The sequence below is a fragment of the Erwinia sp. SLM-02 genome (assembly GCF_037450285.1).
Lineage (GTDB): Bacteria > Pseudomonadota > Gammaproteobacteria > Enterobacterales > Enterobacteriaceae > Erwinia.
In genome coordinates, this window is the sequence record NZ_JAQISN010000001.1 from 797837 (window position 1) to 1028522 (window position 230686).

Here is a 230686-nt window from a genome sequence, read left to right on the forward strand (position 1 = left end):
TAACAACAACGTTATCATTACCCATGGCGTGGGTGTGGCAGCTAGCTCTACTTTTCCTGAAATGAAATAAAGCAGGAGGTAACCACAAAAAAAGGCTAGAATGAATTTAACTAAAAACCATTTGAAATTCATATTAGCCTCTTTATGTTATTTAGGTTCAACTTCTCCGGCATCTACTTTTGAGTATAACCATTTCTGCATCTGTAAATATAAATGATTTTCGTCAATAAGTCCATTGTTGTATTGAATGCTAATTGACCCGGATAGTTTTAGATCTGTACCTTTAATAGTTCCGCCGCCTTGAAGTGATATCTCAATATCATCACTGTCAGAGTTTCTTAATGATGTGGCAAGAGTGTCCATTACAAGTTGCCCATCTTTTGTTGTTTTACGAAAATAGGTTATTTCTAAATTTACTTGTAAGTTTGCATCATCAAGTGAATCTTCTAGATTTAGATTGCTAAACCAATCTTCACCAAAGGCGGCTTTTAGAATGCTGCCACCTTTCCCGGTTGGCATGAACTTAACCTTTCTAACCTTCTCCACTACAGAGTGCTTCTGCGCTGATTCTGGATTAACAGTATTAACTATACTTATAGTCCCATCGTCATTTTTTGTTTTCACAGGAACACTTCCGAGGTTAATTTTTCTAACCGGGGTTGTCTCTAGTTTCTGTATTGTTTCACTAGTAGGTTTATCTTTAAGTACAAGAACACTATTGTCATTAAAATCAGAACTGAAATTATGAATTAACCAATTGAGATGCGTTTCAATATCCTTTGATCTTAAAGAGCTAGATTGTACTATAATGATATGGTTTTTCAGAACACCAAAGTAAAGAATGGAATCAACAAACTCTCTTTTTATCTTATTCTTTTCTTCAATGGTAATTTTATTGTCTGCATCAAGTTTGATTTGCTCAGATGTTATAGCGTTTATGTCATAAAAACTGACATCATCACTAATCGTCATTAACGCTTGGCTCTTGCCCTGCTCAAACAATATTAGTTGGCCAAATAGTATTGTTTTAAAAGTGCTGCTTCTGTTAATAAGTCTATAACCGCTTTGGCTGTCAGATGGGCTGATCTGTTCTCTTCTCATACCCACCTTTGAGGCCGTCCCGTCTTCAGAAATGATCGATTCTAAAATCGACTGAAGATCAGACGAACAGTTTGAAATCGCGGCTCGCTTGTAATGAATGGCCTTTTGACGACTCTGTTTTAGCATATGTAACCTTAACAAGTTAGTATGGTAAAATAAAAAATATCAATATAAATCAATCTATTATTCGATTCGCATGATGTGCGAGAGGTAGCGATCGGTTATTTTCCCTTAACAATATAGGAAAAAGTTTAAAAAATCATTATTGCGGTCCGCAAAAGAGCGTGTATTGTGTTAAGAGTGGTCACATAGACACACAGCTTACATCATCGAAACCTCGCCAATCGGCGGGGTTTTTTGCTTTCTGGTGGGGTGTTTTCCCCTTTCTCTTTCATAGCACACAGCGCCCAACCGGTAATCCCGGAGGTGAGAGATATGCGTATGCCTAACAACCCCCACAACTGGGCTGAGTTCAGTGAAATCATTGCCGCTTGGTGGCGCGGAGATACGCCGGTTGGCTCAGTTCTACTGGCGTTTGTGATGGCCGTCTTGCGTATTGCTTACACCGGCGGCGGCTGGAAAAAAATGGTGTTAGAGGGATTGCTTTGCGGTGCTCTGACTTTGAGCGTTGCCTCTGGCCTTGAATATCTGGAGCTTTCTCGCTCCCTGTCGATCGCGATTGGCGGCGGTATCGGCTTTATCGGAGTGGAGCAGTTCAGAAAGCTTCTTCTCGCCATCCTGAATACCCGCTTCGGAAACTCTCCAAGGGCATAACAATGAACCAATCACAATTTCAACGGGCGGCTGGCATCAGCGCCGGGTTAGCTGCGCACTGGTTTCCGCATATTGATGCAGCGATGACCGAGTTTGGCATTAACAGCCCAACGGCGAAGGCGATGTTTATTGCACAGGTGGGGCATGAGTCGAGCGGATTTAATGCCACGCGTGAGAACTTTAATTACAGCGTGCAGGCTTTGATCGTCACGTTCGTTCCAAAGCGACTAACTAAAGACCAGGCGTTAACGCTGGGCCGAAAGCCCGGTGAAAGCGCTTTGCCAGTTGAGCGACAGAAAGCCATTGCGAATCTGGTGTATCAGAAGCGATTCGGCAACAACCTGCCGGGTGATGGCTGGAAGTATCGCGGCGGCGGACTGATTCAGACAACGTTCCTGGACAATTACCGCGCCACTGGCAACGCCATAAAGGTTGATCTTGTCAGCCAGCCGGAACTGCTTGAACTGGAGCAAAACGCTGCCCGTAGCGCTGCATGGTTCTTCGTTTCGAAAGGCTGCATGAACTGGCTGCACAGTATCGAAAACGTAACCCGGATTATTAACGGTGGGACTAACGGCCTTGATGACCGCAAAGCTCGCCTCAACCTGGCAAAAAGCATTCTCGTATAAGGAGTCTTATGAACTACCTGATCAATCGCCTGAAAGAGGCATCAACCTGGCGTGGCATTATTCTCGTTGTTGCGGGGGTGTTTGGCTGGCAGATGCCACCTGGTATTCAGGAAGCGGTCATTGCCGGTGGTGTGGCACTGGCTGGTGTGGTCGGTGCTGTGGTGCCAGATAGCGTAAAAAAGTGAGCTCAGGCCAATAATTAAAATTGGCCTGATGAATTAATTACTGAGTGCTTTTCTGAATTGCTTTACCGCCTGCTGAGATATCTTCTCCAACCCCGCGAGTGGTGTTGCAGGCAGTTAATACAGAAGAAAGAACAACGACAGAGAGGACGGATAAAAGTAATTTTTTCATCTGAACTTCCTTTTAATGATTATTGAAACAGGGATTTGGTCCTGGTTTCCAAAGGTTTCTTATCTCATTAATCAATTCTGAAAGGTTGATATATGAGAGACGCCTTATGGATGCACCGGAAAGTTGAGCTACCTGAGGAAGTGTAGTAGTTCGTTGTTTTTATTCGAAAAAAAACCGCGCCAGGTAAGGGGTGAAAACTCTGACGCGGTACTTTCAAAGAAAACAACAATAACGAATTCCAGATAGACAAGATAAGTAATAGCGGATAATTCTTACATTTCCAGCCATGCATGAAATATTTTGAAAAATATTTCCAAGCCCCACCCGCCGAGGAATCTATGACTGAAATTACCACTGAACAGACCAACCAGCTGGAGCTACTTGCCACTCTGAGCTATGACACTGCAGCAACAAAGGTGGCTGTAGCATTCATCCAGAATGACTCGTTCAAACATCGCCTGTTCATCCAGCAGTACAACCGTGTATATGGCGAGGCTGAGCTGGTAGCGCGTGCCACGAAGGCAGTGCAGGAATCGGTCGAAGCACTGGCAGTCATCAGTAACACCACCTTCGCAGAGTGACCAAGCCCGTAACGCAATAATGCCATTGCCTATATTGATATGTAATAACATAACATTATCAAGTTAATAAATGGTTTCATTATGAAATGATATCATAAGATATGATTGCATTTGCAACCATATCGATTCAAGTGAGAATGAATATCATTTGAAAAGGTACTCCCGGAGGGGGTGCCAGCCACGGGGAGACGAGCTCGCGGAAAACGGCTAGTTTTTGAATTTTCATGCTGACAGCAGCAGGTTAGTTAACTTATTGAATCATTTGGAGTAATTAACCTGTCAGCTGTCACTTTTTTATTTTGACTGTCATCAGACCAGTTTGTAACCCTATATAATTTATCAGGAAAAATGACTTTGACCTGACAGGCTGAGGTGTAAATGTCCAATGTCAGCAATCTCGGGGACGCTTATAACTGGAGCGTGGCCAGAATTGCTGAAGCATTCGGACTCAACCGCGCCACAGTTAAGAAGCGACTGATGGATGCCAGAATCCCTGTTGCTGGCACAGTAAAAAATAACCCTGTCTATGCGCTGCGTGATGTTGGCCCTGCATTGTTTGCTTCGGCCAGCAATGACGATAGCGAGAGTATTCATGATCCATCCCTGATGGACCCCAAATCCCGCAAGGACTGGTTTCAGTCTGAGAATGAGCGTGTGAAGCTGGAATCCACGCTGAAACAGCTTGTGCCCGCTGAAGATGTTCATCGAGAAATGGCGCTGATTGCCAAAGCTGTTATTCAGGTTCTGGATACCTGGCCCGACAAGCTGGAGCGGGACCGGGGGTGGTCACCGGAACAGATTGAGGAAGCGCAGAGTGTGATCGACGAAATGCGCGATGTGTTGTCCAGTGAAGTCAGTAGCGAAAATACTGAAGAGGAATCCGTCCGATGACTTACGCATCAGCCAGCGCTATCCGGCGTGATATAGCCGAACTGCTGAGAGCGCCGCGTCGTATGCCCGTGGCCGAAGCTGTAACCCGTTATATGCGTGTCCCTCTTGGTGGAGGAAGTTCGCTACCCTGGGATGCCACGTTGACGCCGTATATTGTTGAGGCAATGAACTGCCTTTCGTCGCGTAACTATGATGCAGTGGTGTTCGTGGGTCCGGCGCGAACGGGCAAAACCATCGGTCTGATTGATGGCTGGATAGTGTACACGGTGGTCTGCGACCCGGCAGATTTCCTGCTTATACAGATGACTGAAGAAAAAGCGCGTGAGCACTCTAAAAAGCGACTGGATCGTACGTTCCGGTGTAGCCCTGAGGTTGCCAGGCGCCTCAGTCCACGCACCAACGACAATAACGTCCACGATAAAACGTTCAGGGCGGGCAACTACCTAAAGATTGGATGGCCGTCAGTCAACATCATGTCATCTTCTGATTACCGGTTTGTAGCGCTGACGGACTATGACCGCTGGCCGGATGATATTGACGGTGAAGGGGATGGATTCTCGCTGGCATCAAAGCGAACCACAACTTTTATGTCATCAGGTATGACGCTGGTTGAGAGTAGCCCTGGCCGCGAGATAACGAACAGCAAATGGCAGCGTAAATCTCCGCATGAAGCGCCACCGGCGACGGGTATCTGTTCGCTTTACAACAGTGGTGATCGCAGGCGCTGGTACTGGCCATGTCCTCATTGCAGTAACTGGTTTCAGCCCTCAATGAGCGCGGTATCTGGTTATCGGGATAATCCTGATCCCGTGGCGGCCAGTGAGTCAGCTTATGTCAAATGTCCGCACTGCGAGGGAAGAATAAATCCAAAGCAGAAGCGAGAGCTTAATCAGCGTGGCGCGTGGCTTCGTGATGGCCAGACTATCAACGCTGAAGGGCAAGTGTCAGGTGAGGGTGCTCGTTCGCGTATCGCTTCATTCTGGATGGAGGGACCGGCAGCAGCTTATCAGACATGGGCTCAGCTCACTTATAAACTGCTGGTTGCCGAACGGGAGTATGAAGCTACTGGCAGCGAGGAAAAACTAAAAGCCGTCATCAATACCGACTGGGGTTTACCGTATCTACCGCGTTCAGCTACAGAAACTCGCAAGTCAGAAACGCTGATGGCCCGTGCGGAGCATATCCCGCGCAGAACGGTACAGGATGGCGTTCATTTCCTCGTAGCCACTGTTGATGTGCAGGGCGGGCGTAATCGCCGGTTTGTCGTGCAGGTTGTCGGATACGGGGAGAATGGTGAGCGTTGGATCGTCGATCGCTACAACATCCGCCACTCAATGCGGGGCGGGCCTGACGGCGAAAGCCTGCCAATCGACCCGGCAGGATATCCGGAAGACTGGAACCTGCTGCGAACCGATGTGCTCGACAAGAGTTGGCCTATGTCATCCAACCCTGCTGCAACCATGACCGTTATGGCAATGGCCGTGGACTCTGGCGGTGAAGATGGCGTTACGGACAACGCTTATAAATTCTGGCGTCAGTGCAGGCAGGATGGACTGCGAAAGCGGGTTTATCTTTTCAAGGGTGACAGTAGCAGTCGCGCGCAGCTGATCACTAAAAAGTTACCTGACAATACCGGCAGGTCAAACCGACGGGCCGAAGCGCGTGGTGATGTTCCTCTCTATCTTCTTCAGACCAATCAGCTCAAGGACCGGATAAATAACGCACTTCAGCGTGATGTGCCGGGGCCGAATTACGTGCATTTTCCTGACTGGCTGGGCGGGTGGTTCTACGACGAACTGACCTATGAAGAGCGCGGAATCGACGGTAAGTGGCAGAAGCCGGGTAAGGGTGCGAACGAAGCCTTTGACCTGATGGTGTATGCCCATGCTCTTGTCATCCTGCGGGGCTATGAGCGCATTAGCTGGGATACCCCACCAGAATGGGCAAGGCGGGGTGCGTGGGTGGAAGCCGCGCCGCAGGTTGCCGGTGAAGTGTCACTCCCGTTAGCGCCAGCGCCAGATAAGAAGAAACCACAACGTCAGAAAGCATCAGCTGAGGACAACCCGTGGAGCACCTCAGGAGGGTGGGTATGAACAGAGCCGATATTGAAAGAATGATCCGCAGTTACACCGAAGCCGAACTGGCTGTTCTGGAGGGCAAGTCCATTACCTTCAACGGCCAGCAGATGTCTTACGAAAACCTCTCTGAAATTCGTAAAGGCCGGCAGGAATGGGAACGGCGTCTTGCTACTGCAGACAGCCGTCGGCGTGGCAATCCGGGTTACCGGCTGGCGAGGTTTCTATAATGTCTTTTCTCGATGACGCCATTGGCGTGTTTTCCCCTGGCTGGAAAGCCTCCCGGCTGCGGGCGCGCGAAGTTATACGGGCTTACGAAGCGGTAAAGCCAACACGCACCCACAAGGCCCGCCGTGAAAATCGTTCAGCCGATCAGCTGAGTCAGTTCGGCGCAGTCTCGCTGCGTGAACAGGCCCGATGGCTGGATAACAACCATGACCTGGTGATTGGCGTGTTCGACAAGCTGGAAGAGCGGGTAGTGGGGAAGCAGGGGATTATTGTTGAGCCACATCCGAAGCTGACCAGTGGGCAGATATCTAAGAAGCTGGCTAAAGAAATTCGCCGTAAGTTTGGCGAGTGGTCTGTCAGGCCGGAAGTTACGAGCCAGTTTACCCGCCCCATGCTTGAGCGTCTGATGCTGAGAACGTGGCTGCGTGACGGTGAGGTGTTTGCCCAGATGGTGCAGGGAAACGCTACCGGGCTTGAGCCATCGGCGCGGATTCCATTCTGGCTGGAAGCGCTGGAGCCTGATTTCGTTCCAATGAACAGCGATGCATCTAAAAACCTGAATCAGGGCGTGTATACGGATACCTGGGGGAAGCCGAAAAGATATCAGGTCTACAAAAGCCTTCCTGTCACCAGGCGTCAGTTCGATACCAAAGAGATTGATGCCGAAAACATGATCCACCTGAAGTTCACACGCCGCCTTCATCAGATGCGCGGAACGTCACTGCTTTCGGGCGTGCTGATGCGCCTGAGCGCCCTGAAGGAATATGAAGACTCTGAGCTGACGGCAGCACGAATCGCGGCGGCGCTGGGCATGTATATCAAAAAGGGCGACGGTCAGAGTTATGAAGAGGGCAGCAGTCCTGATGATCGTGAGGTGAACATTCAGCCTGGCATGCTCTATGACGACTTACAGCCCGGTGAAGAAATCGGAATGATTAAGTCCGATCGCCCGAATCCAAACCTTGAAACCTTCCGTAACGGCCAGTTGCGGGCCGTGGCCGCAGGGAGCCGTCTGAGCTTCTCCAGTACTGCCCGGAACTACAACGGTACTTACAGCGCTCAGCGGCAGGAGCTGGTGGAGTCAACGGACGGCTATCTGATTTTACAGGACTGGTTTATCGGTTCGGTTACCCGGCCTATGTACCGCACTTGGCTCAAAATTGCGCTGGCTTCCGGCGAAATCAAACTGCCGCGCGGTATCGACATGGATACCGTTTACGACGCGGTGTACTCAGGGCCGGTGATGCCGTGGATTGATCCGGTGAAAGAGGCGAATGCCTGGAAAATCCAGATCCGTGGTGGCGCAGCGACTGAGTCCGACTGGGTACGCGCCAGCGGGAAAAATCCCGATGACGTGAAGACACGCCGCAAGGCTGAAATTGATGAAAACCGAGAACAGGGGCTGGTGTTTGATACCGATCCTGCCAATGACAAAGGAGCCACCAGTGTCGAAGATGAAAAACCGGACGACCCGCCGTCCGAAAGCCAGCGTAAGAAATAGTCCGGGTCAGTCGTGGTTTCGCATGCAGGCCACGGAAAACAGCCAGGCGGATATTTTTATTTATGACGAGATTGGCTACTGGGGAGTAACAGCAAAACAGTTTGTTAACGACCTCAGGGCGCTGGGCGATATCACCCACATCAACCTGCATATCAACTCTCCTGGTGGCGATGTCTTTGACGGCATCGCCATTTTTAATGCTCTGAAGCACCACGGCGCGGCCATCACTGTGCATATCGACGGGCTTGCAGCCTCTATGGCATCGGTCATTGCGATGGTGGGAAACCCGGTCATCATGCCGGAAAACACCATGATGATGATCCATAAGCCCTGGGGCTTTGCGGGTGGTGATGCAAACGACATGCGTGACTACGCCGATCTGCTCGATAAAGTGGAGTCCGTTCTGATCCCTGCGTATGTCGAAAAAACGGGCAAGTCCAGCGAAGAGATTGCCGCGATGCTGGAGGATGAAACCTGGCTGGATGGCCGTGAGTGTCTTGCTCTGGGGTTCGCCGATCAGGTAACGCCATCCCTGCAGGCGATGGCCTGTATTCATTCAAAACGTATTGAGGAATTTGAAAAAATGCCAAAAAGCATTCGTAACATGGTTACTCCACCGCGCGCTAACGCACCGCGTGACCCGCAGCAGCCGCCAGTTCAGCAGCCTCCTGTCACCCAGCCTACAGCCGCTGATGAGACTGCAATTCGCGCCCAAATCCTGGCCGAACAAAAAGAACGTGTGAACGGTATTAATAACCTGTTCGCCATGTTCGGCGGTAAGCATTCCGATCTGCAGGCGCAGTGTGTGGCGGATGTTGAGTGTTCAGTCGATTCGGCTAAGGACCAGCTCCTGGCCGCGCTCGGTAAAGTCGCCTCACCGTCCGCCAAAAATGCGCCGGTTCACATTCACGCTGGCAACGGTAACTTTGTGGCTGACGGTATTCGTCAGGCGCTGATGTCCCGCGCTGGTTTCGAAAACCGTGAAAAAGATAACGTTTATAACGGCATGACCCTGCGCGAATACGCCCGTATGGCGCTGACCGAAAACGGGATCGGCGTGGCCAGTTACAACCCGATGCAGATGGTCGGGCTGGCGCTGACCCACAGCACCTCTGATTTTGGCAATATCCTGCTGGATGTGGCAAATAAGGCGCTGCTGCAGGGCTGGGAAGAAGCCGCAGAAACCTTTGAGCAGTGGACCAAGAAAGGTCAGTTGTCTGACTTTAAAACAGCTCACCGTGTCGGTATGGGTGGCTTCCCGTCACTTCGTCAGGTTCGTGAAGGTGCTGAGTACAAATATGTCACTACCGGCGATAAGGGCGAAACCATCGCGCTGGCCACCTACGGTGAGATTTTCTCTGTCACCCGTCAGGCGATCATTAACGATGACCTGAACCAGCTGACTGATGTGCCGATGAAGATGGGCCGCGCTGCAAAAGCCACCATCGGCGATCTGGTTTACGCGGTGCTGACCAAAAACCCGAAAATGTCAGATGGGAAAGCTATTTTCCATACTGACCACAAAAACCTGTCAGCCGGTGCTATTTCCGTCGCCAGCCTGGACGATGCCCGAAAGCTGATGCGCCTGCAGAAAGAAGGTGAGCGCTCCCTGAATATTCGGCCTGCTTTTATGCTGGTTCCGGTGGCGCTGGAAACTCAGGCAAGCCAGACCATCAAGTCAGCCAGTGTTAAAGGGGCTGATGTTAATGCGGGTATTATTAACCCGATTCAGAACTTCGCCACCGTCATCGCCGAAGCGCGCCTTGATGATGTGGATGCAAAAGCCTGGTATCTGACTGCGGCGCAGGGCACTGACACCATCGAGGTGGCCTACCTGAACGGCGTTGATACCCCGTACATCGATCAGCAGGAAGGTTTCTCAACCGACGGCATTGCGACCAAAGTGCGTATCGATGCCGGTGTCGCTCCGCTTGATTATCGCGGCCTAGTGAAATCCTCCGGCCAGTAACCGGTAACTCAGAAAACCCCGCTCAGCCCATCAGGGCTTTTTTTATATCTGAAATCAGCCCCGGCAGGGGCTGGCAGGAGACGTTATGGCTAAGAACTTTGTGCAGGAAGGGAAAACCATCCCTCTGGTGAATACCGGGACGACTGAAATCGCCAGTGGCGAGGTCGTTGTTGTGGGTGAGTCGGTCGCTGTGGCAATCGCGGATATTGCACCCGGATTCACCGGCGATGGTTTTGCTGAAGGTGTTTTCCTTCTGCCTAAATTAACCGCTGACAGCATTGCTGCAGGCGTGAAGGTGTATTTCAACGCCGGACTGATTCAGCTTCCCGATGAAGATGCCAGCAATGCGGTATATGCCGGTGTTGCCTGGGGTGCTGCAGGTGCAGGTGAAACTGTTGTTGAAGTGAAGATCAATGCCTAACCCCTTTGACCGCATGGCAGAGCGCATGGATGCGGTCACTGTCAGGAAAATGGGGAAAACGGTCACCATCAATGGCGAGGATTATATCGGTATTGAGAGCCATCTCCTTGCCGAGATGGGACCGGTTAACGGTGACGGCATAACGCTGGTGATTTTCACTCCCGGCTACGTACCGCACAGAAATGATGTGGTCGTGTTTGAAGGGGGGGCATACACCGTAACGCAGCACCGTCTCTTCAACAGAAAACCACAAATCTGGATCGAGTAACGGAGGTGGTCATGGTTGGCGAATTATCCATTCAGGGGCTTGAAGAGCTGAAAGGCCAGCTTAACAGTCTCAGTCGAACCGCGGTCCCACGCGCATCAGCTCAGGCGATCAACCGCGTTGCCAGTCGCGCAGTGAGTCGAAGCACTGCACGGGTATCGCGTAACACCAAAGTCCCGCGTCGGCTGGTTCGAGGGCGTGTCCGGCTGGTAAAAGCCAGCTTGAACAATCCGAAAGCAACATTAAGGGTGAGACGTAACAACCTGCCTGCCATCGCGCTGGGCAAGGCCAGCGTGCGTAAGCCTCGTGGTAAATCCGCTGTGCTGAAAATCGGGCCTTTCACTTTCCCTGGGGGATTCATACAGCAACTGGCTAACGGACGCGTACATGTGCTGCGCAGGACGGAGAAAAGCCGTTACCCGATCGAGGTAGTGAAAATCCCAATGGCTGTACCGCTGACAGAAGCATACACGGATGAAGTGAATAAACTCATGGAAACCGATATGCCTAAAGAGCTTTCAGCGGCACTGAACAATCAGATGAGGGTTCTGTATTTCCGATGAAAAAGCATATTGAAATTCGTCAGGCTGCTCTGGCGGCAATTAAGGCTTCACTGGCAGAAAACGGTGGCGCAGACGTGGTTATCTTTGACGGTCGTCCGGGATTTATTGACGCCAAAGATTTACCGGCTGTCGCTGTGTATATCACTGATGCCGAGGTGGCGGAGGATATCGGGTCATTCTGTGAAAATGCATGGGCAGCAGTTCTGCATGTTGAGGTGTTCCTAAAAGCAGTTAGCCCCGATACCGATCTGGATATCCGCACCGATCAGCTGTACCGCGCCGTGTCAGAGTCGGAAGCGCTTTCAGCGCTGCTTATCACCTTTACCCCGCAGGGATACGACTACCAGCGTGATGAAGAAATGATGACGTGGGGATCGTCCGATTTCCGCACTGCCATTACCTACACGCCTTAACCCTCTGTATCAGTAATTAATCTCATAACCCGCTTCTGGCGGGTTTTCTTATTCTGGAGGCTGAGATGTCAGCAGTATTTGAACGTGCACAAAAAACGGTGGTGATGATCACCTCTGCACCGGTAACAGTGGAGGGGTTGGCAGCGGCTACCTGGCTTAATCTGAGCTGCACACTGAAGCAGGCAAGTTTCACCGCCGGTCAGAAAAATGATATTGACGTTACCGTGCTCTGCTCGGACGAAACGGAAAATATCAATGGCCTTCCTGCTCCCGCAGAAATGTCGCTTTCCGGGAACTTCTCACGAAACCCTGGGCAGGATGCCCTGCGTGATGCCTATGACAACGACGGTGTTTACGGGTTTAAGGTGGTATTCCCGTCGGGTAATGGCTTCCTGATGCGTGCCGAAGTACGACAGCATACCTGGGATTCTCAGGCCAACAGCGTTATCGCGGCAACGTTCTCCCTTCGCCTGAAAGGTAAGCCGACCAAAATCGATGCCACTGGCATCCTGGCGTTCGTTACTGACCTTTCTGCTGCTCTGACTGTTGCAGCTGGAAGTGCGCTGAGCATGAGTGTTATCGCTGCTGGTGGCACTGCACCTTACAGCTATGTCTGGAAAAAGGGTGCGGCAACCGTCAGCGGTCAGACGACTGCCACGTTCAGCAAGGCCAGCGCCGTATCGGGTGATGCCGGGACTTACTCCTGTATTGTCACCGACTCAGCAGTACCACCAAACGTGATCACGTCTGCTGATTGCATCGTCACCATTAACTAATGGAGCGCCGGGAAACCGGCGGTTTTGAATGGCTAAAACTAATATCAAAGCACTGGCGCTGGCTCCAATGGCTGGCTTCAGAACAAAAGAAGTCTCCGTTCCTGAATGGAGCGATGCGAAGGTTGTTGTTCGTGAACCGTCGGCAGAAGCCTGGATTCGCTGGCAAGATGCTTCAAAGACTGAAAATACCGAAACCGAAACTGTTGCTGAAAAGGTCCGTCGTAATCTGCGTAGCGACACAGCGTTATTTATCAGTGTCCTGCTTGATCCTGACATGCAGCAGGTGTTTACGTACGAAGAGTCCGAACAGGTTGAAGCGAACTATGGCCCTGTCCACTCTCGCTTGCTTAAGCAGGCTCTGGCCCTCATCACTGAAGCTGACGACGCCAAAGCAAAGTAAAAATGCCTGGCATGCAGCTCCTGATGTCACTGGCATTGCGAATGGGCCGCACGCTGGGCGAATTGCGGCAAAGCATGACCGCGAACGAATTAATGATGTGGGCCGAGTATGATCGGCTTAGCCCGATTGGTGATGTGCGTGGTGACATTCTTGCCGCACAGATAGTATCGGCAGCATATGGCGCTCAGGGGGCCAAGGTATCAATCGAGGATTCACTGATCCAGTGGAGTGATGACAGCGGTAGTGCTGAAAATGAGGCCGATCCGTTCGCCGCACTGGAGGCTGCACTGCTTAATGCAGTATGAGGATGTCTAACTACCAAGGCCCTGCCATTAAAGCGGGGCTTTTTGTACCAACAATCTAACGCGCATCTCCCGCGCATTTCAATCCCGAGACCCTTCACAAAAGCGACCTCTGAGAACGCCATCGCAGCATGGTGCGCTCGGGCATGGTCGTTCTGGTGAGACAGAGGTCGCTTTTTTGAAAGGTAAACACCATGCAACCAGCAGTAGTTAATGGCTTAGATTTTCGTGAACTGATTTTTGTGGCTGACAGCGCCCCGGTTACGGGCTTGAAAGGCGTGCCACTCTCTACGGCGAAGTGACAAACACCCTGGCAGGGTTTAGGATGACCTCTACTTGATATTAGGAGGCGTAATGGACCCGATTTTTATCGTTTTTGGTGTTTTGGGTTGGTTTATCAATATTTTGATTGTTTTTTATTTAATTCGATTTGCAGTGAAAGCGGATGAGCAGGTCGAAGCTCTAAAGCAAATTAATAAAAAACAAGATGCGCAAATTGATTTGTTGATAAAAATAGCCCACCAAAACGGAAATAATTAATTGATAAACCTCGTTATGCGAGGTTTTTTATTTGGTGGCTTATGAGCGATCTCCGTGAATTAATAATCAAAATTTCTGCTAACTCTCAATCCTTTCAGTCGGAACTACAGAGAGCATCACGCATGGGGCAGGATTATAACCGCATCATGCAAAACGGTAGTAGGCAAGCATCAATATCAGCCAGAGAATCCCAAAGGGCTATATCTTCAGTTGCTGATCAGTTAAATGAAACGCGATCGATGGCTCTCATGGCGTCTGGAGCACTTGCCGGTGCATTTGCTACGTCTAACCTCATTAGACTTGCGGATTCATACAACTCACTCTCTGCTCGTATTAAGCTGGCTACAACAGATGCCACGGACTTTTCATCTGCGCAAAAAGGACTAATGGCAATAAGCCAACAAACAGGATCAGCCTTTGCTGATAACGCCTCGCTCTTTAGTCGTGCATCCTCTTCGTTAAGAGAATGGGGCTATGGCACGCAAGATATTCTAAAACTAACTGATGCGTTAGCGAATGGCTTACAGGTGTCCGGTGCTTCTGCAGAAGAAACCTCATCGCTTATTGTGCAACTCTCCCAAGCGTTAGGTCGTGGTGTATTGCGCGGGCAGGACTTCAATTCGGTAGCTCAGTCTGGCCAGCGAATTATGAAAGCCCTTGCCGAAGGTATGGGGGTAGCCCAAAAAGACCTTAAAGCAATGGCTGACACAGGTCAGTTGACGACTGACAGGATTGTCCCGGCCCTGATTAGCCAATTAGATAAACTGAAATCGGAATTCAATGAGATGCCCAATAGCGTAAGCGCTGCATCAACCCGGATTCAGAATGCTTTTATGGAATGGGTAGGTGGGGCCAATCAGGCTAGCGGTGCAACTGCTACTATTTCAGGTGTCATGGATACTGCTGCAGAGCATGTTGATACGATTGCTATCGCAGCAGGTGCGCTGGTAGCAGTGGGTGTGGCGCGTTATTTTGGTAACTGGACAAATAGCATTAAGACTAATACTGGTGAGTTACTTAAAAACTACCAGCTTCAAGTTAATGCAGCATCAGCGCAGCTGAATGCAGCTCAGATGACGCAAAGAAAAGCTTCTGCTAATGCTGAATCAGCTGTATCTGCTTATAACTTGGCAAGGGCAGAGGCTAATGTTGCTAAAGGGACGAGCGCTTCTGCGTTTGCCTCTCAAAATCTAATTCAAAAAAGAAGAGAAATGATTGCCGCCAATGCCGCCTTAGTTATTTCTAACAGGGCTGTTGCTGCATCTCAAACAGTATTAAATCAAACGACATCAACTTGGGCCCTGCTAGGTAAAGGTGTTTCTGGAATGCTTTCCATCGTCGGTGGGGTTCCCGGCGCTGTCATGTTAGGAGTGGGCGCTTGGTATGCAGTTTATCAAAGCCAAGAGCGAGCTCGCGAGTCTGCTATTCAGTATGCAAACACCATCGATCAGGTTAAAGATAACCTGAAGTCAATGTCTCAAGTGCAAATAACTGAAAACTGGGGGCAAGCCAACCTCTCTTTAGATGCGCAAAATTATAATATTGAGAAACAGAAACTCGCTGTGGCTGAGCTTTCAAATCAGCTTTACAACGCTAAACTCGCGGCAAAGGGCGCTGCTGAAGGGACATGGCTTTATAACGATGCAAGCGAAAAATCAGCTACTTTTGCAGCAAGGCTAGCTGTTGAGGAAGGTCGTCTCGATCAGATGCTTAAGAAACGACAGCAGACCCAGGATTTAATCACGGACATCACAACTGCGGCAATAAATAAAACTATTGAAATGACCGGAGCAATTAGCTCACTAGCTGATGTGTATGATCGTCTGAATAAAGTAACACATCAAACAACCTTGCTTAGCCCCCCATCCTTTCCAGGAATGGCGTTGCCAGAACTTGATGATAAGCAACAGGCCGCTGTAACAAGAATGGAGCGGAATAGAATACGTAGTGGCCTTAAGGGTATTGACCTGACAAGGCAGGAGGCTCAGTGGGACATTGAAGATCAAAAGCTCCCACCTGGATGGGCTCAGCGTTATATGAGCGATGCAGAGAAAGCCTTTAGGCAAACCGAGGAAAATAAACCGAAAGCTAAAGGGCCTAAAGGGGAGGTCGAGAAAACCGAGGATGTTTATAAGCGACTAATTAAGCAACAGCAGGAGCAAATTGCATTAGCCAGCCAGAATACCGAGTTGGCAAAGGTTAAGTACCAGGTTACTCAGGGTGAACTGGCCTCTCTGGAAAAAGCTAAAAAAGAGACGCTTCTTCAAAATGCCGCGCTTATCGATCAGAAAAATATTGCGGAACAATATCAGTCTTTCCGTGATGGTCTTGCCAACACAAATGAGGTAGCGCGAAACCGCGGGAATATTGATTTCCTTGGCGCGGGGATGGGTGATAAAGCCCGTGACCGCATGAAGGAGATGGAAGATATACGGGCTGACTTTACCCAACAGCAAAATGAGCTTCAACGCGATTTCAGTCGTGGTCAGATTTCCGGGGACCTCTACAAGAAACAAACTGAGGCACTGAAGGAGGCTCTGGAAGAGCGACTTGAAATACAGAAGGAGTATTACAAAAAAACCGATGAGCAGATGTCCAACTGGCGGGGTGGCGTCACCGATGCGCTGCTGAATTACGCCGACCAGGCTTCCGATCTTAGTTCGGTTGCTGCAAGTGCTACCAGCGAAATTCTCAACAATACAACCAGCTCTATTGCCAGCAATATGACCAGCGTTCTGACCGGTGCGCAGACCTTCAAAGAGGGGATGTCCGGCATCTTCACCTCTCTCGGTGAAACAGTGATCCAGACGATGATCCAGATGGCTACACAAGCTCTGGTTACTAAAGCCATTATGGCGTCATTTGGTGGTGGCGGTGGGTTGTTTGGTGGTCTGCTCGGTGGCCTTGGAAGTTCTGCAAGTGGCGCTGGCGCGATGGGTATGAGTACCAGCTTCACGGCATATGCGAATGCTAAAGGCGGCGTGTATGACTCACCGTCGCTGTCGTCATTCAGCAACGGGGTATACAGCACGCCGCAGTATTTTGCGTTTGGCAAAGGTGCGGGAGTATTTGGTGAGGCGGGACCGGAAGCAATTATGCCGCTGACTCGCGGTGCGGATGGCTCCCTTGGCGTTCGTGCGATTGGCCGGCAGTCGGCTGCGGTTGATGCTGCAGCGAAGCAGATTGAATCTCAGCCAAGAATGGCGGTGTCGATTGATGCACGCAGTACGTTCACAGGTAAGCCTGATGACGCGACACTTCTGGCGATCGACAAGCGTAATGAAGTAATGGCTAAACGCATTGTCGACAGTCTGACAGCAGAGGTCATCAAACCTCAGAAAGGTTTCGGCAGGGCCATTTACAGCAATCTTCAGTCCAAAAAACCTAATTAAACGCCTGCCCGGAGGGACAGTTAATGGCAGATATTCTCTACCCGGACAACATCCTGCCGATGCCACTCATGGACGGATATGGCTTTAAACCGGTGTCTCCGCTTTTACGTACCGAAATGACATCTGGCCGTACCCGTCAGCGGCGTCTTTACACCTCGACGCCAACGCAGGTTACCGCCAAATGGATTTTCAAAACCGACGCCCTGGCTCAGGTTTTCGAAGCGTTTTTCCGGGATGCACTCAAGGACGGAATGTCGTGGTTTTACATCAAGCTTCAGACACCGATCGGGGTTAAAGCTTACAAAGCCAGATTCACCGATATCTATGAAGGTCCGACGCTGATAGCGCCTAAATACTGGCAGTACAGCGCCACACTTGAGTTATGGGAACGTCCGTTGCCGCCTGTCGGGTGGGGTAATTACCCGGAGCTGCTTGCAGGCTCTTCAATCATCGATATCGCGATAAATCAGGAGTGGCCAAAGGCATGACCATACTGGAAAGACTCTATGCCAGCAGCGGCTCTGAAGTCATTCATGACACAGTGCAGATTTCCGCCGGTGAGTCGAGCTACTGGCTTACCCGTGGCTGGGATGATGTCAGTGTCACGCTTGAGAACGGCGAAAAAGCCACGTTTGAAGGTTGTGCTGTGGATATTGCCTTACCTGCGCGTAATGCAGACGGCACGCAGGACCTGAAGTTTGCCATCAGCAATATCGACGGTGTTGTGTCATCCGCGATAGACAGCATTCTGGATGAACTGAAGTCAGCGAAACTGACTTTCCGTCGGTACATCTCAACGGACCTGTCAGCGCCCGCAGCTGCACCCTACACCCTTGAAATAAAATCCGGCACCTGGACGGCGACATCTGTTCAGCTCACCGCCGGTTATATGAACGTGCTCAAAACAGCATGGCCACGCTTCCGGTATAACCTCGCCGAACATCCGGGCCTGCGTTACATGTAATGAGGTTTCTCATGTTTGATCCTGATAAATACCGTTCAGTCACCTGGCTAAAGGGCGGCAGAACTTACCCTGAACTTGACTGCTTCGGCATCATCAACGAGATACGCGACGATCTCGGGCTAGCGCGCTGGCCGGAGTTCTCCGGGGTGACAAAGGACTGTGGTGGCTTAAATCGTGAAGCGGTGAAGCTGATGAAATCGCTGATCCGCTGCGAACCCCGCGAAGGAGCTGGCGCGGCATGCTACACCGGTTCGGCGGTCACGCATGTTGGGATAGTCGTCAGCGTCGATGGCCAGCTTTATGTCGCCGAATGTAATCCGGGCATGAATGTCACTTTCCTTCCTGTTGCGCGGTTCGTTCGTCGATTCAGCCGCGTGGAGTTCTGGCAATGACAATACGTGTTTATCCGTCCCGCCTGCCGGGAGAGCCGCTTGAGACACATCAACATGCGGCCTGCACGCTGCATGACTGGATGGTTAGCAATGTTCCTGGCTACAGCAATGACCGGGTACATCCGGTCAGCGTCGATGTGGATGGTGTTACGGTGCCGCCGGGGGAGTGGCCACTGTGTTACCTGCGCGTTGATTCTGATGTCAGGATTTACCCGACGCCTTACGGCACGGGGCTGGAAATAGCAGCATGGGTGGCCATCGGCGTTTCGGTTGCGTCTGCTGCATATTCAATCATCATGATGACCCAGATGGGTAAAATGGGAACATCACCGGGGAATGGCGATCAGCTGGACCTTGCCCCTGCGAAAGCCAACACCGCAAAGCTTGGCGATCCTGTTCGTGAGGTGCTGGGGCGCTGCCGCGTGTTTCCTGATTACCTGTTACAGCCGATAAGCCGCTTCGATAAAGATGACCCACAGATTTACCGCACCGAAATGTTTCTGAGTGTCGGCGTCGGTAATTATGTCATCAATCCGGGTGACATTAAGATCGGCAACACGCCAGTTAATTCCTTCGGTGAAGACACGTCTCTGACCATCTACGCGCCGGGTGCAGATGTCAGCGGGGACAGAAGGGCAGATAACTGGTTTAACTCAACGGAGGTGGGTGGAACAACCTCCGGCACTGCTGGCCTCGATCTGGCGTCCACAGGGCCGGATAACGTTAGCATCAGCGCGGATGCCGTGATTGTCTCCGGTAACAGTATTTCACTGATTGGACAGACGTCGGATGATGAAGACGAAGATGATGACACCTCAGTGCCGGAATCATGGACAACCGGCACGCTGATAACCGTTATCGTGCCTGATTCTTTCACTGCTACTACTGCTGGTGGCCGCAACGTTATCTACGGGGATTTCACGGAATTAAATCCGCAGGTGGGAATGGCCGTCAGCCTGCAATGGGGGACGTATGACTATGATCTTTTCATCTCGTCATATGACCCTGGCACGCCAGCCGTTCCCGGCGTCGGAGGTTCTGCCGCCTCGTTAACGGCCAGCGCAGCGCCAGCAACATACGACTTCAGCACCTCGGCATTGTCATTCACCCTGAACTGGTCAGGCGCAAGCTATGTTGTTGCCCTCAGTGCAAACTATCTGACGATGTCTGGCCTGACTGATGCCATTGACGACCAGCTTACTGGCTCAGGTCTGGTAGCGCGGGACGCAGGTGGCGTTCTGCAGATCGCTGAGAAATCCAGTCCGTACAGTGGTAGTTCGATTGGCACAACCGTGCTGCCGATCTCCCTGTTTGGTGATGATCCGGTGAATGTTGCTGGTGTTGCATCCAGTGGCGGCAATCCTGAGATTCTGCCGTCCATTACGCTGGCGTGGAACAGCGCCACTGGTACGGCGTTCTCAGGCATACCGGACGGCACGCAGCGTATCGCTTTTGGCGCTAAAGGCGATCAGTTCCGCATTACTGATGTTGACGGCCTGACGCTAAGCGTTGAGCGGATGATTGAAGATATCACCGGTAATCTGGTAGCAGATGCCATCTGGCCTGGATTCACTTCCAGAACGTTGCTTGATGCCAGCGTGACGGGTGTGAATGACGCATACGACTGGATGGGGCCGTTCCTGTGCTGTCCTGAGGGGGAAACTACCACGCAGATTGAGCTCAATTTTGTCTATCCGCAGGGGCTGGTGGATATCGGGAGCAAAGACGGAAAAATTCACTGGCATGACGTTGAGATAACCATCCAGTACCGCCTTTCAGGCTCAACGGAGTGGGACTCAGTCAAAATCAAACACGGTAACGACACGGTCAATATGATTGGTTACACCGAGGCAATCACCTTCCCGATTTCCGGAAATTACGAAGTCCGTGTTAAGCGCGACACACCTGTGTGGGGTGGCACTACGCGTGATTCCGTGCAGTGGCAGGCGATGAGGGCAAAGCTGCCGACGCGCCCATCACGGTACAACAATCTCACTACGATGGCGCTGACGGTGCGAACCGGTAATCGCCTGGCATCGCAGTCTGATCGGCGGGTTAATGCTGTGGTGACACGTCTTTATGACGGCCATTCATCGCGCAGCATTTCGGGGGCGTTTTATCACGTTGCGCGAAGCCTCGGTTATAACGATAACCAGATTGATATGGCCACCATTAACCAGCTTGAGGCAACGTACTGGACACCTCGCGGTGAGCGTTTTGACTATGAGGCTGCAAGCGACAGCACGTCAGCAAAAGATGTGTTCGACAAAATAGTCGAGGCAGGGATGGGGTATTTTCTGCTGTCAGATGGGCTTCTGTCGGCAGGCAGGGAGGGTATCAAAAACTGGACGGGGATGATCACGCCTCAGGAGACGGTAGGAGAGATGCAGACAGCATTTCGTGCGCCGTCAGACGATGATTATGACGGCGTGGACGTCAAATACATCAACCCGGTGACCTGGGCTGAAGAAACTGTCCAGTGTCGTACAGTAGATAATCCGGTACCCCGTAAAACGGAGGATTATTCGCTGGATATGGTGATGAGTGAGGATCGTGCGTATCGCATCGGCATGCGCCGTTTGATGAAACACCTGCACCAGCGCCGGACTTACACCGCAACAACAGAGCTGGATGCGTGGTGTTATCAGTTCGGTGACCGGATTATCCTGGCTGACGACATCACGGATAAAACCACCAGTTGCCTGATTGACGCCATGCAGCATGACCAGCAGAAAATCACCCTGCAGGTCACTGAACCGCTGAACTGGTCCCATGCCAGCCCGAGATGCTGGATCAGATTTCAGGACGGAAGGGCGTCACGCCTGCTGACACCAACGAAGGTGGATGAATACACGCTCAGCGTTCCATACAGCGATGATCTGGACCCTGACAGCTGGCTGATGGATGACCCGGACATCGAATTACCCCGCCTGATGTTCTGTGCTGGTGAACAGGCAGCAAGGCACGGAATTGCTACCGAAATAGCGCCAGACAGTGACGGCACATGCCAGCTTACCGCGCCGGAGTATAAAGATATTTTCTATCAGTACGACGACGCCACGTATCCCGGCGATACCGTTTAACCACATCAATTAACCTGCAACCCGCTCCGGCGGGTTTTTTTATGGAGCCCGTAAATGGCGACACCAATGAATAATACCGGGAATGCTCTGGGGTCAGTTGCCCCTGCCGACCTTCAGGACAATGCGCAGGTACTGGATGAACTGGTAAACGGAGGCGCTGACAAAGTTACAGGGAGAACAGGTAAAGAGCTCAAATCATGGGCTGGCATGGAAAAAGAGAATGCCGGAATTATCGAAAGTACCCGACAGAATCTTATTCCCCTCGGTCGTCAGTATATGTCACTGGCGGCTGCACAGGCTGATATTTCCAATATCGCGCTCAATTCAACTACGTACGTGCGTAGCACCGACACTGCTGCACTTGCTATTGAGTACAGGAACGTTGATGGCAATCTGGTCGCTACTGGCCGGAAGATGCCTTCACAGCAGGCAGTTGATAAAGCGGCTAGCTCAGCACAGCAGGCCGGGCTGTCAGTGGAGAAAAAAATATTTGATGATGATGGCGTAGAGATAGTTCACGCGCTGGCTGATGCAGACGGAAAAGCCCCACTGACAACTAACAAACTTGGTGCTGTCGGCATGGCCAGAGCAGAGATTGCATCACAAGGTGGCAACGATATTCCATGGGCAATAACCGATTCGAACCGCATTCCTTATATCGCGGGCACACCGATGGGTGGTGTGTGTGTAGGCAATACAGAGATCGTTGAAATACCCGGGCCGCCTGGCATTGTTTTTTGTGATGCTAATTACATCCCTATGGCCTGTACACCTGGCTTTGAAAGCGATCAGGACATTCCCGTATTAGGGGGTGGTAGCGTAGAACCTATCGTAGCAGAGAAGTTTCGTGCATATGACACTATGGGTGTTAGAAGCGAAGGGCAATCCCTGTCACTAGGTATAGGAGCACCCGCGAATGCCCCGCAGCCCATCAGTATCACACAACCTTACGGTAATAAAGGGTTCAGCAACAACAACAACAGCGATACAACCGATACAGATGTGTATGTACCTCTTCATGAAAGCAGTTACCAGCCTTCAGAGGGAACCTGGCCGGCGGCAGAGACTCCCGTTACGGGGGCAACTAGTAAGCTGGTGTCCGAGATACAAGTGGAAACAGGTCTGGCGTGGGATCAGCAGGACAGCATATATATTGGATCTTCCCCCGGTACGGGAGGAAAGAGAATAATAGATCTGATTAAAGGAACCTCCGCTTATAATCGCATGATAGCCCATGTAACTAATAGCGTTCGCCTGTCTGCGCTAGAAGGAAAAAGCCATGCGGAACTCGCGGTTCTATGGCTGCAAGGGGAATCCGATTACAGCAGCGGAACAACCCGTGAAAAGTATTTAGAGCTATACCTGCAATTCATTACAGACAACCTGTCAGACAAGAAGGCAATCACGGGCCAAAAATTTGACCCGATATTTATTAGTTACCAGTTGAGCACACATCGTTCTTATAATCGCGCCACACCGGTTATCGCGCTCGCGCTCCGAGATGCCGCGCTAAGCGGGATAACTGAAATTGCTTTCCCTGCTTATATCGGATCATATTGGGGTTCTTCAGATTGGGTTCACGGTACATCCGAAGATTACTATATGTTTTCACAGTATTTCGGCAGGATGATTTACAAAAAGCGGAAAGATATGATAGATGGAGTGACTGGAAAAATTCACCGTCTGGACGTTGTTGATGAGGTCAGGCAAGGAATGTTGAATACGCTATATTTTAATGTACCAGTACCTCCGCTGGTGTTCGACACATCATGGGTAACGCCCGCTGAAAACATGGGATTTCATGTTCGAAATAAAACTTCACTGTCTGTTGTGGACGTAATTTCGTCCGTAAATATTGTGGGCAGGGACAGGGTGAGGGTGGCTACCACCCGGCCACTGACTGACGACGAAGTTATTACATACGGTTGGGGAAAAGCAGGCGACCCACAAACCAACGGCAGAGTATCGGGTCCTCGCGGTAATTTGAGGGATAGCGAAGGCGACCTTGCAGGTGAAAGCTATACAGACGGCGCTGGTGTGTTGCGCAAACTCCATAACTGGTGTGTAATTTTTTAAGGAAAATACCGATGACTACGATTATTAGAAATAAAGACGTTGTTATTTCAAACCCTCAGCTAAAACCTATTTACACCCCGTTTAATGCTGAATCCGGGCTGTTGGCTGCGTGGCGATTTGGCGATGGAATGACTGATCTAAGCAACAATAATAATACCCTGACCCCAGTTGGTTCTCCCGGAACTGGTGAGTATTATATCAGTGGCGACAAAAATAACGGATTTTTAACTTCAGTACCTGATGGACTACAGCGCACCCTGATTGCGGTATGGCGAAACCACTCTACTACTGATGCATATGCGTATCCTGTGGGAAACCTTGCTCAGTCAGCGTCTACCCAGGGGATTGGTGTGGGACTGAGAAGTAACAGCAGTTCCTCTGCTAACCTTATTCGTGTTAGTGGTAGCGCTGGAGGAAGCTTAAGTTCAGGGGGGCTTCTTGCTAATGCTGATAGTCCAGCCGACGCCTATGCAAACCGCAATAATTTCCGCTGGGCAGCATTTACTGTAAATGGGCCGGCAAACACGGCAAATCTCTATTTACCGAAATTAAGTGCTGCACTCATCCCGGCAACTATCGCATCTGGTGCTAATCTGGCAACGCGTGATATCACTGAAGGTGGGGTAAGTAGCCTCTACAGGTTGATCGCCTTCCGAAACCCTGCAATACCAGCATCTGTTGCAGGAAGCGATATTGATGTTGCAGAGGTGCTTATCTTTGACAGAGAACTGGACCTTGCCGCACTGCAAAGAACATATGCGCGCTCACAACAATATCTTTCAGGGTATGGCCAGAGCATTTAGTAAGTCTGTCACGTGGATTACCGGGTCAGCTATAACTATATTTTCAGTCTCCTCAGCATCTTAAATGCCCTCCTCAATGATCTTCTTGATCCCTCCCCAGAATTGATAATACTGTATGTATATACAGTTATCGTTTTACGGGAGGGCATCATGCCCCGCTACTACGAAATCCCCATCGCATTCGAAAACAGCATCGTACATGAGCCCGGCGGCCGCCGAATCGTCCGCACAGCCGACTTTGTGCGTGAGCTGGCAGCGCTCAATCACCACTGGTCGCTGAAAGAGGCCAACCGCTGGATCGAGAATTACCAGCACGGCTTTAAAGATATCTCAACAGAGGAAGGTGAGCGTCGTACGTTCTTTTTCTTTAACTCGAACAACGGGAGGTAATGACCATGGGCTTTCCATCACCAGCCAATGATTACATCGAGAAACGGCTTGACCTTAATGAACTATTGATTTCGCGCCCATCGTCAACGCTGATCATTAATGACGTAGGTCGTGTGGTGATCGTTGATCGGTCGTTAAAGGCGGGTCAGGGCGATACGGTAGCTTTTGAGTTATTTGGAGAAGGGCAGATAGGAAAATTATCGGGTAGGGCGCTGATAACCGAGGATGGAGAAGCGATCGAGGGAGAGGCGCTCGACGAGGTAACGATTATAGGGCGAGTGACTTACATCGCGCTTGAGATAACGCCGGAACATCGACCAACTATCTGATTACAACCTAATGCTGCTCAGCTTGAAAATTCTACAAACAGGAATAATCTTATATTAAGTATAAAAATGCAGGTGAGAGAAAGAAGTGCAAGACAATGATTCAGATAGAAAAGCTCTCATAGGGTGTGCAATAGGCACAGCCGTGATAAGCCTGATGGCCAACGGGCATACACTAAGCAAAGAAAACATCATTTATGAGCTTGAGCGCATAAAAGCTGGTTCATCTGACTTCCAGGTCAAGAGTATCAGTAAAGCAGCCGCCGACATTTTAAGGAAGGGAGATCAATGATGATTAGCTCACAAGTGGCTTCAGCTTGAAAGCGCCAAAAATCATAGAGTATTTGGCCGGGTTTTTCCCCCATAAAGTTAGAGTTACTAAAAACAGCAAAACCCTCACTCCAATTCTTTCGTTCTCAACGGGGCTATTATAACTAAAGCTGTCTAAATGAAATGCATAACGGCTAGTTTAAATTTACCAACGCCCAGTCTTGGATTATAATGACCAGATCGAGGCGTTTTCAGGTCTGCCAGAGCGGAAACGAGAACGGGCGATGTTCATTCGGTTGTTCAATTTAAAGAATTAAAGAATTAAAGAATTAAAGAATTAAAGAATTAAAGAATTAAAGAATTAAAGAATTAAAGAATTAAAGAATTAAAGAATTAAAGAATTAAAGAATTAAAGAATTAAAGAATGGAAAGGGCGATTGGCAGGGCATGTGTAATTTTAATTGATAAATTAAAAGTGTAACCTTATACGGTTACACTTTCATCGTTTTAGGATGGAAAGCTAGTGCTTATGATCGGATGAGATTAAATTATCATTTCCGAATACATGCATTGCGGCATAAGCGCCAACACTAGGGTAAGTATCTCTGACTGAATTATTTGCAAAAAATGTAGATTCGGAAATGCTGTTACCGTCATTTAAAGCATTAATAAAACTTCTTGTCCAGATGCCCGTTAGAGTAACATTGTAACTCCAAGCAGGTGCTACAACGCACTGATAACCTAAATCTAGAACCTTGCTCACTAGTCCATCTACCTTCGTTGCAAACATAGCCGATTTAGAACTGCCAGAATGACATATAAATAATATGGCAATTTTCCCTGTCCCGAAAACGTCGTTTTCATTTATGAAATATTTACCCTCAGCCGGAGAAATGCTTTTGAAGCCATATAGGCTATCTTTTCCACCGTGTGAAATAAAAATATTAATGTCTTTGTTGAGATCGATTCTAGGATTTAGTGAGGATATTTTCATTAAAGAAGTATCGTCAAAAAAACCTTGTATTTTATCATAGGCGATATTTATTGCGAAATCCCCCTCATCAGCAGGAGCCCAAAGCTTAATAAGTTTATGATCTGCTGTAAACGAATTTCCTTTAATATATAGCTCTACTGTAGAGGGTATATGCAAAGGAGCTAAATCGCCAAGTAATTTCCCAGAGGTTGTTTTTATAAGATTAGGAGGTAAGTAGGAAATGTTAATGTCACGAAATAAAATAATATTTTTTTCTTCGTATACATCAGTCAATATTGGCAGGTTGTCTATTATATCGCAAGACTCGCGGTACCAATATTCATCATTAGAATCAAGTATGGATGACAAATTAGGCTGGTCATTAAAAGCAAGTAACTCCGTCTGTGTCGACTCCCAGTTCCTTAGGTCTTTTATGTTAAAATTATCATTTTTGTGGAGGGAAAATTTCTTCTTCTTTAGACATACACTATAACTAAAGTCATCACAACATCCGGCCCATAGAAAAGTCGACTGCTCTGATTCTTCTATAAGATTTGAAATATGGTCCAAATAATCATTAAATATTGTTGGTGAAGGAAGATATACATCGGCCTTGAGAGGTATTAACTCCATTGATGTCTTTTCAGAGTTTATTTCAAACCCTAAAGGTCCAGAAGACAGTGCGTGCGCGATTAAAATACCCTCGAAGTCTAATGATTTCAGAGAGTTTTTTAGTAGGTTGTTTACAACCGGTTGCAGCATGGTAAGTTCATAATTTACATCTGTAAAATCTCTTGATTTTAGTATGTTTGAAATACTTTTCTGAACTTCCTCTTTATTATCCTGGACTACACTGGACATGGCTTTTCTATAATCCATAATTACAGTGCTTTTACAAAGTCTTTCATGTTTTTCTAATTTATCCAACGATCTTGATAAGTTTGGGTTTTCTTCGAACTTCGTTAAATTTTTTCTTTTCAAATTTAATAAAAAAACCAGCCATGGCAGTCCAGAAGCAACATCAAATTCTAAGGCATCATTATCTTCTAGGTACTCATTAACAGATTCAAATAAACCACCGCTATCCATTAGTAGTCTCATGTTAAATATTGCCATATCAAATTGATGTTTGTCATACGGGTCATTTATATTTAATTGATTATGTATTTGTATAATTCTATCTACAAAGGGATAAAGTCTGAAATTGCGTAATAGTATCGTTAATTCCAAGAGTAATTTTGAAAGAAACATTTCATTCTCTTGGTGGGTGTAATTATATCCATGTATCATCAAATGTGCAGATAATAGCGAGTCAATTACATTGAATTGTCGAGAATAAATAGCCATCCTTACATAAAATGAATAATGCAACTTCTTGTCTCTAAAGCCTAACAATAGTGATGTTTCTGCTAAATCTCTTACTATCTGACTTTTTTTGTTAAGATGTAATTTATGTAGAGAAGAGCAAAGCATTATATAAAATTCGTATAACCTATCAACTTTTGGTGATATTTGCCACATGTTTATTAATAGTATAATGACGATATTAACATCATCATTTTCTTGATCTGTATTTTTGAGATGCTCTTTTAGCATTGATAAAACAGTTGTGTATAGTCTTTTTTTTCCGAGAGTAGTTTTTCCTTTTTTATGATTTAAAAAGTTAAACTCGCCAAGATTAGTAAGAATATCACTTTCAAGGTAACTAGTTAGTTTATCTAAAGCCGGTTCTACATTCATTTGATGATGATTAAGTATCTTTACGCCATTTATATTATTAAGTTTTTCCATTAAGATAAATAATAAGGCTACTACTGTATTATCCCCAATAGCATGAAAAACTTGCGAGAGCTTGCTTATTGAACCCCTGATTTCATTATCACTCTGATAATTATAAATGTTATCGTAGGCAATCTCTAAAAGTCGCTGTAGTTCAGTTGCATCGTAATTATCTGAGTGTAATATGATTTTTTTTAATTCTACATCAATTAATTCGTAAATATTCATCTTTATAGATCCTTAAATAATTAAATTTTTTATTTGCATAATGGTTTTTCTAAAAATTAACAGGTACAAAAATCAATTGTAGTGATAATACATTAATGTTCGTCTTAAGCAACAACATGATATCCACTTCTGACATGTAGTAAACGAAAGAAACATTAAGCAGTGTACTGGCAGGAGTTTTGAAGTGGTTTATCATCTTGCGCCTAGTCAACCGCGATGCAATAGATTTGCTTGTGAGGCCCTGGCATAAAAAGTGCGCAAAGAGGCCACTTTACATCGCTAAGAAACCGCGACTCCTAACGCACCCTTTTTTATCTGTTTACTGACTGGGGGTGATGACTGACGGTCTGAAAAATACGGTAGTTATCCTGCAATTGTCTTGTCTAGACTAGGCGATGGCGGGAGTTTAAGTCGCCGCCTAACTTTCATAAAAACACACATAATCAGTTTTTAACTAATTGATTCATATGATGTAAATTGATAGTGCTTATTATGAAATATCAAATTATCTAAATGATTCATATGGTAAAAACGCGCAATTTAAAATCCCTCGGCTTATGGCTGTGTGGGTTCAAGTCCCACTCCGGGCACCATATTCGCACTGTCGATTAAAACGAATAAAATCAAAGCAATATGTAGTAATGTCGTGACCGCCCAAGGGCGGTTTTTTTGTTTTTGTCCCCCACCTCCACTTGTCCTCAGGCACAATTAGGCCGATGATGGCGGCTCCTCAGCCAGCGTATGAGCCATCGCAGATGTTAATCAGTACCGACGAAGCCAGAACTATTAATACCGACAGCCGTCTGGCGTGCACGCTGGCGGCCGTTGCGGGTGCGCTCAACACGGCGGCTTTTGAGATCGTGGGCTTTTTCTCGGCGAATATGACCGGGAACGTCTCGTCGCTGTCGGACAATCTGGCGAAAGCCAACCTGAAGTCGGGTGCTCTGTTCCTCGCGGTGGTGCTGCTGTTTATTGCCGGTTCGGCCTTTTCCACGGTGATTATCAACGCCGGGCGGAGGCGGGGAATACGCACTATTTTTGCGGCGAATATTCTGGTTGAAGCGCTGGCGCTGATCGCACTCGGTATCGTTGAAATGTGGTGTAATCCGTCTTATCCGGGGCTGCTGCTGATATTCACATTGAGCTTTTTGATGGGCCTGCAGAATGCGGTGGTCACGCGCATCTCCAATGCCCGGGTGAGAACTACCCATGTTTCCGGCACGGCGACGGACATTGGGATTGAGGTTGCAATGCTGATAGATGTTTTGAGGCGCAAGGAATCACCCAAGGACGCGCCGCTTTACCTCGAACGGCTGGGATTGCATTCTTCAACGCTTCTAGCGTTTTTTGTCGGCGGGATCGCCGGAATATGGCTTTCTAAACTGTTTAGCTATGTTTTCCTGATCGTTATCGGCGTGGGGCTGCTTTATTTGTCCCTGGCAACGATATTCAAAAAACGGCCTGCCTGAATCCACTCGCGCCAGCCTGAACGGGCAGGCCCGGCTGGAATTTACCCTCAGGTTCGCCCCGACCCTGCTGAAATCACCCATTCATCCGCACGGATCGCAATGCAGTAAAACGAACAACCTAACGCGGGAAGCGCTTTTCAAGCATTTCGGCGACTTCTGCGGCATACGGCAACGGAATAACACATACGCCGTTACGGTCGGCAAACACGATGTCACCGGGAGACACCACCACGCCGCCGCAGCTCACCGGGACGTTGATTTCACCGGTTCCCGCTTTACCTGAAGCGCCACAGGTCAGGCCCCTGGCAAAAATGGGCAGACCCATTTTCTCGCAGTCATCAATATCGCGAAACGCGCCGTCAATGATGACTCCGATCGCACCGTATTTAAGAGCAAGGCTGCTGCGCAAATCGCCCCAGTAAGCGCTTTCGGTATGGCCTTTCCCGGCAATCACCACGATATCACCCGGCTGCGCCAGCTCAATCGCGGTGGGAATAATCCCGCCTTCGCCCGGCGGCACCCGAACTGTAAGGGCCGGCCCGACGATTTTACCCGCCGATACCCAGGGTTTAATGCTGCTGGTCATGCAGTCGAAGATACCCGCCACGTCGCATAAATCCGGCGTGGCATAAACCGCCAGACGCGCCAGCAGCTGTGGGTCGGGTCGGTCGAAGGTCGTATTAACGCGTTTACCGTAGCTCATTGTCATTACCTGTCGTAGTCGTTATGGATTATCACCCAATTCGTACTCAATCACGCTGGCGGTGCCCATCAGGCTGCCGTCTGCATCGCAGGCGAGCAGGGTAAAACTGCTGCTGTCCGGATGGTTGCGCAGCCGCAGGGCAATAATCTTCATTCGGTTTTCTCCGGCGCGTGAATTCATTTCCAGCCTGTGGCGGAAAGCTCAGGGACTATCTAAACTTTTTCCGATCCTCTTCCCATTTTTATCTGAGCGCGTTTATAATTGCCAGGTAATTTAGTTAGAACTCTAATCATCAGGTCTCTATATATTGAACTCCCAGGAACTGAACTTCTCCCGTTTGCTGCATCTTACGGCGCACGCCTGGCGTCAGGCGATCGATCGGCGGATGAAAGATAACGGCCTGAGCATGAGCAGCTGGATGGCCGTCGCCACCATCGCCATTCAGGAAACGCCAATCAGTCAAAAAGAGCTGGCGCAGGCGCTGGGGCTGGAAGATGCCAGCGTGGTGCCGCTGATCGACCGGCTGGTCAAACAGCAGCTGGTGGAGCGGACGCAGCCCGAAGAAGATCGCCGCAAGCGGCTGCTGCACACCACTTCACAGGGCGAAAAGCTGTATCAGCGGCTGAAGGTGGAGGCGGACGCACTGCGTAATGAGCTGCTGGCAAACGTCGATAAAGACGAACTGGCGGTCACGCAGCGGGTACTGCAGCAGCTACTGATTGCCACCGAGGGGAAGTAAGTGCGCCGCGATAAGCCTAATCCCTATGCGCCGCGCGAATGGGCCCCCGGTGAAAAACCCATGCTGCCCGGTTCGCCTTCCACGCCGCTGCACCCCGGTCATAAACGTATTGCCTTTGGCATTGTTGGCCTGCTGATCTCTATCACCGGCGCGCTAAGCAATGCGCTGGTAACGGCCAACCTGACCAATCTGCAGGGCGTGTTCGGCGCCTACAGCAATGAAATCGCCTGGCTGCCGGCGGTTTATGTGATGGGCAACATCTCTATCAACCTGCTGCTGGTGAAGTTCCGCCAGCAGTTTGGCCTGCGGGTGTTTACCGAAGCGTTTCTGGTGCTGTACGTGCTGGTGGCGTTTTTCCATCTGCTGGTTAACGATCTCAGCTCGGCGATTATCGTGCGTGCGGCGCACGGCATGGTGGGAGCGGCGCTCAGTTCGTTGGGCATTTACTATCAGATCCAGGCCTGGCCCGCGAAGCATCGACTGAAGGCGCTGGCTATCGGGCTGGGGGCATCGCAGCTGGCGATCCCGCTGGCACGCCTGTTCTCTACCGAGCTGCTGCAGCTTGAGGAGTGGCGCGGGCTGTACCTGTTCGAGCTGGGGCTGGCGCTGATGGCGCTGGGCGCGGTGCTGATCCTCAAACTGCCCCCGGGGGAGCGTACCCGCGTCTTTGAGAAAAAAGATTTCCTCACCTTCCTGCTGATGGCGCCGGGTATGGCGCTGTTCTGCGGCGTGCTGTCGCTGGGCCGGATTGAATGGTGGACCAGTACGCCGTGGCTGGGTGTCTGTACGGCGCTCGGCCTTGTGCTGGTGACGGCGGCCGTGCTGGTGGAACACAACCGCAGCAATCCGCTGATCAATACGCGCTGGCTGGGCAGCGGGGCGATCATTCGTTTGGGGATCGTGATGATCCTGCTGCGTATCATGCTGGCCGAGCAGAACACCGGCGCGGTGGGGTATCTGCAAACGGTGGGGCTATTAAATGACCAGATGCAGGGACTGGCGCTGGCTATTCTGGCCGGGGTGGCTTCCGGCATTATTTTCAGTGCGCTGACCATCAATCCAAAGCACCTGAGCTGGCCGATCGTCGTCTCGCTGATTATTGTGATGGTTGCCTCGCTGATGGATGCGCAGTCCAGCCCGCTGACGCGCGCGCACAACATGTATTTCAGCCAGTTCCTGCTCGGCTTCAGCACCTCATTCTTTATTGCCCCGGCGATGCTGCTGGGAGTTGGAGGCGTGGTCACGCAGCCCAAAAATCTGGTGAGCTTTGTGGTGCTGTTCGGTATGAGCCAGAACATCGGCGGGCTGATGGGATCGGCGCTGCTGGGAACGTTTCAGACGTGGCGCGAGAAATACCACTCCAGCCTGCTCGGTGACCAGCTATCGCTGCTCGATCCTAACGTCACCGACCGCCTGGCGCAGTATTCCAGTCTGTTCAGCAGCCAGCTGACCGACCCCGTTCTCACCAGCGCGCAGGGCACCACGCAGCTACAGACGGTGGCGACACTGCAGGCAAACGTGCTGGCCTATAACGATGTGTATCTTCTGACGGCGGGGATCGCCGCCGTCACCTTACTCTGGGTGCTGTGGCGGCTTTCCCGCCTGCGCTATCTCAACTGGCAGCAGGCAAAACGGGAAGCGGAAGCCGAACAGCGGGCAATGCAACAAACGGCGACAACGATCGCGACGGGGAAATAATGAGCCAACAGGAACAGCAGCAGGCCGAGCGCCAGAGAAACAACAAGCTGCGAATTTTATCGATCGCTCTGGGATCGGGCATTGCTATCGTCGGCGTACTGGTGATCCTTTATGCCTGGCAGCTGCCGCCGTTTACCAGCCAGATGCAGTCTACGGAAAATGCCTACGTGCGCGGCCAGGTGACCTTTATCAGCCCGCAGGTCAGTGGCTACGTTACCTCGGTTAAGGTGCTGGATTTGCAGCCGGTTAAGCGCGGCGATCTGCTGATGACTATTGACGATCGTATTTATCGTCAGCGCGTCCATCAGTCGCAGGCGCAGCTGGACATGAAAAAAGCGGCCCTGGCGAATAACGTGCAGCAGCGGCGCAGCGCGGAGGCGGTAATCAAACGTAATGAGGCCGCCCTGCAAAATGCCAAAGCCCAGGCGGTGAAGGGCGGTCTGGATCTGAAACGCGTAGAAAATCTGGTGGCGGATGGTTCGCTGTCGCTGCGTGAGCGCGATGCCTCGCGCGCCAGCAACAGCCAGACGCTGGCGGATGTGCAGCAGGCGCAGGCCACGCTGGACGTTTCCCGGCAGGATCTCCAGACCACCATTGTAAACCGCGCCTCGCTGGAAGCCGACGTGACCAGCGCCCAGGCGGCGCTGGAGCTGGCGCAGATCGATCTGGACAATACCCGCATTACTGCCCCGGATGATGGCCAGCTGGGACAGATCTCCGTGCGCCAGGGTGCATACGTGACCGCCGGTACGCGGCTGACGTCGCTGGTACCGGCGCAAAAATGGGTTATCGCCAACATGAAAGAAACACAGATGGCGCGCATCCGTCCCGGTCTGCCGGTCAGCTTTACCGTCGATGCACTCGATAACACGCGTTATGACGGTGAGGTGGAGTTTATTTCTCCGGCGGCAGGTTCGGAATTCAGTGCGATTTCACCGGATAACGCCACCGGCAACTTCGTAAAAATCGCCCAGCGAATTCCGGTACGTATCCGTATCACCAGCGAAAACACGGAACGGCTGCGCCCCGGCATGTCGGTGGAAGTAAATATCGATACGGCCGGGGATGAAAACGGCAGGGAGAAGCGCTGATGTCGGCTCAAAAAATCCTGCTGGCGGTGGTGCTGGCGTCGGCGTTGTCCGCGTGTGCAACAAAGGTAGAGCAGGCCCCCGCATCGCTGCTTATCCCTGAGGGATGGCGCAGCCAGGTGGGGCCAGGGGCCGCCGTTGAAGCGAACTGGTGGCGGGCGTTTGGCGACCCGCAGCTGAACCAGCTGGTGGAGCAGTCGCTGCGCAATAATCCGGACATCCTGATCGCCCGCTCGCGCGTGGATCAGTATCGCGCCCAGCTGCGCGGTGCGCAGGGTGACAACTTCCCGACGCTGGACGCCGGTGTGGCCGCGACCCGCGCGCGGGCAATTTCGGCCGTCACCGGGCAACCGTATCAGTATTCGGTGTTCCAGGGCTTACTGCAGGCCAACTATAACGTTGACCTCTGGGGGGCCAGAAGCAGCAGCATCGATGCGGCGCAAGCGTCGCTGGCCGCGCAGCAGGCCGCCGCCAGCGCCGCAGAACTGACGATTGCCAGTTCGGTTGCCTCCGGCTATATGACCCTGGTTTCGCTGGATGAGCAGCTGCGCGTTACCGAGGCAACCCTGGCAACCCGAGAAAACTCGCTGAACCTGGCCCGACGTCAGTTCGAAACCGGCTATACCTCAAAGCTGGAATGGGTGCAGTCCGAGTCGGAATACCAGACGGCAAAAGCGCAGATCCCTCTGTTGCAGCACCAGATATCCCAGCAGGAAAATGCGCTGAGTATTCTGGTCGGCATGAATCCGCGCCGGATTGCCAGGCAGAACAACTTTGACCATCTGGTGCCGCAAACGCTGCCGGCGGTGATGCCGTCGCAGCTGCTGCAGCGGCGTCCGGATATTGTGCAGGCCGAACGTCAGCTGCTGGCCGCGGATGCCTCGCTACAGTCTTCCCGCGCCAGTTTACTGCCGTCGCTGAACCTGACCGCCAGCGGTACGCTACAAAGCTCCGTACTGCATGAACTGGCGGCAAACCCTTTCCGGCTGTGGAGTATCGGGGGCAGCGTGCTGGCACCGCTGCTTAACCGCGAAGCCTTAACGGCACAGGTCGATGTCTCAATGGCTTCACGCAACCAGGCGCTGTACAGCTATGAAAAAGTGGTGCGCAGCGCGTTTGGTGAGGTGAATGACGATCTTGATGCCATTGAACGCTATCAGCAGCAGCTGGTTGAGCTGGAAAAACAGCAGCAGGTGGTGAGCGAGGCGCTGCATATTGCCAGCAACCGCTATCGCAATGGCTATGCGTCCTATCTGGACGAGCTGGATGCCCAGCGCACGCTGTTCAGCACCCAGCTAAGCGTGGTGCAGGCGAAAAATAACCTGCTGCTGGCGCAAATCGATCTTTATCGCGCACTGGGCGGGGGCTGGCAGCAATAATCTGCCTCCTCGGAGGATCCCGCCACTGGGATTCAGTTGAACAGGTGGACCAGCCGATCGGGGGTCTGGGATCGTGAGAAATACCAGCCCTGAAAACGATGGCACCCCATATCGCAGAGGGCTGAAAACTGCGTTTCTTCTTCAACGCCCTCGGCCACGATGTTGATCCCCAGCGCCTGGCACATGGCGATCATCGCCCGGATCGCCATCAGGTGATCCGGATTGTGCTCCATATCCATCACGAACGAGCGATCGATTTTAACTTCGCCGATCCCCAGCTTGCGCAGCCCGGTCAGTGAGGCCATGCCGGTACCAAAGTTATCCAGAGCGATATTGATGCGCATATCCCGCAGTGCGGCGAGCTTGCGCTGAACATCGTCGATGTCGCTGGCCAGCGCCGATTCCAGTATTTCGAAGCTCAGCTGCTGCGGGTCCACGCCGCTGCGCGTCACGATGCGCTGCGTCTGACGAATGAAATCACTGCGTTTGAGCTGTCGCGGGCTGATATTAACTGAAACGCGCACCTTCTCCATTCCGGGCTGGGTCTGCCACTGCTTCAGCTGCGCGCAGGTTTTCTCCAGCACCCATTCGCTGATGTTGAGGATCAGCCCGCTGTTTTCCGCCACGGGAATAAAGGTCGCCGGGGAGATCAGGCGCCCGTCCGGCGTGCGCCAGCGCAGCAGGGCTTCCAGGCCCGTCGCGCTGCCGCAGCGGGAAAACTGCGGCTGATATTCGAGGAAAAATTCGTCTTCTTTCAGCGCGCGCCGTAAACCGCTCTCAATCGTATCGCGCTGGCGCTGTTCCTCACGCAGACGCGTTGACCAGAACATCCACTTGCGGTGATTTTTTTTGGAGTAGTACTGGGCCATATCGGCCTTGTGCATCATTTCGGCAATGGGGGCAACGTCGTGGCGGTAAAGGTAGATGCCGATGCTGCTGGTAATATTTAACTGGTTTTCATCAATGATGACATCCTGTTCCAGGTTCTGCAGCAGGCGCTCGGCGAGAACGGTGAGTTTACCGCGCGCTTCCTGGTAGCTGTCGCCGAGGTCGGTCACCAGAACGGCGAATTCGTCACCCCCCAGGCGGGAAAGCGCATCATGGCTTCGCAGAGTGCTGCGCAGACGCTGGGCGATAATCTTCAGCAGTTCGTCCCCGGCGTTGTGGCCCAGCGTATCGTTAACCTCTTTAAAGCGCGTCAGGTCAAGATAGAGCAGGGCGGAAAACTGGTGGCGTTCAGCCTGGCTTCGCGCCTGCTCAACCTTATCGTAAAAACGGTTTCGGTTATCAAGCTGGGTTAACGGATCCTGCCAGGCCAGCTGAAGCATTTCGCGTTCGCGGCGCTTTTTCTCGGTAATATCTTTTGCCTTGCCCAGCATCTCCAGCACCGTTCCTGCCTCACTGTGGCGCACCGCCTTACCGTGATTAAGGATCCAGCGCTGGCGTCCGAGGCGATCGACAACGCGATATTCACAGTGAAAAACGGGGGTCTGACCGGAGAGATGATTGACGAAATGCTGACGGGTGGCGGTGAGGTCGTCAGGGTGGATCAGGTTGAACATCGCATCCTGGTGATGCGTCAGGTGGCCATCTTCAAAGCCAAAAAGACGGTTCCAGTCCTGATTGTGGGAGATAATTCCGCTGCCGATATCCCATAACCAGAAGCCTTCTTCCGTCAGCTCCAGCGTCTGCTCCAGACGCCAGCGTGAAAGCGACTCCTCGCGCTGCGCCTGAACCTCGGTAGTAATATCGGTGGCAATTAACAGCTGTCCGGGAGAGGCCTGCGGTTTGCTGACGGTGACGCAGCGGGTGCGCAACCAGAGAGGGGCATCGGGGGTGGACAGATCGAGCTGAGGGCAGTCCCCCGTCAGCGTTCTGGCAAGCTGCCCGATTGCCAGCAGGTGGTGATAAAGCCGCTCACCGTGGTGATTAGCAAAGGTCAGCGTTAAGCCACTGTCGACGATGAAGATCGCATTGCTACTGTGTTCAATAATCTGTTCAAAAATTAAAAAACTGTCTTCAGGAAGGCGATATCGATGCATGATAAACCTGGTCGCGCAGCAGGATAAATTGACGATGCCGTTAAATGAGCGCCAGCATTATTCAGTCTTTTTTCACGCAAGTCTATCGGGGTGGTGATAAAAGAATCACCAACATAGCCTGCGTAAAAAATTCCCTATTTTATCTCTTAAATTGCTTAAAATTGGTCGAATAATTCAGGTTCTACGGCATTCACTAGATTTATCAATTATGCTAATGTTTTTATAAGCCCCGGATTTGGGAACCTTAGCGCACTATAAGGTACGATGACAAAAAGGAATATCTTATAGCCAATTGAGTCGGCCTTAACTGATTTGCTATGTTAATATGTTTATACGCCATGTTATCATTGTTTCTAAACCTGTTTTAGCAGTATCTGGCGTGAAAGGTAGAGTAAAATAGGCTATTAATGATTTTTTTAGGTTAATTATTCTCTAAATAACGACGGGATTATCAACCTGTTGGTACATTTTCTTTAAATATTCGAAATGGATTTCGGACAGTTTTCTGGCCATTAAACAGGGTAGTATTGCTAAACGCTGCGGCTTAACATGAAAAAAAGTTCTGAATCTGGCTCCGAGTATGAAGCCGAAAAACACGCGCGGGTACCGCTTGATGATGCCCCCTTTGCAATTGTGGTACTTGCAGTCACCTCTTTTACTCTTATAATCTTTGTCCTCACCATAACGTTACTGATGTCGTAATTTCACTGCGGCATCCGGACGTATTGATTATGCAAAGGATTGAGGATTACATGGAAACCAGAGACGATAAATTACTGGCGCTGGTCGGACTGCTTACCGCCGGGCTGATTACTGTTACGGTACTGTTTACCCTGACCTGGCTTTCGGACGTGCGGTACCCGGCGGAACAGCCGCTGGATACCCGAACCTGCCCGCATTATTCTTCCCGATCCTGATCCTGTTTAAATTTGATCTGCTGGCTGCGCAGCGCCAGCGCGCAGGCTTCATTGACCGTTCGATTTCCGTTTGCGTCGGGTAGTCCGAACAGCCCAGCCGGCGAGCGGCGGTCATCATCCCAGCTGGGGTAGTCAACCAGAGGATAGATCGAGAGGCCCTCCACCTCAACGCCCCTTTCGAGCGCTTTTCTGACTTCATCACAGACCAGATTCAGCCACTCCGCACATTTCCCCACTTCAGCTCCGGTTTCTGCCAGCAGAATCGGCCGGGCATAGCGCTGAGCCAGATCCTGCAGCAGCAGATTCAGCGGACGGTAATCGGGATGATGCGGTTCCAGCGGATCGCCGTTGTGGAACCACTGATGATCGGGGTACCAGGTCACGCCAATAATATTGAGTAAATCCTCACTGCCTCCCAGTTCCGGCTGGCTGCGGCCACTGATCCAGTCCCACACCTCAAACTGCGCCTCGTGCTGTTGCCTGGCGCTACTTTTCGCCGTGCCGGAATAGCCGGACGCAGCGACATGAACCAGCGGATCGGTAATCACAAACCGGGCTTCTGGCAGCTCGTGACGTATTCCGTGCATTGCGGCGATCGCCGCCTGAGCCAGCTGCTGCTTGAGTTCGCGTCCCCGGCCCGTATCGAACGGATTGAACCAGGCGATTTCAGCCCCGGCCCATGACCAGAACGAAATCTGATTCATCGGGGAAATCAGCGGCCGACATTCTCCCTCATCGCGCAGCAGGCGGGCAAAGGCGCTGGCAAATGCCGCGAAACGCTCGACAAACTCAGGCTGCCAGATATCCAGCCCGTCCGGCCAGCCAAAGTGCGCCAGCTCCCAGATCATCTCAATGTTATTTTTTTTTGCCGCCCTTAGCTGTGGCAAAAAACTGTCCCAGCAGTACTCTCCCGGCGAAGTTTCGATAAGATACCAGCGCGCTCCGTCGCGGGCGGTCAGCAGCTGATGCTCCGTCAGCAACGCATAATCTTTATCCATCAGGGTATCGTGGCCGCTGTTGATCATCAGGTCTGCACGTTTGCCTGGCGAACGGCAGGCTCCCGAGCAAGGGAAGCTGCCCTGGAAGAAACCCTGAAACAGACGTGGATGATGTCGGGAGCGGGAGGTGCGGGTGTCATCACACATGGTGCTCTCCTTTATGCAGAACTGAGCGGGACAATGGGATAAGTCTAGACTAAAAGAGAAACCCGGCTCGTGGATGAGGAACGTGGAAAATATGATTTACCCTGACACCGTTAAGGATCGATGATGAGTGACGCCACCGTTGCAAAACAGGCCGACGTCGATGGCCTGACTCGCCTTGCCCAGGCCATCCGACCGCGGCTATCCGGGCATCCCCGGCACAGCGGCATTTATCCCCTGGCCGAAGGGCTGGATGCGTTCGCCGCGCGTTATTTGCTGATTGCGATGGCGGAAAAAACGCTGGATATACAATATTATATCTGGGAGAACGATATGTCCGGCAGGCTGTTGTTCAGTGCCCTGCTGGAGGCTGCCCGTCGCGGGGTGCGCGTTCGCCTGCTGCTTGATGACAATAACACGCTTGGACTGGACGAAACGCTCAATACCCTGAACCGTCACCCTAATATTGAGGTGAGACTGTTTAATCCTTTTTCTTTCCGCTCGCTGCGTCTGCTGGGCTACCTCACGGATTTCGCGCGGCTCAATCGTCGTATGCATAACAAAAGCTTTACCGTGGACGGTGAGGCAACCATCGTTGGCGGCCGCAACGTCGGCGATAAGTATTTTGGCGCCGGCGATGAACCCCTGTTTTCCGATCTGGACGTTCTGGCCGTAGGCCCGGTGGTAGAGGAAGTCGTGCTGGATTTCGATCGTTACTGGCAGTGTCGTTCGGTTGCGCCGTTCAGCGCGGTCGTTGATGCCGATCCCGATCCCGATGCCGAATCGGATATCGGCCTGCCTGACGCGTGGCGGGAAACCGGGCAGGTACAGAGCTATTTTACGCGCCTGCAGGAGTCAACGTTCATGACCCGGCTGGAAAGCCGCACGCTGCCCTTTATCTGGGCCGAGAGTCGTCTGCTCAGTGACGATCCGCGCAAGGGGCTGGGGCGAGCCAGAACGAAAAATCTTCTTCCTCAGCGCCTGCTGTCGGTTATTGGCCGTCCACAGCAGCAGCTGGATATTATTTCGGCCTATTTCGTGCCGACCCGCGCCGGCGTCGCCCAGCTGCTGGCGCTGGTGCGCAAGGGGGTGAAAATTGCCATTCTGACCAATTCCCTGGCGGCCAACGATGTCTCCGTGGTGCATGCGGGCTATGCGAAATGGCGTAAAAAACTGCTGCGTCACGGCATTGCGCTTTATGAACTCAAGCCGCACAGTTCGCGCGCTGACGGCGCGATACACGATCGCGGACTGACGGGCAATTCCGGCTCCAGCCTGCATGCGAAAACCTTCAGTGTGGATCATAAAACGGTATTTATTGGCTCGTTCAATTTCGATCCGCGCTCGGCGGTGCTGAACACCGAAATGGGGCTGGTCATCGACAGCAGTGAACTGGCAGACAGTATCCATCAGAATCTGGAGATCAATCTGCGCGAACATGCCTGGACGCTGAGGCTGGATGACTGGGGGAAAGTGAACTGGGTAGAGTTCCCCGGTGAGGCGGGGGAAGTGGTACATAAGCATGAACCACAAACCCGCTTTATACAGCGTCTGCTGGTGAGACTGGTGTGGCGTCTGCCGATTGAGTGGCTGCTTTAGCCCGGCGGCTGCCGGGCGGGGGATCAGCGCTGGGGTTTACCCGAAAACAGGAAGCGCAGCAGTGGGATGCGCAGATGGATTTCATACAGCAGAAACGCCACGCCGAACACCATCACCAGGCCGACGAAGAACCCCAGCGTGTTGCTGCCAATGAGCGGCACGACAAAAATGCCGTACAGAATGGTCAGTGGATGGTGCACCAGATAAATAAACAGGGAGGAGTTCACCAGATAGGTGACGCGCGGTGAATGTGAATTCAGCATGCGATGACCGAAGGAGAAAACCACGTTAACCATCCACAGGCCCATCAGCATGGACGCGATGGTATCCAGCTCGTACATCCAGCCTTCTCCGGTACTCCACTTCAGGTTGGCGACATAGGCGACAAACGCCAGGGCGGCACCCACAAACGTCCACGGATTGGGTTTGACAAACAACGCCTTGATTGCCGGATATTTCCACGCCATCGCGCCGAGCATAAAGAAGGGCAGGTACATCAGCGACTGCATCACTGTCATGTTGAACAGGCCATCCGCGGTGACCTGCGGCGCAACCAGCAGCATCAGCCGGCGGAATGCCCCCCATCCGAGCGCGCAAAGCAGGATAACAACGGTTAATTTCCCCCACGTCAGGTCGGAATAGTCTGCTTTTTCACGTTTACCGTCGCGCAGGAGTCGGAACAGCCAGAAGCCGGCAACGGTCAGCACCAGCAGCACCAGCAGGAACCACAGATGGGAAATCAGATCCCAGACCAGCGCGTTGTACTTCTGGTAGGGGCTCATCTGGCTCCAGTCGCCGATCTTATTGGTCAGCGCTTTCAGAATGAAAAACTGCGGCAGAGTAATCAGTGGAATGGCGGCCAGCATCGGGATGCCCACGCGTTCAGCGCGCACCTTCAACCAGTGGCCGGGGGTGTAGCGCAGGTACAGCATGTAGGAAAAATAACCCGAGATAACAAAGAATACCTGCATGCGAAAAGCATGGATAAATTCATTCAGCAGAGTCAGCCATTCCGAGGGGGCCGGGCTGTTTACTGACCAGTTCTGTGATGAATAAATTAGCGAAAGATGAAAAGGTACGCCCAATAACATCAGCCAGGCGCGAATCGAATCCAGAAAATATTCTCGTTGCTGTGGTTTTTTAGTCATATTTGTCCAGTTTTCAATGCGTTGTATTACTGGTTCGCCCTGAACCAGCCTAAAGCTTGTCGCTTACTCTAATAGAGTAAACACAGGTATACTATCAGTCGAATCTGTATCCGCTAACCACTTGAGAATACGACGCTTGCGCGTTCGGAATAGTGGAACAAAAACGCGGTCAGGCTGTCGGAATGCTTAATTATCCATTAAGATGTTTAGGATTGATTTTCGCACCCGTAAAGGGGGGGTTGTGCTGATTAAAATGAACAAAAAACCAAAACTTATGCAGCTACGTTGGGTTGGTGCAGCAGTTTTGCTTGCGATGTATGCCAATACAGGTTGGGCATTTAGCATTGATGACGTTGCTAAACAGGCAAAGGATTTGGCCGGAAAAGGCTTCGAAGCGCCGAAGAGTAATCTGCCTTCTCAGCTGCGCGATATGAAGTATGCCGACTATCAGCAGATTCAGTTCAATCATGATAAAGCTTACTGGGGTAAGCTCAAGACGCCTTTCAAGCTTGAATTCTATCATCAGGGCATGTATTTCGATCTGCCGGTCAAACTCAATGAAGTGACCGCCAACAGCGTTCGCGCGATCAAATATTCTCCTGACTATTTCAATTTCGGCAATGTGCCGCACGATCCGGATACGGTGAAAAATCTGGGCTTTGCCGGATTCAAAGTGCTGTATCCGTTAAACAGTAAAGACAAGAAAGACGAGATTAGCAGCTTCCTGGGCGCCAGCTATTTCCGCGTGATCGGCGCGGGTCAGGTCTATGGCCTGTCTGCTCGCGGCCTGGCGATTGATACCGCGCTGCCATCCGGTGAAGAGTTCCCGCGCTTTAAAGAGTTCTGGATTGAACGCCCTAAGCCGCAGGATAAACACCTGGTGATCTATGCGCTGCTGGACTCTCCGCGCGCCACCGGTGCCTATCGTTTCCTGATCTCACCGGGTAAAGACAGCACCGTTGACGTTACCTCTAAAGTCTATCTGCGCGATAAAGTGGGCAAGCTCGGCGTTGCGCCACTGACCAGCATGTACCTGTTTGGTGCGAATCAGCCTTCGCCGGTCACTAACTATCGTAAAGAGCTGCACGATTCAAACGGCCTGTCGATTCACGCAGGTAACGGTGAATGGATCTGGCGTCCGCTGAACAATCCTCGTCACCTCGCCGTCAGCACCTTTACCGTGGAAAATCCACGCGGCTTTGGTTTACTGCAGCGCGGGCGTGATTTCAGCCAGTACCAGGATCTGGACGATCGTTACGATCTCCGTCCAAGCGGCTGGATTGAGCCGAAAGGCGACTGGGGCAAAGGGCGCGTTGAGCTGGTGGAAATCCCAACCACGGATGAAACCAACGATAACATCGTGGCGTTCTGGAGCCCGGAAAGCCTGCCGGAGCCGGGTAAAGAGATGAACTTCTCCTACCGCCTGCACTTCACGCGTGATGAAAGCCTGCTGCACTCCCCGGAAACGGCCTACGTTAAAAACACGCTGCGCTCTACCGGCGATGTGAAACAGTCTAATCTGGTGCGTCAGCCGGACGGCACCGTGGCCTTTATCGTTGACTTTGTTGGCCCGGAAATGAGCAAACTGGCGGAAAATACCCCGGTTACGCCTCAGGTCAGCATCGGAGATAACGGTGAGCTGGTAGAAAACAGCGTCCGTTACAATCCGGTCACTAAAGGCTGGCGTCTGGTGATGCGTCTGCGAGTGAAAGACAATAAACAGCCGACTGAGATGCGTGCTGCACTGGTTAACGGTGATAAGACGCTGACAGAAACCTGGAGCTACCAGCTGCCTGCCAATGAATAAGTCTACAGTGATACCCGTTGAATACATTGACGCGCTGCCACTTCCCCCTGAACGGCAGGGGGAACTGCGTAACGAAGAAAGCTTCAGCCAGCTGCATTTCGATCTGGCGGGAGAAGCGCCGTCTGACATCCGCCCTGATGATGCGCCACAGCAGTCGGTAAAAGCGCGTATTGAGTTGAGCTGGCCAGATTCGACAGACGATGGCCGTCAGTTCGATCAGGATGCACTTAATCGCACCACGCTCAAGGCGATGCCGCCGCATACGCGTTCCTCAATGTATCCCGAGGAGTGGCGTACCAACCCGGTTGCCCGGGCGTGGGACTCGCTGCGTGGGCGCAAAAGCACCCATCGTTACGCCACCAGGGAAGAGCAGAAAAGCGAAGATAACTGGCGCTACGTCGGTTCGCTTCGTCGCTATATCCTGCTGTTCCTGACGATTTTCCAGACGGTGATTGCCACCTGGTACATGAAGACCATTCTCCCTTACCAGGGCTGGGCACTCATCGACCCGATGGAGATGATCAACCAGAACTGGCAGCAGTCGCTGCTGCAGATCCTGCCTTACGTGCTGCAAACCGGGATCCTGTTCCTGTTTGCAATCCTGTTCTGCTGGGTTTCAGCAGGATTCTGGACCGCGCTGATGGGCTTCCTGCAGCTGTTGATTGGCAAAGACAAGTACAGTATTTCCTATAAGACGACCGGCGATGAGCCGATCAATCCGGAACACCGTACAGCGTTGATCATGCCAATTTGTAATGAGGACGTGGAGCGCGTCTTCGCCGGTCTGCGTGCGACCTGGGAGTCGGTGGTTCGTACCGGTGAGCAGCAGCACTACGACGTGTACATCCTCAGCGACAGCTACAATCCTGATATCTGTATGGCCGAGCAAAAGGCCTGGATGGAGCTGGTGCGCGACGTCGGCGGGGAAGGGCGCATTTTCTACCGTCGCCGCCGCCGCCGCGTGAAGCGTAAATCCGGTAACATCGATGACTTCTGCCGCCGCTGGGGCAGCCAGTACAGCTACATGGTCGTGCTGGACGCCGACAGCGTCATGAGCGGAGGCTGTCTGAACGGTCTTGTGCGGATGATGGAAGCGAACCCGCATGCCGGGATTATCCAGTCTTCGCCTAAGGCTTCAGGCATGGATACGCTTTATGCGCGCTGCCAGCAGTTTGCTACCCGCGTTTACGGGCCGCTGTTCACCGCCGGTCTGCACTTCTGGCAGTTAGGGGAGTCGCACTACTGGGGCCATAACGCCATTATTCGCGTTAAGCCATTTATTGAACACTGTGCGCTGGCTCCGTTGCCGGGAGAAGGTTCATTTGCCGGTTCGATCCTCTCTCATGACTTTGTGGAAGCCGCGCTGATGCGCCGTGCTGGCTGGGGGGTGTGGATTGCTTACGATCTGCCGGGCTCTTATGAAGAGCTGCCGCCAAACCTGCTCGATGAGCTGAAGCGCGACCGTCGCTGGTGCCACGGTAACCTGATGAACTTCCGCCTGTTCCTGGTAAAAGGGATGCATCCGGTCCACCGTGCGGTATTCCTGACCGGGGTGATGTCCTATCTGTCTGCGCCGCTGTGGTTTATGTTCCTGGCCCTGTCAACGGCGCTGCAGGTGGTGCACACGCTGATGGAACCACAGTACTTTATGCAGCCGAGGCAGCTGTTCCCGGTCTGGCCGCAGTGGCGTCCTGAACTGGCTATCGCGCTGTTCTCGACCACGCTGGTGCTGCTGTTCCTGCCTAAACTGCTGAGCGTAGTGCTGGTGTGGTGTAAGGGAGCTAAACCTTACGGTGGCGCGCTGCGCGTGCTGGCATCGCTGTTCCTGGAAATGCTGTTCTCGGTGCTGCTGGCTCCGGTGCGTATGCTGTTCCATACGGTGTTTGTGGTCAGTGCATTCCTCGGCTGGGAGGTGGTCTGGAACTCTCCTCAGCGTGATGATGATGCCACACCGTGGAGCGAGGCGTTCAAGCGCCACGGTTCGCAGATGCTGCTGGGCCTGGTGTGGGCCGGCGGTATGGGCTGGCTGGATCTGAACTTCCTCTGGTGGCTGTCACCGATTGTCTTCTCGCTGATCCTGTCGCCGTTTGTTTCAGTGTGGTCCAGCCGCCGTACGCTTGGCCAGGCCTCGAAGCGAGGGAAGCTGTTCCTGATCCCGGAAGAGTATCAGCCGCCGCAGGAACTGCTGGATACCGACCGCTACGTGGAGCTGAACCGTGAACGTGCGCTGGATAACGGCTTTATGCACGCGCTGTTCCATCCGTCGTTCAACGCCCTCGCCAGTGCGATGGCGACTTCACGCCACCTCAGGAGCGATATTCTCGACTATGCCCGGGACCGTCGCGTTGAGCAGGCGCTGAGCGAGTCGCCGGCTAAACTGGACCGCGACAGCCGCCTTGCGCTGCTCAGCGACCCGGTCACGCTGTCGCGGATGCACTATCGCCTGTGGCAGAACGCCGATAAGTATCACGACTGGCTGGATCATTACCACACGCTGCCGCTTAATCCGCTGGCGTTGAATAATGCGAAGCCACTGGGTACCACCGCGCCGTAAACGGCACGGAATACCCTCAGGCCGGGACGATGTCCCGGCTTTTTTTTGTCTGCCTGTCGGGTATTTACGGATAATTTTCACTGCTGTCTATGGCGTGGCGCAAAACTGTGGGTAGAATAGTGCGTTTTTTATCCTAAAATGCGATGTGGTGAGCATGCTGTTACGTAGTATCACGATAGGTCTTTGTGTGCTGGTGTTGAGTGGTTGCGGCAGTATTATCAGCAGAGCCGTACCCGGACAGGGGCACGGCAATCAGTATTATCCTGGCGTACAGTGGGATGTTCGGGACACGCCATGGCGTTTTCTCACTATTATCGATCTGCCGCTGTCGCTGGTGGTCGATACGCTGTTGCTGCCCGTTGACGCCAAACACGGGCCTTACGAATAAAATGTCAGGGTCCGGCCTGACGGGCTACGGCCAGCGGTCGGACTCACTGTTGTCATCCTCCCACTCTTCTGCGGCAGCGTCCGCTTCTTCGGTCCCCTCCGGGGGTACCAGCTGAAACTCACCTTCGTCCCACTCGTGCAGGGTATTTTCCGGGAGCCATTCCTGGCGTAATTCGATCTCATCGAAGTCACCGTCAAAAATCGCCTGTGCGGCTGCACCGCTGCGCAGCGGCAGACATTCGCCCTCATCGCCCTCGTTAGTGAAAAATTCGACCTGCCACATAATATCGCCATCCTGCATGACATATTTTTGCAGCGCGAACTGTTCGACGGACGCTTCCTCCTCATTAACTTCAGGGTTCGCGGCAAGATACTCCTCGCGGGCGGCATCAATGGCTTCTTCCAGAGTTGCATAAAGGGTCATGAATATCTCCTTGCTGACGTGTAATTAAAATCAACGTTAAGTGTTGTCGCTGTGCATCAGGATGCAAGGCGGCATCGAGGAAATTTTTGCCATGCGTGCTGAGGATGCTGCTCTGGCACCCTGGTCTGCATCTGCCGCCGGGGATGTCTATGCGACCCTGTGCGGTTTATTCGCCATGCGCACGTTTTAAATAAAGGAAACCGGTCGAGAAGTGGTTAATTAGCCCGCGCACAATGATGTGCTGCCTGGCGTCCGGGTTCACCACCCGCCGCCGTGAACCCTCACACATTAAGGATGACTGATATGGCAAGGAATTTAACCCTATGCAAACCCGGGCAACGGACTAAAGCCGGATTGCTGCCTTTAGGACTGGCGCTCATCTCGTTTACCGCACTTGGGGATACGCCGCCCTTCTCGCTGAATTCCCCCTGGCTGCTGGGGGACTGGGCCGGATACCGTAAACAGCTGGCAGAGGACGGCGTCGACTTCCAGCTTGGCTATACCATGCAATCCGCTGCCAACCTGGCCGGCGGATACCGCACGGCAACCACGATGCGTTATGCCGATCAGTGGACCTTTGGCAGCACGCTGAATCTGGACAAGCTGATGGACTGGCAGGGAGGCACCTTCCAGATGACGCTGACCAATCGCACCGGTAAAGATCTCACCCCTTACCTCAACGACCCGCGTACCGGCGGGTTATCCAACGTGCAGAGGATATCCGCGCGCGGCGATTATCTGCGTCTGACGCAGTTCTGGCTGAATCAGAGCCTGTTTAATAACTGGCTGGACGTGAAGCTGGGCCGCGTCACCACCAATGAAGATTTCGATACGGCAAAACTGGGAATGTTCCAGAACTGGGCGATGGGCAGCGGGCAGCCAGGGCACTGGCGAAACGACCGCTGGTTTAACGCCCCGGTATCACAATGGGGTGGACGGGTGAAACTGAACCTGCCGGATGACCTTTACCTTCAGGTTGGTATCTATAACCAGAACAAGGTTAACTATAACAAGGCCAACGGTTTCCGTTTAGATATGCGCCACGGTGAGGGCAACCTGGTGCCGATGGAGCTGGGCTGGCAGCCGAAGCTGGGCGCTGACAAGCTGCAGGGTAATTACCGGCTCGGGGGGTATTACAGCTCAACGGATGGCGGCGTTTATAACAGCTGGCATGACGGTAAATTCGGCAAAAAAGACCACGCCTACGGTGGCTATCTGCTTGCCGAACAGCGCCTTACCGCAACCAACGGAGATACCACCCGCGGGCTGGGCATTAATTTCCAGTACATCATGAACGATCACCGAACCTCAAAACTGGATAACTATCAGTCGCTGGCTCTGACGTGGGCCGGGCCGTTCGATGCGCGTCCGTCAGATGAGATTGGTGTCGGCATGGCGCGTATTCATGTGAACCATGACTACGCAAAAATGCGTAATCACCAGAACCAGGATAAAGGCGTCAGCGACTACCATGATATGTCCTACATGCCTCTGCAGAAGGGATCCGAGTGGAACTATGAGGTCTACTACAATGTGAAAGCGACGCGCTGGCTGAGCATTCGACCTAACTTACAGTTGATCACCAAACCGGGTGGCGTCGATCAGGTACAGGACGCGTTCGTTGGCGGTATTGCCGGGGATATTACGTTCTGAGGCGTGGCCTCTTGAGGTGTGCCTGTCGGACGTCAAACGGTTCGACAGGCACAGTGCGGCAGATCAGTAGAGAGAGGGCAGGCCTTCCGGCCGCGTCTTAAAGCGCCGGTGCAGCCACATATACTGCTCGGGCGCCATCAGCACGCCGTGTTCAACGATCTTATTCATTCGCGCGGCGGTAGCGGACTCGTTCTCCAGTGGGATATCCCGTTCTTCCGGCAGGATAACCATCTCATAGCCTTTACCCGACGGCAGACGGCGCGGGACGAAAGGGATCACCGCCGGGTTGCCGCTGCGAATTAACAGGTAGCTACCTTTGGTGGACGCGGCCTGCTCAACGGCAAAGAAGGGCACAAAGACGCTGCTTTTCGGGCCGTAATCATGATCCGGCGCGTACCAGATAATATCGCCATTTTTAAGCGCGCGGATCATTCCCTTCAGGTCTTTACGGTCCAGCATGCTTTTATTCGAGCGCATGCGTCCCCAGGTTTGCAGCCAGTCCAGCAGCGCGTTGTCATTGGGTCGGTAAACGCCGATGCCGGGATTGTGAATACCGAAAATTCGCGCGCCAAGTTCCAACGTCAGGAAGTGCATACCGATCAGCAGAACGCCTTTTTTATCCGTCGCGGCTTTAGCAATGTGCTCAAGCCCGCTGACCTGAAACCAGCGGCTTACGCGCCAGTCCGGCCAGAACCAGGCCATACCGGTCTCAATCAGTCCCATTCCCAGCGATTCAAAATTCCTGACAACCATCGCTTCGCGCTCGGCAACGGGCATTTCCGGAAAGCAGAGTTCCAGATTTCGTCTTGCTACGCTGACCCGGCGTTTCAGAAAGCGCATTGAGAGGCGCCCGAGCCCGCATCCGATGTAATAAAGGACCGGGTAGGGCAGCAGGACCAGAAGATAAAGCAGAGCAATACCTAACCAGGTAAACCAATAACGGGGATGCAGCAACGTGCGGCTAAATTGAGGCAACTGAGTCATGAGTTTCCAGATCGTAAAGGAGGAAATGTTATCCTGTCCATTGGGGTTTATTTATGGCCTATTGTGCCATTTTTTGTATATCCCGTGAAATAACGCGCTGTTTGGGTGATTTTTATTCGGTAACGCAGAGTCTAATCCTGTCAATATTGTCGAATAATAACCAGTAACACGCCCGGCTATTTCAATCCGTGACGCCAGCACGGAGAGAATTAGTCGCTTCTGGCCCCATCCAAGTAAAATCATAGCATGCGTTAGCGGATTTTTCCTGGTACTGAATGGCTCAGGAAAAAGAGTTTATCCGTCTGAATAGACTTATAAAGTCGGGAGCGCCGGGACCGCAGGCTGACGGCAGGCGCACAACATCGGGAAGTGCATTTCACGCGAATTCAGGTATGATAGCGCCGCAAAATTTTCTCTCATTCAGAATTCAGGAACGAACACCATGCCAGTGTTACATAACCTTGTTTCCAATGAAGAGCTGAAGGCGCGCATGCTGGCTGAAACCGAGCCGCGTACCACAGTTTCTTTCTATAAATATTTCAATATTGACGATCCGAAAGCCTTCCGTGACGCACTCTATGTGGCGCTGACCCGGCTGAAGGTTTTTGGCCGCGTCTACGTGGCCGCTGAGGGGATTAACGCCCAAATCAGCGTCCCGGCCAGCCAGTATGAAACCATGAAGTCCATGCTGTACGCGTTTCATCCGCAGCTGGACAATCTGCGCATGAACATTGCGCTGGATGACGATGGCAAATCCTTCTGGGTGCTGCGCCTTAAAGTTCGCGAGCGTATCGTCGCCGATGGCATTACCGACGATACCTTTGACGCCAGCGACGTGGGCGCCTATCTGAAGGCGGCGGAAGTGAATGCCATGCTGGACGATCCGACCGCGGTTTTCGTGGATATGCGTAACCACTATGAGTATGAAGTGGGGCACTTTGACAACGCCCTGGAGATCCCGGCGGACACCTTCCGCGATCAGCTGCCGATGGCCGTGGATATGCTGCAGCAGGACAAAGAGAAAAAAATCGTGATGTACTGCACCGGAGGCATTCGCTGTGAAAAGGCCAGTGCCTGGATGCGCCATAACGGTTTTGAAAACGTCTATCACATTGAGGGCGGGATCATCGAGTACGCACGTCGCGCGCGTGAACAGGGACTGCCGGTGCGTTTTAAAGGCAAAAACTTTGTCTTTGACGAGCGAATGGGCGAGCGTATTTCAGAAGATGTGATTGCTCACTGCCACCAGTGCGGTGCGCCGTGCGATACCCACGTCAACTGCCTGAACGACGGCTGCCACCTGCTGTTTATTCAGTGCCCGAGCTGCGCCGAGAAATTCAATCACTGCTGTAGCCCGCTTTGCATGGAAGAGCTGGCGCTGTCGCCGGAAGAGCAGCGTTCCCGCCGTGCCGGCCGTGAGAATGGCAATAAAATCTTCAACAAGTCTCGTGGTCTGCTTAGCACCACGATGCATATTCCTGAAGAGTAATTTTCAGTGACACGCCACCTCCCAAACGGGGAGGTGGCAAGTTGCGGGATTACTGACGCACGCCCTCAACGGAGATAATCAGCTCCACTTCCTGTGATGCCGGGCCTAAATCCGATTTGATATTAAAATCTTTCAGCGCAAATTTGCCCGTTGCCTCAAAGCCGGCACGCTCGCCGCCCCACGGATCCTTGCCTTCGCCGGTCAGCTTCGCTTCCAGTTTCACCGGTTTGGTGACGCCGTTCAGCGTCAGATTACCGTCCACGTTCAGTGCATCGCCACTTTTGGTCACGCCGGTAGAGGTGAAGGTGGCCTGCGGGAATTTTCCGGCATTAAGGAAATCGGCGCTGCGCAGGTGCTTATCGCGCTCGGCGTGGTTGGTATCCACGCTGCCGGTATTAATAGTCACGTTCACCTTATCTTTCGAAGGATCGGCCTGGTCATAGGTAAAACCGCCGTCAAAATCTTTAAAGCTGCCGTACAGCCAGCTGTAGCCAAGGTGCTTGATGCGGAACTGCACGAAGGCGTGCTGGCCTTCTTTATCAATCTTATAATCTGCCGCTGCGGCGGTACCCGCGGTCATCAGCAGTGCGGCGGCGGTGAATCCCAGAATGGTATTTTTAAACACAAGACTTCTCCTTTCCAAAGGTTAATCGATGCGAAAACCCAGCATCCGTTTCAACGTAATATCTTTATCAATGAAGTGGTGTTTCAGCGCGGCAAGCCCGTGCAGGACGGAGAGAACAACCACGCTCCAGGCCAGCCAGAGATGAATATCACCCGCCAGGTCGGCCTTTTCACCAAGGTCGGAGAATGCGGCAGGGACCGGCACCATGCCGAAAACATTAACAGGTTTACCTTCCGCGGTGGCGATCAGATAGCCGCTGAATAAAATAGCAAACAGCACGCCATACAGCAGAAGATGCGCGGTGACAGCCGCATAGCGGGTCAGCGGTGAATAGCTGCTGAGTGGTTTTGGCGGCGGGGAAATAAAACGCCATGCCACCCGAACCAGCATCACGGCAAACAACACCATGCCGATACTTTTATGCAGCTCGGGCGCTTTGTGATACCACGTATCGTAATAACCCAGGGTTACCATCCAGAGTCCGAGGGCGAACATGCCATAGACGGCGATGGCCACCAGCCAGTGCAGGCTGATGCTCAGAGAGCCATATCGGGTAACGTTATTTTTCCACTGCATATTTCACCGGATGTCATTTTTTTGTTAAGACTGGCCAACTGAAAGATTAAAATCAACAGCTAATTTCATCTAATGACGAAATAAATATTTATGTGAAAATATTTGAATATATATTGCGAAATACACTCAATAATCCCGTTGTTATTGATGGTTTGCTGAACGTTGTGGTGCTTTCTGATGGTGATGTCGTCCGTTTAATCGTGTTGTTTTATATTCTATTTTTTTGTTTGTTTTTTGATTTATCGTCAGCAAATTGTCATTTTTCGTCAATCTGCATCTTCTGAAAATCATCAGTTTTACTCATTACTTTGCGGTGGCAATCATCAGGCCAGCACGAAAAGCCCTCCCGGGATGGAGGATGGGTTTTTTGGGGGTATGGCGGGGGTGTTTGGTGGCTTAAAATGCGGGTAATTTGAAAAAAGTCGGAATTTTGTATACATTAAAGATACGTAAATATGCGAAGCCTGCAATTTTCGCTGATTATCGTCATTTCACATTTCGCTGCGTTATAGCTTTCTTCCCCTTTAATTTTCCTATTCGATCTGGCGACGAAAGCTATAAGGCTGCTCAATTTACCGCGTGACAGGGAGCGCTATGAGCAACTTATCCGATCAAAAATCATCGCAAAAGAAACACTTCTGGCATAAAAAGCCGGCTAAAAAAGAGCTGAGCGTAGACGATATCACCATCGTCGATAAAGACATGCTGAAACGCGCCGTGGGTGCTGCCGCGCTGGGTAACGCCATGGAATGGTTTGATTTTGGCGTTTACAGCTACCTGGCAGTGACCATCGGTAAGGTCTTCTTTCCCGGTGGCAGCCCGGCCGCTCAGCTGTTGGCGACGTTTGGCGCGTTCGCCGCAGCGTTCCTGGTCCGTCCCCTGGGAGGGCTGGTGTTTGGCCCGCTGGGCGATCGCATAGGCCGTCAGAAAGTGCTGGCGATGACCATGATTATGATGTCGATAGGGACGTTCTGTATCGGTCTGATCCCCGGTTACGATTCGATCGGCATTTATGCCCCGGTGCTCCTGCTGCTGGCGCGTTTACTGCAGGGCTTCTCTACCGGTGGGGAGTACGGCGGTGCGGCCACCTTTATTGCGGAATACTCCACCGATGAGCGCCGCGGCTTTATGGGCAGCTGGCTGGAGTTCGGTACGCTCGGTGGCTATCTTCTGGGGGCCGGTCTGGTGACCTGCCTGACGGCGGCGATGCCCGAACAGGCGCTGCTCGACTGGGGCTGGCGGATCCCGTTCTTTATCGCCGCCCCGCTGGGACTGTTTGGCCTCTACATTCGGTTAAAGCTGGAAGAGACCCCTGCATTCCAGAAGCATATGGAAAAACAGGAGCAGCTTGAACACAGCAAGCCGCAGCTGGGACTGTGGGCCATGCTGAAGAAGTACCGCGCGCAGATGCTGAAGTGTATCGGCCTGGTGCTGCTGTTTAACGTTTCAAACTATATGCTGACCTCGTATATGCCAAGCTATCTGACCGGTATCCTGGGGCTGAGTGAGTTGAGCAGCCTGCTGCTGATTCTGGTGGTGATGTTTGTGATGATGCCGCTGACGCTGTTCTGGGGGCACTGGAACGATCGCCTCGGTCGTCGCCCGGTGATCTGGGGCGGGGCGGTGGGTCTGATCCTGCTGGCGATCCCCTGCATGATGCTGATTGGCACGGGCAATATGCTGTTAGTCTTCCTTGGGTTGATTATTCTCGGCGCGCTGCATACCTGCTTCAGCGGTTCCATGCCGGCCACGCTGCCCGCGCTGTTTGCCACCGATGTTCGCTACAGCGCCCTGGCCATTGGCTTCAATCTGTCGGTTTCGCTGTTTGGTGGTACCACCCCGCTGGTGACCACCTGGCTGGTGGAAACGACCGGTAACCTGCTGATGCCGGCCTACTATCTGATGGGAGCGGGGGTGATTGGCGTCATTACGGTCTTTACCCTGCGTGAAACGGCCCGCAAGCCGCTGCGCGGTTCGGCTCCGTCAGTCGGCAGCCGTGCCGAGGCGCACAGGCTGGTGAACAAGCTGCGCCTGCGCAGCCAGAAGGCGCAGGCACAGGCGAGCGACGTGAAGAAATAATTTGTAGAAGCAGTCAGATAAAAACGGCTCAGCGTTGAGCCGTTTTTTTTATGCGAAACGGGAAAGGCGGAAGGGAGCTAAATCAAAATGATGGCTTTCATCTGCGGCGAACTGCGCGGCGATTTCACCCAGTACGCTGACGAATTTAAAACCGTGGCCGCTTAATCCGGTTATCAGCAACCGGTTCGGATGGCCCGGGAAGGTATCAATAATGAAGTCCTCATCCGGTGAGTTGTCATAGGTGCAGGACTCACCGCGCAGGCACACGCCCACGCCCGGCAGGAACTGGCGTAAAAAGCCAAACAGCTCGCTGCCGTCTGCCGCCACGCTGCCAAACGGTTTACGCTGTTCCGGGGCATCGATAGGCTGCCCGCCCTCGTGCTTACCGATTTTAATAGCGTTGTTGTCGGCCGGGAAACCGTAGTAGTGAATGCCGTCCGGCATTTCCGCGGTAAATGCCGGAAACTTATTGTTCTCGCTGTACCGGCCATCGGCCTGGTGCCAGGCAAAAACTTTACGTACCGGGGTCACCGGCAGGGAAGGGTAAAGCGTTTTGACCCAGGTCCCGGCGCTCAGTAACAGTTTGCGGGCCTGATAAACGCCTTCTGGCGTAGTCACCGACTGCAACCCATCCTGCTCATCAATACCGGTCACTTCACAGTTAAACAGCTGGGCGCAACCCGCTTCTTTTGCCAGGCGGATCCAGTTTTTGATGGCAAGTTCGGATTTCAGGTAGCCGGAACGGGGTTCAAATACGCCCGTGTAACCTTCAGGAACGTTGATTTGCGGCCAGCGAGCGGTGATTTCCTCGCTGCGCAGGATTTGCACGTCAAGATTAAACTCGCGCGCGCTGCTGATGACGTTCTGGATAAATTCGGCATTTTCAGGACCGAGGTTCAGCACCCCACTGCGGTGCATAATCTGTTCACCGCACTCTTTCTCCAGTTCGTCCCACAGCTGCTGGGCGCGGAGCACCAACGGGACATAGCGCGCGCCTTCACCATAGGCATGGCGGATCAGGCGGGTTTCACCGTGGTGGCTTCCTGCGCTGTGGGGCGGATGAGCACGGTCAATCATCAGGACCTTTAGTCCGGCACGCGTCGCATACCACCCGGCGGCGGCACCCACGGAACCACTGCCCACCACAATTAAATCGTAAACCATTTTTTACCCGGCCTCTGGTTGGAACATTCTTCAGTGCAGAATAACAAATTATTGCGGGCATGAAAAAGGCACCCGGTCGGGTGCCTGTCGGTGTCGAACAGAGTACAGATCAGTGCTTCTTGTAATCGCGGTCCTGGTAATCGGTCGCTTCGATCTTGGCAATGCCAGCTTCAAGAATGGAAATAAACTGGCGAGCGACGTCGGTTGTCAGCCAGTAGGTCTGACCCACTTCGGCTTCATCACTTGGTTGCTCGTTGGAGGACAGGGAATGCAGGCGAATCATCATTGCATCGTAGCTGTCTACTGTACTGATATCCCACCCGATGAGGGGATGTGTCTGGATGACATCTTTGTTGGTTCTGTCCATTATAACCCCCTTTTTACTCGTGTTAATGATGACAACGAAGTTATTTATCGAGGTTCAATGCGGCTTCTTTTATTACAGCTTTGTAATTATAACAGCAGTTTTTGATATGACAGAATTATATTTTTGAACGGTAAACGACAGAGCGTTATTTGAACGTTAATTGCACAGCTTTGAGTGAAAAATAGTCACCCCCGGTTAGTGAACCAGAATTTTCTCACTCATGTGTATCCGGCTGCGCGGTGGAGAAACCCAGTCGCTTTTCGATATCATCCGCAAAGCTGATGAAGTGCTTTTGCAGCTGCTCGTCGCGATTCTGGTTTTGCCCTTCAAGCCGCAGGCTGTGGATTAACAGCTGGTTAGCTTTGTCATCCAGGCAAAAGGTGAGCCAGGAGAAAGCGTTCTCTAACACGGTAAGACGGCGCTGTTGCTCGCCGATCACGTCCAGCAGCTCGCCAAAAGTCATTGCCTGTTCAGGATTATCATGGGGCATTAGCGACACCTCGGTAATAAATAACGACGGTATGAGTGATTCAGATTAGGGGATAATTTGAAGGCCGTCTATCCCCTGAAGGGCAGTTACCGCGCAGAAAAACAATATAATCAGATGAGGATTAGTCGGTAATAAACCAGTCGTCGGCGCTTTCCCAGGTTTCCTGTAAAATTTCGCTAATGCGATCTTTCGCTTCCTTACCGCCGCCCATTACCGTCAGGTTATTGGCACCGGCATAGCGTACCGAAATGGTATTGGTACCGTCCGGAAACTGTTTATCAATTCTTTTGCTGAGTTCCTGCGTCAGCGCTTCAATCGCGCCTGCGGGCAGTGAGGTGGTTTTTGCTACAGTGACTTCTACACGCATGAGAGCCTCCGGTTTATTTACTGTAAATATATACAGTAAGGCGACCGAAGGCAATCACCGCATCAGCAAAATAATGCTTATGGCTTAACGCGCCAGTTGAGGGTTTCACCGGCGAGGAACGGAATCACGGTGTGGCCATCGTCACCTACGGCAACGCTCTCCGCTACGGTCCACGGCTGGCGCTCCAGGGTGATAGTGCCCTCATTCAGCGGCAGGCCGTAGAAGTTTGGCCCATTTTCGGAGCAGAACGCCTCGAAATGCGCCAGTGCACCGATTTCTTCAAAGACCGTCGCGTAGGCCGCCAGCATTGATGGCGCATTGAATACCCCGGCGCAGCCGCAGCTGGCCTCTTTGCGATCGCGGGTGTGCGGAGCGGTATCGGTGCCGAGGAAGAAGCGACGGTTACCGCTGGCAACCGCATCACGCAGCGCCTGCTGGTGAACGTTACGCTTGAGGATCGGCAGGCAGTACAGGTGCGGGCGAACGCCGCCGACCAGCATATGGTTGCGGTTGAACATCAAATGCTGAGGGGTGATCGTGGCGCCCAGAAACTCGTTGCCTTCCAGAACGAACGCGGCAGCCTCTTTGGTGGTGATATGTTCACAGACCACTTTCAGTTCCGGGAACTGCTTGCGCAGCGGCTGCAGCACGGTTTCGATAAAGCGTGCCTCGCGGTCGAAGATATCAATATGCGCATCGGTCACTTCACCGTGGATCAGCAGCGGCATGCCGATTTTCTGCATCCGCTCCAGCACGGTCGCAATCGTGGCGATGCTGGTCACGCCGTGCGCCGAGTTAGTGGTGGCGTGCGCGGGGTAGAGTTTCGCCGCGGTGAAGACGCCTTCGCGGAAGCCCTTTTCAATTTCATCAGGATCAAGGCCATCGGTGAGATAGCAGGTCATCAGGGGCGTAAAGGCGTGTCCGGCGGGAACCGCAGCCAGGATGCGCTCGCGGTAGGCGCGGGCGGCGGCGACGCTGGTGACCGGCGGCACCAGGTTAGGCATCACAATCGCGCGGCCACAGACCTCACTGGTAAAGGGCACTACCGCTTCCAGCATATCTCCATCGCGCAGATGGATGTGCCAGTCGTCAGGGCGGCGAATAATTAACTGCTGAGGTTGTGCGGTCATGCGATGTGCTCCGGCAAAAGAGAAAGGTAATGGCAGGTTTTGGCCGGGTACTAAGGATAGGGATAAAGCGAAGGGAATGCACCCGATTTATAACGGATAAATGAAATACGGTACGGAAAACCTCCGTACCGTCAGGGCATCAATCAGTGAAAGGGATCACCAGTTCGCCGGGCTTCACTTCCAGCCCCTTGGCAAAACGTTTGGCCATCGACTCGGCCTTGCTGCGGTCGGTGCTTAACACATAGGCCGGCTTCTGATTGAAGTAGTTTTTCAGTGATTCATTAAGATATGGCGTCAGCGTTTTCAGCACGCCCTGCATTTTCTCCGGCTGTACCTCAACGTCAACCAGTTCCATATCTTTGAGGTAGATAGCGCCCGCTGCGGCATCGAATGTCGGCTGCGCTTTCATTTTCAGCTTCATATCCGCCTGCTGCGGGCCGAAAAGCGAACTGATATTCACTTTCGCATTTCCGGTCAGCGTAACCTTGTTCGGTTCTTCCCGGCCGATCTGACTGTTCAGGTCATTAAGAACAATATGCGCATCGACCAGGCCCGGTACGCCGATCTGCTTTTCGTAGTTATTGTGCTTCACCAGCGCCTGATTAATTTCCTGCTCGCTGATGCTGTACTGTGCAATCTGATTACAGCCGGTGACTAAGCTCGCTAACAGCAGCGCGCACAGGCCAAAATAACGTTTTTTCATGATTATCCTCTGTTTTTTTACCGGTAAATTCCAATCCGGCCAGAGAGATAGCATGCACCACTCACCCTGATTCGTCACCAGGACAAAGCCGATTACCGGGAGGGAAAATCACAACGGGATATGTCGGGCCGGACTTTGCCGGCCCGAAGCGGTCTAGGCAGCGACCGAAGACAGCAGGTTCACCTGGGTCTGTTTTGCCATATTGTCGCGATAGTCAGCGACGCGGCTGGGGTACTCGACGCCGGCCACCAGCGACAGGGATCGCAGGAGCGGGAAGAGGTGAATGTCATCCAGTGAGAGTTCACCGTTGACCGCATTCGGCTTAACGATCAGATCGTCAAGCTTGCGTAAATCATCACTGATATTTTTTATCAGGCCAGGGGCGTGCTGTTTCAACTCGGCAAAATCACCGTAGGTTGCCTGTTTTTTATTGATAAAATACTGTCGCGCCTGTGGGGTAGCAAATTCCGCAAAGGGAGCCTCGGCCACCCGTGGAATCAGCAGCTTATTGATGTAGCCGTTGACGCGGCGCAGCCAGTCGCCGATAGCCGGGTTGACTGCGCCGGTCAGAAGCGGGCTGCGATCCGACTCATCAATATAGTGAACGATGTCCAGGCTTTCCGGCATGCAGCTACCGTCCGCCTTCATCAGAATGGGAGCCATTTTCTGGCCGATCAGCCGGACCGGCGTTTGCTCATCATCATTCATCATGACAATCAGCTCAACAGGGATGTTTTTCAGGCCGAAAATCATCCTGGCTTTGACGCAAAACGGGCAGTGATCGTAAATATAAAGTTTCAACATGTCCTCCTTTCGGTCGTGGTTGAACCATCAATTATCTGAATGTATTCAGAAAGTATGGTGGAGAACGCGCGGGAGGGCAAATCACACCGTTGTATTTTCGAAGGATTCACACATTTTTTATTGTCAGTATTTTACCCGGGATCCGGATGGCAGGTATAGTGACAGGCAGCGAGGCCAGCACCTTAGGATGCAACCGGCCTGATGAGTGAGAATGTTGACCCGGCCACGGATTTCAGGAGAAAAGATGTTTGGCTATCGTACTTCTGCACCAAAAGTGCGCCTGACTACCGACCGCCTGGTCGTGCGGCTGGTCCATGAGCGTGATGCCTGGCGCCTGGCTGATTACTATTCTGAGAACCGGGCATTTCTGAAGCCGTGGGAGCCGGTTCGTGATGACAGTCACTGCTATCCCTCCGGCTGGCAGGCGCGTCTGGGACTGATTGCAGAAATGCAAAAGCAGGGCAGCGCCTTCTACTTTGCGGTGATGGATCCGGACGAGAACGAAATTCGCGGCGTGGCTAACTTCAGCAACGTCCTGCGCGGATCGTTTCACGCCTGCTATCTGGGTTATTCGCTGGGTGAAAAGTGGCAGGGGCAGGGCATGATGTTTGAAGCTCTGCAGACCGCCATCCGTTATATGCAGCGGCAGCAGCGCATGCATCGGATCATGGCCAACTATATGCCGCATAATCAGCGCAGCGGCGATTTACTGGCGCGCCTTGGCTTTGAAAAAGAGGGCTACGCCAAAGACTATCTGTTAATTGACGGACGCTGGCAGGACCATGTTCTGACGGCGTTAACCTGGCACGAATGGCTGCCTGAACGGCGTGGAGCGTAACAGTATCATGATAAAAAGCCCTTTCAGCGCGACGGAAGCGCGGGTGATTGGCTGCCTGCTGGAAAAGCAGGTCACCACCCCGGACCAGTATCCCATGTCGCTTAATGGCGTGGTCACCGCCTGCAATCAAAAGTCGAACCGTGAACCGGTGATGTCACTCAGCGACAGCGAGGTGCAGAACACCCTCGACCTGCTGGTCAAGAAGCATCAGCTCACGGCCATCAGCGGCTTTGGTAGCCGGGTGGTGAAGTATGAACAGCGTTTTTGTAATTCCGAGTTTGGTCAGCTGAAATTCAGCCCGGCTGAAGTGGCGGTGATGACCACTCTGCTGCTGCGCGGCGCGCAAACGCCGGGTGAGCTGCGCACCCGCAGCTCACGGATGCACGACTTTAGCGACATGGCCGAGGTTGAGCAGACCCTGGAGAAGCTGAGCAGTCGCGAAAGCGGTGCGCTGGTGGTTCGTCTGGCGAGAGAGCCAGGCAAACGGGAAAGCCGCTATATGCACCTGTTCAGCGGAGAGCCGGATGAGGCCACGCTGGCAGGCAGCGACGGTGATGTGGCTGATGAAGGGTTGAGCGCGCGCGTCGACCAGCTCGAGCAGGAGGTTGCGCTGCTAAAGCAGCAGCTGGCTGCACTGCTGGCAAGCCGGGAGGCGGAATAAATGGCCGCGTTGAGAGTGGGTATTGTCGGCCTCGGGGGGATTGCCCAGAAGGCCTGGCTGCCGGTTGTCACCCGCACGGACGGCTGGGTGATTTCGGGAGCCTGGTCGCCCAACCAGCAGAAGGCGCGGCCGGTCTGCGACGCGTATCGTATTCCGCTCCTCGCTTCCCTCAACGATCTGGCTGCGGTCAGCGATGCGGTGTTTGTGCATAGCAGCACGGCGAGCCATTTTGCCATTGTTGATATGCTGCTGCGCGCCGGGGTGGATGTCTGCGTGGATAAGCCGCTGGCTGCCACCTACGATGAAGCGGAACAGCTGGTGGCGCTTGCCGAGGCAACAGGCCGTAAACTGATGGTGGCGTTCAACCGCCGCTTCGCGCCGCGCTATCTGCAACTGCGCGCGGTGCTCTCCCAGCCCGCCTCGCTGCGCATGGATAAACACCGCAGCGACAGCGTCGGGCCGCAGGATGCGCTGTTCACCCTGCTGGATGATTACCTGCACGTGGTGGATACGGCGCTCTGGCTGAGCGGTGGGGAAGGCGTACTGCAGAGTGGGGTGCTGCAAACCAACCCGCAGGGGCAGCTGCTGTTTGCCGAGCACCATTTCCGCACAGGGGATACTCAGGTTACCACCAGTATGCACCGACGTGCCGGCAGCCAGATGGAAACGGTGCTGGCGGTGGACGACGGGGCGGTATTCCGCATCGGCGATATGCGCGACTGGCAGCAGGAGAGCGGAGGGCGCATTATTACCGATCCAATCCCGGGCTGGCAGAGCACGCTGGAGCAGCGGGGTTTCGCCGGCGCCGCGCATCATTTTATCCGCAGCATTGAAAATCAGACAATGCCGGAGATTAGCGGTGAACAGGCCTTATTGGCGCAGCGCCTGGTGGAAAAACTCTGGCGCGACGCGGATTGCAGCCGGTTGCCTTAAGCCGGCACGCCTCCGTGAAGAGGCGGTTGGTTTATAGGGTGTAACAATCGTGAGTGGTTATTTCCTTTCATATCCGTAGACTATCCGCACCTTATTCCGGCCGCTACGGCGGTCGGGAAACCCAAATCAGGAAACACATGAACCTGTTGAAATCATTAGCAGCGGTCAGTTCTATGACCCTGTTTTCTCGCGTGCTGGGCTTTGCCCGCGACGCGATTGTGGCCAGAATATTCGGCGCGGGAATGGCCACCGATGCCTTTTTTGTGGCCTTCAAACTGCCAAACCTGCTGCGCAGGATCTTCGCGGAGGGCGCGTTCTCGCAGGCTTTTGTGCCGATCCTCGCTGAATATAAAAGCAAACAGGGAGAAGAGGCCACGCGGATTTTCGTGGCCTATGTCTCGGGGCTGTTGACCCTGGCGCTGGCGATTATCACCGTTCTGGGGATGTTTGCCGCCCCCTGGGTTATCCTGGTGACGGCTCCGGGATTTGCCGATACGGCCGATAAATTCGCGCTGACCTCCTCGCTGCTGCGGGTGACATTCCCTTATATCCTGCTGATTTCACTGGCCTCGCTGGCAGGCGCAATCCTGAATACGTGGAACCGCTTCTCGGTGCCCGCTTTCGCCCCGACCCTGCTTAACGTGAGCATGATTGGCTTTGCGCTGTTTGCGGCACCGCACTTCCATCCACCGGTGATGGCGCTGGCCTGGGCCGTGGTCGCGGGGGGCGTGCTACAGCTGGGCTACCAGCTGCCGCATCTGAAGAAAATCGGCATGCTGGTCCTGCCGCGTCTGAATCTGAAAGATGCCGGCGTCTGGCGGGTGATGCGCCAGATGGGGCCGGCTATTCTGGGCGTGTCCGTCAGCCAGATCTCGCTGATTATCAATACCATTTTCGCCTCTTTTCTCGCCTCGGGTTCCGTTTCCTGGATGTACTACGCCGACCGCCTGATGGAGTTTCCCTCCGGCGTGCTTGGCGTGGCGCTGGGCACCATTCTGCTGCCGTCGCTGGCGAAGAGCTTTGCCAGCGGTAACCAGGATGAATACTCCCGCCTGATGGACTGGGGACTGCGCCTGTGCTTCCTGCTGGCACTGCCGAGTGCGGTAGCGCTGGGGATCCTGGCCAAGCCGCTGACCGTGGCGCTGTTCCAGTACGGTAAGTTTACCGCGTTTGATGCGGCGATGACCCAGCGTGCGCTGATCGCCTATTCCGTCGGGCTGATGGGGCTGATTGTGGTGAAGGTGCTGGCGCCCGGCTTTTACTCGCGACAGGACATTAAAACCCCGGTCAAAATCGCCATGGTGACGCTGGTGATGACCCAGGTGATGAACCTGGCGTTTATCGGCCCGCTGAAGCACGCCGGACTGTCGCTGTCGATTGGCCTGGCGGCCTGCCTTAATGCGGCACTGCTTTACTGGCAGCTGCGCAAGCAGGATATCTTCCAGCCGCAGCCGGGCTGGCGCAGCTTCCTGGTTCGTCTGTTATTAGCCGTACTGGCAATGGCCGCCGCGCTGCTTGGCGTGCTGTACGTGATGCCCGACTGGGCCAGCGGCAATATGCTGTGGCGTCTGATACGCCTGGCGGCGGTTTGCGCCGTGGGCGGTGGGGTTTACTTTGCCGTGCTGATGCTCCTCGGCTTCCGGCTGCGTGACTTTGCCCGCCGGACGGTGGTTTAACCCCGAACGGCGTCGATGCCGTATTCGCGCTTAACGAAAATCGCCTGCGGGCGATTTTTTTTTGCCTGGAAACGTGGCGCAGGCCGTTCGGTTACGGCCTCATCGCTTACTGAAACGCCCCCGAGAATATTCTGCGGCTTTCGTTGTCATCCCCGTCAGGGGACAGCCTTGAATGCCAGCCTGGCATACTCTCTTCCCGTTGAAGCCCTCTTCGCCGGTGCCCCCAGCCGGTGCCAACACGACCCTGGCCTGGCGTCCGCAGGATAGCTGGCCGGTAACGCCAGTCAGGGAGCGCGCGGCCTTTGAGGCGTACCGCAGGCATAAAAAAGCCCCGGCGCGTTGGCCGGGGCTGGATTTCACTTCAGCGTAGAGAAGAGAATGACGCTTAAGGACGGGTTGCCGGAGCGGTTGCCTGGTGAGAGGCCGAGTGACCGCCCGCAGCGCCTTTGCCTTCAAAGTTGAAGTCCGGGCGCACCCAGTCGCTTTGAGGAGCCGGTTCTGGCTGATACGCCGGAGCCGGAGCACTGGTCATTGGCGCACTGGCGTGATGCTTGAAGCTGCCGTGGGAAGCGGCATCACTCACCGGCTTATCGCGTGCCGGTACTGGCGCATGCGGTTCGCTAATGACCGGGGCGTCTTCACTCGTCGCGTCGCTCACATTCAGTACTTCAGCGACCTGCTGAGTGGTTTCCGCGCTGACGCTTGTCGGAGCCTGGGCTGCCAGTTCGCTCGCTGCTTCAGCGTTCTGCTGCTGCTCAACGATATCCGCAACGGCATCAACCGGGGCGAATGCGCTCTGAGGCTCTTCTGCTGCCGGAACGGCTTCAGCGATAGTCTCAGCGGCAACGCTCTCTTTGGCTGGCGGGATGACCGAAGGAACCTCTGCTGCCGGGGTTTCGATAGCGGCGGTTTCATCGGTGTTAACCACGGTAACCTGAGGCTGCTGCTCTTCCGGCAGCGGTTCAGAGATATGAACAGGCTCGGCTTCGACCTGCACGTCTTCTGAAGGCGTTGCGGGTGCAGCGGCTGCCGGTGCTTCGAACGCAGGTGTTTCGATGGCCGGGGCAGATTCCACGGTTTCTTCTGTCGGAATCGCTACGGCCGGTGCGACGGTGGCGGTAACGGCGTCTTCCTGTGCAGGCGTTGCTTCAGCTTCAACCGGCGCTGCTGCCACCGACGGTGCCTCAGCCTCAACCGGCGCTGCTGCCACCGACGGTGCCTCAGCCTCAACCGGCGCTGCTGCAGCCGACGGTGCTTCAGCCTCAACCGGCGACGCGGTTACTGACTCAACCGCCGGAGTGAACGGCGCTGCCGGCGCTTCAGCGTTGGATGACGATGAAGCCACGGCTGCAGCAACGGCTACGCTTGCCGCTGCGGTGTTTTCAGCCGCTTCGTTATCAATATCAACGTCAGCGTGACCGTAGGCCGGAACAACGGACTGTTCCTGCTCAACGGCATCGCTGGCCTGGGCTACCGGGTAGGAGATCCACACTTTGCCTGATGCCATTTCCGGCGATACTACTGCGCTGGTCAGCGGCATTGGCGACTGCGTTGGGTAACGCTCATCGCGGTAACGGCGACGACGCTGACCGCTAACGCGCAGGTGGCGCGGCGAACGACGAGAGCGGCGCGGCATGTTGTTGCTGTCACGATCGTCATTGTCGAAGGCTTCGCCTGCCGTTTCTGGCGCGGCTGGCTGCGCTGCAGGAGCCGGGGCTGCTTCAGTTTCGTCCGGACGGAAGGTACGGGCTGCGGTCTGCTCAGCGGTTTCGATGCGCACTTTCTGGTTCAGCTGGCGCGGTTTACGGCGCGGCATCACCTGCACATTTTCTTCCTGGGCATCAGCATTTTCATCAACGGCAGTAACGACCTGCTCGATGATTTTCTCTTCCTGCACCACAGGACGTTTTTCTTCCTGGCGACGGCGCTGACGATCTGCACGAGGTTCGCGGCGCGGCTGCTGCTCCGCACGGTTCTCTTCGTTCAGATTCTGACGGTCTTCTGCCTGCTCAACCTGAGGAGCCGCGTTACGTTTGTTACGACGGTTGTCATCACGACCTTCACGCGCTTCGCTGTTACGGTCGCGAGAAGTATTGCGGTCGTTACGTTCGTTACGTTCGTTACGGTCATTGCGGTCGGTGTTGCGTTCAGAACGCTCGTTACGATCGCTGTAACGGTCATTGCTGCGCTCAGTACGATCGGTATTGCGGTCGTTCCGCTCGTTGCGATCGCCACGCTCATTGCGCTCGCTGCGGTCATTACGATCGTTACGTTCAGTACGCTCACCGTTACGATCGCGGCGGTTGTTGTTCTGACGACGATTGTTACGACGGTCGCCGCGTGGCGCTGCGCTATCGGTCGCTTTCTTCTCTACGGCTGGCTGAGCTTGTTCAACGGGTTTTTCTTCACCGGCGAACAGCTTTTTCAGACCGCTGAAGAAGCGGCTAATCAGGCCCGGCTGAGCCGGTTCTGCTGCGGCCTGTTCAACCGGTTTTTTGCTTACCGGGGTCACAACGGCTTCGCTGCTGGTTTCCTGCGGAGCCGGAGGCGCATCAGGCATCACGAAGGCGGCAAGGGCAGGCTGCTCAGGACGCTTACGCTCGGCACGCTCTTCTTCCGACGGCAGTGCCATTTCGGTTTCATGCAGTTTAGGCAGGTGATAGCTCAGCGTCTGGGTTTCTTCACCGGTGCGCACACGCAGTACGGAGTAGTGCGGGGTTTCCATCTGATCGTTTGGCACGATGATGGCCCGAACGCCGCCCTGACGTTTCTCGATGGCACTGACGGCATCACGTTTTTCGTTCAGCAGGTAGGAAGCCACCTGCACCGGAACGATAGCGTGAACCTCTTTGGTGTTTTCCTTCAGCGCTTCTTCTTCAATCAGGCGCAGAATGGACAGCGACAGCGACTCGTTATCACGGATGGTGCCGGTACCGCTACAGCGCGGGCAGACGTGATGGCTGGACTCACCCAGTGAAGGGCTAAGGCGCTGACGTGACATCTCCAGCAGGCCAAAGCGAGAAATGTGGCTGATCTGAATACGTGCACGATCCTGGCGTACCGCTTCGCGCAGACGGTTTTCAACCGCGCGCTGGTGGCGAACCGGGGTCATATCAATGAAGTCGATAACGATCAGTCCACCCAGGTCGCGCAGGCGCAGCTGGCGGGCAATTTCATCGGCCGCTTCAAGGTTGGTATTGAACGCCGTTTCTTCGATATCGCCGCCGCGGGTTGCGCGCGCGGAGTTAATGTCGATAGCGGTCAGGGCTTCCGTGCTGTCGATAACGATCGAACCACCGGACGGCAGGCGAACTTCGCGCTGGAAGGCGGATTCAATCTGAGATTCAATCTGATAGTGGCTGAACAGCGGGATTTCACCGGTGTACAGTTTGATTTTGCTGCTGAAGTCAGGGCGGCCCAGCGCGGCAATGTGCTGGCGAGCCAGCTCAAGCACTTTCGGGTTATCGATAAGGATTTCACCGATATCCTGACGCAGGTAGTCGCGGAATGCGCGCACAATTACGTTGCTTTCCTGATGGATCAGGAACGGAGCAGGGCGGCTGTCGGCGGCTTTCTTAATGGCATCCCAGTGCTTCATGCGGAAGCTCAGATCCCACTGCAGGGCTTCTGCTGATTTACCGACGCCGGCGGTACGCACAATTAGTCCCATACCGTCCGGCAGTTCCAGCGCCGAGAGTGCCTCTTTCAGTTCGGTGCGGTCATCACCCTCAATGCGGCGAGAAATACCGCCAGCACGCGGGTTGTTCGGCATCAGAACCAGATAGCTTCCCGCCAGGCTGATAAAGGTGGTTAAGGCAGCGCCCTTGTTGCCACGCTCTTCTTTATCAATCTGAACAATCACTTCCTGACCTTCACGGAGAACGTCCTTGATATTAGGGCGACCGTGAGCGGAATAGTTAGCGGGGAAATATTCGCGAGAGATTTCTTTCAGAGGTAGGAAACCGTGTCTTTCAGCACCGTAATCAACGAAGGCGGCTTCAAGGCTGGGTTCAATGCGAGTGATCTTACCTTTGTAGATATTGGCTTTCTTCTGTTCGTGTCCTGGGCTTTCGATATCCAGATCGTACAGGCGTTGGCCGTCTACGAGAGCCACACGCAACTCTTCCTGCTGAGTTGCGTTTATCAACATTCTTTTCATCGTAACTTACTCATTATTCTTACATTAGGGACTAAGCTGCGGGCAAAGTAACGCTGGACGTATTGAACCGATGGCCCCGTGTCTCATCGCTTAGTCGTCAACCTCTCGGGTGTCGGCAGCTCAAGGGGCGCAAAATCACGGTAGCCTGTTTTACATATGGAAAAACAGCGCTTTGTAAGGGGGGAACCGCCAGTAGATTACCAGGTGAACCAATCCCGTTTTTTCGTCCAGGCTGCAACCCGCAGCCCGCTAAATGCCTGATTGCACAATACGTCTTACGCCATTGCTGCGTGTATGGGCTATCCGGCAAAATTTTTGTAATACACCCCAAATCTATTGGGTTAACGCTTTTCCTTGCATTCCCAAGATGTCGCGTCAAAAACGGAATCATTATTCCATTGCTAAGCTTGAGAGCGCAAGATGACTTTATCCGCGATGAGAAGTTTATCCCGTCTTTTAAAACGAATTGCAGTGCTTTTCAGCAAACTGTATAAAATCCGGCCATAACTTCCTTGCGGCGGTCATCCATGTCAGTTAAGCACATAAAAAGATGTGGCGCTATCACTGCCGGGTATTTAGAATCGCCAACCATGAAAACCATGACTCCAGCCGTACAAATAATTGCCATTTCTGCTGATGAAGCAGGACAGCGCATCGATAACTTTTTACGCACTCAGTTAAAAGGCGTGCCGAAAAGTATGATTTATCGCATTTTGCGTAAGGGCGAAGTGCGGGTGAATAAAAAGCGCGTCAAGCCTGAATACAAACTCGAAGACGGTGACCAGGTTCGTGTTCCGCCGGTGCGCGTGGCCGAACGAGAAGAAGAGAGCGTTTCACCTAAGCTGGCAAAAGTGGCGGCGTTAAGTGATGCGATAATTTATGAAGATGAGCATATCCTGGTGCTCAATAAACCTTCCGGTACGGCCGTACACGGCGGCAGCGGCCTGAGCTTTGGCGTGATTGAAGGGCTGAGGGCGCTGCGCCCGGAAGCGCGTTTTCTTGAACTGGTGCATCGCCTGGACCGCGATACTTCCGGCATTTTACTGGTGGCGAAAAAGCGCTCCGCGCTGCGTTCCCTGCACGAGCAGCTGCGTGAAAAGGGTATGCAGAAAGATTATCTGGCGCTGGTTCGCGGCCAGTGGCCGTCACACGTTAAATCGGTACGTGCGCCGTTGCTGAAAAATATTCTGCAAAGCGGCGAACGGATAGTGAAGGTCAGCAGCGAAGGCAAACCGTCGGAAACGCTGTTTAAGATCGAGGAGCGCTATACGTTCGCCACGCTGGTGAAAGCCAGCCCGGTCACCGGGCGCACCCATCAGATCCGAGTGCATACCCTGCATGCCGGGCACCCGATTGCCTTTGACGATCGCTACGGCGAAGCGGATTTTGACATGCAGCTGAAATCCACCGGCCTGAATCGCCTTTTCCTGCACGCGGCGGCCCTCAGGTTCACTCATCCCGGGACCGGTGAAGTGATGCGCGTGGAAGCCCCACTGGATGATGGCCTTAAGCGCTGTCTTGCGGTGCTTCGCAAGCAAAGCAGCTAATCATCGTAATAATGAATGCGGCAGCCTCTGCCGCATTCCGCTGTTCAGGCTAGCGGGTCCATTCCGGCTTTCCTTAACATCTCACACAGCGCAATTAACGGTAGCCCGATCAGCGTATTCGGGTCGCGGCCGGACAGACGTTCGAACAGCGTAATCCCCAGACCTTCACTTTTAAAGCTCCCCGCGCAGTTCAGCGGCAGTTCCCGGCTGACGTAGTGGGCGATTTCGGTCTCGCTCAGCTGACGAAAGTCCACGGTAAAAGGTTCGCACAGCGTTTGCAGGCTCTGATGACGGCTGTCATACAGCGCCAGCCCGGTATAAAACACCACGCTCTGTCCACTGGCGGCGCGAAGCTGGGCGCGGGCGTTCTCCTCGGTGTGGGGCTTACCGCAAACCACGCCCTCCACGACGCAGACCTGATCGGAGCCGATAATCAGATGCTCGGGGTAGCGCCCGGCCAGCGCCTGAGCTTTCGCCGCCGCCAGGCGCACAACCAGCTGCTCCGCCGTTTCATTTTCCTGCCGTGTTTCATCCACCTCCGGCGCATCGGTAATAAAGGGTAACTGTAATTTGGTTAACAGTGCGCTGCGGTAAGTCGACGTTGAGGCTAAAACCAGCTGAGACATATTTTTTTCCAGAATAGATAGCGAATCGATGAAAGGCATTTTAAACTGTGCGCCGCACTGGATGCGAATAATGGCTGAAAGATGTCGTTACACGGCCTTTTTCTTTGACTCTATGTCGTTACAAAGTTAATATGCGCGCCCTATGCAAAAGGTAAAATTACCCCTGACTCTCGATGTGGTGCGAACCGCTCAGAAACGCCTGGACTACCAGGGTGTTTACACCCCTGAACAGGTTGAGCGAATTGCCGACTCGGTGGTTAGTGTGGACAGTGATGTAGAATGTGTGATGTCGTTTGCGATCGACAATCAGCGTCTGGCGGTACTGAAAGGTACAGCTGAAGTTTCCGTGACGCTATGTTGTCAACGCTGCAACAAGCCGTTCCCGCAGCATGTCCACGTATCGTACTGTTTCAGCCCGGTCGTTACTGACGAGCAGGCCGAAGCACTACCGGAAGCGTACGAGCCAATCGACACCAACGAGTTTGGTGAAACCGATTTGCTGGCAATGGTTGAAGATGAAATCATCCTCGCCCTGCCTGTCGTTCCGGTGCATGATTCTGAACACTGTGAAGTGTCCGAGGCGGACATGGTCTTTGGTCAGTTGCCTGCAGAGGCAGAAAAACCAAATCCATTTGCCGTATTAGCCAGTTTAAAGCGTAAGTAATAGGAGTAAGGTCCATGGCCGTACAACAGAATAAACCAACCCGTTCCAAACGTGGCATGCGTCGTTCACACGATGCGCTGACCACTGCAGCACTTTCCGTAGATAAAGTTTCTGGTGAAACTCATCTGCGTCACCACATCACTGCGGATGGTTACTACCGCGGTCGCAAGGTCATCGTTAAGTAATTCCGCGGAATAGCGCGGTAATACTTTGACACGATTGACCCTGGCGATAGATGCCATGGGCGGGGATTTCGGTCCCTGCGTGACAGTGCCTGCGGCAATGCAGGCACTGGCATCTGATTCGCACCTGCATCTTCTTCTGGTCGGCGATCCCGACAAAATCACGTCATTACTAGCCACAGCTGATTCTGCGCTGCGCGCACGTATGCAGGTTATTCCTGCTGAATCGGTTATTGCCAGTGATGCCAGACCTTCGCAGGCGATTCGCGCCAGCCGCGGGTCGTCAATGCGTATTGCGTTAGAGCAGGTGAAAGCCGGCAACGCAGATGCCTGTATCAGCGCCGGTAACACCGGTGCGCTGATGGGACTGGCGAAAATATTATTACGGCCGCTGGAAGGGATTGAACGTCCGGCGCTGATGACCGTACTGCCTAATCAGCTCAAGGGGAAAACCGTTGTGCTGGATTTAGGTGCTAATGTCGAATCCGACAGTGCTATGCTGGTGCAGTTCGCCATTATGGGTGCGGTGATGGCTGAAGAAGTGTTGGAAATTGCCAATCCGCGCGTGGCGCTGCTCAACATAGGCCAGGAAGAAACCAAAGGGTTAACGGCAATTCGCGAAGCGGCAGCAGCACTTCGTGATTCACCAGAAGTTAACTATATTGGTTACCTTGAAGGTAACGATCTTCTTACCGGCAAGACGGATGTTCTGGTGTGCGATGGCTTCATCGGGAACGTCACGTTGAAAACTATGGAAGGTGTGGTAAGAATGTTTCTTTCGCTGTTGAAATCACAGGGCGAAGGTAAAAAAAAGGCATGGTGGCTGAGACTATTGGGGCGCTGGATCCAAAAGCGTCTGGCGAAGAATTTCGGCCATCTCAACCCCGACCAGTACAATGGCGCCTGTCTGTTAGGATTACGCGGCACCGTGATTAAAAGTCATGGCGCAGCCAATCAGCGCGCGTTTACCGTCGCGATACAACAGGCAGAGCAGGCGGTGCGGCGGCAAGTTCCCGAGCGGATTGCTGCCCGCCTACAGGCTGTATTACCTAAGAGTGACTGAGCGTACATGTATACGAAGATTATCGGTACGGGCAGCTATTTGCCCGAACAGGTGCGGACTAACGCCGATCTGGAAAAAATGGTGGATACGTCGGACGAGTGGATTGTCACCCGAACCGGTATCCGTGAACGTCGTATTGCTGGCCCGGATGAAACCGTGGCGACGATGGGCTTTCATGCCGCCGAGCGTGCGCTCTCTATGGCGGGCATTGATAAAAATGACATCGGTTTGATCGTGGTTGCGACCACCTCTTCCAGCCATGCGTTCCCAAGTTCTGCCTGCATGATCCAGCAGATGCTGGGCATTGACGATGCGGCCTCTTTCGATCTGGCGGCGGCCTGTGCGGGCTTCACTTACGCACTGAGCGTGGCCGACCAGTATGTTAAAAACGGTGCGGTAAAATATGCGCTGGTGATCGGTGCTGATGCGCTGTCGCGCACGCTCGATCCTGAGGATCGCGGCACGATCATCCTGTTTGGTGATGCTGCCGGTGCGGTCGTTCTCGGTGCCAGCGAAGAGCCGGGCATTATCTCTACCCATCTGCATGCGGACGGCCGCTATGGCGAGCTGCTCACCCTGCCAAACCAGGACCGCGAACATCAGGAAAAGCCTGCGTATCTCACGATGGCAGGTAACGAAGTGTTCAAAGTAGCCGTGACGGAACTGGCGCATATCGTTGATGAAACGCTCAAGGCGAATGACCTTGACCGCGCTGCCATCGACTGGCTGGTGCCGCATCAGGCCAACCTGCGAATTATCAGCGCAACGGCCCGCAAGCTGGGTATGGACATGGATAAAGTGGTGGTGACGCTCGATCGCCACGGCAATACCTCCGCCGCTTCCGTGCCGTCCGCCCTGGATGAAGCCGTGCGCGACGGGCGTATCCAACCTGGCCAGCTGATTCTGCTGGAGGCCTTCGGTGGCGGTTTCACCTGGGGTTCCGCTCTGGTTCGTTTTTGATTAACAGGAAATAACGATGACGCAATTTGCAATGGTATTCCCGGGACAGGGATCGCAAACGGTAGGCATGCTGGCTGATTTAGCCGCAGGTAACCCGATTGTCGAAAAAACCTTCCGCGAAGCTTCTGACGTGCTGGGTTACGATTTGTGGCAGCTGGTACAGCAGGGACCTGCTGAAGAGTTGAACAAAACCTGGCAAACTCAGCCCGCTTTACTGGCTGCTTCTGTTGCCATTTTCCGCGTTTGGCAGGAAAAAGGCGGAAAAGTACCGTCAATGCTTGCAGGGCACAGCCTGGGTGAGTACAGTGCCCTGGTTTGCGCGGGTGTGATTGCGTTTGCCGATGCCATTAAGCTGGTTGAACTGCGCGGTAAGCTGATGCAGGAAGCCGTTCCGGAAGGCACGGGTGCCATGCAGGCGATTATCGGTCTGGATGATGAGGCGATTGCCAAAGCCTGTGAAGAGTCTGCCCAGGGGCAGGTTGTCTCTCCGGTGAACTATAACTCACCGGGCCAGGTTGTGATCGCGGGCAATAAAGAAGCCGTTGAGCGTGCAGGCGCAGCCTGTAAAGCCGCGGGCGCCAAGCGCGCTCTGCCGCTGCCGGTCAGCGTGCCGTCGCACTGTGCGCTGATGAAGCCCGCTGCTGACAAGCTGGCCGTTGCGCTGGAGCAGCTGACCTTTAACGCACCGGCATTCCCGGTGGTGAATAACGTTGATGTTCAGTGTGAGACATCACCTGAAGCCATCCGTAGCGCACTGGTCCGCCAGCTGTACAGCCCGGTTCGCTGGACCGGTTGCGTAGAATTTATGGCTCAGCAGGGCGTGACGTCGCTGCTGGAAGTGGGTCCGGGTAAAGTGTTAACCGGGCTGACTAAACGTATTGTTGACACCCTGACGGCGGCGGCGGTAAACGACCAGGCCAGCCTGTCAGCGGCGCTTGAACAATAACACGAGGAACAACATGAATTTCGAAGGTAAAATCGCGCTGGTTACCGGTGCAAGCCGTGGTATCGGCCGTGCTATCGCGGAGACGCTTGTCGCCCGCGGTGCCAAAGTTGTCGGTACGGCGACCAGCCAGAACGGAGCCGAAGCGATCAGCGCTTATCTGGGCGACAGCGGGAAGGGCATGCTCCTGAACGTGACTGACCCGGCTTCGATCGAGACCGTGCTGGAAAATATTCGCGCCGAATTTGGCGAAGTGGACATTTTAGTCAATAATGCTGGCATCACGCGTGATAATCTTCTGATGCGCATGAAAGACGATGAGTGGCAGGATATCCTGGACACCAATCTGACTTCAGTATTCCGTCTGTCAAAAGCGGTAATGCGTGCCATGATGAAAAAGCGGGTGGGCCGAATTATTACCATTGGCTCCGTAGTTGGAACAATGGGTAATGCGGGTCAGGCAAACTATGCGGCAGCAAAAGCAGGTTTGATTGGCTTCAGCAAGTCACTGGCGCGTGAAATTGCGTCACGTGGCATTACCGTTAACGTCGTGGCACCTGGTTTCATTGAAACCGACATGACGAGTGCGCTGAACGAAGATCAGCGTGCGGGTATTCTGGCGGAAGTTCCCGCGGGCCGCCTCGGCAGCGCGCAGGAAATCGCTAATGCCGTCGCATTTTTAGCCTCTGACGAGGCAGCTTACATCACTGGTGAAACGCTGCACGTCAATGGCGGAATGTATATGGTCTGATAATCACGAAAACTATTTGCGTTATTTGAGGCAAAAGCCGCAAAATAGCGTAAAATCGTGGTTTGACCAGCCGGGATTTAGTTGCATCTTTTTCAACATTTTATACACTACGAAAACCATCGCGAAAGCGAGTTTTGATAGGAAATTTAATAGTATGAGCACTATCGAAGAACGCGTTAAGAAAATCATTGGCGAGCAGCTGGGCGTTAAGCAGGAAGAAGTTGTTAACACTGCCTCTTTTGTAGAAGATCTGGGCGCTGATTCTCTTGATACCGTTGAGCTGGTAATGGCTCTGGAAGAAGAGTTCGATACCGAGATTCCGGATGAAGAAGCTGAGAAAATCACTACTGTTCAGGCTGCTATTGATTACATCAATGGTCACCAGGCATAAGTGAGCATCTCCAGGCGGTCATTCGACCGCCTGAGTTTTATCTAACTATCCCACATCGCGTCAATTTTTCCCTCCCTGGAGGACGAACGTGTCTAAGCGTCGTGTAGTTGTGACTGGTCTTGGCATGTTGTCTCCTGTCGGCAATACCGTAGAGTCTACCTGGAATGCTCTTGTTGCCGGTCAGAGTGGCATCAGCCTGATTGACCATTTTGATACTAGTGCCTACGCAACGCGTTTTGCTGGCTTAGTAAAGAATTTTAATTGTGATGAAATCATCTCGCGTAAAGATCAGCGCAAGATGGATGCTTTCATTCAATATGGCGTTGTTGCTGGCGTTCAGGCCATGCAAGATTCTGGCCTTGTCATTACCGAAGAAAACGCTGGACGTGTTGGTGCCGCGATTGGCTCCGGTATCGGTGGTCTTGGTTTGATTGAAGAAAACCATGCCTCACTGGTCAACGGTGGCCCGCGTAAAATTAGTCCGTTCTTTGTGCCTTCAACCATTGTGAATATGGTTGCCGGGCATCTGACTATTATGTACGGAATGAAAGGCCCAAGTATTTCCATTGCTACCGCCTGTACGTCTGGCGTGCATAACATTGGTCATGCAGCTCGTATCATCGCCTATGATGATGCCGATGTGATGCTGGCCGGTGGTGCAGAAAAAGCCAGTACGCCACTGGGCGTGGGTGGTTTCGGTGCCGCACGCGCACTGTCAACCCGCAATGAAAATCCGCAGGCTGCCAGCCGTCCGTGGGATAAAGACCGTGACGGTTTTGTTCTCGGCGATGGTGCAGGTCTGATTGTGCTGGAAGAGTATGAGCACGCGAAAAAGCGCGGCGCTAAAATCTACGCGGAAATCGTAGGTTTTGGTATGAGCAGCGATGCTTATCATATGACTTCGCCGCCGGAAAACGGCGCAGGCGCAGCGCTGGCAATGGTCAACGCGCTGAAAGATGCCCGAATTTCTCCGGAACAGATTGGCTATATCAACGCGCACGGTACGTCAACGCCGGCCGGTGATATCGCTGAAGCTCAGGCCGTGAAATCCGTTTTCGGGGCTTCTGCCGGAAGCGTGATGGTCAGCTCGACGAAATCCATGACCGGCCACCTGTTAGGTGCGGCGGGTGCGATTGAATCGATCTTCACTATTCTTGCCCTACGCGATCGGGTTGTACCGCCAACCATCAATCTGGATAACCCGGACGATGGCTGCGATCTGGACTTCGTTCCGCATACCGCGCGTCAGGTCACAGACCTGGAATACACCCTGTGTAATTCCTTCGGATTCGGTGGTACCAACGGGTCACTGATTTTCCGTAAAGTCTGATTTTTGACTTTCGCTAAAAGCCTGCCTCACGGCGGGCTTTTTTTTGCCTGCAGAATGGGGACTGGGGTCAAACCGCATGCGCCGTTTTATCACGTTATCTCAGCCCTGGAAGATCATGCGTAAGGGTTTATCACCTGATGCCCGTCCTTTTTCGTTACAGATTCGGATGATTCTGGCGCGCCGGACAGGTAATCTTGCTGCATGATCGAGAATGGAGAAGTCAGCATGATGTGGGTCAATGGCGAGCAGCAGAGTGTCGTTGCTGCAAGCGATCGGGCAGTCCAGTTTGGTGACGGCTGTTTTACCACCGCCCGCATACGGTCTGGCGAAGTGGAACTGTTCACCGCGCATACGGCGCGCCTGCAGCAGGGCTGCGAGCGGCTGATGATTACCGGCGTGGACTGGCAGCGGCTCGGCCAGGAAATGCGTTACGCAGCTGCTCAACACCAGGAGGGCGTTCTCAAGGCGATCGTCACCCGAGGCAGCGGAGGGCGGGGATACAGTGCCGCTGGCTGCGCAGCGCCCACGCGCATCGTTTCCGTTTCCGCCTATCCCGCACACTACCACGCGCTGCGCGAGAGCGGGGCAAGGCTGGCACTCAGCCCAATACGGTTGGGGAAAAATCCGCTGCTGGCGGGAATAAAGCACCTGAACCGGCTGGAGCAGGTGCTGATCCGCACACGGCTTGAGCAGACTGATGCCGACGAGGCGCTGGTGCTTGACACTGATGGCATGCTGGTGGAATGCTGTGCGGCAAATTTTTTCTGGCGTATCGGGGACGCGGTTTTCACTCCGGATTTAACCGCCTCGGGCGTAAACGGTATCCAGCGTCAGCGGGTAATGCAGCAGGTCGTCGAGCTGGGGTTCACCCTGAGCGAGGTCCGTTCGGGCATCGATGTGCTGGCAGAGGCCGAAGAAGTGCTGATCACCAATGCGCTGATGCCGGTTTTACCCGTGTGCCAGATCGAGGCGTGGCACTTCAGCTCGCGCCGTTTATTTCGTCTGCTTAACCCCCATTAATCAACCGTGGAATTTTCATGACTAAAACACGCAAAATTATCGCCGGGGTCGTTGCTGTCTCTCTGCTGGCCGTCGCTTACGGATACTGGCAGACCCGTCAGTTCGCGGATTCCCCGCTGACGGTGGACAAAGAAACCATCTTTACCCTCCCGGCAGGTTCTGGCCGGGTGGTGCTGGAAGCGCAGCTGGAATCAAAGCACATTATCAAACAGAGTCCCTGGTTCGGCGTGTTGCTAAAGCTGGAGCCGGATCTGGCGAAGTTCAAGGCCGGAACCTATCGCCTTGACCCTGAAATGACCGTTCGCGACATGCTGGCACTGCTCGCCAGCGGTAAAGAAGCCCAGTTCCCGCTGCGGTTTGTTGAAGGTACGCGGATGCAGGAGTGGCTGAACCAGCTGCGCAGCGCGCCTTATTTAAAGCACACCCTGGCGGATGACCAGCTGGCTACCGTCGCCAGCGCACTCAAGCTGGAGGGCGAAGCGAAGGGCGTTGAGGGATGGTTCTATCCCGATACCTATCTGTATACCGCCAATACTACCGATGTCGCGGTGCTCAAGCGTGCGTATCAACGGATGGAAAAAGAGGTGGACGCGCAGTGGCAGGGGAAAATGGATAATCTGCCCTATAAAAGCAAAAATGATATGCTGACCATGGCCTCGATTATTGAAAAAGAGACGGCGGTCAGCGAAGAGCGCAGCAGGGTGGCTTCGGTATTTATTAATCGCCTGCGGCTGGGGATGCGTCTGCAGACCGATCCAACGGTGATTTACGGGCTGGGGCCGGATTATCGCGGTACGCTGACGCGCAAAGATCTGGAAACGCCGACGGCCTGGAACACTTACACCATTAACGGCCTGCCGCCGGGGCCGATTGCGATGCCGGGTAAAGCCTCGCTGGAAGCCGCAGCACATCCGCTGAAGACCAACTTCCTCTATTTCGTTGCCGATGGGAAAGGTGGGCATACGTTTACCACTAATCTGGCAAGCCACAATAAAGCCGTGCAGGTGTATCGCCTGGCGCTGAAGGAAAAAAATGAACAGTAAATTTATCGTTATTGAAGGCCTGGAAGGGGCAGGTAAAACTACCGCGCGTGATGCCGTGGTGGCCGAGCTGCGTCGTCATGGCATTAACGATATTGTCTTCACCCGTGAACCCGGCGGCACGCCGCTGGCGGAGAAGCTGCGCGATCTGATCAAGCAGGGCATTGAGGGCGAAGAGGTCACCGATAAGGCCGAACTGCTGATGCTGTATGCCGCACGCGTACAGCTGGTGGAAAACGTCATTAAACCGGCGCTGGCCCGGGGAGCGTGGGTGGTGGGCGACAGGCACGATCTTTCGTCACAGGCTTATCAGGGCGGTGGGCGCGGCATGGATAATCAGCTTATGCACAGCCTGAAGCAGGCGGTGCTGGGTGATTTTGCGCCGGACCTGACGCTTTATCTTGATGTAACGCCTGAAATTGGCCTGCAGCGCGCCCGGGCGCGCGGTGCGCTGGACCGTATTGAGCAGGAGTCGCTGAACTTCTTTATCCGCACCCGCGACCGCTATCTGGCGCTGGCCGCGAGCGATGCGCGGATTAAAACTATCGATGCCACCCGCGACCTGCCGCAGGTGACGCAGCAGCTGGAGCAGACGCTGCAGCAGTGGTTACAGGAACAGCAATGAACTGGTATCCGTGGCTGAATAATAGCTACCGGCAGATTATCAGCCAGCATCAGGCACAGCGCGCCCATCATGCGCTACTGATCCAGGCGCTGCCCGGCATGGGTGACGATACGCTGGTCTGGGGGATCGGCCGCTGGCTGATGTGCCGCCAGCCGGATGGCCTGAAGAGCTGCGGCAGCTGTCATGCGTGCCAGCTGATGCAGGCGGGAACACATCCGGACTGGTATCGGCTGGAAGCGGAAAAGGGTAAGAGCGCGCTGGGGATTGATGCGGTGCGTAGCGTAACGGAAAAGCTCTACCATCACGCCCAGCAGGGAGGCGCAAAAGTGGTCTGGCTGCCGGATGCCGCACAGCTGACCGAAGCCGCCGCCAATGCCCTGCTCAAAACGCTGGAAGAACCGCCGCAGAATACCTGGTTCCTGCTCAGCTGTCGTGAGCCTTCGCGTCTGCTGGCCACCCTGCGCAGCCGCTGCCTGCAGTGGCACCTCGCGCCGCCGGATGAAACCCTGAGCCTGAACTGGCTACAGAAGCAGTGCGCGGCGGGCCTGAATGAGCGGACGGCGGCTCTGCGCCTGACCAGCGGCGCACCTGCGGCGGCTCTGACGCTGCTGGAAGAGAAAAACTGGCAGCAGCGTCAGCTCGTTTGCCAGGCGCTGCCCACCGCGATACAGGGAGATCTGCTCAGCCTGCTGCCCGTGCTGAACCATGATGACGCGGCGCGGCGTATCGGCTGGCTCTGTTCGCTGCTGGTTGACGCGGTGAAATGGCAGCAGGGCGGCGGAGCGTATATCAGCAACGTGGACTGCCAGACGCTGGTGATGCAGATTGCCAGCCTGCTGCCGGCCACGGCGATTGACGCCAGTCTGCGCCAGTGGCTGACCTGCCGCGACCGCCTGCTGAACGTCGTGGCGGTTAACCGCGAACTGCTGCTGACCGACCAGCTGCTGAGCTGGGAAGCCATTCTGCATCCTCACGCTACCGATTTAACAGGTTAAGAGTAACGATTATGTTTTTAGTTGATTCGCACTGCCATCTGGATGGCCTGAACTATGAAACGCTGCATCAGGACGTCTCCGACGTTCTGGCGAAAGCCGCCGCGCGTGATGTGAAGTTTTTGCTGGCGGTTGCCACCACGCTGCCCGGCTATAAGGCGATGATCGAACTGATTGGCGATCGTCCCAACGTGGCCTACTCGTGCGGCGTTCATCCGCTGAACCAGGAAGAAGCGTACGATTTTGCCGAACTGCGCCAGCTTGCCGCCGACCCGCGGGTGATTGCGATGGGTGAAACCGGCCTGGACTATTTCTATCAGAAAGAAACCAAAGAGCGCCAGCAGGCCTCATTCCGTGAACACATCCGCGTGGGCCGCGATCTGAATAAGCCGGTCATCGTGCATACCCGCGATGCGCGGGAGGATACGCTGGCTATTCTGCAGGAAGAGGGGGCTGAGGGCTGCGGCGGTGTACTGCACTGCTTTACCGAAGACCGTGAGACGGCGGAAAAACTGCTGGATATGGGCTTCTATATCTCCTTCTCCGGCATCGCCACCTTCCGCAATGCGGAGCAGATCCGCGAAGCCGCACGCTACGTGCCGCTGGACAGAATGCTGGTGGAGACCGACTCGCCGTATCTGGCCCCGGTGCCGCACCGTGGCAAAGAGAATCAGCCGGCCTACACCCGCGACGTGGCGGAATATATGGCGGTGGTGAAGGGCGTCAGCGTTGAAGAGCTGGCGCAGGCCACAACGCAAAACTTTTCCCGCCTGTTCCATGTGCCGATGTCACGACTGACGGATTGATCGACGGACTAATTTTTTTATAGCTCGTAATTAATACCGAATATTTGTAAAGTGCAGCCCGATAAAAACGATGGCTGCATTTTTTTTGCTGAAAAAAGTAGCGGAACTTTGTGAAATCTTCTAAAGAACTGCGGCACGTTCAACGAAACGTGATAGTCATCAAACAAATTTACGCGGATTTATTTTACTCTTCGTAATAAATATCAGGGGCGCAACGACGCCTCACCCGCAAAGGATCCTCCCTCCTTTGCAACGCGCCCGGCGCGAAGAAAAGCACTCATACTCAGGAGCTTTACACTATGTTCAAAAATGCATTTGCGAACCTGCAAAAGGTCGGTAAATCGCTGATGTTGCCTGTATCGGTCCTGCCGATTGCAGGTATCCTGCTGGGCGTTGGTTCCGCCAACTTCAGCTGGCTGCCTGCGGTAGTATCGCAGGTTATGGCAGAAGCAGGCGGGTCGGTCTTTGCCAACATGCCGCTGATTTTTGCCATCGGCGTGGCACTCGGCTTTACCAATAACGACGGCGTTTCCGCGCTGGCCTCCGTTGTTGCCTACGGCATCATGGTGAAAACCATGGCGGTCGTGGCTCCGCTGGTGCTGCATCTTCCTGCGGAAGAGATCGCGGCCAAACACCTGGCGGACACCGGCGTCCTCGGGGGTATTATTGCCGGTTCGATAGCGGCCTACATGTTCAACCGCTTCTATCGTATTCAGCTTCCTGAGTATCTGGGCTTCTTCGCCGGTAAACGCTTCGTGCCGATTATCTCCGGCCTGACGGCGATCTTCCTGGGCGTGGTGCTCTCCTTCATCTGGCCACCGATTGGTACGGCTATTCAGACCTTCTCCCAGTGGGCTGCGTATCAGAACCCGGTCGTGGCCTTTGGTATCTACGGCGTGGTGGAACGTGCGCTGGTACCGTTTGGTCTGCACCATATCTGGAACGTTCCTTTCCAGATGCAGATTGGTGAATTTACCAACGCGGCGGGCCAGGTGTTCCACGGCGATATCCCGCGTTACATGGCAGGTGACCCAACCGCAGGTAAACTGTCCGGCGGCTTCCTGTTCAAAATGTACGGTCTGCCAGCGGCGGCCATTGCTATCTGGCACTCAGCGAAACCGGAAAACCGCGCCAAAGTGGGCGGTATCATGATCTCCGCAGCGCTGACCTCGTTCCTGACCGGTATCACCGAACCGATTGAATTCTCCTTCATGTTCGTTGCGCCAATCCTGTATGCGATCCACGCTATCCTGGCCGGTCTGGCCTTCCCAATCTGTATTCTGCTGGGAATGCGCGACGGTACCAGCTTCTCGCACGGCCTGATCGACTTTATCGTTCTGAGCGGTAACAGCAGCAAAATCTGGCTGTTCCCAATCGTGGGTATCATCTACGGTCTGGTGTACTACACCATCTTCCGCGTGCTGATTGCGAAGCTGAACCTGAAAACCCCGGGTCGTGAAGACAGCTCTACCGAGCAGACCACCGGCAACGCCACTGAAATGGCCGCTAACCTGGTGGCCGCGTTCGGCGGTAAAGACAACATCACCAACCTGGATGCCTGCATCACCCGCTTACGCGTCAGCGTTGCCGACGTCAGCAAGGTTGACCAGGCCGGGCTGAAAAAACTGGGCGCGGCCGGTGTGGTGGTTGCCGGTTCCGGCGTACAGGCTATTTTCGGTACCAAGTCTGACAACCTGAAAACCGATATGGATGACTACATCCGCAAGATGTAATCGGGCAGGATGATGACCCAAAAGGGGAGGCCAGCGGCTTCCCCTTTTGCTATTTATCGGGCGGATAAACGGGGCTGCTACGGCGCTGAACTGCTGCAAAGCCGCGCAGTCGGGAAAGAAAAATCAGTTGCAGGTTGAAAGAAAACGATTTTCTCGCTCATACTGCGGGTATAAAAAAACACTGCTAAGGATATGCACCATGGCCGAAGAAACGATTTTCAGTAAAATTATTCGTCGTGAAATCCCGTCCGACATCCTGTTTCAGGATGAGCTGGTTACCGCATTTCGCGATATCTCTCCGCAGGCACCCAGCCATATTTTGATCGTACCGAACGTGCTGATCCCAACCGCCAACGACGTGCAGGCAGAGCACGAGGCCGCGCTGGGGCGAATGATCACCGTTGCGTCTAAAATTGCTAAGCAGGAAGGGATTGCAGAAGACGGCTACCGCCTGATCATCAACTGTAATCAACACGGTGGCCAGGAGGTTTATCATATTCACCTTCACCTGGTCGGTGGCCGTCCTTTAGGGCCAATGCTGGCGTCCTGAACACCAGCGAACGGGGACACAATGTTATGCGGGCATGTCTGACGGCTCTGACGTTACTGATTGCATTAACCGGATGCAGTAACGATCGCACCACAATTAATACCTCACAATCGCTGGTGATGGAGTCGTCGGTGCTCTCTGCCGGTATCACCACCGATGAGCCGGTCATCAGTGAAACGGACGGCCAGCAGCGCGCAGTCAGTACGCTGGTGAATCAGCAGGAAAAACCGGTCAGCGTCACCTACCGTTTCTACTGGTATGACGACCGCGGGCTGGAGATTTTGCCTTATGAAAAACCGCGTACGCTGGTGGTGCCTGCGAAGGGTAAAATCGACATTTCATCGCAAACCGGCAATCTGACGGCGAGCAAAGTTCGCCTTTACCTGTATCTGTAAGGAGTGATGGTGTGACAAGTCACCTGTTAAAACTTTCTGGCGTGCTGACGCTGGCGCTGATCCTCAGCGGTTGTGTTCTCAATCAGCAACAGCAGCCCGAGCAGCCGCAGCAGCCTGCGCCGGTCGAACCGGTACAGCCACAGCAGCCTGAGCCGGTGCCGGCACAGCCCGGCCCGATCGAAACCGTGCCGCAGCCGCCGAAAATGCAGACCATCAACTGGCAGGCCAGCGTCACTCCGCTGATTGCACAGATGCTGAAAGCCGACGGCGTGACGGCGGGCAGCGTGCTGCTGGTCGACAACGTGAAAAACAGCACCAACGGCAGCCTGCAAAGCGCCAAAGCGACCGCCGCGCTACAAAGTGCGCTAGCCAACAACAGTCAGTTTACGCTGGTCACCCCGCAGCAGCTGGCGGTGGCGAAACAGACCCTCGGCCTTTCTGCCGAGGACAGTCTGGTATCGCGCAGCAAAGCGATTGGCCTTGCGCGGTACGTTGGTGCCCAGTATGTGCTTTACAGCAACGCGGAAGGGGATGTGAAATCGCCCGAACTGCAAATGCAGCTGATGCTGGTGCAAACCGGCGAAATCATCTGGTCGGGCAGCGGTGACGTCCAGCATTAATCGCGAGTTACAGCAGCTGATTACCCGACAGTTTCCGGCGGCGCAGGCCGCCGGTACTGTTTTACCGCTGGACGGTCTGAGCGGTTACAGCATGAAAGTGACTCTGCCGAATCAGACCCTGCTGGCGCGGCGTTCTGCCGGTGGCCTGCACATGCCCGGCGTTAACCGTCAGCGCGAATACCGTATTCTGCGTAAGCTGAATGCCAGCGGGCAGGTGCCCGGCGTTTATGGCCGCAGCCGGAACTGGCTGCTGCTTGAATGGCTGCCGGGAGCGGCGCTGTCTGCGGAGGCGTTTGATGGTGCGATTGAGCCGCTTACGGAGGTCGTCTGCGGGCTGCACCGGCAGCCATTAACCGGCTACCGGCTTCAGCTAATGCCTTTGCTGATAAGCTACTGGCAGCGTAGCCAGCCTTCGCGACGCACTCTGACCTGGCTCAGAGCGCTCAGGCGCTTGCAGCGCCGGGGCGAGCCTCATCCGCTGCGTCTGGCGGTGCTGCATATGGATATCCACAGCGGCAATCTGATCGGGGCAGGTGAGCGCCTGCGGCTGATCGACTGGGAGTATGCCGGCGACGGTGACGTTGCGCTGGAACTGGCCGCACTGGTCGAGGGTAACGGCCTGAATAACGCGCAGCAGGGACGGCTGATTCGTCGCTATGCCGCGCGGCAGAACATCGACAGCGACAGGCTCAGCCGCCAGATCCGGCGCTGGCAGCCGTGGCTCTTGCTGCTGGCAACCAGCTGGTAAGAACTTCGCTGGCAGCAGACCGGCGAAAACAATTTTGGTGCGCTGGCAGCAGCAGGCTGGCAGCGGCTTTCTCAGTTTAATTAGCCTGATCGACAGGCTCACAGAGGTGCAGTGTGGGACCGGTAATGTTAGATGTGCTCGGCTACGAGCTGGATGCGGAAGAGCGCGAGATTTTGCAGCATCCGCTGGTGGGGGGATTGATTCTGTTTACCCGCAACTATCACGATCCGGCGCAGCTGGCCGAGCTGGTGAGGCAAATCCGCGCGGCATCGCGCCATCGCCTGGTGATTGCCGTTGACCAGGAAGGCGGCCGCGTGCAGCGCTTCCGCGAAGGTTTCAGCCGGCTGCCGGCAATGCAGTCCTTCGCCGCGCTGAATGATGCGGGCGAAGCCGCACGGCTGGCCCAGGAAGCGGGCTGGCTGATGGCCTCGGAGATGATCTCAATGGATATTGATATCAGCTTTGCCCCGGTGCTGGATATTGGCCACGGCAGCGCGGCGATCGGCGAACGCGCGTTCCATGAAGACCCGGCGCAGGCGCTGGCGCTGGCGCGCTGTTTTATTCGCGGAATGCATGAAGCCGGAATGAAAACCACCGGTAAACACTTCCCCGGCCATGGGGCGGTGGCTGCCGACTCCCACAAGGAGACGCCGCGTGACAACCGCAGCGAAGCGGAAATTCGTCAGCACGATATGGCGATCTTCAAACAGCTTATCGACGAGCGTGCGCTGGACGCGATTATGCCCGCCCACGTTATCTATACTCAAGTGGATCCACGCCCGGCCAGCGGTTCCTCACACTGGCTGCAGAACGTTCTGCGTAATGAGCTGGGCTTTGACGGCGTGATTTTCTCGGACGATCTGTCGATGGAAGGGGCGGCGGTAATGGGCAGCTACGCGGAGCGGGGGCAGATGGCGCTGGATGCCGGATGCGATATGATCCTCGTCTGTAATCACCGCGCCGGCGCGGTGAGCGTGCTTGATAACCTGTCACCGATCAATGCAGAACGCGTGGAGCGGCTATACCATCGGGGTTCCTTTACCCGCCAGCAGCTGCTGGGGTCTTCCCGCTGGAAGCAAATCAGCACGACACTCGACAACCTTCAGGAGCGTTGGCTGGCACACAAAGCCGCAAAAGGTAACTGATTTTACCGTCTGCGGCGCGTTAAGTGAGAATGACGATGATTATCTACCTACATGGTTTTGACTCTAACAGTCCGGGCAATCACGAAAAGGTTTTGCAGCTGCAGTTTATCGACCCGGATGTCAGGCTGGTCAGTTACAGCACCCGGCATCCTAAACATGACATGCAACATATTCTTAAAGAGACCGATAAACTGTTAAAGCACTGCAGCGATCCGTCACCGCTGATTTGCGGCGTGGGGCTGGGGGGCTACTGGGCTGAACGTGTGGGCTTTCTGTGTAATATTCGCCAGGCAATCTTTAATCCGAACCTCTGGCCGCAGGAGGTCATGGAAGGGAAGATCGACCGCCCGGAGGAGTACCTGGATATTGCCACGAAATGCGTAACGGACTTCCGCCAGAAAAACCACACTCGCTGCCTGGCCTTCCTGTCACGTCACGACGATGCGCTCGACAGTCAGCGAAGTGCCCTGTTGCTGCGTGAGTTTTATGAACTGGTCTGGGATGAAGTCGAGGGCCATAAATTTAAAAATATCGCGCATCATTTGCCGCGTATAAATCATTTTAAATCCCTCGGATAATATCCCCAAAACGGTTTCCCTGCCTGTTTCGTAACCCGCGTAAAGCGGGTTACGTTGTTAATGTTATTCTTACTATTCTTGGTTTTTATAATAAAATTGACCAGGATCAATTTTCGTAGAACTCATGAATTCCCCCGTGATATCCTGCCCTCAGCTTGCGAATTAACATCGCCAACCCTATGTTTACCAAGGTTATTTATTTAACTTTTGGTTAACGATTGGTTCACTTTTAGAGAGGGTCGTTTGACAGCACCTATGAAGAAAATTGTTATTATCGGCGGGGGTGCCGGCGGACTGGAACTGGCTACCCAGCTGGGCCATAAGCTTGGGCGTAAAAATAAAGCACAAATCACGCTGGTGGATCGCAACCACAGCCATTTATGGAAACCTCTGCTGCATGAAGTGGCGACCGGTTCACTGGATGAAGGCATTGACGGTCTGAGCTACCTGGCTCACGCGCACAAACATAACTTCCAGTTCCAGCTGGGCACGCTGACGCAGCTGGATCGCGAAAACAACCGCGTTCACCTGGCCGAAATCCGTGATGCACAGGGCAGCGTGCTGGTACCTCAACGTGAGCTGGCGTATGACACGCTGGTCATGGCGCTGGGCAGCACCTCGAACGACTTCGGCACCCCGGGCGTGAAGGACAACTGCATCTTCCTGGATAACCCGCATCAGGCGCGTCGTTTCCATAATGAAATGCTGAACCTGTTCCTTAAATTCTCCGCCAGCGAAGGCCCCGCAGAGAAAGTTAACATCGCCATCGTGGGTGCGGGTGCGACCGGCGTGGAGCTTTCCGCTGAACTGCACAATGCCGTTAAGCAGCTGCACAGCTACGGCTATAAAAACCTCGACAGCAATGCGCTGAACGTCACGCTGGTGGAAGCCGGGGAGCGTATTCTGCCTGCGCTACCTGCGCGTATCTCCAGCGCCGCGCATCAGGAGCTGACCAAGCTTGGCGTCCGCGTGCTGACGCAGACCATGGTGACCAGCGCCGAGAAAAACGGCCTGAACACCAAGTCTGGCGAGTTCATCGAGGCCGATCTGATGGTGTGGGCGGCCGGTATCAAGGCACCGGACTTTATGAAAGATATCGGCGGTCTGGAAACCAACCGTATCAACCAGCTGGTGGTTGAACCGACGCTGCAGACCACCCGCGATCCGAACATCTACGCGATTGGTGACTGTGCTTCCTGTGCGCTGCCTGCCGGGGGCTTTGTGCCGCCGCGCGCGCAGTCTGCTCACCAGATGGCATCCCGCGTGCTGGCGAACATCCTCGCTGAAATCAAAGGCAAACCGCAGCAGGCCTATGTCTATAAAGACCACGGTTCGCTGGTTTCTCTTTCTCGTTTCAGCACCGTGGGTAGCCTGATGGGTAATCTGATGCGCGGTTCGATGATGGTGGAAGGGCGTATTGCCCGTTTCGTCTATATCTCTCTGTACCGTATGCACCAGATAGCCCTGCATGGCTACTTCAAAACCGGCCTGATGATGCTGGTTGGCAGTATCAACCGCGTGATCCGCCCAAGACTGAAACTGCACTAATTTCTTAAGCGCAGTGCTGAAACGGCCCGGGGTAACGTTCTTAACTGAGCGTTATCAGCGGGCCGTTTTTTATTCCTCGCCGTCAAATAACTTCAGAACACTCTTAAAACTCGGGACTAATCATGCGTTAGTCGCATTTCTTCCCGTATTCCGATTGTCAGTTTTCCCTCTGCGCCGCAAACTTTGATTCAATTACCCCGGCGCGTCGCGCACGCCGAGTATGCCGTACCTGCCACGGATGTTGCAGCAGGCAAAGATGCGCGGTAACACTTTCAGGAGGGTTTCCTGTGAATAAATCAATGTTAGCCGGTATTGGGATCGGTGTGGCGGCCGCCCTGGGCGTTGCTGCCGTTGCCAGTATGAACGTGTTCGATCGCGGCCCGCAGTTTGCACAGGTATTGTCCGCCACGCCAATTAAAGAAACGATGAAAACGCCGCGTCAGGAATGCCGCAATGTCACGCTGACGCACCGCCGTGCCGTGCAGGATGAGAACCGTATCGCCGGTTCCGTGCTGGGTGCGGTGGCCGGTGGCGTACTGGGCCACCAGTTCGGTGGCGGGCGCGGGCGTGATGTGGCGACCGTGGCGGGTGCTCTGGCCGGTGGTTACGGTGGTAATCAGGTGCAGGGTGCGCTGCAGGATCGCGATACTTACACCACGACCGAGCAGCGTTGCAAAACCGTCTATGATAAGCAGGACAAGATGATGGGTTACGACGTGACCTATAAGATTGGCGATCAGCAGGGTAAGATCCGTATGGATAACGATCCCGGCACGCGCATTCCGCTGGACGGCAACGGTCAGCTGGTGTTGAACAATAAGGCCTGATTGTTGGTTTGAGGCTAAAGCCACTGAAGTTGCTGAAGTTGCTGAAGTCGCTGGAAGCGGGGTGGCTCGGTTCAGCCTCTGCGGTGGCTTCCGGGCGGTCCTCGCGTCGTGCTCTGCACGATGCCCTCGGTGGCCGCATCTGGCCGGTCGGACCGGCAAAGACGGGTCGTCCCTGACCCGACTTTGCCTGACGCCAGCATCCCTGCTGGCATCTCCTGGCCAGCTGCTTCCACCTCAGCGCTGCGGATTGCCCGTAAGCCACCGCAGAGGCTGGCCCTTTTTATCCTTCGTTGTCGCGATGTAAACGCATTTCTTGTAGCGGATTCCGATCATTTCGCCGCGCCGAAAATTTCGATTATGCGGTAACTCTTCTTTTTAGTGGTCAAGGCAGCAGGCAATGTTTTTGGCCACAGGTAAAGTTGTGGTCTCCTGAATGCTGCGGAATTCCCGTAAGCCACGGCAGAGGCTGTCCCTTTAATTTTCCGTTGCCGCGATGCACATTTTCCGACAGGTATTGCCGAAGATTGAGTGGAATGGCGGAAGAACACGGCTTTTTTAACAGGCAACGCCGAATGCAAAAGCGGAGCGGCGGGGGCCTCCTACGGGCAATCCACAGCGCTGAACGGAGAGAGGAAGCCAGGATTTGGCCACAGGGACGTGGACGAAAGCCAGAGTCGCGCCAGGGATGGCGCGTCTCTGGCGGTCCGATGGGCTGACGAATGCAGTGAAGGTATCGCGAAGCGACGCGAGGACCCGCCCGTAGGGTGCCCCCGCCGCTCAGCACCAGCACCGGCTCTCAGCCAATATACAACGTGCACCCTGAAACGGGCCAGGTCGCCCCTCAGCCCACGTTTTCCAGCATACGCTGCATAAACTCCTGCACCCACTTCATCCGCACCTTACGATCCGCCAGATCGCGGATAAACTTCAGGCGCGTCGGGCCATCAAGACGCCAGTGCTTCGGCTCCTTCTGCAGCAGCCCAATCAGCCATATCGGATCCACCTTATTCTTCTCGGCAAACTCAACGTAGCCGCCGTTATCGCTGGCTTCAATCTTGCGTACGCCCAGCTTCTGAGCCACCAGCCGCAGGGCCGCGATATCCAGCAGATTGCGTGCCGCATCCGGCAGTAAGCCGAAACGATCGATCAGCTCAACCTTGAGGTCATCCAGCTCGCCCTGCTGCTGGGCGCTGGCTATGCGCTTGTAGAAAGAAAGGCGGGTATTCACGTCCGGAATAAAATCGTCCGGCAGCAGCGACGGCATGCGCAGCTCAATTTCGGTCTGGCTGCTGGTCAGGTCCTCCAGCGACGGTTCACGCCCTTCTTTCAGTGCGTTGACCGCATTTTCCAGCAGCTCCATATACAGCGAGAAGCCAATCGTCTCCATCTGCCCACTCTGGCCTTCACCCAGCAGTTCACCGGCACCGCGGATCTCCAGATCGTGCGTTGCCAGCGCAAAACCGGCACCCAAGTCTTCCAGCGAAGCGATGGCTTCCAGGCGCTTATGGGCATCAACGGTCATCGCTTTAGGATGCGGCGTCAGCAGCCAGGCATAGGCCTGATGATGTGAACGACCCACGCGGCCGCGCAGCTGGTGCAGCTGTGCCAGACCAAAATGATCGGCGCGCTCAATGATGATGGTGTTGGCCGTAGGAATATCGATACCGGTTTCAATAATGGTGGTACAGACCAGTACGTTGAAGCGCTGGTGATGGAAGTCGTTCATCACCCGTTCCAGCTCGCGTTCGCGCATCTGACCGTGGCCGATGGCGACCCGCGCCTCCGGTACCAGCGTGGATAAGCGCTGTGCCGCCTTCTCAATATTTTCAACATCGTTATACAGGTAATAGACCTGCCCGCCGCGCAGCACCTCACGTAGGATCGCCTCGCGCACGACCAGATCGTCATATTCGCGAACGAAGGTTTTCACCGCCAGGCGGCGCGCCGGTGGGGTAGCGATAATAGAGAGATCGCGCATGCCGCTCATCGCCATATTCAGCGTGCGGGGGATCGGCGTGGCGGTCAGGGTCAGAATATCGACGTCGGCGCGCATCGCTTTGATGCGCTCTTTGTGACGTACGCCGAAACGGTGTTCCTCATCGACGATCAACAGGCCGAGATCGTGCCATTTAATATCATTCTGCAGCAGCTTGTGCGTGCCGATCAGAATATCGACTTTACCTTCCCCGGCTTCTGCCTGCACCAGCGCCTGTTCCTTCGCGGTACGGAAGCGGGAGAGCATTTCAATGCGTACCGGCCAGTTGGCAAAGCGATCGCGGAAGTTATCATAGTGCTGCTGCGCCAGCAGGGTGGTCGGGACCAGGACCGCCACCTGCTTGTGGTTTTCAACGGCAAGAAAGGCGGCGCGCATTGCCACTTCGGTTTTACCAAAGCCCACGTCACCACAGACCAGACGATCCATCGCCAGCGGCTGGCACATATCGCTCAGCACCGCATTGATGGCCTGGGCCTGGTCCGGCGTCGTTTCAAATGGGAAGCCGTCGCAGAACAGCTGATACTGTTCACGGTCATGGCGGAAGGCAAAGCCTTTTTTCGCCTCACGCTGGGCATAAATATCCAGCAGCTCGGCGGCGACGTCTCGCACCTTTTCAGCGGCTTTTTGACGGGCGCGCGACCAGGCATCGCTACCCAGCTTGTGCAGCGGCGCGTTTTCCTCGGCGCCGCCGGCGTAGCGGCTGATCAGATGCAGCGACGATACCGGCACGTAAAGCTTCGCGTCCCCGGCATAGGCCAGCATCAGGTATTCCGCCGTGATGCCGCCGGTTTCCAGCGTGGTCAGGCCGATGTAGCGCCCGACGCCGTGCTCCAGGTGAACCACCGGCTGACCGGGGTGCAGCTCGGCCAGGTTGCGGATCAGCACGTCGGGGTTGATGGTTCGCTTACTGTCCTGGCGGCGGCGGCTGACGCGTTCGCCCAGCAGATCGCTCTCGCAAATCAGCGCCAGATTGCGCAACCCGTCAATAAAGCCGTGTTCGCTGGCGCCAATCAGCAGGTAATGACCCGGCTGAACGGCCTCTTTCAGCGAACGAATGGGTTTAGGCTTCAGCTTGATGCGGGCCAGCAGCTCCTGCAGCGTCTCGCGGCGACCTTCGCTCTCAACGGAGAACACCACCGAGCCGCTGAAGGACTCCAGGAACTTGCGTAGCGCCTCCAGCGGAGATTTCGCCTGCGCCTGCACCGCCAGGTCCGGCAGCGGCTGATAGTGCAGGTTGGTATTCGCCGCTTTATCCGCCAGCAGATCGGTGCGCAGCTGAATGCGCGGCCAGTTTTTCAGTTCGGCAAACAGCTCATCGCTGCGCAGCCACAGCGTGGGCGGCGCCAGCAGGGGGCGCATCGGGTCGACCTTACGGTTATCAAAGCGCGTATTCACATCCAGCCAGAACCGCTCGGCGCTGCCCTCCAGATCGCCAGCCACCACCAGCAGCGTGCTGGCGGGCAGGTAGCTGAACAGCGCGGGCAGGGGTTTATCGAAAAACAGCGGCTGCCAGTATTCAATCCCGGCGGGAAGGGTGCCTTTACTCACCTGCTGATAGATATGTTCCGGTTCACGGCGCACGTCGAACTGCTCGCGCCACTGGCTGCGGAACAGCTCAATGGCATTTTTATCGGTAGGAAATTCATGTGCCGGAAGCAGATTAATGGCGGAAACTTCTTCCTGCGTTCGCTGCGTATCGACATCAAACAGGCGCAGGCTGTCGATTTCGTCATCAAAAAAGTCGATACGATACGGGCGGTCGCTGCCCATCGGATACAGGTCCAGCAGCGCGCCGCGCGTGGCATATTCACCGTGTTCCATCACCTGGTCAACGCTGCGGTAGCCTGCCTGTTCAAGCTGAGCACGCAGCGTATCGCGGGACAGCTTTTGCCCCTTGCTCATCACCAGCGCATGGCCGTGCAGGAAACTGTGGGGACATACGCGCTGCATCAGGGTATTGACCGGCAGGATGAGAATACCGTGGGTCAGCGAGGGGAGCTGATACAGCGTAGAGAGGCGCGAAGAGATGATTTCCTGATGCGGCGAAAAACTGTCGAACGGCAGCGTTTCCCAGTCCGCCAGCGTCATCACCGGCTGTTCCGTAAACTGACGGATTTCATCCTGTAGCCGCAGGGCATTTTGCATATCCGGTGCAATCAACAGTACCGGCCCCGCATGGCGTTCCACAATTTCAGCGCACTCAACGGCGCAGGCCGCGCCGGTCAGTTGTCCCAGCAGTCGCTGATCCCCGGCGCGCGAGGGAAGCGTATAACGATAGTTTTCAGGCATATTCAGTTCGATTGTCTCTGCTCAAAGGGGAGAGAGGGGAGCCGCCATGATGCCTGTCGGCTGCAATGGCTCTGACAGCAGGGGACCCCAATTCAGCTCTGCCGAGTATACATTCATTTTGCTGACCGCTGGGCACTGTGTCGGTTCGGCCGGTCAATGTTTATTCAACTTTCTCTGTTTTCGCTGAGATGACGATATACAACCGCGAAACCCGGCTGGCTTCAATCATCTGAAAATGACGACGTTCGCGGCACGATGCAACCAAATGGCGCTTTTAAAATGTTTCAGATCAAAAAGTGCCGATAAATAAGCATAGAAGGGTTATAGCGCTGATAGCACTCATTGTCTAAAATCATCAGGTAAAATCGCCGCGCAGCAACAGGGAGAAACCGAGTGAGTTTGCACAAAGGATCACGCTTCTTTCACCCTAAAAGTATCGTACATCTGTGCTTTGCGATCGTTTTTCTGTTCTTAACGCTGTTAACCTGGCATGAAGCGCTGGTGTTAAAGCGAACCTATGAGTCTAATCAGCTGGCCCGGCTGAGCGCGGTGGCGAACAACCTGGATAACCAGTGGCAGCATAACCTGGATGAGCTGGCCTTTTTTCACAGCATGCTCGAGCATTCACTCGGCGATCCGCTCGCGACCGATAAATCGGCTGAGTTTTTGCAGCAGTTCGAACGCGTTCGGCACACCCCGCTCTGGCATATCAGCCCCAGCGATACCCGCGGCGTGCCGCTTAACGGTATCTCCGATGAACAGCTGAGTCAGTTTCCGCTTTTCAGCCGTTCCGACTCGCAGCGGCTGGCTGACGAGCTGAAAGCGGTGCTGGAGATGAGCCTGGTCCTCAAATTTAATCAGCCGGAACGCGATTTCCACTACCGCTTCTGGTACATCTCACGCGCCGGGTTTTACCTCAGTTCCACCCTGCCGGATGCCCGCAGCAATCATTCCCTGGAAAACTTCTCCGCCGTGGCGCATCGGCCCTATTTCACCGAGCTTGATCCGCAGGTGAATCCGCAGCGTAAGACCCTGTGGTCCGGCCCGTATGACTCAACGGATAACGAAGGCCGGGTGGTGACGGTGGCCCGCCCGGTGGACAAAAACGGCTACTGGTATGGCGTGCTGGCGATGGATTTTTCCACGCAGCAAATCAGGGACTATCTGCAGCAGGCGTTGACCACGCGGCAGGAAGGGGGCGTGATGCTGGTCGGGCAACGGTTCAACCTGATTGCCTGGTCAGACGGCAGCCAGCTGGAAGAGTACCGTCTGCATAAGCCGCAGCTGGCCCAGCTTATCGAGCAGTCCGCCGGAAGCCACAGCGGCACCATGCGCTTTGACGGGCGTTTTGTCAGCTGGGTACGCCTGCAGTATTTCAACGGGATGCTGGTCAATGTGCAGACCCTGCATGAAGGGCTGCTGGGCGACAGCGGCCGTGTCGGGCTGGTGCTGCTGCTGACGTGGCTGATGTTCAGCGTGGTGGTCATCGTTTCCCACCAGACGATTATTCGCATGACCGGCAGCCTGCTTAACCTGCAGGAAAAGCTCAGCTGGCGGGCGAACTACGATGGACTGACGCGGCTTCTGAATCGAACCGCGTTCTTTGACCGGGCGGAACAGCTGGCGGCGCTCAACCAGCGCCAGCAGGAGCCGCTCGCCATCATCCAGCTCGACCTCGATCATTTCAAATCGGTTAACGATACCTGGGGCCATAGCGCCGGCGATCGGGTGCTGGCCCACGCCGCATCGGTCATCGGCCAGGCGCTGCGGAAAACGGATATCGCCGGACGGGTGGGGGGCGAAGAGTTCTGTATTCTGCTGCCGGCAACCCGGCTCGATGAAGCCGTGCTGGTCGCAGAACGCATTCGCCGCAAGCTGGCGGCAAAAGAGCTGCTGGTGGGCAAACATCAAACGCTGAAGGTAACTGCGTCGCTGGGGGTGAGCAGCAGCGAAGAGACGGGCGACTATCAGGTGGATAGCCTGCAGTCCGTGGCTGACCGCAGGCTGTATCTGGCGAAACAGGACGGACGCAACTGCGTCCGCCACCGTGATTAAACATCGCCGGTGTTATCGTCCTCAACGGCCTGATAGATGCGCTGCATAATATCGGGAAACGCGGACTGGACCCGGCTCCAGCTGGGGATAAAGGGCTTCTCGTTAGGGCGTTCGATAAAGGCCTGACCGGCCTCAAGAATCGACTGGGTGAACATTTCCACCGCGGCTTCTTCGGCGTGCTGGTCGAATTTCAGGCCGTTCATTACCGCTTCGTGGTTGTAAATTTCCATCATATCCAGCGCATTGCGATAGTAGGTGGCCTTTAGCACCCGGAAGGAATCGCTGGTGATATTGACCCCCATGGTGGCCATTTTGCGCAGCAGCGACTGCACAATATCATTGCTCATCCGCCGCAGGCCGCCGGTGCCATCCTCCTCGGACAGCGGCTGATGTTTATGGTCGTAATTATCCGCAATCTCCACCTGGCAGCTCTGACGGGTGGTGTAGTTGCGGTAGATCTCAGACAGCACGCCGATTTCCAGCCCCCAGTCCCCGGGGATTTTAATGCCGTTCAGCACGTGAGTGCGCATGGCAAACTCGCCGGAAAGCGGATAGCGGAAGCTGCTGAGGTAGTCCAGATATTCGGAGTGGCCGTACACCTTCTGCAGCGAGCGCAGCAGCGGGCCAACCAGCAGTCGACCCACGCGGCCGTTGAGCTTGTTATCCGCGACGCGGGCATAAAACCCCTTACAGAATTCATACTGGAAGTCGGGGTTAGCCAGCGGATACAGCAGGCGAGCCAGCATCCCGCGCTCATAGGTCACGATATCGCAGTCGTGCAGCGCCACGCAGGCTGATTTATCCGAAGCCAGCGTATAGCCGGTGCAGAACCAGACGTTGCGCCCCTTGCCCGGCTGTGAGGGCGATAATCCCTCTTTGTCGAGTTCGGCATCCAGCGCCTTCAGGCGGGGGCCATCGTTCCATAAAATCCGGTGGCGCTGCGGCAGCCGGGAAAAGAATTCACGGGCGTGAAGAAACTGATCGCGATCGGCGCGATCCAGCCCAATAACGATTTCCGCCAGATAGGGCACCTGCGCCAGTTCATCCACGATATGGTTGAGCGCCGGGCCTTCCAGCTCCGAAAACAGCGAAGGCAGAATCAGCCCCATCTTGCGTTTGCGAGAGAAACGTACCAGATCCTTTTCCAGCTCTTTCAGACTGCGCCCGGTGAGATTATGAAAGTTAGTTATTACGCCGTTCTGGTAAAAATCGCTCATCGCTATCCCCTTGGAATTTAGGTGGTCAGTCAGGATGGAGTGATAAAATGGTTGAGTCCTTCGACCCAGCCTTCCGGTCCCCAGGCGGCACTGTGATAGATATGCTCTTTGTCACTTCGCTCAAGGAGAACCGGGTTCTTACTGTAGCCGCGGATCACCACGGCATAATCGACGCTGTCGAGCATGGGGGCATCGTTAGGCCCGTCGCCCAGGCCAATGGTGATGAGGCGCCGGCCGGACGATGCCGCTGTGGAAGGATAGCGTTCAAGCAGCCAGCGCAGCGCGGCCCCTTTTCCGCTGCCTTTGCTCATGACGTGCCAGAATCGCCCCCCCTGAACCAGCGTCAGCCCCTCCTCATCCAGACGCGCACGGAAAAGCGCAAACTGCTCGTGGCCGTCACGCCAGATCAGGCTTTCCGACGCCTCACGCATTTTGGCACGAGCGGCGAGGGCGGGCGTAAGGCCGGTCCACTCCGCGATCTCTTTTTCGCCGACGTCGGCAAAGCCGGTAAATTTGAACCCGTCATGCTGGCGTAAACGCATCAGCGTATGGCAGATCGTGGCATAGTCGCGGCCGCTGAACGGGGGAGGCTGCCCGTCATGATCGTCGCCGAAACGCACGACGGCGCCGTTTTCACTGATAAAAGGTGCCCCGTCGATCCCCAGCTCCTGCTGCAGCGGCACAATCTCAGCGGCGGTTTTACTGGAGCAGATAACGACGGGTATATGGTGTTCGTTCAGCCGGGTAAGCCACTGCCGGGCGGGTTGCCAGCTATAGGTATGGTGATCGAGCAGTGAACCATCAAGATCGGTAACGATCATCAGGGGATCCTGCAAATCAGGCATAACGCTTACCTCCCGGAATAGACCTACACGGATGCGTCAAAAAATCGCAGTAGAATCATTGAGTGTAGTCGAACCATGAAGGGCGTGCGGCAGGCATTAACCGCCCTTGCTCCCGCTGCGCATACGGATTAATCCTAAAAAATAGAAGGTTATTTAGACGTATTGCGCCGTTTATATGCGCTTGAGAAGCAGAACCGGCGCGGCCTTGCTGTACAAAATAAAAAATCTTGTACAAATTACCCGGCCATCTTCGGATTAATCTTAACGTGCAGGTGCGGTAAGTTAGGGGCGTAAAAGGATTTCCCCGAGTAACGAATTTTGATTTCTAATGAATGACTTTCCCTGGCCAGCGGCTGGGGATTTTTTTATCAGCGTCACGTTGTGAAAGACCGGTGCAAAGGAATGTCTGGCGGGCGGGGAAAAAAAAGCCCGCGCTGCGCGGGCAAAATCCTTGTTACTTTTTAGGTTGACTGCGCCTTTGGGGTTGGTGCAGTGAGAACAGTGTAAATGCTGTCGACGTCAGAAATCTTTGCGTGAAACGTAAAGAAAGTGAAAAGGTCTGATGAGGCGATGCCTTATCCTGGCGATTTAACATCGCGGTCTATAATGATTATCAGGCAGTTACCTTAAAAAAGGAGAAGACATGGACTTTATACGTATTGTGATTGCGATTCTTTTACCCCCGTTAGGCGTCTTCCTGCAGGTGGGTTTAGGTGGTGCCTTCTGGCTTAATATCCTGCTGACCCTGTGTGGCTACATTCCCGGAATTGTTCATGCCGTCTGGGTGATTGCGCGCCGCTAATCGTGGCGCAAACCCCTGCGCAGCATGCGGTTTTCAGTTAAACTGTTGGGAAAAATTGCACAGGAGTTTCCATGAAGGTGAATCAGCAGGTGACGGTAAAAACGGACGGCGGTCCTCGCCGGGTCGGCACGGTTCTGGCAGTGGAAGAGTTTAACGAAGGGACGATGTATCTGGTCGCGCTGGAAGACTATCCGCTGGGGATCTGGTTCTTTAATGAATCGGGTCATGAAGATGGCGTTTTCGTTCAACCCCACTCCTGAATACGCTAAGGGGGTGATTCCCCCTTCAAACATCCGCTGTTAACCCTGCCGCACGTTGACGTAAATACCGCTGGTCACATTATCCATCAGCCGAACGACGTGATAGATCACCTGCTTATTGTGCGTCTTAATTTTCCGCTTAATATTGCCCTTGTGCGATGAGACGGTCTTCACCTTGATCTGCATTCGGTCGGAAATCTGGCTCGTATCGTGGCCGGACATCCACATTCTTAGCATATTCGATTCCGTCTGGCTGAGCGTCAGGGGATGAACGTCTTTGCCCGCAGACTGGCGTGACGAGATATTCAGCCGCTGCTGGAAGTAACTGCTTAACAGCTGGTCCAGCGTGGCGGGCTTAATGGATTTAGAGGTAATAATCAGGTTCTTGCGAACGTAAAGGTATTCTTCAAAATGGTTGTTAGAGATAGCCATGAATATGAAGAATAGCGTGTCCGGGTGCTGCACGATCGCATTGCGGATCTGCTGGCTTGCTTCGGGTTCATTAATGAAGCAGTCCTCGTTGATAAACACCACGCCCGGATGCATCTGCTGGCAGCAGGTTTGCAGCCGATCGATGCCGTTCACCGGCGTTATATTCTTGCTTTTAATCCCTTTGGTTGTCATATAGTTGATCAACCCCGTGCGGGTATAATTACATGGGTCCATAATTATCGTTGGCATTCTTGCGGCCCTTACCGGTTCGTTATCCATTCAAATCAACGAGGAATTACACGTCAGCGCGTGAGAAGAAAGCGTTGTTATTTCACGTTCTTGATATAGCTGCCAACATTAATGCTACCCCATCGCCTGCGGCTGGAGTATTGACTCATCCTTGTTGAAGGGGCTGCGTGGCTCGCAGCAATCGCGGTCACTATCGCGTAAAATGTTAAAAATCATGATAGGATTTTTCTTAAAAAAATTCAATCAGAAAAATACTCTACTGAAACATCAGGGTTTTTTACACCGCGAAATTCATCAAAGTGAAATACTTCCTCAGTAAAATAATCTCTGAAAACATCAGCTTGAATAAGCCTGCTTCGTAGTGCGCTAACTATTAAATCTCATATTTTATGATGTGGATGAGTAGCCGTATGACCCATGCAGATTTAACAAACTAATGCGTTAATCCCGGGCGGGAAAGCTGTTAAATCTGCTGGTTTTTAGTACTGGAAAAGTTTTCACCGCAGGCGGGTCATAGGAAAACATTATTTCCCGGGCGAATTAATAATATCGATGTGCGTAAAAGTTATAATTGCTGTTAATCGGGCTTTATTAACCGAATGGCGTGTTCCAGAACCTTTTGCTCATCGCGGTTAGCATCCCCCCGATTGTGGCGCGTCTGCTTCAGCAGGCTGGCAATCATTCCCCGGGAAATATTATGGCCATCTTCCGTCAGGACAATCGCCGCATCGCCAATAACCCGACAAACCTCATCATAATATTCTTCGCTGAGCACATCACGTTTCATTTTTACTCTCCCATCGTGGCGTATGACCAGGCATTCATCCTCCGCTAGCAAAGCGGATTCCGCAATGCGCCTCCTTTGACACGCACTTTCTTCAAACCATCGCAGTTAAAAAAGGGTAGCAACGATTGTGAGCGTGTCAAACTTCCTCACTGTCCGTTAGCAACAGCGATTAGAGAACGAATTCCGGTCTGACCTGGTTCCTGCCGCTGCTTTTGGCCACATAGAGTTGCTCATCGGCGCGATTAATCGCTTCGTCCAGCGCCTGTACGCTGTTGATATTCAGCAGGCTGATACCCATGCTGGCCGTGACGCTCAAATCGTTGCCGTTAAGCAGGACGGCGTTATTTTCAATACTGTTACGCAGCCTGTTCGCCAGCAGAAACGCCCGCGGTTCGTTTGCCGACTCAAGCAGCACCAGGAACTCTTCTCCCCCCATACGGCAGACCAGCGCGGTTGGCGGTAGCGCCTGCTGGATGCACTGCACGGTTTTCGCCAGCACATAATCCCCGGCGGCATGGCCCCAGGTATCGTTAATATTTTTAAAGCGATCGATATCAACCAGAAACAGCGCCCCGGAAAAGCCGGGTGGACGATTGCGCGACGCCAGCAGCGCCTGCAGGCGAGACGACAGGCCGCTGCGGGTCAGCGCCCCGGTCAGCAGATCGTAATCCGCCCGGCGGGTGACGCGTGCAACCAGACGCTGATTGGCCTCAATGCTGAGGGAAACGATTAACGGGCTGATGGTCATGGCGGCCACGCCCAGCCGTGCCGCCGACAGGCTGTCGATGCGGAACAGGTCATTCTCTCCCTGGATATTCAGGACGTTTCCGGCCACCAGAATGATCTCGCTGATGCCGGTGACCAGCGTCAGGCAACAGGTGATAAACAGCGGATAACTGATGGCGCACCACAGCAGCGCGGGAAGGGGGAACAGCAGGCTTCCGCCGCCGCCCACCCAGATGCTGATTGCCGTGCTCACCAGCAGGGCCACCAGCGGCAGCAGCGAACTCTCGAAGGTTTTTCGCAGTATCGCACGCAGTTCATCACGGCGCGGCAGACTGATGACCGCCGGCAGCAGGAGGATTGAGGTCGACATCTGCTCCGAAAACCATGAGAACCAGGCCTTGAACAGTTCATCATGGAAATAGCGCTCGCTGACCACGCCCCCGATGGCGGCACAGACCAGCGCACCGGCGATGGACGCCGGGAAAATCCGCATCAGCGACTGCAGGCGGCGGGGATACGGGCGGGTGAAGTGGCGGGTCAGCAATACCCAGCGCGCCGCGGCGATAAAGGTGATATTGGAGAAATTAACCCCGACCGAGATCATCGCCGGTGTACCCCAGCATAAATCGGTGGCCAGCATGCCGAAAAACAGCACCAGCAGCGAAACGCGGTTATCCAGAGCCGGAAAACGGATCAGCAATCCCAGCAGTACCGCATTGCCCGGCCAAAAGATCGACATGGATTCGAAATTACGAAAGCTCAGGCCAATAACCGAGAGCAGAATGGCGAAAAAAAACAGAACAATGACCTGGTGAATACGATTTTTATTGTTTGGCATCTTCAGACTCGGTGCTGCCTGGTACGGCCGCTTATAGCATCTTGAATTGAGTCGCTGGCTTCCGGCCGGTATCCCCGTTCGGGGGATGACCTGAACTCACGCGCGAATGACATAAGTGACGAGCTGGATGAAAGCAAATTGGTAAGAACATTCCTGGTTATCATAGTAGCAAGAGTCGGCGTTGTCTTTTCTGAAAATCATCACATTCTGTTCTTAATGAATCACTTCTCGCGCTTTTTATTCCGAAAGCGGGGTGAAATTGCCAAAGGCAGAGGGCGACAGACGGCCGGTGAACGGTTAATCGCGCCGGCAGCGGCCAGATTTTAACCGCTGGCGTTGAGATTAGGCCGAATGTTTCAGCCATTGACAAAACAATGCGCACAGTCAGAGGCTTAGTGGTTCCATAAGGCGGTACTAAGCTTTATCATTCCCTCCACTTATTGCACGAGCAAAAACGGATTTCATGTATCAGCCTGTCGCACTCTTTATCGGCCTGCGCTACATGCGCGGGCGCGCCTCCGACCGCTTCGGGCGGTTTGTTTCCTGGCTATCGGCCATCGGTATCACGCTGGGCGTGATGGCGCTGGTGACCGTGCTGTCGGTTATGAACGGGCTGGAGCACCAGCTGGAGCAAAATACCCTCGGCCTGATGCCGCAGGCGCTGGTGACCAGCGACAGCGGCTCAATTAACCCACAGAAAACGCCCGCGGATTCGCTGCACCTCAGCGGTATCAGCAGGGTAACGCCGCTGAGCACCGGCGAGGTGGTGATGCAGAGCGCACGCAGCGTTGGCGTGGGCGTGATGCTGGGGATCAATCCTGACGAACCCGATCCGCTCACCCCTTACCTGATTAACGTCAGGCAGCAGCAGCTGCAGAGCGGTGAATATAACGTCATCCTCGGTGAGCAGCTGGCCGCGCAGTTGGGCGTTCGCCCTGGCGAACAGATCCGCCTGATGGTGCCTTCCGCCAGCCAGTTCACCCCAATGGGGCGGATCCCCAGCCAGCGTCTGTTTACGGTGATCGGCACCTTCGCCGCCAACAGCGACGTGGACGGCTATCAGATCCTCGTCAATCAGCAGGATGCCTCACGCCTGATGCGCTATCCGGCCGGAAATATCACCGGCTGGCGGTTATGGCTGGATAAGCCGCTGGAGGTTGACGTGGTCAGTCAGCAAAAACTGCCTGACGGCCTGGTGTGGAAGGACTGGCGCGAGCGTAAAGGCGAGCTGTTCCAGGCGGTGAAGATGGAAAAAAATATGATGGGGCTGCTGCTCAGCCTTATTGTGGCCGTCGCCGCCTTTAATATCGTCACCTCGCTGGGCCTGCTGATCATGGAAAAGCAGGGGGAAGTGGCGATCCTGCAAACCCAGGGCCTGACGCGCCGGCAAATCGTGGCGGTATTTATGGTGCAGGGGGCGACGGCGGGCGTGGTCGGTTCCGTGCTGGGCGCGCTGCTCGGCATGCTGCTGGCCAGCCAGCTGAATAATCTGATGCCGGTGATTGGCGCGTTCCTTGATGGCGCCGCGCTGCCGGTTGATATTTCCCTGACGCAGGTGGCGACCATTACCGTCACGGCAATTATCGTGGCGCTGCTGTCAACGCTGTATCCTTCCTGGCGCGCTGCCGCCGTTCAACCCGCTGAGGCTTTACGTTATGAGTAACAAGATCCTGTTGCAGTGCGACAACCTGTGCAAACGCTATCAGGAAGGCAGCGTGCAGACCGATGTCCTGCGCAACGTCTCCTTCAGCGTGCAGCCGGGTGAAATGATGGCCATCGTCGGCAGTTCAGGCTCCGGTAAAAGTACCCTGATGCACCTGCTCGGCGGGCTGGATACGCCCACCTCCGGCAGCGTGGTGTTTGACGGTAAATCACTCAATGACATGTCCTCCGCCGCGAAAGCCGAGCTGCGTAACCGCGAGCTGGGCTTTATTTATCAGTTCCATCACCTGCTGCCGGACTTCAGCGCACTGGAAAACGTGGCGATGCCGCTGATGATCGGAAAAACGCCGAAAGCGGAAACCCGGACCCGGGCGCTGGAGATGCTAAAAGCCGTGGGCCTCGATCACCGTGCCGCGCATCGCCCGTCGGAACTGTCCGGCGGAGAGCGCCAGCGCGTGGCGATCGCCCGCGCGCTGGTGAACAACCCGCGACTGGTGCTGGCCGATGAGCCGACCGGGAACCTGGACGCGCGCAATGCCGATGCGATTTTCGATCTGCTGGGTGAACTCAACCAGCGGCAGGGCACGGCGTTTCTGGTGGTAACTCACGATTTGCATCTGGCTAAGCGCATGCGCCGCCAGGTAGAAATGCGCGACGGCCAGCTCAGCGATCGCCTGACGATGGCGGGTAGCCTGTGATGGCGAAGTCTCTCTCTTTACTGCTGGGTCTGCGCTTCAGCCGCGGCCGCCGTCGCGGGGGAATGGTATCGCTTATCTCGGTGATCTCCACCGTCGGTATTGCCCTTGGCGTGGCGGTGCTGATCGTCGGACTGAGTGCGATGAACGGCTTCGAACGTGAGCTGAACAACCGTATTCTCGCGGTGGTGCCACACGGCGAAATCGAGCCGGTCAACCAGCCGTTCACCGGCTGGCAGGGCATGCTGCCGAAAATCGAGCGGGTACCCGGCGTCGCCGCAGCGGCTCCCTATATTAATTTTACCGGCCTGATTGAAAGCGGCAGCAAGCTGCAGGCCGTGCAGGTGAAAGGCGTGGATCCGCAGCAGGAGGCGCAGCTTAGCGCGTTGCCTTCCTACGTGCAGGGTAATGCCTGGCAATCGTTCGGTGCCGGCAAGCAGCAAATCCTGCTGGGGCAGGGCGTGGCCAACAGCCTGAAGGTGAAGCAGGGCGACTGGCTGACCATAATGATCCCCAACAGCGATGCGCAGAATAAGCTGCTACAGCCCAAGCGCGTGCGCCTGCAGGTCAGCGGCATTCTTAAATTAAGCGGCATGCTTGACCACGGTCTGGCGCTGGTTCCGCTGGGCGATGCGCAGCAGCTGCTGGGTATGGGGGATAACGTCACCGGCATCGCCATTAAAGCCGCCGACCCGTTCAGCGCGCAGAAGCTGATTCGTGAAGCCGGCACCGTGACCAACGCCTATGTGTCCATCCGTAGCTGGATAGGGACCTACGGCTATATGTACCGTGATATTCAGATGATCCGCGCCATTATGTATCTGGCTATGGTGCTGGTGATCGGCGTGGCCTGCTTCAACATCGTTTCAACGTTGGTAATGGCGGTGAAGGATAAGAGCGGTGACATCGCCGTGCTGCGCACGCTGGGGGCAAAAGACGGCCTGATCCGCGCCATCTTTATCTGGTACGGGCTGCTGGCCGGGCTGGTGGGCAGCGTCAGCGGAGTGATCGTCGGCGTGCTGGCCGCGCTGAACCTCACCGCGATTATTCACGCTCTTGAAGCATTGACCGGCTATCATTTCCTCTCCGGCGATATCTACTTCATTGATTTCCTGCCGTCCGAGCTGCACTGGCGGGATGTGGTTATCGTGCTGTTTACCTCCCTGCTGCTCAGCCTGATCGCCAGCTGGTATCCGGCACGGCGCGCCAGCCGTATCGATCCGGCGCGTGTATTAAGCGGCCAGTAAGCGAGGCGCGGATGTACTACGGTTTTGATATTGGCGGCACTAAAATTGCCCTGGGCGTGTACAACGCCCGGCGCGAGGCGATCTGGAGCAAACGGGTGGCTACCCCGGCGCAGGATTATGAGCAGTTGCTGACGGTACTGCAGGCGCTGACTGCCGAAGCCGATGCGTTTTGCGGCAGCGCGGGCAGCGTCGGTCTGGGCATTCCTGGCCTGCCGGTGCCCGACGACGGCACGGTATTCAGTGCCAACCTGCCCGCCGCGCGGGGCCGGACGCTGCGCGCCGATCTCAGCCAGCGGCTGGGGCGCGAAGTCCGGATTGATAATGACGCCAACTGCTTTGCCCTCTCTGAAGCCTGGGACGATGAGTTTCAGGCCTATCCCGTGGTGCTCGGCATGATCCTCGGGACCGGCGTGGGCGGCGGCCTGATCGTTGACGGCAAGCCGGTCACCGGCCGCAATTATGTGGCCGGTGAGATGGGGCATCTGCGCCTGCCGGTGGATGCGCTGGAGGTGCTGGGCCGTGATATTCCGCTGCTGACCTGCGGCTGCGGCAAAAAGGGCTGTATTGAGGGGTATCTCTCAGGTTCTGGTTTTTCCTGGCTGTGGCAGCACTTTTATCATCAGACTCTCAGTGCGCAGGAGATAATCACCCGTTATTATCAGGGAGATGCCAGCGCGCTGGCTCACACTGAACGCTATCGTCAGCTGCTGGCGGTATGCCTGGGCAATCTGCTGACCCTGCTGGACCCCCATCTGGTGGTGCTGGGCGGTGGCCTGTCCAATTTTGATGCGTTGTATGACGGCCTGGCGGAGCGGGTTGCGCCTTACCTGCTGCCGGTCGCCAAACCACCGCGCTTTGCCAAAGCGCGGCACGGAGACGCAGGCGGAATGCGCGGTGCCGCATTCCTGCATATTAAGGATTAGAGGATCGACTATGCGTACACCCCGCCGTCGCTTACGACTGGCCCGCTACAAAAAAAATCGCCGTCAGGTCCATCAGCGCTTTCGTCAGCGCATTTTTGAGCGCGATCGTAAAATCGAGATTGCCAGCCATCCGCTGCCGAGAGTGGTGGTGCTGACCGGCGCGGGGATCTCTGCGGAATCCGGTATTCGCACTTTCCGCGCGGCGGACGGCCTGTGGGAAGAGCACAAAGTGGAAGACGTGGCCACCCCGGAGGGGTTTGCGCGCGATCCCCAGCGCGTACAGGCATTTTATAATGCGCGCCGCAGCCAGCTTAAACAGCCCGAGATCAGGCCGAACGCCGCTCACGCTGCGCTGGCTGAACTGGAAGCCGTGCTGGGCGACCACTTCCTGCTGGTGACGCAAAACATTGATAACCTGCATGAACGCGCCGGTAACAATAACGTTATCCATATGCACGGTGAGCTGCTTAAGGTGCGCTGTACGGGCAGCGGTCAGGTTCTGCACTGGACGGACGATGTGAAGCCGGACGATCGCTGTCACTGCTGTCAGTTCCCCGCGGTTCTGCGCCCGCATATCGTCTGGTTCGGAGAAATGCCGCTGCAGATGGATGAAATTTATCAGGCGCTGGCCGAGGCCGACTATTTTGTGGCGATTGGTACGTCCGGGCACGTTTATCCGGCGGCGGGCTTTGTGCACGAGGCCCGTTTACAGGGCGCACACACCGTTGAGCTGAACCTGGAGCCAAGCCAGGTCGGCAGCGAGTTTGACGAGAAGAAATACGGCCTGGCCAGCGAAGTGGTGCCCGCCTGGGTGCGCGGGCTGCTGGGCAATCTTGGGCGCTAAGCGGGGTTAGCCCGCTTTACGTTTGGGAAGAGAAAAGATCAGATGGGCCAGCACGCCGCCAGCTAATCCCCAGAAGGCGGAACCCACCCCAAACAGCGTAACGCCCGAGGCGGTGATCAGGAAGGTGATCACCGCCGCATCACGCTGTTTCTCATCGCTCAGCGCGCGCTGCAGGCTGCCGGCAATGGTGCCAAGCAACGCCAGGCCCGCAATGGTATGGATCAGCGCCAGCGGCAGCGCCGTAAACAGACCGCTGATTGCCCCGCCGAAAATCCCGGCAATGATATAGAACACGCCCGCCGCCGCCGCTGCCATATAGCGCCGCTGGGGATCGTTGTGTATTTCCGGCCCCATGCAGATAGCGGCGGTGATTGCCGCAATACAGAAGGTAAAACCGCCAAACGGTGACAGAATCAGCGCCGTCGCGCCGGTCCAGGCAATCAGCGGGGAGATCGGCACCCGGTAGCCCGCGGCTTTCAGCGTGGCGATACCGGGGGCGTTCTGCGATGCCATGGTGACCACAAAGAAGGGAATGCCAATGCCCAGCAGGCTGGAGAGGGTGAAATGCGGGGCGATAAACTCCGGCATCACCATGCTCTGGCCGCCGCTAACGTGAATATTGCCCTGTGCAGCGGCGACGGCCAGCCCGGCACACAGCGTCAGCACGATGGCGTAGCGCGGTGTGAAGCGGCGCGTCAGCAGGTAGACCAGGCACATTGTCCCGCTGAGGGCGAAATTCACCTGCAGCGCGCCGAAGGCGTCAATGCCAAAGCGCAGCAGGATCCCGGCCAGCATGGCGCTGGAAATCGCCAGCGGAATATGATCCATCAGACGGGCAAACAGCCCGGTGACCCCGCAGAATACAATCAGCGCCGAGGCGAAGATAAAAATCCCAATGGCTTCGTTAATCGGCGTGCCCGGCAGGCTGGTGACCAGCAGCGCCGCGCCGGGCGTTGACCAGGCGGTCAGGATCGGCGTGCGGTACCACAGCGACAGGGTCAGAGTGGTGATGCCCATTCCCAGGCCCAGCATCGTCAGCCAGCCGCCCGCCTGGTGCGGCGTGGCGCCGGCAGCACCGGCGGCCTGGAAGATGATCGCCGCAGAGCTGGTATAGCCCACCAGCACGGCAACAAATCCGGCAATCAGTGCCGGGAGCGTCAGATAGCGAATTGAAAGAGGCGGGCGCATTGCGGTTTCCGAATCGTGTGCGTTATAGCGCACACGTTAGCATCGTGCGTTATAACGCACAAGAAGATATACTCGCCTTATTAACAGGAGGGAGAAGTGTGGACGATCTGCAAAATCATCTGGCGCAAATGCTGAAAACGCAGCGCACTCTGCGTGGGTGGAGCTTAAGCCAGGCCGCTGAAATGACCGGCGTCAGCAAGGCGATGCTGGGGCAGATAGAGCGTGCGGAGTCCAGCCCGACCATCGCCACGCTGTGGAAGATCGCCACCGGGTTTAACCTGCCGTTTTCTCTGTTCATTAACGGCCCGGCTACGCCTGACGATGCCCCCAGGCAGCCGCAGCACCTGCCCGCCTTCCGGCAGCCCAATCGGGCGATGCAGGTGCAGACGCTGTTCCCCTTTGATGCCGCCACCGGGTTTGAGATGCTGGTGATTGAGCTGGCCCCGGGTGCCGTCAGTGAATCGGCTCCCCACGAAGCGGGCGTCATTGAACATGCTATTGTGATTGAGGGGCGGCTGGAGCTGTGCGTTACCGGTGTCTGGCAGAGCGTTGCTGCCGGTGATGCGCTGCGATTCCAGGCCGACCGGCCCCATGCCTACCGCAACAGCGGCGAGCAGCCCGTGCGTTTTTATAATCTGATTCATTACCCGCACCGCTAATGGCTTTCGCTGCACACTAAACTGACCTGAAACAATATTTACAGGTTTCCGAATGATCATAATAAATACTGGCATTCAGAGGGACGACAGATGAATAACTTACTCGATCGCTTCTTAAACTATGTAGCCGTGGATACGCAATCTAAAGGTAACGTTCGTCAGGTCCCCAGTACGGAGGGGCAGTTACGCCTGGCGGACCAGCTTTGTGAAGAGCTGCATGATTTGGGGCTGAGCGATATCAGCTGTAGCGAACACGGGATCGTCATGGCCACGCTGCCCGCTACGGTCAGCTGGCCGGTGCCGGTGATTGGCTTTATTTCGCATGTGGATACCTCGCCGGATTTCACTGGAAAAAATGTGTCTCCGCAGGTCATTGAAAACTATCGCGGCGGCGATATCGCCCTGGGCATTGGCGATGAGATCCTGTCGCCGGTGATGTTCCCGGTTCTGCACGAGCTGCTGGGCCATACGCTGATTACTACCGACGGTAAAACCCTGCTGGGGGCCGATGATAAAGCCGGTGTTGCTGAGATCATGACCGCGCTGGCGCGGCTGATTGAGGGCAAACGGCCGCACGGCGAGATCCGCGTGGCCTTCACCCCCGATGAAGAAATTGGTAAAGGCGTTCACTACTTTGACGTGGCGGCCTTTGCCGCAGACTGGGCCTATACCGTCGACGGCAGTGGCCTGGGGGAGTTTGAGTACGAGAATTTCAACGCCGCGTCGGTCACGGTAAAAATCACCGGCAACAACGTGCATCCCGGTACGGCAAAAGGGGTGATGGTCAACGCGCTCGATCTGGCCACGCGTTTTCATCAGGCGCTGCCGCCTGCTGAAGTTCCGGAAAAAACCGCCGGCTATGAAGGCTTCTATCATCTGCACGGGATAAAAGGCGCGGTCGATCGCGCAGAAATGCACTATATCCTTCGCGACTTCGATCGTGAAAGCTTCGCCCGGCGCAAGCAGCTGATGCAGGATACCGCACGGCGGATACAGCAGTCGCTGCCGCATTCGGCGGTGATTGAGCTGGTGATTGAGGACAGCTACTACAACATGCGTGAGAAGGTGGAAGCCTGCCCGCAAAGTATTGACCTGGCCCTGCAGGCGATGCGCGACTGCGATATCACCCCGCTGGTGAAACCGATTCGCGGCGGCACCGACGGTTCACAGCTTTCCTATATGGGGCTGCCCTGTCCGAATCTGTTTACCGGCGGCTATAACTATCACGGCAGGCATGAATTCGCCTCGCTGAATAATATGGAGAAGGCGGTGCAGGTGATTGAACGGATTGCCACACTGACGGCGGAACAGGCGAAGGGCGCTTCCTGAAGAGGGGAGGACACGTTTGTTAAAATAACCGCAGGGACGGATACCGCTTAAAACGCGGTATCCGCGATCGACGTATTACTCTTCGTCGCCGAAGAACCAGTAACCGCTGTTGACCAGTGCCGCCAGCTGGGCAAGGAACGACGGGTCATCCAGGGCGTCGCCGAAGGATGCCTGGTTCAGCGTCAGCTGATTGGCCAGCGCGGTCAGCGCGGCGCGGTGCGGCGAATCCAGCTGCTCACCGTTGATAAATACCGCATCCCCAATCGATACCACGCGCAGGCCGCCGAGGCGTGAAAGCGAGTCGCCCTGCTGAAGCGCATCGTAAATTTCATCCGGCTGGTACGGTGGTTCCGGCGGAGCAACGTCCAGCTCGTGGCGCGACTGCGAAATAAACTCACCGAACCACTGGTTAAACTGCTGCGGCTGGTCGATCACGTCCAGCATCATCTGACGGATCCCGGCCAGCTCGGCGGGCAGGATCTCGGCCGGATGTTCGCGCGGCTGCACGTCCGGATCGCTGAAGCGGTAGCTGCCCAGCTCTCGTGACAGCACGTGATCGGCAAAGCCGCTGATCAGCTCGCGCCCGCTTGGCGCACGGAAACCTACCGAGTAGTTGAGGGCATTTTCCAGCGAGTAGCCTTCGTGCGGGAATCCCGGTGGAATATACAGAATATCGCCCGGCTCCATCTCTTCATCAATGATGGCGTCGAACGGCTCAACCTGCAGCAGATCCGGGTGCGGGCAGTGCTGTTTCAGTTCGGTTTTTTCACCCACCCGCCAGCGGCGGCGGCCGGTTCCCTGAATGATAAAGACATCATACTGGTCGAAATGCGGTCCAACCCCGCCGCCCGGCACCGAGAAGGAGATCATTAAATCATCGGTGCGCCAGTCGGGAAGGAAGCGGAAAGGGCGCATCAGCGCGGCGGAAGGCTCGTGCCAGTGATCGACGGCCTGCACCAGCAGCGACCAGTTATTTTCCCCCAGGTGGTCATAGCTTTCGAACGGGCCGTGCCCGACCTGCCATTTACCGTTCTGATGGCTGACGAGGCGGCTGTCCACCTCGTTTTCCATGGCCAGGCCGGCCAGCTCATCGGGAGAAATAGGGTCAACGAAGTTTTTGAAACCGCGCTTAAGCACCACCGGCCGTTTTTGCCAGTAGCGCTGAATGAAATCGGGCCAGTTAAGGTCGAGTTGGTAATCCATGATGGTTTCCTGAAGCGCCAAAGTGAATCGATTATAACAGTGCACGGCCCTGACTGTGTACCGTCTCGCTCAAATGTCTGTGCATAAGCGGCTTACTCATCCTTGTGCAGCAGCTCCTGGCGACGAAAGACGATTTCCATCCGCGCGCCGCCGAGCTGGCTGGCACCGGCGGTAATATCCCCCGCATACTGTTCCAGGATTTCACGCGCCAGCCCCAGTCCCAGCCCCTGGCCGGGGCGCAGCGTATCGGCGCGCTGCCCGCGGATAAACACCAGGTCGCGTTTGTTTTCCGGGATGCCGGGGCCGTCATCTTCCACCACCAGCTGCAGCTGGTTATCGGTCTGGCTGGCGGTCACCTCGACAAACTCCAGGCAGTATTTGCAGGCGTTATCCAGCACGTTGCCCATCACTTCCATAAAATCGTTCTGCTCGCCGACGAAGATCAGCTCGGGGGAGATATCCAGCGTCAGCACCACGCCTTTACGCTGATACACCTTGTTGAGCGCCGAACACAGGCTGTCGAGCAGGGCGGGTACCGAGTGCAGGTCGCGCTTCAGGGCGTGATGGTCGGCCTGCATGCTGGCCCGATGCAGGTAGTAACCAATCTGCTGGGAGATGCGGCTGATCTGCTCCAGCATGATCGGCTCCGCCTGCTCTATCGACAGGTTCCGACCGCCGCGCAGCGAGCGCAGCGTGGTCTGCAACACCGCCAGCGGGGTTTTCAGGCTGTGGGTCAGGTCGCTGAGCGTGGTCCGGTAGCGGGTATAGCGCTGCCGCTCGTTATCCAGCAGCATATTGAGGTTACGCACCAGTCCCTTCAGCTCCTGCGGCGGGGCCGGATCGAGCGTTTCCCGCACGCCGTTTTCCAGCTCGCGCACCTGTCCGGCCAGTGAGCCGATGGGGCGCAGGCTCCAGTGGGCGGCCAGCCACAGCAGGGGGATAATCAGCAGCAGATTGGCCAGCAGCACGTAGCTGAACCACGACCAGACAACGTCAGAATGCTGCAGCTCCTGCGGAATGGAATCCACCACCACAATGGTCAGCTCCGGGAGATTGACCGTGGCCTCGTAGCGGTTGACCGCCACCGAGTGGGTAAAGGTATCGTTGCCATCGTCGTCGTAGGCGCTGAGTTTATTCTGCGCATCGCGATCGTTGCTCAACACTTTACGACTGGTGTAGTTGTTGGTATCGATCTCGTAAAAATCGGACTTGTTCAGCCACTCGCGGCGAATTTTGCTGCGAATTTCAGGAACATCGCGCTGCTGCCACAGCAGCTTGCCGCGATTGTCATAGATAAACACCAGCGCCGGGAAGTTGAGCGACATGCGCTCCGGCTGCACGATGGTCAGCCGGTTGTTTTGCCACTGAGCGAGCGTGAAGAACAGATTGCTCTCGCTGCGCAGTACGCGATAGGTATTCTTGTCGAAGCTCACCACGTAGCCAATCACCGCGACCATGCCGTAGGAGAGTGACATGGTCAGGACCACTGCGGCGGTGGCGAGCAGGAAGCGCACGCGCAGCGACAGCGGTTTTTTCCGGCGGAAAAGTTTCCGCAGCAGGTTCATTGCGTCAGAGGTCGAAACGGTAGCCCTGACCGCGCACCGTGGTAATCACATCCAGCGGGTGTTCCGCCTGGATCTTCTTACGCAGGCGCCCCATCAGGACGTCAATGGTGTGGCTTTCACGCAGTTCAGCATCGGGATAGAGCTGCAGCATCAGCGAATCTTTACTGACCACTTTACCGACGTTGCGGATCAGCGTTTCAATAATGGTGTATTCGAACGCGGTCAGCTTGATCTGCTGCTCGTTAATCGTCAGCTCGCGGCGGGAAAGATCGATCTGGAAGGGAGCCAGGGTAATAATCTGTGAGGCCAGACCGCTGTTGCGGCGCATCAGCGCCTGCATGCGGGCGACCACCTCTTCAATATGGAAGGGTTTGGTCACGTAATCATCGGCACCGGCTTCCAGCGCTTCAACCTTGGCCTGCCAGCCATCGCGGGCGGTCAGCACCAGGATCGGCTGACGCACGTCCTGACTGCGCCAGCGGCGGATCATCGCCATACCGTCTTCATCCGGCAGGCCGAGATCGACCAGCGTAATGTCCGGCGTATGCTCATTGAGGAAATAATCCGCTTCTTTTGCGCCTTCCGCGGCATCCACCTGATGACCCATCTCGCGCAGCTGAACGGCAAGATGATGACGCAACAGAGGGTTATCCTCGACGACTAACACACGCATAACCTAATCCTTAATCAATTCGAACTGCGTATAGTCGCAGCATAAACTGTCAGAAGTATAGGAGGAAGCAAATAAACCGCAGGTTAACGCGGGCCGACTAGCGCCGGCCCGGCGGAGGATTATTTCAGATCATCAACCATCTGGATGGCGCGGCCGAGGTAGTTGGCCGGGGTCATCTGCTTCAGACGGGTTTTTTCTTCTTCCGGCAGGGCCAGACCGTCGATAAACGTCTTCATGCCTTCGGCATCAACGCGCTTGCCGCGGGTCAGCTCTTTCAGCTTCTCGTAAGGCTTTTCAATGCCGTAACGGCGCATCACGGTCTGAATCGGCTCAGCCAGCACTTCCCAGTTATGATCCAGCTCGTCCAGCAGACGGTCACGGTTCACTTCCAGCTTGGAAATGCCTTTCAGCGTCGCCTGATAGGCGATCAGCGCATAGCCCACGCCCACACCGAGGTTACGCAGTACGGTAGAGTCGGTCAGATCGCGCTGCCAGCGGGAAACCGGCAGTTTGCTGGCCAGGTGCTGCATGACGGCGTTGGCCAGACCGAGGTTGCCTTCGGAGTTTTCGAAGTCGATCGGGTTCACCTTGTGCGGCATGGTGGAAGAACCGATTTCACCGGCGATGGTTTTCTGCTTGAAGTGGTTCAGCGCGATATAACCCCAGACGTCGCGATCGAAGTCGATCAGAATGGTGTTAAAGCGGGCCATGCAGTCAAACAGTTCCGCGATGTAGTCGTGTGGCTCGATCTGCGTGGTGTACGGGTTCCAGGTGATGCCCAGCGAGGTGACAAACTCTTCGCTCAGCTGGTGCCAGTCCACTTCCGGGTAAGCGGCGATGTGGGCGTTGTAGTTACCGACCGCACCGTTGATTTTACCCAGTACTTCAATGCGCTCCAGCTGGCGCAGCTGGCGTTCAAAGCGGTAAGCGACGTTGGCCATCTCTTTACCCAGCGTTGACGGGGTAGCCGGCTGGCCGTGGGTACGGGAAAGCAGCGGAATATCGCGGTACTGTACGGCGAGATCCTTCACCGCAGCGATGATTTTGTTCCAGTAAGGCACAATGACGTCGCGGCGCGCGGTATCCAGCATCAGCGCGTGGGACAGGTTGTTAATGTCTTCTGAGGTACAGGCGAAGTGGATAAATTCGGAAACGGCATGCAGGGCAGGCACGCTCTCCACTTTCTCTTTCAGGAAGTACTCAACCGCCTTCACATCGTGGTTGGTGGTGCGCTCGATGGTTTTGATACGCGCGGCGTCTTCTTCGCTGAATCCGGCGACAATAGCATCAAGGAAAGCGTTTGCGTCGGCATCAAATGCAGGAACTTCCTTGATCGCAGCGTTGGAGGCCAGTTTTTGTAACCAGCGAACTTCAACCTCAACGCGGAATTTCAGCAGACCGAATTCGCTGAAAATGCCACGCAGTGGGCTGACTTTGTCGCCATAACGACCATCAACAGGTGAGACGGCGGTCAGAGAGGATAATTCCATTGTTGCTGCTCCAGGATCGGTTAAAAAAATCAGGTTGGTGTCCCGTTCAGGCGGGCCAGAATCGCTTTCGCCTCATTAACGAGACGGCCACGGGAAAACATCAGCTGCAGGCGGCCACCGCCAACCTGCTGCCACAGCACCGCTGCGCGGATACCCGCCAGCAGTGCCGCACGAACTTTGCTCTGCACCTGCGTATTCTGCAGGATCGCCGGAGAACCGGTGACCTGGATACGCGGCCCGAGCGGGCTTATCACATCCACGTAAATCCCGGCCATGGCGCTGACCAGGGTGTCAGACTCCAGGCCATAGTGCGCCAGCTGGCGATCGAGCTGGGCGATACGCCGCGACAGCTCGTTCATGGCCTCTTTATTGCCGTGAAGCTTACGCTCCAGCACCATCAGGCTCAGGGTGTAACGCGTCAGCTCCCCGCCCAGCCCCTGGCGGCTGTTGCTGTTCAGCACCGCCTGCAGGGTTTCCAGGCCGAAGCGCAGGTTGGCTTCATCGTCGCCAAACACCGCCAGCGTGGAGGACGGATTCAGATCCAGCAGGCTGTGCAGCGAGACCTTCAGCGCCTCCGGCGGACACTGGCCCTGGTGCGCCAGCTGCTGCACCAGGTGAGCGGACTGGCAGATACCGGCCAGTGCCAGGGTAATATCATAATAGTTCTTCGCCACGATGACTCCTGTTGTCTTCCCTGCACGTCGTCTGTATCAGGCGGTGACCAGAGGCAGACGCTGTTCGATAATGCCGCCGCCGAGGCAGACTTCATCAAGATAAAATACCGCTGACTGACCCGGCGTAACCGCCGCGACCGGCTCGTCGAAACGAACCTCAATACGTTCGTCGTCGATCGGCGTGATGGTGCACGGAATATCTTCCTGGCGATAGCGGGTTTTCACCACGCAGCGCAGCGGGGCGCGGAGCACTTCGCGATCCACCCAGTGAAGCTGCTGCGCGATCAGGCCCACGGACATCAGGCGCGGGTGATCGTGGCCCTGGGCGACAATCAGCACGTTATTCGCCACGTCCTTATCCACCACGTACCACGGCTGCTCGCTGTGTTCTTTGGTGCCGCCAATGCCCAGCCCTTTGCGCTGGCCCAGCGTGTGGTACATCAGCCCCTGATGCTGGCCGACGGTATCTCCGGCCACGGTCACAATCGGGCCTGGCTGTGCGGGCAGATAGCGCGCAAGGAATTCGGTAAATTTGCGCTCGCCGATAAAGCAGATGCCGGTGGAGTCTTTCTTCTTCGCGGTAATCAGCTCAAGCTGTTCCGCAATGCGGCGCACTTCCGGTTTTTCCAGCTCGCCCACCGGGAAAAGGCTCTGGGCTATCTGATCGGTGCCCAGCGTGTAAAGGAAGTAGCTCTGATCTTTATTGCCATCCAGGCCGCGCAGCAGGCGGCTTTTGCCGTCAACGTCGGCACGGCGCACGTAGTGGCCGGTGGCAATATAGTCCGCGCCGAGATCTTCAGCGGCAAACTCCAGGAAGGCTTTAAACTTGATCTCTTTATTACACAGAATATCCGGGTTTGGCGTGCGGCCCGCTTTGTACTCCGCAAGGAAGTGTTCGAAGACGTTATCCCAGTATTCGGCGGCAAAGTTTACCGTGTGTAAATAGATGCCGAGCTTGTCGCAGACGGCCTGGGCGTCGGCGAGATCGTCTGCTGCGGTGCAGTACTCTTCGCCATCGTCCTCCTCCCAGTTTTTCATAAACAGGCCTTCAACCTGATAGCCCTGCTGCTGCAGTAACCAGGCGGAAACGGAGGAGTCAACGCCGCCGGACATCCCGACGATCACTTTTTTCTGGCTGTTAGACATAATTACCTGACTTTAAAGTTTTTACCCGTCATTTCCCCATCCGGTACACAGGCTATGCTGGCCTGTCGCCGCCGCCGGCTGAAACCGGGCCGGCGCGATGGCGCTGTCGCTGCCTTGCCGCACGGGGAAAATGTTGGGCACCAGGAGTCGTTAAAGGCGACTCTGATAAAATTGCGGCGGCATTCTATCACGCACCGGCGACGGGTGCATCCTCGCTAAACGGCCACTGAAAGGTGTTGAGGATCGTCAGCGGATAGCGCGGGCCATGCTGGTAAACACGCAGGCTTTCCGCCACCAGCGGCGAGCGCAGCTTCTTCGACGTCAGGATCTCTTCCGGCGGCAGCCACCAGCAGCGATCGATGTCGCGATCCTGCGGGTAAGTTTCTACTATGGCGGGCAGGTCGAGGCAAAACAGAAAGCGCAGGAACGGCGTGTTGTCCGGCGCAATCCACTGGTGCATACCCAGGAACGCCTGCGGCACGGCTTCAATACCGGTTTCTTCCGACAGTTCACGTGCGGCGGCCTGCAGCAGCGTTTCGTTGGCTTCCAGATGGCCTGCCGGCTGGTTCAGGGTGGCGCGGCCGCGTACCCGCTCCTCTACGACCAGAAATTGCCCTTCGGCCTGAACGACGGTGGCGACGGTAACGTGCGGTTTGAACATTGGATTCTCCTTAATCAGATCAGATGGCTGATATCGCGCCATTCGCCCGGGGCCAGCCCTTCTAACTGCAGCGTGCCCATTGAAAAGCGAATTAAACGCAGGGTGGGGAAACCGATATGGGCGGTCATGCGCCGCACCTGACGGTTGCGCCCCTCAAACAGGGTGATTTTCAGCCAGCGGGTAGGAATCGCCCTGCGCTCGCGGATCGGGGGTTCGCGCAGCCACAGCCAGTCGGGTTCCGCAACGCGTTCAACCTGTGCGGGCAGGGTGAGGCCATCTTTCAGCGTAACGCCGCTGCGCAGCGGCTGCAAATCGCTCTCTGCGGGATCGCCCTCAACCTGAACAAAATAGACCTTTCCGGTGCGTTTTCCCGGCTGGGTCAGCCTGGCCTGCAGCGCGCCGTCATTGGTCAACACCATCAGCCCCTCGCTGTCGCGGTCAAGCCGCCCGGCTGCATAAACGCCCGTTTGCGGCACATAATCTTTCAATGTGCGCCGCCCGGATTCGTCGCTGAACTGTGGCAGAACATCGAACGGTTTGTTAAATAAAATCACGCAGCGCGGCCCCTTATCGACGGGTCTGGCCGCCTGGCGCGGGCTGGTCCGCTTAACGCGGTGAGGGCTAACAGAAGATTTTCGCATGGTCTTTGCACTTAGAAACAATAAGCGCATTATACCGCAATCCTGAGATGATTGGCGCGGAGTCAATATTCAAGTAGTATTGACGCGCATCTTACAAGTCATTAACAAAAAAAGCGCTCGAAGGAGAGGTTAATGGAAAGCAAAGTAGTTGTTCCGGCGGAAGGTCAGAAAATCACCCTGGAAAAGGGAAAATTAAACGTACCTAACAATCCAATCATCCCATTCATCGAAGGTGATGGTATTGGTGTGGACGTTTCTCCAGTGATGATCAAAGTTGTCGACGCCGCTGTACAGAAGGCTTATAACGGTGAGCGTAAAATTTCCTGGATGGAAATTTACACCGGTGAGAAATCGGTAGAGCTCTACGGCCAGGACGTTTGGCTGCCGCAGGAAACCCTCGATCTGATTAAAGATTACCGCGTGGCCATCAAAGGCCCACTGACTACCCCAGTCGGTGGTGGTATTCGTTCCCTGAACGTTGCGCTGCGTCAGCAGCTTGACCTCTACATCTGCCTGCGTCCGGTTCGTTACTACACCGGTACGCCAAGCCCGGTTAAACGCCCTGAAGATACCGACATGGTGATCTTCCGCGAAAACTCCGAAGATATCTATGCCGGTATCGAGTGGAAAGCGGGCACGCCGGAAGCGGATAAAGTGATCAAGTTCCTGCGTGACGAAATGGGCGTGAAGAAAATTCGCTTCCCTGAGCAGTGTGGTATCGGCGTTAAGCCGTGCTCTGAAGCCGGTACTAAGCGCCTGGTTCGTGCGGCCATCGAATACGCAATCACTAACGACCGTGATTCCGTGACCCTGGTTCACAAAGGCAACATCATGAAGTTCACCGAAGGCGCCTTCAAGGACTGGGGCTATGCTCTGGCACGCGAAGAGTTCGGCGGCGAGCTGATCGACGGCGGCCCGTGGGTGAAAATCAAGAACCCGAACACCGGCAAAGAGATCGTTATCAAAGACGTGATCGCCGACGCCTTCCTGCAGCAGATCCTGCTGCGTCCAGCCGAGTATGACGTTATTGCCTGTATGAACCTGAACGGTGACTACATCTCTGATGCCCTGGCGGCACAGGTTGGCGGTATCGGTATTGCTCCGGGCGCAAACATCGGTGACGAATGCGCCCTGTTCGAAGCCACCCACGGTACGGCACCTAAGTATGCAGGCCAGGATAAAGTGAACCCAGGTTCCGTTATCCTGTCCGCAGAAATGATGCTGCGCCATATGGAGTGGTTCGAAGCCGCAGACCTGATCGTTAAAGGCATGGAAGGCGCAATTAACGCCAAAACCGTGACCTATGACTTCGAGCGTCTGATGGACGGCGCTAAACTGCTGAAATCTTCAGAGTTTGGCGATGCAATGATCAGCCACATGTAATATGTGCCGTTGATGATTGTGAAGACGGGGGCCTTTTGGCCCCCGTTTTTGTTGGCAGCAGGCTAACGGTTATCAAAAAATCATCAGAGTAAGTTATCAAAATCCCCTCGTTCATACCGCAACAGTTATCCATCAGTGCTTCAGTTTGATTCTGATCAAAAATGCATCCGGTAATGCAATGAATAAACTCACAACTCTTGCATATCGGCAAAACGCTGGGATAGTAGCGATGTTTATTAGACGATCGGTCAATATTTTTATTATACTCCTGAATAATGACAGCCATACAACCGGACATACGAGGTAAAAATGTTTAAATATTTATTAATCAATGAAATAGAAGGTCGTTACTCTGCATTTTTTGTTGAAACCGCTGAAAGTGAGCTGCCTGAGGGGGATGTAACTGTCAATATCGACTACTCATCCATCAATTACAAAGATGCCCTGGCCATTACCGGGCGCGGCCCCATCGTCCGTCAATTCCCGATGGTGCCGGGTATCGATTTTGCAGGTACTGTGTCCGCCAGCTCACATCCGGATTTTCAGGCAGGCGATAAAGTTCTTCTGACCGGCTGGGGAGTAGGCGAAAAACACTGGGGTGGGCTATCCGAAAAAGCACGGGTAAAAGGGGACTGGCTGACGCCGCTGCCGGCTGGCGCAAACAGCAAACACGTAATGGCAATCGGGACAGCTGGCTTTACCGCAATGCTGTGTGTCGACGCGCTGCTGAATCATGGTGTTAAGCCTGAAGATGGGCCGGTACTGGTTACCGGTGCCAGCGGAGGGGTCGGCAGCATTGCGGCCATGATCCTTGCGTCGATGGGCTACCGTGTGACCGCGTCTACCGGTCGTCCGGAAGAATCCGCATGGCTCTATAAAACGGTCGGGGTGACCGATATTATTAATCGTACCGAGCTGTCCAGGCCTGGCAAACCGTTACAGAAAGAACGCTGGGCTGCCGCTATTGATACCGTTGGCAGCCACACGCTTTGTAATGCCTGCGCCGGGGTGCGCTATGGCAGCATTGTTGCAGCCTGCGGCATGGCACAGGGTATGAACCTGATGGGTAATGTGGCTCCGTTTATCCTGCGGGGTGTCACGCTGAAAGGGATTGACAGCGTCATGTTCGCGAAAGAGAAAAGAGCGGCGATCTGGCAGCAGGTATTAAAGCATTTACCAGAATCCACGCTGGATAGTCTGACCACCGTATATCCGCTCAGTGAGGCCATCAATGTGGCCGAAAAACTTCTGAATGGCGGAATTCGCGGCCGGGCCGTCATTCAATGCTGCTAAGTAAAGATACGGGGTTACTGATCGACTAAGGGGCCGGTATCGGCCTCTCTTTTTACCGTTTGGCCGTCTCATCCTGAGCTGGCTGATAACGTACGGACGTTTTGAAAAAACGCCAGAAATCGTACACAGGTTGGGTTGAACAATAAAGTTTGGCACGCATTACGGCACCTTCCCAGCCACTCCAGAAAATGGCCGCCAGCTGTTTGTCATCCATCTCTGAGCATATCTCACCGGACGATAAGGCATCGAACAGACAGGCCGCAACCAGAGCTTGCCAGCGCTCAAGAATATCCTGTAGCTGTTTAATAAAGGACGGCGGAAGCCCCGGGCTCTCCTGCATCATATTTCCCACCAGGCAGCCCCGGGTGAAGTCATACTTATTAATCCCGTCACAGGCATCGTGGATAAAATTTTCCAGACGTAACATGGGGGCGCAGGATGGTGTATGCAGATGTTTTTTAAGTTTATGCTCGAAGAAACTGTCATAGGCATCAAGAACGGTCTGTGCATATTCCTCTTTGCTCTTGAAGTAATAATAAAATGAGCCTTTAGGGACACTGGCATTTTTGACAATGGCATCGACTCCCGTCGAAAGAAAACCATTCTGCGTCAGCAGTTCAAGTCCGCTGCGGATCAGATCATTGCGGGTATCTGCATAGGTGCTTTCTGTTTTTCGTGGTCTTCCCCGCCCGCGAGTTTCGCTGGTCATGACTCATCTCCTGCATGTGTAAGCGGCAAAGCATAAGTGATTTTGCGCGAAAGCATCAATCAGATTATCCCCGACGGTTGTGAAGGCGTCTCCACTGCGGACTGACAGCGATAGTGCCTGCCACCCCAACATCACCGCAGGTCATTTGAGTAAACCTCCTGCAAGCTTTCCAGTACTGAGTGCAGTAGAGAATTATCCATTCCCCGTCCAAACACCCTGATATCCCGAATATCCCGTAGATCCTGAATACTCAAAATGTCATTTTATGACGTAGCTTCAGATCGGTTGAGGCTTTCAGCAGAACACGCTGAATATCATACTCTCATCGACGCGATCACAGCACTGATGCCCCCCTTTCGCCACCGTAGAGTGTTGTTGCTGGATAATCAGCTCCGCACCGGGAAGGTTGTTACTACCTTAATTACCTCAAGACTGTCTACTACCAGTCACCGGGCAGATTTATGTAATCTGTGAAGAAGTCATCCGGCAGCCAGCCATTCGTACCGTAGATTTTCACGCTGTCGAAATCGGTTGAGCTAAACGATATAACAGAGTGAAAGTGATTCGGTTCACAATTTATTGTTTATTATTGGGGTATTTGTTATTTTTTATATTGTTATTGTAAATTATTATTTTAACTATATGAAATAATTGATTTTTTTATGTTTTCGTGATTCCTGTTTATTTTTTTTAAATTTCATTATTTTTTGTTACTCTTGTTTTCCATTTAAAATGGAATGAATTTTAAATAATAAAAAGGAGAGATTATGAGAACGTTGGATTTTGTTGAATTAGATACCATCTCCGGAGCAGGTGGAAGGAATGATCCTGTTAATACATCTAACTCTATCAATAATGCAGGTCGTACGAGTGGTTCCCATCGGGGGCGAAACACGGGAGAAAACTTCTCTTATGATGGCGTCGATGATTGTTTAGCTACTGTAATTGGCGGGGCGATTGGAGGACTATTTGGAGGGTGGAAAGGCGCTGCAGGAGGCGCAGTTGGCGCAGCATTATCTCCTGTATGTGCAAAACCGGGCTCGGGTAATAGCTCTAACAATGTCGGTTCTAATTATGGTGCACAATGTACCTGGTAAAATATAATTTACAGGATGACTCGATGTGATAATGAAAATTTACCGTACCCTGTCTGGCTTTATCGGCGCGGTGATTGCCTTGGTGATTCTTGGTGGGGCCGGAGTACTCCCCGTCTGGGGCTTCAGTCCGCCAGCAGGGATATCGAAAATCCTGGTTGTGGCATCCAGTGTAGCCTGCACCATTAAATGTCTGGATTTTATCGCCATTCGGCTTTTCACCAGCAAATCCGAAAAGTAACCCTTTCAGACGGACACAAAGCCCGGATACCGGGCTTTGTGTCGAACATCTGCTACAGATTAATGACAATCTGCGTCAGCAGGTTCCACGCATCGTCCTCTTTCGGGGTGACGGAGGGGTGATGCGTCCAGGCTAACTGATTGGTCCAATATATGCCGTTACTGACGCGCAGCGTATAGGCGGTGGATGCCGTGGTGCTGTAACTTTCCGCGCTGCTGCCGTGCCGCTCGAAATAATCCTTCGCATCCTGGCTGAATTTATTCCAGGCCAGACCAAACGACAGCATATCCATTGGACGGCTGTCAAAGGGACCAATACTGAACAACGTCAGCGAGGCATCCTGGGTAAAGACATTGCGGTCTTCCGGCGAGTAGTTCGTTTTACCGTCGATGTACCATCCCCTGAAGGGCAGGCCGGCATCCGGCTGGCTGAGCTGATGGGTGGCTGCCAGGTAGTGGGACCAGGTTTCATTCTTATCCTGCTCGGACCTGTAGTCGAAGTAGGGGGTTTTATTGTAGACCGATCCGCCGCGAATCCACGTCAGGCCCTCTGACGCAGTGGCATTAACACGATAACCGATCTCGTTAATTAACAGCGTTCCCGCGTTCGGTACCTGCCAGCGCAGTCCGTAAGTATTGTATTTCGAATCCGCCAGCAGGCCGTCAGAGCTTTGGCTGCGGGCCACGCCAATATGATCGTACCAGCGCCGATCTTCAGACTGAAAACGAATATCCATGCCCGGGCTGGGTTTCAGGCTGGTGAGCCCGGCCTGGCTCAGCATAACGCTGGTCGGACCGAGCGCCGACGACGCCGTGCTGCTGCCAAGGTACAGGCCGTAGAAATGCGTCAGCCAGGCCGAGTAGCCGTAATGCAGGATCACCCGGTTATCAAATAAAGGCTGATAGACGGACAGATCGCTGATCGCCACGTGTCCGTCCTGACCGTTGCCTTTAAAATTGTTATAGGCATACATCGCGCCAAGATGCAGCTGTGCGCCCTCGCCCAGGCCAAGGCGCGCCAGATCCCAGGTAAGATCCGCGCTGAGCGCGTTGCCGGTGGTCAGCCGCTGGCCAACGTAGTTAGGCTCATTTTTCCAGTTGCCGGCCACGTCGTAGGTCAGGTTGGTTAACAGCTGAACCTGAGCATAGAAGCCCAGATCGGCCATATCCTGCCGCAGGCCGCCCCATTCGGGGGACAGGGTGTCACAGGCCGAACCAATGCTGGGTGTCTCTGGCCCCTTAGGCAGCATCTTATCGTACCGGGAGCAGTCATCAGCGGCCTGCGCCACGGGCGCGATCGACAGCAGCAGCGACGTCAGTAACAGCAGCTTATTGCGCATTTTTGTCCCCCTGCACCAGGCTGGCACCGTCGCTGGCAATCACCTGCTGATACCAGCCGAAGCTCTGTTTACGGTGGCGTTGCAGGGTGCCCTGGCCGCTATCGTCGCGGTCAACATAGATATAACCGTAGCGTTTCGACATTTCTGCCGTCGAGGCGCTGACCAGATCGATCGCCCCCCAACTGGTGTAGCCCAGAACCCTGGCGCCATCGGCAATCGCTTCACGAACCTGAACCAGATGGTCATTCAGATAAGCAATGCGGTAGTCATCGCGAATGCTGCCATCCTCTTCAATCCGGTCTTTCGCACCCAGCCCGTTTTCAACGATGAACAGCGGTTTCTGATAGCGGTCCCAGAGCATATTCAGCAGATAACGGATGCCTGCCGGGTCGATCTGCCAGCCCCATTCCGACGCCTTTAAATGCGGATTGGTAATCAGGTTTAAAATATTACCGGTGACTTTATGCTGTTCCGGGTCGGCACTGGCGCAACTGCTCATGTAATAGCTGAAGGAGAGGAAATCCACCGTTTCCCGCAGGTCTTCCCGATCCTGGTGGGTGATATCCAGCAGGATATTCTGCCGGGCAAAGTGGCGCTCCATATAGCTCGGGTATTCCCCCCGGGCCTGAACGTCGAAGAAGAACAGCCACTCCCGCTCTTTACGCTGTGCTTCGAGCACATCGTCAGGATGGCAGGTGAGCGGATACTGCGGCATTGCCGCCACCATATTGCCAATTCTGGCATCCGGAATAATCCGGTGGCAGGCTTTGACCACGCGAGCGCTGGCGACCAGCTGATGGTGGACCGCCTGGTAAACTTCCTGCGGACTGCTGCCTTCCGGCAGGCCCAGCGGGCCGAAATGGGCGAACAGGGCAGCGTTGATTTCGTTGAAGGTCAGCCACCATTTCACCTTGTGCTGATAGCGCTCAAATACCGTGGTGGCATAGCGTTCAAAAAAGGTAATGGTCTGCCGGTTTCCCCATCCCCCCAGGTTTTTCGCCAGGTGGTAAGGCATCTCGTAATGGGAAAGCGTTATCAGTGGCTGAATGTTGTGCTTAAGCATTTCGTCGAACAGCGCATCGTAAAAGGCCAGCCCGGCCTCATTCGGCGTGGTTTCATCGCCGTTAGGGTAAATACGTGTCCAGGCGATCGAGGTGCGCAGGGTTTTGAATCCCATCTCGGCAAACAGGGCAATATCTTCGGGATAGCGGTGATAGAAATCGCTGGCAACGTCTTTGATATACAGTCCACCGGCGGCTCTCTCCCCAGGAGGGTAGAGCAGGCCGTTTGTCTGATAGTCCGATGTGGACAGGCCTTTACCCGCCTCGTTAAAAGCGCCTTCGACCTGGTTGGCTGCAACCGCACCGCCCCAGAGGAAATCAGTTGGAAATGTCGTTTTCATGTATGCATCCTCATATTTTAGGTAATACCCAGCCCGTCCGGCAGCGGAAGGCAGCCAGGGAGGGAAAAACAGGGTGAAAAGGGTGGAAAAGAGTGAAAAGAAACTTAGCGTGGTGAAGCCGTATTCAGCTCCGCGTGACTGTCAGGGACCGATCGCGGTATACCGATCGCCCAGCTGCTGATAAAGGCGAACAGGAAAGCGACGGCAGAGCCGGTCACAATTCCCCAAAATCCGGCGTCGATGCCCGCTGGAGAGATAAAGGACGGGAAGGCGAAAATCCCCAGTCCGCCGAAGGCGTAGGCCGTGCCGTGGTAATAACCGATGATTGCGCCCCCGAGCGCCCCGCCCATGCAGCCCAGCACAAACGGTCGCTTCAGCGGCAGGTTAACGCCATAGATGGCGGGCTCGGTGATGCCAAAAATACTGGAAACGAATGACGGCCCGGCAATACGTTTTAACGCCGTGTCACGGGTGCGCAGCCACACGCCCAGCGTTGCGCCTGCCTGTGCCCAGACCGCCGCCTGAACCAGCACGGAGACGGTATCCACGCCGGTGGTCATCAGATTGTTGATCATCAACGGTGCCAGCCCCCAGTGCAGACCGAAGATCACGCACACCTGCCACAGCGCGCCGAAGACGGCACCCGCGAAGGTCGGATTGAGGTGCCAGACCCAGTTATACCCGATGCCGATGGCGGAACTGAGCTGGGTAGCCAGAGGGCCGATGACCAGGAAGGTGGCCGGTAAGGTGATGACCAGGCACAGGTAGGGCGTCACGAAGGTTCTGATTGATGCCGGCAGCCAGCGGTTGAATCGTTTTTCCAGCCAGCAGCTGAACCAGGCCGCGAGTATCACCGGGATCACCGTGGAACTGTAATTGATGAAGGTGACCGGGATCGTCAGGAACGAATAATGGCGGGCCGGATCGGCCTGGGTGGTGTGAAACAGTTCAATCAGGGAGGGGTGAACCATGGCGGCACCTAATACCAGCGTGACCAGTGGATTACCTCCGAATTTTTTCCCGGCGGTATATCCCAGCAGTACGGGCATGAAGAAAAATACCGCATCGCTGGCAGCAAAGAGAATAAGGTAAGTTCCGTCATCTTTATTCAGCCAGTGGAATAGCGTGGCAATGATCAACGAACCTTTTAATAATCCCGCAGCCACCAATATTGCCAGCAGCGGGGCGAAGATGCTGGATATAATATCAACGGTGATGTTTAAAATGGCCTTAAAACCCCGTGGAGATGAAGGTGATGAGGAATTTTTATCGCCACTTTCCTCTGGGTTATTATCCGGAATATATTCAGCCAGCTGATTGTATACCTCACCCACGTGGCTGCCGATAACCACCTGGAACTGCCCGCCGCTTTCAACGACGGTAATGATTCCTGCCACCTGTTTTAATTTTTCCGCCTGAGACAGGCTGCTGTCTTTAAGCTTGAAGCGCAGGCGTGTGGCGCAATGAATAACGCTGACGATATTATCCCGGCCACCAACTCCGGATACGATCTCAGCACATAAATGGGCATATCCCATAACTTACCTCTTGTCAGACTTTCCTGAGAAGGAAATTTTAGGCAAAAAAAAACCTAACTTTCCTTCCCGTTGACCTGATTCGGGAGGTGTAGTTAGGTTTTGCTCAGCGCGCCGTTTCGGCGAGAAGATAACAATCCTGTTATGGAAAAATTTATAATATTAAACTCCCGTCCCGACAAGTGTTTTTCTTAATGTTATGACACTGTGTGAAGTGTCTCACAAAAAGATTCGCTATTTCCCCTCGCTAAAAATCGCTATTTTTACCTGCTCAATGTGGATCGCCAGAAACATCAGTTCATCCATTGTTAAGGCGTGATCGTGATGTAACTCACTGTATTGACTTATTTTAACGGCACACGCATAGGCGTCTTTATATTTCCCCTTCACCAAATTAGCCAGGTCGGGGTCGCCAATATCCAGATGCTTTTTATCGAGGATGCGCTGGGCGAAAAATTTAAGATGGGTGACAAAACGCTGGTAGCTTAATGCCTTTTCCTGATAGGTAAGATCGAAGTGATAGGCCACCAGGCTTAATATGTCCTGTATGAAACGAGTGATTTTCATGGTGTTCTGCATATTATCATTGAGCTGAGCATTGACCAGGTGCAGGGCGATAAAACCAGCTTCATCTTCGGGTAATAGTATGCCGGTATGCTGATAAATAATCTGAAGGGCATCTTTCCCGACATCGTACTCGTGTGGATAAACTTTTTTTATTTCCCACAGTAACGCATTTTGAATACTGATGTTTTCTGAAAACCGCTGTAGTGCATAGTGTAAGTGATCAACCAGCGAAATTAATAAGCTGTCGTGTAGTTTTCCCGGCAGCCGACCGCGAGCCAGAGAAATAATAGCCTCCGTTGCCAGAATGCACTCTTTCGAAACCTGATCCAGTAAGGATCTGAAGTGGTCGCTGTAGGGGTTATCCAGTGAAAACGTTTTTTCGATGTTGGTGAGATTAATCTTTTCCCCGGCTTTTTTGTTAAAGCCGATTCCCTTACCCATGACCACCATTTCCTGTAAATTATCATCAACGGTGATAACAACATTGTTATTCAGTATTCGATCTATTTTCATCACAAGCTCCAGAGGGAACGGGGGCGGGCCATTTATCCGGAAAAAATAAATGAGCGCGCACCAGAAAGTCAATTGCCGGGTGTACGAAGGGCTTATGCAGCCGGTTCTTTTATCTTAATTGCCAGCAAGGTCACATTTAACGATCGGAACCGACTCTCCCCGGAAGGGGGGACTCCGGGCGATAACCGCCTCTTGTCTCTTTCAGACCGGCCAGTGAAAAGCGTTTAAAACGTCGCCCGGTACGATAACCGTATCTGAAAAGCGTGGAAAACGATCGGTCAGTCCGTGAGCGGCCTCGACGGCGGAGAGTGAAACCGGGGAACCTGCCCGGCACCGAGGCAAAATAAATTCCCTTTTCTACCAACTGCTTTACAAAAAGCGTCGGTTTCTTGCCTTGATCAAACCGGTAAAACAATATTACTGTATTTATATACAGTAATCGTTTGAGATCGTAACCATGAAGTTTTATCAGCCCGCAGAAATTCGCGCCATTCTGAACCTGCCGTTGTTTATCAGCCGGGTGCCCTGCGGCTTTCCGTCGCCCGCCCAGGACTATGTTGAACAGCGCATCGACCTCAATGACCTGCTGGTGAGCCATCCCAGCTCAACCTATTTTATCAAGGTCAGCGGTGATTCAATGATTGAAGGCGGCATCGGCGAGGGCGACATGCTGGTGGTGGACAGCTCGCTGAAAGCCGGGCACGGGGCGATCGTGGTGGCGGCCCTGGACGGTGAGTTTACCGTCAAGCAGCTGATGCTGCGGCCTTATCTGCATCTCCGGCCAATGAATCCCTGCCATTCGATTATTCCCATTCCTGATGCCGACCAGTTCGAAATTTTCGGCGTGGTGAAGCACGTCATTAAAACGCTGGGCAACTGATGTTTGCCCTGGTGGATGTGAATTCGTTCTACGCCTCGTGCGAAACGGTGTTCAGGCCGGATCTGAAGGGCAAGCCCGTCTGCGTACTGAGCAACAACGACGGCTGCGTGATTGCCCGCTCGGCGGAGGCAAAAGCGGTCGGCGTAAAAATGGGCGAACCCTATTTTAAAATCAAAGATCATCTGCGGCAGCATCGGGTGAACGTGTTCAGCTCAAACTATGCGCTTTACGCCGATATGAGTACCCGGGTCATGACCACGCTGGAGGAGATCGCCCCCGCGGTGGAGATTTATTCCATTGATGAAGCGTTTATCGATCTGACCGGCGTGCGCAACTGTCGGGTGCTGGAAGAGTTCGGGCGCGAGATCCGCGAACGGGTGAAGCGTGACACGCACCTGACCGTTGGCGTGGGGATTGCCCAGACCAAAACGCTGGCGAAGCTGGCTAACTACGCGGCAAAAACGTGGACGCGAACCGGCGGCGTGGTGGATTTGTCGAACGTGGATCGCCAGCGCAAACTGATGGCGCTGATCCCGGTAGAGGAGGTGTGGGGCGTCGGTCGGCGCATTAGCAAGAAGCTGAATGCGATGGGGATTATCACCGCAAAAGATCTGTCAGAGCAGAGCACGTGGATTATCCGTAAGCACTTCAACGTGGTGCTGGAACGCACGGTGCGTGAACTGCGCGGTGAGCCGTGCCTGGCGCTGGAGGAACAGGCACCGGACAAGCAGCAGATCCTCTGTTCGCGATCGTTTTCCACGCGGATCGTCGACTATGCCGATATGCGTGAGGCGGTGTGTAACTACGCGGTGCGCGCGGCGGAAAAGCTGCGGGAAGAAAAGCAGTACTGTCGGCAGATTGCGGTGTTTATTCGCACCAGCCCGCATGCGGTCGATGAGCCGTTTTACGGCAATCAGGCGATGAGTATGCTGCTGACGCCGTCGAACGATACCCGCGATATTATCCGCGCCGCGATGAATGCGCTCGATCGCATCTGGCGGGACGGGCATCGATATATGAAGGCCGGGATAATGCTCGGCGACTTTTTCAGCCACGGCGTCTCGCAGCTTAATCTGTTTGACGATTTCAAACCGCAGCTGAACAGCGAAGCCCTGATGCAGGTGATCGACGGTGTGAATCAGGACGGCCGGGGCAGGCTGTGGTTTGCCGGGCAGGGGATCCGGAAGCCCTGGGCGATGAAGCGGGAAATGCTGTCACCGGGTTATACCACCCGCTATCAGGACCTGCCGGTCGCGAAGTAACACCGACGCTGATGGATGGTGAATGTGATCCTTCTCTTAATTAATAAAAAAAACGGTATCAGCGACAAATTAATTACAGCTAACTGATTATTAACAATATAAAAACATTTCCCTGCCTGAATTTTCTATCAGTACGTAAAGCCTTTCTATCTTTGTGATGGGCCATAAATTGCCGCGGTTGATCTGCATCCCTACGGTATGCACATTATTAAGTCGTCACTACCCCCTTACTCATTGATTTCATGCTGATTACGTTCAGGAGCTGCGTTATGCATTTTATTTCTGCTGAGATGATTCACTCGTCGCTGGAATGGGAGGGCGCAATAAACGCCATCCATTCGGCTCATCTGGGTGCCCGCCATAGCGGGGACGGTTTTTTCCTCGGTGATGCCGCATACGGTTTACTGAGCCGCGCCGTTATTCTTCCCGGGCGCGGTGCCGGGTTAAAAATTGCCTCAATCTGTCCGGCTAACGCACAGGCCCGGCCACCGCGCGCGGTAGAGGATGCCGCCTTTGTGGTGATTAATGAAGAGACCAAAGCCCTCTCTGCGGTGCTGGATGGCCCGGCGATCACCCGCTGGAAAACGGCGGCGGATTCGGTTGCTGCCGCCCGCATACTGAGCCGTGAAGACAGCGCCACGCTGCTGGTACTGGGAGCCGGGCCGGTGGCGACGGCGCTGGTCGATGCCTATCTGCATATCCGGCCAGCCATTCGTACCGTTCTGCTGTGGAATCGCACGGCGGATAAACTGATCCCGACGCGGGCAGCGTTAAAGGCGAAAGGAATTGAGGCGGAAATAGTGCAGGATTTAAATGCTGCCGTGGCAGGAGCCGATATTATCACCGCCGCCACCAGCTCGGCTTCGCCTTTGATTCTGGGGGAGTATGTTAAACCCGGCACGCATATCGATTTGCTGGGCGGATATCGCCCGGACATGCAGGAGGCGGACGTTGCCGCCGTGGCGAAAGCGCGCCTGTTCGTTGACGATCGTACCAACGCCGCGATGTCGGGCGATATCTGCATCCCGCTGCAGCAGGGGGCCATCACTGAACGGCATATTGAAGCCGATCTCTACGAACTTTGTCAGAGCACGACGTTCAGCCGGCAGAAGCAGGATATTACGCTGTATAAAAACGCGGGTGGGGCGCATCTTGATCTGATGGTCAGCCTGTTGGTGATCGAGCGGATAAACGCGTCCACTGAAGCACAGGCGTAGAGCGGTTCACCCGGTAGCCTTGCCCTCGCTTATCGGGTGGATAGCGGCCGTTGGCCTACTGACGCCGTGGTCGGTGGAAAACCTCCGCCAGCAGTCCCGGCAGGCAGGCACCCACAATAACCAAAAATCCCATCAATGGCCCCCCAATCAGCAGCAGGGCGCAAAACATTACGGCGTTCATGAGTGTCCTTGTGTTGGTTTTCTTCCTCTGGCTGACGCGCCAGGCGTGATTATGCTGCACCTAACGCGGGCGTTGCGCATTGATCGGAATCACAATTTTACGGTGCACTCACGCGAGGGCGTCGGTGGACCGCCGCTGGCGCCTTCACGCGACGGTTTCAGGCTGTGGGGCATGATTGAAAAGGGGGAAAAAGCATAAGGTTTATTTCAGCGGGGATAAGGCGGTGTATGTTATAACAGTTAATATTTACTTATATTTACGCAAAAAAAAAGCCCGCTAAGAGCTTTAATGCGGGCCAACACCAGGGAAATCGATTAATTTTAATGATAGGAGTATTCTCAGTTATTGCCAGGCAAAAACGCATTATTTGCGAGCGAAATCAAAAAAAATGTCGAATCACCCATTTCTGTATCAAAACTCTTCAGCAATCAGCCACTGGTCTGCTTCATCAAACATTTCTTCGATAATGCGCAGCAGCGTGGATTTATCGGTTTTACTGGCATCGCTTTTTACGCCGTTAGCCTGCATGGGTTTCACTTTAACCTGCGCATCGGGAAACACCCGCTGAACGCGTTTTTCCAGCTCTTCCAGGATCAGCTGCTCTGCGTTAGCCAGCCCCGCCACGTTGCGCTTGTCATAAATCAGTTCAACAAACATCTTACTTTCACTCCCTTAATATTTATCTGTATAAAAATACAGGTATACAGGAGTGGGTTCAAATACTATTTGATAGACCGTCTGCCCGCGCGTCCCGCGTATGGGCTGGGTTCCGGCAAATACGCCGCGCGGCGAACGCGTTTTCATCAAATCACTGACTCACCGGTGACAATCCGATTGCGGTATGGCCGGAGATCGCCAGCGCCGCCTCGCTGCCGTTAACGCTAAGCCTGGCCTGCGCCCCCAGCGGTAGCGTTACGGTGTTGCGGTCATGGCCGAAATCCAGCCCGCTCACTACCGGCACCCCGCTGCGCTGCGTAATCAACGCCCAGACGCTGGTTAAATCGTAACCGTTGTCGTAATCGGAAAGCGTATTGCCGGTAAAGCTTCCTGCCACAATGGCCTTCTGCCGGGCCAGAACCCCGCTTTCCAGCAGTTGAAGCAGCATACGTTCAATACGGAAAGGGTGTTCATTAACATCCTCGATCACCAGAATCCCATCCCGGATATCCGGCAGCCACGGCGTGCCGATCAGCGAGGCAATCATCGCCAGGTTGCCACCCCAGAGCGTCCCCGAGGCATCAAGCCGTTGCGGGGTCGTTTGCCAGCGGAGTGTAAACTGCGGTGAGGTTAGCGCCAGCCAGAAATTGTCGACGGTGAAATCAGAGAGCGTTTCCGCACCGAAATTCCCCGCCAGCATCGGCCCGCTGAAGGTGATGATTCCGGCCTTAGCCAGCAGGGCCAGCTGAATAGCGGTGAAGTCACTGTGCCCGCACAGGGCAACAGGCCGATCGCGTAGCCGTTCAGCCAGGCTCTTATAGTCAAGATCGGGCAACAGGCGACTGGCACCATAGCCCCCGCGCACGGCCAGCACGATGTCCGGCAGCGTCTCCAGCCGGGCGAGATCGTTAATATCGCCCAGCCGTTGCGCATCGCTACCGGCAAAACGCTGTTCGCGCCTGGCGATAATATCGGTATTTGTCACCCGATGCCCGTCCGCACGCAGGCGCTCGATACCGCGCTGTGCGGCCTCCGGGTTGTGGCAAAAGCCAGAAGGGGCGATCAGATGAATATTGCGTGGAGACATGGCCATAATACGTACTTATCTCATCCGGATAGTGATTTTACCGACGTATATCAATACTTTTTTCATCCCGTGCGGCTATAAAAAGTGTGCCCTGCCGCAGGTTGGTGAAATTTTATACGCCTCGAAGTGAATTATTTTTGTACACTCGCTGTCGAATTCTTTCGATGATGACGAAAAGCCGTAGTGATGTCATCAGCCGCAGCCAGCAAATTAAGAATTACGGCGATTTTCTGCTAACCGGCACGTCGTATGATAAGCGCGACGCCAGGCTCAGAGGATAAATAAGCGTGCATAAATGCGTGAAAACAGCGGCAATGATTGCTGCACTACTGCTGGCAGGCTGTGCCAGTGAACCTGCAAAGAAGATTGCCCGTCAGCCGGATACGCCGCTGACTTCAGCACCGCCTCAGAAAGTGGCACAGGCCTGGTCCCTTTTCACTGAAAACGCAGCCCGTAGCTACGGGGTCGATCAGAAGCTGGTGGATGCGATTATTGCTGTGGAATCCGGTGGGAATCCAACCGTTGTCAGCAAATCTAACGCCGTGGGCCTGATGCAGATTAAAGCCTCTACCGCGGGGCGCGAAGTCTATCGCGCGCAGGGCCGCCACGGGCAGCCGAGCAAAAGCGAACTGCGCGATCCGGTAAAAAATATTGATATCGGCACGGCTTATCTGCGCATCCTGCAGCGGCAGCAGCTAGCGGGTATCCGTAATCCGGAAACGCTGCGCTATGCCACTATCGTGTCTTATGCCAACGGAGCGGGGGCGCTACTGCGGACTTTTTCGCGGGATCGTAGCCGGGCAATTGCCATGATAAATGCCCTGAGCCCGGAAGAGTTTTATCAGCACGTACAGAACAATCACCCGGCGGCACAGGCTCCGCGCTATTTGTGGAAGGTGACAACCGCCTACCGGACGATCTGAAATCATAACCGGTTTTGATAAATGCTAAAAAATTTTCAAAAAAAGTTCGTCCTTAAATCACAGACTTAGAATCCTCTCCTATACTTAGTGCAGTTTTAATCGTGCCAGTTTGATAACGGTAATCATTAAGGGGGAGTAAATGGGTATTCTGTCATGGATCATTTTTGGATTGATCGCCGGTATTATCGCCAAGTGGATTATGCCAGGTAAGGACGGTGGTGGTTTTATCATTACCGTGATACTGGGGGTTGTCGGTGCGGTAGTCGGCGGCTGGATCAGTACCTTCTTCGGTTTTGGTCGGGTCGACGGGTTTAATTTCGGCAGCTTTGTCGTGGCGGTGATCGGTGCCATTGTGGTGCTGTGGATTTACCGTAAGGTACGTAGCTGATACGAATAGAGCCTGCGGGCTGGTTTCGTTGAGAATTGTGGAGCCACTCTCTGTTAAGAGGGTGGCTTTTTTGTTGGCGGCAAGGATGCCTGGATTGGTGGATTGGTGGATTGGTGGATTGGTGACAGCGGTGACAGCGGTGACAGGGAGCCAGCCTGTGCGGCGGCCGGCCGGTCCTCGCGCCACGCGTTGCGTGGTGCCCTCGGTTGCCGCATCTGGCCGGTCGGACCGGCGGAGACGGACCATCCCTGGTCCGACCCCGCCTGACGCCAGCGTCCCTGCTGGCGTCTCCTGGCCCGCTGCGTTCACCTCGGCGCTGCGGATTACCCGTCCGCCGCACAGGCTGACTCCCTTTCGGCTATGTGCACCGCAGCCAGATAAGGCCATTCCTGTATCGACCCCGCCTGACGCCAGTGTCCTGCTGACGTCTCCTGACCCGCTGCTTTCACCTTGGCGCTGCGGAATGCCCGTCCGCCGCACAGGCTGGCTCCCTTCATGCAATGTGCTTCGCAGCCTTAGCGGCAATATAAATTTCCCTGAAGACAATATTGGAGTAACGAAGCGGACTGGCGGTTTTCCCGGTTGGGCATCCGCAGCGCTGAACGGAGAGAGGAAGGCCGGATTCGGCCGCATGGACAGGTGACAGGTAGCCAGCCCGCCTGACGCCAGCGTCCCTGCTGGCGTCTCCTGGCCCGCTGCGTTCACCTCGGCGCTGCGGATTACCCGTCCGCCGCACAGGCTGGCTCCCTTCATGCAATGTGCTTCGAAGCCTTAGCGATAATATGAATTTTCATGAAGTAAGAGCAGAATTGAAATTTTATACGGCACGAACATTATTCTGAAGACCATACAAAAGTTATGAAGCAGACTGGCGGTTTTCCCGGTTGGGCATCCGCAGCGCTGAGCGTAGAGAGGAAGGCCGGATTCGGCCGCAGGGACGCGGACGAAAAGTGCAGCCGGGGCAGGAGGCCCCGTCTGCACTGGTCCGAAAGACTGAGGAACGAAGTGAGGGCACCGCGAAGCGGCGCGAGGACAGTCCCATAAGGGAAAACCGCCAGTCAGCGCCACCACCGGACATACAGACGGCAAATTACCCGTGCAGCCCGCAAATCATCCCGCCAGCGCAACGATCTGAGCCAGCGCATCGGACCGCGCTGGCTCAAGCTGTAAATCAGAAATCATACCCCACGGTCGCCACCACAGAACGCTCCGCGCCCCAGTAGCAGTAACCATAACCGTAGCAGGCCGCAACATAATCGCGCCCGGTCAGATTATTGGCATTCACCTGCACAAATGCACCCTTCAGGCTGCTGTTCCACGCGCCCAGATCCGCACGCACCGACGCATCAAACAGCGTCACCGACGGCAGGCGAACGGTATTGGCATTATCCGCCCACTGCTTACCGATATAACGCACGCCCGCACCGGCGCTCAGACCATAGTCAAACTTGTAGTTAGCCCAGGCAGACGCGGTCGCATTAGGGGAAACATAAGGCGTGTGGCCGTTGATAGACTCACCGGTCGAGGCATCAATCGCCTCTTTATAACGAACGCGGCTCAGCGTGTAGTTGGCGATAGTACTCAGGCGCGGCGTCAGCTGATTGCGTGCTTCCAGCTCCAGACCGCGCGAGTTGACCTTACCGGCCGGATCGTAATATCCGCCCTGTACGTTACGGCTGCCGACGTTTTTCTGCGTCAGATCGTAAACCGCCACGGAATAGAGATCGGATGTGCCCACCGGCTGGAATTTCACCCCGGCCTCATACTGCTCGGCGGTGGTTGGCTGCAGCAGGTTGCCGTCGGCACCGGTCAGCGACTGCGGTGTGATGGCCTGGCTGTAGCTGACGTAAGGTGAAACACCGTTGTCGAAGGCGTACAGCAGCGCGGCACGACCGCTGATGTGGTCGTCCTGACGACGATTATCGTTACCAAGGTCGATATTATTGATTTTCGATACGATGCGGTCATAACGGCCGGAAACGTCGAAATGCACGCGATCCCACTTCATCTCATCCTGCAGATACATCCCGGTCTGGTAGTACTGGCGCTCGGAGTGAATAAAGTTGTAGTCAGGACGCACGCCGATGGTCTGGCCGGTTGCCGTATTCAGCTGTGAACCGGATCCGCTGGCGTCATGCAGGTCGTTTTTATACTGATGATACTCCACGCCGAGCACCACTTTATGCTCAACGTCGCCGGTGGCAAAATCGGCTTCCAGCTGGTTATCGATGGCGAAAGCATCCAGCGAAGAACGCGAGCCGGAATAGTAGCGGTTCATGATATCGCTGTCGGCGGAAACCCAGCCAATCTGATAGATCTGATCGAGATCCACATTGGAATGGCTGTAGCTGGCGGTAGAACGAACGGCCCAGGTATCGTTAAAACGGTGGGCGAATTCGTAGCTGTAAATCTGCTCATGGCGCTTAAAGCGATCGAGGTCGGAATCACCGTCGTAGAAGCCGGTGCTCAGCTTCTTGCCGTTGTGCTCATAAATACTGCCTTCGCCCGGAACGGAACCGTGGTAGCCGCCGGACGGATCCTTCTGCAGGTAGGCTTTCACCAACAGCGACGTGTACTCATCCGGCTGCCACAGCAGGGAAGGGGAGAGGGCGTATTTTTCTTCACGCGTGTGGTCGTACTGAGTGTCGCTGTTGCGCGTCAGGCCGGTCAGGCGGAAGGCCAGCTGGTCGTTAATCGCGTTGGTATAATCAACGGCCACGCCGGAGGTGCTGTTATTTCCCACGTAGGTACGGAAATGGCCTTCTTCCGTAAACTGCGGACGTTTGGAGGTTTCCATCACCAGACCGCCCGGCACGGTTTGACCGTACAGCGCGGAGGATGGGCCTTTAATTACGTCGATACGCTCCAGGAACCACGGATCCACCTGCAGCACGTTAAAGCTGCCCGGATCGCTCATCAGGCGCAGGCCGTCGAGGAAGATATTATCGACATCGCCGCCGTGGAAGCCGCGTAGCGAAACGGTGTCATAGCGGGTCGCGGCCCCGCCGAAGTTGGTAAAGGCACCGGCGGTATAGTTCAGCGCCTGGTTGATGCTCATGGCACCCTGGTCTTCCATCTGCTGGCGGGTAACAACCGAAACGGACTGTGCGGTGGTAATCAGCGGCTCATCGGTTTTGGTCGCGCCTTTACTGCTTTTGACCGTATAGCCAGCGGTTGGCGAAGTGGCGGACTCTTCCGGTGCGGCGGTGACCGTGATGGTGTTTTCTGCGGCAACGACGATCCCGGGCGCGATAAGTGCGAGTGAACAGAGCAGCGCAGAACGCTTCAGGTTGAAAGCCATACTCATTGTTAATATCTCTTATTAGGGTTGAAAAAATGCCACCGCGTTGAGTGCGGTTTACCTGTCTGTATTGTTAGCGACAGGTAAATGTAAAGAGTTGTAATAATATCAATGAGAAGTATTATCTTTTCGATTAATGCTTTCAAGTATTAATTACAGTTAATAATTGCCTGTTGGCTTCCAGTAATTAACCTGAAAAATGATGGGCATGGGGCATGGGGCATGGGGCATGGGGCATGGGGCATGGGGCATTTGAGGCTTAGGTGTTCGGGAGCCAGCCTGTGCGGCGCCCGGCCGGTCCTCGCGCCACGCGCTGCGTGGTGCCCTCGGTTGCCGCATCCGGCCGGTCGGACCGGCGGAGACGGACCATCCCTGGTCCGACCCCGCCTGACGCCAGCGTCCTGCTGACGTCTCCTGGCCTCTTGCGTTCACCTCGGCGCTGCGGATTGCCCGGCCGCCGCACAGGCTGGCTCCCTTTCGGCTATTTACGTCGCTGCCTAAGCTGAGTGGGTGTTTTTCTGAAGATATATGAGCCATACATTAACAGGTGGCTTTTACTGAATACCACACTGGAATAACGAAGCGGACGGGTGGATTTCCCGGTTGGGTATCCGCAGCGCTGAGCGCAGAGAGAAGGGCCGGATTCGGCCGTATGAGCATAGGTGTCCGCGAGCCAGCCTGAGCTGAGTGGGTGTTTTTCCTGAAGGCAGCATCATAGTAACGAAGCGGACGGGTGGATTTCCCGGTTGGGTATCCGCAGCGCTGAACGGAGAGAGGAAGGCCGGATTCGGCCGCAGGGACGCGGACGAAAAGTGCAGCCGGGGCAGGACGCCCCGTCTGCACTGGTCCGAAAGGCTGACGAACGAAGTGAAGGTACCGCACAGCGGCGCGAGGACCGCCCATTAGGGAAAATCGCCAGTCCGCGCCTTCACTGAGAACGCAGACAACACATCACCCGGAAAAAGCAGGCAGGCAATCCCCGCAGAAGTTAACCCGCGCTACTGCGCCGCTTTCACCACCCCAATATCACCCACGTTGTTACAGGTCTTGTCTTTCGGGCAGTACAGATCCAGCAGCTTCAGCGTCACGCCGTTGGTCCAGCCAAAGCCGTCCTGCAGCGGATATTCACCGCCGCCGCCGCCGCCCAGACCTTTACCCTCGACCACGTATTTTTCCACCAGCTTGTGCTCTTTATCGTAGGTCGCCTGCACGTTCTGCAGGAAGCGCATACCGACCTCTTTCGCCAGTTCCTGCTTGCCGTAGTGATTCAGCCCCTCAACGGCGGCCCACTGCAGCGGTGCCCAGCCGTTCGGCGCATCCCACTGCTGGCCGTTGTTGACGGTCGTTGTCACCAGCCCGCCCTCCTTCAGCAGCTGTGCCTGCACCGCGTTGGCCGTTTTGCTCGCGTGGTCATCGGTGGCGGCCTGCAGATAGAGTGGGAACAGCGCCGCGGCGGTAAGCTGCGGGCGCACGCTGCCTTTCTGCCAGTCGTAATCGGCATACCAGCCCTGTTTTTCATCCCACAGATAGTGGTTAATCGCCTGCTGGCGTTTTTCCGCCAGCGTATCAAAACGCTTCGCGGCCGCATCGTCTTTGGCAATCCGGCTGGCTTTCGCCAGGGTTTTCTCCAGGTGGAACACCAGCGCATTCAGATCTACCGGCGCGATGCGCGTGGTATGGATGGTGCTGAGATCGTCAGACTTATCGAACCAGCGGGAACTGAAGTCCCAGCCGGAGGCGGCACCGGCACGCAGATCGCGGTACAGCGACGCCTTTTCACGATCTTTGGCTTTATCGGCGGTAGTGATGTCATCCATATAGGATTCGGTGCGCGGCACGTCGCGCGCGTCCCAGTAGCGGTTCAGTACCGTACCGTCTTTCAGCTTCACCACCCGCTTACTGGCCGCACCGGCGGCTACACTCTCGGCGTCGGCCATCCAGTAGTCATACTCTTTCTGCAGCTGCGGACGATATTTACTGTAAACCTCGTCACCGCCGTGGGTTGCCAGCAGATCGACCATCATACTGAAGAACGGCGGCTGCGAACGGCTGAGGTAATAACTGCGGTTGCCGTTAGGAATATGGCCGTATTTGTCCAGCTCCCAGGCGAAGTTATCCACCATATCCTGTACGCGATCCCAGTGGCCGCTCTCGGCCAGCCCTAACATGGTGAAGTAGCTGTCCCAGTAATAGACCTCGCGGAAGCGCCCGCCCGGCACCACGTAAGGCTTCGGCAGCGGCAGCAGGGAATCCCACTGGTTGGCCTGGCTGGCGGAGCGGGTCAGCACCGGCCACAGGCCGTTGATGTGTTCACGCAGGCTCTGCCCGGCGGGAGGAACGTACTTCTCACCCTCGCCCGGCAGCGTAAAGTTGGTATTCACAAAGCGCTTGAGATCAAAATTGCCCTGCGATTTCTGCATTTGCCAGTCGGCGAGAATGGAGGTCGGATCGCTCTTAGGTACCGCATCGGCAAAGGTTTTTTGATCGGGGTAAAATTTCGCCGCCTGTACGGCGTGATACAGCGGACCGAGGCGGACATCCGGCGGCTGCGGGGTGCTGCTCAGCATTCGCTGATTGTCTTCCGCCTGCGCCGCACAGCTGGCCGCGACCATTCCCGCCAGCAGCAGCGGATAAATCAGGCGCGCACTCAATCGACGTTGTTCGACTTTTCTCATCGGCTTTTCTCCATGTCCAGACCCGGTTTGATCTGTAAGCTGTTGACCCTGCAAAAAACTTTAGACGACTTTTCGTCATTGGTCAGGGAAGGAAGCCGGAAAATGTGAGTCAGATGGATATTTTGGCGGGTGGAACAGGCAGAAAATTGCTGATGATGATGCACCCTGCCGCGGGAAAAATGCCGGCATGATGACACCCCAGACGCGGATCCCGGAGAGGGGGTTACCCGGCTAAATCATCCATAAAACCGAAAAAAGCGCCACCAGCCAGAGGGCGATCAGCGCCCCGATTGCGCGCTGAAATATCCGCCGCACGCCGTGCCAGCGCGCCTCGAATGAACGCACGGGGCCGGGTTTAGCCGACCATAAGCGGGCCATCGCGGCGTCAAACGGCGCCAGGTCGTGCTCGGTTTTCAGCAGCGTGAACAGCCGCTCATCCAGCCACAGACGCCAGCAGTAATACTGCGTCAGCAAAAACAGCACCAGCAACAGGGCGCTCTGGTAAGACCCCAGCAGCAGAAAGGCCAGCGCCAGCGGCGGCAGGCTCAGCAGGGCGAAGCCGCGCCAGCTGGCGAGGTGGATTTGAAGCACGCGATGCGTCATGCGGATATCGGACATGAGACCTCCTGAAAATCTTCCAGCAGCCGTAAATGCTCCGGCGTCAGTACCACCTGCGGCCGCTGTGCCCGGATCGTTTCAACTGCCTGCGCAACGCTGGCCGCGTGCCCTGTCGCCAGCAGCCAGGCGGCGACTACCGTCGCACTGCGGGATAAGCCGAGTGCACAGCAGACCAGCAGTGAACCCTGCGGCGTGCGCAGCCGGTTTAGCCGTTCCACCGCGCGCTGAAGATCCGCCAGATCGGGCACCAGCAGATCCATCATCGGGTAGCTGTGCCAGGCCGCGCCGGGGGCGGGGCGATGGTGAAATTCAGCGGTCAGGTCCAGCACCGCCGTGAAGGGCAATGGCCGGTCGGGGAAGCCGCCAAGGGCGACGTCCGCAAAAACCGGCGATGTGGCGGGCAGCGTGCGGGAAAACCAGCGCTTCGACAGCCTGGCCCCGGCCAGATACGGCCACAGCAGCCAGCGGGCGGAAAGCGACAGCTGGCCCTCCGGCGTTTTCTGGAACACGGTGGTCCCCAGCCCGGCATAGCCGGCGGCCACCATCAGCAGCGCGGCGGCAGGCCACAGCAGAATAGTGCCGTAAGGCACGCCCCACGCGAGAAGGCCCATCAGCAGCGCACCGATGGCATAGCGTCCACCCAGCCGCCGGGCGCGAGAAGAAGGCCGCTGCCAGCGCCAGCGGCCCGTCACCGGAATGGCGTAGCTGATGGCGATGCCCGCCGCTATGCCGGTTATCACGTCAATAAAGTGGTGCTGCCAGGTGGTCATCACCGAGACGGCAATCAGCCAGAACCAGCCGCCGGCCGGCCAGCGCGCCGGGCCGGTTAAATGCTGGCGAAAGCGCAGCCACAGCAGCCAGGTCAGAATGATATGCAGCGACGGCGCCTGATTGTAAGGCAGGTCAAACTGTTCAAGCTGGTGGAACAGCCAGCCGAACAGCCCCGGTGAGTCCGGGCGGGTAAAGGTAAACTTCAGCGGAAACAGCAGGAAACCGGCGCAGGCGACCAGCGAGGCAGCCAGCAGCCGCCAGGCATGACGGGTCAGCTCCCGCTGTGAGGTGCAGATAAACAGCGATATGCCGTACAGCAGATCGATACTCCAGTACGGCACGATGGTCCACGGCATAAAGGGAATGGCGTGTTCCCAGCTGAAGACCAGGCTGCCGACGTCGGCGCGGGCGGCGGTAAAATGGTTGACCTGCCCGTAGCTGAGAAAGAACAGCGGCCCGAGCAGCAGCAGCCAGCATAACGCCTGCTTCCACAGGCGGTAGCGGCCCGGTGCAACGGCGGAATCAGCCATGGGGCTTTCTTACCGCCAGCGATACGGTGAAAATACCAAATTCATCAATGACCTGCTGGCGCTTTTCGAAACCGGCGGCCTCCACCAGCGTGTCCATCTCTTTCTGGCTGCGCACGCGCATAATCCACGGCATGCCGTTTTGATGGCTGGTCAGCGTCCAGGCGATGGTTTTTAACTGCGGATGCCACGGCTGTCCGGTGTACACCAGCACGCCGCCCGGCGGGATCGCTGCCGCCAGCCCGGCCAGCGAGGCTTTAATCAGCGCGTTATCCGGGAAGAGTTCATACAGCCCGGAGACGATGCCAAGCGTGGGGGCAGGATCGAGAGCGGCGAGGGAAGCGGTGTCAAAGGCGTTGCCGTGCCGGAACTGCGCCAGATGGCCCAGCCCGCGCGACGCAATCATGGCCTGGCCTTTTTCCACATTGAGGTCGCTGTAATCCCGCAGCAGGATGCTTTCAATCCCGGGCTGATTTTCCAGCGCATCCAGCACGTAGCGGCCGTGTCCGGCAGCAATATCCACCACCCTTACCGGCAACGCGTCCTGCTGTAACTGCGCCACAGCCCGGGTAATCATCTGCTGGATATGCACCTTCCGGACCCGGATGCCGCGCCAGCCGATGCTGTTCAGATACTGCCGGTCGATCGTCCGGCCGAGTAACCCCCTGCCTTCAGGCTGATTGCGGTAAACGTAATCCAGGGTGCTGCCGGAGTCGAAGCCGGTTTCATAGCCCAGCCGCATCCCCGCCGACTGCCGGCCGAGGGTTTTCATCCCGAAACTCATGGCGGCATAAAACAGCCCCTCGGGCGAGCGGGAGTTCGGCGGCGCCTGCAATTCGCGGAAGGCATCCGCGCTCGGGCTCCAGCGGTCTTCCTCATCGTAGTTAAAGACGTAAGGCGCAGCGGTATACAGGCGGTCGATAAAACTTTTCATTTTATCGAAGGCCAGCTGGCGATCCTTTTCGCCCAGCGTGTCGTGATAGAAGCCGGGCAGAATATGCTGCTCTTTTATCGCGCTGCGCAGCCCGGCATAAAACTGCTTCTGCGGCCCGGCGTGTACCACGAAATCATCGCCGGAAATCAGTAACTGAGTGGGCAGGGTGATGGCGGCGGAATCGGCAACGATGCGCTCAGCGGTCTTATACAGATCCAGCAGGATATTGACGGCGATCTGCCGGGTAATCAGGGGATCCTGCTCGAAGCTGGCGATGCGCTGCGGATCGTGGCTGAGGAATTTTCCCTTTACGTAGGAGTTGACGTAGAACAGGCCGCGAAGGCGCTGCATTAACCCCAGTCCGGCGCGGGCAAAAGGCACGTACAGCTTGACCTTAAAGGCCGGGGAAGCCAGCACCATCCCCCGGATTTTGGGCGCGTAGTCATGCACCCAGCTGGCGACCAGCACCGCGCCGACGCTCTGTGCTATCGCCACGATGTCCTCCATGTCGACCTGCGCATCTCCGGCGACGAAGCGCACGAATTCGTCCACGTCCAGCACCGAGCGCGCCAGGCTGGGGCTATATCCGCGATCTCCCGGCGTGTGGCCGTGGCCGCGCGCGTCCCAGGCATAAAAGTGGGCGTCGGGCATCATCAGCTCATCAACAACGTGCTGTAAGCGCCCCGAATGCTCATGCCCGCGATGGAACAGCACGATGACTTTACGGCTGGCGCTTTGCGCTGCGGGCCAGTGGCGGAAATACAGCCCGGCCCCGTCGCTGGTGATAAACGTACCTTCCCGGCACTGACGTGTTGGCTGACTCATCACCGATTCCTTATTTCAGACGGTTTTCGCCGCAATCGCACTGCGGCAGCGGTTAATACAGGTCCAGACCAGCAGCAGGGCACAGACGGCGAACACCACGTTAAACGCACCGATAAACTGCGGCCAGAGGGCAATCACCAGGCCCGATGCGCCAAAGACCAGAGCGCGATCGCTTTTCCCCAGCGGGCCGCGATAGTCGCGCACGCCGGTCAGCGTCTGGCAAAGGATGCCGCAGAATTCCGTCAGCCAGGACAGCAGTACCACCACCACCACCAGCCAGGGTGAGATGCCGATCAGGAAGGCAAAAGCCAGGTAGAGCGCGGCATCCGAAATGATATCGCCCACCTCATTCAGCACGGCACCGAGCGTGGACTGCTGATTAAACTCTCGCGCCAGCATGCCGTCGATGGCGTTCAGCGCCATGCGCAGGAACAGGAAAATCGGCAGGGAGATAAATAACAGCGGGTGCGGGAAGGCGATCAATATGCCGCCCAGCACCACGGAGGCCACCATCGCCAGCAGGGTGACCTGATTGGCTGTCACGCCGCCGGCATGCAGTCGGGCGACCAGCGGCCTTAACAGGTTCTGAAATTTGGGTTTGATGTCGTACAGCGTCACGTTATGGCTCCTGCCTTTCGTCACGACGGGCACGATGCCCGCTCGGGTATGAGGGATATCCGCCGTTGCTTTCCCGCGTTTGCATTCAGTAACAATTCGGGGAAGGATGCGGATAAATATAACTCAGATGGGGGCTTTTGCCGTAGCAGCAGGCAGAACGCCGGGAATGAAGTTTCCCGGCGTGACGGCGGTTACAGATCCACGCAGGTTTCTTCCGCCAGCCCCAGCATAATGTTGAGGTTCTGTACGGCGGCACCGGACGCCCCTTTACCGAGGTTGTCCAGGCGAGCGACCAGCATCGTCTGACGCTGCTGCGGATGCGTAAAGACGAACAGCTCCATATTATTGCTGTTGTTCAACGCCTCCGGCAGCAGATACGGTGCGGTATCGTTATCCAGCTGATTCAGCTCGCGTACCTGAATAAACTGCTGGCCCGCATAGAACGCCGCCAGCTCGCGCTGCAGCGGTTCGCCGTCGGTATCGTTCAGCGGGATAAACACCAGCATGCCCTGGGCATAATCACCCACGCCCGGCTGGAAAATGGGCCGGGTACTCAACCCGCCCCAGGCCTGCATCTCTTTCAGGTGCTTGTGATCGAAGCCCAGGCCGTAGGCGGCAAAACCGGTGCCCTGCTGCTGGTATTTTTCAATCATCGCCTTGCCGCCGCCGCTGTAGCCGGATACGGCATTAATCGCCAGTGGGCGATCGGCGGCCAGCAGGCCCGCGCGGGTCAGCGGTGCCAGCAGGGCGATAGCGCCGGTGGCATAGCAGCCGGGGTTAGAAACGTGGCTGGCCTGGCGGATCTTCTCGCGCTGACCGGCATCCAGTTCAGGCAGGCCGTAAACCCAGCCGTCCTGTACGCGGTGCGCGGAGCTGGCGTCCAGCACGCGGGCACCGACTTCATCCGCCAGTGCAACCGCTTCACGCGCGGCGGCATCGGGCAGGCAAAGGATGGTGATGTCAGCCTGTTTCATCAGAGCCTGGCGGGCAGACGCGTCTTTGCGCTGCGCATCATCAATGCTGAGCAATTCAATGTGAGGATGGCTGGCCAGACGCTGCTGGATTTGCAAACCGGTCGTACCCGCCTGACCGTCGATGAACACACGATATCTCTGACTCATTACAGCCTTTGCCTTAAGAAAAAATGAGAAAAAAACAGTGTAATCAGATTGCAGCAGATTAAAAGCGCTTTGTTAAAAATCCTGACGACGGGTGGCATTCGCCGGAGGATCCGTTTTATCCTTGCCCTCCTGTGTAGGATAAGGAAAGCTAATCAATGAATCCAAATCATCCCTTAGTGAAGCTGGCGCGCGAGCGTAAGCTACCTCATCCGCATCGCCCGGAGGAGTTCAGCGAGCGGGCATGGACGGAGGTTCTGCGCCAGTATGGCGACCATCAGGGCGTCGGGTTTGCCAGCGGGGCCGTGTGGCTGAACGGCCATTTCAGGCGTATTGAACGCAGCCGCCAGCAGTTTACCTGCGGCGAAGAGACGCCGCTGAACTACATCGAACTGGCTCGCGCGCATCTGGCCGCCGCCAACGCGGCGTTTTATCAGGTGATTAACGAACAAATCGAGAACGACAGGCAGCGCGAACCGGTCTCGCTGGAGCAGATGCTGGCACGCCGCTCGGCACAGACGGCCGGCGGCGAAGAGGCGGCGGTTAACTCGGTCAATATGCAGCGGCTGGACAGCCTGTGCCTGGTGCTGTGGGAGCTGTTCAAATATCGCGACAGTCTCAGCACGCTGTTTCCCGCCGTTCGCCCGCGCCTGATGAGCCGTATGGACCTGCTGTACAACGAGTCGAAAATGTCCCAGTACTATCACAGCTTCAGCCTGCTCTGGCAGGAGATGCTGTACGGCCACGCCGCGTTTGCCGCCGACCGCGACCGCGTGCTGCTGCAGTACATCGGGCATTTTCCGCACGCTGTTAAGGCCGTTTCCGAATACCGGCGCGACCACCATCACGGCACGACGGCTCTGGAAGCGGGCAGCATGCTGCGCCAGCGGATGATTATGATCGAGGGGCCACAGCTGTGCTATCAGGGGCCCGATCGGCCACTGACGCTGTGCGGCTGGCAGGCGCTGTCTGAAGATGTGCAGCTGCAGGCGGCGTATCAGTGGATCTCGCCGCAGGGTCATCTGGATCATCACCTCAGATCGCTGATCGATGAGAACAGCGAGGTGGAGGCGGATCGCCGGCTGCAGCGCGTGCTGCGTATCTGGTTTCATCTCAGCGTGCTGGCGAAGCAGATTAGTGAAGAGCACACCCACGGCCGCCGGCCCCTTCCGGACGACTGGCAGCAGATGCTGGCCCTGGCTCCCGCATTTGACCGCCAGCAGCTGGTCCGCCTGCTGACCGGCTGTACCGGGTACAGCGTACAGCAGGTGGAGCAGGCGCTGAAGATACTGACCTGGCGCGGTAAAACCCTGCAGGAAGATCTGTGGGTCCAGCCGCTGGTGGAGCTGGAAGGGGACGTGGCGTTCCCGGTCAGCGCCTTTCTGACGGCCAGCTTCAGCCGCAATTTTGACTGCTGGCTGCAGAAGATCGACAGCCGTCACGAGCGGCGCGGCAGGCTGTTTGAGCAGGATCTGCTGCGGGTGATGGCGGAATGTCGCCAGGCCAATCCGCTGATGCGGGAGCATTTACACTTTTCACCGGTGGGAAAATTTTATGCGGGTGAGGATTATGAGGAGATCGATCTCGCCTTCACTTTCGGCAATCTCGTGGTCGTGGCAGAAGCGCGCAGCCGTAAAACGCCGATTACGCCGCTGGATTATCACAACGATATGTTTGATGACAACGGCCTGCTGCACAAAACGACTCAGGCAAAGCGCAAGGCGGATTACGTGCGTAAGCATCTGGCCGCTTTTTGCGCGATCTTTTTCCCCCATTTAGACGGGCGCGACGATCTTCAGGTGCTGCCCCTGGTCTTAATCAATGGCCAGTATCATGCCGGTTACGCGCTGAATGAGGTGGCGGTGCTGGATACCGCGCTGCTGCTGCATTTCCTCAAGGACGGCGAATTACGTTTTAACTTCGATGCCGAACGCGGTCGACATCAGTATGCCTTACCGCTGTATGGAACGCTGGAGGAGGCGCAGGCGATATTTGCTGACTATATCCGCAGTCCGCTGCTTATTCGTATCTATGAAGCGCTGATCGTCCGTGATACCCAGGCATCGCGACCAATGGGAGAGGGGTTCGAAGAGATTATTACCCAGACCTGCAGGGTGGACAGCACCGACTGGCGGACGTTTATGGCTGCGGTAGAGCGCGTGGCGCCGGGCAGAGTGGTGCAATACTTCTGACTTTCCCACCGGCGGCAGGTGCCGCCGGTGGGTGAGGTGGTGTTTATTTTTCAGTGGCCTGGCTGACCGTTTCGGCGGCCTGCCAGATGCGGTATTTTACCTCTACGCCTTTAGGCACATAAACCACGATCGGCAGGCGGCTGTTATAGCGCTGGAGGGCATCCTGGCCCAGACTGGCCGCGATGAATTTCTGCTCTTTTGCACGGTTCGGACAGGCCATCATGGTTGATGCCGGTTCGGAAAGCTTATCAACGACCAGGTAGCCATAGCCCCAGCCGGACAGCGTTTCGTGCTTGAGCGTGCCGCCGATCATATGCCGGTTGCAGTCCACTTCCAGCGTTTTACCAATCAGCAGCTCCACTTTCAGATCCTGTTCATTGTCCTTCGGCGGCAGCGTAATAACCTGACGCGTCATCCCCGGCTTCGCCTTCGGATAAGGGGCAATTTTTTCCAGCGGCTGCGCACCGGGATCGCCCTCAGGCCGGGATCCGGCGTCCGCCATCGCCGACACGGAGGTCGCCAGCATCAGAATGGAAAAGGTGGAAAATAGCTTATTCATCGTTTCTTCCTTTAAATGACCGGTGAAATTCCTGGAATTATACACCATGTTAGCCCGTTATAAAGGGGCGTTATCTCGCTTTAAGGGCGTTAAGATAGAATTATTCGCTATCGCTGTTCTCTTCAAGATAGTCCAGATGCTGGTTAAGCCACTGGCGGACGATATTCTGTGCGGCAACAGGCGCATCCGCGGCTGAGAAACCCCGCTCCAGCTGCAGCCACTGGCTGGTCGCCTGCTGAGCGGGTTCAATCGCGGCCAGCGTCAGCTGGCGCTGGGTGGCAGGCCAGTTTTTCTCGTCGGTCCAGTCGCGGATGCGCTGCGCCGGGTCGTCGTTCTGCTCCGGGCTCTGCCCGGGTTTCAGGAAGCTCTGCGGCGACAGCGTGGCGCGCAGGGCAAGAATGCGCCAGGCGGCAAAGCTGGCAAAGCGGATGGTGCCGGCGTTAGCGCTGACGGCGCTTTCCGGTGCGGTCAGCTGATTGCGCAGCTGCCGCCAGGCCTCCTGCTTAAACAGGCCGCCCTGAGGGGCGCAGATTGGCGCAGAGCCGTCGCGGCTGGAGCCGTACAGTGGGCCAAACGCCTGATAGGCCTCGTCGCCCTGACGGGCAAAAACAAAGCAGTGAACGTAAGGCCTGTCGTCTGCGTCGTAGCCACTCATCTCAATCGTCATCCGCAGCAGCATCAGGACGGCTTCATTGCGCGAGGTTTTTGGATCTTTACGCGTATCCTGCAAAATCGAGGCGGCAAAGCTGTCCTGCGCCGCGAGGGCCGTCGTGGCGGTGTTTTCCGCACGCTGCGCATCCTGCTGGCTGACGCCGCTGGTGGGGATGAACTGATGCAGATACACCAGCCAGGCCGCCGCCAGCGGCGTATTGCCGTAGCGGCGGAGCTGAACCGCAGCCTGAGCCGGCGTTGTCGGGATCGTGGCAATCACCGCATCCAGTGCGACCTGCGCCTGATGCAGCCGGGTACGGAGTTCGTTATCCCGCAGGCTCAGGCGCTGAGCCAGGCAGGCGTTCAGCGATGCGCTGTCGCTGGCGCAGGTATTGCGCTGCTTAAGCCAGCTGCGCTGTTCGTTGCGCAGGGCATTTTTTTCCGCCTCGGGGAGAAGGGTAACCAGTTGCTGATAGTGCTCAGCAATTGTCTGATCCTGACCGCTGAGTGCGCTATCGGCGCAGATTGCCCGCTCTGTTGGCGTCGCTGCTTTCTGGCAGTCGAAAGAGGCCGCCTGTGCTGAAAAGTTCCAGAAGAACACTAGCGTCAGCATGAAAAGACGGGATTTTCCGGTCAGGGCAGCGCGTATTACCATGGGTATTCCTTGTTGACAGAGGGGGAAAATTTGCCACGCTATCCTAAAGGTAGCCAGCGGGCAGCGGCAAGTAAAAGAGGCATTTCCTGCATCACTCAGACCCGAGCCGATGTCGTATGGTACGGGGGTGATTTCGGGGGCGGCAGGCCTCCGCACACCCGCTTGCAAGCTGTGGTGCATCGATTTCTTAGTTATGGGGTTTCCTGAACACTCACTCCCCCGGGCGTATTCGCTCGCTCTGATTTGGAGATTCGCTGTATGACTCGCATCGCCACGCTGCTGGCTGTTGGGCTGCTGACCAGCCCGATGCTGTACGCAACGCCGCTCACCTATCGGGTATCGTCCACCCGGACCGATATTGCACTTTCATGGAATGCCTTCGGAAACACGTTTTCTCAGGCCCGGCTGAACGGGGTCACCGGCGAGGTCAGGCTGGATCCCGGCCATGACTTCAATGACCATATCAGCGTGAACATTCCCGTAGCCACGCTGAAAGCCTCTAACGATATGCTGACCTGGGAGCTCAAAAGCCGGATGTTTTTTGACGCCATTCGCTATCGTTCGATTCATTTTACCAGCACCCGGGTGGTGGATAAGGGCAACGGCCAGTTCCGGATTTTTGGCATACTGCAGGTCAAAGACGTGCAGCGGCCGGTAATACTGGAGGCCACGCTGGCGGAAAAGGAAGCCAACGCGTCGGCAAAAAATCTGACGCTCTATGCCACCACCACCATTTCACGCGCTGCTTTTAATATGGATCGGCTGGCGGTGGTGGTGGACGACCGCATTAAGATTGATATCGCGTTAAGGGCGCAGCTGGCGTCGGGAGAGACTCCCGGGAGCCCCTGATCATCCGGGGCCATCGCTGGCGGCGGCCAGCAGCGGCACGATAAGGTCGGCGATCGGCGTGGCGATACCGTGCGCCTGCCCGCGTCGCTGGATCACCCCGTTGCGGCAATCCCATTCCAGCGGCCGACCCGCCTCGCGGTCGGTCAGGATCGAGGTACTGAGATCGGCCGGCGCGCGGTGGAACCAGGCCAGGATCTCCTGCGGAACCTCATCACCCAGCGTGGCACCCTCTGCACGTGCCACCGCCAGGCACTCCTGCAGCAGGGCGAGCGACAGTCCGGTGATATCAATGCGGGAAAACATCCCTGCGCGGCGGCCGGTCAGTACCATCAGGCCCGCCAGCGCGTTTTGCATCAGCTTGCGCCAGGCCACCGTTGCGAAATCCGCGGTGACTTCGACCTCACAGCGGGTTCCGCGCAGCGCCTCCAGCACCAGACGGCTTTCCGGCACGTCCGGCACGGTGATCCGCGGGCTGCCGCGTAACCACACCACATTTCCCGCCTCGCGCTGCGCGGGGAACCACACCACCGAAGGCAGGATCTGGCGGGCAGAGAGCCAGGGCGCAAAAAGCGCGCGCTGTTCAACGCCGTTTTGCAGCACGCAGACCACCGTTTTTTCGCTGCACAAGGCGGCCAGCCACGGTGCTGCCTCGGCGACCTGGGTGGATTTCACCGCCACGAACACCAGATCGTAATGATGCTGTACGGCTGAAGGATCGGTCAGGACCGGCCCGGGAACGTCGATGCGGCGGTCATCAACTCGCAGCAGCAGACTGTCGTGGGCGGTGCGGCCACAGATCGTGGGGGTACGGCCTGCTTCATGCAGCGCCGCCGCGATGGTGGTGCCAATCGCACCCGGGCCGATAAGTGCGATAGCAGGATATTCAGACATGGTGCAGGTTTCCTGTTGGTCAGGGAGCTGGACGGTGAAAAGCGAAACGGGCAATTCTCCGATCAAAAGACGTCCACGCCGTCGCGCAGGGGCCGCGTTGCGTCTTATCTTGCTCAGGACATTTTTTTGATCTGGTCAAGATAGTTATAAACGGTATAGCGGGTTACGCCCAGCACCTTTGCCGCTTTCTCAACGCCGCCGCGAACCAGAAACATTCCCCGGTTTTGCATCTGGCGAACAATCTCCACCTTCTCCTGTTTAGTGGCGCCGGTCCGCAGGTGCCCGGTGGGAGGTATGCAGGCGCGAATCACCTCATCCAGCTTTTCTTCCAGTCCGGCCTCCCGATCCGGCTTTTCCTGCGGCGGCTGAGGAAGCAAAATCGCCAGGGCTTCACGCGCCGCGTCGATGGCACTGTTATCGGCGTTAAAACAGAGTGACAGCTGAGGCTTGCCGTGCGCATCGTTGAAAAAAACCGTTGAGCTGTGCAGGGGAGTTCCCTGGGGGCTGGTCGTCGGATAGCCGGCGAATACCGTCGGTTCGCCGCCCGTGGGGGAAGCCGGTTGATTGAGCAGGCCAAGAAACCCCCGGTCGTTTTCCGGCGCAGCCAGCAGCGGGCTGCCCGGTTTTCTGCCGGAAACGTGGCCGTTGATGATTTTGATCACCGACGATTCCGGCCGGGAAAGATCGTGCAGCACGACCTCAATATGGCGGCCTGAAACGGACGAAAAAGCGTCCATGATTGCGCTGAGTTGGCCGATCAGCTGTGATTTTTCGTCGCGGGCAGTCATAAATAAAACTCGTTGTGTCGGATGTCATAATAGTTAAGAATATAAACAAAATGTTGAAACATCAACACGGATTACCATTCAACGACGGTGAGGGCCGATGACCAGCAAACTTTACCTTTCAAGCGACAGCCTCAGCGCAGTCACGACCGTTCTTTCCTGCACGCCGGCGGAGGAAGGGCAGTTTCATCTCCGGCTGGCGGAAACGCTGTTTCATCCTCAGGGCGGCGGGCAGCCCTCCGATCGGGGGGAGATTGGTCCTGCCCGGGTCGTTGGCGTTTTTCTGGATAATGAAGAGGTGGTGCACGTGACCGATCGACCCCTGGCCGTCGGGGAATGGCTGATGGCGGTGGATGAGGCCCATCGGCAGTTAACGACCCGCCTGCACTCGGCCGGGCATTTAATTGCCGCCGTGGGTGAGGCCCGGGGCTGGACGGCGATTAAGGGCAACCACCGCCCGGGTGAAGGACGGGTGGTGTTTGAATCCCCGGTCGCCGGGCACGCCGCACCCGAGGCGGACTCTTTGCGCGCTGCCGTCAACGCACTGGTCAGGCAGGCGCTGCCGCGCCGGCAGGATATCTCCGGCGGCGTTCGGCGTATTACCTGGGGCGATTTGCCGCTCTACAGCTGCGGCGGTACGCACGTCGCCAGTACCGATCGGGTTGGTGAGGTGGTGATAAACAGCGTGAAGTTTCGTAAGGGCCAGCTTTCCGTTTCGTACTCGCTGGCTGAACAGGGTTTGTTAACCGTCGAACAGGCATCCTGATATGCAATTACATCTGAATACCCCTTTACTCAACTCTCGTGCGCTCGGCCAGCTGAACGGCAGCGATGTCTGGCTGAAAATGGAGGCGCTGCAGCCTTCCGGCTCCTTCAAAATTCGCGGCATCGGGCTGGCCTGTCTTCGCTATTACGAACGGGGTGCCCGGCGGTTTATCTCATCGTCGGGCGGCAATGCGGGCCTGGCCGTCGCCTTTGCCGGCAGAGCGCTGGGCGTGCCGGTCACCGTTGTGGTCCCGGAAACCACGTCCGCCCGCGCAAAGGCGCTGCTGCTGCTTGAAGAGGCCGAGGTCATCGTTCACGGGGCGTCCTGGCAGGAGGCCAATCAGTACGCCCTTGGCCTGAAGGGGCAGTCGGACGCGTTCCTTCATCCCTTTGACGATCCGTTACTCTGGCAGGGACATGCCACGATGATAGATGAGGTGGTGGCCAGCGGCGTCCGGCCCGATGCGGTCGTGCTGTCCGTCGGTGGCGGCGGGCTGCTGTCCGGCGTCATTGAAGGGCTACAGCGTAACGGGCTGTCCGATGTTCCGGTCATTGCGGTTGAAACCGCAGGGGCAGCCTCATTCCGCGCTGCGGTTGAAGCCGGGCGGGCGGTGGAGCTTGAGCACCTCAGTACGATTGCCACCAGCCTTGGGGCGAAAAAGGTTTGTGAGCAGGCGGTGAAGCTGGCCGGGCTGCATCCGGTTATCAGTGAGGTGGTGAGCGATGAAGAGGCGGTGCGTGCGTGCCGTCGGTTTATGGACGACCATCGCGTGGTGACGGAACCGGCATGTGGAGCAAGCCTGGCCTGCGTGTATGAGCAAAAAGCGGTGATGAAACCGTTTCATCATCCGCTGGTGATTGTCTGCGGTGGGGCAACGATGTCCGCCGAACAGCTGTTCAGCCTGTCCGGCGGTGAGATTACTTAACGGTAAAGTTATACATGCCTTTGGTTTTATGGCCGTCAACGGACAGCACATGCCAGTCGACCATGTATTCACCCGCCTTCAGCTCGGATGCCAGCGGGATATGCAGAACCTTGTTGTCCGCACTGTCCACGGTCGCTTTCGCGGTATCAATGGCTTTTCCATCGGCGCCGGTGAGGGATGCACCACTGAAGCTGGCCTCCACGCCCTCGGTGAAGGTCAGGGTCAGTTCTTTCGGTGAGCTGCTCACCTCGGCCTTGCTGGCCGGTGACGCGCTGGCTAGATGGGCGTGGGCCAGAGCGTGCTGAGAAACCAGTGCCGCGGCCAGTACGGTTGCTGCGGTGAAAGCTTTTTTCATACGTAATACCATCTGAACTTCTCCTTGCATTACAAACGGCTGCTGAACGATTGCCAGCAGCAGGGATACGTTTATCGCCGTTCACTCAGGCGAACTGTGTCATCAGGCGCTTCTGGCGCTGCCAGCGCGCGATATCAATCAACAGGAAGGCCAGCAGGCTGGCACCCATTACCGGTAAACACCCGCCCAGTCCTACACCGGCCAGCAGAGACCCCAGACGCCAGCGCACCGGCAGGCGCAGCCAGGCGTGGAGCAGCGAGCTGGCGACATTTCCCGCCGGTGCCGTCGGGCGGCGCAGCCACCACATACGGTATCCCAGCACAATCATCACGCAGACGCCGATGCCGAAGGCGGTCAGCAACAGCTGGTTTGGCAGGCCAAACAGTAGTCCCATGTGGAAGTCGATGCCCCAGCGGGTCAGTTTGGCGGCGAGCGGATACTGCTCAAATTCCACGCGATCGATAACGCGCATGTCGCGGGGATCGACGGCAACGGCATCCACCTGCGAAGGCCAGCGGGCCTGGGCTTCGGCAACGGTCCAGGCTTTACCCTCACTTTTCGGGCCGCGGATCTCCACCTTCGCCGCATCAATTCCCGCCCGTCGGGCGCTGGCCAGCACCTGCTGCCAGACATCGTCCTCCGCCGACGGCATGGTCATTCCGGGCATCGACATATGATGTTCGGCATGCGGGTCGGCAGGCAGGTGGGAAACGGCGTGGGGATCCAGCGTGGTTCTGACCTGCGGCGTCAGCCAGTTAAAGGCGGTACGCATTTTATCGATATTGCCACCGGCCCACTGCGACCACGCCAGCCCGGTGGCGGAGAACATCAGCAGCCCGGCCAGCAGGAACAGGCCCTGCGTAATGTGCAAACGGCGGCTGGCGGCAATGCGCCCCTGCGCTTTTTTACGCTGGCGTTTCGGGCGGCTCAGCCACCACAGCGCCAGGCCGCCGACGGCGGCAACCCACATCCAGGAGGCCGCCAGTTCGCTGTAGAGACGCCCCGCATCCCCGAGCAGCAGCCCACGATGAACCTGATCGATCCACTTTCTTAGCGGCAGCGATCCGCTGCTGCCATAGACGGTGAGATCGCCGCGAATTTGCAGTGAGTAAGGATCGACAAAGATTGCCCGCGATTCAGATGAACCCAGCGCCGGGTCAACGAACTGCACGCGGGTGGTATCAAAGCGGCCGGGGGCAGGGCGTACGGCATAAATCCGGGTTTCTTCACCCACATATTCCCGCGCTGCCGAAACCTGGTCCGCCAGCGACTGCGCTTCGCCGACGGGCTGCGTGGTCAGTTCGTGCGCATAAATCCGGTTTTCGATTTGCGTGCTGAAAACATAAAGCGTGCCGGTTAACGCGGCGACGAAAATAAACGGGCCGACAAACAGCCCGATATAAAAATGCAGGCGGCGGAAAAATTCCAGCACGGCACCGCGCGTATTTTTATCCTGGCGATGAATTAGGGACATGGGCGATCCTGTGCAGAGCACATAATTTAAAATGCAGGTGTTACTTCCTGAAAATTAATCAGGAATGATATTTTTATGGTAATTTTTTGGATAATTTAGCGGGCAGGCGGCGCTCGCGGCAGGCAGGTGCCCGGCAGGAAAAACGGAAAGAAAGAGACGATAAGGCGCACCGGCGGCGCACGCGTTGAAGTACATAAAAGCCAGATAAGCGGGATCAGCACCCAGATCATAAACGGGAAGTGAACCAGCAGCTCACAGTAGCCGCAGGCGAGATCGTCCATCATCGTCATCCCGGGCTGCAGGGCATCGTGATTCGCCATTGATGGCGATTTTTCAGCGCTGCTGCCCGCACTTATCGCTGGGGCGGCGTGATGCGCCATGCCGGAAGCGGGCGTTCCCGCCATGTTGTGCGCAGGCGTTCCCGGCATATCATGCGCGGTCATTTCCGCCATGTTGTGCGCAGCCGTTCCCGCCATATCGTGTGCAGGTATTGCCCTTTCCGGCGACGCATCGGAGATACCGCGCATCGTCATCGGGCCGTCGGGCATGGCGTGATGCGATCTGCCCGGATGCACGTCGTGAGCCGTTACCGCATTTGCTGCACGCCACTGCACCAGGGTTTTAGAAACCTCTGGTGCAATAAACAGCATCAGTATTGCCAGGACGGCAATAAAGGCTGGCATGCGACGTTGCGAAAGGCTGAGCAGAGACACCAAGTCGAAAGTCCGGTTGCAGAATTCAGAATGGGGAAATATTAACGACTTTTCTGACAAATATGAAATCTAAATCATGGAAAAAATTATTTTTTATTTGCTTTGCCATAGAGTGCAAAAAAATAAGCTTTCACGCTGCCATATTTAAACATTTTATTAACATCATGAAACCTGGGTAGTGATATCGGCTGCCGAGGCCAGGCGTTAAGCCGACACCGGTCGTTAAGCCGACGGCCGCGCCGAAATCCCGCCCGCCACCGATGATGGCTGTGCGTTTACCTTTCAGCATCTTCTGCTGCGTCGTGCTACAGCCTGTTTCACCAGAGCCCGATCTGGCACCGACTGGCGGGGGCTTTTCCGTCGTGCCGTCGCAGCGCAGGAATGCATCGCCATAAACAGAAAAATAATCCCGGAGTATTTAATCAATGCCATGTTTAATCTGGCGTAAATGATATTTTGATGGAAATGAACGGTCGGATTTCATCAATATTATTTTTTTGATTACTAATGCGGTTTGTCCGCAAAGACCTTTAGCCTCTAAACGTTATCGTTTATCCTGTCGCCTCGCTTGAACAGGGAGTCACCGCAGTTTTCCTGGAAAAAGAGAAAGCACGGCAAGCCAGCCGGTTTCAAAATAACGCCGGTGGCTTATTACGATGGCACGTTATTTTAATACATGTCAGGCGGAATGAAATCGACGAAGTGATGGATAACCTGCTCTGATTAACAGGCCATCTATGGGCTGGTTTTTTCATGAAAAAATGGTTTGCTGATGGTGCTTTTCGTACCATTATCCGGAACAGCATCTATTTAGGATCCGGAAATGTTGTGAGTGCTTTATTAGGATTGCTTGCGCTTTCGTGCGCAGGTAGAGGAATGTCGCCGGAGATGTTTGGCGTTCTTATCGTTATCCAGTCCTATACGAAAGCGGTCAGTGATTTTGCAAAGTTTCAGACATGGCAGTTTATCGTCCAGTTTGGCATGCCGGCGTTGGTCAGTAAAAATTTACAGCGTTTTCGCGATGTGATTTCATTCTCATTCGGTCTTGATATTACCAGCGGTGCGCTGGCAATGGTCGCAGGCATGCTATTACTCCCGTGGCTTTCTGATATCATCGGGCTGGATGCGGAAAATTTCAAACTCGCTCTGCTCTACTGCACGCTCATTCCATTTATGGCGTCGTCAACGCCAACAGGCATACTCCGAACGCTGGACCGCTTCGATCTGATCGCCGTTCAGCAGGCAATTAAACCCTTCCTGATCGCCATTGGCAGTCTTATTTCTTATTTCTGTCACCTGGGTTTTCCCGGTTTTATTGTCACCTGGTTTTTCTCTAATCTGTTCGCGGGCGTTCTATTCTGGTGGTTTTCCGCACGGGAATTGCGACGCAACGATTTTCATCATGCTCTGCGCCCCGGCTTTTTCAAACCCGCACGCCGCCTGGCGGGGGCATGGAATTTTGTATGGACAACCAATCTTTCGCATTCTATCTGGTCGGCGCGTAACTCATGCAGCACGGTTTTAGTTGGGATTATTTTGGGGCCGGTAGCCGCAGGGCTGTTTAAAATCGCGATGACCGTTTTTGATGCGGCAGGTACACCGGCCAGCCTGCTGTCAAAAAGTTTTTATCCGGAAATTATGCGGCTGGACCCGTGCACTAAACGCCCCTGGATACTGGGGCTGAGGTCGGCCATGTTAGCCGGAGGCATCGGCATACTGGCAGCTCTGGTGGTGATGGTGGCGGGTAAACCATTAATCTCCGTCGTTTTTGGATTGAAATACATTCAGGCATACGATCTTATCCAGGTGATGCTGGGCGCGGTGGTGATCTCTATGATGGGATTCCCGCAGGAATCATTATTATTGATGGCGGGGAAGCAACGCCTCTACCTGGTGATGCAGACATTCGCTTCTGCAAGTTACATTATTCTGTTAATCGTATTACCTCACTTCTTCGGTGTCATTGGGGCCGCCTATGCCTACTTCGGCGGGCAGTGTTGTGACGTCCTGTTCTCGTTAATACCGACCTTACGGGCCTATTGCCACCGTGGTTTGCTTTCTTTAAATACTTCTGCTGAGACTGGAAAACATGAGCCGTAAAAAATGGAAAAAATTTCCGCCCGAAACCATTGAGCGTCTTTTCGCTGCTGTCGAGGAAGATGACAAGATAGGAACATCTTCAGTGCTTCCTGAGCGTATCAGGCTGCAATATTCTGCGGATAATGTTTATCACTGTTATTCATTATGCCTGCAGTTTTGGCTGGAGGGTGTTAACCGTGTAGCGCTGCTGCAGCTGGTTAAGAAAGTTATGCAGGGGGGAATACTGAATGATGACGAGAGAATGCAGTACAAATATATCCGGGCGCGTTATAAACATTTGCGATTTGCCCAGCGTCTTTACACTAAAAAGCATGAGGCCGGGCTGTTTTTTCGTCAGACTACCGTATTGCTGGGGCATTTTCAGGATGCGTTTCGCAATCAGAACAAAAAAAATATTAACCTCTACGGTCGGCTGTTAAAGGTTTATTTTAGCCCGCCCGTATGGGTACGGGTTCACTCCTCTTTGCGGCATGCCGTACTGGATGACGAACAGGGATTTGAACGTTACCGACAGCAGCAGATAAAAAGGCTGAAAAATATGATTATTAACCCCGAATTAACAGGAAAGGAATTCCATACGGTGCGAAAAATAATCAGTCAGCAGGTGTCGTACTATGACACGCTGAGATCGCTGAACCCTGATAATCTTGATGCCCGTCAGCTTTCCGGGTTTCTGTCCAATATCAATGGATTAATGGGTGATCGCCATGATGAAATGGTTGCCGATAAATTATCCGGCCGCAGATCCTACAGTGAGTCAAGCCTGATGGCGAACAACATTCGCCAGCCGATTGAATTATTTCTGACGCGTTATCCGCTTTAGGTGAAAAATCTGCCGGTGATGACCGCGCTGACAAGGAAGGAAGATGCGAATCAATTTCTCCGCTGTATTGTTATTTATTCTGCTCCCCGGGCTGGCATCGGCGCACAATTTCATCAAGGGAGAGAGGATGATCCCGATTGAAATACAGGATCGCGGTGAGTTAGTGCTTGAGGGTGATGACATTCACTACAGAAGCTGGAACACCTCCCGGCTGGCGGGGAAAATTCGCATTGTGCAGTATATTGCCGGCCGTCGGTCAGCAAAAAAGAAAAATTCAGTGATGATCAAAGCTATAAAAGCCGCGAAGTTTCCTGAAGACCGGTTCCAGCCCACCACGATAATCAATACAGATGATGAGTTCCCCGGAACGGGGCTGTTTGTTGTCAGTAAAGTGGAGAAAAATCAGCGGCATTATCCCTGGGCCCAGTTTATTATTGACAGTGATGGCCTGGGGCGCAAAGCCTGGAACCTGGAAGAGAACAGCTCTACGATTGTGGTGCTGGATCGCGAGGGAAGGGTTCAGTGGGCAAAGGATGGGGCGCTGACGCCTGAGCAGGTCGTTCAGGTCATTAGCCTGTTAAAGCAGCTACTCGATATGGATAAATCCTGACCGTCGCCCCATCCTTTGCGGCATTACGCGTTCAATCCTTCAGGGCGGTGAACGCCTCTATAATCGTGTCGATCTGGGCTTCACTGTGTGCGGCATTAACGCTGCAGCGGAGTAGCGTGATCCCTGACGGCGCAGCCGGGGGCAGGACGAGATTGACATACACGCCCCTGTCGATCAGTTCACGCCAGTAACGAAGCCCCTCCTCTTTCGAGCCAATCACCACCGGCACTACCGGGCTGATATGCGCGCCAAGGGTGTAGCCGAGTTTTTCCAGGCCCTGATAGAGTCTGGCAGCGTTACTCCACAGTTTTTCACGCAGTACGGGCTGCTGAGCAATGATGCGCAAAGAGGCCCGCACAGAGGCGATGCAGGAGGGCGAAGGGGACGCGGTAAAAATGTAGGGGCGGCTGCTGTAGCGAAGAACCTCCATGGCCTCAGATCCGACGGCAAAACCGCCGATTGAGGCCAGGCTTTTGCTGAACGTGCCCAGCACGATATCCACATCCTGTTCAACGCCGAGTTCCTGTGCAAGACCCCGACCGCTCGACCCCATCACACCAAAGGAATGCGCCTCGTCCACCAGCAGATAGCCGCCGTAGCGCTTTTTGATATCGGCAATCTCAACCAGCGGGGCCACGTCACCCAGCATGCTGTAGATCCCCTCGACGATGATAATGGCGTCTTTTGCACGCTCCCTGAGGCGGATCATGCGCCGTTCCAGATCCCCGGCATCATTGTGACGGAAACGAATAATCTGCGCGCCGCCAAGCACGCAGGCGTCATAAATACTGGCGTGGCAGTCCTCGTCTATCAGCACCACGGCAGTCGGGTCCGCCAGCGTACTGATGACGCCTAAATTCGCGGTATAGCCGGTAGAGAAAACGATAGCGGTGGGGCGGTCGAAGAATTCGGCCAGTTCGTGCTCCAGAGCCAGATGGGAGCCGTAACTGCCGTTCGCCATCCGCGAGCCGGTCGTGCCGGTTCCCTGATGCGCCAGCGCCGCCTGACCCACGGCAATGGCCTCGGCATTAAACGTTAAGCCAAGATAATTATTCGTTCCTGCCAGGATAATATTCCGATCGCCAATTCGGCCCTCCGTGGCGGAATAGACTTCATCAATGCAGGTCCCAAAGGGGTTAAGGCCGGATGTCTGAAACTGTTCTCGTTGGTTAGCGAGGCGGGCAAATTTATCATACAGACCCATGAGTGCTCTCCAGATATGAGAATAAGGTTTCCAGAAGTTGTTCAGGTGTTCTGACGTTGAGCAAGATATTCATTGGAATGGAGATATCGAGTTTATCTTCCAGCATCATTAACAGATTCATCACCTGAACGGATTCCAGGCCGAGATCGTTAACGAGGTCGCTGTCTTTCATTATTTCAACATCTTTGGGTGCCATTCCTCTTATGCATTCAAGGATATAGTCCATTAGAACTTCGCGATCGCACATAGAAATTTTTTAATACCTTTAAACTGTAAAATTAAAAGAGTCCTTCACGCAGAGCGCGCTCTAAACTCACCTCCGGCTTCCAGTCCAGGCATTCATACGCCCGCGCATTGCTTGCCGACCAGTCCCGATGGGTTAATTCACGAATTTTACTGTGGGTTAGCATGGGATCTTTACCGACAAAACGATGAGTGAGCGTGCTGAAGCCGGCAGCCAGCTTTAGCAGCGGTAAGGGAATGCTGATTAAATTAACGGGTTTCCCGCGGATAGCGGAACCCAGTTCCTGAAGGCGTTGCCAGCTGTATCCTCCTTTTATACCGTCACAAAGCTCAACGGGACCTGCCTCTGCCCCCGGCTGCATTACCCACTGGCAGACGGCCTCCGACAAATCACTGACGTGCAGAAATGACAGACGGGATGCCGGGTCGCCGAGGCAGGGGAGGAACCCGCGCAGCAGCCAGGTGAAGACCGGCCTGAGTTCTTTATCACCCGGCCCGTAAACCGCCGTGGGGCGAAAAATACCGAGTGATACCGGGGAGGACATTGCGGCCAGCTTCTGCTCGGCGACATGCTTTGAGTTAGCATACCAGGAGAGCTGCGGTGAGCGTGCGGCCAGCGACGAGATAAACAGAAACCGCCGACAGCTGCCGCTCTCCTGTGCGGCCTGCATCAGGCGGACGCTCCCTGAGACGTTACAGCTGATAAAGGTGTCTTCATCAGCGCCTCTCACCTGCCCGGCACAGTGGATAATGCACTCAGCGCCCCGTACCAGCTCGTCAAGGGCGCGACGATCTTCCAGCGCACCCGCTACCCAGACTAAATGATCTGTCGCACTCGTTCTCGGCTTACGGGTTAAAGCCCGAACGCGGAAACCCTGTCTCAGCAACTTCTCAACAATGTGTTTGCCGATAAACCCCGTTACGCCGGTAACGGCTATCGTGCTTCTCATTGCGCATAGCCTGCCAGCTGCATCGGCAGACCCATGGCCTCATTGAGGTAGCGTTTCCTGGCTTCAGCGCGGGCGGGTTTTCCCGAGGAGGTTCGGGGAATGCTGTGCGGCGGAAGCAGCTTAACCTCCACCGTAACGCCAAACTCACTCTGAATACGTGACGTCAGCGTATGGATAATGTGATTGCGGCGTTCCTCTGAGTTAACGCGGCACTGGATTTGCAAAATAATTTTACCGCCCTCATCGTGATCGTTAGAAGTGACGAAGGCAATGGCATCACCCGTTCGTATTTCCGGTACGGATTCGGCAACATATTCAATATCCTGCGGCCAGATATTGCGGCCCCGAATAATAATGAGGTCGTTTTTACGGCCGGTGACGTACAGCTCGCCGTCCAGCAGGTAGCCCAGGTCGCCGGTATCCATCCTGCCAAGCGTTTCAATTTGAGAGTGGGAGGCGGCATCCCTGAAGTAGCCACTCATCAGGCTCGGCCCGGAGATCCAGATATGACCAATTTCACGATCGGCCAGAATCTTCCCTGACTCGCTGCGGATTTCAACGCGGTGCCCGGGAAGCGCCCTGCCGCAGTTAACAAAGGTCACCTGCGGGTGGGCGCTGTTGGTTGGCTTAACGGCTTTACCCTGGTATTCCAGGATGTCGCGATCGACGGTATCGATCATACGGTCGTAGTCGTTATCAAAAAAGCTGACGGCAAGCGTATTTTCAGCCAGGCCGTAGCACGGCATCAGCGCGTTGCGATTGAACTGAATCTTGCTGAAGCATTCCGCGAAACGCTTTAACAGCTCTCCTGAGATCGGTTCTGCACCCACCCCGGCCACGCGCCAGCAGGACAAATCTAGTTCGGCAATTTCTTTCTCATTACAGCGGCGCAGGCATATTTCGTAGCCGAAAGGAGGGGATACGGAAACCGTGCCGCGATTTTTGTTGATAAGCTTTAACCACTGCATAGGGCGCATGGCGAAATCCTGCGTACGCAGATAATCTACCGACAGCTGGGTCGCCACCGGCGTCAGCAGGAAACCTACCAGGCCCATGTCATGATAGAAAGGCAGCCAGGATACACAGCGGTCGCCGGCCTGTAATTTAATTCCATTCAGGCTGATAGCCTGCAGGTTGGCCATAGCAGAACGCTGAGTGATAATGACTCCGCGCGGGAAGCGCGTGCTGCCGGAAGTATACTGCAGATAGGAAATATCCTGAGGTAACGGCGCCTTCAGCGACACCTCTCTTTCTGGCAGTGCGTCAATTTCCGCATGGGTCAGGATCCGCAGAGGCGTGCCTTCACTGTGTACAGGTTTAACTAACGGCAGCCATTCATCACTGGTGATAATTGCGGCGGGCTGGCAGCTTTTCAGCAGCCCCTGAAGTTTGTCGATATAGCTCGCACTCTGGCCTACCCCCATCGGGATAGCCAGCGGTACCGCAACCAGCCCGGCATACTGACAGGCAAAAAAGGCTTCCACGAAACCTACGCTCGTTTCAGCGATAAGCGCGACACGATCTCCTTTTTTCAAGTCCAATGATAACAGTCGACGTGCGCTCTGCATCGCACGCTGGCGCAGTTGGCGATATTCCAGCGACGCGATGAGCTGATTACGTCGATCGTAGAAATTCATTCCTGTACGTCCCTGTGCCGCATAGTCTAAAGCTTCAACAAGAGAAGAAAAGTCTGCATAGCGCATAGGAAGAGAATGCGTAGAGCTTGTTTCGTGCATATACAACCCATTTATAGATTAAAATATCTGGCAATAGAAGTGATGACTATTTGAAGGTTTTTATTTGCGTAACATTTCTTAAAACGCATTTTTATCTCAAAAAGCGGCCTTTAATTACTCAGTTGCTGAATGATTACAGTTTTTTCCAGAGCACCCTACGAGAATCGATTAAAAAGAAGCATGTCAGATGTGTTTATTTGATTCTACCCCGGCATTAAAATACTGCGATGGCTGTCCTTTTAAAACCCTCATACCTGGAAAAATCAGATGTGAAGTTGAATCTAGCATTAAGTGTTAAAGCTTTCCCGGGCACGCTGGGAGGAAAAGTCACGCAAATCAAAATGCGTGCTTATTTATTAAATATCAGGGATAACAGCATAATATGCCTAACGTAAAAAACACGTTGTTAGGTTAGATAAAAACGTAAAAATACGATATTTTCCTTTTATCAAAACCGATACCGTCCGTCCCGGGTATAGCCAGCGGGTTGAAAAAGGTAAGGCTCACAATAGCCTGCAGATTGAGTTATTATGGCAGATTGATTGTGATATTTTGTAATTTATTAGTATTAATGGTATGTATGATTCACATCGAAAAAGTCATCACTAAACGTCAGCTTAAATCCTTTATCGCCTTCCCCAACTCACTTTTCCAAAACGATCCCGCCTGGATCCCCCCTTTACATATTGAAAGGTTAGAGCATTTTTCTGCTAAAAATCCGGCGGCGGAGCACATTGAATGGCAGGCGTGGGTAGCCCTAAGGGAAGGCTTAATCGTTGGCAGGATTTCGGCACAGACCGATACTCTGCATCGTGAGCTGCATGGCGACGATACGGGGCACTTCGGTACGATAGATGCCGTTGACGACCCGCAGGTCTTTAGCCTGCTGTTTTCAGCCGCTGAAAACTGGCTGGCGTCTAAAGGTGCCAGGAAAATTACCGGACCGTTCAGCCTGAATATCAATCAGGAAAGCGGCCTGCTGATCGACGGTTTCGACACTCCACCGAGCGCTATGATGACGCACGGTAAGCCTTATTATTCCGCCAGAGTGGAGCAGCAGGGGTATACGCAGGGCATCGACCTGCTGGCCTACTGGATGCGTCTGGCCGAACTGCATTTCCCACCGGGCCTCGCTAAACTTATGGCTCACGCGCGTCAAAAGGTGTCAATCCGCTGCCTTAACCGTAAAAAGTTCGGCGAGGAAATGCAGCTTTTGCGCCAGATTTTTAACTCGGCCTGGCAAAAAAACTGGGGGTTTGTTCCCTTCACCGAGCGAGAGTTTGCCGTGATGGGCAACCAGCTTAAGTTCCTGGTCCCCGACGATATGATCTTTATTGCCGAGATGGATTCCGTTCCCGTCGCGTTCATTATCGGACTGCCTAATATTAACGAGGCCACGGCCGATCTGAACGGGCGACTGTTCCCCACCGGCTGGGCGAAGCTGCTCTGGCGACTTAAGGTCAGCGGTGTGCGAACGGCTCGAGTCCCGCTAATGGGCGTGAAGCTGGAACATCAGTTCAGCCGTATCGGGCCGGTTATCGCGCTGTTGCTGATCGAAGCGCTCCATGCGGCATTTGGGAAGTGGAAGATTGAAGCGTTAGAAATGTCGTGGATTCTGGAGTCGAATTCCGGAATGAGAAATATTCTGGAAAAAATTGGCGCGATTCCCTATAAGCGTTATCGATTATATGAAAAAGAACTGTAATACCATCTGGAGCGAATAAGACATTGATGTTATTTGAAAAGAAAAAGGGTGTGAGTCGGTTTGTCGATAGTTTGAAAAATTCGCTGAGCGGTTTTTTTAATGCTTTGCTGACCGAGTCTTCATTCAGACAGCTTTTTGTTTTGTCTGGTGTACTGTTAGTTATCGCGTTGTGTATCGATGTAACAAAAATTGAACGGCTTTTTTTAATTGCCAGCTGCTTTCTCTTACTGGTCGTTGAGCTGATTAACACCGCGATTGAAAGCACCGTAGACCGCGTATCTCTGGATATACATCCATTGTCAAAACGTGCGAAAGATATCGGTGGCGCGGCACAATTAGTCACGGTGCTGATGGCCCTGACTATCTGGGCTGTTGTTTTGCTTTAGTCACCACCGGATATATCGCTTCCAGCGCGGTTTGCAGAACAACGTGATAGGGCGCACGGGCATCAATATTCAACACCTGCGAACCGTTGTAGTTAAGCTGGGTCATCACGGCCGCCTTGTCCCGCAGTTCATCATAATTGTGGTCAGGTTTCCGTGAGAAAGCTGTATCGGCATCAATATTCAGGCGGATAATTAACTCGGGGCGGCATCGTGCCATTTGCTGATACAGGCGTCGTTCACTTTCCGCCAGACGGGTCATCAACCAGCCGCTGACGCGCTCAATCCCGATGCCGGGGCCATCATAATAAAAACCCGATATTTCTGCCTGCGGATAGCGATCGCCGATCACCAGCACGCCGCGCTGCGCCAGGCGCTTCGCTTTGCCTAAATTAGCCTTTCGCCATAGCGACAGCCCGTACATAATCAACGCCGCCCACAGCGGGGGCGCTTTATTACTCATGCGCTGCGTTTTTTCGGATTTTGCTGCCAGACGCCGCTCAAGCCAGACGCCAATAAACGGCAGCTTTTTAATCTTATCGCCATCTTCCCCGGAAATTAAACCTAAATATCGTCGTTCGACAGGGCACCAGGCGCTCAGATTCTTCGTTAAATCTGCGGTAAGCGTGGATTTTCCAGTGCCATCGCAACCGACTACCGCAATGAGTCCGGGAACGCAGCTGGCGGATGACAGGGTAGTTTGACTGTTCTGCATTTATTTCGTGCCTGAGAGGATGATTTGGATAGCTTTTAATGACCGATCGAGGATGTTGATTTCAGGTTCTCGGGCGTCTAAATCCAGAATTGTGGCGCCGTTAAACTTCAGGTGCGGTATTGCCGCAATTTTCTCTCTCAGCGCGGAAAGCGTGTGGTCGGGCTTGCGCAGGTGCGCCGTTTGTTCATCAATATTCAACCGAATGAGCAGCAGCGGGGGATAGGAGGCCATCCACTGATAGAGCCGCTGCTCGCTTCGTTTCAGCATCCGCACCCAGCCATTTCCGCCCGACGATTTGGCTAACTGCGGACCATCAACGCGAAACCCCGGAATTTCCGCCTGCGGGTAGCGGTCGGTAATCAGCAATATTCCTTTTTTGCTTTTCATCAACATGCGCCGAAATTTATATGCCCGCCAGCAGGAGAGCAGATAAATCACCAGAGCGGCGAGATTACCGGGAGGAACCGACGGACGTTGATGAACCTGTTCAGAACGGGAGATTAAAAACCGACTCATATAAGAGCCTATTACGGGAAGGGAGCCCAGCCATTTCCCAATAAATCCGGAAGACTGACCCAGATAAATAAGCTCGGTAGAACACTCTGAGGAAAAATGTCTGGCAAGATGAGTGGCTAACGTGGATTTTCCTGCCCCGTCGCAACCCGTTATGGCAATTACCCGCGCGGAAGACCGGCGGGAAATAGGTACTATGACATTCACATTAACAGCCCTGTTTTAAAAATGCTTTCCACGATATCTGGTGCGGTAATAGATTCTCAGTGCGTAAGAATAACAAGCACTATTGGCGACGATCTTCTTCTAAAATGCTATACCCTGATGAATTTACTGAAAGGGATATTCCATGAGGGAAACGAGTAATCCGCCAGTCATTGCTGTTATAGGGTGCGATGGTTCCGGTAAGTCAACGGTGTGCGAACATTTAATTGAGTTCCTCAGCCAGTATGGCCCCGCAGCACGCGTGCATTTAGGAAAGCAGGCGGGTAACGTTGAGCGCCAGTTGGTTAAAATTCCTGTATTGGGTAAAAAGTTAGGTAAAAAGATCGATAAAGAAAAACGCGTGGCGGCTAAATCACAGGTTGGCCTGCTTCCCGCCCTGGTGATTATGTCTTTTGTACTGCGTCGACTGCTTCGTTTTCGTCGAATGCTGAAAATTCGAGAGCGCGGTTTCATTATTTTAGCCGACCGATTTCCGCAGACTCAAATCCCCGGTGCCTATGATGGTCCGGCATTGCCCGAAAATAATCCCAACAGGCCTTTTATCTCCTGGCTGGCGTCCCGGGAGCATCAGGCCTTTCGCTGGATGGCCGGCCATCAGCCCGATCTGGTGTTAAAGCTGCACGTTGACGTGGAGGTCGCTTTCGCCCGTAAACCCGACCACCGTCGGGAAGCGCTGGCAAAGAAGGTGGCGATAACCGCAAGGCTGGTATTCCCGGGGTCTCAGGTGGTGGATATTGACGTTAACCAGCCCCTTACTGAAGTTCTGTCGAAGGCCGAACGCGCGGTAGCCGACCTGATGCATTCGCGAGGCTACCCTGTGGTTCCCGCCGTTTAGGCATGGGTGTTTTTATCAAACTGAAAGACTAAAACCAGCGCGAGGGCAAGCAATAGCAGCGGCGGCAGCAGGGCGACTAACGGGGCATTTAACGCGAACAGCAGCCCCAGATTGACAATAATCTGATAACTGACGTAGGTCAGTAAGCCAACAATAGCGCCTGTCGCTAGGCGGCTGCCCAAACCCGGAGCCCGCGGCTGGCTGAAGGTAAAAGGCACGGCGAGCAAAATCATGGCCAGTATCAGCACCGGACGCCCCATTTTTTGCCACAGGGCAATACTGAATTCCAGCTCGGGCTGATCGGTTGCGCGCAGGTAACTAATGTAATGATTAAGCTGCGTGATGGAAAAACTATCGCTGGGCAGCATCAGTTCCTTAAGGCTGGTGTGATTAAATATCGACTTCCAGGACATGCTGTCCAGCAGTTGCGTGCTTTCTTTTCCATTTAACCAGCTTTTTCGGTTAACACCATATAAGGTCCATATAGGGCCGTCGACAACGGTAGCCGTCCTCGCATATATGTAATAGTCCAGGGTTAAATCACGGTGATAGCGAAATATTTCAATGCCGACGGGGCGATTATATTCATCCAGCGTTTTGATGGTAACGAATTCATTATTTCTTCTCGCCCACAGCGCATTCGCGGAGCCGGATGGATTATCGCCCCGGGCTTGGGCAATATCTTTCAACTGTAACGCCCGCTGTTGAAGCGGGGAGGCAACCCATTCATCCATGCCGCATAGCGCCACGACAAAAATCAGACCGGCGCACAGTGTTACCATCCCGATCCTGACAACCGATACGCCTGACACGCGCATCGCGGTCAGCTCAAGACTTTTCGAAAGCTGGCCCAGTCCGACGATCCCACCCAGAAGCGCGATAAACGGGCCAAGATCGACCAGGCAGCGCGGTAACTTCAGCAATACCACCATCAGTGCCTGGGTCCAGCGATAGCCTCCAGAACTGACGTCGTCCAGTTCATTGATAAAGTCAAAGGTCGAAAAAAGCGGGATAAGCAAAGCGGCGGCGGCGGCAAAACCGATAAATATATTTTTTATCAGATAGCGGCTGTAAATCTTCACCGGCGAAATTTCTGCAGCAGCGATGCCGGTTGGGCAATGAGTGCGATAAACACCAGCAGCATCATCAGGGGAACCGTCCACACGCCAGGAAAGATCGGGATAATTTCGCCGGCAACCAGTGAGCGACTGATATTACCCGCATAGAAAATCAGCACGAATAGCACGGCTAACGGTAACAGCGTCGCAAACCGTCCCTGTCGGGGGCGCGTGCGGCTTAACGGAATGGCCAACAGGGCCATCAATATCGCACTGATCCCCCGGCTTTCCCGCCACTGAAGTTCGGCCTTATCGGCAGGATCCGGGGAGAGGGAGAGTTCTGCCATCGATGCGGATTTACTTTTCAGCTCCGTGCTTTGCTTGATTGGTTTAGGGTGGAGGTTGAAACTGTTATAGCTCTGGGCATGATCCTCTGTCCCCTTATGGTCAAGCTGATAGGCCGTTCCCGCGTGGAGGATCACCGCCGGTGAAGCTGCCGCCGGGTTGGTCACCTGAATCGAGTGTGCCCGGAATAAAAACGTATTACTGCCGGTGGCGCTGTAGATCACGACATCTGAAAGACGTTGACTGTGGCGATCGATTTTATCGCTCAGTATCATTCTGCCGCTGTTATTAAGATTAAATTTCTTTGCCTGTAAATGGCTGACATCTAATTCAGACTGCGACTGCTGTTTGAGCTGAAAAATCTGCGCATAGGCCCAGGGTCGGGCATACATAGAGAGCAGGGTCACGAGAATGCCTAACGGAATAGCAAGATACATTATCGCCTTATAGACCCGCACAGGGCTGATACCGGATGCCAGCGCTGCGGTGATTTCAGAATCGTTATAAAGCTGACCCAGGGCGACCGCCACGGAAACATAAAGCCCGACGGGAAGCAGCATTTCCAGCGCGATGAGGATCTTATAAAAAACAATTGCCATCACCGATTGCAGCGCCAGCGTGCCGTTGGCGGCATCGGTCAGATAGCGTTGGGTGGAATAACTGGCGAAGATAAAAATAAGGAAACCGATAATGGTCATTACCAGGCGGCGAGTTTCAACCATGATGTAGCGTTCGATCAAAAACATAAATATGAAAACCCTACATCAGTATTAAACACGTTTGCCTGAATATCTCCCCAGACTATTAGTTCAGTTGCGTTACCGTCTTGCAGATCCGTGCTATCGGCTGCGTATCTCTCCTGGAGCAGTTTGTGCTGTTTAACTCAGCGTGGCACAAGGCGTCACGGCCGCGGGCAGCGGCAATACCGTTGAAATGGCCGATCTGTTTGCCGAGAATTTCGATCCGCGTTTTGCCGCACCGGACCTGGCATTTTTCCGCAATCAGTCGCCGCAGCTGGCGGAAATTGTTGCGGAACAGCAACGCATTGACCGTGCTGATGCGCTGGTGCTGGTCTATCCCATCTACTGGTGGTCATTCCCCGGCATGCTGAAAGGCTGGATCGATCGCGTGTTTACCAACGGCTGGGCCTACGACGAAGCAGAAGACGGCGGGCTGATAAAAAAGCAGCAAAATCTGCAGGTTCACCTGATTGGCATTGGTGCCGCTGACAAAGGGACGTATTCCCGTCGTGGCTATGATGAGGCGATGAAAACGCAGATAGATCGCGGAATATTTGATTTTGTTGGCGCAAAGGTGGTTACATCTGAGTTATTGCTGACGCCAAACGGCCAGTTCCCTGAATCTCATCTGGAAATTGCGCGAAAGATTGGCAATAAAATCGTCGGATAACACCACGCCAGCCCGCGTTATTTTCACCTTTTCCCTTGCAGGATTGATACAACGAGGATCAACAGCATGCCCCGCATTCTGAACGAGCAGCACGGCGCCACTGGCAGCCATACCCCGTTCCTTCTCAGGGTACGGATCCTGTGACCGCCCGGCGTCGCTTATCGAAAGAAGAGCGCTTTGCTCAGCTAATCGCGGTTGCGTGGCAGCTGATTGCCAGTGAAGGAACCGATGCGCTGACGATGGGCCATCTCGCCGACGCGGCAGGCATTACTAAACCTACCGTGTACGAGCATTTTGGCTCCCGCCAGGGACTGCTGGCCGCGCTGTATCAGGATTTCGAATCGCGCCAGAATAAGGTGATCGATGATGCCGTTGCCGCTGCGGAACCGGTTCTGAATGAAAAGGCCCGTATTATTGCCGCCAGCTATGTGAACTGCGTGCTGACGGAAGGGCGGGAAATTCCGGATGTGCTGGCTGCGTTAAGCGGCTCGCCGGAGCTGGCAGAGCTGAGGAAACAGTGTCAGAAAAGCTACCTGAAAAAATGTCGCGGGATACTGGGCATGTTTAGCGGCCCACGCGGACTGTCGGATGCGGCACTGTGGGCGATGCTGGGTGCGGCAGACAGTCTGTCGGCGATGGCGGTCAGCGGGGAGATCCAGCAACAGCAGGCGGTTGATGAACTGTATCAGGTGATCGTGGCAATGGTGGAACGCAGCCGCTAGTGCGGCTGTCGTTTATAAAGACGCCATCACGTCGTTGCGTAACTTACTGATGTGATTGCGGATGGAGGCCAGGCTTTTCTCCCGGTCGCCTTCGCGCATCGCGGTCAGCAGATCCAGATGCTCGGTGTGATTCTCGCTCTGGCGGTGCAGCGGGCTGTGCAGGCGGAACAGGCGGACGTTAACCCGCAGCCCCTTCAGCACTCCGGCCAGCACCACGTTGCCGCTGGCTTCCGCAATGGTGTTGTGCAGCTTCTCGTCATAGCGCCAGAAAAGATGCTCTTCGTCACTTTTCATCAGTTCGTGCAGCTCGGCGATCAGCGCATCAAGGGTAGGCGTGCCGATTTTATCCAGCGCTTTACCTACCGCCTCCACTTCCAGCAGCTCGCGCAGCGCCATGGTGTCCAGGTACTCTTTAATGTCCACCGAGCGAACGGTGTAAGAGCGTGCGCCGCGGCGCTCCAGCAGGTTTTCACCGGCCAGCCTGACCAGCGCTTCGCGCATTGGCGTGCGTGAAACCTGCAGCTCGTCGGCCAGGCGCGACTCCGACATTTCGCTGCTGCCCGGAATTTTGCGCTCAAGAATTAACTCTTTCAGTAATACATAGACCTGCTCAGACAGGCTGGCCGATTTCATATACAACGGTTTTGACGCCATAATTGCCGCCAGCGTATGGTCCTGATAGTCAGTCATCTTCACGCAGTTTCCAGTAGTTAATTCCGCCGCTAGTTTACCGAATTATCGTTCCGATGGGAAAGGGACCGCACAGGCGAGAAAACGCCCGTTGCCCGCCGCGCCGCTGAACTGATTATCACCCCAGACCGCCACGCCGTGCGACAGCGTAACGGCAGGCCAGGCCTGAACCTCCTTGCCTTCATACGGCGTATGGTCGGCGTTGGTGTGCAGCATGGCGCTGCGGATGGTTCTGCTGCTTTGCGTATCCCAGATAATCAGATCGGCATCGGACCCGGGGGCGAGCGTGCCTTTTTGCGGATAGAGGCCGTACAGCTTCGCCGGAGCGGTGGCAGTCAAATCGACAAAGCGCTGGGCCGACAGTCGATTTTTCAGCACGCCCTCGCTCATCAACAGCGGCAGGCGCGTTTCCAGCCCGGCAATGCCGTTCGGCACTAAATCGAAAGAGGCATCCTCACCGTGCAGCTTTTTGCCGGTGGCATCGTTATTAAACGGGCAGTGATCCGAAGAGAAAATCGTAAACGTGCCGTTGGCCAGCGCCGTCCATACCGCGTTCTGGCTGTCCGTGTCGCGCGGCGGCGGGCTGCAAATGCATTTCGCACCGTGGAAGCTGTCATCAATACCGAGGTCTTCCGCCGTCAGTAACAGATACTGCGGGCAGGTTTCCGAGAAAATGTGCATGCCCTGGCCGCGCGCCCAGTAGATTTGCTCAATTGCTGCCCGGCTGGAGACGTGCACCAGCAGGATCGGCACATCGACCAGTTCGGCCAGCGAAATGGCGCGGTGGGTCGCCTCCCGCTCACCGATCGGCGAGTGGGCGAGGGCATGATAGCGCGGCGCGGTTTTGCCCTGCTTTTTCAGCCGGCTGGTCAGCCAGTTAATGCAGTCATCGTTCTCCGCGTGGATCATCGAAATCGCGCCCAATTCGCGGGCGGCGTCCAGCACATCCAGAATATGGTGATCCGACAGCTTCAGCGCCTCATAGGTCATGTAGATTTTAAACGAGGTGTAGCCCTGGGCGATCATCGCCGGCAGCTCGGCAATCACCGCCGGGCTGGCGTCGGTAATAATCAGATGGAAAGCGTAATCAATGCAGGCTTTGCCTTCGGCGCGCCGATGGTAGTCGTCAACGGCATCCTGCAGGCTCTGGCCCTTAAACTGCATCGCAAACGGGATCACCGTGGTGGTGCCCCCGCAGGCCGCCGATCGCGTGCCGCTGGTAAAATCGTCGGCACCGACGGAGCCATCGGTGGAGGGCTGATCGAGATGGCAGTGCGCATCCACGCCGCCCGGCGTCACCATCCGGCCGGCGGCATCAATCACCTGGCCAGCGTCTGCGGCATCCAGCCCGGCGGCAATCATACTGATTTTGCCGTCGCGGATGCCGATATCGCCGCGATAGCGGTCGGAGGCGGTAATGATATCGGCATTTTTCACAATCAGGTCGAACGTGCTCATCGCTGTGTCTCCTTTGCCAGCGCGGTGCTGGCGTCGGTTAACGGGGCTTTTTTCACCGGACGGCCGTGCTGGGTGCTTTGATACGCCTTCGCGTAGTGCAGCTCAATGCGGCGCTGAATGAAGTCCCACAGCGTGGTGAGGATCAGGTAGTAGGTCGCCGCCACCATAAACAGCTCCAGCACCATAAACTGCTCCTGCATCAGGATCTGCGTGCGGCGCAGCAGCTCCTCCATTGAAATCACCGAGGCTATCGAGGTGGTTTTCAGCAGGCCGTTAAAACTGTTGCCCAGCGACGGCAGGATCAGCCGCATGGTCTGTGGGAAAATCACATAGCGGGCCACGCCGGCGTGGTTGAAGCCCAGCGCCCTGGCCGCATTGATTTGCCCCTTCGGCAGCGCCTGCACGCCGCCGCGAATAATTTCCGCCAGATAGGCCGCCTCATTCAGCACCAGCCCGGTGATCACCGCTTCGATCACCGTAAAGCGAATGCCGATCTGCGGCAGGCCGGTGTAGATAATAATCAGCTGCACCAGCAGCGGCGTACCGCGGAAAATCCAGATATAGGTCCGCGCCAGCTGATTCACCCAGGACCAGGGCGACAGCCTGGCGAAGGCCAGCACCACACCCAGTACCAGCCCACCCGCCATTCCAGCCAGGGTTAACAGGACGGTATTCACCGCCCCAAGGAAAATGAAATAGTTGGTGAGATAATGGAAGTAGCCTTCCCAGCTCCAGCCCTGAATCATAGTAAGAGTTCCTGTGGTTTAAGAGGCGGGGCCCTGAACGCTAAAGGTTCCGGGGATCAACTCTGCGCCGTACTTCTTGAACAGCGCAGGCAGGCTGCCGTCGGCATTCATCTTGTTCAGCGCATCGGCGGCGGCGGCGGCCAGCTTCGGATCTTTAAAGGCGATCGCCACCGGGGTCGGCTCCAGGCCCGAAATCACCTGCTTAAACATCCCTTTGTGCTGATAGTCGGCGGCCACGGCATCAATGCTGATCACCGCATTTACCTGACCGGCGCGCAGCGCCTGGAAGGCCACGGTGAAGTTATCGAAGGTGTGGATATCAACCGGCTTAAGGTTTTTGGCGACCAGCTGCTGGCTGATTTTGCGGATGGTGGTTTCCTCAAAGCCGCCCAGCTCAACGCCGACGCTTTTGCCGGCCAGATCCTCAACTTTGGTGATTTTCGCGGCATCGGCAGGCGGGGTAGAGATACTCACGGCCTGGCTTTCATACGGGATCATGTACATCATTTTGGCGCGTGCCGGAGTGAAGAAAATGCCGGTATTGATCATATCCCAGCGGCCGCCCTGCAGGCCGGGCACCATCGCGGAGAACTCAATGCGGGTGTAATCGGCCTTCAGGCACAGGCGTTTGGCAATCTCCTCGCCCAGCTCGATGCGCATGCCCTTTAACTTTCCTTCACCGTCGACGTACTGCAGCGGCGGCAGCGTCGGGTTGGTTGACATTTTCAGCTCACCTGAGGTGACCAGGCTGGCTCCCTGCGGTGGGGTACAGTCGGCGAAGCAGCTGCCGGACAGCAGCGTTAACGCGGCTAACAAGGTTAATTTGGCGTTCATGGTGATTCTCCGGGTGTCAATTCAGGCCAGTGATTAATGCTGGAAGCTGTTCAGCACGTTAAGTTTTTCTAATTCATGACGTAAAACATGATGCAGGTCGTCGGCCAGCGGCAGGCGCGGCGCGCGCGGGATGCCGACATCCAGCCCCATCATCGACAGACCGGCCTTGCTGGCGGCCACGTAGTGCGGTCCACCCACGGCGCGCACCACCGGCAGGATCTGGCGATACAGGGCGAGGGCCGCGTCGCGATCCAGGCGATCCGCCGCGGCTTCAAACATCTGCGCGCACTGCGACGGCAGCAGGTTAGAGGCCACCGCCACCCAGCCGCAGGCGCCCAGCCAGAAGGATTCGTAGCCGAGGATCCCGGCAAACACGTTCATCCGATCGCCGCACAGTTCGATAATGTCGCGAACGCGGGTCACTTCCAGCGTGGATTCCTTGATGTAGCTGACGGTGTCGATCTGCGACAGGCGGGCGACGGTTTTCGGCAGCAGGTCAACGTTGGCGGTGGCCGGATTGTTGTAGATCATGATCGGGATGGAGATCGCTTCGCCCACCGCGCGGTAGTGGGCAAACAGTTCGTCTTCATTCGGGCAGCTGTAGAACGGCGGAATGATCATTACCCCGTCGGCACCCATATCTTCCGCTTCTTTGCTCAGCTCAACGCACTCCGGGGTCCACTCGGCACCGGTCCCCATCAGCACCGGCACGCGCCCGTTTGCGGTGCAAATCACCGTTTCGGTGACCAGCTGACGCTCCTCACGGCTCATCGATAAAAACTCGCCGGTGCTGCCGAGTGGAATAAGTCCATGAATTCCCTGTTCAATTTGCCAGTTAACCAGTTTTTTCAAAGCTGGCACATCTATTGCTGAACCATCAGGGGTAAAGGGGGTAATCAATACCGTGTAAGTGCCGCGAAACGTAGACATGCTGAGTTCCTTGAGAAAGTTCTTGATGAACACCGTTTGTATACCGTATACGTACTGTATACGTATACGATGTCGGAGCACAAGATCTGTGGAACTAAAATCTCAAGATATCAGCCAGAGTGCGGAAACCCGGACCATCTGGTTTGATGGCCAGGCCGTACAGGCTCTGGCTTCAGAGACGATTGCGGCCGCCCTGGCCCGCACGAATATTGTGGCGCTGCGCGAAAATTCGCAGGGTGAAAAGCGCGGACTGTGGTGCGGGATGGGATCCTGCTATGAATGCGTAGTGGAGGTGGACGGCAAAGGATCGCAGCGCAGCTGCATGACGCTGGTCGAGCAGGGGATGCAGATTCACAGCCGTCGTTCGGACGATCGCGCACCGCAGCCGCTGGCGTCGGCACCCGCGACCACTGAACCCGCGGAAACCGTCTGCGATCTGCTGGTGCTGGGCGCCGGGCCTGCCGGGCTTTCCGCCGCGCTGGTGGCGGCACAGGCGGGGGCAGCGGTTATCGTCATTGATGAACGACCGCAGAGCGGCGGCCAGTTCTTTAAGCCGCTGGCACCCTCGCATATTCTGCACGGCAAAATGCCGCCGCAGTGGCGGGAGGGCGAAAAGCTGCTGACTGACGCCGTCGCGGCGGGCGTTACCGTGGTTCAGCAGGCCACCGTCTGGGCGGCCTTCTCCGCGCACGAAATCGCCGTTATCGTCAACGGCCAGACGCGGCTGTTTCGTCCCAGGCAGCTGATTATTGCCACCGGTGCTTACGAACGCCCCGTGCCGTTTCCCGGCTGGACGCTGCCGGGGGTGATGACCACCGGCGCCGGGCAAACCCTGGCGAAAGCCTATCGCGTGATGCCGGGCAGCCGGGTGGTGGTCAGCGGCAACGGCCCGCTGAACCTGCAGTTTGCCGCCGACCTGCTGGAAAGCCAGGGTTCGGTGGTGGAGGTGCTGGAACGCGCGCCGAAACCCGGGCTGACGCATTTTCGCCAGATGCTGACCATGCTGCGGGCGGCCCCTGAACTGCTGTGGAAGGGGCGGCACTACCTAGGCGTATTAAAAAAACATCGCGTGCCGCTGCGCTGGGGCTACGAGGTGGTGGCCGCGCACGGGCAGGAGCGCCTGGAGCGGATCAGCGTGATGCGCGTGGACCGCAACGGGCAGCGGATTGCCGGTTCCCGCCGGGAAATCGACTGCGATGTGCTCTGCCTGGGTCACGGCTTTATCCCCTCCACCGACCTTGCCCGCATGCTGGGCTGTGAACAGCAGCTCTCTTCCACCCCCTTCAGTACCCCGACGATAAAAACCGATCCGAACGGTGCCACCAGCGTCGGCGGAGTTTACGTAGTGGGCGACGGCGCAAAACTGGGCGGCGCACAGGTGGCGCAGGCGCGGGGTCGGCTTGCCGGCATCGCCGCCGCTGCCGCGCTGGGCAAAACGCCGGCTCATCAGGATATTCCCGCCCTCACATCCCGCCTGACGCAGGCCGAAGATTTTCAGCGCGCGCTGTGGAACGTTTATCAGGCGCCTGCCGTCAGCCTGGCATCTCTGGAAGACGAAACGGTGATCTGCCGCTGTGAAAATATCACCCTTGGCAGCCTGCGCCGCGCCATCAGCCAGGGAATCGACACGCCCGCCGCGCTGAAACGCAATCTGCGCAGCGGCATGGGCCTGTGCCAGGGGCGCACCTGTTCCGGAATGGTGGCGCAGCTGGTGGAAGAGATGACCGGCCGCCGGAACACCGTCAGCGGATTTTACGCACCCCGTTTCCCCGTTCGCCCTGTCCCGATTGCCGCCCTGGCCTTTGAAAAGCCGGAATGGGGCGGGCACAAACCCGCCATCACCCCTAACCTTGCCCGGCCGGTAGAGCAGGCCGTGCTGCCGATGCAAAAAACCGACATCCTGGTGATTGGCGGCGGCGTGATGGGCAACTGCCTCGGCTATTACCTCGCGGCGGGCGGTGCGGACGTACTGGTGGTCGAACGTGACGACATCAACCTGCAGGCATCCGGTGCTAATGCGGGCAGCCTGCACGTCCAGCTGCTGTCCTTTGATTTTGGCAGCAGGGCGCAGGAGGGCGGCGGCCCGGCGGCGCAGACGCTGCCGCTGGGGCCGGTGTCGGTCAGGCTGTGGCAGGCGCTGGAGCAGGCCAGCGGCGAATCGCTGGAGATCAAAATCACCGGCGGGCTGATGGTGGCCGAAACGGAACAGGAACTGCGCTTCCTGGAGCAGAAAATCGCCCTGGAGCGCCGCTACGGTATTGAAACCGAGCTGCTGGACGCCGCCCAGCTCGGCCGCCTTTCCCCGCATCTGTCACCGGAGCTGCTCGGCGCGGAATTCTGCCCGATGGAAGGCAAAATCAACCCGCTGCGAGCCACCTACGTGGTCAACAGGCTGGCAACCGCTGCCGGCGCCCGCTTCCAGCGCGGAACCGACGTGCAGGCTATCGAACCGCTGCCGCACGGCGGCTACCGGGTACAGACCAGCCGCGGGGTGATTGAAGCCGGGCGGGTGATCAACGCCGCCGGGGCCTGGGCGGCTAAAGTCGCGGAAATGGTCGACGTTCCGCTACCGGTAAAAGGCGCGCCGCTGCAAATGATCGTCACCGAACGCTCCGCTCCGCGCATTGACCACCTGATCGCCCACGCGGGCCGCCACCTGAGCCTGAAGCAGACCGCCCACGGCAGCATCCTGATCGGCGGCGGCTGGAGCGCCGGATTCAACCCCGACATGCGCATGAACCAGTCACTGCGCGCCAGCATCGAAGGCAACCTGTGGGTCGCCGGTAAGGTGCTGCCCGCCCTCAACAGCCTGCATATGGTGCGCAGCTGGGCGGGGATGAACATCAATATTGACGGTGCGCCGATCGTTGGTGAAGTCCCCGGGAAAGCGGGCTTTTACCACGCGGTCACCTCCAACGGTTACACGCTGGCTCCGGTCGTTGCCTGGAGCCTGTCACAGCTGATTTTGCAGGGCCGCAGCGAGCTCGATCTTGCGCCCTATGCGATTTCCCGATTCCACTGATAACAAGGACTTCTTTACGTGAGCAACAGACAACACACACTCGCCGGCTGGATTGACCGCCATTTCGACCAGCAGGTTGCCATGCTGAAAAAACTGGTCCAGATGCCGTCGGACAACCCGCCGGGCGACTGCACCCCGCATGCGTTGATGACCGCCCGGTGCCTGCACGAACTCGGGCTGGAGGTGGAAATTCTTACCGTGCCCGATGACGTGGTCGCCGCAGGCGGGATGCGCAGCGCCACCAACCTGATTGTGCGCCACCGCTTCGGCCCCGGCCCGACCGTGGCGCTGAACGCCCACGGCGACGTGGTGCCGCCGGGCGGCGGCTGGAGCAAAGATCCCTACGGGGCGGAAATTGAGGACGGCTGGCTGTACGGGCGCGGGGCGGCGGTATCGAAATCCGATATCACCACCTACACCTCGGCGCTGCTGGCGCTGATCCACAGCGGTGCAGCGCTACACGGGACCGTTGAACTGCACTTCACCTGGGATGAAGAGACGGGCGGATCGACCGGTCCCGGCTGGCTGCTGGCCAACGGCCACAGCAAACCGGACTACGTGGTCTGCGCCGCCCTGAGCTACTTCGTGGTCACCGCGCACAACGGCTGCCTGCATCTGGAAATCGAGCTTAAAGGCCAGTCGGCCCACGCCGCGTTTCCCTCGACCGGCTGCGATGCGATTGAGGCCGGGAACCGGTTGATGACCGCCCTGTACCGCTATCGCGATGCGCTGGCCGAAACCCACTCGGCGATCGACGGCATCGACTCGCCAACGCTGGTGATTGGCCTGGTGAACGGCGGCATTAACACCAACGTCGTGTCGGATAATTTCGTGCTGCGCCTGGATCGCCGCATCATCCCGGAAGAAAACCCGGAGGCCGTCGAGCAGGAACTACTGGCGCTGGTCGCCGACGTGCAGCAGCAGGTGCCCGGCGTGACCTTTAACGCGCGCCGCATCCTGCTGGCGCGTCCGTTTACCCCTTCGCCGCAGAGCCTGGCGCTGGCGGCGATCTTCAGCCAGCAGGCCGAAGCCGTATTCCATGAGCCGATCCCGCTGGTCGGCCTGCCGCTGTACACCGACGCCCGGCTTTACAGCGACGCCGGCATCCCCACCATCATGTACGGTGCCGGGCCGCGCAGTTTCCTGGAAGCGAACGGCCATCGCGCCGACGAACGCATCCACCTTGATGACTTACGCCGCGCCACCCTGGTGGTTGCCAACAGCCTGGTTGCCCTTTTGCAGGAGAAAACCGCATGATCGCCATTAAAAATCTGACCAAATACTACGGCGAGCTGCCGGTACTAAAAAACTGCACCCTGGATATTCAAAAAGGCGAAGTGGTGGTGATCTGCGGTCCTTCCGGCTCCGGTAAATCCACGCTGATCAAGTGCATGAATGCGCTGGAGCCGTTCCAGAAAGGGGAGATTAATATCGACGGCATGGTGCTGAGCGATAAAAAAACCAGCCTGCCCGCGCTGCGTCAGCAGGTTGGCATGGTCTTCCAGTCGTTCGAACTGTTCCCGCATATGACGGTGATGGACAATTTAATCGTGCCGCAGATGCGTATCCTGAAACACAGCCGCGAGCAGGCGCAGAAAAAAGCCCACGCGCTGCTGGAACGCGTCGGCATGAAGCCGCACGGCCACAAATACCCGGCACAGCTTTCCGGCGGCCAGCAGCAGCGCGTGGCGATTGCCCGCGCGCTGGCGATGGAGCCGAAGGTGATGCTGTTTGATGAACCAACCTCGGCGCTGGATCCGGAAATGGTGGCCGAAGTGCTGGCGGTGATGGTGGAACTGGCGGAACAGGGCATGACCATGTGCTGCGTGACCCACGAGCTGGGCTTCGCGCGGAAAATCGCCGACCGGATGATCTTTATGGACGCCGGAGAAATCATCGAAGATTCGCCGACCGATACCTTCTTTACCGCGCCGGCTTCCGGGCGGGCGAGAGATTTTCTCGAGCAGATTATTCACCATTAACCACGTGGAAAACCGCGCCTGGACAGAAGGTCAGGCACGGAAATCTTCAACAAGATGAGCGGGCGGCATCAGGCCGCTGGTTCATCCCACAGCCGTGAACAGTGTTCAAACACCTGCCGCGCGGCGGGAGTGACGGCGGTCATATGCATCGCGCCATGGATCGTCCCCGCCAGCCGTGCCAGCCGCACGTTGACCCCCTCCAGCGCCAGCCTGCGGGCGTACTCTTCCGCCTCATCCCGCAGCGGGTCGCATTCGCAGGTCAGCAGCAGCGTATCCGGCAGGCCGTGCAGCGATGCCGCCGCAGACGGGCTGGCCAGCGCGTTCCGCCTCTCCCGGGCGTCGGGCAGATAGCGATCCCAGCAGTATTCCATCACCGCCCGCGTCAGGCCAAAGCCCTCGCCGTACTGCTGCCAGGAGTCGAACCGCATCGCGGCATCCAGCGCCGGGTACAGCAGCAGCTGGCGGGCAATCAGCGGCCCCTGCCGATCTCTCGCCAGCAGACAGGCCGCCGCCGCCAGGTTACCGCCCGCGCTGTCGCCGCCAACCGCGATGCGCTGTGGGTCGATACCCAGCGCGTCGGCCCGATCGGCGATCGCACAAAGCGCGGCATAGAAATCGCTTAGCGGCACCGGGAACGGGTGCTCCGGGGCCAGGCGATAGCCGACGGAGAACACCACGCTGCCGGTGGCGTCGGCCAGCTGCTGGCAGGGAATATCCCAGGCATCCAGACCGCCCAGGCACCAGCCGCCGCCGTGGGCATACACCACCGCCGGGCGCATCAGGCCGTCTTCTGCCCCTGCCGGAAAATACATTCTTACCGCGAGCGGCCAGCCATCCTGCGCATCAATGCTTAACGCCTCCCAGGGGCGAGTTTCTCCGGTAACAGGCTGCTGACCGGCAATCAATCCTGCGTCGGTAGCTGACCGCATCACCGCCAGCGGCACGGCGGCGCTGAAATCGGGCGCGGCGGCCAGCCAGCATTGCGTTGCGCTATCGAGCGGCATAGCCTTTCTCCTGTAAAAACGCCGCGATCAGCGTGCAGAATTCCTCCGGGCACTCCTCGGTAATAAAATGCCCGCAGTCGCTGACCATCGCGCTGCGCAGGTCGGGGGCGACTTTTTTCATCGTCTCCGCCGGGGCATCCCGCGTGGCGTGCTCGGCCCCGATAGCCAGCACCGGCATAGCCAGCGGTGCGGCGGCCCGCTGCTGGTTCTGGCGGATGGTCTCCGGGATGGCGCGATAGTAGTTAAACCCGGCCTCCAGCTTACCCGGTACGCTGTAGGCGTCGATATACACCTCCGCCGCCACGCGTTCCCGCCGCCATGACCATTTATCGAACATATAGCTGAGATACAGCCGTTCCCGGCCCGCGATCAGCGCCTCCGGCAGGCCGCTTAGCTGGTTGAACATAAAGTGCCAGAGGAAGATATTCTCCTGCGGGCTGACAAAAATCTCCGGCGCGGGGGCCAGGCCGGGGATCACCGCTTCGGTCAGCAGCAGCGAATGAACGCGCTGCGGGAAGTCCGCGCCCATCGCGTAGCCCACCCACATACCAATATCATGGCCGATAACCGGAAAGCGTTCGTGTCCCAGCTGCGACATCGCCTCAACCAGCTGCGCGGCGATATTGCCGGTATCAAAGCCGCCGGTCGGCGCATCCGACTCGCCGGTGCCCGGCGGATCGACCGCCACGGCGGTATAGCCCGCGCGGGCCAGGTGCGCCATCACGTGCCGCCACGTGTACCACGTCTGCGGCCAGCCGGGGATCAGCAGGACCGCCGGGCCGCTGCCCTGAATGACACAGTGCAGACGGCGCCCGTTCACGCGCAGATAGCGGTGGTGCAGGGTCGGGTTAGCCATGATGTGCGGCCTCCGCGGTGCCGATGCCTAAAAGCCGGTTTATCTGACTCTGGCTGACCGGGGCCGCCGCGAAGTCATCGAAAATCTTATCGGTGACCGGAATAATATGGTCGCGGATAAACGCCGCCCCCTCGCGTGCACCATCGTCTTTGTTCTTCAGGCAGCATTCCCATTCCAGCGTCGCCCATCCGCCATAGCCGTTCTGAGTCAGGCGGGAGAATATCCCGCTGAAGTCGACCTGACCGTCGCCCGTTGAGCGAAAACGCCCGGCGCGATCGGCCCATGACTGGTAGCCGCCGTACATGCCCTGGCGTCCGGTAGGATTAAACTCGGCGTCCTTAACGTGGAACATGCGTATGTCATCCCGGTAGATATCCAGAAAATCGAGGTAGTTCAGCTGCTGCAGGACGAAGTGGCTGGGATCGAACAGGATTTTACAGCGGGGATGATGCCCGGTGCGCGCTAAGAACATCTCAAACGAGATGCCGTCGTGCAGATCCTCGCCCGGATGGATTTCATAGCAGAGGTTAATGCCCCGTTCGTCGCAGGCATCGAGGATCGGCAGCCAGCGGCGGGCCAGCTCGTCGAAGGCGGTTTCCACCAGCCCGGCCGGGCGCTGGGGGAAGGGGAACACGTAGGGCCAGGCCAGCGAGCCGGAAAAGGTGCCCATCTCGGTCAGCCCCAGCCGGGAAGAGGCGCTGACCGCATCCAGCAGCCGCTGTCTGGCCCACGCGGTGCGGGCTTCAGGATCGCCGTGCAGGTGCGGCGGCGCAAAGCTGTCGCACAGCGCATCGTAGGCCGGGTGCACCGCCATCAGCTGGCCGAAGATATGCGTGGTCAGCTCGCTGATGACCAGCCCGTGCTGCGCCAGCATGGCGGTGATATCGTCGCAGTACTGCTGGCTTTCCGCCGCCAGACTGACGTCAAACAGCCGCTTATCCCAGGCCGGGATCTGCAGGGCGCGGAACCCGTTCTCCGCCGCCCATCCGGCAATGGCCTCAAGGCTGTTAAACGGGAAAACATCATCACTGAACTGCGCCAGGTGCAGGCTGGGACCCTTGATCGTTTGCATATGAACCTCTATTGTTTGTCGATTGACAAACAATAGAGGCGTGACGGTCCAGCAACAAGGCGTTTTTGCTAACGCAGCACGTAGTGCTCAGTCACAAGGGCAGAAGGTGGCTGATTTAATGTGATATTCTTTTTGCCAGACCGTGAACGCATCATCCCAGAAAAGAGAACCGCTATGGCCGGAAGACCCAGAGAATTCGATCGTGAAGCCGCCCTGATCCAGGCGCGGGATTTATTCTGGCGCCACGGCTTTGAGGGCACCTCGATGTCCGATCTGGTGGCGGCGCTGGGGATTGCCTCCGCCCGTATCTACAAAGCGTTCGGTTCGAAGGAGCAGCTTTTCCGCGAAGCGGTTGCGCACTATGCGGAGCACGAAGGCGGCTTTGCCGCCCGCGCGCTGGAGGAGGGCGATATCGCCACCGCGATTAGGCGGATGCTGATGGATGCCGTGGCGCTGTATACCCGGCCGCGCGCCCCGGCGGGCTGCATGGTGGTTTCCTCGGCCAGCGCGCTCAGCGATGAAAACCAGCCGCTGCAGCAGTGGATGGCGGAACAGCGTCGCCTGCGCACTGAATCCGTGATTGACCGCTTCCGCCGGGCGGCAGAGGCCGGGCAGCTGCGCAGCGATGCCGACCCGGATCTGCTGGGTAACTATTATGCGCTGGTGCTGCACGGCCTGTCGGTGCAGGCGCGGGACGGCGTTCCGGCGGACGTGCTGGAAAGCGTGGTGAAGGTTTCACTGGCGGCGCTCTGACCGGCAAGCACCGGATAAATTAAGCTTCGCTATTTCCTTCGTTCAGGATCCGCGCGCGGCAAACGTCCAGAATTTCATCGGCCAGCGCGGAATCATCCGGGCACGCGCGGGACAGTACCATCGCACCCACCAGATGCGCGAGGGTGTCGATTATGTCAGCACGTCTGGAGCCTTCTACCCCTTCTTCGCCCCCCAGTCTGGCCAGATGTTTTTCAATGCCCTCGGCAAACAATGCCTTAACCGAGTCGGGCTGGCGTGCCGTGTCGGTGCCGAGCGCCGACATCACGCAGCCGGAACCCATCGCATCGCGATGCTGACGGGACAGGTAGCGTTCGACAAACTCTTCCCGACCGGTGCCGCCGGAAATGTCGGCCGCCTGCACAAAACCGCAGCTCACCGCCTCCGCCATCAGATCCGTCTTGGAAGCGAAGTGCTTGTAGAACCCACCGTGGGTTAACCCTGCGGCAGACATCAGTTCCGCCACGCCCACGCCGTCGAAGCCGCGTTCACGAAACAGCGCCGAGGCCGTTTCGACAATTCGCTGGCGATTCTCGCGCACCTGCTCTTTCGACACTTTCATTGTTCAGGCTCCTCTGAAAGAAAACTCTGTCGCCAGTATACATTGATGATGACCGTAATCAAAAATGTTGACGTTTTAGATTATGATCGTCATCATAAAATGCGCATCGCATCGCATCGCATCGCATCGCATCGCATCGCATCGCATCGCACGGCCACCGTCGGCGGAGTGTTGCGTGGCAGTCCGGCGAGGCAGGCAGAGAGCAGTGCGAGCAGTGAGAAGAGCACCGGCGACCGGCGATGGCCAAATGCTGCATCGACCAACTCAGTTCAATCATCCACACAGGAAATACGCAGATGTCCAAACCTTCCGTTCTGATTACAGGTGCTTCAACCGGTATTGGCGCAGTCTACGCGGAGCGATTCGCCCGGCGCGGCCACGGCCTGGTGCTCGTGGCGCGCGACACCGCAAAGCTTGCGGCACTTGCCGAACGTTTACAGCAGGAAAACGGCGTGGCGGTGGATATTCTGCCCGCGGACCTTACGCAGTCGGATGACGTTGCCAGGGTAGAAGCCCGGCTGCGTGACGATGCGCAGATTGGCATCCTGATCAACAACGCCGGCATCGCCCAGTCGGGCGGATTCGCCGGGCAGACGGCGGAATCGATTGAGCGCCTTATCGCGCTGAACGTCACCGCGCTGACGCGGCTGGCTAACGCGGTCACGCCGCGTTTCGTGCAGGCTGGGGAGGGGGCGATCGTCAATATCAGCTCCGTCGTCGGGCTGGCACCGGAATTCGGCATGTCGGTTTACGGCGCAACCAAGGCCTTCGTGCTGTTTCTCTCTCAGGGGCTGAACGTTGAACTGGCGGGGACGGGCGTCTACGTGCAGGCGGTGCTGCCGGCCGGCACCTACACCGAAATCTGGGATCGCGCGGGTATTGATATCAATTCCCTGCCGCAGATGATGCAAGCCGGGGATCTGGTTGACGCCGCGCTGGTGGGCTTCGACCGCCGTGAAACGGTCACCATCCCGCCGGTGCAGAACGCCTCAAGCTGGAGCGGCCTGGACGCGGCGCGCCAGGGGCTGATTGCGGATATTAATCAGGCGAAGGTGGCGGAAAGGTATCAATCTGCCTGACCCGCGCTTACAGCTACAGCCCGGACTCAGGCTGTAGCTGATAAATCCAGGCGCTTACCTGCAGGCCATCAACCGTCGTCACCTCAACCTTGACCCGATCGTAGCCGTCTTCGAATTCATCCAGCATCGGCCAGTGCGCCTGCAGATTATGGGAGAAAAACAGGTAGCCGTTTACCTGCGGACCGTCGCTGTGCAGCACGATCCCGGGGAAATCCGCCGCCGCGCCCCAGCCCCGCTCATAAAACGTGCCGGTGACGTGACCCGCCAGCCACTCGCCGCCGATGTTTTCCATGATATGGGCATTCGAATGGCCCGGGCGCAGCGTGCCGTAGACAAACAACGATTCCATCTTGCCTCAACAGTTAAAAAAGGGTTACCCGCCGGGTAAGGAACAGCGATCAAAATACGGCTTAATCGGGCGGCTGGCAAACCCTTCGTCACTCATGCCGGCAAACGGCATAGCCTACAGATACTGGCCCAGCAGCGACTCCAGGCTGTTCTGGTCGACGGCGAACAGGCGAATACCTTCGGCAAGCTTTTCCACCGCCATCGCATCCTGATGGTGCGCCCAGTAGAACTCCGCCTCCGTCATGGCGGCAGGTTTAGCCAGCACCTCGCCCTCAAAGCTCAGCGGAGCGGGCACCGGCCCCTCGCTTTGCTGCAGCTGCGCCAGCAGCGCCGGGGAAACGGTCAGCCGATCGCAGCCGTTCAGCGCCAGCACCTGTTCCGGCGTGCGGAAGCTGGCACCCATCACCACCGTGCGGTAGCCGTGCTGTTTATAGAAGCGATAGATCTTCTGTACCGACTCCACGCCCGGATCGTTAGCGGCGGTGTAGCTGATGCCCGGGTTGTTTTTCCTGTACCAGTCGTAAATGCGGCCGACGAACGGCGATATCAGGAACACACCGGCATCGGCGCAGGCACGCGCCTGGGCGAAAGAGAACAGCAGCGTCAGGTTGCACTGAATTCCTTCTTTTTCCAGCGTTTCTGCGGCGCGGATCCCCTGCCAGGTGGCGGCAAGCTTAATCAGCACCCGTTCTTTGCCGACGCCTTTCTCCTCGTACAGGGCGATAATTTCCCGCGCTTTGGCAATGCTGGCCGCGGTGTCGAAGGAGAGGCGGGCGTCCACTTCGGTGGAAATGCGCCCCGGCACGCTTTTCAGGATCAGCGACCCGATGCTGACGGCCAGCGCGTCGGCAACGTCTGCCGCCTGCACCGGTTTACCCGCCCGACGGGACTTCACCGCCGCAACGGCCTCCGTTATCAGATGCTGATACTGCGGAAGCTGCGCGGCTTTGTAGATAAGCGACGGATTGGTGGTGGCATCTTCCGGCTGATACGCGATGATGCTGTCAATATCCCCGCTGTCGGCAACAATCGTTGTGTGCTGCTTTAGTTGTTCAAGCTGATTCATAACCATGACCTGTAATGTTTAAAGAGGGTTGAAAACCACAGGAAGCAGCACGAGGCCGCTCCCTGTGGCGGAGCGGGAAGGGCGATCAGTTAGCCTGCGCAACGCGGGTGGTCAGGCCTGGCATGTTGAAGCACTCGGCTTCGTTCTGGATCATATCCTTGATTTTATTGACCACGTAACGCTCAGGCTCCACGCCAAACGATTTCAGATTGGCAAACATCGCCTTCATCTCTTTCACTACGGCCGGTTTTTCGTAGTTGTAGTGGCCGCTGAGTTCAAGGATCTCTTTCAGCAGTTCCGGCTCGCTGAAGATTTGCTCCTCGGACTTGTTTTTGTGCTCATCGGTCATCCACTTTTCCCACTTGTGGCTCAGCACGCACTCGCGGGTCAGCACGGTTTTTAGATCGGACGCGGTCCTGATAAAGCCTTTCGCCGCCAGATCCTTTTCCACCTGCGCCAGCTTCAGATAGGCGCGGGTTTCAATGGTGCCGTAAGCCGGGGCCACGTTCATCGCGGTGATCCCCAGGCCCGGATGCTTAAGCAGGATCTCATCCGGCAGGTAGTCGCCGTTGTGCTCTTTCAGACCCACGCCGTGGCGGGTGCTGATGGCGGACAGTTCAGCGGACTGTTTATCGTTGAAATGACCGACGTTCTTGGTCAGGCGGGTCAGGGTGCCGGTCTGACCGACGATAAACAGCGGCTGCGGCAGCGATTCGGCCGCCAGGCGCTTGTTCAGCTCGATAATAAACTCTTCGTAGGCGCTGACGTCGGTCAGGCCGCCGTTGGTTTCTTCGGTGCCGACTTCATAGAAGAACTCTTTCAGGCTGTTGGCCTTGCGGTAATCTTCGCAGAAGCGGATCAGCTCAACGGTACGGCTCAGAACCAGTTCGATATCAATCGCTTTACCCACGACGTAAGGGTCTTTGGTCGGGTCGATATGCAGCAGGTCGAAACCGGCATCCATATCAATCTGATACGAGCGGCGGGCCAGCTTCATCGCTTCGTCTTCGGGGATATGGTCTTTGCGCTCTTTATCACGCTGCCACGGACCGCCGTGGTCGCGGCAGAGGAAGTAATCGCCGTCGAAGCCGACTTTCTCCGCCATGGCTTTCAGGTCGGCAGCGAAGCGGAACTGATCCCAGTTATTGACGTAACCGGCGCCGAATTCATCGGCATCCACCTGGTTACGGCTGGCAATAAACATCAGCGGCAGATCTTTTTCCTTACCCAGTTCAAAACAGGCCTGAATTAAAGCCGGAGACATCGGGCCTATACCCAGCATCGTGGATTTTCCACCGTTAACGATATAATCGACGTACTGTTTCATTGTGTTTTTCATAATAACTCCTCAGACTTTATTCATATCAGAAGTGATGGGTTTTTTAGCCGATGCTTTCTTTACCGGCTCGGTAATATTGGGTCGCAGAATATGCAGGCAGATGGCGGTGACAATCACGCCGATAGCCATATCAATGACGTACCACATCGGGGCTTTATTCACGCCGGCAATGGCAATTAATCCGCCGTGGGGAACCATTGACTCCACGCCGTGAATCATCGCCAGACCGGCTCCGACGGCGCTGCCGATAATAATTGACGGCAGCACGGTTTTGAGATTTTTAACCGCAAACGGAATGGCGCCTTCGGTAATTCCAATTAAGCCCATAAAGGCGGCAGAGGTGCCCATTCTTCTTTCGTCTTCCGCCCATTTACGCTGGGAAATAAAGGTCGAGAGCGCAATACCCAGCGGGGGAATGGCGCAGGCAATACGATACGCCCCGTTCGGGCCATAAATACCTTCGGCCATTAATGCGAGGGTAAATGCGGTGGCGGTTTTATTCACCGGCCCGCCCATATCAAAGGCGGCCATTGCGCCCAGAATCAGGCCGAGAATAACGCCGCTGCTTCCCTGCATATTCGACAGCATGGAAACCAGCCATTTCATGGCAAAGCCGATTGGGCCAATCAGCACGTAGAGATAGAGCATGCCGACAATACAGGTGGAGACGATGGGAATAATCATGATCGGCATCACCGGCATTAACGCCTTGCCGACTTTCCAGGTTTTGATCCATTTGGCGACGTAGCCGCTGAGAATACCGAGCAGCATCGCCCCGAGAAACCCGGTCACCACGTGGTCCGCGCCCAGCGGCGTGCTGGCCATAAAGCCGGTGATAAAGCCCGGCGTCAGGCCCGGCTTACCGGCGATAGAGTAGGAGATATACGCCGCCAGCACCGGGATCATCATCCCCAGACCGGCGCTGCCGATAGCGCCAAGATTGAGTAGGAACGGGTTGGTGACCACCATCCCTTTGCCCACGACCGGCTCGCCGCCCACCAGCGACAGCGCCAGGCAGATACCACCGACCACCACCACCGGCATCATGTATGACACGCCGGTGCTGAACGCTTTGACTAAATCGTCCTTAATGACTTTGATATTTTCCGACATTTTTATCCTCCCGAACCTGCTATTTTTTATTGGGCTGCCGCGATATTTAAACGCAGCGATCCCCCGGCGCCTGTGCGCTAAATGAAAAATGCAGGGCTCGCAGAAATTTAATTAACGAGTTTAATATCCGGTGACGGCCGTCGAAATAAAACGCACCGGGCGTGTTGATCAGCTCACCAGTTTTACGGCTTTATCAATAATGGCCGCCGGATCGCGCACCACCTCGGCCGGATTGAGCGATATAACCCGGCCCTCATCTTCTTTTTCTTCGAATCGCTCCACGCCTTCAATGCCGATAGCAATCGCCAGAATTACCACGTCGGCTTCGGCAATTTCATCGTCACTTAATTCATTTTCAATGCCCATGCCGCCCTGGGTTTCAACTTTGACGTCATAACCCCTTTTCTTACACTCCTGCTCAATCGCTTCCTGTGCCATATAGGTGTGGGCAACGCCGGTAATACATGCTGCAACGCCGACAATTTTCATAAAAAACTCCTGATTGTTATTTGGCTGATTTTTAAAATAGGGCTTGTGGTTATTCTGTTTTTATAGTGCCAGGGTGCTGGCCATCAGGGTGTAGAGTACGCTGACGTTTTCGGCCTGTTTTATTTCATTGCGGAATTCCTCTTTCATCAGTTTTCTGGCAAGCGTTGAGAAATATTTCATATGCTCGTTAGGGTCGGCGGATTTACTGACCGTCAGCATAAATATGGTTTCAACCCGCTGATCGCCCCACATAATCGGTGCCGCAAGGGTGGCCATGCTGATGGTGGAGTGCTGAATATGGTCCGATTTGGTGTGCGGAATGGCGAAGCCATAGCCCACGGCGGTAGAAAAGGCGTCTTCGCGCGCCCAGATATCGTCGGTTAACCGATCGCGATTATCGGTACGGTGATGCAGCCAGAGATTGTCGGCCATCATTTTGATCGCCTCGTTCTTATCGCTGGCCTCCAGCCCGCAGAGAATAAATTCCGGGGCGAGGATCGGCATGTTGCTCAGCGCCTTGACCTCCGGCGAACGCAGGGCACTTTTTACCCCGGCGGAGTGCTTGAGGGGGACGATCTCCTCAACCAGCCGCTGGCATTTGGTGAAATCCAGCGCGCGCAGCGCGTGCTTAACGCCCGGGATCGCGGTGCCGCTCATGCTCAGTTCGTCAAAGCCCATCCCGACCAGCAGCGGCAGATAATCACCGCTGGCACCCAGTTCTCCGCAGAGGCCGATCCACTTGCCCGCGCGATGCACCTCATCCACGGCAAACTTCAGGGCGCGCAGGAACGCCGGGGCGTAATGGTCGTAAACCGCTTCTACCTGCGAATTGCCGCGGTCGGCGGCAAAAAAGTACTGCGTCAGGTCGTTGCTGCCGACGCTGAAGAAATCCGCGTGTTCGGCGATGTCGCCAATGGCGAAGATCACGGAGGGGATCTCCAGCATCACGCCGAGTGCGATTTCATCGTTAAAGGGCAGGTTTTCCTCCCGCATCGTGCTTTTCACCTCGTCGAGCACTTCGCGGCACCAGATAACCTCATCGACGCTGGCAATCATCGGGATCATGATTCGGGCATCGCCCAGCGCCGAGGCGCTGAGGATCGCCCTCAGCTGCATGGCGAACAGATCGCGATAGCGCGGGTAGGTCCGTACCGCACGGAAGCCGAGAAACGGGTTTTCCTCTTCGCCGGTGTTGAGGTAGTCCACCGGCTTATCGCCGCCGATATCGAAGGTGCGGAAGATAACCGGCCTGCCTTCTGCCCGCTGCATCACCTGGCCGTACAGTTCTGCCAGCTCGTGATAGTCCGGTGGTGTTTCGCGGTCCATAAACGACATTTCGGTACGAAACAGGCCGATGCCTTCCGCGCCGTTGCTGAATGCCGCTTCGGCTTCCGCCAGGCTGGCAATATTGGCGGCGATTTCCACGCTGTGATTATCGTGGGTTTTCGCCGGCTTGTGGACGCCAGCCAGCATCTGCTGCTGCATAGTCTGCTGCACGACAATTTCATTGCGGTAGTAGCGCAGGACCTGCTCATCCGGCGCGGTAATCAGAATGCCCGGATTGCCGTCGATGATGATGTCATTTTCCGCATTCAGCGGCAGAGCGGAGAAATCAATATCCGTCAGGGTCGGGATGCCGAGCGAACGCGCGAGGATAGCGGTGTGCGACGTTTTACCGGTGGCGGATAAGACCATGCCGCTGAGATACTGTTTATTGATGCTGAGGAACTGGCTCGGGGTCAGGCTGTTGGCCAGAATAATCGACGGCTGCGTTAATTCCAGACTGTTTTTCGGCAGTGCGCCCGCGCCATAAATGGCGGTGAGCAGCTGCCCGGTAATATCCAGAACGTCAAGGGTCCTTTCTTTTATATATTTACTCGATGAACGGTTAAGGATTTCACACAATTCCATTGCCGACTGAATAACCGCATTCCAGCTATTTTCTCCAGCGGCAATCGCGTTAGCGATCTGGCTCTGGAAGGTGGCATCGGTCACAATCGACAGGTGGGCCTGCAGAATATCATGCTCAACGCCGTGTTTAATTTCCAGTGCGGTGAGCTTTTCGTCTTTTAGCGTGGCTAACCCCGCCAGGAATAACCGCTTTTGCTGTTCGGCGCTATATTCTCCACCCGGGTTGAACGCCAGCATTTCGCTTAAGGACAGGCTTTGGATCCGCACCGGCCTGGCAATCGCTACGCCGCCGCTGATGCGTGAGCCCTGAATAAAATCGAGCCGGGTTTCCCGCAGGGAGCGCGGCAGATAACCCGCGGGTGACGGGGCTTCATCCTTCTGGGCGACCTCAAAAGTAGGCAGCTTTTTCAGCAGCGCCCGCAGCTGCTTCGCCGCCGCCGCCGCATCTTCCCCGCTGAGCGATATTTCACAGGCGTCGTTGAATAAGGTATCGGTGGCGACCACCGAGAGGGCGCTTTTTGCATTGCCCTGAATACCGCTGCGAATATTCCTCCAGCATACTTCAGACAGGAAAGTATTACACAGTCGTTCGATATGCCCTGCAGGCCGGGCGTGAATGCCTTCATTCAGTTCACACTGGTACGCTATTATTTCTGACATCATCGCTCCCGATAATACTTTGGCAAATTCTGATTAAATTTCCTGGCAGGTAAAAGTCTGCGCTTCATGTTTTATATCCTTCACCTTTGATGGCCGTCTTTGAATAGAAAAAAAGTGACCTTTGCTCGAATAAAAAAGCAGGTTAATTATTTTGTGATCGCAATCATGAAATTAAGTTGTGCGGAGTCGCCTGTGATAATCATCACGTTTTTATTGATATCCCGATCGCGATAACATATTTTCTAATAAGGTGACTTTCTTACTATTTAATAGCAGGGGGAATGGCGTACAGAATAATCACACTCTTTTATTATTACGTGGTAACAACGATGCATTTTCGTGGGGTATTACTGGATTTAGACGGCACATTGGTGAACTCGCTGGATTTTGTTGAGGCATCCTGGAGCGTGTGGGCCAATGAAAAGGGGCTGGAGCCGCGAGCGGTCTGCCATTATCTGCACGGTAAGCCGGCGATGAGCACGCTGCGCCACTTTATGCCCGGGGCCAGCGAACAAACGCTAATCGACGAATTTCTCGCGCTGGAAGCCTGGGAGGCCAGCCACACCGACGGCATCACCGCCGTTGACGGCGCGGTGGATTTTCTCCACCGGCTGGAGCGGAACCGGGTGCCCTGGGCCATCGTCACCTCCGGCTCGCTGAAAGTGGCCTCGGCGCGCATCCGACAGGTTGGCTTTCCGGAGCCGCCAGTGCTGGTGACCAGCGAAGATATTCAACACGGCAAGCCCCACCCGGAACCGTTCCTGATCGGCGCCGCCCGGCTTGCCGTTTCTCCCGCCCGCTGCATCGCTTTTGAAGACTCCACCGCCGGTCTGCTTTCGGCCGCCGGGGCCGGGTGCGTGGTGGTTGAAGTCCTCACCCGCCAGTCGGTTGTTCACGACATCGACACCTGGCAAACCCTCAATCGCTATGGGGGACTGAACGTGACGCAGAAGGGGGAGGGGGAGTTTTTCCTGACTATTCAGGGGGAGCGTTAACGGGCATCGCAAACCCCCCTGGGGAATGCTATCCCCGGCAGAGCGTTGACGCCGCGCAGCGGGTGAACGACGGCCACCCGGGTGCGCCGCTGGGATGGCCGTGCTTCCGCGAGCCTTGATCTGCAACTGACTTCAGATCGATCTGCCCGCCTGCTACAGGTCGATCACGTTGCCTCGCGGCAGATTCAGCGACTTGCGCATGGCACCGATCACCTCGCCTGGCTTGAGCAGCAGCGAGTTAATGCAGACGTTCAGAATGCGGCAGCCGTCAAAGCGCAGGGGATTATCGATGGTGATATCGGAGGCGATAATGGTCAGTTCCGCTGCGAATATATCCTCGCTGGTAATTTTATTCTTCAGCCCCAGCACGCCCTGAGTCTCGATTTTTATCGCAAAACGATACTGCCTGGCCAGTTTCTCCAGCTGCTCCGCCGCCATATAGGTGTGCGCCACGCCGGTGGCGCAGGCGGTGACCGCCACAACGTGCAGATTACGTTCGCTGGAGAACGGCTGGATCTCCTCTCTTCCTGTCCGGATGGTCATAAGCCTGCTCCCTTATTTTTGCGCCGGTATTCCAGCGGCGTACAGTCGTTGATATCGCGAAATACCTTGCAGAAATAGTTGGTATCGGTGAAACCGCACTGCTCCGAAAGCTCGTTGATTTTGAGATTGGTACCGATCAGCAGCGCTTTGGATCGCGTAATGCGGGCCAGCTTGAGATATTCATTAAACTTCACGTCTGACTCCCTGGAAAACAGACGCGACAGATAGCCGGGGGAAATATTAAACGTCTCGGCGACGCTTTCCCGGCTAATGTCCGTATGGTAGTGGCTGTCGATATGGCTCTTGATGTCATCCAGCAGTGAGTATGGCCGCTGGTTAACCAGGCCATCGGTAATTTGATACAGCAGATCGTTAATCAGCGCGTAGACCACGTGGGCAAACGTTTCGCCGGTGGTATCCTGCGACCACGCCAGTGACTCGGCGAGATCGAGCAGCCGGTCGCGGACCGTGCTGCTGGAGTTTTGCAGGTTGTACTTCTCCACTTCTTTAAACTGCGTGCCGTCCCAGTTGCTGATGCTGAAGCCCACATCCTGCTTCCAGAAGACGATCGACATGCAGATCACCGGGCTTTCCCACTGCGGCGAGTTCCAGCTGTTGGCGGGAATGTAGGTAATGGTGCCGACCGGGCGTTCATATTTCACGATGCGGTCCGCCCCCTTGGGCAGCAGCATGCTGAGCGCGCCCTTCACCGTCAGCTCGATGCGCGGTACGTGCAGATAGTAGGCCATCGCCGGCGGATTCGCGTTGCCGTTGGCCACCAGCACGCTGTCGTTTATCGCGCCCTGGCCGCTGAATTCACTGAGAATAGACTGAATAAACGTGCCCATATTATGCCCGCGGTTTAATAACGGTTTTCAGAACCTTCACCGCCACGGCGGTGGCAACGGTCCCGGCGATCACCGAAACGATATAGCCAAAATGATTACCCACCACCGGTAAGACGATAAGCCCGCCCCAGGGGGCGGCATTGGTGGCACCAAACCACAGTGAGAGGACCGCCGCCACCGCGCTGCCGAACATAATGGCCGGGATCACCCTGACCGGATCGGCCGCCGCAAAGGGGATCGCCCCTTCGGTAATGCCCATAAAGCCCATAATCACCGCGGGCTTCCCGGCCTCGCGCTCCACATCATTAAAGATGTCTTTAAACAGAAAGGTCGCCAGCGCCAGCCCCAGCGGCGGCGTGCAATCGGCGGCGGCAACGGCGGCCATCAGCTGCGGATTGGTGGAGATCAGGGCCACGGCGAAGAAAAACGCGGTTTTGTTCATCGGGCCGCCCATATCGACGGCGATCATGCAGCCCAGAACGGTGCCGAGAATAATAAACGACGTGCCCTGCATATTGCCCAGCCAGGCGCTCAGCCACTTCATCAGCCCGGCGATCGGATCGCCAATAATGTAATAAACCGCCATACCGGTAATAAACGTACCGAGCAGCGGGATAATGAAGATAGGCAGCACCATGCGCAGAAAGCTGGGGATCCGCAGCCGGGCAATCAGACTGAGCAGCAGCCAGACCACCATTCCGGCGATGATCCCGGAGAACATGCCGCCCAGGAATCCGGCCCCCATCTGCCAGGCCATCAGTCCGCCAATCGCCCCGGGAGCCAGCCCCGGCTTATCCACCATCGACCAGGCAATAAACCCCGACAGCATCGGAATAAACAGGGTCAGACCGGCGAGGCCGATTTGCGACATCGCCTTGAGAAAGCCGTGGTCGGGCACGGCGGCTTTTTCGTTGAACATCACCGCCAGCGCCAGTAAAACCCCCCCGGCCACCACGAAAGGCACCATATACGACACGCCGGTCATAAAATGCCGTTTGGTATTTTTTAATATTTTTATCATGTCAGCCTCGTAACGTGGGTGCTCAGCAGGCCAGAGTTTGGGATATCAACGTGTAAAGCGCTTCCGGGCCGTTCGCCTGTTTAATCCGGCTGACAAATTCATCGTTCATAAGCATGCGCGCCAGGGTGGAGAAATGTTTCATATGCGCGTTATCCTGCGCGGTTTGACTGATTGTCAGCATAAACAGGGTGTCCACCATCACGCCGCCCCAGGCAATCGGCTGCCGCAGCGTCGCCACGCTGAGGGTGGAGTCGTGGATAGCGTCGGTCCGCGCGTGGGGGATGGCAAAACCCGAGCCGACCACGGTGGGAAACGGCACTTCCCGCGCCCAGATATCATCGCAGAGCTTATCCCGCGCGTCGGTGCGCCGCTGCAGCCACAGGTTATCCACCATCATCTTAATCGCCTCGTTTTTATCGCGGGCGTCCATCCGCCATAAGATCATCTCCGCGGTCAGCAGGGGGGTTTCCCCCACCCTGGCGCTGTCTTTCCCCAGCGCGGTGTTGACCCGCAGCCGCTGCATCTCCTCCTGAACGGCAATTTCCTGGCGGTAGTAGCGCAGCACGTTCTCATCCGGGTGGACGATCAGAATGCCGGATCCGGCGTCGATGACGACTGGCCGTTCTGCATCCAGCGTCAGTTCGGTGAAATCGACATCGGCCAGGGTGGGTATACCCAGCCAGCGGGCCAGTATCGCCGTGTGGGAGGTTTTGCCGGTGGATGACAGCACCAGACCCACCAGCCGGCTTCTGTCCAGCGCCAGCAAAAGGCTGGGGGTCAGATGGCTGGCGAAGACAATCGCCGGTTCGGTGAGCAGCAGCGGGCGATGGCCCAGCGCCCGTTCACCATAGGCCGCACCGATCAGCTGCGTGGCGATATCGAGCAGATCGAGCGTGCGTTCCTGCAGGTAGTGACTGGACGATTTCTCAAGCTGCTCGCAAACGTCCAGCGACACCCGGACGATGGCCGACCAGGCGTTCATCCCGCCGTTAAGATAACCGATCGTTGCCTCCTGAAACTCACCGTCGTCAATCAGTGTGAGGTGCGCCGCAATCAGGTCGTGCTCAATCCCCCGGGTTTGACGGAGGGCGCGCTGTTTCTCCCCGCGCAGTGAGGCCAGCCCGGCAAGGAAACGGGCCGTTTCGTTCCCGATACCGTCGGCCTGCCCGGGAGTGCGGTCAATAAGGTCGGCGAAGGTCAGGCTTTGCATCACCTGCGGCCGGGCCTTGGCGACACCCTGATGCAGGCGGGTTCCCTGAATGACCTGCGGGTTCAGCTCCCGCAGGCAGCGGGGCAGGTAACCCTGGCTGACAACCGGTTCGGTGTGCAGGCTGAAGGTAGGGAGATCGGCCAGCAGCGCGCGCAGCCGGGCCGCCGCCTGCTGTTCATCCTTTCCGCTCAGGGTAATGCGGCATTCATCGTTGAGCAGCGTGTCGCTGGCAATCAGCGAGAGGGCGCTTTTCGCATTCGCCCGCAGCCCCGTGCGGGTGTTTTCCCAGTCGATAGCGGCCTGAAACAGATTGCACAGCCGGGCGATATAGCCTGCGGGCCGGGCATGGATCCCTTCATTAAGCTCGCATAACCAGGTGATTGAAACCGCCATCCCGACTCCTGAGCGTGTGTGCAAACCAAAATTTGTAGAACAGGTTTGCTATCTTTCCCTGTTAACCCAGACGATGACATAGCAAAAAAGTCACCTTTACTCTAAAAAAGTGGACTGATTGTTATTTTGTGACTTTTATCATATTTATTGCGGCGGGCAGGATTTGTTAGTGTGTTGATTGTAGAAGGGATTGTTATATCGTTGCGGGTGGAGTGGTTTGTGAGGCTGGTCACAAAATTAAAGAAGGTGACATCTCGGGATGGGAAATGTCACCTGTGAAGAGGGCTATTATTTTGTCGCCGGGCTCACCACGGTATCCATCAAAACAATCCGCCCGTCCTGCCGCTGATACTGATTGATAGCGGGGACCAGCCGCTGAAAATGCTCCGTGGCACAGTGTACATCCAGCGCCGCGCGGTCCGGCCACTCTTCGATAAAGATAAAGTGCCCCGGATCTTTCTCATCGATAAACAGATCGTAAGCAATACACAGCGGTTCTTGTTTCGTGGCGGCAACCAGCTCGCGGTACAGCGGCAGCACGGTTTCGATATGTTCAGGTTTAATAAAGTCTTCAGCGATCACTTTTAGCATTTGGGCCTCCTGGCAGATATGAGCAGAAACTATGGGGTAAAAGAGTTGCTCCGGCAAGTTGCTGATGCCTGTATTGCATCTTGAATTTAGCGTATTCCGCGTAAGCAACGGGAGCTGCGTAACGCTAAACCGAAAGGTAGAATTTTGATCGATTAAGTGTCGGTCTGACTTCTCTGGATCGTCCAACATTGAAATAAGCCACATCGCAGGCAAATCTTTCCATCACCCCTCCGAATTGCGTTCCTTCATGTAGCGCCAGAAGCGCTCTGCCGTCAGATTCAAACGCGCGCCGGAGCGATAAACATACGCCGAAATCTTCAGAGTAAGGCCAGGGTCCATAATCGCGAGTCTCTTCTCTTCCAGCTCGCGCTGAATCGAGTAATCAGGCAGCCAGCCAACGGCGTCGCCCTTCAGGATCATTCTTTTCAGCAGCTCACTCATCGAGGAAACAAAAGTCAGAAGAAAGGTGGTGTTTGGTATGCGATCGATCACCTGATTAACCTGACGCCCCATGTAGCTGTCATTGGCATATTTGACCAGCGGCAGCGGGTCACCGTTCATCGAGAATAACGGTGTGCCGTCAGGGGCGCAGGGGGATACCAGGTGCAGAGACGAATCGAAGATTTTATGATTGATAAACGGGTAATTCATCAGCTCTTCGTTATAAAACGAGAGGATAAAATCACTTTTCCCCTCCTTCAGATTAAACACCGCATCGTTGACGTTAATCGATTCAACGAAGAACACCTTATCCGGGCTGTCGCGGTATTCTGCTAACAGATCGGGCAGCAGCAGAACGGAAAGCGACGGGGCGGCATCAATGCGGATGCTCTGCTTCAGCTTATCTTCGCCCTTGATGCGGCTAATCTGGAAGTCCATATCGTCGAGCATATTCCTGGCATAGCCGACGAATATTCTGCCCTGCGGCGTTAACTGGGGGGGATTCACATTGCGGTTGAAGACGCTGAAACCCAGGTTGGACTCCAGTGACTGAATTCTTCTGCTGAAGGAGGATTGCGAAATATTTCGTTTCTCTGCCGCAAGGGTAAAGCTGCGGCACTCTTCCAGCGCAATCACATCATAAAGCCACTTTACCTCGAGATTACTTAGCACTTCTCTGCTCCGATTTCAGCCCTAATCGCTATGCAATTTTTACATGACGGATGATTTAAATGCAATTTCTGCATCACAAAGCCGGTGTTACTATCCGCTCCATCATGAGGTCGGCTGCTGCCACCTCGCCATTCATCCAATGAGTCAGGTATTTTATGAGCGCCATTCAATCTGTCATGCAACATCTCGCAAGCCTTGGCATCAAAGATGTTAGCGAGGTGGTCTATAACCCGGATTATGAACTGCTCTTCGAACATGAAACCGCCGCCAACCTTGAGGGGCCAGCTCGCGGTACGATGACGACGTCTGGCGCAGTGACGGTGGATACCGGCGAGTTCACCGGCCGTTCCCCACGCGACAAGTACATCGTCCGCGACGACGTGACCCGTCATACCCTGTGGTGGTCTGATGCCGGTACGGGCCGTAACGATAACAAACCGATGTCCGCTGACGTGTGGGCGCACCTGAAAACGCGGGTTGCCGACTACCTGTCGCAGAAAGCGCTGTACATCGTTGATGCCTGGTGCGGTGCCAGCGCGGATACCCGCCTGGCGGTACGCTTTGTGACGGAAGTGGCGTGGCAGGCGCACTTTGTCAAAAACATGTTTATCGCCCCCACCGACGAGGAGCTGGCAGACTTTACCCCGGACTTCACGGTGATTAACGGCGCGGGATGTGTGAATCCGCAATGGCAGGAGCAAGGGCTTAACTCCGAGAACTTCGTTGCCTTCAACCTGACGGAAAATATCCAGCTGATTGGCGGTACCTGGTACGGCGGCGAGATGAAAAAAGGGATGTTCTCCGTGATGAACTACCTGCTGCCGCTGAAGGGGATCGCGTCCATGCACTGCTCGGCAAACCGGGGTGAAAAGGGCGATGTGGCGCTGTTCTTTGGCCTTTCCGGCACCGGGAAAACCACGCTCTCGACCGATCCGCGCCGCCAGCTGATTGGCGATGATGAGCACGGCTGGGATGCAGACGGCGTATTCAACTTTGAGGGCGGCTGCTATGCCAAGACCATCAATCTGAAGGCGGAGTCCGAACCGGAAATTTATGGCGCCATCCGCCGTAACGCACTGCTGGAAAACGTGGTGGTCAGGGACGATGGCAGCGTGGATTATGCCGACGGCAGCAAAACCGAGAACACGCGCGTCTCCTATCCGCTGTCGCATATCGAGAATATCGTGCTGCCGGTTTCCCGCGCCGGTCATCCTTCACGCATTATCTTCCTGGCGGCGGATGGGTTTGGCGTGCTGCCGCCGGTTTCCCGCCTGACGCCGGAGCAGATGCAGTACCACTTCCTGTCCGGTTTCACCTCCAAGCTTGCCGGCACCGAGCGCGGGATTACCGCCCCAACGCCGACCTTCTCGGCCTGCTACGGCGCGGCTTTCCTGCTGCTGCACCCAACGCAGTATGCCGATGTGCTGCAGGAGAAGGTCGCGCAGAGCGGTGCGGAAGTCTGGCTGGTGAATACCGGCTGGAACGGCGCGGGTCAGCGCCTGTCGCTGAAAGATACGCGCCAGATCGTCAACGCCATCCTGGAAGGCGAAACGGGCGCACTGCGCGAGGAAGCGCTGCCGATCTTTGGCCTCGCCATTCCGCAGGAGATTGCCGGTGTGGATGTGGCCACCCTCGATCCGCGTAACGCCTGGGCATCCCCGGCGCAGTGGCAGGAAGCCGCAGAGAAGCTGGCGCAGCTGTTTATCAGTAACTTCAAACAGTACAGCGGCAACGAGGCCGGTGTGCGTATTGCCCAGGCAGGGCCGCGACTGGCGCAGGGCTGAGCTTAGCGCAGTTTGTAAGAGGTTGATGCCTGACCGATCCAACGCTGCCCCGCGTGAAAACCGCCGGGCAGCGTTTTCATTTTCACAGCAGGCCGGTTTCTGTCGGGGGCGATAGTATGTCTACAGTGTGGCGGGCACTCGTATTCAGTTGCAAAGGAAAGATGACTTATTCCAGTTTGGAGTCGGGTCTTATGAACATATCTCAATCTGATAATATGGTGTGTTTTTGATCAAAGTCTATCAAGCGCTGGATATCTCTGAATGGAATGATATTTTAGTCTGTCAGAACTGCCACAGCAGTCCTTTAACCGGATAGGAGATTACTAAAACTTGCTGTGTTAATTATTAGGAAGTATGCCAGTGACATGGTTTACTCTAAATGCTAGGGTAGATCAGTTATAAGGAATCATTTTTTGACAATACACTTTAAAAAGGAAATTTATGCTTTTATTTATCTCTATTTTTCTGGGTTTTGTTTTTTCTATAATATTCATAATTATTAATGGAGTGGCTTTTTTAAGGACGAAGAATTATTTTAAAGGAAATTATACAAATTTTTTCGGTTTTAATTTTAGAACAACACACACTTTAAAAATTATCTCGTTTATTGTTGTTTTTCTGTTTCTTTCATTTCTGGTTCAAATTGCATACGAGGATATAGGATATCTTTTAGCTTCGTATTTTTCAGTAATCATTCCCTTGATTTATCGATCGTATAATCTCATGAAATCCTCCTCAGATTTGTTAAACCTAAAAACAAAAAATATAGAAAAAAAGGGACTGATACTAAGGTTGATTGAAATACTCCCAGATATTGTTGTTTTATCTCTAAGTGTAAATATGTTAGCAAGTTATATATCAGTTAGGAATAAAATGTTTGGCACTACCCTTGTCTCTGAGGTTGCGATTACGTCCGTATCATCACTGGTCTTTGTTATATTACTCGTTATTTACTTTATGACTATTGCCAGGATTATAATTATAGAAGATGAAATACAAAGAAAAATAAGAAAAATAAGAAAATAAAGGGAGGGTTTTACTTGATGGTTTCTCCGCTCTTGATTCATACCTAATGGTTTTTCCCCAGTCCACATTCCCTTCGCCAGAAGGGAACCTTACTCCCCTTTACTCCCCCAGCCTCACCCCAAAAATGTTCTTCCCGTCCTCATGCCGGTAATACGCGCTGCCGCCGTGTAATGCGGCGATGGCGCTGACCAGCGACAGCCCCAGGCCGCTGCCGGCGGTGTGGCGAACGTTATCGCCGCGCCAGAAACGCTCGAATACTTTCTCCGGTTCCGCCAGCGCATCACCGGCGTTTGCCACCTCTATTTCGGTGACATCGCCGCGATGAACGGCGGTGACCGCTATCGTGCCGCTGCCTGGCGCATAGCGAATGGCGTTGACCAGCAGGTTGGTTATCGCCCGCTGGAACAGCATTTTATCGGCAGTGAGGTGACCGTCGGCGTGGAGTTCAATGACTATTTCCCTCTCTTCGGCCAGCGGCTCCAGAAAATCGATAAGGGGTTCCAGTGCGTCATGCAGTAGGAAGGTTTCTGTATTGAGCCGAATATTGTGGTGCGTGGCGCGGGCCAGAAAGAGAATATTTTCCGTCAACCGCGACAGGGCTTCCAGCTCTTCAATGTTCCCTTCCAGCAGCGCCTGATATTCTTCCGTGGAGCGCGTATGGCCCAGCGCCACCTGATTCTGGCCTAATAACACGTTGATGGGCGTACGGATTTCATGGGCCAGGTCGTCTGCAAACTGCGTCAGCCGGATAAAGTCCGTCGACAGGCGCTGGCGCATGACATTCAGCGCCTCGCCCAGCGGCAGCAGCTCCTGAGGGATCGCCTGCAGCGGCACGGTGTGGGTTAACCGGTCGCTGCCGGTTTCCGCCACGATCTGACTTAACCGGCCAATCGCCCGCAGCCCGCGCCGGATGAGCAGCGGGCTGAGCGCGGCGCACAGCAAAATCGCCGCCAGCGACACCAGGATACTTTGCTGGCGATAGCGCTCCAGCATTACCGCCCGCTCACGCGCCACCCGCGCCAGAGTAATGACGATCGGCCCTTCCTGAGAACGGGCCTGCAGGCTCAGCGCCGAGGCTTCCGTATTATCCGCACCGATCCAGCGGTGGAGCTGCTGCTCGTCGGGCGGGGTGCCGACCGGCGTGGGGGACATCTCCGGCAGCGCCACGCCGGTATGGTTAATGCTGACGTTTTGCTGATGCTGCGAACGGATACTGAGAATATCCTGGCGGATATCAACCATACGATTGAAATAGAGCGGCAGAGAATTAGGATGCGCGCCGTCTTCCAGCAGCTGCCGCAGCTGTGCGGCACGGTTGATCAGCGTCCGATCGTCGCGCCACACCAGCTCGCTGCGTAACGCGTTATACAGGATCACGCTGATACCGCCGCAGGCCAGCGCGACGATCAGCGTGAAGATCGCCGTCAGCCGCAGGGTGAGGGAAGGGCTATACACCGCCGACCTCCTGTTCAGACAGGCAGTAGCCCATGCCCCTGACCGTGGTAATCAGCTTTTGCGGAAAAGGATCGTCAACTTTACGGCGCAGGCGGCGAATGGCGACATCCACGATGTTGGTTTCGCTGTCGAAATTCACCCCCCAGATTTCACTGGCGAGCAGCGTGCGGGGCAGGATCTCGCCGTGACGGCTGGCCAGCAGCCACAGCAGCATGAACTCTTTGCGGGTCAGCGCCAGCGGAATACCGTCACGCGTCACCTGAAAGCGCGCCGAGTCCATCACCAGATCCGCCACGCGCAGCGTGGTGCTGTGCGGCTGATGCTGGCGAAGCTGATTTCTTACCCGCGCCAGCAGTTCAGCAAACGAGAAGGGTTTAACCAGGTAATCGTTCGCGCCCAGCTCCAGCCCTTTAACGCGATCGTCCACCGAATCCCTGGCCGTGAGGCAAATCACCGGCGTGCTGCTGGCGGTGCGCAGGGTTTTCAGTACCTGCCAGCCATCCATGCCCGGCAGCATAATATCCAGTATCACCAGGCTGTACGGGTGCGCCAGCGCCAGATGCAGACCGTCCCGCCCGTCCGCGGCGTGATCCACAATATAGCCCGCTTCCTCAAGCCCTTTGCGCACCCAGGCGCTGGCCTTCTGGTTATCTTCAATCAGTAACAGTTTCATGAGCGCAGTGTGCCATGAAAGACGGGGTCGCCCCAGTGTTTCAGCGCCAGATGACAATATGGTCATCTTTCTGACAGGCAACCGCGCCCGCTGCGCAGGTATAACAGCACGGTCACTAACACAGGAGAATAAAACATGAAAAAGTCCGTTGCCGCGTTGTCCCTCTCTATGCTGCTGGCCGCGCCAGGTATAGCCCTTGCCGCCGGTAAAAACCCGATCAGTGTGCATATCCTGAACCAGCAAACGGGGATGCCCGCCCCGCATGTAGCGGTAACGCTGGAGAAAAAACAGGGTGAAAGCTGGACCGTGCTGAATACCGCCAGCACCGACGAAGATGGTCGCGTGGCGGCGCTGTGGCCGGAGAAACCGTTTGAGGCGGGCGACTATCGCGTGATCTTTAAAACCGGCAAATACTTCGCGGACCGCAAACAGGAAAGCTTCTTCCCGGAAATCCCGGTGGAATTCCACATCAGCAATACGGCCACCACCTATCACGTTCCGCTGCTGCTGAGCCAGTATGGTTATTCTACTTATCGTGGGAGCTGAGCCTCAATGCAAAAGCCCGCTTAAGTTTCCTTAAGCGGGCTTCTCTAAATATGGCTCCTCTGACTGGACTCGAACCAGTGACATACGGATTAACAGTCCGCCGTTCTACCGACTGAACTACAGAGGAATCGTGTGAACGAGGCGCATATTAATCATCGCGACCGGGTGTGTCAACGTGGAAAATCAATAAAATCAGCTAACTGCTGATGTTTGCAGCAAAATGCTGATTTCGTCGGCATTTATCTCAGCATCCTCCTCATTTTTACGCCATTTGCGCCTTCCCGGCGGGCGGCGGCTTACGCTTTGCTTACTGCTCTTGTATTATCTTCTTTCGGGCTGCGCTGAATCGATCCATCCTGAGGCGGAGCCGCAAAATTTGCGAATGTTTAAAGGATTACGGCAATGAAAGAAAAATTTCCGCAGGGCTTTATGTGGGGTGGCGCAACCGCTGCCAATCAGGTGGAAGGCGCATACGATAAGGACGGCAAAGGTCTGTCGATTGTCGATGCCATTCCCGGCGGCAAGGCGCGTCTGAGTATCGTTTCCTCGCCGGAGTTTGATTTCACGCTGGACACCGGGCGCTATACCTACCCGAACCATAAAGGCATCGATCACTATCATCGCTTCCGTGAGGATATCGCGCTTTTCGCGGAGATGGGCTTCAAATGCTATCGCTTCTCCATCGCCTGGACGCGCATCTACCCGAACGGCGTAGAGCAGCAGCCGAATGAGGCAGGCCTGAACCACTATCAGCAGGTGATCGACACCTGTATCGCCCACGGCATCGAGCCGGTGATCACCATCTCCCACTATGAAATGCCGCTGCACCTGGCGAAAACCTTCGGCGGCTGGCAGGGGCGCGAAGTGATCGGCCACTTCGAGCGCTTTGCCCGCATGGTGCTGGAGCGCTTTGGCCAGCAGGTGAAATACTGGATGACCTTTAACGAGATCAACAGTGCCTTCCACTTCCCGATCATGAGCCAGGGCCTGACGGTGAAAACCGGCGCGCTGGAGCCGCAGGCCAAATTCCAGGCGCTGCATAACCAGTTCGTTGCCAGCAGCCTGGCGGTGAAAATTGCCCATGAAACCAACCCGGAAATCAAAATTGGCTGCATGATCCTCTATGCCACCAGCTACGGCTTCGACTGTAACCCGGTGAACCAGCTGGCGGCGCTGAAAGAGCGTCAGTCGTCCGACTTCTACTGCGCCGACGTGCAGGTGGGCGGCAAATATCCGTACTACGCGAAAAGTCTGTGGCAGTCGCTGGGCGTCAAGCTGGATATCCAGCCGGGCGATCTGGACCTGCTGAAAGCGCACACCGTCGACTACATCGGCTTCAGCTACTACATGTCGCGCACCATCTACGCCACCAATCCGGAAGCCGCAGCGGCGCACGGCAACCTGCTGGGCGGCGCGCGCAACCCGTTCCTGGAAGCCAGTGACTGGGGCTGGGAGATCGACCCAACCGGCCTGCGCATCGCGCTGAACGAACTGTATGACCGCTACGAAAAGCCGCTGTTTATCGTTGAAAACGGCCTGGGCGCAATCGATAAGCCGGACGAAAATCACTACGTCGCCGATGACTACCGCATTAACTATCTGCGCCAGCACATCAGCGCAATGGCGGAAGCGGTGGAAGACGGGGTGGATCTGATGGGCTACACGCCGTGGGGCTGTATCGATCTGGTGAGTATGTCCACCGGGGAGATGAGCAAGCGCTACGGCATGATCTACGTCGATCTGGATGACAACATCAACGGCACCGGCGACCGCTACCGTAAAAAATCCTTCCACTGGTATAAGCAGGTCATCGCCACCAACGGCCAGGATCTCGGCTAAGACTATGGCTGCCCCGCAGGGGGCAGCCTGTCTGAACGTTCAACGCCGGGCGCAGCCACCCGGCTCGTCTAGGCCATTACCGCGCGGGCGCGCAGGCTGGACCAGACAAACGCCACGATAAAGATCAGACTGAACAGCACCACGATCGTCGGCGCGGGCGCGCTGTCGAGGAAGAACGACAGCCAGGTGCCGAGGAAGCAGACCGCCATTGACAGCAGCACGGCGAAAATCAGCACCGACGAGAAGCGGCGCATCAGCAGCAGGGCAATCGCCCCCGGGGCAATCAGCAGCGCAATCGACAGAATAATCCCCACCGCCGACAGCGTGGCCACGATGGTCATGGCGATCATGCACAGCAGGCCGTAGTGCAGCAGCGAGGTGTTAATCCCGCAGGCCTTTGCCTGATGCGGATCGAAGGCGTGCAGCAGTAAATCCTTCCACTTCACCAGCACAATCAGCGCAATCAGCGCGGCAATCCCGCCGGTCTGCAGCATATCCGACAGCCCAATCCCCAGCATATCGCCGAACAGAATATGGTCGAGATGCACGTCCGACTCAATGGACAGATAGAGGATCAGCCCGAGGGCAAACATCCCGGAGAAGATAATCCCCATCACCGTATCGCGCTTGATGCGGCTGTTCTCCGCCACGAAGCCGGTGGCCAGCGCGCAGAACAGCCCGGCGACGAACGCGCCGATCGCCACCGGAATACCGATGATGTAGGCCAGCACCACGCCGGGAAACACCGCGTGGCTCATCGCATCGCCCATCAGCGACCAGCCTTTCAGCACCATAAAGCAGGAGAGCAGGGCGCAGGGGATCGCCACCAGCAGCGAGATTGCCAGCGCGTTCTGCATAAAATCAAATTCAAACGGGCTGAGCAGCAGTTCGGTCAGGTTCATGGCTGTGCCTCCTGCGTCCGTCGGGCCAGGCGGCGGCGCGCCAGCATCCCGTGTTTAGGGGCCCAGATAAACGCCAGCAGGAAGATAACCGTCTGGGCAACCACAATAATGCCGCCGGTTGCGCCGTCCAGATAGTAGCTAAGCCAGGCCCCGAAAAAGCTGGTGATGCTGCCAATCGCCACCGCAATCATCAGCAGCCGTGGGAAGCGGTCGGTCAGCAGATAGGCGGTGGCACCGGGCGTTACCACCAGGCAGATCACCAGAAACGCGCCGACGGTCTGCAGGGCGGCCACGGTCGAGGCGGAAAGCAGGGTGAAGAACAGCAGCTTCAACCGGGCAGGGTTCAGGCCAATCGAGCGGGCGTGGTTCTCGTCAAAAAAGGTCACCATCAGGTCTTTCCACTTGATCAGCAGGATCGCCAGCGAAGTCAGGCCGATGATCGCCAGCTGCAGAATATCACCGGGCGCAATCGCCAGAATATTGCCCATCACGATGGTCTGAATATTCACCGAGGTGGGATTCAGCGACACCATAAACAGCCCGAGGCCGAAGAATGAGGAGAAGATCAGGCCGATGATCGCGTCCTCCTTCAGCCGGGTGCGCTGGTTAAGAAACAGCATCCCGGCCGCGGCCAGTCCGCCGGAAAAGAACGCGCCGAGGGCAAACGGCAGGCCGAGCATATAGGCGCCGGCCACGCCGGGAACGATGGAGTGGGAAAGCGCATCGCCAATCAGCGACCAGCCTTTCAGCATCAGATAGCAGGAGAGAAACGCACACACGCCGCCGACCAGCGCGGAGACCCACATCGCGTTGAGCATATACTCATAGTGGAACGGTTCCGCCAGCCAGCCCATTACGGATTCTCCCAGACGATATCGCGCAGCGCGCCGCTGAAGGCATTCTCCAGATTCTCGCGGGTGAAGGTGGTGGCGGTGGTGCCGCAGGCCAGCACCGTACCCTTAATAATCACCGTGTGATCGCAGTACTCGCTGACCGACGCCAGATTGTGCGTCGACACCAGCAGGGTGCGCCCCTCATCGCGCAGCTCGTGCAGCAGGCTGATAATCTGCCGCTCGGTATTCACATCCACCCCGGTAAACGGCTCATCCAGCAGGATCACCCGGCCGCGCTGGGCGATGGCGCGGGCCAGGAACACCCGCTTCTTCTGGCCGCCGGAAAGCTCACCGATCTGCCGGCGGCGATAGTCGGACATCCCCACCCGCGCCAGCGCATCGGCGACGATATCGCGATCCTGCTGGCGGGCGATGCGCAGCATGCCCATATGGCCGTAGCGCCCCATCATCACCACATCTTCCACCAGCACCGGAAACGACCAGTCCACGTCTTCCGCCTGCGGCACGTAGGACACCAGGTTCTGCTTCAGCGCCTGGCTGCCGGGGCGGCCAAGCAGGGTGATGCTGCCGGAGGAGAGCGGCACAAACCCCATAATCGCCTTAAACAGCGTTGACTTGCCGGAGCCGTTAATCCCCACCAGCGCGGCGATGCTGGCGGTAGGGATATCGAGCGTGGTGTTGCGCAGCGCGGTGTGGCCGTTGCGATAGGTCACGGTGACATCGCTGACGTGGATGCCGCCGGGCTGCTGAAGGGCACTGAGTGTCATTTTGCTAACCCCTGCTGGATACCGCGCACGATGGTCTCGCTGGTCACCCGCAGTAAGTCCAGATAGGTCGGCACCGGGCCGTCCTGCTGGCTGAGTGAGTCAACGTAGAGCACGCCGCCGTAGTGGCTGCCGGTTTCACGCGCAACCTGGCGCGCGGCCTTGTCGGAAATGGTGCTTTCGCTGAAGACCGCCGGGATCTGATGCTGTTTCACCTGGTCAATCACCCGGCGCACCTGCTGCGGCGTACCCTGCTGATCGGCGTTAATCGGCCACAGATACAGCTCCTTCAGGCCGTAGTCGCGGGTCAGATAGGAGAACGCACCTTCGCTGCTCACCAGCCAGCGTTTGTCTTCCGGGATCTGCGCCAGCGCCTGCTGGGCCGGGGCCACGGTGGCGCTGATCTGCTGTTTGTAGCGCTCGGCGTTGCGCTGGTAGGTGGCGGCATTGGCCGGGTCGTATTTCACCAGCGCATCGCGAATATTATCGACGTAGATCAGCGCGTTTTTCGCCGACATCCACGCGTGCGGGTTCGGTTTACCGCTGTAAGGCCCTTCGCTGATGCCCATCGGCTCCACGCCGGCGGAGACCACCACTTCCGGCACCCCTTTCAGATGGCGATAGAAGCGGCTGAACCAGCGTTCCAGATTCAGGCCGTTGGCGAGGATCAGCTGTGCCCCCTGTGCGCGTTTGATGTCGCCGGGAGTCGGTTGATACTCATGGATCTCCGCGCCGGGCTTGGTGATCGAGGCCACCTCGGCGGCGTCTCCCGCCACGTTCTGTGCCATATCGGCAATCACCGTAAAGGTGGTGATCACCCGGAATTTTTCTGCCGCAGAGGCGGGCGTTAGCGGCAGCGCCGCCAGCAGGGCAACGCAGCACAATCCTTTAAACCAGTTCAGACGAGGCATCAATGTTCTCCTGTAATAAAGTCACGCAGGGCAATTAGCTGATGCTATGAGTTATAGCACAGGCTATAACTCGACGAGAACAATTTTCATTCACCATTGCAAAAAATTACAAAAGGTTTTGGCCGGGATTTCGTCTGGATCCCAGACGGCGGCTCAGGCCCGCTTTGAGAAGGGGTTAGTGGCGATCGCGGAATGCCCGGGACCGCTGATGTTACATTTTTAGCCGCGGTTTATTTCCTTTTTGCAACAATCATTTAACTTGATTTAGTAGGGGTATTCCCTATAAGATGCATTTCAAATGCAACTTATAGTTCGCATGATTACGATTTACTTACCTCGCCTGACATGCATCGCTCCATCAGGCTAACGACAAGGAAATGTGCTATGAGCCAGACTCTCAATTCCCAACAGCTGCTGTCCGCCCTTGATAAAGTGATGGTGATTTCCACCACCGACCTGCAGGGCACCATCACCTACGTTAACGATCTGTTCTGCCAGCTGACCGGCTACAGCCGCGAAGAGCTGCTGGGCCAGCCGCATAGCATCGTGCGCCACCCGTCGGTGCCGAAAGCCACCTATAAAGACATGTGGGACACCATCAAAGCGGGCAACATCTGGACCGGCATCATCCCGAACGTCGGCAAAGGCGGCGGTCTGTATGTGGTGGATACCACCGTGCAACCGCTGTATGACGAGCAGGGTGCTATCACGTCCTACATCAGCATCCGCCGGGTGATTAACGACCTGATGACCGATTTTGAAGCGGTGGAGTTCTCCAAAGAACAGTTCGACGAATTCTACGATAACTAAGACATCACTATGGCCGATCTCATCGAACGTATCGTTATTGGCTACGGTTCGGAATCGGGCAATGCCCGGGCGCTGGCGCTGCGCCTGGGCGAACAGCCTGTTCTGCAACCTTTCGCTCCACGGGTTCTGGAGCTTAATCACCTGTTTCAGGCAGAGCCGCGCCCGGGCGATCTGCTGCTGATCGTCTCCAGCTCCTTCGGCGATGGCGAGCCCCCGGCCAACGCGGAGCAGTTTATTGACCAGCTGCAACACTATGCGGGGGCTGACGGCCTGCGCTACGCGATTTTTGGCCTGGGCGATACCGCCTATCCCAACTTTTGCGGCTTTACCAAAACGCTTGATGCGGCACTGTCCGAGCGTGGGGCGCGCAGCGTCATTAACCGCGTGGATGCCGATGCCGGCTTTGACGGTTTCTTCTCTCAGTGGCTGCCGGTGCTGGAAAAAGTGCTGCAGGGCGATGAACAGGCCGGACACGACCTCTGCCTGCAGGTCACCGCCTACGGTGAAGATAACGCCTTCGTGGCCCCGGTGCTGGAGCGCCGCCGACTCAGCGCCGACGCGCCCTACGCGTGGCATATCCGTCTGAATATTGCCGGCAGCGGCATTCGCTATCGTGCGGGGGATACCCTGTATCTTCAGCCGGAAAACGATGCCGACCTGCTGGCGGCGCTGGCCGGCTGGCTCGGCAACCCGGACGCCGCCGATGCCCTGCGTGACCGGGAGCTGCGGCAGTTAGGCAAAGGCGTACTGCGCGAACTGGCGAAACTCTCCGGCAGCGACGAGCTGAAGGCGATGCTGAAAATCAGCCAGCGAAAAGCGCTGGAGGCCTGGCTTTACGGTGCCGATCTGCTCGACGTGCTGGAAGACTTCTGCACGCCGCAAACGGTGACGCTGCCCGCGCTGCTGGACATTCTGACCCCCTGCCTGCCGCGCGCTTACTCTATCGCCTCGCGGCCGGATGAATCGATTGTCGACCTCTGCGTGCGGGAAGTGTGCTACGAGCGTCGGGGCCGGGCGCGCAAAGGCGTCGCCACCGGCTGGCTGCTGGGGGAAAGTGCCACGGTACGGGTGTTCAGCCGTGCCAATCCGGGCTTCTGGCTGCCGCAGGAAGCCGACGCGCCGCTGCTGCTGATCGGCACCGGAACCGGTATTGCGCCGCTGATCGGGCTGCTGCGCGAGCAGGCGATGGACAGCGCGGTGACGCGTGAAACCTGCCTGATTTTTGGTGAAAAGCGCCGGGAAGGGGATTTCCTCTACCGGAGCGAGCTGGAGCAGCTTGGGCAGCAGGGCACGATCGGCCAGCTGATCACCGCCTTCTCGCGCGACGGAGCCAGCAAATACTACGTGCAGGATGCCATCGCGGAGCATGCTGAGTACATCCGCGCAATGATTCAGCGCGGCGCGCACGTCTATCTGTGCGGCAACAAGCAGCATCTGGAACGCGCGGTTGAAAATGCGCTGACGGCGGTATGCGGCTTAGAAGGCCAGCTGGAAGAAACGCTGTGGCAGCGGCTTGCACAGCAGGGGCGGCTGCATCTGGAGCTTTACTGATCCTTTCAGATTTGCCGCTGATGTTCGCTCCGGTCACTTTTTTGGAGCGAACATCATCCGTTGTCGCCGACCTGCGCAGGTAAACCGTTTGCCATCAGTGGGTCAGTTCGACTGATGGCGCAGCAGGCCCCGCCTTAAATCACCGCAATCTGCAACTTTGCCAGCACCCGGCTCATCTCGTCATTCAACGGCTCTTCCACAATCAGCGTACTGGCAATCTCAAGGCCACCGATCACGAAGGCCGAGGCGGAGTTCAGCTTCTCCGGCGAGGCCATCACCACGGTTTCAGCGGCACGCCCGGCAAGGGCGCGCTTCACGCAGGACTCTTCATAGTTCGCGGTGGTAAATCCGGCAGTGGGATGAATGCCCGTCACGCCCATAAAGAACAGGTCGGCATGAATGCGCTGGATGGATTCGATCATCGCTGCGCCGACCGTCACCAGCGAGTGCTTGTATAACTGGCCGCCAATCAGAATCACCTCGGCCAGCGGGTGATCGACCATGCTGACCGCAATGCCTGGGCTGTGGGTGACCAGCGTAAACGGCAGCGTTTTCGGGATCAGCCGGACCATCTCCCCGGTGGTGGTGCCGCCGTCAACAATGACAATATTTCCCGGCTCAATCAGCGCTGCCGCTTTCTGCGCAATAACTTTTTTTGCCTGAGTCTGCACGTTTTTGCGCGTTTCAAACGGCGCGATCGCCGTAGATACCGCCAGCGCTCCGCCGTGGACCCGTTGAAGTTTACCTTCGGCGGCCAACTCCCTTAAATCTCTGCGAACAGAGTCTTCAGAAATGGCAAATCGTTCACTCAGCTCGCGGGAAATGACCTGCTTTTCATCAGCAAGGATGTCCAGAATAAGCTGTTTTCGCTGACTAGAGAGCATGAATTTTCCTTCTTATTTTTTCTTGATATTGCACGATTATGCATGTTAGCGTGCCTGCTGTCATCTCATTCGGGAAAAACCATGCAAACTGAACCGCTCAAAATCCGCAATATCCGTGAACAGCTGCTGTCGGATAATTGGTACACGCTGAAAAAATTCACCTTTGAACTGCAGCGCCGCGACGGGCAGTGGCAGGAACAGAGTCGTGAAGCCTACGATCGCGGTAACGGTGCGGTCATCCTGCTGTACAACAAAGCGCGTAATACGGTGGTACTCACCCGACAGTTTCGCTTCCCGGTTTATATCAACGGCCATTCGGGTTTTCTGATCGAGGCCGCCGCCGGGCTGCTGGATAACGCCTCGCCCGAGGAGCGGATTCTGGCCGAGGCGGAGGAGGAAACCGGCTACAAAGTGGCTAACGTGGAGAAGGTATTTGAAGCCTATATGAGTCCCGGGTCGGTGACGGAAAAGCTGTATTTCTTTATCGCCGAATACGCCGAACGGGATCGCAGCAACGACGGCGGCGGCCTGGTTGAAGAGGGTGAGGATATTGAGGTGCTGGAGTGGCCCTTCGAGCGTGCGCTGGCCGCCATCCGCAGTGGGGAAATTCAGGATGCGAAAACCATCATGCTGATTCAGCACCTGGCGCTGAATTCGGTATTGACGACCGACGGCGGGCTGCCTGGATAATCCCGTGTGTAAGCGTGTAAGCGTGTAAGCGTGTAAGCGTGTAAGCGTGTAAGCGTGTAAGCGTGTAAGCGGATAAGCGGATAAGCGGATAAGTGGGTAAGTGGGTAAGTGGGTAAGTGGGTAAGTGGGTAAGTGGGTAAGTGGGTAAGCATGAGGGGGGAAATACAGACTGGGAAACGCTTTCGCCCCCTCAATTTGTAAAAAAGGCAAAGTTAGGAAATCTGAGAAGTATGAAGCGGGTGTTATGTTATTTTATAACCAATCAGGTTAAGCTTGAGTTTAAGGCTAAAACCGTTACACCCAAACTTCGCAGTCGTTAAGCCAGCCCGACAGCGCCCGGAATGTTTATTAGAGGTTCAGATGAAAATCAGTAAAATTATTGCGCTCTCTCTGACGATGGCCTCGGCCCAGACTCTGGCCTTTCAGGCTAAAGAGACTCAAATTTCCGTTCCGTCGCAGGAGCAGCTAAAAACGGCTGAAAATGCGCTTGTTGGCAACTTTTACAACCCGCACGGGGTGCGAGGGCAGGCCAGCGCCTTTGCCACCTGCGCCGCCGTACCGGTTGCCGGATGCGGCTGCCCGTTCTGCACCCAGCTACGCAGCAGAGCTTAAACCGCTGCTGAAACACAGCGACCGCGCCTGTCGAATGTGCTGAAAATCCACTATTCAGCGAGTTAACCGCTGGTTCAGGCCATTGATTGCTGCTTTATTCATTAACCGCCGCCAGGCGGTATCCCGGCGGCGGTGCTTTTACCTGTTAATGCGCGTGTTCGTGGCTATGAGCGTGCTCGTGGCTGTGGCCGTGTTCATCATCAGCCTGCCCGCCGCCGTGAACTTTGCCCGATCCACCCACCGCCACGATATTAAACGGCTGACCTTCCACCGCAATCTCGCCGGTTTCTTTAAGCGCTACCGCGTCCAGCACGTGGATTTTACTCTTCAGCGGATCGGTCACGAAGATTTTGCTGTCCGCCACGGCAATACGCGGGCGCGGATCGTTCCAGTGGCCGTCCATCGAGTAAGGTTCGGTCACTTTTACCGACCGGGTAATCTGCCCCTTCAGCACGTCAATCTGGTTCAGCTTGCCGTCTTCGGTAAACACCCAGGCGAATTTTGGCCGCACCGGATCGACGGCAAAATGCACGCGACGGGTCGGTAGCTGGATCAGCCGGAAGCTCTCCGCCTCGGTTGGGTCAATCAGCACCAGGCGATCCGGGCCGTAGTTGCCGAGAAAGTACTGCATGCCTTTGCCGCCAATCAGCGTGGAGGTGCTGCCCTCCGGCAGTGATTTCGCGTAGGGCAGATGCTTAATCACCGGCACATCGCCATTTTGCGTAATCAGCAGCAGGCCGGTCGCGCAGGAAAGCGCATAGATATTGCCCGAACCGGCAGAGCCGTGCAGTCCCGGGCAGGCGGCATCTTCGCCAACCTTATTCCCCTTCAGATCGACCACCCGCGCGCCGACCGGGCGCTTGCTGGCATCGTCAGGATTCGGGACAGAAACCACCGCATAGCCATCGTACGGGACCGCCACACCATGATGCGCGGCCACCACGTTTACTTTAGTCGCGTCATTTTTACCGGCCAGCACCGCGTGCTCGGTCAGCAGCTGTGCGCTGCTTTCACCGTCAAACCACTGCGCCACCTTGCCCTGGCGTTCCACAAAGTGGCCGGGCTTTTTGGCGTCCAGTTCAACCTTCAGCAGCTTCGCATCGTCAATATCGATATCGGCATGGTCGCCGTGATCGTGGAAGGCAATGCCGGAAGATATTGCCGACACTACGTTGGCGCTACCCTGAATCGCAAACACCACCGCGCCGCTTTCGGTGCGGGACAGGCTGGCCGGGCCTTTCACGTTGAGCGTCGCCAGCTTATCGCCGTCCAGCGCGTCAATCACGTTGATGACCGGCTTATCGTGATCGGACACAAACAGCCGCCAGGCGTTGACATCGTCTTCGGCCTGCGCGGAACCGGCGGCCAGACCCAGCAGCAGCGCGGAAATCGCCGCCGATAAAATACGTTTTTTCATACTTATCTCCATTTATAAAATCTGTGCCCGGTGGAATTCGGGAATTACCGTTGCCCGATGGCCGCCGCCGCCAGCGTCGTGGCGTTGTGTTCCATCATGGCGAGATAGGTGGCGGCGGGGCCGTCGGCGGCGGAAAGTGCATCGGAGTAGAGCGTTCCGGCAACGGGTAATCTGGCTTCGCTGGCGATCTGCTGCACCAGCCGCGGATTCGAAATGTTCTCAGTGAAGATGGCGGAAGCGTGGCGGGTTTTGATCTCTTTCAAAATTCCGGCCACGTCCGCCGCCGAAGCTTCAGACTCCGTGGATACGCCCTGCGGCGAGAGGAAATGGATGCCGTAAGCCTCTTCGAAATAGCGGAAGGCATGATGCCCCACCACCACCGTGCGCCTTTCCGGTGGCACCCGCTGGATCGCGGCGGCGATTTTACCGTCCAGCGCGTTCAGCTTTTCCGCGTAACGGTCGGCGTTCTGCTGATAAAACGTGCAGTTATCCTTATCCGCCGTGCAGAACGCCTCGGTAATATTCTTCACGTAGACTTTCGCATTGGCGACGGACTGCCAGGCGTGCGGATCGAACGGGGCGGCATGAAACACTGCCTTGCCGTTGTTAAAGTGGTAGTGCCCGCCTGCCGGATCGCGCAGGATAGCGGCATCCTTCGTGGTTTCAGTGACCGGCGCGGTGCTCTCGCTGGAGCGGATCAGCCGGATCATAAAGCCTTCCAGCTTCAGGCCGTTAATCAGGATCACATCGGCTTTTGCCATCGCGATAGCGTCAGCCGGGGATGGCTCATAGACGTGCGCATCGCCGTTGGGTCCAACAAGCGTGCGCAGCGTAATCCGGTCTTCACCAATGTTGTGTGCCATATCGCCAATAATTGAGAAGCTGGCGATCACATTGATTTTGGCATTCGCCGGCATAATGGAAAACAGCGGCAGCATTAATGCCATCATCACGGATAACGTGGGACGGCCGGTTTTTTTGGTCACATCACTCTCCTGATTTTATCCCTGGCGGAAAGCCATAAAGGCATACAAAAACTTACATGATGAAACGTTATAACATAACAATTGATCATGCAAATGATAATTAATGCCGGGGTTTGGGTGAGGGAGGTGAGTGAACGGACGCTTCCTGGCGAGGCGGTGAAGAGTGTGGCTTGGTGAAATACTCGAAGACGAAGTGCGGGTAAAAGGACAGGCAATGGTCATCAAATTTCAGGCCGACTGACAGCGAATTATCCTCTCATAACGGGGAGGCGAGTAGATAAATCAATCAGATTTAAGGGGGCGTGCCTTAGTCATTTTACTGGGAGCATCATTTAAAGCGCTATGGTGAATAGTCTGAGGCCGTGTCCGCTATGAGCGATGAGCGGACACTGCTAACACCCTTCTGTGTGAACTCTCAGGGAGCAGGTCTACTACTCACTACATTTAGGGGTAATTGAAATAAAATCACCTACATATAGGGATTATTGTTTTTTAAGTGCTTGACAATTCTGCACATGGTATTTAACGGTGTCTGTGGTAAACTATCCACAGAATGATCAACAGTGTTTGATTGTGGATAACCGTTGGATATATGGGGAGGATTAATGGCTAAATATGAACTTCGACCGCTGTCAGACAGCCGCAAGGCTGACATTGCTCGCAGTGCATTAGCACAAAATAGCGCCCCTGCTAAGCCTGCTGCTTCGATGTCTTCTGGCTCTGCCCCAATGCAGAGATCACGAGATAATGCGCGAGTGATGATGGATCGCGCATTTAGGGCAATTGTCGCCAAAGGATAATTTTACTTTAGTTGATTAAAGCGCCTTTTCTGGCGCTTTTTTATTGCGGAAAAAACCAAATGGAAAAGCTCTGGGTTTTTACTCAATTAGTTACAGGAAAAGATGATACCTCAGGCTTTTTGGCTTACGCGCTCTATAAGCACGACAAAAATGAATACGCAGAGAAGTTGCGTGGGAGCGGTGAATGCACAGAAGACTATATTAACACCCAGCTGAAGATCTTTCATGAGCAGACAGTTAATACGCCTGGCCGAATCGAGTCTTACAAAGAGAAAGCTGAAGCCATCGTCACAAACTTAACAGACCAGATTGATGCTGACATCAGGCTTGAGTACGATGCACAGTTAGCCGGTGCTAACTTACAAGATGTTGAAATAGAACGGCTGAAAGCAGAAATACAGACAATGAAGGCATCACGTGAGAGCGAACTAAGGAAGGCTGGAGAGGATGCTATCCTCAATTTTCATCGTATGGTTGAAATCACCCAAGCACGCAAACGTGGGCGTGTTTCCCGCTCGTTAGGATGGTACTGGAATGGGTTTGCCAGCATTTTCGCCACCATAACCTTCGCTGTCATTGTCTATGGCATTTGTACTTGGGCATTGCCACAAAAATCTAGAAACGACATTGTGGATGGAGCGTTTAAAAATCTGCAAGGTTCATTATTCCAGCAGCCAAACATTCAGCTTAATAACGGAAATAATGAGAACGTTCAGCAACCTAACTCAACCGCCGAATAGTATCTACTTAATGCGCGAGTTGCCTCGCCATCTCGCGGAGCTTTGCTTTTCAGATGTTTGGCTATCCCAATTCGCCCGCGCGGCTCATTAAAATAGATTTCGCGGGTTGTTACTGTGCGTTTGATTGACATTCCGATTTCTCCTGAGATTCAATGAGTAATTAGAAAAACCGTTTCCATTCAGTTAATGATATTTACTTGGACGGAATAACCCGAACGCCCATGAGCGCGCGGTTTTATGTCAAAAATAAACAGCTGAACGTCCGCCTTTGGCACTTAGCTGCCATAAGACACTCAAGCCACTCACAGGATCTTCCTGTCTCGTGATGAAAGGTGTCTTTTAAGCTTTGCGTTGACAGAAACGGCGATGAGATTACCACCCGCAATTATTAACGTGTGTTTACTAAGCGTCTGCTTACGGGGTGATCGGCTAACGCTGATAGTCCCGTCCTTTATGCAACAGTGAAACGCGGCGAGAAGGGCGACTGGCGAGAAGTGTGAAAATCCTTTACTCTTATCGGCCTCAAAGCGGGTTGGAAATCCCTGCAAATTCAGTGGCGTAATCCAAAATGTACAAGTTTTTTGCTTCGTTGTTGTTTTTATTCTCATTCAATTCCTTTGCCTTAACCCTGAGTAACTGGGAATTCCAGAAGCCGGGATCGTTTTGCCCACTAATGGGCTACGGTATGTGCCTGATGGATGTGTACGAAGGTGACATCGTGAAGGGCGATGCGGATAGGATAGCGATCCGGATCGAAAAGCTGGCGAAAATAGACCCCTCTACGCGAACCGGCATGATCCAGATCCAGTCCAACGGCGGCGATGTGGAAGAGGCGATGCGCATCGGCCGACTGCTGCGGAAAAACAAAATTCAGGTGCTGGTGCCGATGAATGCGCACTGCTATTCCTCCTGCGTGCTGCTGCTGGCGGGCGGCGTGGGCCGCTTTGCGGCGGGAGAAATCGGCATTCACTCCTTTTACAGCCTGAGTTCACAAAAGCCCGGTGCGGACTACGATCGGGAAGAACAGCTCTATGCGGATACCGAAAAGTCGATCAGAGCCTATCTGAGTGAAATGCGCGTGCCGGGCTACCTGATGGATGCGATGCTGCAGGTACCGTCCTCCAGACTGGAAATTCTCGATCTGGAAAAGCTAAAAGAATATGGCCTGTTTGGCATCGATCCGGTCTTTAATCAGTATTTAAAAGCCAATAACCTGATCAATTAACTTGAACGCCGGGCTGATATTCTCCCCGGCCATAAGATAAAAAGCAGATGCCGAAACATCTGCTTTGATTGCTCACGAATCTTTTTTGAAAGTCCCCTTAACCCCGTGTGGCTCCGAACGCAGATACTGTGGCGGCACGCTGACCTGGCCTCTGAGCGCGGCGGCGGCGTGCCACGGCCAGCGCGGGTTATAAAGAATGCCGCGCGCCAGCGCCACCAGATCGGCATCGCCATCGGTCAGGGCGGCTTCGGCCTGATGCGGATCGGTGATCAGTCCCACGCCAATCACCGGAATGCCGACCTGCTGACGGATGTCGCGTGCGAAGGGCAGCTGATAGCCATCCCGCACGACGATCGCCTGCGCGGTGGAGAGGCCGCCGCTGGAAATATGCAGATAGTCACAGCTCAGCGTTTCCAGTTCGCGGCTGAACACAATGGATTGCTCCACATCCCAGCCGCCGGCCACCCAGTCGGTGGCCGACAGCCGTGCGCCCACCGCCACGGATTCCGGTACGGCATCCCGCACCGCGCGAAACACCTCCAGCGGAAAGCGCAGGCGATTCTCCAACGATCCGCCGTACTCATCCTCGCGCTGGTTGCTGAGCGGCGAGAGGAACTGGTGCAGCAGATAGCCGTGCGCCGCATGTATCTCAATCAGCTCGAAGCCCAGCCTGACCGCCCGCTCGGCGCTGTCGACAAACGCCTGCTTCAGCGCCGTAAGCTCATCTTTGCTTAACGCATGCGGAGGTACATCGCCTTCGGCAAAGCGGGCCGCCGACGGTGCCACGGTTTGCCATCCTCCCTGTTCCTCAGCCAGCTGATGTCCCCCATCCCACGGCGCGGCGCAGGAGGCTTTACGCCCGGCGTGGCCCAGCTGGATGCCGAGGCGGATCGGCGAATACGCGCGGATATCGCGCACGACCTCCGCCAGCGCCGCCTCGGTTGAATCATCCCACAGCCCTAAATCGGCGGGAGAGATGCGGCCTGCGGGTTCAACGGCGGTGGCCTCGACGATCAGCAATCCGGCACCGGAAAGGGCTAAATGCCCAAGATGAATGCGGTGCCAGGCGGTGGCGTGGCCGTTATCGGCAGAATACTGACACATCGGCGCAATCACGATGCGGTTGTCCAGCGCCAGCTGGCCGATATGAACGGGGCTGAAAAGTTGACTCATAACATTCTCCGTTGCAAAAGTTAAAATATATGCTGCTCTGCGCAATGCTGCATTCCACAGCATAGCCGTTTCAGCCCGGCACCTCTTGGCGTCCTCAGGCATCATACCCGGGGCCTAATTCCGGCCCGGCGCGCCGCCCTGACCAGCGGTATCCACGGCGCGGATCTCGGGCAGGGGCACGGTGACCCGTTTAACGCCAGGTGCGGGCGCGATTTGACAAAGTTTAGTGCAGCACGGGCCTGGCATACTCATCAATATGGCCTGTTACGGCATCCTTACAGGCTGAAATTCGCCAGGGATATTTTTGTGGTCGATACGATTCAGCGCGGAAGAATTAATCCGTTAAGCGACCGTATTAATGATTAGGTAATTCTGTCTAATAGCGGTAATTAATTAAGGGGTATATCTCATCGTACCACTTCATGCGGTAAATAAATCCTGATGCTAAATTATTGAATTATTTCCTCGTATTTAATTCTTATTTTTACCCTTATAAACAGTGCCACTAAAATAAATGAATTAAGGATTAAGTTGCAAAGTGTGATCTGGATCACGTATAAAGAATGCTAACGATTATTGTCGTTGTTTTGTCAATTTTGGTAATGATATAACAAAAACCGCATAAGGGACCGTAAGGAAATCTCCCTTAAACATCAGGTTTTTGATCGTTTTTCCAGACTGCGACAGTTTTGTTACAGCCTGCACTAAGAGATTCCTGGAAAAGATAACATAAGAATAATTTGTTATTTTAATGTAAAATTAGCCCCTGCAGAGCCTGTGGGCACAGTCCGTAAAAATAAGAATTTAAAACGGTTCGCGGCAACGATCGCGATCCGTGGGCTGGTATGTATAGAAAATTTTTTCGTGATTGAAATTACCCTGATGATGATGGGTTTATTATTGCAAGGCAGTTGGCAGCGCTATAAATATTATAATTTACACTGGAATGTACCGTGAGCAGATTCAGGTTTGTTAAAAGCCTTTACCTCATGGAGTATTACGATGAGATTTCATCGCAAAACTATCTTTGTCGCATTAAGCGCCGCGTCATTTATGGCAACTGCGGCACCAACCGACAAAAAAACCGATAACGAAACTAAACCGGGCGAACTGCCTACGATTACCGTCACCGCGGAGAAAGTGGCTAAAGGCGAGCAGCAAACGCCAATCAGCATGAATACGCTGACGGATTTTGATATTGAGCGACGCAAAATCGACAATATCTATGACGTTTCGACCTACATACCCAACTTCTACATGACCAAAGCGGGCAACACGTCCGATGCGGGATTCTTCACCATTCGCGGCCTGACCCCGGGCATGGAAGGTGAGCAGGCCGTAGGCTTCTTCGTTGATGGCGTATACAGCGCGCTGTTTGACGCCGAGCTGCTGGATGTTGATCGCGTGGAGGTGCTGCGCGGGCCGCAGGCCACGCTCTACGGGCGCAACACCGAAGCGGGCGTGCTCAACGTCATCACCAAAGATCCTGACACCGTGCCGGAATACAAAGTCGGCGTTTCCTACGGCAGCTACAACCGCGCCCAGGCCGACGCGCTGGCGGGCGGCGCAATCGGCGACAGTGAAGACTGGTCATACCGTACCGCGCTGAAATACGTTTACGGCGACGGCTACTTCAAGCGTGAATCCGACGGCGCGAAAGACGTTGACCGCATCCGCGATTTCTACGGCCGCGTGAAGCTGCGCTGGCAGCCGATGGACGGCAACTGGGACGTGATCTCCACCTTTGAGTCGCAGAACAAGCGCGACGGCAACTCGCCGTTCGTTAACTGGAACGACATCAAAAGCGGCCGTAAGTATGTGAAATCCGATTACGCCGGCCAGGCCGACGTGGACGTGTGGAAAGCGCAGATGAAGGCGGTCTACTCGTGGGATACCATCGATTTCACCTCGATCAGCGCCTACAACCACGATAAAAAAATCGACAACGAGGACCTCGACTTCACCGACGTTGACGAAGCCAAACTGCTGATGGATCGTGAAACGCGCTACTTCTCGCAGGAGTTCCGCCTGAACTCGACCGATCAGGGGCCGTTTAACTGGCTGCTGGGCACCTACTTCCTGCACCAGGACGATAACAACACCATCGCCTATCGCTACAACTCCTACGACTACTTCCAGTCGGGCAACACGCAGATCAAAACCGACAACTACGCGGTGTTTGGTAATGCGGGCTACTACGTGCTGGATAACGTCGAACTGGTGGCCGGCGTGCGCTACGACTACGACAAAAAGCGTCTGCACTACACCTCAACCGGCAGCATGATGGGCTACCCGACCGGCGATGGCGAAGATAACAACGATCGTTCGTTCGATGCCTGGCTGCCGAAGGCCGGGGTGAACTGGTACGTCACGCCGGAAGCGATGCTGTACGCCAGCATCTCCAAAGGCTATAAGAGCGGCGGCTTTAACACCCTCGGCCCGAACATGGCCCGCTCCTACGACGCCGAACACACCACCAACTATGAAGTGGGCCTGAAATCCGACTGGTTTGATCACAGCGTTCGCTGGAACACCGCGCTGTTCTGGATCGATATGAAAAACCAGCAGACCGAAGTCACCTTCTACCCGGACTCCTACACCGCCAACAGCGGTAAGTCGGTCAGCCGTGGGGTGGAAACCGACCTGACCTGGCAGGTGACCGACGCGCTGCGCCTGGCGACCAACGCGGGCTATACCGATGCCAAATTTAAAGACTTCCCGACCGAAGTTGATAACGGCACCGGCACCTACGTGTCCACCAACTACAAAGATAAGCGTCCGGCGAATGCGCCAGCCTATAACTACGGCTTCAGCGCGGACTACAACTTCGCCAACGGCTTCTTTGTGCGCACCGACTATAACGTCACCGGCAGCATCTACTTCGATAACGCCAACACCAAGAAACAGTCGGCTTACGGCCTGCTTAACCTGTTCGCGGGTTACACCACCAACGAGTACGACATCACGGCCTACGTGAAAAACGTCACCAACGAAACCTACGTCACCCGCGCATTCAATATGAACGGCGACTGGTATGCCCGCGCAGGGGAACCGGTCAACTTCGGCGTCAGCGTTAACTATAAGTTCTGATTTAAGCGGAACCTCAGGTGGCTGCGCGCAGCCACCTTTTCTGGCCGTTTTTTGCGGCCGGGATTTTACAGCAGGGCCATTTTTTATGTTACGTCCCCTGAGGGGGAATTAAGGGAGTTGGGATGAACCGAACGTCTATTGCCAGTGGCTGGGTCAGAGAGAAGCTGTTGCAGCATGCGCAGCACAAGCCGGACAGTATCGCGTTGCGCTACCGGGACAAACAGGACACCGATGAATGGAGCTATCGTCGGTTAGTCAACACTGCCTTTGCCATGGCGCAGGAGATGGGCGACACGCTGAAGGTTAACCAGCGCGCCATCCTGCTGATGCCGGGCGATGCGAACTTTATTGCCAGCCTCAGCGCCTGCATTCTTAGCGGCGTTGCCGCCATTCCGGTCCATCTGACTAACGCCTTCCGCATTCACCGCAGCGCCGGGGTTATCGGCCACATTTTCGAAGAAAGCGCGCCGGAATACATCTTTACCTATCGCGCCATGGTTGAGGAGATTCAGTCGAAGGGCTGGCATCACCAGCGCAGGCTGATCGTCGTGGACGAGCTGCCGGACAGCCTGGCGTCAGGCGAACTGCCGGATGCCGCATCGCTTGAGCGGATCTACCATCCCGGCGGCCCGGTCTACCTGCAGTACTCTTCCGGCTCGACCGGGAAACCGAAGGCCGTCCTTAACTACGACGACAATATCCGCGCCCAGCAGCAGCTGCTGCTGGATCTGCACTGCCGCTGCCAGCCGGAAGTGATCACCGCCAACTGGCTGCCGTTCTATCACGATATGGGCATGCTCAGCGGCCTGATGATGCCGCTGCTTTCCGGCGGCTGCTGCAACTTTATGCCGCCGGCGCAGATGGTGGCTGACCCGCATCAATGGCTGAAGCTGATTGAAGAGTACGGCGCGAACGCCGTGGCCGCGCCGGACTTCGTCTGGGCGCTGTGCAATGAGATGGTCAGCGATGAACAGGTTGCCGGGCTGGATCTGCGCTCGCTGAAGGTGGCCGCCAACGCCGCCGAACCGATCCGCGCCGATACCATGGCGCGCTTTACCGATCGCTTTGCCCCGGCAGGCTTTGAGCCGCAGGCGTTTACCCCGGCCTACGGCATGGCGGAGTCCACCCTCGCCATCACCTACAAACCGGCCAACACCGACTACGTGATCCAGCGCTTTAACGGCGTAGCGCTGGCGGCGGGCAGGGCGGAGCCGGACGTTCACGGCAGGCCGCTGGTCAGCTCCGGGCGCGTCGATCCGCAGTGGCAGCTGCGTATCGTTGATGCCGAAAGCCACAGGGCGCTGCCGGAAGGCCATATCGGCGAAGTCTGGGCCAGCGGCGCATCCAAAGCGCACGGCTACTGGAACAAGCCGCAGCTCAGCGCGGAAACCTTTGAAGCGACGGTGACCGGCGAGCCGGAAGGGCATCGCTATCTTCGCACCGGCGATCTGGCCTTCCTCTGGCAGGGTGAACTCTATATCTGCGGCCGCCTGAAGGACATCATCATCGTGGCGGGCGAAAACCACATGCCTAACGATCTCGAACAGGCGATCGAAAAGCAGTGCGAAGAGATAAAAACCGGCGGCGTCTGCGCCTGTCAGGGCACCGACAGCGGCGAGATCCTGCTGATGCTGGAAGCGCGCCGCCATCAGAGCGAAGCGGTTTACACGACGCTCGCCCGTGCGGCCAGCGCGGTGGTGGCGGAACACTTTGGGCTGACGATTGGCCGCGTTATCGTGCTGTCGCAGAGCAAACTGAAGAAAACCTCCAGCGGTAAGATCCAGCGCCGCCAGATGATGAAGGAGTGGCAGGGCAACGAGCTTAGCCCGCTGTTTGTCTGGCAGAACGATCCGGCGGGCATGGCAACATCGGCGTATCAGGCTGAAAATCCCGAAGGCGGGATGGCAGAGAAGGATCGCCTGTCCGCCGCGCAGCAAGGATTAGCTGAGCGCGCCAATGCCGCTAACGGATCTAACCGCGTTGATAGCGCGGCGGCTGCACTATTAACCTCGTCATCAGCACCATCATCACCATCATTGTCAGCAGCATCCGCCGATCGCGACTTTGCTGCCAGCCACGATCTGAGCGATGATATCCTGCCGTGGCTGCACGACACACTCTGCCGCCTGCTGTCGGTCAGCGAACTTGACCCGACCCAGGGGATGCTGGACGCCGGGCTGAGCAGCCTGCAGGCGCTGCGCCTGTGCCGGCAGATCAATGAACAGTACGGCTGCCGCCTGGTGGTCACCGACCTGTTTGCCCATCCGACCCTGCTGCAGCTGAGCGGCTGGATCGCCAGCCACACCGCTGCGGAACAAACCGACGAACGGCCTGCGCAGCCGGTCAGCGACAGCGAGGTGGCGATCGTCGCCATCAGCTGCCGCCTGCCGGGGCAGCAGGATGACGCATGGCAGGCGTATGCCGAATGGCTGTCTGCCGGAGAATCGGCGGTGCGTCAGGAGGCAAACGACCTGCGCCGCTTTGCGCTGCCGGTGGGGGCGCTGGCCGATATCGACGGCTTCGACGCCGCCTTCTTCGCCATCAGCCCGAAAGAGGCGCAGCTGCTCGACCCGCAGCAGCGCATGCTGCTGGAGCTGAGCTGGCACCTGTTTGAACAGGCGGGCTGGCGTCCCGAGAGCCTGAAAGCCTCCTCGCTGGGCGTCTGGATCGGCCAGAGCGGCAGCGAATTCGGCATGCAGCTGATGCAGCAGAACGATCCCGACTACGCCAAAAGCTGGCTGGCGACCGGCATCAGCGCCAGCGCCAGCTCCGGCCGCCTGGCGAAATTCTACGGCACGCGCGGCCCGGCGCTGACGCTGGATACCGGCTGCTCCTCTTCGCTGGTGGCGCTGGACTGTGCGGTGCGCAGCCTGCGCGAGGGGCAGTGCAGCGCGGCGGTAGTCGGCGGGGTTAACCTGCTGCTGTCGTCGCAGGTGGAACGGGCGCTGACCAGTGCCGGCATGCTGTCGCCGAACGGCCGCTGCGCAACCTTCAGTGACGATGCCGACGGCTATGCGCGCGGCGAAGGTGCGGTGATGCTGCTGCTGAAACCGCACGCCCGGGCGCTGCGCGACGGCGACCCGGTGCTGGCGGTGATTGAGAGCACCGTCGTGGCGCAGGATGGTGAAAGCAGCAGCCTGACCGCCCCGAACCCGCAGGCGCAGAGCGCGATGATGCGCCAGCTGCTGGAGGGCGCGGGCTGCACGCCGGAGGCGGTATCGCTGCTGGAAACCCACGGCACCGGCACTCCGCTTGGCGACCCGGTCGAACTGAGCGCCGTGGCGGCCGTGTACGGCGAACGCCAGCAGCCGCTGCCGCTGGGGGCCAGTAAAACCCAGCTCGGCCATCTGGAAGCGGCCTCCGGTCTTTACTCCGTACTGCGCGCCGTGGCCCAGCTGCAGCGCCAGCAGCACTTTGGGCATCCCCATTTTAATCAGGTCAATCCGCAGCTGGCGGAGGGCTGGCCGCGCTACCGATATCCGCAGCAGACGCAGGCTGCCAGCGTGGAGCGGGTGGCTGTTAACGCCTTCAGCTTTACCGGCACCATGGCTGCGGCGCTGATTAAGCGCGCGGAAACGGCGGGGCTGCCCACCTCCACGCGGTCCGTCAGCGGCGAGCTGCCGCTCAGCTGCCACAGTGAAACCGCCCTGCGCCAGACCGCCTCCGCGCTGGCCGCCTGCCTGGTGAATCACCCGGAGCAGGCTGCCGCGCTGCTGGATGCCTGGCGTGCGGGGCGCGAGCATCGCTTCCCGCTGCGCGCGCTGATCCGCTACCGGTCGCTGGATGAGTTAATCAGCCAGCTGAAACAGCCGGATATCGTCACCACCGAACGCCTCAGCCGCTACCGCCAGGCGGGTAACGCCGAACAGTGGCTGAGCGGCGGCCGCTTCGACTGGCGGCAGGGCAGCGGACCGGCGCATCCCGCCGCACTGGTGCTGCTGCCGCTCTATCCGTTTGACCGCCAGCGCCACTGGCCGCCGGGGCTGCGTTTTACCCCATCAGAATCGGAAAAATCAGCCGGGACGGGCGGCATCACGGGTGAAGGCAGCGCCCGCATCGGGGAACCATCCTCACTGGGGCAGCCGGGCAGCGAGTTTGTTCGCGGCTGGGTCGCCGACACCCTTAACCTCAGTGCGGCGGATCTGAACGGCGAAGACGATCTGCTGACGCTGGGGCTGGACTCCCTGCAGATGCTGGATCTGGTGGATGAGGGGAAAAAGCGCGGCGTGACTTTGACGCTGGCGCAGCTGTTTGAAAAAACCACCCTTAACGCCTGGCTCCAGTGCTGGCAGCAGGCAGAAGGCCAGGCCGATGCCATCCCGCAGGCTGAGAAGGTCGCGGTACAGTGGGACGGTGGGGCGTTTACCCTGACGCCGGTGCAGCTGGCCTACTGGCGCGGACGGCAGGACGATCGCCAGCTGGGCG

The 230686-nt window shown here is 55.7% G+C and carries 211 protein-coding genes, 1 tRNA gene and 2 pseudogenes (2 of these 214 cut by a window edge); 116 read left to right on the plus strand and 98 right to left on the minus strand.

Annotated features, from left to right (window positions below; genetic code table 11):
• Together PGH32_RS03800 and PGH32_RS03805 are read right to left on the minus strand one after the other, a co-directional pair.
• Nucleotides 1-132, minus strand: the 5' end (the start) of a protein-coding gene (locus PGH32_RS03800; protein ID WP_337893221.1) for a hypothetical protein. 378 nt of this gene lie to the left of the window's left edge; only the first 132 of its 510 coding nucleotides appear in the window; it begins with the start codon at nt 130-132; its stop codon lies beyond the left edge, outside the window.
• 15 nt (nt 133-147) lie between these two features.
• On the minus strand, nt 148-1227 hold the full coding sequence (locus PGH32_RS03805) for a hypothetical protein (protein ID WP_337893222.1): 1080 nt from the start codon (nt 1225-1227) through the stop codon (nt 148-150).
• Nucleotides 1228-1536: 309 nt separating this feature from the next.
• On the opposite strand from PGH32_RS03805, the gene PGH32_RS03810 reads away from it, so the two are divergent.
• The 3 genes from PGH32_RS03810 to PGH32_RS03820 are packed head-to-tail and all read left to right on the plus strand — an operon-like array spanning nt 1537 to nt 2689.
• The gene (locus tag PGH32_RS03810) at nt 1537-1875 is read left to right on the plus strand and encodes a phage holin, lambda family (protein WP_105595565.1); all 339 of its coding nucleotides are present in this window, start codon (nt 1537-1539) and stop codon (nt 1873-1875) included.
• 2 nt (nt 1876-1877) lie between these two features.
• A complete protein-coding gene (locus tag PGH32_RS03815) occupies nt 1878-2504 on the plus strand; it encodes a glycoside hydrolase family 19 protein (RefSeq protein ID WP_337893223.1) in 627 nt (208 codons plus the stop codon).
• Nucleotides 2505-2512: 8 nt separating this feature from the next.
• Nucleotides 2513-2689, plus strand: a complete 177-nt coding sequence (locus tag PGH32_RS03820; RefSeq protein ID WP_337893224.1) for a hypothetical protein — start codon at nt 2513-2515, stop codon at nt 2687-2689.
• A 37-nt stretch (nt 2690-2726) separates the two neighbouring features.
• Here PGH32_RS03820 and PGH32_RS03825 read toward each other — a convergent pair whose 3' ends face one another.
• Complete coding sequence (locus tag PGH32_RS03825) at nt 2727-2858, minus strand: entericidin A/B family lipoprotein (RefSeq protein WP_337893225.1); 132 nt, start codon at nt 2856-2858, stop codon at nt 2727-2729.
• Between the two features lie 338 nt (nt 2859-3196).
• Between PGH32_RS03825 and PGH32_RS03830 the strand changes: the two genes are divergently transcribed.
• From PGH32_RS03830 to PGH32_RS03945, 24 genes are all read left to right on the plus strand, one after another.
• Nucleotides 3197-3439, plus strand: a complete 243-nt coding sequence (locus PGH32_RS03830; RefSeq protein WP_337893226.1) for a DUF2560 family protein — start codon at nt 3197-3199, stop codon at nt 3437-3439.
• A gap of 378 nt (nt 3440-3817) precedes the next feature.
• Nucleotides 3818-4330: a DUF1441 family protein gene (locus PGH32_RS03835; protein ID WP_337893227.1), complete on the plus strand. Its 513-nt coding sequence runs from the start codon at nt 3818-3820 to the stop codon at nt 4328-4330.
• Nucleotides 4327-6423, plus strand: coding sequence for a phage terminase large subunit family protein (locus PGH32_RS03840; RefSeq protein ID WP_337893228.1), 2097 nt, complete (start codon nt 4327-4329; stop codon nt 6421-6423). Before PGH32_RS03835 ends, PGH32_RS03840 begins: the two co-directional genes overlap by 4 nt.
• Nucleotides 6420-6635 (plus strand): hypothetical protein, encoded by a 216-nt coding sequence (locus PGH32_RS03845; RefSeq protein WP_337893229.1) that lies wholly within the window; start codon nt 6420-6422, stop codon nt 6633-6635. Before PGH32_RS03840 ends, PGH32_RS03845 begins: the two co-directional genes overlap by 4 nt.
• Nucleotides 6560-8134, plus strand: coding sequence for a phage portal protein (locus PGH32_RS03850; protein WP_337893230.1), 1575 nt, complete (start codon nt 6560-6562; stop codon nt 8132-8134). Before PGH32_RS03845 ends, PGH32_RS03850 begins: the two co-directional genes overlap by 76 nt.
• Entirely contained in the window at nt 8088-10103 is a 2016-nt protein-coding gene (locus PGH32_RS03855) for a ClpP-like prohead protease/major capsid protein fusion protein (RefSeq protein WP_337894254.1), read from the plus strand. The genes PGH32_RS03850 and PGH32_RS03855 overlap by 47 nt, the downstream gene beginning before the upstream one ends.
• Nucleotides 10104-10188: 85 nt before the next feature.
• Entirely contained in the window at nt 10189-10524 is a 336-nt protein-coding gene (locus PGH32_RS03860; RefSeq protein WP_337893231.1) for a capsid cement protein, read from the plus strand.
• Complete coding sequence (locus PGH32_RS03865) at nt 10517-10792, plus strand: hypothetical protein (protein ID WP_337893232.1); 276 nt, start codon at nt 10517-10519, stop codon at nt 10790-10792. Before PGH32_RS03860 ends, PGH32_RS03865 begins: the two co-directional genes overlap by 8 nt.
• A gap of 11 nt (nt 10793-10803) precedes the next feature.
• Entirely contained in the window at nt 10804-11352 is a 549-nt protein-coding gene (locus PGH32_RS03870; protein WP_337893233.1) for a phage tail protein, read from the plus strand.
• Nucleotides 11349-11765 (plus strand): phage tail terminator protein, encoded by a 417-nt coding sequence (gpU, locus tag PGH32_RS03875; RefSeq protein WP_337893234.1) that lies wholly within the window; start codon nt 11349-11351, stop codon nt 11763-11765. Before PGH32_RS03870 ends, gpU begins: the two co-directional genes overlap by 4 nt.
• A 65-nt stretch (nt 11766-11830) precedes the next feature.
• Nucleotides 11831-12541 carry an immunoglobulin domain-containing protein gene (locus PGH32_RS03880; RefSeq protein ID WP_337893235.1) on the plus strand — a complete coding sequence of 237 codons (711 nt, stop codon included), beginning with the start codon at nt 11831-11833 and terminating at the stop codon, nt 12539-12541.
• 28 nt (nt 12542-12569) lie between these two features.
• Entirely contained in the window at nt 12570-12941 is a 372-nt protein-coding gene (locus PGH32_RS03885; protein WP_337893236.1) for a phage tail assembly chaperone, read from the plus strand.
• Nucleotides 12942-12964: 23 nt separating this feature from the next.
• On the plus strand, nt 12965-13246 hold the full coding sequence (locus PGH32_RS03890) for a phage tail assembly protein T (RefSeq protein ID WP_337893237.1): 282 nt from the start codon (nt 12965-12967) through the stop codon (nt 13244-13246).
• Between the two features lie 351 nt (nt 13247-13597).
• Complete coding sequence (locus PGH32_RS03895) at nt 13598-13783, plus strand: YebO family protein (RefSeq protein ID WP_337893238.1); 186 nt, start codon at nt 13598-13600, stop codon at nt 13781-13783.
• Between the two features lie 41 nt (nt 13784-13824).
• Nucleotides 13825-17175, plus strand: coding sequence for a phage tail tape measure protein (locus tag PGH32_RS03900; RefSeq protein WP_337893239.1), 3351 nt, complete (start codon nt 13825-13827; stop codon nt 17173-17175).
• Nucleotides 17176-17198: 23 nt separating this feature from the next.
• Nucleotides 17199-17663: a hypothetical protein gene (locus tag PGH32_RS03905; protein ID WP_337893240.1), complete on the plus strand. Its 465-nt coding sequence runs from the start codon at nt 17199-17201 to the stop codon at nt 17661-17663.
• On the plus strand, nt 17660-18139 hold the full coding sequence (locus PGH32_RS03910) for a DUF1833 family protein (RefSeq protein WP_337893241.1): 480 nt from the start codon (nt 17660-17662) through the stop codon (nt 18137-18139). Before PGH32_RS03905 ends, PGH32_RS03910 begins: the two co-directional genes overlap by 4 nt.
• Nucleotides 18140-18150: 11 nt before the next feature.
• Complete coding sequence (locus tag PGH32_RS03915) at nt 18151-18531, plus strand: nitrite transporter (RefSeq protein WP_337893242.1); 381 nt, start codon at nt 18151-18153, stop codon at nt 18529-18531.
• Nucleotides 18528-21614 (plus strand): host specificity factor TipJ family phage tail protein, encoded by a 3087-nt coding sequence (locus PGH32_RS03920; RefSeq protein WP_337893243.1) that lies wholly within the window; start codon nt 18528-18530, stop codon nt 21612-21614. Before PGH32_RS03915 ends, PGH32_RS03920 begins: the two co-directional genes overlap by 4 nt.
• A 54-nt stretch (nt 21615-21668) precedes the next feature.
• Nucleotides 21669-23690 carry a sialate O-acetylesterase gene (locus tag PGH32_RS03925; protein WP_337893244.1) on the plus strand — a complete coding sequence of 674 codons (2022 nt, stop codon included), beginning with the start codon at nt 21669-21671 and terminating at the stop codon, nt 23688-23690.
• A gap of 11 nt (nt 23691-23701) precedes the next feature.
• A complete protein-coding gene (locus tag PGH32_RS03930; protein WP_337893245.1) occupies nt 23702-24493 on the plus strand; it encodes a hypothetical protein in 792 nt (263 codons plus the stop codon).
• Between the two features lie 150 nt (nt 24494-24643).
• Nucleotides 24644-24883 (plus strand): DNA polymerase V, encoded by a 240-nt coding sequence (locus tag PGH32_RS03935; RefSeq protein ID WP_337893246.1) that lies wholly within the window; start codon nt 24644-24646, stop codon nt 24881-24883.
• Nucleotides 24883-25212 carry a hypothetical protein gene (locus PGH32_RS03940; RefSeq protein ID WP_337893247.1) on the plus strand — a complete coding sequence of 110 codons (330 nt, stop codon included), beginning with the start codon at nt 24883-24885 and terminating at the stop codon, nt 25210-25212. The genes PGH32_RS03935 and PGH32_RS03940 overlap by 1 nt, the downstream gene beginning before the upstream one ends.
• A gap of 85 nt (nt 25213-25297) precedes the next feature.
• Nucleotides 25298-25501, plus strand: coding sequence for a hypothetical protein (locus tag PGH32_RS03945; protein ID WP_337893248.1), 204 nt, complete (start codon nt 25298-25300; stop codon nt 25499-25501).
• A gap of 498 nt (nt 25502-25999) precedes the next feature.
• Here PGH32_RS03945 and PGH32_RS03950 read toward each other — a convergent pair whose 3' ends face one another.
• The gene (locus PGH32_RS03950) at nt 26000-28459 is read right to left on the minus strand and encodes a hypothetical protein (RefSeq protein WP_337893249.1); all 2460 of its coding nucleotides are present in this window, start codon (nt 28457-28459) and stop codon (nt 26000-26002) included.
• Between the two features lie 755 nt (nt 28460-29214).
• On the opposite strand from PGH32_RS03950, the gene PGH32_RS03955 reads away from it, so the two are divergent.
• A complete protein-coding gene (locus PGH32_RS03955) occupies nt 29215-29928 on the plus strand; it encodes a YoaK family protein (protein ID WP_337893250.1) in 714 nt (237 codons plus the stop codon).
• A gap of 118 nt (nt 29929-30046) precedes the next feature.
• Here PGH32_RS03955 and PGH32_RS03960 read toward each other — a convergent pair whose 3' ends face one another.
• Together PGH32_RS03960 and PGH32_RS03965 are read right to left on the minus strand one after the other, a co-directional pair.
• Nucleotides 30047-30631, minus strand: coding sequence for an RraA family protein (locus PGH32_RS03960; protein WP_314419706.1), 585 nt, complete (start codon nt 30629-30631; stop codon nt 30047-30049).
• 21 nt (nt 30632-30652) lie between these two features.
• Nucleotides 30653-30784, minus strand: coding sequence for a hypothetical protein (locus PGH32_RS03965; RefSeq protein ID WP_314419704.1), 132 nt, complete (start codon nt 30782-30784; stop codon nt 30653-30655).
• A gap of 154 nt (nt 30785-30938) precedes the next feature.
• Between PGH32_RS03965 and PGH32_RS03970 the strand changes: the two genes are divergently transcribed.
• Genes PGH32_RS03970 through PGH32_RS03985 form a run of 4 tightly spaced genes read left to right on the plus strand, consistent with a single transcriptional unit; the run spans nt 30939 to nt 35535 of the window.
• Complete coding sequence (locus tag PGH32_RS03970) at nt 30939-31370, plus strand: MarR family winged helix-turn-helix transcriptional regulator (RefSeq protein ID WP_314419699.1); 432 nt, start codon at nt 30939-30941, stop codon at nt 31368-31370.
• Between the two features lie 60 nt (nt 31371-31430).
• The gene (locus PGH32_RS03975; RefSeq protein ID WP_314420027.1) at nt 31431-33068 is read left to right on the plus strand and encodes an MFS transporter; all 1638 of its coding nucleotides are present in this window, start codon (nt 31431-31433) and stop codon (nt 33066-33068) included.
• Nucleotides 33068-34159, plus strand: coding sequence for an HlyD family secretion protein (locus PGH32_RS03980; RefSeq protein WP_337893251.1), 1092 nt, complete (start codon nt 33068-33070; stop codon nt 34157-34159). The genes PGH32_RS03975 and PGH32_RS03980 overlap by 1 nt, the downstream gene beginning before the upstream one ends.
• On the plus strand, nt 34159-35535 hold the full coding sequence (locus tag PGH32_RS03985; RefSeq protein WP_337893252.1) for an efflux transporter outer membrane subunit: 1377 nt from the start codon (nt 34159-34161) through the stop codon (nt 35533-35535). Before PGH32_RS03980 ends, PGH32_RS03985 begins: the two co-directional genes overlap by 1 nt.
• A 32-nt stretch (nt 35536-35567) precedes the next feature.
• On the opposite strand, the gene PGH32_RS03990 is transcribed toward PGH32_RS03985, so the two are convergent.
• Complete coding sequence (locus PGH32_RS03990) at nt 35568-37577, minus strand: putative bifunctional diguanylate cyclase/phosphodiesterase (protein WP_314419693.1); 2010 nt, start codon at nt 37575-37577, stop codon at nt 35568-35570.
• 752 nt (nt 37578-38329) lie between these two features.
• Here PGH32_RS03990 and PGH32_RS03995 point away from each other — a divergent pair.
• The gene (locus PGH32_RS03995) at nt 38330-38494 is read left to right on the plus strand and encodes a hypothetical protein (protein WP_314419692.1); all 165 of its coding nucleotides are present in this window, start codon (nt 38330-38332) and stop codon (nt 38492-38494) included.
• Here PGH32_RS03995 and PGH32_RS04000 read toward each other — a convergent pair.
• Nucleotides 38476-39639, minus strand: coding sequence for a beta-glucosidase (locus PGH32_RS04000; RefSeq protein WP_337893253.1), 1164 nt, complete (start codon nt 39637-39639; stop codon nt 38476-38478). The two genes, PGH32_RS03995 and PGH32_RS04000, sit on opposite strands and share 19 nt — an antisense overlap.
• 123 nt (nt 39640-39762) lie before the next feature.
• Here PGH32_RS04000 and PGH32_RS04005 point away from each other — a divergent pair, with 123 nt between their 5' ends.
• Nucleotides 39763-41235, plus strand: a complete 1473-nt coding sequence (locus PGH32_RS04005; RefSeq protein ID WP_337893254.1) for a phospholipase D family protein — start codon at nt 39763-39765, stop codon at nt 41233-41235.
• Nucleotides 41236-41258: 23 nt separating this feature from the next.
• Here PGH32_RS04005 and mdoC read toward each other — a convergent pair whose 3' ends face one another.
• A complete protein-coding gene (mdoC, locus tag PGH32_RS04010; RefSeq protein ID WP_337893255.1) occupies nt 41259-42383 on the minus strand; it encodes a glucans biosynthesis protein MdoC in 1125 nt (374 codons plus the stop codon).
• Nucleotides 42384-42636: 253 nt separating this feature from the next.
• On the opposite strand from mdoC, the gene PGH32_RS04015 reads away from it, so the two are divergent.
• From PGH32_RS04015 to PGH32_RS04025, 3 genes are all read left to right on the plus strand, one after another.
• Entirely contained in the window at nt 42637-44190 is a 1554-nt protein-coding gene (locus tag PGH32_RS04015; protein WP_314420024.1) for a glucan biosynthesis protein G, read from the plus strand.
• Nucleotides 44183-46744, plus strand: coding sequence for a glucans biosynthesis glucosyltransferase MdoH (mdoH, locus tag PGH32_RS04020; RefSeq protein WP_314419685.1), 2562 nt, complete (start codon nt 44183-44185; stop codon nt 46742-46744). Before PGH32_RS04015 ends, mdoH begins: the two co-directional genes overlap by 8 nt.
• Nucleotides 46745-46898: 154 nt before the next feature.
• The gene (locus PGH32_RS04025) at nt 46899-47132 is read left to right on the plus strand and encodes a YceK/YidQ family lipoprotein (protein ID WP_314419682.1); all 234 of its coding nucleotides are present in this window, start codon (nt 46899-46901) and stop codon (nt 47130-47132) included.
• A 24-nt stretch (nt 47133-47156) separates the two neighbouring features.
• On the opposite strand, the gene PGH32_RS04030 is transcribed toward PGH32_RS04025, so the two are convergent.
• Nucleotides 47157-47555 (minus strand): MysB family protein, encoded by a 399-nt coding sequence (locus tag PGH32_RS04030; protein WP_314419680.1) that lies wholly within the window; start codon nt 47553-47555, stop codon nt 47157-47159.
• A gap of 303 nt (nt 47556-47858) precedes the next feature.
• Between PGH32_RS04030 and PGH32_RS04035 the strand changes: the two genes are divergently transcribed.
• On the plus strand, nt 47859-49208 hold the full coding sequence (locus PGH32_RS04035) for a carbohydrate porin (RefSeq protein WP_337893256.1): 1350 nt from the start codon (nt 47859-47861) through the stop codon (nt 49206-49208).
• Between the two features lie 63 nt (nt 49209-49271).
• Here PGH32_RS04035 and PGH32_RS04040 read toward each other — a convergent pair whose 3' ends face one another.
• Nucleotides 49272-50192 (minus strand): Kdo(2)-lipid IV(A) acyltransferase, encoded by a 921-nt coding sequence (locus PGH32_RS04040; RefSeq protein WP_337893257.1) that lies wholly within the window; start codon nt 50190-50192, stop codon nt 49272-49274.
• Nucleotides 50193-50634: 442 nt separating this feature from the next.
• On the opposite strand from PGH32_RS04040, the gene trhO reads away from it, so the two are divergent.
• Complete coding sequence (trhO, locus tag PGH32_RS04045) at nt 50635-51681, plus strand: oxygen-dependent tRNA uridine(34) hydroxylase TrhO (RefSeq protein WP_314419676.1); 1047 nt, start codon at nt 50635-50637, stop codon at nt 51679-51681.
• 49 nt (nt 51682-51730) lie between these two features.
• On the opposite strand, the gene PGH32_RS04050 is transcribed toward trhO, so the two are convergent.
• Nucleotides 51731-52306, minus strand: coding sequence for a YceI family protein (locus PGH32_RS04050; RefSeq protein ID WP_337893258.1), 576 nt, complete (start codon nt 52304-52306; stop codon nt 51731-51733).
• A gap of 21 nt (nt 52307-52327) precedes the next feature.
• On the minus strand, nt 52328-52882 hold the full coding sequence (locus tag PGH32_RS04055) for a cytochrome b (RefSeq protein WP_314419672.1): 555 nt from the start codon (nt 52880-52882) through the stop codon (nt 52328-52330).
• Between the two features lie 594 nt (nt 52883-53476).
• On the opposite strand from PGH32_RS04055, the gene proP reads away from it, so the two are divergent.
• A complete protein-coding gene (gene proP / locus PGH32_RS04060) occupies nt 53477-54961 on the plus strand; it encodes a glycine betaine/L-proline transporter ProP (protein WP_314419671.1) in 1485 nt (494 codons plus the stop codon).
• 48 nt (nt 54962-55009) lie between these two features.
• On the opposite strand, the gene solA is transcribed toward proP, so the two are convergent.
• The 7 genes from solA to grxB all read right to left on the minus strand — a co-directional run bounded on the left by solA (nt 55010) and on the right by grxB (nt 59983).
• Complete coding sequence (solA, locus tag PGH32_RS04065) at nt 55010-56125, minus strand: N-methyl-L-tryptophan oxidase (RefSeq protein ID WP_337893259.1); 1116 nt, start codon at nt 56123-56125, stop codon at nt 55010-55012.
• 109 nt (nt 56126-56234) lie between these two features.
• The gene (gene bssS, locus PGH32_RS04070) at nt 56235-56492 is read right to left on the minus strand and encodes a biofilm formation regulator BssS (protein ID WP_123332674.1); all 258 of its coding nucleotides are present in this window, start codon (nt 56490-56492) and stop codon (nt 56235-56237) included.
• A 214-nt stretch (nt 56493-56706) separates the two neighbouring features.
• Entirely contained in the window at nt 56707-56982 is a 276-nt protein-coding gene (locus PGH32_RS04075; protein ID WP_314419666.1) for a hypothetical protein, read from the minus strand.
• A gap of 121 nt (nt 56983-57103) precedes the next feature.
• The gene (dinI, locus tag PGH32_RS04080) at nt 57104-57349 is read right to left on the minus strand and encodes a DNA damage-inducible protein I (RefSeq protein ID WP_314419665.1); all 246 of its coding nucleotides are present in this window, start codon (nt 57347-57349) and stop codon (nt 57104-57106) included.
• Between the two features lie 77 nt (nt 57350-57426).
• Nucleotides 57427-58479 carry a dihydroorotase gene (gene pyrC, locus PGH32_RS04085; protein ID WP_314419663.1) on the minus strand — a complete coding sequence of 351 codons (1053 nt, stop codon included), beginning with the start codon at nt 58477-58479 and terminating at the stop codon, nt 57427-57429.
• A 139-nt stretch (nt 58480-58618) separates the two neighbouring features.
• Nucleotides 58619-59182, minus strand: coding sequence for a lipoprotein (locus tag PGH32_RS04090; RefSeq protein WP_314419662.1), 564 nt, complete (start codon nt 59180-59182; stop codon nt 58619-58621).
• Between the two features lie 153 nt (nt 59183-59335).
• Nucleotides 59336-59983 carry a glutaredoxin 2 gene (grxB, locus tag PGH32_RS04095; RefSeq protein ID WP_314420023.1) on the minus strand — a complete coding sequence of 216 codons (648 nt, stop codon included), beginning with the start codon at nt 59981-59983 and terminating at the stop codon, nt 59336-59338.
• Between the two features lie 247 nt (nt 59984-60230).
• Here grxB and rimJ point away from each other — a divergent pair, with 247 nt between their 5' ends.
• The 4 genes from rimJ (at nt 60231) to murJ (ending at nt 64094) form a co-directional block, all read left to right on the plus strand.
• Nucleotides 60231-60824 carry a ribosomal protein S5-alanine N-acetyltransferase gene (rimJ, locus tag PGH32_RS04100; RefSeq protein ID WP_337893260.1) on the plus strand — a complete coding sequence of 198 codons (594 nt, stop codon included), beginning with the start codon at nt 60231-60233 and terminating at the stop codon, nt 60822-60824.
• A gap of 10 nt (nt 60825-60834) precedes the next feature.
• Nucleotides 60835-61485: a DUF480 domain-containing protein gene (locus PGH32_RS04105; RefSeq protein WP_314420021.1), complete on the plus strand. Its 651-nt coding sequence runs from the start codon at nt 60835-60837 to the stop codon at nt 61483-61485.
• Nucleotides 61486-62418, plus strand: coding sequence for a Gfo/Idh/MocA family protein (locus tag PGH32_RS04110; RefSeq protein WP_314419658.1), 933 nt, complete (start codon nt 61486-61488; stop codon nt 62416-62418).
• 137 nt (nt 62419-62555) lie between these two features.
• Nucleotides 62556-64094 (plus strand): murein biosynthesis integral membrane protein MurJ, encoded by a 1539-nt coding sequence (gene murJ / locus PGH32_RS04115; RefSeq protein WP_314419656.1) that lies wholly within the window; start codon nt 62556-62558, stop codon nt 64092-64094.
• Nucleotides 64095-64479: 385 nt separating this feature from the next.
• Here murJ and rne read toward each other — a convergent pair whose 3' ends face one another.
• On the minus strand, nt 64480-68253 hold the full coding sequence (rne, locus tag PGH32_RS04120) for a ribonuclease E (protein WP_337893261.1): 3774 nt from the start codon (nt 68251-68253) through the stop codon (nt 64480-64482).
• A gap of 590 nt (nt 68254-68843) precedes the next feature.
• On the opposite strand from rne, the gene rluC reads away from it, so the two are divergent.
• A complete protein-coding gene (gene rluC / locus PGH32_RS04125) occupies nt 68844-69800 on the plus strand; it encodes a 23S rRNA pseudouridine(955/2504/2580) synthase RluC (RefSeq protein ID WP_314419652.1) in 957 nt (318 codons plus the stop codon).
• Between the two features lie 44 nt (nt 69801-69844).
• Here the strand turns inward: rluC and PGH32_RS04130 are convergent, their stop codons facing one another.
• Nucleotides 69845-70426 carry a Maf family protein gene (locus PGH32_RS04130; RefSeq protein WP_314419649.1) on the minus strand — a complete coding sequence of 194 codons (582 nt, stop codon included), beginning with the start codon at nt 70424-70426 and terminating at the stop codon, nt 69845-69847.
• Between the two features lie 142 nt (nt 70427-70568).
• On the opposite strand from PGH32_RS04130, the gene yceD reads away from it, so the two are divergent.
• The 22 genes and pseudogenes from yceD to PGH32_RS04240 all read left to right on the plus strand — a co-directional run bounded on the left by yceD (nt 70569) and on the right by PGH32_RS04240 (nt 89337).
• A complete protein-coding gene (gene yceD, locus PGH32_RS04135) occupies nt 70569-71090 on the plus strand; it encodes a 23S rRNA accumulation protein YceD (protein WP_123332696.1) in 522 nt (173 codons plus the stop codon).
• 14 nt (nt 71091-71104) lie between these two features.
• Entirely contained in the window at nt 71105-71275 is a 171-nt protein-coding gene (gene rpmF / locus PGH32_RS04140; RefSeq protein ID WP_003849870.1) for a 50S ribosomal protein L32, read from the plus strand.
• 25 nt (nt 71276-71300) lie between these two features.
• A complete protein-coding gene (gene plsX / locus PGH32_RS04145) occupies nt 71301-72335 on the plus strand; it encodes a phosphate acyltransferase PlsX (protein ID WP_337893262.1) in 1035 nt (344 codons plus the stop codon).
• A 6-nt stretch (nt 72336-72341) separates the two neighbouring features.
• Complete coding sequence (locus PGH32_RS04150) at nt 72342-73295, plus strand: beta-ketoacyl-ACP synthase III (RefSeq protein ID WP_314419628.1); 954 nt, start codon at nt 72342-72344, stop codon at nt 73293-73295.
• A 16-nt stretch (nt 73296-73311) separates the two neighbouring features.
• The gene (gene fabD / locus PGH32_RS04155; RefSeq protein WP_337893263.1) at nt 73312-74241 is read left to right on the plus strand and encodes an ACP S-malonyltransferase; all 930 of its coding nucleotides are present in this window, start codon (nt 73312-73314) and stop codon (nt 74239-74241) included.
• Between the two features lie 13 nt (nt 74242-74254).
• Nucleotides 74255-74989, plus strand: a complete 735-nt coding sequence (gene fabG / locus PGH32_RS04160) for a 3-oxoacyl-ACP reductase FabG (RefSeq protein ID WP_314419625.1) — start codon at nt 74255-74257, stop codon at nt 74987-74989.
• Nucleotides 74990-75143: 154 nt separating this feature from the next.
• A complete protein-coding gene (acpP, locus tag PGH32_RS04165; protein ID WP_004157115.1) occupies nt 75144-75380 on the plus strand; it encodes an acyl carrier protein in 237 nt (78 codons plus the stop codon).
• An 88-nt stretch (nt 75381-75468) separates the two neighbouring features.
• Nucleotides 75469-76710, plus strand: coding sequence for a beta-ketoacyl-ACP synthase II (fabF, locus tag PGH32_RS04170; RefSeq protein WP_314419612.1), 1242 nt, complete (start codon nt 75469-75471; stop codon nt 76708-76710).
• Nucleotides 76711-76935: 225 nt separating this feature from the next.
• A complete protein-coding gene (gene pabC / locus PGH32_RS04175) occupies nt 76936-77730 on the plus strand; it encodes an aminodeoxychorismate lyase (RefSeq protein WP_337894255.1) in 795 nt (264 codons plus the stop codon).
• Between the two features lie 17 nt (nt 77731-77747).
• Nucleotides 77748-78773: a cell division protein YceG gene (gene yceG / locus PGH32_RS04180; protein ID WP_314419610.1), complete on the plus strand. Its 1026-nt coding sequence runs from the start codon at nt 77748-77750 to the stop codon at nt 78771-78773.
• On the plus strand, nt 78763-79395 hold the full coding sequence (gene tmk / locus PGH32_RS04185; RefSeq protein ID WP_314419608.1) for a dTMP kinase: 633 nt from the start codon (nt 78763-78765) through the stop codon (nt 79393-79395). The genes yceG and tmk overlap by 11 nt, the downstream gene beginning before the upstream one ends.
• Nucleotides 79392-80390, plus strand: coding sequence for a DNA polymerase III subunit delta' (gene holB / locus PGH32_RS04190; RefSeq protein ID WP_337893264.1), 999 nt, complete (start codon nt 79392-79394; stop codon nt 80388-80390). The genes tmk and holB overlap by 4 nt, the downstream gene beginning before the upstream one ends.
• A gap of 11 nt (nt 80391-80401) precedes the next feature.
• Complete coding sequence (locus PGH32_RS04195; protein WP_337893265.1) at nt 80402-81193, plus strand: metal-dependent hydrolase; 792 nt, start codon at nt 80402-80404, stop codon at nt 81191-81193.
• A 299-nt stretch (nt 81194-81492) separates the two neighbouring features.
• Nucleotides 81493-82926, plus strand: coding sequence for a PTS glucose transporter subunit IIBC (gene ptsG / locus PGH32_RS04200; protein ID WP_314419603.1), 1434 nt, complete (start codon nt 81493-81495; stop codon nt 82924-82926).
• A 199-nt stretch (nt 82927-83125) separates the two neighbouring features.
• On the plus strand, nt 83126-83476 hold the full coding sequence (gene hinT / locus PGH32_RS04205; protein WP_314419602.1) for a purine nucleoside phosphoramidase: 351 nt from the start codon (nt 83126-83128) through the stop codon (nt 83474-83476).
• A 26-nt stretch (nt 83477-83502) separates the two neighbouring features.
• A complete protein-coding gene (locus tag PGH32_RS04210) occupies nt 83503-83871 on the plus strand; it encodes a YcfL family protein (RefSeq protein WP_314419600.1) in 369 nt (122 codons plus the stop codon).
• Between the two features lie 23 nt (nt 83872-83894).
• On the plus strand, nt 83895-84491 hold the full coding sequence (gene lpoB / locus PGH32_RS04215; protein WP_443112765.1) for a penicillin-binding protein activator LpoB: 597 nt from the start codon (nt 83895-83897) through the stop codon (nt 84489-84491).
• Nucleotides 84475-85323 (plus strand): annotated as a pseudogene (gene thiK / locus PGH32_RS04220) (thiamine kinase). The gene lpoB and the pseudogene thiK overlap by 17 nt, the downstream one beginning before the upstream one ends.
• A gap of 41 nt (nt 85324-85364) precedes the next feature.
• Entirely contained in the window at nt 85365-86384 is a 1020-nt protein-coding gene (gene nagZ / locus PGH32_RS04225; protein ID WP_337893266.1) for a beta-N-acetylhexosaminidase, read from the plus strand.
• Nucleotides 86385-86419: 35 nt separating this feature from the next.
• Entirely contained in the window at nt 86420-86962 is a 543-nt protein-coding gene (gene ycfP, locus PGH32_RS04230; RefSeq protein ID WP_314419593.1) for an alpha/beta hydrolase YcfP, read from the plus strand.
• Nucleotides 86963-87205: 243 nt separating this feature from the next.
• Nucleotides 87206-88510: an NAD(P)/FAD-dependent oxidoreductase gene (locus PGH32_RS04235; RefSeq protein ID WP_314419592.1), complete on the plus strand. Its 1305-nt coding sequence runs from the start codon at nt 87206-87208 to the stop codon at nt 88508-88510.
• Between the two features lie 287 nt (nt 88511-88797).
• Nucleotides 88798-89337, plus strand: a complete 540-nt coding sequence (locus PGH32_RS04240) for a glycine zipper 2TM domain-containing protein (RefSeq protein WP_123332728.1) — start codon at nt 88798-88800, stop codon at nt 89335-89337.
• An 841-nt stretch (nt 89338-90178) separates the two neighbouring features.
• Here the strand turns inward: PGH32_RS04240 and mfd are convergent.
• On the minus strand, nt 90179-93622 hold the full coding sequence (gene mfd / locus PGH32_RS04245) for a transcription-repair coupling factor (RefSeq protein WP_337893267.1): 3444 nt from the start codon (nt 93620-93622) through the stop codon (nt 90179-90181).
• A 393-nt stretch (nt 93623-94015) separates the two neighbouring features.
• Between mfd and dgcQ the strand changes: the two genes are divergently transcribed.
• Complete coding sequence (dgcQ, locus tag PGH32_RS04250) at nt 94016-95677, plus strand: cellulose biosynthesis regulator diguanylate cyclase DgcQ (RefSeq protein WP_337893268.1); 1662 nt, start codon at nt 94016-94018, stop codon at nt 95675-95677.
• On the opposite strand, the gene PGH32_RS04255 is transcribed toward dgcQ, so the two are convergent.
• Entirely contained in the window at nt 95674-96894 is a 1221-nt protein-coding gene (locus PGH32_RS04255; RefSeq protein ID WP_314419586.1) for a glycosyl transferase, read from the minus strand. The genes dgcQ and PGH32_RS04255 overlap by 4 nt on opposite strands.
• 29 nt (nt 96895-96923) lie before the next feature.
• Nucleotides 96924-97739 carry a mannosyl-3-phosphoglycerate phosphatase-related protein gene (locus tag PGH32_RS04260; RefSeq protein ID WP_337893269.1) on the minus strand — a complete coding sequence of 272 codons (816 nt, stop codon included), beginning with the start codon at nt 97737-97739 and terminating at the stop codon, nt 96924-96926.
• A gap of 643 nt (nt 97740-98382) precedes the next feature.
• Here PGH32_RS04260 and PGH32_RS04265 point away from each other — a divergent pair.
• Entirely contained in the window at nt 98383-98541 is a 159-nt protein-coding gene (locus PGH32_RS04265; RefSeq protein ID WP_314419584.1) for a YqaE/Pmp3 family membrane protein, read from the plus strand.
• Between the two features lie 71 nt (nt 98542-98612).
• Nucleotides 98613-98801 carry a protein DsrB gene (gene dsrB / locus PGH32_RS04270; protein WP_314419583.1) on the plus strand — a complete coding sequence of 63 codons (189 nt, stop codon included), beginning with the start codon at nt 98613-98615 and terminating at the stop codon, nt 98799-98801.
• Nucleotides 98802-98840: 39 nt separating this feature from the next.
• On the opposite strand, the gene rcsA is transcribed toward dsrB, so the two are convergent.
• The 3 genes from rcsA to PGH32_RS04285 all read right to left on the minus strand — a co-directional run bounded on the left by rcsA (nt 98841) and on the right by PGH32_RS04285 (nt 101833).
• Nucleotides 98841-99482, minus strand: a complete 642-nt coding sequence (gene rcsA / locus PGH32_RS04275; RefSeq protein WP_314419582.1) for a transcriptional regulator RcsA — start codon at nt 99480-99482, stop codon at nt 98841-98843.
• A gap of 577 nt (nt 99483-100059) precedes the next feature.
• Nucleotides 100060-100269 (minus strand): DUF2767 family protein, encoded by a 210-nt coding sequence (locus PGH32_RS04280; RefSeq protein WP_314419581.1) that lies wholly within the window; start codon nt 100267-100269, stop codon nt 100060-100062.
• A gap of 169 nt (nt 100270-100438) precedes the next feature.
• A complete protein-coding gene (locus PGH32_RS04285) occupies nt 100439-101833 on the minus strand; it encodes a GGDEF domain-containing protein (protein ID WP_337893270.1) in 1395 nt (464 codons plus the stop codon).
• Between the two features lie 463 nt (nt 101834-102296).
• Here PGH32_RS04285 and lolC point away from each other — a divergent pair, with 463 nt between their 5' ends.
• The 5 genes from lolC to cobB are packed head-to-tail and all read left to right on the plus strand — an operon-like array spanning nt 102297 to nt 107204.
• Nucleotides 102297-103496: a lipoprotein-releasing ABC transporter permease subunit LolC gene (gene lolC, locus PGH32_RS04290; protein WP_314419577.1), complete on the plus strand. Its 1200-nt coding sequence runs from the start codon at nt 102297-102299 to the stop codon at nt 103494-103496.
• Nucleotides 103489-104193: a lipoprotein-releasing ABC transporter ATP-binding protein LolD gene (gene lolD, locus PGH32_RS04295; RefSeq protein WP_314419576.1), complete on the plus strand. Its 705-nt coding sequence runs from the start codon at nt 103489-103491 to the stop codon at nt 104191-104193. Before lolC ends, lolD begins: the two co-directional genes overlap by 8 nt.
• Nucleotides 104193-105437: a lipoprotein-releasing ABC transporter permease subunit LolE gene (gene lolE, locus PGH32_RS04300; RefSeq protein ID WP_314419575.1), complete on the plus strand. Its 1245-nt coding sequence runs from the start codon at nt 104193-104195 to the stop codon at nt 105435-105437. Before lolD ends, lolE begins: the two co-directional genes overlap by 1 nt.
• 11 nt (nt 105438-105448) lie before the next feature.
• A complete protein-coding gene (gene nagK, locus PGH32_RS04305; RefSeq protein ID WP_337893271.1) occupies nt 105449-106360 on the plus strand; it encodes an N-acetylglucosamine kinase in 912 nt (303 codons plus the stop codon).
• A gap of 10 nt (nt 106361-106370) precedes the next feature.
• Complete coding sequence (gene cobB / locus PGH32_RS04310) at nt 106371-107204, plus strand: Sir2 family NAD+-dependent deacetylase (protein ID WP_314419572.1); 834 nt, start codon at nt 106371-106373, stop codon at nt 107202-107204.
• Nucleotides 107205-107210: 6 nt separating this feature from the next.
• On the opposite strand, the gene PGH32_RS04315 is transcribed toward cobB, so the two are convergent.
• A complete protein-coding gene (locus tag PGH32_RS04315; protein ID WP_337893272.1) occupies nt 107211-108392 on the minus strand; it encodes a benzoate/H(+) symporter BenE family transporter in 1182 nt (393 codons plus the stop codon).
• Nucleotides 108393-108490: 98 nt separating this feature from the next.
• Between PGH32_RS04315 and PGH32_RS04320 the strand changes: the two genes are divergently transcribed.
• Together PGH32_RS04320 and pepT are read left to right on the plus strand one after the other, a co-directional pair.
• Nucleotides 108491-109051: a helix-turn-helix domain-containing protein gene (locus PGH32_RS04320; protein ID WP_314419570.1), complete on the plus strand. Its 561-nt coding sequence runs from the start codon at nt 108491-108493 to the stop codon at nt 109049-109051.
• Between the two features lie 90 nt (nt 109052-109141).
• A complete protein-coding gene (gene pepT / locus PGH32_RS04325) occupies nt 109142-110380 on the plus strand; it encodes a peptidase T (RefSeq protein ID WP_337893273.1) in 1239 nt (412 codons plus the stop codon).
• 75 nt (nt 110381-110455) lie between these two features.
• Here the strand turns inward: pepT and PGH32_RS04330 are convergent, their stop codons facing one another.
• From PGH32_RS04330 to rluE, 8 genes are all read right to left on the minus strand, one after another.
• Complete coding sequence (locus PGH32_RS04330; protein ID WP_314419567.1) at nt 110456-111583, minus strand: ribosomal protein uL16 3-hydroxylase; 1128 nt, start codon at nt 111581-111583, stop codon at nt 110456-110458.
• A gap of 92 nt (nt 111584-111675) precedes the next feature.
• A complete protein-coding gene (gene phoQ, locus PGH32_RS04335) occupies nt 111676-113148 on the minus strand; it encodes a two-component system sensor histidine kinase PhoQ (RefSeq protein ID WP_314419565.1) in 1473 nt (490 codons plus the stop codon).
• A gap of 4 nt (nt 113149-113152) precedes the next feature.
• Nucleotides 113153-113821 (minus strand): two-component system response regulator PhoP, encoded by a 669-nt coding sequence (phoP, locus tag PGH32_RS04340; RefSeq protein WP_314419564.1) that lies wholly within the window; start codon nt 113819-113821, stop codon nt 113153-113155.
• Nucleotides 113822-113940: 119 nt separating this feature from the next.
• Nucleotides 113941-115311, minus strand: coding sequence for an adenylosuccinate lyase (gene purB / locus PGH32_RS04345; protein ID WP_314419562.1), 1371 nt, complete (start codon nt 115309-115311; stop codon nt 113941-113943).
• A gap of 29 nt (nt 115312-115340) precedes the next feature.
• On the minus strand, nt 115341-115985 hold the full coding sequence (gene hflD, locus PGH32_RS04350; protein WP_314419561.1) for a high frequency lysogenization protein HflD: 645 nt from the start codon (nt 115983-115985) through the stop codon (nt 115341-115343).
• A gap of 36 nt (nt 115986-116021) precedes the next feature.
• A complete protein-coding gene (gene mnmA / locus PGH32_RS04355) occupies nt 116022-117131 on the minus strand; it encodes a tRNA 2-thiouridine(34) synthase MnmA (RefSeq protein ID WP_314419560.1) in 1110 nt (369 codons plus the stop codon).
• 187 nt (nt 117132-117318) lie between these two features.
• Nucleotides 117319-117792 carry an NUDIX hydrolase gene (locus PGH32_RS04360; protein WP_314419559.1) on the minus strand — a complete coding sequence of 158 codons (474 nt, stop codon included), beginning with the start codon at nt 117790-117792 and terminating at the stop codon, nt 117319-117321.
• A 14-nt stretch (nt 117793-117806) separates the two neighbouring features.
• Nucleotides 117807-118463, minus strand: a complete 657-nt coding sequence (rluE, locus tag PGH32_RS04365) for a 23S rRNA pseudouridine(2457) synthase RluE (protein ID WP_337893274.1) — start codon at nt 118461-118463, stop codon at nt 117807-117809.
• Nucleotides 118464-118565: 102 nt separating this feature from the next.
• Between rluE and icd the strand changes: the two genes are divergently transcribed.
• Complete coding sequence (gene icd, locus PGH32_RS04370) at nt 118566-119816, plus strand: NADP-dependent isocitrate dehydrogenase (protein WP_314419557.1); 1251 nt, start codon at nt 118566-118568, stop codon at nt 119814-119816.
• A 309-nt stretch (nt 119817-120125) separates the two neighbouring features.
• Nucleotides 120126-121109 carry an acrylyl-CoA reductase (NADPH) gene (gene acuI / locus PGH32_RS04375; RefSeq protein ID WP_337893275.1) on the plus strand — a complete coding sequence of 328 codons (984 nt, stop codon included), beginning with the start codon at nt 120126-120128 and terminating at the stop codon, nt 121107-121109.
• A gap of 52 nt (nt 121110-121161) precedes the next feature.
• On the opposite strand, the gene acuR is transcribed toward acuI, so the two are convergent.
• Complete coding sequence (gene acuR, locus PGH32_RS04380) at nt 121162-121818, minus strand: acrylate utilization transcriptional regulator AcuR (RefSeq protein WP_314419555.1); 657 nt, start codon at nt 121816-121818, stop codon at nt 121162-121164.
• A gap of 767 nt (nt 121819-122585) precedes the next feature.
• Between acuR and PGH32_RS04385 the strand changes: the two genes are divergently transcribed.
• On the plus strand, nt 122586-122915 hold the full coding sequence (locus PGH32_RS04385) for a hypothetical protein (protein ID WP_337893276.1): 330 nt from the start codon (nt 122586-122588) through the stop codon (nt 122913-122915).
• A gap of 31 nt (nt 122916-122946) precedes the next feature.
• Nucleotides 122947-123153 (plus strand): hypothetical protein, encoded by a 207-nt coding sequence (locus PGH32_RS04390; protein WP_337893277.1) that lies wholly within the window; start codon nt 122947-122949, stop codon nt 123151-123153.
• Between the two features lie 52 nt (nt 123154-123205).
• On the opposite strand, the gene PGH32_RS04395 is transcribed toward PGH32_RS04390, so the two are convergent.
• The 4 genes from PGH32_RS04395 to licT form a co-directional block, all read right to left on the minus strand.
• Complete coding sequence (locus PGH32_RS04395; RefSeq protein ID WP_337893278.1) at nt 123206-124492, minus strand: carbohydrate porin; 1287 nt, start codon at nt 124490-124492, stop codon at nt 123206-123208.
• Nucleotides 124482-125894 (minus strand): glycoside hydrolase family 1 protein, encoded by a 1413-nt coding sequence (locus PGH32_RS04400; RefSeq protein ID WP_337893279.1) that lies wholly within the window; start codon nt 125892-125894, stop codon nt 124482-124484. Before PGH32_RS04400 ends, PGH32_RS04395 begins: the two co-directional genes overlap by 11 nt.
• A gap of 104 nt (nt 125895-125998) precedes the next feature.
• Nucleotides 125999-127432, minus strand: a complete 1434-nt coding sequence (locus PGH32_RS04405; RefSeq protein WP_337893280.1) for a PTS transporter subunit EIIC — start codon at nt 127430-127432, stop codon at nt 125999-126001.
• 231 nt (nt 127433-127663) lie between these two features.
• Nucleotides 127664-128509, minus strand: a complete 846-nt coding sequence (gene licT, locus PGH32_RS04410; protein WP_314419545.1) for a BglG family transcription antiterminator LicT — start codon at nt 128507-128509, stop codon at nt 127664-127666.
• A 457-nt stretch (nt 128510-128966) separates the two neighbouring features.
• On the opposite strand from licT, the gene umuD reads away from it, so the two are divergent.
• The 3 genes from umuD (at nt 128967) to PGH32_RS04425 (ending at nt 131868) form a co-directional block, all read left to right on the plus strand.
• Nucleotides 128967-129389 carry a translesion error-prone DNA polymerase V autoproteolytic subunit gene (gene umuD, locus PGH32_RS04415; RefSeq protein WP_314419544.1) on the plus strand — a complete coding sequence of 141 codons (423 nt, stop codon included), beginning with the start codon at nt 128967-128969 and terminating at the stop codon, nt 129387-129389.
• Nucleotides 129389-130651 (plus strand): translesion error-prone DNA polymerase V subunit UmuC, encoded by a 1263-nt coding sequence (gene umuC, locus PGH32_RS04420; protein WP_314419542.1) that lies wholly within the window; start codon nt 129389-129391, stop codon nt 130649-130651. The genes umuD and umuC overlap by 1 nt, the downstream gene beginning before the upstream one ends.
• Before the next feature lie 269 nt (nt 130652-130920).
• Entirely contained in the window at nt 130921-131868 is a 948-nt protein-coding gene (locus tag PGH32_RS04425; protein WP_337893281.1) for an ornithine cyclodeaminase family protein, read from the plus strand.
• Between the two features lie 592 nt (nt 131869-132460).
• On the opposite strand, the gene PGH32_RS04430 is transcribed toward PGH32_RS04425, so the two are convergent.
• Together PGH32_RS04430 and ldcA are read right to left on the minus strand one after the other, a co-directional pair.
• Nucleotides 132461-132706 (minus strand): DinI-like family protein, encoded by a 246-nt coding sequence (locus PGH32_RS04430; protein ID WP_314419540.1) that lies wholly within the window; start codon nt 132704-132706, stop codon nt 132461-132463.
• 151 nt (nt 132707-132857) lie between these two features.
• A complete protein-coding gene (gene ldcA / locus PGH32_RS04435) occupies nt 132858-133799 on the minus strand; it encodes a muramoyltetrapeptide carboxypeptidase (RefSeq protein ID WP_337893282.1) in 942 nt (313 codons plus the stop codon).
• Between the two features lie 308 nt (nt 133800-134107).
• Between ldcA and emtA the strand changes: the two genes are divergently transcribed.
• Together emtA and PGH32_RS04445 are read left to right on the plus strand one after the other, a co-directional pair.
• Entirely contained in the window at nt 134108-134716 is a 609-nt protein-coding gene (gene emtA, locus PGH32_RS04440; protein WP_337893283.1) for a membrane-bound lytic murein transglycosylase EmtA, read from the plus strand.
• 139 nt (nt 134717-134855) lie between these two features.
• The gene (locus PGH32_RS04445) at nt 134856-135104 is read left to right on the plus strand and encodes a GlsB/YeaQ/YmgE family stress response membrane protein (RefSeq protein WP_123332837.1); all 249 of its coding nucleotides are present in this window, start codon (nt 134856-134858) and stop codon (nt 135102-135104) included.
• 1171 nt (nt 135105-136275) lie between these two features.
• On the opposite strand, the gene PGH32_RS04450 is transcribed toward PGH32_RS04445, so the two are convergent.
• The 7 genes from PGH32_RS04450 to argC form a co-directional block, all read right to left on the minus strand.
• Nucleotides 136276-138411 (minus strand): TonB-dependent siderophore receptor, encoded by a 2136-nt coding sequence (locus PGH32_RS04450; RefSeq protein ID WP_314419535.1) that lies wholly within the window; start codon nt 138409-138411, stop codon nt 136276-136278.
• 992 nt (nt 138412-139403) lie between these two features.
• Nucleotides 139404-141080, minus strand: a complete 1677-nt coding sequence (treA, locus tag PGH32_RS04455) for an alpha,alpha-trehalase TreA (RefSeq protein WP_337893284.1) — start codon at nt 141078-141080, stop codon at nt 139404-139406.
• A 231-nt stretch (nt 141081-141311) separates the two neighbouring features.
• A complete protein-coding gene (locus PGH32_RS04460; RefSeq protein ID WP_337893285.1) occupies nt 141312-141698 on the minus strand; it encodes a hypothetical protein in 387 nt (128 codons plus the stop codon).
• Nucleotides 141680-142999: a phosphatase PAP2/dual specificity phosphatase family protein gene (locus tag PGH32_RS04465; RefSeq protein WP_337893286.1), complete on the minus strand. Its 1320-nt coding sequence runs from the start codon at nt 142997-142999 to the stop codon at nt 141680-141682. The genes PGH32_RS04460 and PGH32_RS04465 overlap by 19 nt, the downstream gene beginning before the upstream one ends.
• Nucleotides 142992-144755, minus strand: a complete 1764-nt coding sequence (locus PGH32_RS04470) for a bifunctional alpha/beta hydrolase/class I SAM-dependent methyltransferase (protein ID WP_337893287.1) — start codon at nt 144753-144755, stop codon at nt 142992-142994. The genes PGH32_RS04465 and PGH32_RS04470 overlap by 8 nt, the downstream gene beginning before the upstream one ends.
• A gap of 15 nt (nt 144756-144770) precedes the next feature.
• Nucleotides 144771-145373 (minus strand): CDP-alcohol phosphatidyltransferase family protein, encoded by a 603-nt coding sequence (locus PGH32_RS04475; protein ID WP_337893288.1) that lies wholly within the window; start codon nt 145371-145373, stop codon nt 144771-144773.
• Between the two features lie 191 nt (nt 145374-145564).
• Nucleotides 145565-146494 carry an N-acetyl-gamma-glutamyl-phosphate reductase gene (argC, locus tag PGH32_RS04480; protein WP_337893289.1) on the minus strand — a complete coding sequence of 310 codons (930 nt, stop codon included), beginning with the start codon at nt 146492-146494 and terminating at the stop codon, nt 145565-145567.
• 155 nt (nt 146495-146649) lie between these two features.
• Between argC and PGH32_RS04485 the strand changes: the two genes are divergently transcribed.
• Nucleotides 146650-148683 (plus strand): hypothetical protein, encoded by a 2034-nt coding sequence (locus PGH32_RS04485; RefSeq protein ID WP_337893290.1) that lies wholly within the window; start codon nt 146650-146652, stop codon nt 148681-148683.
• 43 nt (nt 148684-148726) lie between these two features.
• On the opposite strand, the gene eco is transcribed toward PGH32_RS04485, so the two are convergent.
• Together eco and PGH32_RS04495 are read right to left on the minus strand one after the other, a co-directional pair.
• The gene (gene eco / locus PGH32_RS04490) at nt 148727-149242 is read right to left on the minus strand and encodes a serine protease inhibitor ecotin (RefSeq protein ID WP_337893291.1); all 516 of its coding nucleotides are present in this window, start codon (nt 149240-149242) and stop codon (nt 148727-148729) included.
• Nucleotides 149243-149342: 100 nt separating this feature from the next.
• Entirely contained in the window at nt 149343-150548 is a 1206-nt protein-coding gene (locus PGH32_RS04495; RefSeq protein WP_337893292.1) for a lysozyme inhibitor LprI family protein, read from the minus strand.
• A 258-nt stretch (nt 150549-150806) separates the two neighbouring features.
• Between PGH32_RS04495 and PGH32_RS04500 the strand changes: the two genes are divergently transcribed.
• Entirely contained in the window at nt 150807-151397 is a 591-nt protein-coding gene (locus PGH32_RS04500; RefSeq protein ID WP_337893293.1) for a YceI family protein, read from the plus strand.
• Here the strand turns inward: PGH32_RS04500 and PGH32_RS04505 are convergent, their stop codons facing one another.
• Together PGH32_RS04505 and PGH32_RS04510 are read right to left on the minus strand one after the other, a co-directional pair.
• Complete coding sequence (locus PGH32_RS04505) at nt 151398-152288, minus strand: oxidoreductase (protein WP_337893294.1); 891 nt, start codon at nt 152286-152288, stop codon at nt 151398-151400.
• Nucleotides 152289-152401: 113 nt separating this feature from the next.
• The gene (locus tag PGH32_RS04510) at nt 152402-153076 is read right to left on the minus strand and encodes a helix-turn-helix transcriptional regulator (protein WP_337893295.1); all 675 of its coding nucleotides are present in this window, start codon (nt 153074-153076) and stop codon (nt 152402-152404) included.
• 97 nt (nt 153077-153173) lie between these two features.
• Between PGH32_RS04510 and PGH32_RS04515 the strand changes: the two genes are divergently transcribed.
• Nucleotides 153174-153839, plus strand: coding sequence for an alanyl-tRNA editing protein (locus PGH32_RS04515; protein ID WP_337893296.1), 666 nt, complete (start codon nt 153174-153176; stop codon nt 153837-153839).
• Nucleotide 153840: 1 nt separating this feature from the next.
• Nucleotides 153841-154764: a pyridoxal-phosphate dependent enzyme gene (locus tag PGH32_RS04520; protein WP_314425565.1), complete on the plus strand. Its 924-nt coding sequence runs from the start codon at nt 153841-153843 to the stop codon at nt 154762-154764.
• Here the strand turns inward: PGH32_RS04520 and yobA are convergent.
• The 3 genes and pseudogenes from yobA to PGH32_RS04535 form a co-directional block, all read right to left on the minus strand.
• The gene (gene yobA, locus PGH32_RS04525; RefSeq protein ID WP_337893297.1) at nt 154757-155119 is read right to left on the minus strand and encodes a CopC domain-containing protein YobA; all 363 of its coding nucleotides are present in this window, start codon (nt 155117-155119) and stop codon (nt 154757-154759) included. The genes PGH32_RS04520 and yobA overlap by 8 nt on opposite strands.
• Before the next feature lie 106 nt (nt 155120-155225).
• Nucleotides 155226-156593, minus strand: a pseudogene (locus PGH32_RS04530) (PepSY-associated TM helix domain-containing protein); the annotation flags it as partial.
• Nucleotides 156594-156688: 95 nt separating this feature from the next.
• Nucleotides 156689-157306 carry a DUF2946 domain-containing protein gene (locus PGH32_RS04535; protein WP_337893298.1) on the minus strand — a complete coding sequence of 206 codons (618 nt, stop codon included), beginning with the start codon at nt 157304-157306 and terminating at the stop codon, nt 156689-156691.
• A 753-nt stretch (nt 157307-158059) separates the two neighbouring features.
• Between PGH32_RS04535 and PGH32_RS04540 the strand changes: the two genes are divergently transcribed.
• The 3 genes from PGH32_RS04540 to PGH32_RS04550 are packed head-to-tail and all read left to right on the plus strand — an operon-like array spanning nt 158060 to nt 160839.
• On the plus strand, nt 158060-159406 hold the full coding sequence (locus tag PGH32_RS04540; protein WP_337893299.1) for a lipopolysaccharide biosynthesis protein: 1347 nt from the start codon (nt 158060-158062) through the stop codon (nt 159404-159406).
• Entirely contained in the window at nt 159396-160229 is an 834-nt protein-coding gene (locus PGH32_RS04545) for a hypothetical protein (RefSeq protein WP_314425556.1), read from the plus strand. The genes PGH32_RS04540 and PGH32_RS04545 overlap by 11 nt, the downstream gene beginning before the upstream one ends.
• 43 nt (nt 160230-160272) lie before the next feature.
• Entirely contained in the window at nt 160273-160839 is a 567-nt protein-coding gene (locus tag PGH32_RS04550) for a YtfJ family protein (protein WP_337893300.1), read from the plus strand.
• Nucleotides 160840-160870: 31 nt separating this feature from the next.
• On the opposite strand, the gene spt is transcribed toward PGH32_RS04550, so the two are convergent.
• Genes spt through PGH32_RS04570 form a run of 4 tightly spaced genes read right to left on the minus strand, consistent with a single transcriptional unit; the run spans nt 160871 to nt 164972 of the window.
• Complete coding sequence (gene spt / locus PGH32_RS04555) at nt 160871-162043, minus strand: serine palmitoyltransferase (protein WP_337893301.1); 1173 nt, start codon at nt 162041-162043, stop codon at nt 160871-160873.
• Complete coding sequence (locus PGH32_RS04560; protein ID WP_314425548.1) at nt 162030-162290, minus strand: acyl carrier protein; 261 nt, start codon at nt 162288-162290, stop codon at nt 162030-162032. Before PGH32_RS04560 ends, spt begins: the two co-directional genes overlap by 14 nt.
• A 31-nt stretch (nt 162291-162321) precedes the next feature.
• Nucleotides 162322-163236 carry an NAD-dependent epimerase/dehydratase family protein gene (locus PGH32_RS04565; RefSeq protein ID WP_337893302.1) on the minus strand — a complete coding sequence of 305 codons (915 nt, stop codon included), beginning with the start codon at nt 163234-163236 and terminating at the stop codon, nt 162322-162324.
• On the minus strand, nt 163233-164972 hold the full coding sequence (locus tag PGH32_RS04570; RefSeq protein WP_314425543.1) for a fatty acyl-AMP ligase: 1740 nt from the start codon (nt 164970-164972) through the stop codon (nt 163233-163235). Before PGH32_RS04570 ends, PGH32_RS04565 begins: the two co-directional genes overlap by 4 nt.
• Before the next feature lie 580 nt (nt 164973-165552).
• Here PGH32_RS04570 and PGH32_RS04575 point away from each other — a divergent pair.
• Both PGH32_RS04575 and PGH32_RS04580 read left to right on the plus strand, forming a co-directional pair.
• Entirely contained in the window at nt 165553-166677 is a 1125-nt protein-coding gene (locus tag PGH32_RS04575; protein WP_337894256.1) for an N-acetyltransferase, read from the plus strand.
• Nucleotides 166678-166703: 26 nt separating this feature from the next.
• Nucleotides 166704-167063: a diacylglycerol kinase gene (locus PGH32_RS04580; protein ID WP_337893303.1), complete on the plus strand. Its 360-nt coding sequence runs from the start codon at nt 166704-166706 to the stop codon at nt 167061-167063.
• Here the strand turns inward: PGH32_RS04580 and PGH32_RS04585 are convergent.
• Together PGH32_RS04585 and PGH32_RS04590 are read right to left on the minus strand one after the other, a co-directional pair.
• Complete coding sequence (locus tag PGH32_RS04585; RefSeq protein ID WP_337893304.1) at nt 167038-167775, minus strand: hypothetical protein; 738 nt, start codon at nt 167773-167775, stop codon at nt 167038-167040. The genes PGH32_RS04580 and PGH32_RS04585 overlap by 26 nt on opposite strands.
• The gene (locus PGH32_RS04590; RefSeq protein ID WP_337893305.1) at nt 167776-168495 is read right to left on the minus strand and encodes a hypothetical protein; all 720 of its coding nucleotides are present in this window, start codon (nt 168493-168495) and stop codon (nt 167776-167778) included.
• Between the two features lie 142 nt (nt 168496-168637).
• Here PGH32_RS04590 and PGH32_RS04595 point away from each other — a divergent pair, with 142 nt between their 5' ends.
• A complete protein-coding gene (locus tag PGH32_RS04595) occupies nt 168638-169348 on the plus strand; it encodes a thymidylate kinase (protein WP_337893306.1) in 711 nt (236 codons plus the stop codon).
• Here the strand turns inward: PGH32_RS04595 and lptG are convergent.
• Both lptG and lptF read right to left on the minus strand, forming a co-directional pair.
• Nucleotides 169345-170430, minus strand: coding sequence for an LPS export ABC transporter permease LptG (gene lptG / locus PGH32_RS04600; RefSeq protein WP_337893307.1), 1086 nt, complete (start codon nt 170428-170430; stop codon nt 169345-169347). The genes PGH32_RS04595 and lptG overlap by 4 nt on opposite strands.
• On the minus strand, nt 170427-171497 hold the full coding sequence (gene lptF, locus PGH32_RS04605; RefSeq protein WP_337893308.1) for an LPS export ABC transporter permease LptF: 1071 nt from the start codon (nt 171495-171497) through the stop codon (nt 170427-170429). The genes lptG and lptF overlap by 4 nt, the downstream gene beginning before the upstream one ends.
• A 142-nt stretch (nt 171498-171639) precedes the next feature.
• Here lptF and PGH32_RS04610 point away from each other — a divergent pair, with 142 nt between their 5' ends.
• Together PGH32_RS04610 and PGH32_RS04615 are read left to right on the plus strand one after the other, a co-directional pair.
• Nucleotides 171640-172161, plus strand: a complete 522-nt coding sequence (locus tag PGH32_RS04610; RefSeq protein ID WP_337893309.1) for an NAD(P)H-dependent oxidoreductase — start codon at nt 171640-171642, stop codon at nt 172159-172161.
• Nucleotides 172162-172301: 140 nt separating this feature from the next.
• On the plus strand, nt 172302-172883 hold the full coding sequence (locus PGH32_RS04615) for a TetR/AcrR family transcriptional regulator (RefSeq protein ID WP_314425525.1): 582 nt from the start codon (nt 172302-172304) through the stop codon (nt 172881-172883).
• A gap of 12 nt (nt 172884-172895) precedes the next feature.
• On the opposite strand, the gene PGH32_RS04620 is transcribed toward PGH32_RS04615, so the two are convergent.
• The 5 genes from PGH32_RS04620 to PGH32_RS04640 are packed head-to-tail and all read right to left on the minus strand — an operon-like array spanning nt 172896 to nt 177541.
• Nucleotides 172896-173573, minus strand: a complete 678-nt coding sequence (locus tag PGH32_RS04620) for a GntR family transcriptional regulator (RefSeq protein ID WP_314425523.1) — start codon at nt 173571-173573, stop codon at nt 172896-172898.
• 45 nt (nt 173574-173618) lie between these two features.
• Nucleotides 173619-175031, minus strand: a complete 1413-nt coding sequence (hydA, locus tag PGH32_RS04625; RefSeq protein WP_337893310.1) for a dihydropyrimidinase — start codon at nt 175029-175031, stop codon at nt 173619-173621.
• Nucleotides 175028-175777, minus strand: coding sequence for an amino acid ABC transporter permease (locus PGH32_RS04630; RefSeq protein WP_337893311.1), 750 nt, complete (start codon nt 175775-175777; stop codon nt 175028-175030). Before PGH32_RS04630 ends, hydA begins: the two co-directional genes overlap by 4 nt.
• Before the next feature lie 18 nt (nt 175778-175795).
• Entirely contained in the window at nt 175796-176611 is an 816-nt protein-coding gene (locus tag PGH32_RS04635; protein WP_314425516.1) for an ABC transporter substrate-binding protein, read from the minus strand.
• Between the two features lie 33 nt (nt 176612-176644).
• On the minus strand, nt 176645-177541 hold the full coding sequence (locus PGH32_RS04640) for a dihydrodipicolinate synthase family protein (protein ID WP_314425515.1): 897 nt from the start codon (nt 177539-177541) through the stop codon (nt 176645-176647).
• A gap of 88 nt (nt 177542-177629) precedes the next feature.
• On the opposite strand from PGH32_RS04640, the gene PGH32_RS04645 reads away from it, so the two are divergent.
• The 3 genes from PGH32_RS04645 to PGH32_RS04655 are packed head-to-tail and all read left to right on the plus strand — an operon-like array spanning nt 177630 to nt 182545.
• Entirely contained in the window at nt 177630-180563 is a 2934-nt protein-coding gene (locus PGH32_RS04645; RefSeq protein ID WP_337893312.1) for an FAD-dependent oxidoreductase, read from the plus strand.
• Nucleotides 180564-180581: 18 nt separating this feature from the next.
• The gene (locus PGH32_RS04650; protein ID WP_337893313.1) at nt 180582-181820 is read left to right on the plus strand and encodes a M20/M25/M40 family metallo-hydrolase; all 1239 of its coding nucleotides are present in this window, start codon (nt 180582-180584) and stop codon (nt 181818-181820) included.
• Nucleotides 181817-182545, plus strand: coding sequence for an amino acid ABC transporter ATP-binding protein (locus PGH32_RS04655; RefSeq protein ID WP_337893314.1), 729 nt, complete (start codon nt 181817-181819; stop codon nt 182543-182545). Before PGH32_RS04650 ends, PGH32_RS04655 begins: the two co-directional genes overlap by 4 nt.
• Before the next feature lie 68 nt (nt 182546-182613).
• Here the strand turns inward: PGH32_RS04655 and PGH32_RS04660 are convergent, their stop codons facing one another.
• From PGH32_RS04660 to PGH32_RS04670, 3 genes are read right to left on the minus strand one after another with little or no spacing between them, the layout of a single operon-like run.
• Nucleotides 182614-183549 (minus strand): alpha/beta hydrolase, encoded by a 936-nt coding sequence (locus PGH32_RS04660; protein ID WP_337893315.1) that lies wholly within the window; start codon nt 183547-183549, stop codon nt 182614-182616.
• Nucleotides 183536-184405, minus strand: a complete 870-nt coding sequence (locus PGH32_RS04665) for an alpha/beta fold hydrolase (protein ID WP_337893316.1) — start codon at nt 184403-184405, stop codon at nt 183536-183538. The genes PGH32_RS04660 and PGH32_RS04665 overlap by 14 nt, the downstream gene beginning before the upstream one ends.
• The gene (locus PGH32_RS04670) at nt 184398-185477 is read right to left on the minus strand and encodes a sugar phosphate isomerase/epimerase family protein (RefSeq protein ID WP_314425502.1); all 1080 of its coding nucleotides are present in this window, start codon (nt 185475-185477) and stop codon (nt 184398-184400) included. Before PGH32_RS04670 ends, PGH32_RS04665 begins: the two co-directional genes overlap by 8 nt.
• A 174-nt stretch (nt 185478-185651) precedes the next feature.
• On the opposite strand from PGH32_RS04670, the gene PGH32_RS04675 reads away from it, so the two are divergent.
• The gene (locus tag PGH32_RS04675; RefSeq protein ID WP_337893317.1) at nt 185652-186230 is read left to right on the plus strand and encodes a TetR/AcrR family transcriptional regulator; all 579 of its coding nucleotides are present in this window, start codon (nt 185652-185654) and stop codon (nt 186228-186230) included.
• A gap of 19 nt (nt 186231-186249) precedes the next feature.
• Here the strand turns inward: PGH32_RS04675 and PGH32_RS04680 are convergent, their stop codons facing one another.
• Nucleotides 186250-186810 carry a TetR/AcrR family transcriptional regulator gene (locus PGH32_RS04680; RefSeq protein WP_314425497.1) on the minus strand — a complete coding sequence of 187 codons (561 nt, stop codon included), beginning with the start codon at nt 186808-186810 and terminating at the stop codon, nt 186250-186252.
• 296 nt (nt 186811-187106) lie between these two features.
• Here PGH32_RS04680 and PGH32_RS04685 point away from each other — a divergent pair, with 296 nt between their 5' ends.
• A complete protein-coding gene (locus tag PGH32_RS04685) occupies nt 187107-187889 on the plus strand; it encodes an SDR family NAD(P)-dependent oxidoreductase (protein WP_337893318.1) in 783 nt (260 codons plus the stop codon).
• Nucleotides 187890-187902: 13 nt separating this feature from the next.
• Here the strand turns inward: PGH32_RS04685 and PGH32_RS04690 are convergent, their stop codons facing one another.
• From PGH32_RS04690 to ptsP, 6 genes are all read right to left on the minus strand, one after another.
• Nucleotides 187903-188238, minus strand: coding sequence for a gamma-glutamylcyclotransferase family protein (locus tag PGH32_RS04690; protein WP_314425493.1), 336 nt, complete (start codon nt 188236-188238; stop codon nt 187903-187905).
• A 114-nt stretch (nt 188239-188352) separates the two neighbouring features.
• A complete protein-coding gene (gene tal, locus PGH32_RS04695; protein WP_337893319.1) occupies nt 188353-189303 on the minus strand; it encodes a transaldolase in 951 nt (316 codons plus the stop codon).
• Between the two features lie 85 nt (nt 189304-189388).
• Complete coding sequence (locus PGH32_RS04700) at nt 189389-190642, minus strand: class II D-tagatose-bisphosphate aldolase non-catalytic subunit (protein WP_314425490.1); 1254 nt, start codon at nt 190640-190642, stop codon at nt 189389-189391.
• 9 nt (nt 190643-190651) lie between these two features.
• Nucleotides 190652-191755, minus strand: a complete 1104-nt coding sequence (locus PGH32_RS04705; protein WP_314425488.1) for a PTS fructose transporter subunit IIC — start codon at nt 191753-191755, stop codon at nt 190652-190654.
• 168 nt (nt 191756-191923) lie between these two features.
• On the minus strand, nt 191924-192244 hold the full coding sequence (locus PGH32_RS04710) for a PTS fructose transporter subunit IIB (protein ID WP_314425485.1): 321 nt from the start codon (nt 192242-192244) through the stop codon (nt 191924-191926).
• A gap of 60 nt (nt 192245-192304) precedes the next feature.
• Entirely contained in the window at nt 192305-194815 is a 2511-nt protein-coding gene (gene ptsP, locus PGH32_RS04715; RefSeq protein WP_337893320.1) for a phosphoenolpyruvate--protein phosphotransferase, read from the minus strand.
• 329 nt (nt 194816-195144) lie between these two features.
• Here ptsP and PGH32_RS04720 point away from each other — a divergent pair, with 329 nt between their 5' ends.
• Nucleotides 195145-195810, plus strand: a complete 666-nt coding sequence (locus PGH32_RS04720) for an HAD-IA family hydrolase (RefSeq protein ID WP_314425481.1) — start codon at nt 195145-195147, stop codon at nt 195808-195810.
• A 153-nt stretch (nt 195811-195963) separates the two neighbouring features.
• Here the strand turns inward: PGH32_RS04720 and PGH32_RS04725 are convergent, their stop codons facing one another.
• The 6 genes from PGH32_RS04725 to PGH32_RS04750 form a co-directional block, all read right to left on the minus strand.
• The gene (locus PGH32_RS04725) at nt 195964-196353 is read right to left on the minus strand and encodes a PTS fructose transporter subunit IIB (protein ID WP_314425478.1); all 390 of its coding nucleotides are present in this window, start codon (nt 196351-196353) and stop codon (nt 195964-195966) included.
• Nucleotides 196350-197201: a helix-turn-helix transcriptional regulator gene (locus tag PGH32_RS04730; RefSeq protein WP_314425476.1), complete on the minus strand. Its 852-nt coding sequence runs from the start codon at nt 197199-197201 to the stop codon at nt 196350-196352. Before PGH32_RS04730 ends, PGH32_RS04725 begins: the two co-directional genes overlap by 4 nt.
• 1 nt (nt 197202) lies before the next feature.
• Entirely contained in the window at nt 197203-198222 is a 1020-nt protein-coding gene (locus PGH32_RS04735) for a PTS fructose transporter subunit IIC (RefSeq protein WP_314425473.1), read from the minus strand.
• A gap of 22 nt (nt 198223-198244) precedes the next feature.
• Nucleotides 198245-199825, minus strand: a complete 1581-nt coding sequence (locus PGH32_RS04740) for a PTS sugar transporter subunit IIA (protein WP_337893321.1) — start codon at nt 199823-199825, stop codon at nt 198245-198247.
• A 288-nt stretch (nt 199826-200113) separates the two neighbouring features.
• Nucleotides 200114-200416, minus strand: coding sequence for a putative quinol monooxygenase (locus tag PGH32_RS04745; protein WP_337893322.1), 303 nt, complete (start codon nt 200414-200416; stop codon nt 200114-200116).
• 222 nt (nt 200417-200638) lie between these two features.
• Nucleotides 200639-201529, minus strand: a complete 891-nt coding sequence (locus tag PGH32_RS04750) for a LysR substrate-binding domain-containing protein (protein WP_337893323.1) — start codon at nt 201527-201529, stop codon at nt 200639-200641.
• 155 nt (nt 201530-201684) lie between these two features.
• On the opposite strand from PGH32_RS04750, the gene pckA reads away from it, so the two are divergent.
• The gene (gene pckA / locus PGH32_RS04755; RefSeq protein ID WP_443112735.1) at nt 201685-203313 is read left to right on the plus strand and encodes a phosphoenolpyruvate carboxykinase (ATP); all 1629 of its coding nucleotides are present in this window, start codon (nt 201685-201687) and stop codon (nt 203311-203313) included.
• A gap of 1125 nt (nt 203314-204438) precedes the next feature.
• Here pckA and PGH32_RS04760 read toward each other — a convergent pair.
• Nucleotides 204439-205794, minus strand: coding sequence for a heavy metal sensor histidine kinase (locus tag PGH32_RS04760; RefSeq protein ID WP_337893325.1), 1356 nt, complete (start codon nt 205792-205794; stop codon nt 204439-204441).
• The gene (hprR, locus tag PGH32_RS04765; RefSeq protein ID WP_337893326.1) at nt 205787-206467 is read right to left on the minus strand and encodes a response regulator transcription factor HprR; all 681 of its coding nucleotides are present in this window, start codon (nt 206465-206467) and stop codon (nt 205787-205789) included. The genes PGH32_RS04760 and hprR overlap by 8 nt, the downstream gene beginning before the upstream one ends.
• Before the next feature lie 135 nt (nt 206468-206602).
• Here hprR and uraH point away from each other — a divergent pair, with 135 nt between their 5' ends.
• On the plus strand, nt 206603-207013 hold the full coding sequence (gene uraH / locus PGH32_RS04770; RefSeq protein WP_314425451.1) for a hydroxyisourate hydrolase: 411 nt from the start codon (nt 206603-206605) through the stop codon (nt 207011-207013).
• Nucleotides 207014-207064: 51 nt separating this feature from the next.
• On the opposite strand, the gene PGH32_RS04775 is transcribed toward uraH, so the two are convergent.
• Nucleotides 207065-207140, minus strand: a tRNA-Asn gene (locus tag PGH32_RS04775).
• 275 nt (nt 207141-207415) lie between these two features.
• On the opposite strand from PGH32_RS04775, the gene PGH32_RS04780 reads away from it, so the two are divergent.
• On the plus strand, nt 207416-208852 hold the full coding sequence (locus PGH32_RS04780; RefSeq protein WP_337893327.1) for a glycoside hydrolase family 1 protein: 1437 nt from the start codon (nt 207416-207418) through the stop codon (nt 208850-208852).
• A 68-nt stretch (nt 208853-208920) separates the two neighbouring features.
• On the opposite strand, the gene PGH32_RS04785 is transcribed toward PGH32_RS04780, so the two are convergent.
• Genes PGH32_RS04785 through PGH32_RS04800 form a run of 4 tightly spaced genes read right to left on the minus strand, consistent with a single transcriptional unit; the run spans nt 208921 to nt 212283 of the window.
• Nucleotides 208921-209754 (minus strand): metal ABC transporter permease, encoded by an 834-nt coding sequence (locus PGH32_RS04785; protein ID WP_105592685.1) that lies wholly within the window; start codon nt 209752-209754, stop codon nt 208921-208923.
• Nucleotides 209751-210608 carry an iron/manganese ABC transporter permease subunit SitC gene (gene sitC, locus PGH32_RS04790; RefSeq protein ID WP_337893328.1) on the minus strand — a complete coding sequence of 286 codons (858 nt, stop codon included), beginning with the start codon at nt 210606-210608 and terminating at the stop codon, nt 209751-209753. Before sitC ends, PGH32_RS04785 begins: the two co-directional genes overlap by 4 nt.
• Nucleotides 210608-211375, minus strand: a complete 768-nt coding sequence (locus PGH32_RS04795; protein ID WP_337893329.1) for a manganese/iron ABC transporter ATP-binding protein — start codon at nt 211373-211375, stop codon at nt 210608-210610. Before PGH32_RS04795 ends, sitC begins: the two co-directional genes overlap by 1 nt.
• Nucleotides 211372-212283: a metal ABC transporter substrate-binding protein gene (locus PGH32_RS04800; RefSeq protein ID WP_314425427.1), complete on the minus strand. Its 912-nt coding sequence runs from the start codon at nt 212281-212283 to the stop codon at nt 211372-211374. Before PGH32_RS04800 ends, PGH32_RS04795 begins: the two co-directional genes overlap by 4 nt.
• Nucleotides 212284-212667: 384 nt before the next feature.
• Here PGH32_RS04800 and PGH32_RS04805 point away from each other — a divergent pair, with 384 nt between their 5' ends.
• Nucleotides 212668-213093: a PAS domain-containing protein gene (locus PGH32_RS04805; RefSeq protein ID WP_314425424.1), complete on the plus strand. Its 426-nt coding sequence runs from the start codon at nt 212668-212670 to the stop codon at nt 213091-213093.
• 9 nt (nt 213094-213102) lie between these two features.
• Nucleotides 213103-214644 carry a sulfite reductase flavoprotein subunit alpha gene (locus PGH32_RS04810; RefSeq protein WP_337893330.1) on the plus strand — a complete coding sequence of 514 codons (1542 nt, stop codon included), beginning with the start codon at nt 213103-213105 and terminating at the stop codon, nt 214642-214644.
• 134 nt (nt 214645-214778) lie between these two features.
• On the opposite strand, the gene PGH32_RS04815 is transcribed toward PGH32_RS04810, so the two are convergent.
• Nucleotides 214779-215528: a DeoR/GlpR family DNA-binding transcription regulator gene (locus PGH32_RS04815; protein WP_337893331.1), complete on the minus strand. Its 750-nt coding sequence runs from the start codon at nt 215526-215528 to the stop codon at nt 214779-214781.
• Nucleotides 215529-215609: 81 nt separating this feature from the next.
• Here PGH32_RS04815 and PGH32_RS04820 point away from each other — a divergent pair, with 81 nt between their 5' ends.
• Nucleotides 215610-216218, plus strand: a complete 609-nt coding sequence (locus tag PGH32_RS04820; RefSeq protein WP_337893332.1) for an NUDIX domain-containing protein — start codon at nt 215610-215612, stop codon at nt 216216-216218.
• A 360-nt stretch (nt 216219-216578) separates the two neighbouring features.
• Entirely contained in the window at nt 216579-216830 is a 252-nt protein-coding gene (locus PGH32_RS04825; protein WP_337893333.1) for a hypothetical protein, read from the plus strand.
• Nucleotides 216831-216975: 145 nt separating this feature from the next.
• On the opposite strand, the gene aztD is transcribed toward PGH32_RS04825, so the two are convergent.
• Together aztD and aztC are read right to left on the minus strand one after the other, a co-directional pair.
• Nucleotides 216976-218247: a zinc metallochaperone AztD gene (gene aztD, locus PGH32_RS04830; protein ID WP_337893334.1), complete on the minus strand. Its 1272-nt coding sequence runs from the start codon at nt 218245-218247 to the stop codon at nt 216976-216978.
• Between the two features lie 44 nt (nt 218248-218291).
• A complete protein-coding gene (gene aztC, locus PGH32_RS04835) occupies nt 218292-219185 on the minus strand; it encodes a zinc ABC transporter substrate-binding protein AztC (protein WP_443112766.1) in 894 nt (297 codons plus the stop codon).
• Nucleotides 219186-219838: 653 nt separating this feature from the next.
• Between aztC and PGH32_RS04840 the strand changes: the two genes are divergently transcribed.
• The 3 genes from PGH32_RS04840 to PGH32_RS04850 all read left to right on the plus strand — a co-directional run bounded on the left by PGH32_RS04840 (nt 219839) and on the right by PGH32_RS04850 (nt 221998).
• Nucleotides 219839-220033 (plus strand): hypothetical protein, encoded by a 195-nt coding sequence (locus PGH32_RS04840; RefSeq protein ID WP_162824573.1) that lies wholly within the window; start codon nt 219839-219841, stop codon nt 220031-220033.
• A 59-nt stretch (nt 220034-220092) separates the two neighbouring features.
• Nucleotides 220093-220773: a hypothetical protein gene (locus PGH32_RS04845; protein ID WP_337893335.1), complete on the plus strand. Its 681-nt coding sequence runs from the start codon at nt 220093-220095 to the stop codon at nt 220771-220773.
• Between the two features lie 694 nt (nt 220774-221467).
• Nucleotides 221468-221998 (plus strand): hypothetical protein, encoded by a 531-nt coding sequence (locus tag PGH32_RS04850; protein WP_337893336.1) that lies wholly within the window; start codon nt 221468-221470, stop codon nt 221996-221998.
• 72 nt (nt 221999-222070) lie between these two features.
• Here PGH32_RS04850 and PGH32_RS04855 read toward each other — a convergent pair whose 3' ends face one another.
• Complete coding sequence (locus tag PGH32_RS04855; protein ID WP_337893337.1) at nt 222071-223171, minus strand: NADH:flavin oxidoreductase/NADH oxidase; 1101 nt, start codon at nt 223169-223171, stop codon at nt 222071-222073.
• Nucleotides 223172-224173: 1002 nt separating this feature from the next.
• On the opposite strand from PGH32_RS04855, the gene PGH32_RS04860 reads away from it, so the two are divergent.
• Both PGH32_RS04860 and PGH32_RS04865 read left to right on the plus strand, forming a co-directional pair.
• Nucleotides 224174-226261 (plus strand): TonB-dependent receptor, encoded by a 2088-nt coding sequence (locus PGH32_RS04860; RefSeq protein WP_337893338.1) that lies wholly within the window; start codon nt 224174-224176, stop codon nt 226259-226261.
• Between the two features lie 122 nt (nt 226262-226383).
• Nucleotides 226384-230686, plus strand: partial view of an amino acid adenylation domain-containing protein gene (locus PGH32_RS04865; RefSeq protein ID WP_337893339.1) — the 5' portion only. 7343 nt of this gene lie beyond the right edge of the window; 4303 of the gene's 11646 nt are visible here — the first part of the coding sequence; the start codon lies at nt 226384-226386; the stop codon falls past the right edge of the window.

Bases quoted from the DNA above. Each gene is read 5' to 3' on its own strand.
- PGH32_RS04545 (WP_314425556.1), top strand. From the start codon at position 159,396: ATGAGCCGTAAAAAATGGAAAAAATTTCCGCCCGAAACCATTGAGCGT.
- PGH32_RS04680 (WP_314425497.1), bottom strand. From the start codon at position 186,810: ATGAAAGTGTCGAAAGAGCAGGTGCGCGAGAATCGCCAGCGAATTGTC.
- PGH32_RS03965 (WP_314419704.1), bottom strand. From the start codon at position 30,784: ATGAAGATTATTGCCCTGCGGCTGCGCAACCATCCGGACAGCAGCAGT.
- nagK (WP_337893271.1), top strand. From the start codon at position 105,449: ATGTACTACGGTTTTGATATTGGCGGCACTAAAATTGCCCTGGGCGTG.
- PGH32_RS04450 (WP_314419535.1), bottom strand. From the start codon at position 138,411: ATGAGTATGGCTTTCAACCTGAAGCGTTCTGCGCTGCTCTGTTCACTC.
- ptsG (WP_314419603.1), top strand. From the start codon at position 81,493: ATGTTCAAAAATGCATTTGCGAACCTGCAAAAGGTCGGTAAATCGCTG.
- PGH32_RS03830 (WP_337893226.1), top strand. From the start codon at position 3,197: ATGACTGAAATTACCACTGAACAGACCAACCAGCTGGAGCTACTTGCC.
- PGH32_RS04395 (WP_337893278.1), bottom strand. From the start codon at position 124,492: ATGCGCAATAAGCTGCTGTTACTGACGTCGCTGCTGCTGTCGATCGCG.
- PGH32_RS04730 (WP_314425476.1), bottom strand. From the start codon at position 197,201: ATGGGCACGTTTATTCAGTCTATTCTCAGTGAATTCAGCGGCCAGGGC.
- PGH32_RS04810 (WP_337893330.1), top strand. From the start codon at position 213,103: ATGGCCGATCTCATCGAACGTATCGTTATTGGCTACGGTTCGGAATCG.
- PGH32_RS04075 (WP_314419666.1), bottom strand. From the start codon at position 56,982: ATGCCCCATGATAATCCTGAACAGGCAATGACTTTTGGCGAGCTGCTG.
- PGH32_RS03975 (WP_314420027.1), top strand. From the start codon at position 31,431: ATGCTGCCCGGTTCGCCTTCCACGCCGCTGCACCCCGGTCATAAACGT.
- lolC (WP_314419577.1), top strand. From the start codon at position 102,297: ATGTATCAGCCTGTCGCACTCTTTATCGGCCTGCGCTACATGCGCGGG.
- aztD (WP_337893334.1), bottom strand. From the start codon at position 218,247: ATGAAAAAACGTATTTTATCGGCGGCGATTTCCGCGCTGCTGCTGGGT.
- nagZ (WP_337893266.1), top strand. From the start codon at position 85,365: ATGTTAGATGTGCTCGGCTACGAGCTGGATGCGGAAGAGCGCGAGATT.
- mfd (WP_337893267.1), bottom strand. From the start codon at position 93,622: ATGCCTGAAAACTATCGTTATACGCTTCCCTCGCGCGCCGGGGATCAG.
- PGH32_RS04560 (WP_314425548.1), bottom strand. From the start codon at position 162,290: ATGTGCGATCGCGAAGTTCTAATGGACTATATCCTTGAATGCATAAGA.
- ptsP (WP_337893320.1), bottom strand. From the start codon at position 194,815: ATGTCAGAAATAATAGCGTACCAGTGTGAACTGAATGAAGGCATTCAC.
- PGH32_RS04825 (WP_337893333.1), top strand. From the start codon at position 216,579: ATGAAAATCAGTAAAATTATTGCGCTCTCTCTGACGATGGCCTCGGCC.
- PGH32_RS04720 (WP_314425481.1), top strand. From the start codon at position 195,145: ATGCATTTTCGTGGGGTATTACTGGATTTAGACGGCACATTGGTGAAC.
- PGH32_RS04280 (WP_314419581.1), bottom strand. From the start codon at position 100,269: ATGAAACGTGATGTGCTCAGCGAAGAATATTATGATGAGGTTTGTCGG.
- licT (WP_314419545.1), bottom strand. From the start codon at position 128,509: ATGAAAATAGATCGAATACTGAATAACAATGTTGTTATCACCGTTGAT.
- pyrC (WP_314419663.1), bottom strand. From the start codon at position 58,479: ATGACCGCACAACCTCAGCAGTTAATTATTCGCCGCCCTGACGACTGG.
- icd (WP_314419557.1), top strand. From the start codon at position 118,566: ATGGAAAGCAAAGTAGTTGTTCCGGCGGAAGGTCAGAAAATCACCCTG.
- PGH32_RS04710 (WP_314425485.1), bottom strand. From the start codon at position 192,244: ATGAAAATTGTCGGCGTTGCAGCATGTATTACCGGCGTTGCCCACACC.
- PGH32_RS03955 (WP_337893250.1), top strand. From the start codon at position 29,215: ATGTTAATCAGTACCGACGAAGCCAGAACTATTAATACCGACAGCCGT.
- pepT (WP_337893273.1), top strand. From the start codon at position 109,142: ATGAATAACTTACTCGATCGCTTCTTAAACTATGTAGCCGTGGATACG.
- tal (WP_337893319.1), bottom strand. From the start codon at position 189,303: ATGAATCAGCTTGAACAACTAAAGCAGCACACAACGATTGTTGCCGAC.
- ldcA (WP_337893282.1), bottom strand. From the start codon at position 133,799: ATGGCCATGTCTCCACGCAATATTCATCTGATCGCCCCTTCTGGCTTT.
- PGH32_RS04690 (WP_314425493.1), bottom strand. From the start codon at position 188,238: ATGGAATCGTTGTTTGTCTACGGCACGCTGCGCCCGGGCCATTCGAAT.
- PGH32_RS04780 (WP_337893327.1), top strand. From the start codon at position 207,416: ATGAAAGAAAAATTTCCGCAGGGCTTTATGTGGGGTGGCGCAACCGCT.
- PGH32_RS04640 (WP_314425515.1), bottom strand. From the start codon at position 177,541: ATGTCTACGTTTCGCGGCACTTACACGGTATTGATTACCCCCTTTACC.
- PGH32_RS04035 (WP_337893256.1), top strand. From the start codon at position 47,859: ATGGCAAGGAATTTAACCCTATGCAAACCCGGGCAACGGACTAAAGCC.
- PGH32_RS03860 (WP_337893231.1), top strand. From the start codon at position 10,189: ATGGCTAAGAACTTTGTGCAGGAAGGGAAAACCATCCCTCTGGTGAAT.
- cobB (WP_314419572.1), top strand. From the start codon at position 106,371: ATGCGTACACCCCGCCGTCGCTTACGACTGGCCCGCTACAAAAAAAAT.
- PGH32_RS03960 (WP_314419706.1), bottom strand. From the start codon at position 30,631: ATGAGCTACGGTAAACGCGTTAATACGACCTTCGACCGACCCGACCCA.
- PGH32_RS03990 (WP_314419693.1), bottom strand. From the start codon at position 37,577: ATGCATCGATATCGCCTTCCTGAAGACAGTTTTTTAATTTTTGAACAG.
- ycfP (WP_314419593.1), top strand. From the start codon at position 86,420: ATGATTATCTACCTACATGGTTTTGACTCTAACAGTCCGGGCAATCAC.
- acuR (WP_314419555.1), bottom strand. From the start codon at position 121,818: ATGACCAGCGAAACTCGCGGGCGGGGAAGACCACGAAAAACAGAAAGC.
- lptF (WP_337893308.1), bottom strand. From the start codon at position 171,497: ATGTTTTTGATCGAACGCTACATCATGGTTGAAACTCGCCGCCTGGTA.
- aztC (WP_443112766.1), bottom strand. From the start codon at position 219,185: ATGCTGCCGCTGTTTTCCATTATGCCGGCGAATGCCAAAATCAATGTG.
- PGH32_RS04000 (WP_337893253.1), bottom strand. From the start codon at position 39,639: ATGTGTGATGACACCCGCACCTCCCGCTCCCGACATCATCCACGTCTG.
- PGH32_RS04470 (WP_337893287.1), bottom strand. From the start codon at position 144,755: ATGAGTCAGCCAACACGTCAGTGCCGGGAAGGTACGTTTATCACCAGC.
- PGH32_RS03895 (WP_337893238.1), top strand. From the start codon at position 13,598: ATGGACCCGATTTTTATCGTTTTTGGTGTTTTGGGTTGGTTTATCAAT.
- PGH32_RS04030 (WP_314419680.1), bottom strand. From the start codon at position 47,555: ATGACCCTTTATGCAACTCTGGAAGAAGCCATTGATGCCGCCCGCGAG.
- acuI (WP_337893275.1), top strand. From the start codon at position 120,126: ATGTTTAAATATTTATTAATCAATGAAATAGAAGGTCGTTACTCTGCA.
- PGH32_RS03920 (WP_337893243.1), top strand. From the start codon at position 18,528: ATGACAATACGTGTTTATCCGTCCCGCCTGCCGGGAGAGCCGCTTGAG.
- PGH32_RS03940 (WP_337893247.1), top strand. From the start codon at position 24,883: ATGACCATGGGCTTTCCATCACCAGCCAATGATTACATCGAGAAACGG.
- PGH32_RS03870 (WP_337893233.1), top strand. From the start codon at position 10,804: ATGGTTGGCGAATTATCCATTCAGGGGCTTGAAGAGCTGAAAGGCCAG.
- PGH32_RS04630 (WP_337893311.1), bottom strand. From the start codon at position 175,777: ATGATTCAGGGCTGGAGCTGGGAAGGCTACTTCCATTATCTCACCAAC.
- mdoH (WP_314419685.1), top strand. From the start codon at position 44,183: ATGAATAAGTCTACAGTGATACCCGTTGAATACATTGACGCGCTGCCA.
- PGH32_RS04660 (WP_337893315.1), bottom strand. From the start codon at position 183,549: ATGCCGCTCGATAGCGCAACGCAATGCTGGCTGGCCGCCGCGCCCGAT.
- PGH32_RS04845 (WP_337893335.1), top strand. From the start codon at position 220,093: ATGGAAAAGCTCTGGGTTTTTACTCAATTAGTTACAGGAAAAGATGAT.
- PGH32_RS04685 (WP_337893318.1), top strand. From the start codon at position 187,107: ATGTCCAAACCTTCCGTTCTGATTACAGGTGCTTCAACCGGTATTGGC.
- PGH32_RS04795 (WP_337893329.1), bottom strand. From the start codon at position 211,375: ATGACACTCAGTGCCCTTCAGCAGCCCGGCGGCATCCACGTCAGCGAT.
- hinT (WP_314419602.1), top strand. From the start codon at position 83,126: ATGGCCGAAGAAACGATTTTCAGTAAAATTATTCGTCGTGAAATCCCG.
- fabD (WP_337893263.1), top strand. From the start codon at position 73,312: ATGACGCAATTTGCAATGGTATTCCCGGGACAGGGATCGCAAACGGTA.
- lolD (WP_314419576.1), top strand. From the start codon at position 103,489: ATGAGTAACAAGATCCTGTTGCAGTGCGACAACCTGTGCAAACGCTAT.
- PGH32_RS04445 (WP_123332837.1), top strand. From the start codon at position 134,856: ATGGGTATTCTGTCATGGATCATTTTTGGATTGATCGCCGGTATTATC.
- purB (WP_314419562.1), bottom strand. From the start codon at position 115,311: ATGGAATTATCCTCTCTGACCGCCGTCTCACCTGTTGATGGTCGTTAT.
- rimJ (WP_337893260.1), top strand. From the start codon at position 60,231: ATGTTTGGCTATCGTACTTCTGCACCAAAAGTGCGCCTGACTACCGAC.
- PGH32_RS04255 (WP_314419586.1), bottom strand. From the start codon at position 96,894: ATGAGCGATTTTTACCAGAACGGCGTAATAACTAACTTTCATAATCTC.
- PGH32_RS04405 (WP_337893280.1), bottom strand. From the start codon at position 127,432: ATGGGATATGCCCATTTATGTGCTGAGATCGTATCCGGAGTTGGTGGC.
- murJ (WP_314419656.1), top strand. From the start codon at position 62,556: ATGAACCTGTTGAAATCATTAGCAGCGGTCAGTTCTATGACCCTGTTT.
- PGH32_RS04595 (WP_337893306.1), top strand. From the start codon at position 168,638: ATGAGGGAAACGAGTAATCCGCCAGTCATTGCTGTTATAGGGTGCGAT.
- PGH32_RS03930 (WP_337893245.1), top strand. From the start codon at position 23,702: ATGACTACGATTATTAGAAATAAAGACGTTGTTATTTCAAACCCTCAG.
- PGH32_RS04505 (WP_337893294.1), bottom strand. From the start codon at position 152,288: ATGTCTGAATATCCTGCTATCGCACTTATCGGCCCGGGTGCGATTGGC.
- PGH32_RS04090 (WP_314419662.1), bottom strand. From the start codon at position 59,182: ATGAAAAAACGTTATTTTGGCCTGTGCGCGCTGCTGTTAGCGAGCTTA.
- PGH32_RS04725 (WP_314425478.1), bottom strand. From the start codon at position 196,353: ATGACCATCCGGACAGGAAGAGAGGAGATCCAGCCGTTCTCCAGCGAA.
- fabG (WP_314419625.1), top strand. From the start codon at position 74,255: ATGAATTTCGAAGGTAAAATCGCGCTGGTTACCGGTGCAAGCCGTGGT.
- spt (WP_337893301.1), bottom strand. From the start codon at position 162,043: ATGGGTCTGTATGATAAATTTGCCCGCCTCGCTAACCAACGAGAACAG.
- PGH32_RS04260 (WP_337893269.1), bottom strand. From the start codon at position 97,739: ATGCCTGATTTGCAGGATCCCCTGATGATCGTTACCGATCTTGATGGT.
- PGH32_RS04460 (WP_337893285.1), bottom strand. From the start codon at position 141,698: ATGTCCGATATCCGCATGACGCATCGCGTGCTTCAAATCCACCTCGCC.
- PGH32_RS04820 (WP_337893332.1), top strand. From the start codon at position 215,610: ATGCAAACTGAACCGCTCAAAATCCGCAATATCCGTGAACAGCTGCTG.
- PGH32_RS03925 (WP_337893244.1), top strand. From the start codon at position 21,669: ATGGCGACACCAATGAATAATACCGGGAATGCTCTGGGGTCAGTTGCC.
- pckA (WP_443112735.1), top strand. From the start codon at position 201,685: ATGAGCGCCATTCAATCTGTCATGCAACATCTCGCAAGCCTTGGCATC.
- PGH32_RS04635 (WP_314425516.1), bottom strand. From the start codon at position 176,611: ATGAACGCCAAATTAACCTTGTTAGCCGCGTTAACGCTGCTGTCCGGC.
- gpU (WP_337893234.1), top strand. From the start codon at position 11,349: ATGAAAAAGCATATTGAAATTCGTCAGGCTGCTCTGGCGGCAATTAAG.
- PGH32_RS04330 (WP_314419567.1), bottom strand. From the start codon at position 111,583: ATGGATTACCAACTCGACCTTAACTGGCCCGATTTCATTCAGCGCTAC.
- PGH32_RS04800 (WP_314425427.1), bottom strand. From the start codon at position 212,283: ATGCCTCGTCTGAACTGGTTTAAAGGATTGTGCTGCGTTGCCCTGCTG.
- holB (WP_337893264.1), top strand. From the start codon at position 79,392: ATGAACTGGTATCCGTGGCTGAATAATAGCTACCGGCAGATTATCAGC.
- PGH32_RS04130 (WP_314419649.1), bottom strand. From the start codon at position 70,426: ATGTCTCAGCTGGTTTTAGCCTCAACGTCGACTTACCGCAGCGCACTG.
- PGH32_RS03825 (WP_337893225.1), bottom strand. From the start codon at position 2,858: ATGAAAAAATTACTTTTATCCGTCCTCTCTGTCGTTGTTCTTTCTTCT.
- pabC (WP_337894255.1), top strand. From the start codon at position 76,936: ATGATGTGGGTCAATGGCGAGCAGCAGAGTGTCGTTGCTGCAAGCGAT.
- treA (WP_337893284.1), bottom strand. From the start codon at position 141,080: ATGAGAAAAGTCGAACAACGTCGATTGAGTGCGCGCCTGATTTATCCG.
- yobA (WP_337893297.1), bottom strand. From the start codon at position 155,119: ATGAAAAAAGCTTTCACCGCAGCAACCGTACTGGCCGCGGCACTGGTT.
- PGH32_RS04855 (WP_337893337.1), bottom strand. From the start codon at position 223,171: ATGAGTCAACTTTTCAGCCCCGTTCATATCGGCCAGCTGGCGCTGGAC.
- rluC (WP_314419652.1), top strand. From the start codon at position 68,844: ATGAAAACCATGACTCCAGCCGTACAAATAATTGCCATTTCTGCTGAT.
- PGH32_RS04510 (WP_337893295.1), bottom strand. From the start codon at position 153,076: ATGACTGCCCGCGACGAAAAATCACAGCTGATCGGCCAACTCAGCGCA.
- PGH32_RS03820 (WP_337893224.1), top strand. From the start codon at position 2,513: ATGAACTACCTGATCAATCGCCTGAAAGAGGCATCAACCTGGCGTGGC.
- mnmA (WP_314419560.1), bottom strand. From the start codon at position 117,131: ATGTCTAACAGCCAGAAAAAAGTGATCGTCGGGATGTCCGGCGGCGTT.
- PGH32_RS03865 (WP_337893232.1), top strand. From the start codon at position 10,517: ATGCCTAACCCCTTTGACCGCATGGCAGAGCGCATGGATGCGGTCACT.
- PGH32_RS04110 (WP_314419658.1), top strand. From the start codon at position 61,486: ATGGCCGCGTTGAGAGTGGGTATTGTCGGCCTCGGGGGGATTGCCCAG.
- PGH32_RS04705 (WP_314425488.1), bottom strand. From the start codon at position 191,755: ATGTCGGAAAATATCAAAGTCATTAAGGACGATTTAGTCAAAGCGTTC.
- solA (WP_337893259.1), bottom strand. From the start codon at position 56,125: ATGGTTTACGATTTAATTGTGGTGGGCAGTGGTTCCGTGGGTGCCGCC.
- hydA (WP_337893310.1), bottom strand. From the start codon at position 175,031: ATGAGCACGTTCGACCTGATTGTGAAAAATGCCGATATCATTACCGCC.
- PGH32_RS04150 (WP_314419628.1), top strand. From the start codon at position 72,342: ATGTATACGAAGATTATCGGTACGGGCAGCTATTTGCCCGAACAGGTG.
- yceG (WP_314419610.1), top strand. From the start codon at position 77,748: ATGACTAAAACACGCAAAATTATCGCCGGGGTCGTTGCTGTCTCTCTG.
- PGH32_RS03810 (WP_105595565.1), top strand. From the start codon at position 1,537: ATGCGTATGCCTAACAACCCCCACAACTGGGCTGAGTTCAGTGAAATC.
- rpmF (WP_003849870.1), top strand. From the start codon at position 71,105: ATGGCCGTACAACAGAATAAACCAACCCGTTCCAAACGTGGCATGCGT.
- PGH32_RS04580 (WP_337893303.1), top strand. From the start codon at position 166,704: ATGTTATTTGAAAAGAAAAAGGGTGTGAGTCGGTTTGTCGATAGTTTG.
- eco (WP_337893291.1), bottom strand. From the start codon at position 149,242: ATGAATAAGCTATTTTCCACCTTTTCCATTCTGATGCTGGCGACCTCC.
- hprR (WP_337893326.1), bottom strand. From the start codon at position 206,467: ATGAAACTGTTACTGATTGAAGATAACCAGAAGGCCAGCGCCTGGGTG.
- PGH32_RS03890 (WP_337893237.1), top strand. From the start codon at position 12,965: ATGTCACTGGCATTGCGAATGGGCCGCACGCTGGGCGAATTGCGGCAA.
- PGH32_RS04700 (WP_314425490.1), bottom strand. From the start codon at position 190,642: ATGAAAAACACAATGAAACAGTACGTCGATTATATCGTTAACGGTGGA.
- PGH32_RS04195 (WP_337893265.1), top strand. From the start codon at position 80,402: ATGTTTTTAGTTGATTCGCACTGCCATCTGGATGGCCTGAACTATGAA.
- PGH32_RS04740 (WP_337893321.1), bottom strand. From the start codon at position 199,825: ATGGCGGTTTCAATCACCTGGTTATGCGAGCTTAATGAAGGGATCCAT.
- mdoC (WP_337893255.1), bottom strand. From the start codon at position 42,383: ATGACTAAAAAACCACAGCAACGAGAATATTTTCTGGATTCGATTCGC.
- sitC (WP_337893328.1), bottom strand. From the start codon at position 210,608: ATGGGCTGGCTGGCGGAACCGTTCCACTATGAGTATATGCTCAACGCG.
- PGH32_RS04840 (WP_162824573.1), top strand. From the start codon at position 219,839: ATGGCTAAATATGAACTTCGACCGCTGTCAGACAGCCGCAAGGCTGAC.
- phoP (WP_314419564.1), bottom strand. From the start codon at position 113,821: ATGCGTGTGTTAGTCGTCGAGGATAACCCTCTGTTGCGTCATCATCTT.
- PGH32_RS03835 (WP_337893227.1), top strand. From the start codon at position 3,818: ATGTCCAATGTCAGCAATCTCGGGGACGCTTATAACTGGAGCGTGGCC.
- lolE (WP_314419575.1), top strand. From the start codon at position 104,193: ATGGCGAAGTCTCTCTCTTTACTGCTGGGTCTGCGCTTCAGCCGCGGC.
- PGH32_RS04785 (WP_105592685.1), bottom strand. From the start codon at position 209,754: ATGAACCTGACCGAACTGCTGCTCAGCCCGTTTGAATTTGATTTTATG.
- PGH32_RS04400 (WP_337893279.1), bottom strand. From the start codon at position 125,894: ATGAAAACGACATTTCCAACTGATTTCCTCTGGGGCGGTGCGGTTGCA.
- PGH32_RS04055 (WP_314419672.1), bottom strand. From the start codon at position 52,882: ATGCAGTGGAAAAATAACGTTACCCGATATGGCTCTCTGAGCATCAGC.
- PGH32_RS03805 (WP_337893222.1), bottom strand. From the start codon at position 1,227: ATGCTAAAACAGAGTCGTCAAAAGGCCATTCATTACAAGCGAGCCGCG.
- bssS (WP_123332674.1), bottom strand. From the start codon at position 56,492: ATGGACAGAACCAACAAAGATGTCATCCAGACACATCCCCTCATCGGG.
- PGH32_RS04585 (WP_337893304.1), bottom strand. From the start codon at position 167,775: ATGCAGAACAGTCAAACTACCCTGTCATCCGCCAGCTGCGTTCCCGGA.
- PGH32_RS04210 (WP_314419600.1), top strand. From the start codon at position 83,503: ATGCGGGCATGTCTGACGGCTCTGACGTTACTGATTGCATTAACCGGA.
- PGH32_RS04015 (WP_314420024.1), top strand. From the start codon at position 42,637: ATGAACAAAAAACCAAAACTTATGCAGCTACGTTGGGTTGGTGCAGCA.
- emtA (WP_337893283.1), top strand. From the start codon at position 134,108: ATGATTGCTGCACTACTGCTGGCAGGCTGTGCCAGTGAACCTGCAAAG.
- PGH32_RS04815 (WP_337893331.1), bottom strand. From the start codon at position 215,528: ATGCTCTCTAGTCAGCGAAAACAGCTTATTCTGGACATCCTTGCTGAT.
- PGH32_RS04565 (WP_337893302.1), bottom strand. From the start codon at position 163,236: ATGAGAAGCACGATAGCCGTTACCGGCGTAACGGGGTTTATCGGCAAA.
- PGH32_RS04425 (WP_337893281.1), top strand. From the start codon at position 130,921: ATGCATTTTATTTCTGCTGAGATGATTCACTCGTCGCTGGAATGGGAG.
- PGH32_RS04465 (WP_337893286.1), bottom strand. From the start codon at position 142,999: ATGGCTGATTCCGCCGTTGCACCGGGCCGCTACCGCCTGTGGAAGCAG.
- rluE (WP_337893274.1), bottom strand. From the start codon at position 118,463: ATGCGCTTATTGTTTCTAAGTGCAAAGACCATGCGAAAATCTTCTGTT.
- rcsA (WP_314419582.1), bottom strand. From the start codon at position 99,482: ATGCCAACGATAATTATGGACCCATGTAATTATACCCGCACGGGGTTG.
- PGH32_RS03850 (WP_337893230.1), top strand. From the start codon at position 6,560: ATGGGAACGGCGTCTTGCTACTGCAGACAGCCGTCGGCGTGGCAATCC.
- PGH32_RS03855 (WP_337894254.1), top strand. From the start codon at position 8,088: ATGAAAAACCGGACGACCCGCCGTCCGAAAGCCAGCGTAAGAAATAGT.
- PGH32_RS04520 (WP_314425565.1), top strand. From the start codon at position 153,841: ATGCAATTACATCTGAATACCCCTTTACTCAACTCTCGTGCGCTCGGC.
- PGH32_RS04495 (WP_337893292.1), bottom strand. From the start codon at position 150,548: ATGGTAATACGCGCTGCCCTGACCGGAAAATCCCGTCTTTTCATGCTG.
- PGH32_RS04575 (WP_337894256.1), top strand. From the start codon at position 165,553: ATGATTCACATCGAAAAAGTCATCACTAAACGTCAGCTTAAATCCTTT.
- PGH32_RS04385 (WP_337893276.1), top strand. From the start codon at position 122,586: ATGAGAACGTTGGATTTTGTTGAATTAGATACCATCTCCGGAGCAGGT.
- PGH32_RS03815 (WP_337893223.1), top strand. From the start codon at position 1,878: ATGAACCAATCACAATTTCAACGGGCGGCTGGCATCAGCGCCGGGTTA.
- PGH32_RS04265 (WP_314419584.1), top strand. From the start codon at position 98,383: ATGGACTTTATACGTATTGTGATTGCGATTCTTTTACCCCCGTTAGGC.
- PGH32_RS04655 (WP_337893314.1), top strand. From the start codon at position 181,817: ATGATCGCCATTAAAAATCTGACCAAATACTACGGCGAGCTGCCGGTA.
- PGH32_RS04430 (WP_314419540.1), bottom strand. From the start codon at position 132,706: ATGTTTGTTGAACTGATTTATGACAAGCGCAACGTGGCGGGGCTGGCT.
- trhO (WP_314419676.1), top strand. From the start codon at position 50,635: ATGCCAGTGTTACATAACCTTGTTTCCAATGAAGAGCTGAAGGCGCGC.
- PGH32_RS03995 (WP_314419692.1), top strand. From the start codon at position 38,330: ATGGAAACCAGAGACGATAAATTACTGGCGCTGGTCGGACTGCTTACC.
- PGH32_RS04860 (WP_337893338.1), top strand. From the start codon at position 224,174: ATGAGATTTCATCGCAAAACTATCTTTGTCGCATTAAGCGCCGCGTCA.
- PGH32_RS03840 (WP_337893228.1), top strand. From the start codon at position 4,327: ATGACTTACGCATCAGCCAGCGCTATCCGGCGTGATATAGCCGAACTG.
- PGH32_RS04550 (WP_337893300.1), top strand. From the start codon at position 160,273: ATGCGAATCAATTTCTCCGCTGTATTGTTATTTATTCTGCTCCCCGGG.
- dinI (WP_314419665.1), bottom strand. From the start codon at position 57,349: ATGCGTGTAGAAGTCACTGTAGCAAAAACCACCTCACTGCCCGCAGGC.
- PGH32_RS04665 (WP_337893316.1), bottom strand. From the start codon at position 184,405: ATGGCTAACCCGACCCTGCACCACCGCTATCTGCGCGTGAACGGGCGC.
- PGH32_RS03880 (WP_337893235.1), top strand. From the start codon at position 11,831: ATGTCAGCAGTATTTGAACGTGCACAAAAAACGGTGGTGATGATCACC.
- umuD (WP_314419544.1), top strand. From the start codon at position 128,967: ATGAAGTTTTATCAGCCCGCAGAAATTCGCGCCATTCTGAACCTGCCG.
- PGH32_RS04540 (WP_337893299.1), top strand. From the start codon at position 158,060: ATGAAAAAATGGTTTGCTGATGGTGCTTTTCGTACCATTATCCGGAAC.
- PGH32_RS04570 (WP_314425543.1), bottom strand. From the start codon at position 164,972: ATGCACGAAACAAGCTCTACGCATTCTCTTCCTATGCGCTATGCAGAC.
- PGH32_RS04675 (WP_337893317.1), top strand. From the start codon at position 185,652: ATGGCCGGAAGACCCAGAGAATTCGATCGTGAAGCCGCCCTGATCCAG.
- PGH32_RS04500 (WP_337893293.1), top strand. From the start codon at position 150,807: ATGACTCGCATCGCCACGCTGCTGGCTGTTGGGCTGCTGACCAGCCCG.
- PGH32_RS03885 (WP_337893236.1), top strand. From the start codon at position 12,570: ATGGCTAAAACTAATATCAAAGCACTGGCGCTGGCTCCAATGGCTGGC.
- PGH32_RS03900 (WP_337893239.1), top strand. From the start codon at position 13,825: ATGAGCGATCTCCGTGAATTAATAATCAAAATTTCTGCTAACTCTCAA.
- umuC (WP_314419542.1), top strand. From the start codon at position 129,389: ATGTTTGCCCTGGTGGATGTGAATTCGTTCTACGCCTCGTGCGAAACG.
- PGH32_RS04285 (WP_337893270.1), bottom strand. From the start codon at position 101,833: ATGCCAAACAATAAAAATCGTATTCACCAGGTCATTGTTCTGTTTTTT.
- PGH32_RS04620 (WP_314425523.1), bottom strand. From the start codon at position 173,573: ATGACTGACTATCAGGACCATACGCTGGCGGCAATTATGGCGTCAAAA.
- yceD (WP_123332696.1), top strand. From the start codon at position 70,569: ATGCAAAAGGTAAAATTACCCCTGACTCTCGATGTGGTGCGAACCGCT.
- PGH32_RS04390 (WP_337893277.1), top strand. From the start codon at position 122,947: ATGAAAATTTACCGTACCCTGTCTGGCTTTATCGGCGCGGTGATTGCC.
- PGH32_RS04515 (WP_337893296.1), top strand. From the start codon at position 153,174: ATGACCAGCAAACTTTACCTTTCAAGCGACAGCCTCAGCGCAGTCACG.
- acpP (WP_004157115.1), top strand. From the start codon at position 75,144: ATGAGCACTATCGAAGAACGCGTTAAGAAAATCATTGGCGAGCAGCTG.
- PGH32_RS04040 (WP_337893257.1), bottom strand. From the start codon at position 50,192: ATGACTCAGTTGCCTCAATTTAGCCGCACGTTGCTGCATCCCCGTTAT.
- PGH32_RS04670 (WP_314425502.1), bottom strand. From the start codon at position 185,477: ATGCAAACGATCAAGGGTCCCAGCCTGCACCTGGCGCAGTTCAGTGAT.
- tmk (WP_314419608.1), top strand. From the start codon at position 78,763: ATGAACAGTAAATTTATCGTTATTGAAGGCCTGGAAGGGGCAGGTAAA.
- PGH32_RS03950 (WP_337893249.1), bottom strand. From the start codon at position 28,459: ATGAATATTTACGAATTAATTGATGTAGAATTAAAAAAAATCATATTA.
- PGH32_RS03845 (WP_337893229.1), top strand. From the start codon at position 6,420: ATGAACAGAGCCGATATTGAAAGAATGATCCGCAGTTACACCGAAGCC.
- rne (WP_337893261.1), bottom strand. From the start codon at position 68,253: ATGAAAAGAATGTTGATAAACGCAACTCAGCAGGAAGAGTTGCGTGTG.
- PGH32_RS04485 (WP_337893290.1), top strand. From the start codon at position 146,650: ATGAATCCAAATCATCCCTTAGTGAAGCTGGCGCGCGAGCGTAAGCTA.
- dsrB (WP_314419583.1), top strand. From the start codon at position 98,613: ATGAAGGTGAATCAGCAGGTGACGGTAAAAACGGACGGCGGTCCTCGC.
- PGH32_RS04805 (WP_314425424.1), top strand. From the start codon at position 212,668: ATGAGCCAGACTCTCAATTCCCAACAGCTGCTGTCCGCCCTTGATAAA.
- PGH32_RS04850 (WP_337893336.1), top strand. From the start codon at position 221,468: ATGGATGTGTACGAAGGTGACATCGTGAAGGGCGATGCGGATAGGATA.
- PGH32_RS03915 (WP_337893242.1), top strand. From the start codon at position 18,151: ATGTTTGATCCTGATAAATACCGTTCAGTCACCTGGCTAAAGGGCGGC.
- PGH32_RS03980 (WP_337893251.1), top strand. From the start codon at position 33,068: ATGAGCCAACAGGAACAGCAGCAGGCCGAGCGCCAGAGAAACAACAAG.
- PGH32_RS04315 (WP_337893272.1), bottom strand. From the start codon at position 108,392: ATGCGCCCGCCTCTTTCAATTCGCTATCTGACGCTCCCGGCACTGATT.
- PGH32_RS03910 (WP_337893241.1), top strand. From the start codon at position 17,660: ATGACCATACTGGAAAGACTCTATGCCAGCAGCGGCTCTGAAGTCATT.
- uraH (WP_314425451.1), top strand. From the start codon at position 206,603: ATGAAAAAGTCCGTTGCCGCGTTGTCCCTCTCTATGCTGCTGGCCGCG.
- argC (WP_337893289.1), bottom strand. From the start codon at position 146,494: ATGAGTCAGAGATATCGTGTGTTCATCGACGGTCAGGCGGGTACGACC.
- PGH32_RS04025 (WP_314419682.1), top strand. From the start codon at position 46,899: ATGCTGTTACGTAGTATCACGATAGGTCTTTGTGTGCTGGTGTTGAGT.
- phoQ (WP_314419565.1), bottom strand. From the start codon at position 113,148: ATGAACCTGCTGCGGAAACTTTTCCGCCGGAAAAAACCGCTGTCGCTG.
- PGH32_RS04360 (WP_314419559.1), bottom strand. From the start codon at position 117,792: ATGTTCAAACCGCACGTTACCGTCGCCACCGTCGTTCAGGCCGAAGGG.
- PGH32_RS04735 (WP_314425473.1), bottom strand. From the start codon at position 198,222: ATGATAAAAATATTAAAAAATACCAAACGGCATTTTATGACCGGCGTG.
- PGH32_RS04005 (WP_337893254.1), top strand. From the start codon at position 39,763: ATGAGTGACGCCACCGTTGCAAAACAGGCCGACGTCGATGGCCTGACT.
- proP (WP_314419671.1), top strand. From the start codon at position 53,477: ATGAGCAACTTATCCGATCAAAAATCATCGCAAAAGAAACACTTCTGG.
- PGH32_RS03905 (WP_337893240.1), top strand. From the start codon at position 17,199: ATGGCAGATATTCTCTACCCGGACAACATCCTGCCGATGCCACTCATG.
- PGH32_RS03985 (WP_337893252.1), top strand. From the start codon at position 34,159: ATGTCGGCTCAAAAAATCCTGCTGGCGGTGGTGCTGGCGTCGGCGTTG.
- PGH32_RS03935 (WP_337893246.1), top strand. From the start codon at position 24,644: ATGCCCCGCTACTACGAAATCCCCATCGCATTCGAAAACAGCATCGTA.
- PGH32_RS04745 (WP_337893322.1), bottom strand. From the start codon at position 200,416: ATGCTAAAAGTGATCGCTGAAGACTTTATTAAACCTGAACATATCGAA.